The sequence below is a fragment of the Dermacoccus nishinomiyaensis genome (genome assembly GCF_900447535.1).
GTDB lineage: Bacteria > Actinomycetota > Actinomycetes > Actinomycetales > Dermatophilaceae > Dermacoccus > Dermacoccus nishinomiyaensis.
Window position 1 is genome coordinate 343,472 of record NZ_UFXX01000002.1, and the last position, 229,841, is coordinate 573,312.

The 229,841-nt window shown below is 68.4% G+C and carries 205 protein-coding genes, 4 tRNA genes, 3 rRNA genes, 4 pseudogenes, 1 riboswitch and 1 other annotated feature (1 of these 218 cut by a window edge); of the genes and pseudogenes, 62 read left to right on the plus strand and 154 right to left on the minus strand.

All coding sequences use genetic code 11. From position 1 onward, the window contains the following. The 12 genes from DYE07_RS13390 to DYE07_RS13445 form a co-directional block, all read right to left on the minus strand. Positions 1–241: the 5' portion of a hypothetical protein gene (locus DYE07_RS13390; RefSeq protein WP_074041356.1), read on the minus strand. 182 nt of this gene lie to the left of the window's left edge; the window shows 241 of its 423 coding nt (coding positions 1–241); the start codon lies at positions 239–241; its stop codon lies beyond the left edge, outside the window. A 225-nt stretch (positions 242–466) separates the two neighbouring features. Then, positions 467–1,780 carry a thymidine phosphorylase gene (locus tag DYE07_RS13395; protein ID WP_115297266.1) on the minus strand — a complete coding sequence of 438 codons (1,314 nt, stop codon included), beginning with the start codon at positions 1,778–1,780 and terminating at the stop codon, positions 467–469. Beyond that, entirely contained in the window at positions 1,777–2,385 is a 609-nt protein-coding gene (locus DYE07_RS13400; RefSeq protein WP_115297267.1) for a cytidine deaminase, read from the minus strand. The genes DYE07_RS13395 and DYE07_RS13400 overlap by 4 nt, the downstream gene beginning before the upstream one ends. After that, positions 2,382–3,626 carry an ABC transporter permease gene (locus DYE07_RS13405; RefSeq protein WP_074046561.1) on the minus strand — a complete coding sequence of 415 codons (1,245 nt, stop codon included), beginning with the start codon at positions 3,624–3,626 and terminating at the stop codon, positions 2,382–2,384. Before DYE07_RS13405 ends, DYE07_RS13400 begins: the two co-directional genes overlap by 4 nt. After that, positions 3,623–4,717: an ABC transporter permease gene (locus tag DYE07_RS13410; RefSeq protein WP_074046560.1), complete on the minus strand. Its 1,095-nt coding sequence runs from the start codon at positions 4,715–4,717 to the stop codon at positions 3,623–3,625. The genes DYE07_RS13405 and DYE07_RS13410 overlap by 4 nt, the downstream gene beginning before the upstream one ends. Beyond that, on the minus strand, positions 4,714–6,384 hold the full coding sequence (locus DYE07_RS13415) for an ABC transporter ATP-binding protein (RefSeq protein ID WP_115297268.1): 1,671 nt from the start codon (positions 6,382–6,384) through the stop codon (positions 4,714–4,716). Before DYE07_RS13415 ends, DYE07_RS13410 begins: the two co-directional genes overlap by 4 nt. A 67-nt stretch (positions 6,385–6,451) precedes the next feature. Continuing rightward, complete coding sequence (locus tag DYE07_RS13420; RefSeq protein WP_237723756.1) at positions 6,452–7,495, minus strand: BMP family lipoprotein; 1,044 nt, start codon at positions 7,493–7,495, stop codon at positions 6,452–6,454. Positions 7,496–7,780: 285 nt separating this feature from the next. Further along, positions 7,781–8,197: a barstar family protein gene (locus DYE07_RS13425; RefSeq protein ID WP_115297269.1), complete on the minus strand. Its 417-nt coding sequence runs from the start codon at positions 8,195–8,197 to the stop codon at positions 7,781–7,783. Next, positions 8,194–8,748 (minus strand): guanyl-specific ribonuclease, encoded by a 555-nt coding sequence (locus DYE07_RS13430; RefSeq protein ID WP_235006193.1) that lies wholly within the window; start codon positions 8,746–8,748, stop codon positions 8,194–8,196. Before DYE07_RS13430 ends, DYE07_RS13425 begins: the two co-directional genes overlap by 4 nt. Positions 8,749–8,869: 121 nt before the next feature. Continuing rightward, positions 8,870–10,468, minus strand: a complete 1,599-nt coding sequence (locus tag DYE07_RS13435; RefSeq protein ID WP_115297270.1) for an acyl-CoA mutase large subunit family protein — start codon at positions 10,466–10,468, stop codon at positions 8,870–8,872. A gap of 83 nt (positions 10,469–10,551) precedes the next feature. Continuing rightward, a complete protein-coding gene (locus tag DYE07_RS13440; protein ID WP_051806046.1) occupies positions 10,552–11,664 on the minus strand; it encodes a quinone-dependent dihydroorotate dehydrogenase in 1,113 nt (370 codons plus the stop codon). Positions 11,665–11,764: 100 nt separating this feature from the next. Further along, positions 11,765–12,871 (minus strand): mannose-1-phosphate guanylyltransferase, encoded by a 1,107-nt coding sequence (locus tag DYE07_RS13445; RefSeq protein WP_074046556.1) that lies wholly within the window; start codon positions 12,869–12,871, stop codon positions 11,765–11,767. A 141-nt stretch (positions 12,872–13,012) separates the two neighbouring features. Between DYE07_RS13445 and DYE07_RS13450 the strand changes: the two genes are divergently transcribed. Then, entirely contained in the window at positions 13,013–14,152 is a 1,140-nt protein-coding gene (locus tag DYE07_RS13450) for a glycosyltransferase family 4 protein (protein WP_202775004.1), read from the plus strand. 583 nt (positions 14,153–14,735) lie between these two features. Here DYE07_RS13450 and DYE07_RS13455 read toward each other — a convergent pair. The 5 genes from DYE07_RS13455 to trpS all read right to left on the minus strand — a co-directional run bounded on the left by DYE07_RS13455 (position 14,736) and on the right by trpS (position 20,007). Then, entirely contained in the window at positions 14,736–15,476 is a 741-nt protein-coding gene (locus DYE07_RS13455) for a succinate dehydrogenase/fumarate reductase iron-sulfur subunit (protein WP_115297272.1), read from the minus strand. After that, the gene (locus DYE07_RS13460) at positions 15,473–17,407 is read right to left on the minus strand and encodes a fumarate reductase/succinate dehydrogenase flavoprotein subunit (protein ID WP_040014475.1); all 1,935 of its coding nucleotides are present in this window, start codon (positions 17,405–17,407) and stop codon (positions 15,473–15,475) included. Before DYE07_RS13460 ends, DYE07_RS13455 begins: the two co-directional genes overlap by 4 nt. Before the next feature lie 169 nt (positions 17,408–17,576). Continuing rightward, positions 17,577–18,290, minus strand: a complete 714-nt coding sequence (locus tag DYE07_RS13465) for a succinate dehydrogenase cytochrome b subunit (RefSeq protein ID WP_337905400.1) — start codon at positions 18,288–18,290, stop codon at positions 17,577–17,579. 124 nt (positions 18,291–18,414) lie between these two features. After that, entirely contained in the window at positions 18,415–18,951 is a 537-nt protein-coding gene (locus tag DYE07_RS13470) for a 2'-5' RNA ligase family protein (protein ID WP_062258003.1), read from the minus strand. A 12-nt stretch (positions 18,952–18,963) separates the two neighbouring features. Then, a complete protein-coding gene (trpS, locus tag DYE07_RS13475) occupies positions 18,964–20,007 on the minus strand; it encodes a tryptophan--tRNA ligase (protein ID WP_006944447.1) in 1,044 nt (347 codons plus the stop codon). 245 nt (positions 20,008–20,252) lie between these two features. Here trpS and DYE07_RS13480 point away from each other — a divergent pair, with 245 nt between their 5' ends. Continuing rightward, positions 20,253–21,047 (plus strand): DeoR/GlpR family DNA-binding transcription regulator, encoded by a 795-nt coding sequence (locus DYE07_RS13480; protein ID WP_115297274.1) that lies wholly within the window; start codon positions 20,253–20,255, stop codon positions 21,045–21,047. Positions 21,048–21,261: 214 nt separating this feature from the next. Beyond that, positions 21,262–22,986, plus strand: coding sequence for a polysaccharide biosynthesis tyrosine autokinase (locus DYE07_RS13485; protein WP_147286945.1), 1,725 nt, complete (start codon positions 21,262–21,264; stop codon positions 22,984–22,986). A 99-nt stretch (positions 22,987–23,085) separates the two neighbouring features. Here the strand turns inward: DYE07_RS13485 and DYE07_RS13490 are convergent, their stop codons facing one another. Further along, a complete protein-coding gene (locus DYE07_RS13490) occupies positions 23,086–24,273 on the minus strand; it encodes a glycosyltransferase (RefSeq protein WP_115297276.1) in 1,188 nt (395 codons plus the stop codon). Between the two features lie 2 nt (positions 24,274–24,275). Further along, positions 24,276–25,316, minus strand: coding sequence for a prephenate dehydrogenase (locus DYE07_RS13495; protein ID WP_115297277.1), 1,041 nt, complete (start codon positions 25,314–25,316; stop codon positions 24,276–24,278). A 119-nt stretch (positions 25,317–25,435) separates the two neighbouring features. Between DYE07_RS13495 and DYE07_RS13500 the strand changes: the two genes are divergently transcribed. Continuing rightward, entirely contained in the window at positions 25,436–26,461 is a 1,026-nt protein-coding gene (locus tag DYE07_RS13500; protein ID WP_147286946.1) for a hypothetical protein, read from the plus strand. A 13-nt stretch (positions 26,462–26,474) separates the two neighbouring features. Here DYE07_RS13500 and DYE07_RS13505 read toward each other — a convergent pair whose 3' ends face one another. Continuing rightward, positions 26,475–27,419: a glycosyltransferase family 2 protein gene (locus tag DYE07_RS13505; protein WP_074046107.1), complete on the minus strand. Its 945-nt coding sequence runs from the start codon at positions 27,417–27,419 to the stop codon at positions 26,475–26,477. 82 nt (positions 27,420–27,501) lie between these two features. Between DYE07_RS13505 and DYE07_RS13510 the strand changes: the two genes are divergently transcribed. The 7 genes from DYE07_RS13510 to DYE07_RS13540 all read left to right on the plus strand — a co-directional run bounded on the left by DYE07_RS13510 (position 27,502) and on the right by DYE07_RS13540 (position 36,868). Beyond that, the gene (locus DYE07_RS13510; RefSeq protein ID WP_115297279.1) at positions 27,502–28,194 is read left to right on the plus strand and encodes an acylneuraminate cytidylyltransferase family protein; all 693 of its coding nucleotides are present in this window, start codon (positions 27,502–27,504) and stop codon (positions 28,192–28,194) included. A 183-nt stretch (positions 28,195–28,377) separates the two neighbouring features. Further along, entirely contained in the window at positions 28,378–30,657 is a 2,280-nt protein-coding gene (locus tag DYE07_RS13515; RefSeq protein ID WP_115297280.1) for an N-acetylneuraminate synthase family protein, read from the plus strand. Positions 30,658–30,735: 78 nt separating this feature from the next. Beyond that, positions 30,736–31,809: a glycosyltransferase family 4 protein gene (locus DYE07_RS13520; protein ID WP_115297281.1), complete on the plus strand. Its 1,074-nt coding sequence runs from the start codon at positions 30,736–30,738 to the stop codon at positions 31,807–31,809. Next, the gene (locus tag DYE07_RS13525; RefSeq protein WP_115297282.1) at positions 31,802–32,845 is read left to right on the plus strand and encodes a glycosyltransferase family 4 protein; all 1,044 of its coding nucleotides are present in this window, start codon (positions 31,802–31,804) and stop codon (positions 32,843–32,845) included. Before DYE07_RS13520 ends, DYE07_RS13525 begins: the two co-directional genes overlap by 8 nt. Beyond that, on the plus strand, positions 32,842–33,771 hold the full coding sequence (locus tag DYE07_RS13530) for a glycosyltransferase family 2 protein (protein WP_115297283.1): 930 nt from the start codon (positions 32,842–32,844) through the stop codon (positions 33,769–33,771). Before DYE07_RS13525 ends, DYE07_RS13530 begins: the two co-directional genes overlap by 4 nt. Positions 33,772–33,809: 38 nt before the next feature. Continuing rightward, positions 33,810–35,672 (plus strand): ABC transporter ATP-binding protein, encoded by a 1,863-nt coding sequence (locus DYE07_RS13535; protein WP_115297284.1) that lies wholly within the window; start codon positions 33,810–33,812, stop codon positions 35,670–35,672. After that, positions 35,669–36,868, plus strand: a complete 1,200-nt coding sequence (locus DYE07_RS13540) for a glycosyltransferase family 4 protein (protein ID WP_147286947.1) — start codon at positions 35,669–35,671, stop codon at positions 36,866–36,868. Before DYE07_RS13535 ends, DYE07_RS13540 begins: the two co-directional genes overlap by 4 nt. A 15-nt stretch (positions 36,869–36,883) precedes the next feature. Here the strand turns inward: DYE07_RS13540 and DYE07_RS13545 are convergent, their stop codons facing one another. From DYE07_RS13545 to DYE07_RS13575, 8 genes are read right to left on the minus strand one after another with little or no spacing between them, the layout of a single operon-like run. Beyond that, positions 36,884–37,813, minus strand: a complete 930-nt coding sequence (locus DYE07_RS13545) for a glycosyltransferase family 2 protein (RefSeq protein WP_115297286.1) — start codon at positions 37,811–37,813, stop codon at positions 36,884–36,886. Next, a complete protein-coding gene (locus DYE07_RS13550) occupies positions 37,810–38,823 on the minus strand; it encodes a CgeB family protein (protein ID WP_115297287.1) in 1,014 nt (337 codons plus the stop codon). The genes DYE07_RS13545 and DYE07_RS13550 overlap by 4 nt, the downstream gene beginning before the upstream one ends. Further along, complete coding sequence (locus tag DYE07_RS14845; RefSeq protein WP_218564394.1) at positions 38,820–39,371, minus strand: acyltransferase; 552 nt, start codon at positions 39,369–39,371, stop codon at positions 38,820–38,822. Before DYE07_RS14845 ends, DYE07_RS13550 begins: the two co-directional genes overlap by 4 nt. Then, a complete protein-coding gene (locus DYE07_RS13560) occupies positions 39,368–40,282 on the minus strand; it encodes a glycosyltransferase family 2 protein (RefSeq protein WP_172463028.1) in 915 nt (304 codons plus the stop codon). The genes DYE07_RS14845 and DYE07_RS13560 overlap by 4 nt, the downstream gene beginning before the upstream one ends. Continuing rightward, positions 40,269–41,591, minus strand: coding sequence for an O-antigen ligase family protein (locus DYE07_RS14850; RefSeq protein WP_172463029.1), 1,323 nt, complete (start codon positions 41,589–41,591; stop codon positions 40,269–40,271). Before DYE07_RS14850 ends, DYE07_RS13560 begins: the two co-directional genes overlap by 14 nt. After that, the gene (locus DYE07_RS13565; RefSeq protein ID WP_115297289.1) at positions 41,588–41,854 is read right to left on the minus strand and encodes a PqqD family protein; all 267 of its coding nucleotides are present in this window, start codon (positions 41,852–41,854) and stop codon (positions 41,588–41,590) included. Before DYE07_RS13565 ends, DYE07_RS14850 begins: the two co-directional genes overlap by 4 nt. Further along, positions 41,851–42,795, minus strand: coding sequence for a nucleotidyltransferase family protein (locus DYE07_RS13570; protein WP_172463030.1), 945 nt, complete (start codon positions 42,793–42,795; stop codon positions 41,851–41,853). The genes DYE07_RS13565 and DYE07_RS13570 overlap by 4 nt, the downstream gene beginning before the upstream one ends. A gap of 50 nt (positions 42,796–42,845) precedes the next feature. Then, complete coding sequence (locus DYE07_RS13575; protein WP_115297291.1) at positions 42,846–43,904, minus strand: NAD-dependent epimerase/dehydratase family protein; 1,059 nt, start codon at positions 43,902–43,904, stop codon at positions 42,846–42,848. Positions 43,905–44,080: 176 nt separating this feature from the next. Here DYE07_RS13575 and DYE07_RS13580 point away from each other — a divergent pair, with 176 nt between their 5' ends. Both DYE07_RS13580 and DYE07_RS13585 read left to right on the plus strand, forming a co-directional pair. Continuing rightward, positions 44,081–45,028: a glycosyltransferase family 2 protein gene (locus DYE07_RS13580; RefSeq protein ID WP_172463031.1), complete on the plus strand. Its 948-nt coding sequence runs from the start codon at positions 44,081–44,083 to the stop codon at positions 45,026–45,028. A gap of 162 nt (positions 45,029–45,190) precedes the next feature. Beyond that, on the plus strand, positions 45,191–46,957 hold the full coding sequence (locus DYE07_RS13585; protein ID WP_172463032.1) for a glycosyltransferase WbsX family protein: 1,767 nt from the start codon (positions 45,191–45,193) through the stop codon (positions 46,955–46,957). Here DYE07_RS13585 and DYE07_RS13590 read toward each other — a convergent pair. From DYE07_RS13590 to DYE07_RS13600, 3 genes are all read right to left on the minus strand, one after another. Next, complete coding sequence (locus tag DYE07_RS13590) at positions 46,932–48,593, minus strand: hypothetical protein (protein WP_147286948.1); 1,662 nt, start codon at positions 48,591–48,593, stop codon at positions 46,932–46,934. The two genes, DYE07_RS13585 and DYE07_RS13590, sit on opposite strands and share 26 nt — an antisense overlap. Before the next feature lie 132 nt (positions 48,594–48,725). Then, complete coding sequence (locus DYE07_RS13595; RefSeq protein ID WP_147286949.1) at positions 48,726–49,601, minus strand: hypothetical protein; 876 nt, start codon at positions 49,599–49,601, stop codon at positions 48,726–48,728. A gap of 70 nt (positions 49,602–49,671) precedes the next feature. Beyond that, positions 49,672–51,315 (minus strand): hypothetical protein, encoded by a 1,644-nt coding sequence (locus DYE07_RS13600; protein WP_115297296.1) that lies wholly within the window; start codon positions 51,313–51,315, stop codon positions 49,672–49,674. 387 nt (positions 51,316–51,702) lie between these two features. Here DYE07_RS13600 and DYE07_RS13605 point away from each other — a divergent pair, with 387 nt between their 5' ends. Beyond that, the gene (locus DYE07_RS13605; protein WP_172463033.1) at positions 51,703–52,512 is read left to right on the plus strand and encodes a DUF3800 domain-containing protein; all 810 of its coding nucleotides are present in this window, start codon (positions 51,703–51,705) and stop codon (positions 52,510–52,512) included. 84 nt (positions 52,513–52,596) lie between these two features. On the opposite strand, the gene DYE07_RS13610 is transcribed toward DYE07_RS13605, so the two are convergent. The 9 genes from DYE07_RS13610 to DYE07_RS13650 all read right to left on the minus strand — a co-directional run bounded on the left by DYE07_RS13610 (position 52,597) and on the right by DYE07_RS13650 (position 60,014). Continuing rightward, complete coding sequence (locus DYE07_RS13610; RefSeq protein WP_115297298.1) at positions 52,597–53,817, minus strand: NADP-dependent isocitrate dehydrogenase; 1,221 nt, start codon at positions 53,815–53,817, stop codon at positions 52,597–52,599. A gap of 147 nt (positions 53,818–53,964) precedes the next feature. Next, complete coding sequence (locus tag DYE07_RS13615) at positions 53,965–54,465, minus strand: NUDIX domain-containing protein (RefSeq protein ID WP_051806063.1); 501 nt, start codon at positions 54,463–54,465, stop codon at positions 53,965–53,967. Beyond that, the gene (locus DYE07_RS13620) at positions 54,462–55,304 is read right to left on the minus strand and encodes an HAD-IIA family hydrolase (protein WP_115297299.1); all 843 of its coding nucleotides are present in this window, start codon (positions 55,302–55,304) and stop codon (positions 54,462–54,464) included. The genes DYE07_RS13615 and DYE07_RS13620 overlap by 4 nt, the downstream gene beginning before the upstream one ends. 30 nt (positions 55,305–55,334) lie before the next feature. After that, a complete protein-coding gene (locus tag DYE07_RS13625; RefSeq protein WP_172463034.1) occupies positions 55,335–56,159 on the minus strand; it encodes an arsenate reductase/protein-tyrosine-phosphatase family protein in 825 nt (274 codons plus the stop codon). A 1-nt stretch (position 56,160) separates the two neighbouring features. Continuing rightward, positions 56,161–56,970 (minus strand): exodeoxyribonuclease III, encoded by an 810-nt coding sequence (locus DYE07_RS13630; RefSeq protein WP_115297301.1) that lies wholly within the window; start codon positions 56,968–56,970, stop codon positions 56,161–56,163. A 113-nt stretch (positions 56,971–57,083) separates the two neighbouring features. Beyond that, on the minus strand, positions 57,084–58,427 hold the full coding sequence (locus tag DYE07_RS13635) for a UDP-glucose dehydrogenase family protein (RefSeq protein WP_115297302.1): 1,344 nt from the start codon (positions 58,425–58,427) through the stop codon (positions 57,084–57,086). Positions 58,428–58,487: 60 nt separating this feature from the next. Next, positions 58,488–58,886, minus strand: a complete 399-nt coding sequence (locus DYE07_RS13640) for a hypothetical protein (protein ID WP_115297303.1) — start codon at positions 58,884–58,886, stop codon at positions 58,488–58,490. A gap of 10 nt (positions 58,887–58,896) precedes the next feature. Then, on the minus strand, positions 58,897–59,160 hold the full coding sequence (locus DYE07_RS13645) for a DUF3017 domain-containing protein (protein ID WP_006945601.1): 264 nt from the start codon (positions 59,158–59,160) through the stop codon (positions 58,897–58,899). Beyond that, complete coding sequence (locus DYE07_RS13650; RefSeq protein ID WP_115297304.1) at positions 59,157–60,014, minus strand: bifunctional methylenetetrahydrofolate dehydrogenase/methenyltetrahydrofolate cyclohydrolase; 858 nt, start codon at positions 60,012–60,014, stop codon at positions 59,157–59,159. Before DYE07_RS13650 ends, DYE07_RS13645 begins: the two co-directional genes overlap by 4 nt. Positions 60,015–60,271: 257 nt before the next feature. Here DYE07_RS13650 and DYE07_RS13655 point away from each other — a divergent pair, with 257 nt between their 5' ends. Next, on the plus strand, positions 60,272–60,808 hold the full coding sequence (locus tag DYE07_RS13655) for an SGNH/GDSL hydrolase family protein (RefSeq protein WP_172463035.1): 537 nt from the start codon (positions 60,272–60,274) through the stop codon (positions 60,806–60,808). Here the strand turns inward: DYE07_RS13655 and DYE07_RS13660 are convergent. The 3 genes from DYE07_RS13660 to purN form a co-directional block, all read right to left on the minus strand. Further along, positions 60,786–61,757, minus strand: coding sequence for a DMT family transporter (locus DYE07_RS13660; protein ID WP_115297306.1), 972 nt, complete (start codon positions 61,755–61,757; stop codon positions 60,786–60,788). The genes DYE07_RS13655 and DYE07_RS13660 overlap by 23 nt on opposite strands. A gap of 104 nt (positions 61,758–61,861) precedes the next feature. Next, positions 61,862–63,472, minus strand: a complete 1,611-nt coding sequence (gene purH / locus DYE07_RS13665) for a bifunctional phosphoribosylaminoimidazolecarboxamide formyltransferase/IMP cyclohydrolase (RefSeq protein WP_006945564.1) — start codon at positions 63,470–63,472, stop codon at positions 61,862–61,864. Then, positions 63,465–64,145 (minus strand): phosphoribosylglycinamide formyltransferase, encoded by a 681-nt coding sequence (gene purN, locus DYE07_RS13670; protein ID WP_115297307.1) that lies wholly within the window; start codon positions 64,143–64,145, stop codon positions 63,465–63,467. Before purN ends, purH begins: the two co-directional genes overlap by 8 nt. 342 nt (positions 64,146–64,487) lie before the next feature. On the opposite strand from purN, the pseudogene DYE07_RS13675 reads away from it, so the two are divergent. Then, positions 64,488–64,745 (plus strand): annotated as a pseudogene (locus DYE07_RS13675) (type II toxin-antitoxin system PemK/MazF family toxin); the annotation flags it as partial. A gap of 33 nt (positions 64,746–64,778) precedes the next feature. Here DYE07_RS13675 and DYE07_RS13680 read toward each other — a convergent pair. From DYE07_RS13680 to pcrA, 8 genes are all read right to left on the minus strand, one after another. Then, positions 64,779–65,165 (minus strand): hypothetical protein, encoded by a 387-nt coding sequence (locus tag DYE07_RS13680; RefSeq protein ID WP_074040318.1) that lies wholly within the window; start codon positions 65,163–65,165, stop codon positions 64,779–64,781. Positions 65,166–65,225: 60 nt separating this feature from the next. After that, positions 65,226–66,302 carry a cell division protein PerM gene (locus tag DYE07_RS13685; protein WP_147286950.1) on the minus strand — a complete coding sequence of 359 codons (1,077 nt, stop codon included), beginning with the start codon at positions 66,300–66,302 and terminating at the stop codon, positions 65,226–65,228. 501 nt (positions 66,303–66,803) lie between these two features. Continuing rightward, on the minus strand, positions 66,804–67,490 hold the full coding sequence (locus DYE07_RS13690) for a DUF4352 domain-containing protein (RefSeq protein ID WP_115297309.1): 687 nt from the start codon (positions 67,488–67,490) through the stop codon (positions 66,804–66,806). A 58-nt stretch (positions 67,491–67,548) separates the two neighbouring features. Next, a complete protein-coding gene (locus tag DYE07_RS13695; protein ID WP_115297310.1) occupies positions 67,549–68,241 on the minus strand; it encodes a DUF4352 domain-containing protein in 693 nt (230 codons plus the stop codon). A gap of 218 nt (positions 68,242–68,459) precedes the next feature. Continuing rightward, a complete protein-coding gene (gene sucD, locus DYE07_RS13700) occupies positions 68,460–69,359 on the minus strand; it encodes a succinate--CoA ligase subunit alpha (protein ID WP_062257917.1) in 900 nt (299 codons plus the stop codon). Between the two features lie 16 nt (positions 69,360–69,375). After that, entirely contained in the window at positions 69,376–70,560 is a 1,185-nt protein-coding gene (gene sucC / locus DYE07_RS13705) for an ADP-forming succinate--CoA ligase subunit beta (RefSeq protein WP_006945596.1), read from the minus strand. Positions 70,561–70,653: 93 nt separating this feature from the next. Beyond that, entirely contained in the window at positions 70,654–71,121 is a 468-nt protein-coding gene (locus tag DYE07_RS13710; protein WP_006945578.1) for a cobalamin B12-binding domain-containing protein, read from the minus strand. Positions 71,122–71,203: 82 nt separating this feature from the next. Beyond that, the gene (gene pcrA / locus DYE07_RS13715) at positions 71,204–73,900 is read right to left on the minus strand and encodes a DNA helicase PcrA (protein ID WP_115297311.1); all 2,697 of its coding nucleotides are present in this window, start codon (positions 73,898–73,900) and stop codon (positions 71,204–71,206) included. 133 nt (positions 73,901–74,033) lie between these two features. On the opposite strand from pcrA, the gene DYE07_RS13720 reads away from it, so the two are divergent. Together DYE07_RS13720 and DYE07_RS13725 are read left to right on the plus strand one after the other, a co-directional pair. Next, positions 74,034–74,711, plus strand: coding sequence for a DedA family protein (locus DYE07_RS13720; protein WP_115297312.1), 678 nt, complete (start codon positions 74,034–74,036; stop codon positions 74,709–74,711). A gap of 51 nt (positions 74,712–74,762) precedes the next feature. Next, positions 74,763–75,110 (plus strand): hypothetical protein, encoded by a 348-nt coding sequence (locus tag DYE07_RS13725; protein WP_006945590.1) that lies wholly within the window; start codon positions 74,763–74,765, stop codon positions 75,108–75,110. Positions 75,111–75,245: 135 nt separating this feature from the next. Here the strand turns inward: DYE07_RS13725 and DYE07_RS13730 are convergent, their stop codons facing one another. Together DYE07_RS13730 and DYE07_RS13735 are read right to left on the minus strand one after the other, a co-directional pair. After that, positions 75,246–75,959, minus strand: a complete 714-nt coding sequence (locus tag DYE07_RS13730) for an NUDIX hydrolase (protein ID WP_115297313.1) — start codon at positions 75,957–75,959, stop codon at positions 75,246–75,248. After that, a complete protein-coding gene (locus DYE07_RS13735) occupies positions 75,956–77,074 on the minus strand; it encodes a glycosyltransferase family 4 protein (RefSeq protein ID WP_115297314.1) in 1,119 nt (372 codons plus the stop codon). The genes DYE07_RS13730 and DYE07_RS13735 overlap by 4 nt, the downstream gene beginning before the upstream one ends. 24 nt (positions 77,075–77,098) lie before the next feature. On the opposite strand from DYE07_RS13735, the gene DYE07_RS13740 reads away from it, so the two are divergent. Continuing rightward, positions 77,099–77,968: a PIG-L deacetylase family protein gene (locus tag DYE07_RS13740; protein ID WP_115297315.1), complete on the plus strand. Its 870-nt coding sequence runs from the start codon at positions 77,099–77,101 to the stop codon at positions 77,966–77,968. A 95-nt stretch (positions 77,969–78,063) separates the two neighbouring features. Next, entirely contained in the window at positions 78,064–79,110 is a 1,047-nt protein-coding gene (locus tag DYE07_RS13745) for a lysylphosphatidylglycerol synthase transmembrane domain-containing protein (protein ID WP_139023593.1), read from the plus strand. 62 nt (positions 79,111–79,172) lie between these two features. On the opposite strand, the gene DYE07_RS13750 is transcribed toward DYE07_RS13745, so the two are convergent. From DYE07_RS13750 to DYE07_RS13800, 11 genes are all read right to left on the minus strand, one after another. Further along, positions 79,173–80,093 carry a type 1 glutamine amidotransferase gene (locus tag DYE07_RS13750; protein WP_115297317.1) on the minus strand — a complete coding sequence of 307 codons (921 nt, stop codon included), beginning with the start codon at positions 80,091–80,093 and terminating at the stop codon, positions 79,173–79,175. Beyond that, positions 80,090–81,409, minus strand: coding sequence for a Mur ligase family protein (locus tag DYE07_RS13755; protein ID WP_038569101.1), 1,320 nt, complete (start codon positions 81,407–81,409; stop codon positions 80,090–80,092). The genes DYE07_RS13750 and DYE07_RS13755 overlap by 4 nt, the downstream gene beginning before the upstream one ends. A gap of 9 nt (positions 81,410–81,418) precedes the next feature. Beyond that, entirely contained in the window at positions 81,419–82,426 is a 1,008-nt protein-coding gene (locus DYE07_RS13760) for a phosphatase PAP2 family protein (protein ID WP_172463036.1), read from the minus strand. A gap of 27 nt (positions 82,427–82,453) precedes the next feature. Continuing rightward, the gene (locus DYE07_RS13765; RefSeq protein ID WP_115297318.1) at positions 82,454–83,323 is read right to left on the minus strand and encodes a phosphatase PAP2 family protein; all 870 of its coding nucleotides are present in this window, start codon (positions 83,321–83,323) and stop codon (positions 82,454–82,456) included. Positions 83,324–83,470: 147 nt separating this feature from the next. Continuing rightward, positions 83,471–85,048, minus strand: a complete 1,578-nt coding sequence (guaA, locus tag DYE07_RS13770) for a glutamine-hydrolyzing GMP synthase (RefSeq protein ID WP_006944852.1) — start codon at positions 85,046–85,048, stop codon at positions 83,471–83,473. Between the two features lie 66 nt (positions 85,049–85,114). Further along, positions 85,115–85,483 (minus strand): DUF3817 domain-containing protein, encoded by a 369-nt coding sequence (locus DYE07_RS13775; RefSeq protein WP_006944851.1) that lies wholly within the window; start codon positions 85,481–85,483, stop codon positions 85,115–85,117. Beyond that, entirely contained in the window at positions 85,480–86,406 is a 927-nt protein-coding gene (locus DYE07_RS13780; protein ID WP_115297319.1) for an SURF1 family protein, read from the minus strand. Before DYE07_RS13780 ends, DYE07_RS13775 begins: the two co-directional genes overlap by 4 nt. Before the next feature lie 63 nt (positions 86,407–86,469). Then, positions 86,470–88,236: a GMC oxidoreductase gene (locus DYE07_RS13785; protein ID WP_115297320.1), complete on the minus strand. Its 1,767-nt coding sequence runs from the start codon at positions 88,234–88,236 to the stop codon at positions 86,470–86,472. Beyond that, entirely contained in the window at positions 88,233–89,813 is a 1,581-nt protein-coding gene (locus tag DYE07_RS13790) for a succinic semialdehyde dehydrogenase (protein ID WP_062257905.1), read from the minus strand. The genes DYE07_RS13785 and DYE07_RS13790 overlap by 4 nt, the downstream gene beginning before the upstream one ends. A 153-nt stretch (positions 89,814–89,966) precedes the next feature. Further along, positions 89,967–91,088: a GuaB3 family IMP dehydrogenase-related protein gene (locus DYE07_RS13795; protein WP_062257903.1), complete on the minus strand. Its 1,122-nt coding sequence runs from the start codon at positions 91,086–91,088 to the stop codon at positions 89,967–89,969. 9 nt (positions 91,089–91,097) lie between these two features. Then, a complete protein-coding gene (locus DYE07_RS13800) occupies positions 91,098–92,087 on the minus strand; it encodes a bile acid:sodium symporter family protein (RefSeq protein WP_062257902.1) in 990 nt (329 codons plus the stop codon). Positions 92,088–92,159: 72 nt separating this feature from the next. Here DYE07_RS13800 and DYE07_RS13805 point away from each other — a divergent pair, with 72 nt between their 5' ends. After that, positions 92,160–92,732 (plus strand): hypothetical protein, encoded by a 573-nt coding sequence (locus DYE07_RS13805; RefSeq protein WP_147286951.1) that lies wholly within the window; start codon positions 92,160–92,162, stop codon positions 92,730–92,732. Between the two features lie 324 nt (positions 92,733–93,056). On the opposite strand, the gene guaB is transcribed toward DYE07_RS13805, so the two are convergent. The 3 genes from guaB to shbA form a co-directional block, all read right to left on the minus strand. Further along, on the minus strand, positions 93,057–94,583 hold the full coding sequence (gene guaB / locus DYE07_RS13810) for an IMP dehydrogenase (RefSeq protein WP_062257899.1): 1,527 nt from the start codon (positions 94,581–94,583) through the stop codon (positions 93,057–93,059). Positions 94,584–94,722: 139 nt separating this feature from the next. After that, positions 94,723–96,009 (minus strand): hypothetical protein, encoded by a 1,287-nt coding sequence (locus DYE07_RS13815; RefSeq protein WP_115297321.1) that lies wholly within the window; start codon positions 96,007–96,009, stop codon positions 94,723–94,725. Beyond that, positions 96,006–96,683, minus strand: coding sequence for an RNA polymerase sigma factor ShbA (gene shbA, locus DYE07_RS13820; RefSeq protein ID WP_082740756.1), 678 nt, complete (start codon positions 96,681–96,683; stop codon positions 96,006–96,008). Before shbA ends, DYE07_RS13815 begins: the two co-directional genes overlap by 4 nt. 228 nt (positions 96,684–96,911) lie before the next feature. Between shbA and DYE07_RS13825 the strand changes: the two genes are divergently transcribed. Further along, positions 96,912–97,130 (plus strand): RNA-binding S4 domain-containing protein, encoded by a 219-nt coding sequence (locus DYE07_RS13825; protein ID WP_006944081.1) that lies wholly within the window; start codon positions 96,912–96,914, stop codon positions 97,128–97,130. A 449-nt stretch (positions 97,131–97,579) separates the two neighbouring features. On the opposite strand, the gene groL is transcribed toward DYE07_RS13825, so the two are convergent. Together groL and groES are read right to left on the minus strand one after the other, a co-directional pair. Beyond that, entirely contained in the window at positions 97,580–99,193 is a 1,614-nt protein-coding gene (groL, locus tag DYE07_RS13830) for a chaperonin GroEL (protein WP_006944135.1), read from the minus strand. Between the two features lie 145 nt (positions 99,194–99,338). Beyond that, positions 99,339–99,632, minus strand: coding sequence for a co-chaperone GroES (gene groES / locus DYE07_RS13835; RefSeq protein WP_006944132.1), 294 nt, complete (start codon positions 99,630–99,632; stop codon positions 99,339–99,341). A gap of 290 nt (positions 99,633–99,922) precedes the next feature. Between groES and DYE07_RS13840 the strand changes: the two genes are divergently transcribed. Both DYE07_RS13840 and DYE07_RS13845 read left to right on the plus strand, forming a co-directional pair. Next, positions 99,923–101,182, plus strand: a complete 1,260-nt coding sequence (locus DYE07_RS13840) for a class I SAM-dependent methyltransferase (RefSeq protein WP_115297322.1) — start codon at positions 99,923–99,925, stop codon at positions 101,180–101,182. A 317-nt stretch (positions 101,183–101,499) separates the two neighbouring features. Further along, positions 101,500–102,270, plus strand: coding sequence for a hypothetical protein (locus tag DYE07_RS13845; RefSeq protein WP_115297323.1), 771 nt, complete (start codon positions 101,500–101,502; stop codon positions 102,268–102,270). 128 nt (positions 102,271–102,398) lie between these two features. Here DYE07_RS13845 and DYE07_RS13850 read toward each other — a convergent pair whose 3' ends face one another. From DYE07_RS13850 to glmS, 9 genes are all read right to left on the minus strand, one after another. Beyond that, positions 102,399–104,243: a glycoside hydrolase family 3 protein gene (locus tag DYE07_RS13850; RefSeq protein ID WP_115297324.1), complete on the minus strand. Its 1,845-nt coding sequence runs from the start codon at positions 104,241–104,243 to the stop codon at positions 102,399–102,401. Then, positions 104,240–105,298 (minus strand): tRNA (adenosine(37)-N6)-threonylcarbamoyltransferase complex transferase subunit TsaD, encoded by a 1,059-nt coding sequence (tsaD, locus tag DYE07_RS13855; protein ID WP_115297325.1) that lies wholly within the window; start codon positions 105,296–105,298, stop codon positions 104,240–104,242. Before tsaD ends, DYE07_RS13850 begins: the two co-directional genes overlap by 4 nt. Continuing rightward, positions 105,295–105,954, minus strand: coding sequence for a ribosomal protein S18-alanine N-acetyltransferase (gene rimI, locus DYE07_RS13860; RefSeq protein ID WP_237723758.1), 660 nt, complete (start codon positions 105,952–105,954; stop codon positions 105,295–105,297). The genes tsaD and rimI overlap by 4 nt, the downstream gene beginning before the upstream one ends. Before the next feature lie 62 nt (positions 105,955–106,016). After that, positions 106,017–106,757, minus strand: coding sequence for a tRNA (adenosine(37)-N6)-threonylcarbamoyltransferase complex dimerization subunit type 1 TsaB (gene tsaB, locus DYE07_RS13865; protein WP_202775006.1), 741 nt, complete (start codon positions 106,755–106,757; stop codon positions 106,017–106,019). 255 nt (positions 106,758–107,012) lie between these two features. Further along, positions 107,013–107,501: a tRNA (adenosine(37)-N6)-threonylcarbamoyltransferase complex ATPase subunit type 1 TsaE gene (gene tsaE, locus DYE07_RS13870; protein ID WP_074046161.1), complete on the minus strand. Its 489-nt coding sequence runs from the start codon at positions 107,499–107,501 to the stop codon at positions 107,013–107,015. Then, positions 107,498–108,700 (minus strand): alanine racemase, encoded by a 1,203-nt coding sequence (gene alr / locus DYE07_RS13875; protein ID WP_062257879.1) that lies wholly within the window; start codon positions 108,698–108,700, stop codon positions 107,498–107,500. The genes tsaE and alr overlap by 4 nt, the downstream gene beginning before the upstream one ends. A gap of 291 nt (positions 108,701–108,991) precedes the next feature. Continuing rightward, positions 108,992–110,698, minus strand: coding sequence for a bifunctional ADP-dependent NAD(P)H-hydrate dehydratase/NAD(P)H-hydrate epimerase (locus DYE07_RS13880; RefSeq protein ID WP_237723759.1), 1,707 nt, complete (start codon positions 110,696–110,698; stop codon positions 108,992–108,994). Positions 110,699–110,700: 2 nt separating this feature from the next. Then, positions 110,701–111,051, minus strand: a complete 351-nt coding sequence (locus DYE07_RS13885) for a holo-ACP synthase (RefSeq protein ID WP_038569133.1) — start codon at positions 111,049–111,051, stop codon at positions 110,701–110,703. A 158-nt stretch (positions 111,052–111,209) separates the two neighbouring features. Then, entirely contained in the window at positions 111,210–113,063 is a 1,854-nt protein-coding gene (glmS, locus tag DYE07_RS13890; protein WP_038569134.1) for a glutamine--fructose-6-phosphate transaminase (isomerizing), read from the minus strand. An 89-nt stretch (positions 113,064–113,152) separates the two neighbouring features. Here glmS and coaA point away from each other — a divergent pair, with 89 nt between their 5' ends. After that, positions 113,153–114,115 carry a type I pantothenate kinase gene (coaA, locus tag DYE07_RS13895; RefSeq protein WP_006944139.1) on the plus strand — a complete coding sequence of 321 codons (963 nt, stop codon included), beginning with the start codon at positions 113,153–113,155 and terminating at the stop codon, positions 114,113–114,115. Positions 114,116–114,265: 150 nt separating this feature from the next. Here the strand turns inward: coaA and DYE07_RS13900 are convergent, their stop codons facing one another. The 5 genes from DYE07_RS13900 to mca form a co-directional block, all read right to left on the minus strand. Then, on the minus strand, positions 114,266–114,682 hold the full coding sequence (locus DYE07_RS13900; RefSeq protein WP_115297327.1) for a hypothetical protein: 417 nt from the start codon (positions 114,680–114,682) through the stop codon (positions 114,266–114,268). A 199-nt stretch (positions 114,683–114,881) separates the two neighbouring features. Continuing rightward, positions 114,882–116,294 carry an RNA 5'-3' helicase PhoH2 gene (gene phoH2 / locus DYE07_RS13905; RefSeq protein ID WP_115297328.1) on the minus strand — a complete coding sequence of 471 codons (1,413 nt, stop codon included), beginning with the start codon at positions 116,292–116,294 and terminating at the stop codon, positions 114,882–114,884. A gap of 162 nt (positions 116,295–116,456) precedes the next feature. Next, complete coding sequence (locus DYE07_RS13910) at positions 116,457–117,221, minus strand: isoprenyl transferase (RefSeq protein ID WP_006944141.1); 765 nt, start codon at positions 117,219–117,221, stop codon at positions 116,457–116,459. Positions 117,222–117,298: 77 nt separating this feature from the next. Continuing rightward, positions 117,299–117,511, minus strand: a complete 213-nt coding sequence (locus DYE07_RS13915; protein ID WP_006944099.1) for a hypothetical protein — start codon at positions 117,509–117,511, stop codon at positions 117,299–117,301. Further along, positions 117,511–118,452, minus strand: a complete 942-nt coding sequence (gene mca / locus DYE07_RS13920) for a mycothiol conjugate amidase Mca (RefSeq protein WP_051806090.1) — start codon at positions 118,450–118,452, stop codon at positions 117,511–117,513. The genes DYE07_RS13915 and mca overlap by 1 nt, the downstream gene beginning before the upstream one ends. A gap of 80 nt (positions 118,453–118,532) precedes the next feature. Between mca and DYE07_RS13925 the strand changes: the two genes are divergently transcribed. Both DYE07_RS13925 and greA read left to right on the plus strand, forming a co-directional pair. Next, positions 118,533–118,922 carry a DUF4307 domain-containing protein gene (locus tag DYE07_RS13925; protein WP_006944133.1) on the plus strand — a complete coding sequence of 130 codons (390 nt, stop codon included), beginning with the start codon at positions 118,533–118,535 and terminating at the stop codon, positions 118,920–118,922. Positions 118,923–119,130: 208 nt separating this feature from the next. After that, positions 119,131–119,622, plus strand: coding sequence for a transcription elongation factor GreA (greA, locus tag DYE07_RS13930; protein WP_006944071.1), 492 nt, complete (start codon positions 119,131–119,133; stop codon positions 119,620–119,622). A gap of 111 nt (positions 119,623–119,733) precedes the next feature. Here greA and DYE07_RS13935 read toward each other — a convergent pair whose 3' ends face one another. The 5 genes from DYE07_RS13935 to DYE07_RS13955 form a co-directional block, all read right to left on the minus strand. Further along, positions 119,734–120,078: a hypothetical protein gene (locus tag DYE07_RS13935; protein ID WP_038569143.1), complete on the minus strand. Its 345-nt coding sequence runs from the start codon at positions 120,076–120,078 to the stop codon at positions 119,734–119,736. Continuing rightward, a complete protein-coding gene (locus DYE07_RS13940) occupies positions 120,075–121,283 on the minus strand; it encodes a cystathionine gamma-synthase (RefSeq protein WP_038569144.1) in 1,209 nt (402 codons plus the stop codon). The genes DYE07_RS13935 and DYE07_RS13940 overlap by 4 nt, the downstream gene beginning before the upstream one ends. Positions 121,284–121,424: 141 nt before the next feature. Then, on the minus strand, positions 121,425–124,472 hold the full coding sequence (locus DYE07_RS13945) for a glycine--tRNA ligase (RefSeq protein ID WP_172463048.1): 3,048 nt from the start codon (positions 124,470–124,472) through the stop codon (positions 121,425–121,427). Between the two features lie 73 nt (positions 124,473–124,545). Next, positions 124,546–125,340 (minus strand): hypothetical protein, encoded by a 795-nt coding sequence (locus tag DYE07_RS13950; protein WP_115297330.1) that lies wholly within the window; start codon positions 125,338–125,340, stop codon positions 124,546–124,548. Further along, positions 125,337–126,398 carry a GNAT family N-acetyltransferase gene (locus tag DYE07_RS13955; RefSeq protein WP_115297331.1) on the minus strand — a complete coding sequence of 354 codons (1,062 nt, stop codon included), beginning with the start codon at positions 126,396–126,398 and terminating at the stop codon, positions 125,337–125,339. The genes DYE07_RS13950 and DYE07_RS13955 overlap by 4 nt, the downstream gene beginning before the upstream one ends. Positions 126,399–126,551: 153 nt before the next feature. Between DYE07_RS13955 and msrA the strand changes: the two genes are divergently transcribed. Beyond that, positions 126,552–127,199: a peptide-methionine (S)-S-oxide reductase MsrA gene (gene msrA, locus DYE07_RS13960; protein ID WP_115297332.1), complete on the plus strand. Its 648-nt coding sequence runs from the start codon at positions 126,552–126,554 to the stop codon at positions 127,197–127,199. 67 nt (positions 127,200–127,266) lie between these two features. Here msrA and DYE07_RS13965 read toward each other — a convergent pair whose 3' ends face one another. After that, positions 127,267–127,650 carry a neutral/alkaline non-lysosomal ceramidase C-terminal domain-containing protein gene (locus DYE07_RS13965; protein ID WP_115297333.1) on the minus strand — a complete coding sequence of 128 codons (384 nt, stop codon included), beginning with the start codon at positions 127,648–127,650 and terminating at the stop codon, positions 127,267–127,269. Positions 127,651–127,862: 212 nt separating this feature from the next. Continuing rightward, positions 127,863–127,974: riboswitch (SAM riboswitch) on the plus strand. Between the two features lie 177 nt (positions 127,975–128,151). Between DYE07_RS13965 and DYE07_RS13970 the strand changes: the two genes are divergently transcribed. Genes DYE07_RS13970 through DYE07_RS13980 form a run of 3 tightly spaced genes read left to right on the plus strand, consistent with a single transcriptional unit; the run spans position 128,152 to position 130,894 of the window. Continuing rightward, positions 128,152–129,159 (plus strand): MetQ/NlpA family ABC transporter substrate-binding protein, encoded by a 1,008-nt coding sequence (locus tag DYE07_RS13970; RefSeq protein ID WP_171969960.1) that lies wholly within the window; start codon positions 128,152–128,154, stop codon positions 129,157–129,159. Beyond that, the gene (locus DYE07_RS13975) at positions 129,156–130,229 is read left to right on the plus strand and encodes a methionine ABC transporter ATP-binding protein (protein WP_172463037.1); all 1,074 of its coding nucleotides are present in this window, start codon (positions 129,156–129,158) and stop codon (positions 130,227–130,229) included. The genes DYE07_RS13970 and DYE07_RS13975 overlap by 4 nt, the downstream gene beginning before the upstream one ends. After that, complete coding sequence (locus DYE07_RS13980; RefSeq protein ID WP_006944079.1) at positions 130,226–130,894, plus strand: methionine ABC transporter permease; 669 nt, start codon at positions 130,226–130,228, stop codon at positions 130,892–130,894. The genes DYE07_RS13975 and DYE07_RS13980 overlap by 4 nt, the downstream gene beginning before the upstream one ends. Before the next feature lie 119 nt (positions 130,895–131,013). On the opposite strand, the gene DYE07_RS13985 is transcribed toward DYE07_RS13980, so the two are convergent. The 5 genes from DYE07_RS13985 to DYE07_RS14005 all read right to left on the minus strand — a co-directional run bounded on the left by DYE07_RS13985 (position 131,014) and on the right by DYE07_RS14005 (position 141,685). After that, positions 131,014–132,705, minus strand: coding sequence for an alpha/beta fold hydrolase (locus DYE07_RS13985; RefSeq protein WP_115297334.1), 1,692 nt, complete (start codon positions 132,703–132,705; stop codon positions 131,014–131,016). Between the two features lie 148 nt (positions 132,706–132,853). Continuing rightward, the gene (lysX, locus tag DYE07_RS13990) at positions 132,854–136,261 is read right to left on the minus strand and encodes a bifunctional lysylphosphatidylglycerol synthetase/lysine--tRNA ligase LysX (RefSeq protein ID WP_237723761.1); all 3,408 of its coding nucleotides are present in this window, start codon (positions 136,259–136,261) and stop codon (positions 132,854–132,856) included. 221 nt (positions 136,262–136,482) lie between these two features. Further along, positions 136,483–136,600 (minus strand): 5S ribosomal RNA (gene rrf, locus DYE07_RS13995). Positions 136,601–136,689: 89 nt separating this feature from the next. Then, positions 136,690–139,790 (minus strand): 23S ribosomal RNA (locus DYE07_RS14000). Positions 139,791–140,163: 373 nt separating this feature from the next. Continuing rightward, positions 140,164–141,685 (minus strand): 16S ribosomal RNA (locus DYE07_RS14005). The 16S, 23S and 5S rRNA genes sit together here, the layout of an rRNA operon. 547 nt (positions 141,686–142,232) lie before the next feature. Here DYE07_RS14005 and DYE07_RS14010 point away from each other — a divergent pair. Continuing rightward, on the plus strand, positions 142,233–143,456 hold the full coding sequence (locus DYE07_RS14010) for an acetyl-CoA C-acetyltransferase (protein WP_062255783.1): 1,224 nt from the start codon (positions 142,233–142,235) through the stop codon (positions 143,454–143,456). 255 nt (positions 143,457–143,711) lie between these two features. Here the strand turns inward: DYE07_RS14010 and DYE07_RS14015 are convergent, their stop codons facing one another. The 14 genes from DYE07_RS14015 to glmU form a co-directional block, all read right to left on the minus strand. After that, positions 143,712–144,023: a VOC family protein gene (locus DYE07_RS14015; protein WP_337905401.1), complete on the minus strand. Its 312-nt coding sequence runs from the start codon at positions 144,021–144,023 to the stop codon at positions 143,712–143,714. A 519-nt stretch (positions 144,024–144,542) separates the two neighbouring features. After that, a complete protein-coding gene (locus tag DYE07_RS14025) occupies positions 144,543–145,388 on the minus strand; it encodes a Bax inhibitor-1/YccA family protein (protein ID WP_115297337.1) in 846 nt (281 codons plus the stop codon). A gap of 25 nt (positions 145,389–145,413) precedes the next feature. Further along, positions 145,414–145,489: transfer RNA gene (locus DYE07_RS14030), tRNA-Leu, on the minus strand. A 118-nt stretch (positions 145,490–145,607) separates the two neighbouring features. Next, positions 145,608–146,555, minus strand: coding sequence for a Ppx/GppA phosphatase family protein (locus DYE07_RS14035; RefSeq protein ID WP_115297338.1), 948 nt, complete (start codon positions 146,553–146,555; stop codon positions 145,608–145,610). Further along, the gene (locus DYE07_RS14040; RefSeq protein ID WP_051806453.1) at positions 146,548–147,081 is read right to left on the minus strand and encodes a DUF501 domain-containing protein; all 534 of its coding nucleotides are present in this window, start codon (positions 147,079–147,081) and stop codon (positions 146,548–146,550) included. The genes DYE07_RS14035 and DYE07_RS14040 overlap by 8 nt, the downstream gene beginning before the upstream one ends. Positions 147,082–147,086: 5 nt before the next feature. Further along, the gene (locus tag DYE07_RS14045) at positions 147,087–147,665 is read right to left on the minus strand and encodes an FtsB family cell division protein (protein WP_147286952.1); all 579 of its coding nucleotides are present in this window, start codon (positions 147,663–147,665) and stop codon (positions 147,087–147,089) included. A gap of 8 nt (positions 147,666–147,673) precedes the next feature. After that, a complete protein-coding gene (eno, locus tag DYE07_RS14050; RefSeq protein WP_006946760.1) occupies positions 147,674–148,957 on the minus strand; it encodes a phosphopyruvate hydratase in 1,284 nt (427 codons plus the stop codon). A 126-nt stretch (positions 148,958–149,083) separates the two neighbouring features. Beyond that, complete coding sequence (locus tag DYE07_RS14055) at positions 149,084–150,136, minus strand: nucleoside triphosphate pyrophosphohydrolase (RefSeq protein ID WP_062258408.1); 1,053 nt, start codon at positions 150,134–150,136, stop codon at positions 149,084–149,086. After that, a complete protein-coding gene (gene mfd / locus DYE07_RS14060) occupies positions 150,133–153,762 on the minus strand; it encodes a transcription-repair coupling factor (RefSeq protein ID WP_115297340.1) in 3,630 nt (1,209 codons plus the stop codon). The genes DYE07_RS14055 and mfd overlap by 4 nt, the downstream gene beginning before the upstream one ends. Before the next feature lie 185 nt (positions 153,763–153,947). Then, a complete protein-coding gene (locus tag DYE07_RS14065; protein WP_172463038.1) occupies positions 153,948–155,516 on the minus strand; it encodes a hypothetical protein in 1,569 nt (522 codons plus the stop codon). Beyond that, on the minus strand, positions 155,506–156,138 hold the full coding sequence (pth, locus tag DYE07_RS14075; RefSeq protein WP_115297343.1) for an aminoacyl-tRNA hydrolase: 633 nt from the start codon (positions 156,136–156,138) through the stop codon (positions 155,506–155,508). Before pth ends, DYE07_RS14065 begins: the two co-directional genes overlap by 11 nt. Positions 156,139–156,301: 163 nt before the next feature. Beyond that, complete coding sequence (locus DYE07_RS14080) at positions 156,302–156,988, minus strand: 50S ribosomal protein L25/general stress protein Ctc (RefSeq protein WP_165584710.1); 687 nt, start codon at positions 156,986–156,988, stop codon at positions 156,302–156,304. A 318-nt stretch (positions 156,989–157,306) separates the two neighbouring features. Beyond that, positions 157,307–158,278 carry a ribose-phosphate diphosphokinase gene (locus tag DYE07_RS14085; protein WP_040015011.1) on the minus strand — a complete coding sequence of 324 codons (972 nt, stop codon included), beginning with the start codon at positions 158,276–158,278 and terminating at the stop codon, positions 157,307–157,309. 8 nt (positions 158,279–158,286) lie between these two features. Continuing rightward, positions 158,287–159,825, minus strand: coding sequence for a bifunctional UDP-N-acetylglucosamine diphosphorylase/glucosamine-1-phosphate N-acetyltransferase GlmU (glmU, locus tag DYE07_RS14090; RefSeq protein ID WP_115297345.1), 1,539 nt, complete (start codon positions 159,823–159,825; stop codon positions 158,287–158,289). Between the two features lie 160 nt (positions 159,826–159,985). On the opposite strand from glmU, the gene DYE07_RS14095 reads away from it, so the two are divergent. Further along, complete coding sequence (locus DYE07_RS14095) at positions 159,986–161,185, plus strand: low temperature requirement protein A (RefSeq protein ID WP_172463039.1); 1,200 nt, start codon at positions 159,986–159,988, stop codon at positions 161,183–161,185. 5 nt (positions 161,186–161,190) lie between these two features. Then, complete coding sequence (locus DYE07_RS14100; RefSeq protein WP_172463040.1) at positions 161,191–162,216, plus strand: alpha/beta fold hydrolase; 1,026 nt, start codon at positions 161,191–161,193, stop codon at positions 162,214–162,216. Between the two features lie 2 nt (positions 162,217–162,218). Here the strand turns inward: DYE07_RS14100 and DYE07_RS14105 are convergent, their stop codons facing one another. Next, positions 162,219–163,454 carry a helix-turn-helix domain-containing protein gene (locus DYE07_RS14105; protein ID WP_115297348.1) on the minus strand — a complete coding sequence of 412 codons (1,236 nt, stop codon included), beginning with the start codon at positions 163,452–163,454 and terminating at the stop codon, positions 162,219–162,221. Positions 163,455–163,563: 109 nt separating this feature from the next. Between DYE07_RS14105 and DYE07_RS14855 the strand changes: the two genes are divergently transcribed. Further along, positions 163,564–163,734, plus strand: coding sequence for a hypothetical protein (locus DYE07_RS14855; RefSeq protein WP_160126236.1), 171 nt, complete (start codon positions 163,564–163,566; stop codon positions 163,732–163,734). A gap of 478 nt (positions 163,735–164,212) precedes the next feature. Here the strand turns inward: DYE07_RS14855 and DYE07_RS15270 are convergent, their stop codons facing one another. Beyond that, positions 164,213–164,452, minus strand: a complete 240-nt coding sequence (locus DYE07_RS15270; protein WP_237723763.1) for a trypsin-like serine protease — start codon at positions 164,450–164,452, stop codon at positions 164,213–164,215. Between the two features lie 382 nt (positions 164,453–164,834). Between DYE07_RS15270 and DYE07_RS14115 the strand changes: the two genes are divergently transcribed. Continuing rightward, positions 164,835–165,440 (plus strand): hypothetical protein, encoded by a 606-nt coding sequence (locus DYE07_RS14115; RefSeq protein ID WP_172463041.1) that lies wholly within the window; start codon positions 164,835–164,837, stop codon positions 165,438–165,440. An 83-nt stretch (positions 165,441–165,523) separates the two neighbouring features. On the opposite strand, the gene DYE07_RS14120 is transcribed toward DYE07_RS14115, so the two are convergent. After that, a tRNA-Gln gene (locus tag DYE07_RS14120) sits at positions 165,524–165,602 on the minus strand. Positions 165,603–165,770: 168 nt separating this feature from the next. Here DYE07_RS14120 and DYE07_RS14125 point away from each other — a divergent pair. Both DYE07_RS14125 and DYE07_RS14130 read left to right on the plus strand, forming a co-directional pair. Next, positions 165,771–166,490, plus strand: a complete 720-nt coding sequence (locus tag DYE07_RS14125) for a TetR/AcrR family transcriptional regulator (protein WP_115297350.1) — start codon at positions 165,771–165,773, stop codon at positions 166,488–166,490. 72 nt (positions 166,491–166,562) lie between these two features. After that, positions 166,563–167,159, plus strand: a complete 597-nt coding sequence (locus tag DYE07_RS14130) for a MarR family winged helix-turn-helix transcriptional regulator (RefSeq protein ID WP_115297351.1) — start codon at positions 166,563–166,565, stop codon at positions 167,157–167,159. 12 nt (positions 167,160–167,171) lie between these two features. Here DYE07_RS14130 and DYE07_RS14135 read toward each other — a convergent pair whose 3' ends face one another. The 10 genes from DYE07_RS14135 to DYE07_RS14180 all read right to left on the minus strand — a co-directional run bounded on the left by DYE07_RS14135 (position 167,172) and on the right by DYE07_RS14180 (position 178,846). Then, positions 167,172–167,900 carry a TetR/AcrR family transcriptional regulator gene (locus tag DYE07_RS14135; RefSeq protein ID WP_115297352.1) on the minus strand — a complete coding sequence of 243 codons (729 nt, stop codon included), beginning with the start codon at positions 167,898–167,900 and terminating at the stop codon, positions 167,172–167,174. Positions 167,901–168,042: 142 nt separating this feature from the next. Further along, positions 168,043–169,878, minus strand: a complete 1,836-nt coding sequence (locus DYE07_RS14140; protein ID WP_115297353.1) for an ABC-F family ATP-binding cassette domain-containing protein — start codon at positions 169,876–169,878, stop codon at positions 168,043–168,045. A 161-nt stretch (positions 169,879–170,039) separates the two neighbouring features. Next, on the minus strand, positions 170,040–170,909 hold the full coding sequence (locus tag DYE07_RS14145) for a DDE-type integrase/transposase/recombinase (protein WP_131941356.1): 870 nt from the start codon (positions 170,907–170,909) through the stop codon (positions 170,040–170,042). A gap of 146 nt (positions 170,910–171,055) precedes the next feature. After that, positions 171,056–171,478 (minus strand): hypothetical protein, encoded by a 423-nt coding sequence (locus DYE07_RS14150; RefSeq protein ID WP_074041356.1) that lies wholly within the window; start codon positions 171,476–171,478, stop codon positions 171,056–171,058. 131 nt (positions 171,479–171,609) lie between these two features. Further along, positions 171,610–172,536: a 4-(cytidine 5'-diphospho)-2-C-methyl-D-erythritol kinase gene (locus tag DYE07_RS14155; protein WP_115297354.1), complete on the minus strand. Its 927-nt coding sequence runs from the start codon at positions 172,534–172,536 to the stop codon at positions 171,610–171,612. A 98-nt stretch (positions 172,537–172,634) separates the two neighbouring features. Further along, the gene (gene rsmA / locus DYE07_RS14160; RefSeq protein WP_006946797.1) at positions 172,635–173,528 is read right to left on the minus strand and encodes a 16S rRNA (adenine(1518)-N(6)/adenine(1519)-N(6))-dimethyltransferase RsmA; all 894 of its coding nucleotides are present in this window, start codon (positions 173,526–173,528) and stop codon (positions 172,635–172,637) included. 98 nt (positions 173,529–173,626) lie between these two features. Then, positions 173,627–174,652, minus strand: coding sequence for a resuscitation-promoting factor (locus DYE07_RS15305; RefSeq protein WP_115297355.1), 1,026 nt, complete (start codon positions 174,650–174,652; stop codon positions 173,627–173,629). A 324-nt stretch (positions 174,653–174,976) separates the two neighbouring features. Then, a complete protein-coding gene (locus DYE07_RS14170) occupies positions 174,977–175,828 on the minus strand; it encodes a TatD family hydrolase (RefSeq protein ID WP_006946782.1) in 852 nt (283 codons plus the stop codon). Then, complete coding sequence (gene metG, locus DYE07_RS14175) at positions 175,825–177,759, minus strand: methionine--tRNA ligase (RefSeq protein WP_074046568.1); 1,935 nt, start codon at positions 177,757–177,759, stop codon at positions 175,825–175,827. The genes DYE07_RS14170 and metG overlap by 4 nt, the downstream gene beginning before the upstream one ends. Before the next feature lie 103 nt (positions 177,760–177,862). Continuing rightward, a complete protein-coding gene (locus tag DYE07_RS14180; protein ID WP_115297356.1) occupies positions 177,863–178,846 on the minus strand; it encodes a cation diffusion facilitator family transporter in 984 nt (327 codons plus the stop codon). Positions 178,847–179,058: 212 nt separating this feature from the next. Between DYE07_RS14180 and DYE07_RS14185 the strand changes: the two genes are divergently transcribed. Together DYE07_RS14185 and DYE07_RS14190 are read left to right on the plus strand one after the other, a co-directional pair. Then, entirely contained in the window at positions 179,059–179,655 is a 597-nt protein-coding gene (locus DYE07_RS14185; protein WP_006946758.1) for a DUF4126 domain-containing protein, read from the plus strand. Positions 179,656–179,668: 13 nt separating this feature from the next. Then, positions 179,669–180,073 (plus strand): hypothetical protein, encoded by a 405-nt coding sequence (locus tag DYE07_RS14190; protein WP_006946813.1) that lies wholly within the window; start codon positions 179,669–179,671, stop codon positions 180,071–180,073. A gap of 35 nt (positions 180,074–180,108) precedes the next feature. Here the strand turns inward: DYE07_RS14190 and rsmI are convergent, their stop codons facing one another. Further along, positions 180,109–180,951: a 16S rRNA (cytidine(1402)-2'-O)-methyltransferase gene (gene rsmI / locus DYE07_RS14195; RefSeq protein ID WP_115297357.1), complete on the minus strand. Its 843-nt coding sequence runs from the start codon at positions 180,949–180,951 to the stop codon at positions 180,109–180,111. A gap of 169 nt (positions 180,952–181,120) precedes the next feature. On the opposite strand from rsmI, the gene DYE07_RS14200 reads away from it, so the two are divergent. The 7 genes from DYE07_RS14200 (at position 181,121) to DYE07_RS14230 (ending at position 188,837) form a co-directional block, all read left to right on the plus strand. Continuing rightward, positions 181,121–182,797, plus strand: coding sequence for a dolichyl-phosphate-mannose--protein mannosyltransferase (locus DYE07_RS14200; protein ID WP_115297358.1), 1,677 nt, complete (start codon positions 181,121–181,123; stop codon positions 182,795–182,797). A gap of 195 nt (positions 182,798–182,992) precedes the next feature. Next, on the plus strand, positions 182,993–184,447 hold the full coding sequence (locus DYE07_RS14205) for an amino acid permease (RefSeq protein ID WP_115297359.1): 1,455 nt from the start codon (positions 182,993–182,995) through the stop codon (positions 184,445–184,447). Positions 184,448–184,542: 95 nt separating this feature from the next. Next, positions 184,543–185,637 carry an SPFH domain-containing protein gene (locus DYE07_RS14210; protein WP_115297360.1) on the plus strand — a complete coding sequence of 365 codons (1,095 nt, stop codon included), beginning with the start codon at positions 184,543–184,545 and terminating at the stop codon, positions 185,635–185,637. Between the two features lie 288 nt (positions 185,638–185,925). Then, on the plus strand, positions 185,926–186,297 hold the full coding sequence (locus DYE07_RS14215) for a hypothetical protein (protein WP_006946795.1): 372 nt from the start codon (positions 185,926–185,928) through the stop codon (positions 186,295–186,297). Positions 186,298–186,482: 185 nt separating this feature from the next. Next, positions 186,483–187,667: a tyrosine-type recombinase/integrase gene (locus DYE07_RS14220; RefSeq protein WP_172463042.1), complete on the plus strand. Its 1,185-nt coding sequence runs from the start codon at positions 186,483–186,485 to the stop codon at positions 187,665–187,667. Beyond that, positions 187,664–188,161, plus strand: a complete 498-nt coding sequence (locus DYE07_RS14225; RefSeq protein ID WP_115297362.1) for a DUF732 domain-containing protein — start codon at positions 187,664–187,666, stop codon at positions 188,159–188,161. The genes DYE07_RS14220 and DYE07_RS14225 overlap by 4 nt, the downstream gene beginning before the upstream one ends. Positions 188,162–188,345: 184 nt before the next feature. After that, positions 188,346–188,837, plus strand: a complete 492-nt coding sequence (locus DYE07_RS14230; protein WP_115297363.1) for an MmpS family transport accessory protein — start codon at positions 188,346–188,348, stop codon at positions 188,835–188,837. A 64-nt stretch (positions 188,838–188,901) separates the two neighbouring features. On the opposite strand, the gene DYE07_RS14860 is transcribed toward DYE07_RS14230, so the two are convergent. The 8 genes from DYE07_RS14860 to galU all read right to left on the minus strand — a co-directional run bounded on the left by DYE07_RS14860 (position 188,902) and on the right by galU (position 194,887). Next, complete coding sequence (locus tag DYE07_RS14860) at positions 188,902–189,048, minus strand: hypothetical protein (protein ID WP_172463043.1); 147 nt, start codon at positions 189,046–189,048, stop codon at positions 188,902–188,904. 97 nt (positions 189,049–189,145) lie between these two features. Next, a tRNA-Ala gene (locus tag DYE07_RS14235) sits at positions 189,146–189,218 on the minus strand. A 264-nt stretch (positions 189,219–189,482) separates the two neighbouring features. Continuing rightward, the gene (locus tag DYE07_RS14240; protein ID WP_115297364.1) at positions 189,483–190,490 is read right to left on the minus strand and encodes a SepX/GlpR family protein; all 1,008 of its coding nucleotides are present in this window, start codon (positions 190,488–190,490) and stop codon (positions 189,483–189,485) included. 465 nt (positions 190,491–190,955) lie between these two features. After that, entirely contained in the window at positions 190,956–191,603 is a 648-nt protein-coding gene (locus tag DYE07_RS14245; protein WP_115297365.1) for a GNAT family N-acetyltransferase, read from the minus strand. After that, entirely contained in the window at positions 191,603–192,091 is a 489-nt protein-coding gene (locus tag DYE07_RS14250) for a MogA/MoaB family molybdenum cofactor biosynthesis protein (RefSeq protein WP_040014330.1), read from the minus strand. The genes DYE07_RS14245 and DYE07_RS14250 overlap by 1 nt, the downstream gene beginning before the upstream one ends. Continuing rightward, positions 192,084–192,551 (minus strand): cyclic pyranopterin monophosphate synthase MoaC, encoded by a 468-nt coding sequence (moaC, locus tag DYE07_RS14255; protein WP_006943919.1) that lies wholly within the window; start codon positions 192,549–192,551, stop codon positions 192,084–192,086. Before moaC ends, DYE07_RS14250 begins: the two co-directional genes overlap by 8 nt. 1 nt (position 192,552) lies before the next feature. Next, a complete protein-coding gene (locus tag DYE07_RS14260; protein ID WP_074040826.1) occupies positions 192,553–193,842 on the minus strand; it encodes a molybdopterin molybdotransferase MoeA in 1,290 nt (429 codons plus the stop codon). A gap of 88 nt (positions 193,843–193,930) precedes the next feature. Further along, positions 193,931–194,887 carry a UTP--glucose-1-phosphate uridylyltransferase GalU gene (galU, locus tag DYE07_RS14265; protein WP_115297366.1) on the minus strand — a complete coding sequence of 319 codons (957 nt, stop codon included), beginning with the start codon at positions 194,885–194,887 and terminating at the stop codon, positions 193,931–193,933. Positions 194,888–194,905: 18 nt separating this feature from the next. On the opposite strand from galU, the gene DYE07_RS14270 reads away from it, so the two are divergent. From DYE07_RS14270 to DYE07_RS14290, 5 genes are all read left to right on the plus strand, one after another. Continuing rightward, entirely contained in the window at positions 194,906–195,544 is a 639-nt protein-coding gene (locus DYE07_RS14270; protein ID WP_115297367.1) for a 5-formyltetrahydrofolate cyclo-ligase, read from the plus strand. 76 nt (positions 195,545–195,620) lie between these two features. After that, on the plus strand, positions 195,621–197,156 hold the full coding sequence (locus tag DYE07_RS14275) for a potassium/proton antiporter (RefSeq protein WP_038569220.1): 1,536 nt from the start codon (positions 195,621–195,623) through the stop codon (positions 197,154–197,156). 87 nt (positions 197,157–197,243) lie between these two features. After that, entirely contained in the window at positions 197,244–197,486 is a 243-nt protein-coding gene (locus DYE07_RS14280) for an FmdB family zinc ribbon protein (protein ID WP_038571495.1), read from the plus strand. Positions 197,487–197,580: 94 nt separating this feature from the next. Continuing rightward, positions 197,581–198,066 carry a hypothetical protein gene (locus DYE07_RS14285; RefSeq protein WP_115297368.1) on the plus strand — a complete coding sequence of 162 codons (486 nt, stop codon included), beginning with the start codon at positions 197,581–197,583 and terminating at the stop codon, positions 198,064–198,066. Positions 198,067–198,143: 77 nt separating this feature from the next. Next, on the plus strand, positions 198,144–198,548 hold the full coding sequence (locus DYE07_RS14290) for an MscL family protein (RefSeq protein ID WP_237723764.1): 405 nt from the start codon (positions 198,144–198,146) through the stop codon (positions 198,546–198,548). A gap of 111 nt (positions 198,549–198,659) precedes the next feature. On the opposite strand, the gene DYE07_RS14295 is transcribed toward DYE07_RS14290, so the two are convergent. From DYE07_RS14295 to DYE07_RS14335, 9 genes are all read right to left on the minus strand, one after another. Next, a complete protein-coding gene (locus DYE07_RS14295; RefSeq protein ID WP_147286955.1) occupies positions 198,660–198,911 on the minus strand; it encodes a hypothetical protein in 252 nt (83 codons plus the stop codon). After that, positions 198,898–202,863: a PDDEXK-like endonuclease domain-containing protein gene (locus tag DYE07_RS14300; RefSeq protein ID WP_147286956.1), complete on the minus strand. Its 3,966-nt coding sequence runs from the start codon at positions 202,861–202,863 to the stop codon at positions 198,898–198,900. The genes DYE07_RS14295 and DYE07_RS14300 overlap by 14 nt, the downstream gene beginning before the upstream one ends. Before the next feature lie 51 nt (positions 202,864–202,914). Continuing rightward, on the minus strand, positions 202,915–204,555 hold the full coding sequence (locus DYE07_RS14305; RefSeq protein ID WP_172463044.1) for a VWA domain-containing protein: 1,641 nt from the start codon (positions 204,553–204,555) through the stop codon (positions 202,915–202,917). Between the two features lie 187 nt (positions 204,556–204,742). Then, positions 204,743–205,285, minus strand: coding sequence for an isochorismatase family protein (locus DYE07_RS14310; RefSeq protein WP_115297371.1), 543 nt, complete (start codon positions 205,283–205,285; stop codon positions 204,743–204,745). Beyond that, complete coding sequence (locus tag DYE07_RS14315) at positions 205,282–206,844, minus strand: purine-cytosine permease family protein (protein ID WP_115297372.1); 1,563 nt, start codon at positions 206,842–206,844, stop codon at positions 205,282–205,284. The genes DYE07_RS14310 and DYE07_RS14315 overlap by 4 nt, the downstream gene beginning before the upstream one ends. A 236-nt stretch (positions 206,845–207,080) precedes the next feature. Continuing rightward, complete coding sequence (locus DYE07_RS14320) at positions 207,081–207,716, minus strand: endonuclease (RefSeq protein WP_115297373.1); 636 nt, start codon at positions 207,714–207,716, stop codon at positions 207,081–207,083. Beyond that, positions 207,709–208,062 carry a hypothetical protein gene (locus DYE07_RS15450; RefSeq protein WP_174897350.1) on the minus strand — a complete coding sequence of 118 codons (354 nt, stop codon included), beginning with the start codon at positions 208,060–208,062 and terminating at the stop codon, positions 207,709–207,711. The genes DYE07_RS14320 and DYE07_RS15450 overlap by 8 nt, the downstream gene beginning before the upstream one ends. Then, positions 208,059–208,880 carry a histidine phosphatase family protein gene (locus DYE07_RS14330; protein WP_237723766.1) on the minus strand — a complete coding sequence of 274 codons (822 nt, stop codon included), beginning with the start codon at positions 208,878–208,880 and terminating at the stop codon, positions 208,059–208,061. Before DYE07_RS14330 ends, DYE07_RS15450 begins: the two co-directional genes overlap by 4 nt. Positions 208,881–208,946: 66 nt before the next feature. Further along, entirely contained in the window at positions 208,947–209,969 is a 1,023-nt protein-coding gene (locus DYE07_RS14335; protein ID WP_115297404.1) for a glutathione S-transferase family protein, read from the minus strand. A 269-nt stretch (positions 209,970–210,238) separates the two neighbouring features. Here DYE07_RS14335 and DYE07_RS14340 point away from each other — a divergent pair, with 269 nt between their 5' ends. Next, entirely contained in the window at positions 210,239–210,880 is a 642-nt protein-coding gene (locus DYE07_RS14340; RefSeq protein WP_115297375.1) for a DsbA family oxidoreductase, read from the plus strand. Positions 210,881–211,272: 392 nt separating this feature from the next. On the opposite strand, the gene DYE07_RS14345 is transcribed toward DYE07_RS14340, so the two are convergent. The 4 genes from DYE07_RS14345 to DYE07_RS14360 form a co-directional block, all read right to left on the minus strand. Further along, positions 211,273–212,124, minus strand: coding sequence for an 8-oxoguanine DNA glycosylase OGG fold protein (locus DYE07_RS14345; protein WP_115297376.1), 852 nt, complete (start codon positions 212,122–212,124; stop codon positions 211,273–211,275). Positions 212,125–212,269: 145 nt separating this feature from the next. Next, positions 212,270–212,345: transfer RNA gene (locus DYE07_RS14350), tRNA-Arg, on the minus strand. Positions 212,346–212,556: 211 nt separating this feature from the next. After that, entirely contained in the window at positions 212,557–213,951 is a 1,395-nt protein-coding gene (locus DYE07_RS14355) for a hypothetical protein (RefSeq protein ID WP_006945798.1), read from the minus strand. Continuing rightward, positions 213,948–214,838 carry a tyrosine-type recombinase/integrase gene (locus DYE07_RS14360; protein WP_040014760.1) on the minus strand — a complete coding sequence of 297 codons (891 nt, stop codon included), beginning with the start codon at positions 214,836–214,838 and terminating at the stop codon, positions 213,948–213,950. The genes DYE07_RS14355 and DYE07_RS14360 overlap by 4 nt, the downstream gene beginning before the upstream one ends. Before the next feature lie 143 nt (positions 214,839–214,981). On the opposite strand from DYE07_RS14360, the gene DYE07_RS14365 reads away from it, so the two are divergent. Further along, complete coding sequence (locus tag DYE07_RS14365) at positions 214,982–215,308, plus strand: helix-turn-helix domain-containing protein (protein WP_115297378.1); 327 nt, start codon at positions 214,982–214,984, stop codon at positions 215,306–215,308. 152 nt (positions 215,309–215,460) lie between these two features. Here the strand turns inward: DYE07_RS14365 and DYE07_RS14575 are convergent, their stop codons facing one another. Together DYE07_RS14575 and DYE07_RS15290 are read right to left on the minus strand one after the other, a co-directional pair. Then, positions 215,461–216,237 (minus strand): hypothetical protein, encoded by a 777-nt coding sequence (locus DYE07_RS14575; protein WP_144694981.1) that lies wholly within the window; start codon positions 216,235–216,237, stop codon positions 215,461–215,463. Positions 216,238–216,333: 96 nt separating this feature from the next. After that, entirely contained in the window at positions 216,334–216,606 is a 273-nt protein-coding gene (locus tag DYE07_RS15290) for a helix-turn-helix transcriptional regulator (RefSeq protein WP_256594831.1), read from the minus strand. Positions 216,607–216,731: 125 nt separating this feature from the next. On the opposite strand from DYE07_RS15290, the gene cmtR reads away from it, so the two are divergent. Together cmtR and DYE07_RS14385 are read left to right on the plus strand one after the other, a co-directional pair. Then, the gene (cmtR, locus tag DYE07_RS14380) at positions 216,732–217,091 is read left to right on the plus strand and encodes a Cd(II)/Pb(II)-sensing metalloregulatory transcriptional regulator CmtR (protein WP_010850746.1); all 360 of its coding nucleotides are present in this window, start codon (positions 216,732–216,734) and stop codon (positions 217,089–217,091) included. Further along, entirely contained in the window at positions 217,088–217,684 is a 597-nt protein-coding gene (locus DYE07_RS14385) for a cadmium resistance transporter (protein WP_006947316.1), read from the plus strand. The genes cmtR and DYE07_RS14385 overlap by 4 nt, the downstream gene beginning before the upstream one ends. Before the next feature lie 2 nt (positions 217,685–217,686). Here DYE07_RS14385 and DYE07_RS14390 read toward each other — a convergent pair. The 6 genes and pseudogenes from DYE07_RS14390 to DYE07_RS14415 all read right to left on the minus strand — a co-directional run. Continuing rightward, positions 217,687–218,283: pseudogene (locus DYE07_RS14390) on the minus strand (IS630 family transposase); the annotation flags it as partial. 375 nt (positions 218,284–218,658) lie between these two features. Next, complete coding sequence (locus tag DYE07_RS14395) at positions 218,659–219,516, minus strand: DUF4396 domain-containing protein (RefSeq protein ID WP_115297032.1); 858 nt, start codon at positions 219,514–219,516, stop codon at positions 218,659–218,661. A gap of 220 nt (positions 219,517–219,736) precedes the next feature. Beyond that, positions 219,737–220,333, minus strand: coding sequence for a YdhK family protein (locus tag DYE07_RS14400; RefSeq protein WP_074046615.1), 597 nt, complete (start codon positions 220,331–220,333; stop codon positions 219,737–219,739). Between the two features lie 53 nt (positions 220,334–220,386). Further along, positions 220,387–221,205 carry an IS21-like element helper ATPase IstB gene (istB, locus tag DYE07_RS14405; protein WP_074046616.1) on the minus strand — a complete coding sequence of 273 codons (819 nt, stop codon included), beginning with the start codon at positions 221,203–221,205 and terminating at the stop codon, positions 220,387–220,389. Next, a pseudogene (locus tag DYE07_RS14410) lies at positions 221,205–222,068 on the minus strand (Mu transposase domain-containing protein); the annotation flags it as partial. The pseudogene DYE07_RS14410 and the gene istB, both read right to left, overlap by 1 nt. A 17-nt stretch (positions 222,069–222,085) precedes the next feature. Beyond that, positions 222,086–223,332 (minus strand): IS3 family transposase gene (locus DYE07_RS14415; protein WP_115297116.1). Its coding sequence is split into 2 segments (ribosomal slippage): positions 222,086–223,053 and positions 223,053–223,332, totalling 1,248 coding nucleotides; the frame shifts between segments, so codons are not numbered across the junction. Then, positions 222,926–223,054: a sequence feature (AL1L pseudoknot), on the minus strand. Its footprint overlaps the gene before it by 129 nt. Here DYE07_RS14415 and DYE07_RS15455 point away from each other — a divergent pair. The 6 genes and pseudogenes from DYE07_RS15455 to DYE07_RS14440 all read left to right on the plus strand — a co-directional run. Continuing rightward, positions 223,236–223,805, plus strand: a complete 570-nt coding sequence (locus tag DYE07_RS15455) for a glycosyltransferase family 4 protein (protein WP_115297405.1) — start codon at positions 223,236–223,238, stop codon at positions 223,803–223,805. The two genes, DYE07_RS14415 and DYE07_RS15455, sit on opposite strands and share 97 nt — an antisense overlap. Further along, positions 223,802–224,731 carry a glycosyltransferase family 2 protein gene (locus DYE07_RS14425; RefSeq protein WP_115297283.1) on the plus strand — a complete coding sequence of 310 codons (930 nt, stop codon included), beginning with the start codon at positions 223,802–223,804 and terminating at the stop codon, positions 224,729–224,731. Before DYE07_RS15455 ends, DYE07_RS14425 begins: the two co-directional genes overlap by 4 nt. A 37-nt stretch (positions 224,732–224,768) precedes the next feature. Beyond that, the gene (locus DYE07_RS14430) at positions 224,769–225,575 is read left to right on the plus strand and encodes an ABC transporter transmembrane domain-containing protein (protein ID WP_115297379.1); all 807 of its coding nucleotides are present in this window, start codon (positions 224,769–224,771) and stop codon (positions 225,573–225,575) included. Between the two features lie 2 nt (positions 225,576–225,577). After that, positions 225,578–226,711 (plus strand): ABC transporter ATP-binding protein, encoded by a 1,134-nt coding sequence (locus DYE07_RS14435; RefSeq protein WP_115297380.1) that lies wholly within the window; start codon positions 225,578–225,580, stop codon positions 226,709–226,711. Between the two features lie 95 nt (positions 226,712–226,806). After that, positions 226,807–227,112 (plus strand): hypothetical protein, encoded by a 306-nt coding sequence (locus DYE07_RS14865; protein ID WP_172463045.1) that lies wholly within the window; start codon positions 226,807–226,809, stop codon positions 227,110–227,112. Positions 227,113–227,268: 156 nt separating this feature from the next. Beyond that, positions 227,269–227,799, plus strand: a pseudogene (locus tag DYE07_RS14440) (glycosyltransferase); the annotation flags it as partial. Between the two features lie 199 nt (positions 227,800–227,998). Here the strand turns inward: DYE07_RS14440 and DYE07_RS15460 are convergent. The 3 genes from DYE07_RS15460 to DYE07_RS15005 all read right to left on the minus strand — a co-directional run. Next, a complete protein-coding gene (locus DYE07_RS15460) occupies positions 227,999–228,763 on the minus strand; it encodes a glycosyltransferase family 2 protein (protein WP_115297382.1) in 765 nt (254 codons plus the stop codon). Next, entirely contained in the window at positions 228,760–229,200 is a 441-nt protein-coding gene (locus tag DYE07_RS15000; protein WP_440588209.1) for a glycosyltransferase family protein, read from the minus strand. The genes DYE07_RS15460 and DYE07_RS15000 overlap by 4 nt, the downstream gene beginning before the upstream one ends. Then, positions 229,148–229,841, minus strand: a 694-nt coding sequence (locus DYE07_RS15005; protein ID WP_502243694.1) for a CgeB family protein, incomplete at its 5' end; no start/stop codon positions are given. The genes DYE07_RS15005 and DYE07_RS15000, both read right to left, overlap by 53 nt.

Genomic DNA, 229,841 nt, shown 5'->3' on the forward strand with positions numbered 1-229,841 from the left:
GTTCTTGCGCGGCGAGTTGTTCTTCCAGCCGGCGCATCTGATCAGAGCGAATATGGTCCATCGAGCCACCCTGACGCGGCGTGAGGCCACGGTCAAGATCACCACGGACATACTCACTACGCCAGCGACGTAACTGACTCGCCGTGAACGGCTGCTGCGCCAACCACGCCGTTTTCTGCCCGAACGCCAACCCCAGATACGTCACTACCGCATCCCGCTTTTCCTCGACCGTGAACACCACGCCTCCTCAACACAAGTGACTCACGACCAGGCTGGCACTTAGGGCGGCGTCCACCTTCGCGATTTCCGTCCCCATTCGCACATCTCGTCCCCATCTTCGGTTTTCGGTCACTCTCGCAAGAGTGACTGAAAATCGGAGATGGGGACGAGATTCGCAAGGGTGGGCAGGAATCGCCGATGGGGGCAGGAATCGCGGATGTGGACGAAAATTGCAGGTGGGGCGGGGTCAGGCGATGCGGTCGATGACGATGTCACGCGGCGTGGATGACCCGGCGTCGGCGCTGATGTCGTAGCTGCCGTCGAGGGCGGCCACGGCGCGCTCGAAACGCTCCGGCGTGTCGGTGTGCAGCGTCATGAGCGGCGTGCCGGCGCTGACGGTGTCGCCGGGCTTGGCGTGCAGTTCGATGCCCGCGCCGGCCTGCACCGGGTCCTCCTTGCGCGCACGGCCCGCGCCGAGTCGCCACGCCGAGACGCCGACGGCGAGTGCGTCGAGGCGCGTCAGCACGCCGTCGCTCGGTGCGGTGATGACGTGCGACTCCTTCGCCACGGGCAGTTCGGCGTCGGGGTCGCCGCCCTGCGCGGCGACCATGCGGCGCCACGCGTCCATCGCACGCCCGTCGCGCAGCGCTGCGCGCACGGCCGATGCGTCCTGAGGCCGACCGGCGCCGGCGAGCATCTCGACGGCGAGTGCCACCGTGAGGTCGACGACGTCCTTCGGGCCGCCTCCGGCGAGCACCTCGACCGATTCGCGCACCTCGAGAGCGTTGCCGGCCGTCAGCCCGAGCGGCGTCGACATGTCGGTCAGCAGCGCGACCGTGTTGACGTCGGCGTCGTTGCCGAGGTCGACCATCGTGCGCGCCAGTTCGCGGGCGTCGTCCTGCGTCTTCATGAACGCACCCGAGCCGACCTTGACGTCGAGCACGAGCGCGCCCGTGCCCTCGGCGATCTTCTTGCTCATGATCGAGCTGGCGATGAGCGGGATGGCCTCGACGGTGCCCGTCACGTCACGCAGCGCGTACAGCTTCTTGTCGGCGGGTGCCAGCCCGTCTCCGGCGGCGCAGATGACGGCGCCGACCTCGTCGAGCTGACGCATCATCTCGGCGTTCGTCAGCCCTGCACGCCACCCGGCGATGGCCTCCATCTTGTCGAGCGTGCCGCCGGTGTGACCGAGCCCGCGGCCCGACAGCTGCGGCACGGCGACGTCGAACACCGCGACGAGCGGCGCGAGCGGCAGCGTGATCTTGTCGCCCACTCCCCCGGTCGAGTGCTTGTCGGCCGTGGGCACGCGCAGGGGCGAGAAGTCCATCCGCTCGCCGCTCGCGATCATCGCTGCGGTCCAGCGTGCGATCTCGTCCCGCGTCATGCCGTTGAGCAGGATCGCCATGGCCATCGCCGACATCTGCTCGTCCGCGACGGCGCCGCGTGTGTAGGCGTCGATGATCCAGTCGATCTCGTCGTGGCTCAACGTGCCGCGGTCGCGCTTCGTGCGGATGAGGTCGACGGCGTCGAACGCCTCGTGGGTGGAGGCAGCGGAGGTCATGATTCGCCTTTCAGCTGGGCGGCGGAGGTGGCGACGGCGTCGAGGTTGGTGACGCCGAACGCGTGCGGAAGGAGCTCGACGAACGGCAGCGGGTCGCGCCCGTCCATGTCGATGAGCAGGCCAGGTGAATCGACGGACGGCGCCACGGCGTGTTCGGCCAGCAACTGACGGCAGCGTCCACACGGCGTGATCGGGGTGCCGTTGCCGTCGACGCACGACAGCGCGACGAGCCGCTCGCGCGCCGCAGTCGCATTGACGACCGGGCCCGCCCCGCCGTCAGACAGGCCGGCGTCGGAACAGTCTGCGCCGGCCATCGCGTTGTCAGCCACACCAGCGTTCACACCCCCGCCGAGACCGTCTCGGTCAGACGTGTTCAACAGTGACGACACAAGCCCGCACTCGGCGCACAGCGCGACGCCATAGGCGGCGTTCTCGACGTTGCAGCCGGTGAGCACGCGACCCGAGGTCGTGAGCGCGGCGACGCCGACCGGGAACCGGCTGTAGGGCACGTAGGCGCGCCGCGACGCGGCGATGGCCTCGGAGCGCAGGTGCGCCCAGTCGGGTGTCTGCGCAGCCGAGGCCGTCACGCGTGAGTGCTCGCTCACCCGGCTTCACCCTTGCGGTAGACGTCACCGTCGGCCGCCGGCATGCGAAGGTGCTGGCTGGCGAACGCCATGACGAGCAGGGTGACGACGTATGGCGCCGTGCTCGTGAGGTTCGGGTCGATCGTGTTCGAACCGAAGTACCAGCTCAGCACGAGCACCGCCGTCACCGCCAGGATCACCGCCGGCAGCACGCGACGACGCACCGCCATCCAGATCGCGCCGACGATGACGCCCGCGCCGACGAGCAGCAGCAGCGCATGCACCTGGTCGCCGCCGCGCAGCTGCAGCGCCTGCGTGTAGCCGAACAGCAGCGCGCCGAGGGCGGTGCCGAGCGGCATCCAGTTGCCGAAGATCATCGCGGCGAGACCGATGTACCCGCGCCCGCCGGTCTGGCCCTGCTGGAAGCCGTCGGAGGCGACCATCGCGAGGAAGCCGCCGCCGAGGCCGGCGAGGGCGCCGGAGACGAGCACCGCGATCGTCTTGTACAGGTAGACGTTGACGCCGAGCGTCTCGGCGGCCTGCGGCGCCTCACCGCAGCTGCGCAGACGCAGACCGAACGGCGTGCGCCACAGCACGTACGCTGTCGCCGCGATGAGCAGGACGGTGATGAGCGTCAGCCACGACACGTTCGTCAACAGGCCGCCGAGGATGCCGGCGAGGTCGGAGACGAGGAACCAGTGCTCGCCCTCGAGATCCGACAGCACTGACGAACCGGGCACGGTGAACGTGCCGATGTCCGGCAGGCTGGGGCTCTGCGTCGCACCGCCGCCGGGCAGGCTCGAGAAGAAGCGTTCGGCGAGGAACTTCGTCAGGCCCGCGCCGAGCAGGTTGATCGCGACACCGGAGACGATCTGGTCGACGCCGAAGAACACCGTCGCGATGGCGTGCAGCACGCCGAACAGCATGCCGCCGGCGATCGCTGCGATGACGCCCGCCCACGCGCCCCAGTGGTAGGCCGCGTATGCCGCCGACCAGGAGCCCATGATCATCATGCCCTCGAGCCCGATGTTGACGACGCCCGCGCGCTCGGACCACAGACCACCGAGGCCCGCCAGCGCGAGCGGGACGGCGGCGACGACGGCCGCGGAGATCGCGTTGGCCGAGTCGATGTCGTTGACGCCCGTCGCGACACGCAGTACGGACAGCGCGACGAGGATGCCGAGCAGGCCGAGCGGCAGCAGGGCCTTGCGACCGAGACGGCGGGTGATCCCTGCCGTGGGTCGGGTTGCGACGGTGCTCATGCGCTCGCTCCTGCGGTGTTTCCGGCGGCCAGTTCCGCGGCGACGTGGCGTTGTTCGATGCTCTTGTCCCAGCGGCGCACGAGTTCGTACGCGATGACGACAGCGAGCACCATGACGCCCTGGATGATGTTGACGAGTGAGGCATTGACGCCGGCGTTGATCTGCAGCGCGTCGGACTGGCCGTTGAGGTAGGCCCACAGCAGCGCACCGAACGCGATGCCGATCGGGTTGTTGCGTCCGATGAGTGCGACGGCGATACCCGCGAAGCCGAGACCGCTCTGGCTGTTGGAGCCATAGTTGTAGTCCTGGCCGAACAGCTGCGGCATGCCGACGAGACCGGCGACGGCGCCGGACATCAGCATCGCGGAGATCGTCATGCGCTTGACGTTGACACCGCTCGCGACGGCCGCGGATTCCGACGTGCCCGTCGCGCGCAGGTCGAAGCCGAAGCGCGTGCGGTTGATGACGAACCAGTAGACCAGGCCGACGATGACGGCGAGGATGCCGAGGCCGTAGATCGGCCCACCGGACAGGTTCGCGAGCGCCGGCACGTGCGAGCTGTCGGGGATGCTCTTTGTCACCGTGGCGTTCGATCCGGGCGTGCGATCGGCGACCTTGTTGAGCAGCCACGCGACAACACCCGTCGCGATCGAGTTGAGCATGATCGAGCTGATGACCTCGGACACGCCGCGCGTCACCTTGAGCACGGCGATGATCCCGGCCCAGACCGCGCCGACGAGCATCGCGAGCAGCAGCGCGAAGATGACGTTGAGGAAGCCCGGGAGCCAGCCCTGCGCCGCGAAGAGCGCGGCGGCGAACGCGGCGACGCGGTACTGGCCGTCGACGCCGATGTTGAACAGGTTCATCCGGAAGCCGATGGCGACGGCGACGCCCGACAGGTACAGCACGGCGGTGTCGTTGATGATCGCCTCGCTGACGCCCGGCATCGGCGAGGACAGGAACACCTGCCACACCGGCCCGACGGAGTTTCCGAGCGCGAGCAGGACGATCGACGTCAGCACCACGGCGATGGCGATGGCGAGCAGCGGCGCGGCGAGCGCGACGCCGACGCGGCGGAGGGTGGAGTTCATCGGACGGTGTCCTCGCTCGTGCCGGCGGCGGTGGCGCCGGTCGTGTTCTCGGTCTTCGAGGTCGTGGGAATGCGTGCGCTCGAGTCGCTCGCGTCCGAACCGGCACCCGTCATCGCGGCGCCGAGCTGTTCGGCGGTCACGTGATGGGGGTCGAACTCGCCCGACAGCCGCCCTCGCAGGATGACGCGGATCGTGTCGGACAGGCCGATCAGTTCGTCGAGGTCGGCGGAGATGAGCAGCACGGCAAGACCTTCGCGGCGTGCGTCCTTGATGTGATCCCAGATCGCGGCCTGCGCGCCGACGTCGACACCGCGCGTCGGGTGCGCGGCGACGAGGACGCGCGGTGCGTGCGACATCTCGCGCCCGAAGATGAGCTTCTGCTGGTTGCCGCCCGACAGCGACCCGGCGGTCACGTCGATGCTCGGCGTGCGCACGTCGTACTCGCTGACGATGCGCTGCGTGTCCTCCTTCGCCGCGCCGGGCGTGAGGCGCCAGCCCTTGCTCGCGGGGGCCTGTCGCTGGTGGCCGAGCATGCGGTTCTCCCACAGCGGCGAACCGAGAAGCAGCGCGTGACGGTGACGGTCCTCGGGGATGTAGCCGACGCCGCTGTCGCGGATCTGCTTCGTCGGCCAGGTCGTGACGTCGTCGTCGCCGATGACGACGTGGCCGCTGTCGGCGCGGCGCATGCCGAGGATCGTCTCGACGAGTTCGGCCTGGCCGTTGCCCTCGACACCGGCGATGCCGACGACCTCGCCGGCGCGGATGACGAGGTCGATGTTCGACAGCAGCGCCGGGCCGCCGGCGCGGTCGGCGAGCGTCAGCCCGTCGAGGCGCATGACGACGCGGTCGGTGACGGTCGATTCCTGCGTCTCGGGGGTGGGCAGCTGCGAGCCGACCATGAGTTCGGCGAGCTGCTTGCTCGTCACCGACGCGCTCTTGACGCGGTCGATCGTCGTGCCGCGGCGGATGACGGTGATGTCGTCGGCGACGCCGCGCACCTCGTCGAGCTTGTGCGAGATGAACAGCACCGTGAGGCCTTCGGCCTTCATCTCGGCGAGGTTCGCGAACAGTTCGTCGACCTCCTGCGGCACGAGCACGGCCGTCGGCTCGTCGAGGATGAGGATCTTCGCCCCGCGGTAGAGCACCTTGAGGATCTCGACGCGCTGACGGGCGCCGACGCCGAGGTCGGCGACGAGCACGTCGGGGTGGACGCCGAGCCCGTAGGCCCGCGAGATGCGCGTGATCTCCGCGCGCGCCTTCGCCCCGATGCCGTGCAGCTTCTCGGCGCCGAGGACGACGTTCTCGAGGACGGTGAGGTTGTCCGCGAGCATGAAGTGCTGGAACACCATGCCGACGCCGGCCTTGATCGCGTCCTTCGGCGACGAGAACGAGACCTCGTCACCGTTGATGCGGATCGTGCCCTCGTCGGGCTTCTGCACGCCGTAGAGGATCTTCATGAGCGTCGACTTGCCGGCACCGTTCTCCCCCACGATGGCGTGGATCGTGCCGCGCTCGACCTGCAGGTACAGGTCGGAGTTCGCGACGACGCCGGGGAATCGCTTCGTGATGCCTTGCAGGTCGACGGCGAGGGGCCCCTGCGGGGGCGCGCTGACGTCGGGCGCCGCGGCCGACGTCGTCGTGGGATCGGTGGTGTCGATGACGCACACTCCTGCTCGAACCGTGAAGGCCCGGCAAGCAGAACACCCGCTTGCCGGACCTTCACCGGGTGGCGACTCAGTTGGACGGAGTCGTGGGAACCGTGATCCTGCCGTCGACGACCTGCTTCTTCAGGTCATCGACGGTCTTGAGCGTGTCGGCGGACAGGTGGTTGCCCGTCGTGGAGAGCGAGACGCCGTCCTCCTTGAGGCCGTAGACCTTGTTGCCGCCCTTGAACGAGTCGTCCTTGACCGAGTTGACGAAGTCCTCGACCGTGCCCGCGCAGCGCTTCGTCGCGGACGTCAGGACGGAGCCGGCGACGGACTTGTCAGCCGTCAGGGCCTGGTCGGAGTCGACGCCGATGGCCCACTTGCCCTTGGAGTGCGCCGAGGAGATGACGCCGTCGCCCGACTTGCCGGCCGCGGCGAAGACGATGTCGGCGCCGGACTGGAACATGGCGTCGGCAGCGGCCTTGCCGCCGGGGGTGTCGTTGAAGCCCTTGCCGTCGGAGGCGAGGTACTTCGAGTCGACCTTGATGTTCGGGTTGACCTTCTTCGCGCCCGCGATGTAGCCGGCCTCGAACTTCTGGATGAGCGGCACCTTGAGCGCGCCGACGAAGCCGATGTGGCCCGTCTTGCTCGTCTTGGCGGCCGCGGCACCGGCGAGGTAGGAGGACTCGTTCTCCTTGAAGGTGATCTGCTCGACGTTCGAGCCGGCCGACGCGGGCGTCGCGTCGTCGATGATCGCGAACTTGACGTTCGGGAACTTCTTGGCGACCTGGCCGACGGCGTTCGCGTAGACGAAGCCGACGGCGACGATCGCCTTGTTGCCCGAGGAGGCGAGCTGCGTGAGGCGGTTGACACGCGCCTGGTCGTTGTCCGACTCGGAGGCCTCGGCCGTCGTGATCGACAGGTTCGAGATCTTCTTCTTCGCGTCCTCGAGGCCCTGGTAGGAGGCGTCGTTGAAGGAGTGGTCACCACGGCCACCCACGTCGAAGGCGATGGCGGCCTTGAACTGGTCGGTGCCCCCGGAGGACGAACCGGAGGACTTGTCGTTCGAACCACAGGCGGCGAGACCGGCCGTCATGGCGACGGCGGCAGCGATGGAAACAACCCGCTTCACGGGGACTCCTTGGGTCTATCGGAACGAAGGCCGCATCGTGCGTCAGCACCCGGGGCGGGCGAGCGACGTCCAGGCACGCGATGCGTGCTCACGACAGGCTTCGTCTTGGCAGAGGTGGCGCACGTCACGCCACCGGACCGGTTGAGCATACCGGGGTCGCGCACCGGGTTGAAGCGACAACGATCCGAGGTGACCGAACCGTTATTGGGCGCCGCCGCGACTCGATGAGATACAGCACACGCTCCGCCTCCGGCGGTGGGTTCTCACCGGGGCCCGCCGCGCCGCTCAGCGCGGCAACGGCGGGTCGGCGACGACGACGAGCGGGCTCGTGCGGCCCGCGCCGTCATGATCTTCGACGAGGTCGTCGACGATGTCGACGAGCGGGTCGCTCAGGCCCGCGGGTAGCGCGCCGAGGCCCTTGAGCCGCAGGACCATGCCGTCCTCGCGCGCGACGACGTCGCCGAGGCATTCCTCGAGGGCGTCCCAGTTTCCGCCGAAATAAGCGGGCAGCTCGAGCTGGCGCGCGAGAGTGCGCATGAGGTCGGGCTTGTCCGCCACCCCGGCGAGGCGCACCTCGACGAAGCCCCACCCCGCGTCCTTGCACAGCGAGCGCAACTCGTCGGACGTCGGGCCTGTCAGCCCCCGCGGCACCCAGCCGCCCTGGCCCGCCTCGATCAGCCCACGCACCGTCGCAGCCGTCATCTCTGCACCCTCCGGAAGCTCTCGTAGTGGTCGCCCGTGTAATAGATGGTGCCGTCCTTGCCTTGGATCAACCTGCGAGCGCCGCGGTCGGATTCTCCCGGCGTCTCGACGGTGTACTCGTGGTACCAGCCGCGCGGATGCTTGGGCAGGCGGCCCTCACGGTTGGCGAAGACGATGCCATCACGCGAGTACGGGAACGGTCCCCCTGCGTCGATGAGCTTCAGCGTCGCCCGCGCCTGCGCGGGCAGCTGCGCGACGGGCACCACGTCGGCGGCATCGCCGTCACCCGATGTGGGGGCACTCGACGGTGCCCGGCCCGCCCCGCCCGACTTCGCCCCGCCCGACTTCTCACCGGACGACGACGGGCCGTCCGAGTAGGTCGCGGGCGAGAACTTCGACGACGGAGAGCTGCTCGAGCCGCCTCCTCCCCCGCGCCCGGTGAGGACAGCGAGTAGCGCGATGACGGCGAGGACGGCGAGCGCGATCGTCGCGATCTTCTGGCCGATCCCCATGCCGGCCAGGGGTGACTTGCGGGAGCTCAGGGCCACCACGTCCTTCTCGTTCGGGGGCCCGAGCCCGGGCCGGAGGTATCGACGATTTCTCGAGCGTGCTCATTGTCGCGCGGCCGCGCACCGACGCCGCTCGTTCACCTCGGCCGGCCCGAGCGATGCCTCAGAACGCGTCGCGCGGCGTGTACTTGCCCCACACCGCGCGCAGGGCGTCGCTCACCTCGCCGCCGGTGGCGCCGACGGCGTGGGCCTCACGCATCGGCCACAGGACGTTGTCGGCGCCGGAGGCCGCGGTCTGCAGCTTCTCCAGCGCCGCGTCGACGGCACCCTGATCGCGGATTGCCCGCAGCGTGGCGAGACGCTCGCACTGCTCGGCCTCGATCGCCGGGTCGACGCGCAGCGGCTCGTACGGCTCCTCCTCGTCGAGGGTGTACTTGTTGACGGCGACGACGACCCGCTCCCCCGAGTCGATCTGCAGCGCGACGTCGTAGGCGCTCTTCTCGATCTCGTTCTTCTGGAAGCCCTCTTCGATGGCGCGCACCGCCCCGCCCTTGTCCTCGACGGCCTGGATGAGCGTCATCGCCTCCTCTTCGAGGTCGTCCGTCATCGACTCGACGACGTAGGAGCCCGCGAACGGGTCGACGGTCTTCGTCACGTCCGTCTCGAACGCGAGGATCTGCTGGGTGCGCAGCGCGAGGCGGGCGGCCTTGGCCGTCGGCAGCGCGATGGCCTCGTCGTAGCTGTTCGTGTGCAGGCTCTGCGTGCCACCGAGGACGGCGCCGAGGCCCTGAAGCGCGACGCGCACGAGGTTGACCTCGGGCTGCTGGGCCGTCAGCTGTACGCCGGCGGTCTGGGTGTGGAAGCGCAGCATCTGCGACTTCGGGTTCTTCGCGCCGAACTCGTCCCGCATGATGCGCGCCCATAGACGGCGAGCGGCACGGAACTTCGCCACCTCCTCGAGCAACGTCGTGCGCGCGACGAAGAAGAACGACAGTCGCGGCGCGAAGTCGTCGACGTCGAGGCCCGCGGCGAGCGCCGCCCGCACGTACTCCTTGGCGTTGGCGAGGGTGAACGCGATCTCCTGCGCGGGCGTCGCGCCTGCCTCGGCCATGTGGTACCCGGAGATCGAGATCGTGTTCCAGCGCGGGATCTCGGTGTGGCAGTACTCGAAGATGTTCGAGATGAGCCGCAGCGACTCGGCGGGCGGGTAGATGTACGTGCCGCGCGCGATGTACTCCTTGAGCACGTCGTTCTGGATCGTGCCCGTGAGCTTCGTGCCCGGGATGCCCTGCCGCTCGGCAGCGAGCTGATACATGAGCAGCAGGCTCGAGGCGGGCGCGTTGATCGTCATCGACGTCGAGACCTCGTCGAGCGGCAACCCGTCGAACAGGACGAGCATGTCGTCGAGCGAGTCGATGGCGACGCCCACCTTGCCGACCTCGCCGTGCGCGAGCGGTGCGTCCGAGTCGTAGCCCATCTGCGTCGGCAGGTCGAACGCGACGGACAACCCGCCCGTGCCGTTGGCGACGAGCTCGTGGTAGCGCTGGTTGCTCTCACGCGCCGTGCCGAACCCGGCGTACTGGCGCATCGTCCACGGGCGCCCCGTGTACATCGACGGGTACACGCCGCGCGTGAACGGGTACGAACCGGGCTCCCCCAGCCGCGTCGCGGGATCGAAGCCCGCCAGGTCGTTGGCCGAGTACACCGGCTTGAGCCCGAGGCCCGACTCGGTCGTCTGCTTGCGGTCGTCTGCGCCACTCATGAGGGCACTGTAACCCGCGTCACGTCCGAAAGGGCGGGCGGGTCACCCAGGTCACGTGCCCCGTCCGCCGGCGCAGGACGCTCTCAGGCGTGACGCGCTCGCAGCGCCGCGTTGAGATCGCGCACGAGCGCCGGGCCGCGGTAGATGAAACCGGAGTACACCTGGACGAGGTCGGCACCCGCATCGACGAGTGCGAGGCCGTCGTCGGCGGTCATGACGCCGCCGACGCCGATGATCGGCAGCTGGGTGCGCGCCGACAGGAACGCGACGACGGCGCGCGCCCGGCGGGTCAACGGGGCACCCGAGAGCCCGCCTGCCTCGGCGGCCAGCGGCTGATCCGCGCGCGCGATGCCGTCGCGCGTCAGCGTGGTGTTCGTCGCGATGAGACCGGCCACCCCGGCACCGTGGGCGACGTCGAGGACGTCCTCGAGCGCGTCCTCGGTGAGATCGGGCGCGATCTTGACGAACACCGGCGTCGGGCGCGCGCCGCGCTGTTGCGCCAGGTGCGCCTCGCGCGTCGTGATGGCCTGCAGCAGTTCGAGGAGCGGGGCCTTGTCCTGCAGCGAACGCAGCCCGGGCGTGTTGGGGCTGGAGACGTTGACGGCGAAGTAGTCGGCGAGACCGGAGAGGCGTCCGAGCGACGTGAGGTAGTCGCCGACTGCCTCCTCGACGGCCGTCGTCTTCGTCTTGCCGAGGCTGACGCCGACGGGGATCTTGAGCGTGCCGGTCGCGCGCGCGGCGCTCAGGGTGTCGGCGAGCGCCTCGGAGCCGGCGTTGTTGAACCCCATCCGGTTGATGATGCCCTCGCTCGCCTTGAGGCGGAACAGCCGCGGCGTCGGGTTGCCTGGCTGGGGGTGCGCGGTGACGGTGCCGACCTCGACGTGCCCGAAGCCGAGCGCCTGCCAGGACGTGACGGCGACGCCGTCCTTGTCGACGCCCGCGGCGAGGCCGACGCGGCCGGGAAACCGTATTCCCGCCAGCGTCACCGGGCTCGACGGTCCGCCCAGGGCCGCGCCGAGGGCGTCGACGGCGAGGCCGTTGCCGGGCAGGGCGCCGAGCTGCGCCATCGCCGTGATCGTCGCGTGGTGCGCCGCTTCGGCGTCTCCCCCGCCGATGCGGAACAGCGCGGGGCGCAGCGCCTTCTCGTACCCGTGGGTGAGCGCGGCGCGCCGGACGGCGTCGAGATCGAAGTTCATGCGGTCATTGTCGCCGATGCGAGCCCGCCCACCACGCGGGGGTTCGGATGCGCGAACCCAACCGAGGCGCACGCACGCGACAGCCTTCTGTCCGAGATCCTCAGGTGAGGTCTTCGCGACCGCTCAGTTTGAGCTGCTCGACGATCTTCTTGACGTCCTGGGCACGCTCACGCGTCGTGACGAGCACCGCGTCGACGGTGTCGACGACGACGACGTCCTCGATACCCATGGCGACGACGGTGCGCCCCGAGCGCGGCGCGACGACGCCCGTCGCGTCCTGCATGACGACGAGTTCGCTCTCCCCGAGCACCTTGACGCCCGGCGCGTCGGCCGATTCGACGAGCAGCGACGCGAGCGAGGCGAAGTCACCGACGTCGTCCCAGGTGAACGAGCCGGGCACCGTCGCGACGCGGCCGTCGACCGCCGCCGGTTCGGCGATGGCGTTGTCGATGGCGATCTTCGTCAGGCGCGGCCACAGCTCCGAGAGGCGGAACGGGTTGTCAGCGATGATGCGCAGGTACTCGGCCAGGCGCGGCTGGTAGTGCTCGATCATCTCCATGAGCGTCGCGGCGCGCACGACGAACATGCCGGCGTTCCAGGCGTATTCGCCGGTCGCGACGTAGGCCTGCGCCGTCGGGCCGTCGGGCTTCTCGACGAAGGCCTTGACGATCGTCGCGTCCGGCGCACCGTCGATGCCGAGGTTGTTGCCGGCGCGGATGTAGCCGAAGCCGGTCGATGGGTACGTCGGGCGGATGGCGACGGTGACGAGGTAGCCCTCGCGCGCGACTTCGACGGCCTGACGCACGGTGTCCTCGAACACCGACGTGTCGCCGACGACCTGGTCGGCTGCGAACGAGCCGAGGACTGCGTCGGGATCCCGCTTCTCGAGGATCGCGGCGGCGAGGCCGATGGCGGGCATCGACTCGCGCGGGCTGGGTTCGACGAGCAGGTCGTTCGGGCCGAGCTCGGGCAGCTGCTCACGCACGGCCTCGGCGTGCGAGGCGCCCGTGACGATGAGGAGGTTGGAGCCGCACAGCGGCTGCAGCCGGTCGACCGTCCCCTGCAGCAGCGAGCGCCCCGACCCGGTGAGATCGTGCAGGAACTTCGGCGAGTTCGCGCGCGACAGCGGCCACAACCGTGTTCCCGATCCACCCGCGGGAATCACACCCCAGAAGCCCTCGATCGGGCTCGACTGCACGTCTGACATGACCCTTACCGTAGTTCACCCGGGCGGGCGTGGCGGGTCGAGGCGTGCATTCGCGTGGGGCCACGCGCTGTTCACCTGACGCTCAGCGTGACGCCATCGCGCGGGTGCGCACGCGTCACCGTCGCGGGGTGTGCTGAGCACGTGCGAATTGCGATCGTCACCGAATCGTTCCTGCCGATGCTCAACGGCGTCACCACGAGCGTGTGCCGGGTGCTCGACTGTCTCGCGGCTGCCGGAGGGCACGACGTTCTCGTCATCTGCCCCTCCCCCGCCCCGACGCAGTACCTCGGCTTCCGTGTGACGACGGTGCCGACCGTCACTCTTCGCGCGTTCCGTGTCGGGCTGCCGACCCGGAGACTCGAACAGATCCTGCGCGATTTCGCTCCGGACGTCGTTCATGCCGCCTCACCCTTCGGCCTCGGCGCGCGAGGGTTGGCTGCGGCGCGCAACCTCGGTATCCCCACGGTTGCCATCTACCAGACCGACATGCCCAGTTACGTCGCGCAGCACGGTGGGCCCGTCGGCCCCCTTGCACATCGCGCGTCGTGGACCTGGGTGCGTCACCTGCATTCCCTCGCCGACCTGACGCTCGCTCCGAGCAGCGCGGCGATCACCGAGCTCGCCGCGCACGGCGTGCCGCGTGTCGCGCTGTGGGGGCGCGGCGTCGACACGGCCACCTACTCGCCCGAGCTGAGCCGCTCGCCGCAGGTCGCGCAGCTGCGCTCACGCCTCGCGCCGAACGGCGAGGTGATCGTCGGGTACGTCGGGCGTCTCGCGCCGGAGAAGGAATTGCACCGCCTCGCCGAGATCGCCGACCTGCCGGGCATCAGCATCGCGATCGTCGGCGAGGGCCCGGATCGTGACGACCTCGAGCGCCTCCTGCCGAACGCACACTTCCTCGGCCGCCAGGAGGGTGCGACGTTGGCGCGCAGCTACGCGAGCTTCGACGTCTTCGTCCACACGGGAACGAAGGAGACGTTCGGACAGACGCTGCAAGAGGCGATGGCGTCGCGGTTGCCCGTCGTCGCGCCCGCTGCCGGCGGCCCGCTCGACATCGTGAAGCCGGGAGTGACGGGGCTGCTCTTCGACCCGTCAGCCCCAGGAGCGCTTCGACGCAGCGTGGGTTCCCTCGTCGCGGACGAGGCCATGCGAGAGCGCATGGGGGGCTCGGCGGCCCGGAAGGTCGCTGACCGCTCCTGGGCCGGCATGACGGACAAGCTGCTCGACTACTACGAGAGCGTCATTGACCCGGAGTGGGCCCGTCTCGGCGAGGCCGTCTGAAGGCCTTGTTGCCCCTCGGCACCGGCGACAGGCTGACCGCAATCTTCTCGCACAGCACGGCAGCAAAGCCCGTCGCATAGCAATCGTGCTGGGAGCCCGCCCAGACAGCGAAGCTATTCAGCGACTGGTTCACCTTTTACTACGGTAAGGCCGGCTAGGTCGAGGCGACGTCCCACGGATCAGAATCATTCCCGCGACTACCAAACCGCCAAGCACCGACAGCACTGTCGCGTCAATTACCCCAAGCATCTTGGAACGCGGGGCAGCCACAACATGGCCTGAGGCAACCGAAGCCCAGACCCGGAGAGCAATCGCGATCGGCGCATAGCAAAACAAGAGAACAATTCCCCCGGAAGCCATGTCCAACCCCAGATCGCGAAGAAAAACGCGCCCCCGGCAGAGTCGAGACGTCCCTATCATCCCCCCCGATCCCCCCTGGATTCGATCTGCGTGCGGCACACACAATCGTAGCGCCGTCCATGCCCCAACCTACAGGCCGAGTCTGCTGGCACGCCGCACAGAGAGAGCCCCGATTCGCTTCATAGTGGAATCGGGGCCCTCGCGCGTGTGGCAGACGAACTCGTCAGTGACGAGCCTTGGCCGTCCGGAAGTCCTTGTTCAGCTGGCTGATGACGTCAAGCGGGATCTCCTTCGGGCAGGCCGCGGCGCATTCACCGATGTTGGTGCAGCCACCGAAGCCCTCGTGGTCGTGCGTGTTGACCATCGACACGACGCGGGCGTCGCGCTCCGGCTGGCCCTGCGGCAGCTCACCGAGGTGCGTGATCTTCGCACCGAGGAAGAGCATGCCCGAGGCGTTCGGGCACGCCGCGACGCAGGCGCCGCAGCCGATGCACTTGGCCGTCTCGAACGCACGGTCCGCCTGCGGCTTCGGCACGAGCTGGCTGTGGGCCTCCGGCGCAGCACCCGTGTTGACGGAGATGTATCCGCCGGACTGGATGATGCGGTCGAACGCGCTGCGATCGACGACGAGGTCACGCACGACCGGGAACGCGTCCGCGCGCCACGGCTCGACGGTGATCTCGTCGCCGTCCTTGAACGAGCGCATGTGCAGCTGGCAGGTCGTCGTGACCTCGGGGCCGTGAGCCATGCCCGAGATCATGAGACCGCACATGCCGCAGATGCCTTCACGGCAGTCGGAGTCGAACGCGATCGGCTCGATGCCGTCGGCCTGCAGCTGCTCGTTGAGCACGTCGAGCATCTCGAGGAACGACATGTCCTCGCTGATGTCACTGACCGGGTAGGTCTCGAAACGCCCAGCGGCGGCCGCGTTGTCCTGACGCCAGATCTTGAGGGTGAGGTTCACTTGTAGCTCCGCTGCTTCAGTTCGATGAACTTGTAGACGAGGTCTTCCTTGTGCAGGACGGGCGAGTTGGCCGCGTCCTCGGACACGAGGCCGTCCTGGCCGTACTCCCAGGCAGCGACGTAGGCGAACTCGTCGTCGTGACGCAGCGCCTCGCCGTCCTCGGTCTGGCTCTCGGCGCGGAAGTGACCACCACACGATTCGCGGCGGTGCAGCGCGTCGATGCACATGAGCTCGCCCAGCTCGATGAAGTCGGCCACACGACCGGCCTTCTCGAGCGACTGGTTGAGGGTGTCGGCAGCGCCGAGCACCTTGACGTTGCTCCAGAACTCCTTCTTGAGCTCGCGGATGAGACCGATGGCCTTCGTCAGGCCGGCCTCGCTGCGCTCCATGCCGCAGTACTCCCACATGATGCGGCCGAGCTCCTTGTGGAAGCTGTCGACCGTGCGGGTGCCGTTGATGGAGAGGAACTTGTTGATGCGCTCCTCGACCGAGCGACGCGCCTCGACGACGGCCGGGTCGTTCTCGTCGACCTTCTCGAACGGACCCTCGGCGAGGTAGTTGCGGATCGTGTTCGGCAGGACGAAGTAGCCGTCCGCGAGGCACTGCATGAGCGAGCTGGCGCCCAGACGGTTCGCACCGTGGTCCGAGAAGTTCGCCTCGCCCGTGCAGTACAGACCGGTGATGGAGGTCTCGAGGTCGTAGTCGACCCACAGGCCACCCATCGTGTAGTGCACGGCCGGGTAGATGCGCATCGGCGTCTTGTACGGGTCCTCACCGGTGATGCGGGCGTACATGTCGAACAGGTTGCCGTACTTCTCCTTTACGGCCGCCTCACCCATGCGCTCCATGGCGGCGGTGAAGTCGAGGTAGACACCGCGACGCATCTGGCGCTTGTTGCCGTGCTCGTCGACCTCGTCGACGAGCGGGCCGACGCCGCGGCCCTCGTCACACATGTTCTTCGCCTGACGTGACGCGATGTCACGCGGCACGAGGTTTCCGAACGCCGGGTAGATGCGCTCGAGGTAGTAGTCGCGCGCCTCCTCGGGGATGTCGCGCGGGTCCTTGTCGCAGTCGGCTGCGTTCTTCGGCACCCAGATGCGGCCGTCGTTGCGCAGCGACTCCGACATCAGCGTCAGCTTCGACTGGTGGTCGCCGGAGACGGGGATGCAGGTCGGGTGGATCTGCGTGTAGCACGGGTTGCCGAAGTAGGCACCCTTCTTGTGCGCACGCCACGTGGCGGTGACGTTGCAGCCCATCGCGTTAGTCGACAGGAAGAACACGTTGCCGTAGCCACCCGTCGCGAGGACGACGACGTCGGCGAGGTGGGTGTCGATGGCGCCGGTGACCATGTCACGCGTGATGATGCCGCGCGCACGACCGTCCTTGATGATCACCTCGAGCATCTCGTGGCGCTTGTACTCCTTGACGGTGCCCTTCGCGACCTGGCGCTCCATGGCCTGGTAGGCGCCGATGAGCAACTGCTGGCCCGTCTGGCCCGCGGCGTAGAACGTACGCGCGACCTGCACACCACCGAACGAACGGTTGTCGAGGTAGCCGCCGTACTCACGCGCGAACGGAACACCCTGGGCGACGCACTGGTCGATGATGTTCGTGCTGACCTCGGCGAGGCGGTAGACGTTGGTCTCGCGGCTGCGGTAGTCGCCGCCCTTGACCGTGTCGTAGAAGAGGCGGTACGTGGAGTCACCGTCGTCGTTGTAGTTCTTCGCGGCGTTGATACCGCCCTGCGCGGCGATCGAGTGCGCGCGACGGGCCGAGTCCTGGTAGAAGAACGTCTTGACGTTGTACCCGGCCTCACCCATCGTCGCGGCGGCCGAGGCGCCGGCGAGACCGGTGCCGACGATGATGACCTCGAGCTTGCGACGGTTCGAGGGGTTGACGAGCTTGTCGTCGAACTTGTGCTGCGTCCACATCTGCGCGATGTCGACGTCGGGAGCCTTGGTGTCCTTGATCGGCGCGCCCTCGGTGAAGAAGGCGTGGGCGTCGTTGCGCCCGCCCTTCTCCTGGGTCGCGGTCGGCGTGTCGCCGGAGCCGCTTTGCGCCGTTTCACCCATGGGAGTACTCATGGTGTCTTGTCTCCTGTCAGATGAGGTGGAAGAGGACGGCGAGCGGCGGGATGAGGAAGCCGACGACGACGACGGCGGCCGTCAGGTGCGCCACGAGCTTGGCCTTCTTGCGTGCCGCCGGCGAACCGGTCCACCCGAGGGTCTGCGCCGCGCTCCAGATGCCGTGCATGAGGTGCATGCCGAGGGCAATCATCGCCGCGATGTAGATGAGGGCGACCCACCACAGGCGGAAGCTGTCGTGGACGAGCCAGTACGGGTTGTTCGTGTCTTCACCGTTGAAGTTCACCTTGGGCAGGGTGAACTGGATGAGGTGGAAGATGACGAACAGGAGCAGGAACAGCCCGCCCCAACGCATCGCCTTGTTGGCGTGCCCACCGAAGCCGAGCTGCGTCTTCTTCACGGCATAGCGCTGCGTGCGCGCCGTGCCGGCGCGCTGCCAGAGCTTGACCGCCGAGTAGACGTGCGCGATCAGCGCGAGGACGAGGAGAACCTCGATGATGTCGAGAAGCCCACGATGCGGGAGCATGGGCTCGCCGATCGTGCGCAGGTGATGGGCGTACGTGTTGAACGTCTCTTCGCCCCACAGGAGCTTGAGGTTTCCGTACATATGCCCAAGAACGAAGAGCACAAAGAAGAGTCCTGAGCCCGCCATCAGCGTCTTCAGGAAGAGGGTGCTCCCAGCCTTGCCAGTCCGCTTCGCGGGGAGAGTATTCGTTGCCACGCAGGGCACTTTACGCCGTCCGGGCGACGCCTCGGAGGCCGGGTGTTCCCAATGTGTGTAAATCGTGACATATCACACAGACCTTAGGAGCACCTAACCACCGGCTGCGAGATGCCTCACGCTCGAGGCGCGTTCAGGACACTCCGGCGCCCGAGCCGCGGCCCTGCAGCGTGAACGACTCGACGGGCGACCACACGCCGTCATCCTCCTGGAAGTAGAGGTGGAACTCGCTCACCGTGAACGCCGCCTCGTAGTGCTTGTTCACCTCGAAGGCATGCGTCAAGGCGCCGTCGTCGACGTGGTGGGCGATCGTCACGTGAGGGTGGTAGCGGAACTCGAGGTCGCGGCCGATGGGTCCGCTGCGCACCGCCGATTCCAGCTGCTCACACGAGTCGACGCCCTGCGCGAGCTGGACGAAGACGACCGGAGAGGTGGGCCGGAACGTGCCGGTGCCGCGCAGGATCATGTCGAAGGGCGCGAAGTCGCGCGCCACGTCGTGCAGGTGAGTGGTGAACGCGGGGATCAGCCCGTCCGCCACCTCCGTCGGCGGCATGAGCGTGACGTGCGGCGGCACCGCGTCAGCCTGGGGGTCGCCCGCGGCGCGACGCATCTCGCGCAGCTGCGAGAAGTACGGCTCGGGGACGGCGATGCTGACGCCGACGGTGCGCACGATCCGTCCCGCTCAGCGCGTCGCCGGCACCAGGCCGACGGCGTCGTAGGCGCGGGCGAGCGTCGGCGCGGCGATCTCGCGCGCGCGGGCCGCACCGTCGGCGAGGATGCGGTCGAGCTCGCCGCGGTCAGCCATGAATTCGAGGTAGCGCTCACGGAAGGGGCCCTGGACGGAGGCGACCACCTCGGCCACCTCGGTCTTGAGCGCGCCGTACCGGTTCTCCCCGGCGAAACGTTCGACGAGGGTTTCGATCGACTCGCCCGAGATGGCCGAGTGGATGCGCAGCAGGTTCGCGATGCCCGGCTTGTTCTCGACGTCGAACGCCACGAAGTTGTCGAGGTCGGTGACGGCCGACTTGATCTTCTTCGTGTTCTTCTTCGTCTCGTCGAGCATGTTGATCGAGGCGTTCGCGTTCTCGTCCGACTTGCTCATCTTCTTCGTCGGATCCTGCAGCGACATCACCCTCGCCGTGCCCTCCGGGATGTACGGCTCGGGCACGACGAACGTCTCGCCGAAACGGGAGTTGAAGCGCTGCGCGAGGTTGCGGGTCAGCTCGAGGTGCTGACGCTGGTCCTCCCCCACCGGCACGTACTGCGCGTCGTAGAGCAGGATGTCCGCGGCCATGAGGATCGGGTAGGTGAACAGCCCGACGCTCGTGTTGTCGTTGCCGCGCTTGCCGGCCTTGTCCTTGAACTGCGTCATGCGCCCGGCCTCGCCGAAACCGGTGATGCAGTTGAGCACCCACGCCAGTTCGGCGTGCTCACGCACGTGGCTCTGGACGAAGACGGCCGAGCGCGCCGGGTCGACGCCGCCCGCGAGGTATTGCGCAGCCGTCGCGTAGGAGCGTTCACGCAGCAGCGCCGGGTCGGGGCTGACGGTGAGAGCGTGCAGGTCGACGACGCAGAAGTACGGCGTGAACCCCTCCTGCATCCTCACCCAGTTGATCTGCGCACCGAGGTAGTTGCCGAGATGCAGCGAGTCGGACGTCGGCTGCATTCCGGACAGGATGTGCGGGCGGGTCTGGCCCGCCACGAGGGGTGAGGTGTTGTCGGACATGTGCCCCATTCTGACACCGCCGGCGCGTCCGCGCGCGTTCGGATCGTCGACGTACCCTCCACCGCGGCGGCTCGAGGGGTGACGCCGGCCGGCTGCGGCGCGGGCTCACGCCCGCCTGAGGGGCGGGCATCGACGCACAGGTTCGCACTTGCGTCTATGTTGGTTTCTGTTGAATCGACCGAACGCTCCGAGCCGCGGTCGAGCACGAGCGGGGCGCGCTGCGCCCCGGACCATCGGGAGGGTGGATGCTCGCACGACAGCGTCAGGAAGCGATCCTGCGCGGCATCGAGGACGACGGTGGGGTGCGCGTCAGCGACCTCGTCGAACGGCTCGGTGTCTCCGACATGACGATCCGTCGTGACATCGAGTTCCTCGCCGGCAAGGGTCTCGTACTCAAGGTGCACGGCGGCGCGACGGCCGTCGGGGATCACCCCATCGACGAGCCTGGCTTCTGGGTGAAGTCGGCGATGAACCCCGTGCAGAAGTCGGAGATCGCCCGTACTGCCGCGAGCCTCATCGGCAACGGCCAGACGATCGCGGTCAGCGCGGGGACGACGGCCTACGCCGTCGCCGTCGAACTGCGGCCCGTCAAGCGGCTGACGGTCGTGACGAACTCCCCCCGCGTCGCGGAGCTGCTCTACGACCCGGTGCGTGAAGATCAGAACATCGTGCTCACCGGCGGCGTGCGCACCCCGTCCGACGCCCTCGCCGGCCCCGTCGCGAACCGGATGCTCGCCGACATCCACGTCGACACGCTCATTCTCGGCATCCACGGCATCGACCTCGACGCGGGGCTGACGACGCCCAACCTGCTCGAGGCGGAGACGAACCGGCTGCTCATCGCGGCGGCGCGCAAGGTCATCGTCGTCGCCGACCACACGAAGTGGGGCGTCGTCGGGCTGTCGACCATCGCTCCCCTCGAACGCGTCGACGTGCTCGTCACCGACGCGCAGCTCGACGTCGAGGCACGACGCCTCGTGAGCGACAAGGTCGGCCAGCTCATCGTCGCCACGGACCGCCCGGAGACCCCGACCTCCTGAGCCGCCCGGGGCGCTCGAGCCGAACCGGTTCGGACGGGCGTTCGACTCACGGCGCTGAGCGCGCGGCGCCGCGGTATTCGTCCGTCATACCGCGGCCCGCGCGCCTCACCCCTGCGATAGAGTTACGGCACCATACATACGACTCGTCGCCGCTGGGGTGGACCGGCAGAGCTGGACTGGCAGGGGTGAACCAGGCGCGGCGTCAGGAGATCCTGTGACCATTCTCGATGTTGTGCGCATCGCGCGCTCCAACCTCAAACTTCTGCTCGGCTGCCTGCTCGCGGGCATGCTCCTCGCGGCCGGCTACACGCTGACGCGTCCTGTCACCTACGAGACGAGCGCCACCGCACAGGTGGCGGCGGGCTCGTCCGACAACGCCGTCAACGCTCAGATGTCGAACATGCTGGCCTCCGGCCGCGCGTCGTACTACGCGCAGGTCGCGGGCAGCCAGTCGGTGAGCGAACGTATCGTCAAGGCCTCCAACGGCCAGCTGAGCGCCGGCGACTTCAGCATAGCGGGCGCGAGCTCGGAGGGCAGCGGTCTCATCCAGCTCGCCGCCTCGTCCAGCTCGGCGCAGAAGGCCCAGATCGCCGCGAACCTGGCGGCGAACGCCGTCAACGACGAGATCAAGCGCCGCGAGACGCTCGGCACCACCACGCACTCGACGATCTACCAGGTGCTGCCGCTGCAGAACGCCTCGAAGCCGTCCGTACCGAGTTCGCCGAAGTGGCCCATCAACCTGGCGATCGGCGCGGCCGTCGGTCTGCTCGCAGGCCTCGTCATCGTCGTGCTGCGCAAGCAGCTCGACTCGCGCATCCGCTACACGAACGAGCTGGAGACGATCACGAACGCGGGTGTGCTCGGCGTCATCCCGAAGGCGAAGAACCTCGCGACGCCGAGCCGCGGCGGGCTCGGCTCGCTCGGCAACACCTCCGAGGCGTTCCGCATGCTGCGCACCAACCTGCGCTACGTCTCCGCCGACAAGCCGCCGCGCTCACTCGTCATCACCTCGGCCGCGCAGGGTGAGGGCAAGTCCACCGTCGCCGCGAACCTCGCGCGCGTGCTCGCCGCGGCCGGCCAGCCCGTCGCCCTCGTCGACACCGACCTGCGTCGCCCCGTCGTCCACGAGACGTTCGACGTCGACAACAGCGTCGGCCTCACCGAGGTCCTGACGGGCCAGGCGACGCTCAACGACGTCCTGCAGAAGGGCGATCACAAGAACCTCGTCCTCATCACCTCCGGCCGCATCCCGCCGAACCCGTCGGAGCTTCTCGGTTCGCGCCGCATGACGGCCGTCATCGAGGCGCTGCAGGAGCGCTACTTCGTCATCCTCGACGCGCCGCCGCTGCTGCCCGTCACCGACAGTGGCCTGCTCGCCGTCGCCGCCGACGGCGCCGCGGTCGTCTACCACTACGGCAAGACGCACCGTGAGCAGATCGCCCTGTGCACGAAGATCCTCGACCAGGTCGGCGCCGTGTACTTCGGTTCGGTGCTCAACATGACGCCCGAGAAGGAGATGGGCGCCGCGATCTACGGCTACGGCGCCGGCAACTACGGCGCTCTGGGCTCGGGTTATGGCTACGGTTACGGCCAGACCGACGAGGCCGCCGAGCCGGACGCCCCGACGCCCGCGCCGTCGACGTCGGGTCTGCTCGTCGACGGGCCGGTCGGTGCAGGCGCCGAGCGTCGTCTCGAGCAGCGCAACGCCCCGACCTCGTCGTCGTCCGCGCCGGCCACGGCCACCTCCGGCAGTGGCGTCACACCGTCGACGAGCGCGGGGGATTCCTCGACCGACTTGCCCCAGAACGGGGCGCACGTCGCCGGACGCGACGCGGCGGGCCATGTCGGTGCGAACGACGCCGGCGCGCCAGACACCGAATGGCAGCCGAACGCTCAGCCGCCGAGCCGCCGTTCGCTGCGGCACAAGCGTCGCGACTGACCGCGCGGTCTGCGACATGACATCGGCCTCACCTCGAACGTTCGAGGTGAGGCCGATGTCATGTCGCGAAGCGCGAGGGTCGGGCCGGAACGCGCGCCCTCAGAGGGCGGCGACGGCGTCGCATAGCGCGCGGACGAAGTTCTCCTCGCTGAAGGTCTGAGCGTGCTCTCGGATGGCTCGCTCATCCCAGTCGCGGGTCCGCAGCTCGTCGAGCGCGCGGGAGATCTGCTCAAGGGTCGAGGCGTCGAAGAAGACGCCGTTGAGGCCGTCGATGACGGTGTCGAGGTAGCCGCCGGCGTGCAGCGCGGCGACCGGTTTGCCGAACGCGCCGCCCTCGAGGGGTGTGAGGCCGAAGTCCTCGTACGACGCGGCGACGAGACCCGCAGCGCCCGCATAGGCCCAGCGCAGTTCCTCGTCGCTGATACCGGAGACGATCTCGACGTTGTCGGGGCGGCTCGCCCTCAGTTGGTCGGCCAGCGGCCCGGCGCCGACGACGAGCAACTTCTCGGGCCGCCCCCTCATCGCGTCGATGACGGCGTCGACGTTCTTGTAGGGCATGAGGCGTGAGACGACGAGGAAGTACGGCGACTCACCCCAGTGCGCGACCGCGCGGATGGGCGTGCGCTCCCCCGCGTCGTCGACCCCGAACGGCGGCGGCATGACGGCGACGTCGTAGCCGTACGCGCGCTTGATGCGCGCGGCGATGACGTTGGCGTTGGCGACGTAGACGTCGGCCGTCGCGGCGGCCTTCGCGTCCCAGGCGAGCAGGGGGCGCTTGAGCACCTCGAGGACGGCGCCCTTGAGGCTGCGGCGACCGTCAGCGCCGAGGTAGTCGTCGCTCGCGTAGAGCCAGCGCGCCGGCGAGTGGCAGTAGACGAACTTCCTGCCCTTCGTCGGGAAGCCGTGCGCCCACCCGCTGGAGCTCGCGACGACGACGTCGGCGTCGATCGTCATGCGGTTCGAGGCCCACGCGAGCAGGGGTAGCGCGAGGCGATGGTGGCGGCGTAGCACCCCGATGCGGTTGAGCGGGGAGACGATGATGGTCTTGTCCGCGAACTCGGGGAAGGTCGTCGACGGGTTGTACAGCGTCGTGTGGATCGGCGCGTCCGGAAACGCGCGCGACATCGCGAGCACGACGCGTTCGGCGCCGCCGCGCTGGGTGATGTAGTCGTGCGCGATGGCGACGCGGGGCCTGCTCACCCCGACAGATGCCGGACGCGAGCGGGCCGGGACCGGACCGGTCGTGGCCTCCTGGGGTGAAACGCCGTTCGAGCGCGCGTCGGTCATCGTCAGGCTCCTTCGACGGCGCGGGCGAGGGCGGCGGCGGGTTCTTCGTCGGGCATGGGCCAGGGCGGGGTCGGTTCGCTCCCCCACTCCGCGAGGCGGTAGCGGCGCCAGAAGTCGCGCACCCACGCAGGCGGATCGGTGGCCGTCACCCAGGCGGGCAGCCCACGCATCGCGGCTTCGAGCGTGCCCGTCGAGAAGATGGAGACGACGGGGCGTCCCAGCTCCGCAAGAGGGCTCGACGTCGAGTCGAACGTGATGCCTCCACGTCGCATGACGGTGTGCAGCGCGCGTGAGACGGCGTCGTTCTCGTTGGGGTGGGGGCGGTAATCCATGCCGCCGCCCCCCTGGCCGCGACACGCCGACCAATACGTGCGCAGGGCCTGCGCCCGCGTCAGTTCGGTGCCGTGAAGCTGCCCCAGCATGACCGGCCGCTCGTTCGTCACCTCGGCACGGGGCATCCGGCTGACCTCCCACAGCATCTGCGACCCGACGACGTCGACGCTGACGTCCAGGCGCCCGGCCCACCAGTACTCGGCGTCGTCGTCCGACCACGCGAGGACGTGCGCGCCCCGCGACGCGGGGGGCGAGGCGGGCGTCAGCAGGCCGTGCTGGACGAGGTGGAACGGCACGTCGCGACGCGCGGCCCACGCCTCGACGGGCGCGGACAGGCCGAGGTAGGCCCCGAGCGACAGCACCGAGGTGATCGAGGGCGCGAGCTGCTGCGTGCCGGTGTGGGCCGTCGGGGTGAGCCCGGGCATGACGTCGTCGACGTCGTGGCCGGCGGGCGTGAGCACGGCCGTCGTGCGGGGCGACAGGTGACGCAGGGGCGCGACGATCGCCTGGCGGCAGCTCGGCGTGAACTTCTCGATGATGACGAGCGTGCGCGGTTCGTCCGCGGGCAGGTGCAGCACAGCCTGCTCAGGCGCGGCGGGCCGTGCGCGGTGCTTGAGGCCCCGAGCCGTGTTCATGACACGGCGTCGACCCCGTTCCCACTGCTGCCACTGCTCGAGGTCGGGCAGAAGGCCGGCGCCCCGTACACTCATCGTCGGTTCCGTTCCGTCGTCGTGAGCGCGGCCCGTTCTCCCCCGGGTCGGCGCGATGGGCGCGCTCTGCTGCGGCCGACGTGCGCACGGCTGACCCTCCGTGCGCGATGATGGTCGTCATGACGAGCCTCGCCCAGAAGCCAACGCTATCGGAGCTGCTGTCCTCCCGCGAGATCCTGCTGCTGTCACCGCACATGGATGATGCGATGCTCAGCGCCTCGTCGGTGGCGCTCGATCACCCGTGCGAGGTGTGGACGGTCTTCACGGGTGCGCCGCGACCGCCTCAGACGACGTCCTGGGACCTCGGCTGCGGGTTCGCGGATTCGGACGCGACGATCGCCGCTCGCAAGGACGAGGACGCACGCGCCTTCGCCGGGACGCCGGCCCGGACCCGTCACCTCGACGCTCTCGAAGGCGCCTATGCGACGCGTGAGCAGCACCGCGCCGCACTGCCCGGCATCGAGGCCGAGATCGACGCGTGGATGACGGCGCATCCCGACGGCGTCGTCATCACCCCCGCCTGTGCGGGGCTGCACATGCCGCCGCCCGTGTGGCAGCCCGCCCTCGACGCGGCGAAGCGCGTCAAGAACGCCGTCGCGGCGCGGCGCGGCGCGGCCTTGTCGGCGACGCCGTCGAACGACGAACCGCTCCGCGAGCGCGAGGCGCCCGCGGGCGAGCCGGCTGAAGCCCCCTCTGCCGTACCCGGCTCTGCCGGCCTCCTGGCGAGCGTCAAGGGCGGTGTGCGGTCTGCGGCGCAGCGGCTCCTGCACGAGGAGCATCTGCGTCGGCGGCGCCGCACGATGGGTGAGGACGGTCTCGCAGCGAACCCTGATCACCTGGCGCTGCGCGATCTGACGTTGCGTGTCGCGGCCCGCCACCCGGGTGTGCAGCTCGTGCTGTTCGAGGATCTGCCCTACCTGTGGCACGCGCGCGGCGACGACGAGGTGGCGCGGCTCGAGCGTTCGAGTGGCGTGGGCGCGACCCGCGTCACCGTGCCCGTCGACGTCGAGCGCAAGCACGCCCACCTGCGTCACTACGCCTCGCAGCTGCCGGTTCTCGATCAGCGCGGGCGTCTGCTCGAGGCGGCGAACCTGCCGGATCACGAGGTGTTCTGGCTGGTGTCGACCCTCCCGGACGCGAACTGATGAAGGCAGGCGGTCAGGTCAGCCCGATGCCCGTGCGGCGCTCGATGGGTTCGCGGCGCACCTTGTAGCGCACGAATCCCCGCGCCTGGCCGGCTCGGAGTCCGGCGCGTGCCGCGAGTCCGATCAGGTCGCGTTGCTCGGCGGGACGCAGCGCCATGCGGGCGGCCGCGCCGGGGAGCTTCGCCATGTCCACGTACCAGCGCGGCGCATGCAGATGCGGCGAGGTCGCCCACAGGTCGTGCGCGGAGCAGAGTTTCATGTGCATGAGACCGGCGTCGTAGGCCCGCCGGAACGCGGCGCTGGTCGTGGCACGTCGCCGCTCGGCCAGGGTCATCCCCCAGCTCTTGCCGAGGGTGTAGCCGGCCGCGACGAGACGTAGCGCGAAGTCGTTGTCCTCCACACCCGGGAAGAAGGCTTGATCCCAGCCGTCGAGGGCCCGCACGGCGTCCTTGCTGAAGGCGCAGGCCCCGCCCATCATGATCGGGTAGCCGGGGTTGAGGTCCACCGCGGAGAAGTCGAGTGCCCCGTATGGATCGGCGCCCGGTCCGAGCACCTCCCAGACATGATCGAGGCCCTCGGTGAACTCGGCCGCGTCGATCATCGTCACGGCGCCCGTGACGAAGTCGGCCTGCGTCAGCCCCTCGTACGCCGCGCGCACGAACGTCGGACCGGCGGCGTCGTCGGCGTCGCACAGGACGGCCAGTTCGGCGGCGGCCTCGCGCACCCCGACGTTCCTGGCCACCGAGATGCCCTGGGCCTCCGTCGCCCGCACGACGCGCAGATTCGCGATGCGGTCGGTGAACTGCTCGACGACCTCGTCCGGTGGCGTCGACGAACGGTTGTCGACGACGAGTACCTCGAAGATCGGCGGATCGAGCTGACGCGACAGCGCCTCGAGCTGCAGCCCGAGCGTGGCGTTAGCGTCGTAGCACGGAATGATCACACTGATGTCGATCATGGAACTCCCCCGTCCTCCCCCGTCGGCCTGCGGCCGCGGCACCCCTTTGGGCGATCATATCGACTCACCTAGGCTGGACGTCATGTCGAACGCGACGCCCGCCATCATCCCCGCACGCGGCGGGTCGAAGGGCATCCCCCGCAAAAACCTCAAGCTGCTCGAGGGCAAGCCCCTCATCGTCTGGACGATCGAGCAGGTCCTCGCGACGCGCGGGCTGACCCCCTACGTCTCGACCGAGGACGCCGAGATCGCCGACGTCGCCCGTGGCGCCGGCGCGCAGGTCATCGAGCGTCCCGACGAGTTGGCGGGTGACACGACGGCGTCGGAGCCCGTCATCGAGCACGCCATCGAGGTCATCACCGCCGAGGTCGGCCGGCCGGATCAGGTGATGTTCCTGCAGGCCACCTCTCCCCTGCGGCTGCCCGGCACCCTCGCGCGCTGCCTCGACGAGTTCGCCGTCACGGGCGCCGACTCGATGGTGGGCGTCGTGCCGGCCGAGATCTTCATGTGGCGTCGCATGCCGCAGGTCGAAGCGCTCTACCCGTACGAGGCGCGCCCCCGCCGTCAGGATCTGACGCCCGATCAGCTGCGCTACCGCGAGACGGGGTCGTTGTACCTGACGCGCACCGAGATCTACGAGAAGCATCACAACCGCCTCGGCGGCTCGATCGAGTTGTTCGTCATGGATCCGCTCGAAGGAATCGACATCGACGCCGAGCACGACTTCACCCTCGCCGAGAGCCTGTGGCGCCGCATGAGCGAACGCGGCGCGTGACGGTTGCCACACGGCCGGTTGGGCGCCCGCAGCCCAGCGCGCCAGCCACCGCGGCCGGTTATGATGAATCACATCGAGTTGGTTGCCTGGCCTGGTCCGCGCGGGGGTGTGCAGACCGCAGCATCACACGCCGTGTCACGGCTTGACGACCGTCGGCGTGCGCCGAATGACTTCAGGAGAGTCATGACCACCATTGCCCGGGAGATCGCGCCCTATGTCGTGTTCAGTGATGACACGATCCTCGCGGCCCTCGCGAAGATCAGTGAGAACAAGGCGGGCATCGTCTTCTGCGTCGACTCGCACGGCATCCTGCAGGGAGCGTTGTCCGACGGCGACTTCCGTCGCTGGGTCACCTCCCACCCCAGCGGCGACCTGAGCACGCCCGTCATCGAGGCGGCACACCGTTCGCCGGTGAAGCTTGCGTTCGGTACCGAGACGTCGACGATCTCGCAGGCCTTCCGTGATGGCGTGCGCGTCATCCCACTCGTCGACGAACGCGGCCATGTGCGCGCTGTCGCCCGCAATGCTGTGGGAAGCGAGGTGCGGATCGGCCGCCATACGATCGGTGAGGGCCACCCCACACTCGTCATCGCCGAGATCGGCAACAACCACCAGGGCGACATCGAGCTCGCGAAGCGGCTCGTCGATCTCGCGAAGGGTGCCGGCGCCGACGCGGTGAAGTTCCAGCTGCGCGACCTGACGGGCCTGTACCGCCAGGGAGGTTTCGCCTCCAGCGCGGGAGAGGACCTGGGCGCGCAGTACACGATGAACCTGCTCGCCAAGTACTCGTTCACGAACGAGCAGATGATCGAGATCCTCGACTACTGCAAGAGCGTCGACATCGACGCCTTCTGCACACCGTGGGACGAGGCGTCGCTGCGAGTGCTCGCCGACTACGGCGTCCCGGCGCTGAAGATCGCGAGCGCCGACATGACGAACCATGACTTGCTGCGTGCGTGCGCCGCCGAGCACCTGCCGATGCTCGTCTCGACGGGCATGTCGACGGAGGACGAGATCATCGCGAGCGTCGAGGTGATGCGTCAGGCGGGCGGCGAGTTCGTCCTGCTGCAGGTGCAGTCGACCTATCCGGCGCCCTTCAAGGACATCAATCTGCGGTACATGTATCGCCTCGGCGTCATCGGCGAGTGTCCCGTCGGCTACTCGGGGCACGAGCGGGGTTACCACGTGCCGATCGCGGCCGTGGCGCGTGGTGCGCACGTCGTCGAGAAGCACTTCACGATCGACAAGAGCCTCGAGGGCAACGACCACCAGGTCTCGTTGCTGCCCGAGGAGTTCGCCGAGATGGTGACGAAGATCCGTGAGGTCGAGCTCGCGCTCGGCAACGGTGAGACGCGGGCGGTCTCCACGGGTGAGCTGATGAACCGTGCGAATCTCGCGAAGTCGCTCGTCGCGACGCGTGACATCGCCGTCGGCGAGAAGCTGACGCGGGAGGACGTGACGATCAAGTCGCCGGGCCGCGGCCTGCAGCCGAACCGTCTCGAGGCGCTCATCGGCCGCACCATGCGGCGCCCGATCGAGTCGGGTGACTTCTTCTACGCGACCGATCTGACGGACGCTGTCGCGCACGGGCGCGCGTACGAGTTCAAGCGCCCCTGGGGACTGCCGGTGCGCTACCACGACGCGCGCAAGCTGCTCGGTGCCGGTGAGACGCTGACGAACCCGGACTTCCTCGAGTTCCACCTGTCCTACAAGGACGTGGAGATGAGCCCCGAGCAGATCGCGGATGCGTTCGGCCACCAGAAGTTCGACGGCATGTTCCACACCGTCCACTGTCCCGATCTGTACGCCGGTGACTTCATCATCAACCTCGCGAGCGAGGACGACGCGACGTGGGAGCGCTCGATCGTCGAGGTCCAGAAGGTCGTCGAGATCACGCGTGACCTCAACCGCTGGTTCGACGACACCGAACCCCCCATCGTCATCTGCACGATGGGCGGGTTCACGATGGACGCCTTCGACACGCCGGCGCAGCGCACCGTCAAGTACCAGCGCATCGCGAAGGCTCTCGCGCGCATCGACGACGCCGACGTGCGCCTGACCGCGCAGACGCTGCCGCCGTACCCGTGGCTCATGGGCGGCCAGCAGCACCACAACCTGTTCATGGACGTCGACGACACCGTCTGGTTCTGCGAGCAGTTCGGGCGCCGGTTGACGTTCGACCTGTCGCACTCGAAGCTGGCCGCAAACTTCACGAAGAAGCCGTTCAGCGAGTACGTCGAGAAGCTCGCCCCGCTCAGCGACCACCTGCACATCGTCGATGCCGAGGGCGTCGACGGCGAGGGGCCGCAGATCGGTGACGGCGAGATCGACTGGCCGACGACGGCCGCTCAGCTCGAGCGTCTAGCCCCGCGCATCCCGTTCATTCCCGAGATCTGGCAGGGCCACGTCAACAACGGCGAGGGTTTCTGGACGGCTCTCGACCGGCTCGAGGCGTGGTTCTGACGGGCCCGGCCGGCGCGCGCACGACGTCCCAGCTCGCGCGGCCCGAGTGTTCGATCGTCGTCCGACGAGGAGAATGGCATGTCTGAGCCGATCGCCCTGTGGGTGGCGCCCGTCTCCAACCTGGCCGGTGTGGCACGGCACTTCATCGACGTCGCGCGCGTCGGGCTGCCGGGGTTCCGGCTCGTCGTCGCCGCGCCCGAGGGGCCGCTGCTCGACGAACTGCGGGCGCTGAACTGCCCCGTCGTCCCACTCGACCTCGAGCAGCCGCTCCCCCGTGTCGTGGCGCAGCTTCGCCGCGTCATCAAGAAGCTGGCTCCGGCGGTCGTGCATTCGCACCTGGCGAAGGCCGACTTCCTCGTGACGATGGCGTCGGTCGGTCTGCCGGTGACGCTCGTCTCCAGCGAGCACCACATCCCCGAGGATCCCCTCGTGTTCCACGGGACGAAGGTCAGGGCGTACTCGCGTCAGGCCGCCCATCACGCCCGCATCCGACGCTTCTCCCAGCTCATCGCCGTGAGTGAGTCGACGAAGCGCGACATGCTGCGCTACTGGCGCCCGTCCGCGCCCGTCACCGTGGTACTCAACGGGGTGGACCGCCCCGCGCGGGTGCAGCAGCGCGAGCCCGGCCTGCGCGTGCTGTCGCTGACGCGTCTGTCCGCCGAGAAGAACGTGGCGATGACCCTGCGCGCCTTCGCGAAGGTGCTCGAGACCCACCCCGAGGCGACGCTGAGCGTCGGCGGCACGGGTGAGGACGCGGGCGCGTTGAAGCAGCTCGCGGCCGAACTCGGTCTCGGCGAGGCGGCGAGGTTCGTCGGCTTCGTCGACCCGGACGAGGCCATGGCGACGCACGACATCCTCGTGCAGCCGTCGAAGGCCGACAACCTCTCGTACACGCTGCTCGATGCGACGGCCAACGGTCTCGGCGTCGTCGCGAGCAACATCGGCGGCAACGGCGAGATCGTCGCGCCGCAGTGCCTGGTCTCGCTCGGCGACATCGACGGTGCCGCCGCGGCGATCATCGATCAGGGCCTCCACCTCGACCGACGTCCGACGCTGCCGGCCACCATTCCGACGGTGGCGCAGATGGCCGAGCAGATCGTCGCGGTCTACGCGCAGGCCGGCGCGCTCCTGAGCCAGGAGCAGCATGCTTGATCGACTGACCATCGCCTCCAACCAGGGGACATTCGGTGGCGGCGAGGTCATGCTCCTCGCGATCGCCGAAGCTGCTCGAGAACTCGAGATCGACGTCACCGTGGTGGCGCCCGCGGACCCGGGAGAGGTCGTCCGACGAGCGCGTCTGCGTGGCTTCTCAACGGTGGCCATCCCGGGCTCGAGCCGTCGTAGCTACCTGACGAACCTTCGGCGTTGGGATCAGGACGAACGCCAGGGCATCCTGTGGTGCAACGGTCTGCGGCCTGCCTTCGCTACCTCCGGCCATGTGGGACGGGTCGTTCATCTGCACCAGGAGCCGCGGGGTCCGCTCGCGGCGGCTTCGCACCTCGCTCGACGACAGAGCCTGGCGACGATCGTCCCCTCGGATTTCATGTCGCATCAGATCCCAGGAAGTACGGTGCTGACGAACTGGACCGCGCCGCCGACCCCACGCCGACACCGGGCTCCCGCGCCGACCCCGAGGATCGGGTACTTGGGGCGCCTGTCTTCCGACAAGGGCGTGCCAGTTTTGTGCGATGCCGTTCGTTCGATGATCGACGAAGGCATCGATGTCGAATTGCTCCTTGCCGGTGACGCGCGTTTCGTCAGCACGCAGGACGAACGTCGGGTCAGTTCAGCCATTCACCGACTCGGCGACAGTGTGACCTGCCCCGGGTGGATGGACCGAAATGACTTCTTCTCTGCGATCGATCTCGCCGTCTTCCCGTCGACGTGGGCCGAGCCGTTCGGCTTGGTCGCGGCGGAGGCCATGGGCGCTCGTTGCCCGTTCGTCGTCAGCGACTCCGGAGCCCTACCTGAAGTGGTTGGCGCGGACTACCCGTTCGTAGCTCGTGCAGGCGATGCAGAAGACCTTGCCCGGACGCTGACTGCTGGGCTCGACGCCCCCTGGTCCGAGATGCTGACTGCCAGCTACGAGCGTTGGGAGGCGCTGTTCTCCCCCGAAGCAGGCAGAGGGCGCCTCGCGACCCTACTCCAGTCCCTACCCACGTCTACTCGAGGAGTTGTTACTGCATGAGGGCCTCCATCGTCGTCCCCAGCCGAGCCGGCGCAGAACGACTGCCCGTCCTGCTCTCTGCACTGCAGCGCCAGACGGAGTCGGATTTCGAGGTGATCGTCGTCCTCGACGGTGACATCGACGGCTCCGAGGCCCTCGTCCGCGATCACCCGCTACGCGGTCTGCGAACCATCGTGTTCCCCGAGAACCGAGGACGTGTCGCTGCCCTCAACGCCGGCTTCGCAGATGCGACGGGTGAGGTGCTCATCCGCTGTGATGACGACCTCGAGCCCGGCCCTGAGTTCGTCAGCGAACACATCAAGGCCCACGAGGAACTCGAATGTGGAGTGGTGGGCATCTACCGCAATGTGATGGCCGACACTCCCTACGCACGCGCCTACGGGAGGGACGCAGACCGCCGCTTTCGCGAGGCGGCCTATAGGGCCACGCCGGACCAGCGATGGTTGTACTGGGCAGGCAATTGCTCCGTCACGCGAACGATGTGGGACAAGGTCGGTCCCTACGACGTGCGCTTTCGGGCGTACGGCTGGGAGGACGTCGACTACGGTCTGCGCCTCCACGAAGCGGGGTACCCCATCGTCCTCCGACAGTCGCTCGAGACGACGCATCACGCAGCCGCCAGCACGACCGAGGCCCGCGTTCGTCGTGCCTACCGTTCAGGCCAGGCGAAGCGACTCTTCGACAAGATCCACGACGGCATCGCTCCGGCGGGGCTCGCGCCTACGAACGACTCGGTATGGAACGTGACGAAGAATGTGCTGCAACGCGCGCTCGAATACGACCGCGCCCGCCGCGCATCCGGCATCATCGATCGGGCCCTCCCGTTCATTCCACGTATGGCTGCCACGAAGCTGGTCGCCCTCCTCGTCGAGGCCGCAGCAATCGCCGGGTACGCCGATCAGAAGGACGCTGCCAATGACTTCTGACCGGCCCCAGGGCCGTCGTCCACTGAAGGGGGCATCCTGTGTGGTCTGACCTGCGTTATCTCATCGGTACGTTCGATCCGCGAAGCCGCAATCAACTCTTCGCCAATGTCTTCGCGCAATTCTTCCTCGCCCTCATGGATCTTCTGGGCGTGGCCGCCATCTATCCCCTCATGCAGGTCGCGATGGGCAAGAACATCGACGAGGGGACTTTGGGAACGCTTCATCGGCTCCTGGGCAGCCAGGACAAGAACCACTTCGCCGTCACACTGGCAGCTCTCATGGCTCTGTCCTTTCTCATCAAGGCCGTTCTCACAGCCGTCCTGCAGTGGTGGGGAGCGGGCGTCGTCACACGCCTGCAGACGGGCACCTCGCGGAAACTGCTCCAGAGCTACATGTCCGAGGGTTACCTGGAGCATCGTCGCCGTAATACCGGCGAGGTCATCCGCACCGTTGGGGCTGCCACTCAAGCAGCGCACCAGAATGTTCTCAGCGGGTTCATCGGAGTTCTGAGTACCCTGATGTCGGTCGTGGCCATCGGGACGCTGCTCATCGTCGTCACCCCCGTCACGGCGCTGTGTGCGGCGCTCTACTTCGCTGTGGCGGTCTTCATCATCCAGCGTGTACTCGGCCCGGCGAACCGTCGCGCTGGCGAGGCCGCGCAGCACTCTGCGTGGCTCAGCAGCAAGACGTTGATGGAGGCCATGCACGGTTTCCGCGAGGCAAATCTTCATGGCGCGAAGAGTTTCTTCGTCGACCGTTACGACCATTACAACGTCGCCAACTCTCAAGCGGCCCGCAAGGCGAACTTCCTGGCCCAGCTCCCGAAGAACCTTCTCGAGTTCGTGACGATGATCGGGCTGACGATTCTCATCGTCGCGTCGGTCCTATCGGGCAACGCTGAATCCACCATGCCCATTCTCAGCCTGTTCGCCGCGGCCACAGTCAAGGTTCTGCCGCTGATGGTCTCGCTGACGGCCACCATCGGCAACATTCGATTTGGCCGCGAAGGCCTGCACATCACCGTCGCAGCTCTTCGCGGCATGCCTCGAACGGCGGGCGAGAGCGCATCACGAGGTCGCCGTGCGGGCACGCTCGTGCCTCACCAGAGTCCGTTACCCGTCACTTCCGACCTGGAGATACGCCACGTCTCCTTCAGCTACGAAGACGGCGCAGGCAATGTTTTGAACGACATCAACCTGCAGATTCCACATGGAACGTCCATGGCGCTGTGCGGGCCCAGCGGCTCCGGGAAGACGACATTGGTCGACATCATTCTCGGTCTGATGTCCCCCTCCGAGGGGCGTGTCACGTACGGCGGGGTCCGAACGGACGCGAACGATCGGCGCTGGTTCGATGCCGTCGCGTACGTTCCCCAGGATGTCTATCTGCTCGATGACACCCTGGCGAACAATGTGGCGTTCGGTATTCCTGAAGCGGATCAGGATCCGGCGAGGATCGAGCGATGCCTCGAGCGTGCCGAACTGGGTGACGTCGTGGACTCGTTAAAAGATGGCATCCGCACCGAGATCGGCGAGCGCGGCACACGCTTGTCGGGGGGGCAGCGGCAGCGGCTCGGGATCGCGCGAGCACTGTATCGCGGGCCCCAGGTGATCGTTTTCGACGAAGCAACATCAGCGCTTGACAATGCGACGGAGCACAAGATCACCTCGACGATCAACGGCCTGAGGGGTGAGATCACGACCATCATCGTTGCCCACCGCCTCTCGACCGTCCGTGATGTCGATGCCCTGGCCTATCTGCGTGATGGTCACGTGGAGGCGTACGGAACGTTCTCCGAGGTGGAGGCCCAGTCGCCGTCCTTCGCCAACTTGGTGCGCCTGGGGAGGCTGGACGCCGTGGAGCCGCCGGCCGGGGCCCTGGACATGGAGCCGTCATCGTGACGGGCACCTTCGACCACTCGAAACGTCCCCGGTTTCGGTGCCGTTCGCGGTCGGCGAGACACGGCAAGCCTCGCGCACTCCTGATCACGCACAGCTTTCCCCCGAATGTGGGAGGAGTCGAAGAGGTCGTCTCGTCGCTCGCCGCAGGGTTACGGCACCACCCGACGGTGTCAGCAGACGTGCTCACGCTTGCCCCGGCCGAGGCATCCGACGATGCGCGTTTCGCACCCGCGCGCATCCTGCGCGGCCTGTCTCTTGCCGCCATCCGAGCCTCCACGGCGTATGACGTCTTTGTCTTTCACTCCCCGGTCCTGAAGCTCTCGTGGCTCCCCCTCCTCACAGGAAAGCCACGGATCAATGTCATCCACGGGCGGATGTTCGACGCCGACGACCCCGCGCAAGTCGCCGCGGCTCGATCATCCGCACCTCGGCGGGCTGTCTTCCACCTGACTCGACGCCTCAAACTTGCCTTTCTGAAGAGCGCTGACCTTCGGATCGCCGTCTCGGCTGCTGTGGCCGATGAGACGGGGCCCGGAGCACGCATCGTCCACAACGGGTGCGACCACTCGACCTTCACCTGCACGGCGCCCATTGAGAACCGCGACCCGCGCCGTATCGTCTTCGTCGGGAGGCTCTCACCGGAGAAGGGTGTGTCGGTCCTCGTCGACGCCATCCGACAACTCGAGTCGACCGGTGAGGACCCACATCTCGACGTGATCGGCGATGGGCCGTGCCGTGAGGAGTTGGAAGCGCGCGTCGCGTCGGCGGGCCTTTCGAGGAAGGTCATGTTTCTCGGCAAGCTGTCCCCCAGCTCGGTCGCCGCGCGCCTCAACGACAGCGCTATCGCGGTCGTTCCCTCGCTCTGGAGCGAGGCGTACGGTCTCGTGGGTGTGGAGGCGCAGGCTTGCGGTTGCGCGGTCGTGGCCTCTGACGTGGGCGGGTTGCCGGAGGCCCTCGGGGAGGCTTGCCTGCTGGTGGAACCTGGATCGGCGAGTGACTTGGCGCGTGCACTGCTAGAACTGACCGACCCTCAGACGCTTCATCGCCTTGCAGCCCGCGGCCAGGCACACGCCCGACAGGCGACGAGGGACGAGATGGTCCGCAATCACGCGGAGGCCATGTCCGTCGTCGCCTCGCGCGAGTGCAGCCGCAGACGACGTTTGCGGCGTTTCGTGACCGCCGCTCTACGCGGATGACCCTCTACCTCGCGATCAGCTCAGAGGGTCAAGCAGCCCGGGAGGCTTGACCGCGAGCGAACCAGCTCGAATTTTGACCTCGGTGACGAGGTTCCCCCAGCATGTCACGACTTCCCGAGCAGCTTGCGTCGCCTGCTTCTTCCTCATAGTCATCAGCACCACGTTGCGGGGGGCGGCTGTCACAGCTCTCGTGACAAGTCTAGGGAGCCGGTGCAGGCGTTGGTAGAGCTCCGGGTGGCGGTGCCACACGAGTACTTCGCCGCACGACGCCGAATAGACCTTGCGGAGTAGCACATGCTTGTCGCTGGTGGGGCGGAAGTACATGAGCATGTCCGGTGCCGCTGCCACATCGGCTCCCACCCGCAGGGCCAGCCGGATGGAAAGCTCGAAGTCCTCGATGCCGTATGGAGGCAGGGCTGTGTCGAAGCCCCCGGCCGCGAAGAAGACATCGCGGCGGAACGCGGCGTTGCCGCTCATCACGGCGTTGCCGAAGCTACCGCGTACGACACATTCGGGGTTCAATATCGGCGCGTCCGGGTCGAAGGGCTCGCGCATCTCACGGTTGAGCCCTGCCACGACGTCATGGGCCAGCAACCCGTCATGGGCTGCTTGGACCCATCCTTCGGCCACCTGGTCGTCACAATCACAGAACGCGAGAAATCGGGCGCGACTCTCTTGGGCTCCGCTGTTGCGGGCTGCCCCGGCACCCTTCTTCGCAGAGGCGTCGATGACCCGCAGGGGCACGGGAAAATTTCGAGCGATCCCCTCGACCACATCCCGCGTGTCGTCGGTGGAACCGTTGTCCGCGACGATGACCTCCCAGCGGATGCGCGAGCGTTGGGCGCGTAGCGCGTCCAACTGCTGTCGGATGACGTGCGCGCCGTTGAGCACGCAGATGATGACACTGAGGTCAGGCCCTGGCTCGGTTGGCTGCGTCTCGATCATTCGGACCCCCACAAGTGCTCCAGTGCTTCGGCGCGATGCCGCAGCGTGTGCTCGGCCAGCGTGCGGCGACGCCCCTGCTCTCGCAACGCGGCGTAGGACGAAGGGCGGGCCATGACATCCCGCGCGAGCGCGACGAGCTCGTCGTGGCCCTCGAAGACGAGCACTTCCTCGCCGGGCACGTAGTACTCCTCCACGTCGACTCGGTCGACCAGCTGAACGGCGCTGACACCGGCGGCTTCGAACGTGCGCATCGTGAAGCCATCCTGGTCACCGTGGATGTTGAGTGTCGCGATGCTGTTGCGCATGATCGCGAGGGCGTCCGTGCCGGGCACGTCTCGGCCACTGGGGATCCCCCTGCTCGTGAGACGCCACGTCCGCGCGCGGTCATACGGGTGATCCGACCATCCTCTCCCCCACGCCTGCACGGGGACGCCCGCACTCATGAGGGCCTGCAGCGCATCCTCGCGCTTGGCGAGCGGGGCACCGATGAACGACACCACGCCCCGGCCGGCTGACGTCGTGCTCATCGCGGCCGTGTCGTCGAAGCCCAGCGGCACGTGCAGGGCGTCGAAGCCCTGGCCGACCAGGGCCTGCGTGTCCAACGCGCTGTAGGTCGCCATGCGGGCGTAGCGGCCCACCAGCTGCGGATCGAAGTCGGTGCGTCGCATCTCGTCGTACATCCACACGGCGACGTGGGAGGCCGATGTCTGCGCTGCCTGCCAGAAGTCGTCGGTCAGCACATCGCCGCGGATCACGAGCACGATGTCGGGCTTCACCTCACGCACGCGTGAGGCCGCCCGTTGCGAGACGACCTGTGGCGACAGGTGAGCGTCCTTGCCGCGCAGCTTGGCCGGCAGCTCGTGACGCGCCTTGCGCCAGACCCGCTCGGCCGACGAGGTCGCGGCGTCGTAGCAGTACGTCTCCACCGTGTAGTCGAGTGACTCGAAGGCGCGGCGGATCGAGGTGTAGTACCCGTGGAATCCGGGCGAGACGATGAGCAGCCGCGTCACGACGTCTCCCCACCGATCTGCTTCGCCGGCACGCCACCGACGACGGCGCCGGCGGTAACGTCGCGGATGACGACGGCGCCCGCAGCGACCGTCGCACCCGCCCCGATGCGGACGCCGCCCAGGACGACAACGTTCTGCCCGAGGAAGACGTCGTCCTCGATGACGACGGCGCCGGTGCCGTGCACAGCGTGCCGGTTCTCGCCGCGAGCGTGGTCGGTCGTCGTCACCATGACGTTGTCTGCGAACACGCAGCCGCGACCGATGCTCACCGGGTCGATCGAGTGCAGGTGAGCCCGGAAGCCCATGTAGACACCATCACCGATCGTGATGCTCGAGCGGTCGTTCTCCGTCGCGAGCCACGCGTCCTCACGGATGATGACGCCGTCGCCGATGGACATGCGCTGCACGCCACGCAGCATCTGCGGGTTGATGACGACGCTGCCGGCGCCGATGTGACCGAACGCGGCGCGCTTGAGCGGCATCGTGGCCTGGGCGAGCCGGTAGCGCACCCCTGCTCGAGCTTCGACTGCCTTGCGGATGATGGTCACGTGCGCACCTTCCAGCCGTGGTTCGCCTGCACGAGTTGGGTCTTGAACTTGCCGACGGCGTCGATGTCGCGCCCGGTCAGGGAGCGTGCGCCGTTCCACACGAGGTTGACGGCGGCGGCACCGAGCAGGCCTGCGTACAGGCCCGGCCCGCCGTTCCATTTCTCGTGGTACTTGAACCGGGCGTCCATGAGCCAACCGGTGCGGCGCGCGGGGTCGGACGAGCCGCCACCGACGTGGTCGATGCGCGGGCCCGGCAGGAGCACGACCGGCAGGCCGCGCTGTTCGTGCAGGCGCCGCTGCAGGTCGATCTCCTCGCAGTTCATGAAGTAGCGCTCGTCCATGCCGCCGATGGCCCTGAAGTCGGCCGTCGGGAAGAGCATCGACACACCGATGAGCCAGTCCACGATCTCCGGCTCGTCCGAGTGCCAGCTCGCGACGTCGTTGCCGATCCGGTTCTCGAACCACATGACGCCGTGCAGGCGTGCGAACGGGTCGAGCGTCTCGAGCACGTTGCTTGACGTCGTGGGCCAGTTGCGCCCGACGCACCGCTCGACGCCGTCCTCGTAGACGACGGTGCCGACGACGGCGGGCAGCCACGGGGCCGCGCCCGCGAGCAGTTCGGTGATGAACGTCGGCGCGATCTCGACGTCACTGTTGAGCACGAGGGTGAGATCGTGTCGCGCCTCGTTCACCCCGGTGTTGACGGCGGCGCCGAACCCGCCGTTGACCGTGCGGCGCACGACGTCGCAGCCCGTGGTCTGCGGAAACGGATTGGGCGAGCAGTCATCGGCGACGATGATCTGGATGTCGACATCACCCGACTGGGCTCGCAGTTGCTCGATGAGCGCCTGGGTCGGCTCCGCGTCGCCGTAGTGGGGGATGACGACGCTGACGGCATCACACGGGAACATCGACGTCCTGCTGTTCTTGGAGGTAGGTACGCGGGGCCCGTTCCGTCGCGGGTACCTGCGAACCAGCACGTAGTGGCTGCGCCGAGCTGGCTTGCAGGTGCGCCGGAACGGCATCGCGGAAGATCGAGCGCGGAACGCCCAATCGGTGGGCCATGCACATTCCGAGAATGATGAAAGCTCCCAGTGTCATGAAAACCTCCCCCAGTTTCCAGGCGCACACGAGCAGCACCACGACTGAACCCTCCAACCTGAGAAGGACCGGAGGAATGACTACACGCCGATCGAAGATCCCTAGTCCGATGACCATGAAAGCGATGATCACGATGAGCAAGAAGGGCCAGCCGCCCTCGACGAACGCCTGCTGATACGAGTTGTGGAAGAAGGCCTCGCGGACGCCTCCGAGGAGCACTTTTCCCTGATTCAAACCGAGGCCGTACCAAGGAGTGACGTGCGTCTTTGCTGTCATGGCCTCCTCGATCTGGTGGCGAAACCAGTCGTCACCCTTGCGGTCACCGAAGGCACTCGACTGGCTGAGGTTTTCCATCAGGTACTTAAGGATGAAGTAGCCGATCGCGCCAAGACCGAGTCTGAACGTAACGCCCGTACGGGGGCGCAGGTACATCCAGGCCAGGCCTGCGCCATACGCCGCGAGTGAGGTCCGCGACCCGGTTAAGAAGAGCAGGACGAATGAAGCCGCTATCCACCAACGATGCCAGCGCTTGGGCAGGACACTGAGCCCAAGGCACCCCCATAGCGCGTAATACATGCCCGCCACGTTCTTGTCTCCATAGAAACCCGTGAGATAGGGCGGGTAGAAATCAGGCGTGAGATGCAGGTAGTACACGGGCACATTCAGGATGGCCCCGACCATGCCGCCGATGATGAGGGAGCGAACATTGATTCGCCCCGTCGCGATCACTGCAGCCGCCAGAAGAATCAAGAAGAACTTGAAGTCCCGTTGCAGCCAGGGCATGCCATTGTGCTGTGATTCCACGGCGAGAAATGCCAACAGGCCGAACATGACGAGAAGCAGGATGCCGCCCCACTTGACCCTGACGAGAGCTCGACGGAATGCGCCGTACATGACCATGGCTGCAGCGGTGATGACGCCACCGGGAAACCCTGCCTTGAAGGTCCACATGACGACGATCAGCGACACCCCGAAAAGGAAGTCCACGACGACGATCGGCCCCCACCACGAGGCGACGCTCTTGCCGACGCGGTCGAGGCGACGCTCGATCGGTGTCTGCTGCTCCTCCTTGAGCGCCTGCCGGGCGGCCTCGTGGGCCGGAGAATAGACAGAACTCATGATTCGCACCTCTCGAGCAGGCCGCGGGCGACCAGGTCGTCGATGAAGTGCACGACGTGTTCTCTGATCACGTGGGGTTCCCAATCGTTCGTCCGGGCTAGTTCTTCGATGACGGCGTCAGCGTCGGGGGCGCCGATCGCGCATTTCCAGATGGTGGCACCGACTGCGTCGAGGCGGACGATGCGGCCCTGGCTGCTCGTGAGCACCCACAGCACGTCATCGTCCAGCAACGTTGCGAGACCGGCGGGCCGTTGCCACCTCATGACTCCCCCTCGCCGCTCGGCTCGGTGCACGTGCCCGCATCGCGGCGCTCGCGTTCGCGCCCGGATCCCTCGCCCACGCGGGTCACCAACCGTCGCACGTCGTCCCCCGCGTGACGCAGCCGCTCGAGGTAGGCGTCGACGTAGTCCCGCGTGGAGGGCTCACGCCCGAGTTGGGCGCGCAGCAGGTCGTCGTTGACGATGAGGAAGGCCCGGATGACGCGCGCCTTCTCGCCGGCCCCTTGGGCGGCGTTCCAGCGCCCCCACCACTCCTCGAAGCGCCCGCCAGTACCCCGCGAGAAGTAGTGCCACAACCGGTATCCGGGGTCGGAGCGGTAGGCGTCGAGGTTGCCGGTCGCCGCCGCGAGCGCCAGATCGGCGCGGAAGCGATGCGACAGCGCGACGAGAGCTTCGCGTGTGGCGCCATCGGCCTCGTTCCACCCGCGCTCGAGATCTCCGGCCCGCTGACCGCCACTGCGACCGTAGTGGAGCAGGAGGATGAGTCGCTGGGCGGGCAGGGACGGCACGGTGCACGCCACGTCGGCGATGTCGTGCTGCTCCCGCTCGGCCCACAGCGCCTCGAACGCGTCCTCGGGGCTCACCTCGAAACCGGGCCACTTGCGATGCAGGTCGACCATGCCGAGGGGGTGAGAGAGGTTCATCGCGTGCCCGAACGCCGAGCCCTCCTCGAAGCCGGTGACGCGCTTCCATCCGCGCTCCTGCATCTCGGCCAGCAGCAGGTCGACGTGGTCGGGGCGCACGAGGATGTCGACGTCGAGCGATCCGCGTCGTCCGTCGCTCAGTTCGGGATGGATGGCGGCCCCCTTGACGTGCAGGATGTCTGCGCCGCAGGCGTCAGCGACGATCTGCATGTAGGCGTGCACGAGTTCGAGACGCACGTGCGACGGCACCGTCGGGTGCTCCGCGTCGTTCACCTCGGTCATGTCTTCCTCACGCTCGATGTCGCCTCCCATTCGCTCGACGTCTCGCCGGCTCAGCCCGTGAGCCCTCGGTCGCCCAGTTCCCGCAGCGCGTCGTCCCACGCCGATGAGTCCGCGCCCGGAACCTCCCACGAGCGGCGGATGAAATCCTGGATCGCGTCCTTGCTAGACATCTGGGGGCGCGGCGCGCCGATGCTGTCGGCGAAGGTGAGGTCGGCGACGGCGTGGTCGATGTCGCCCGCCCGGTGGACGTCGACGTATTCGATCTCGCCCGTGGACGTCGGCGCGGCGTCGCGCGCGAACGTCGCGAGCTCGGTGAGGTCGGTGCGCACCCCCGTGCCGGAGTTGATGACCCGCACCTCGCCCACCTCGTTCGGGTGTTCGACGAGCCAGGCGAGCAGCGCCGCGACGTCGCTGACGTGGATGAAGTCGCGCGTGGCCGTGCCGTCACCGTAGACGGACAGCGGGCGTCCCTCGCGCAACCGGGCGAGGAACGCGGCGAGCACACCCGTGTAGGGGTTGTGTAGCGCCTGCCCGAAACCGACGACGTTCTGCGGGCGAACGATGTCGACCGGGATGGCGGCCGCGTGCTCGCGCAGCGCAGCTTCACCCTCGGATTTCGTCTCGCCGTACACGGAGACGGGGTGGTGCGGGTCGCTCTCGCGCGACGGCGCCGGTGTGGACTGTTCGCAGCAGACCGTTCCGTACCGGTCACCGTGTTCGGGGCAAGCGCGACGGCCCTCCCCGTAGACCGCGCGCGACGACATGGCGATCAGGGGCACGCCCCAGCTGCGAGCCGTGTCGCCTGCGAGCCGGGTGCCGTCGACGTTCACGCGGCGGTAGCGATCCTGTTCGTACATCGACTGGCCGGTGCCGGTTTCGGCGGCCAGGTGCACGATGGCGTCTGCGCGGGGCAGGCCCGCCCAGGCCGCAGCGTCAGCGACATCCCCTTCGATGACGAGCCCGGGAAAACGCCGGCGGCTGGCCTCGGCATCCGCGTGCACCTGCTCGCTGAGGTTGTCGAGCGCCGTGACCTCGTGACCCGCGTCGACGAGTCGCGCGGCGAGGTATTGGCCAATGAAACCGGCCCCACCGGTGATGATGATGTGCATGCTGCCTTCCGCCCCCGTGCGCCGGGATCATTGTCTCGCGCCAGGCGGGTCGAGCGTGGTCGCCCCGCAATGCCTCACTCTACGTGGCGGCAGCGCCCACTCTATCGGGAACGTCATAGTGAGACCGTAGGATGACGACGATCACGTGGTGTGACGTGGGCTCGGAAGGGGACGGGATGAGCGCGGGGATTTCGAGGCTGTCGTGGGTGCGTGAGCAGGCAGCCGACCTCAATCGCGATGCGCGTACGGTGGCCGGCGCGGCTCTTCGACGCCGTCGGGGGCCCTTCGCCCAGCAGCTGCGGCGCGTGCGTCCGCACCTGGACATCCCGCCCCTGCCCGCCGCCGGCGGCGTGTGGGCCATCGCGATGGTGAAGAACGAGTCCGACATCATCGACTCGACTGTCCGCCACCTGCTGGAGCAGGGCGTCGAGAACTTCCTCGTCATGGACAACGGCTCCGATGACGACACCCTAGAGATTCTGCGCGGGCTCGAACAGGAGATCCCCGGGTTCCACGTCGGGATCGACTCCGAACCCGCTCATTACCAGGGCGCGAAGATGACGGTGCTCGCCGACGCGGTCCGCCGCGCGGGCGCCACGTGGGTCCTCCCCTTCGACGCGGACGAGTACTGGTACGGCGTCGACGCTCCGCTCGTCGAGGTGCTGGGTCGCACCCGCGCCAGCGTCGTCGAGGCGCGGTTGCACAATGTCTTCCCGAGTGTCGACGGCGGCTGGCAGGTCGACGACCAGCCCCAGCACCTGTCGAAGGTGGCCTTCCGCGCCCACCCATTCGTCACAATGGGCGAGGGCAATCACGATGTCGCCCGCCCCGGCGAGTGGAGCACCGAGCTGCGGATCCTCCACGTCCCGCTGCGCTCGTACGAACAGTTCAAGCGCAAGGTGACGGCCGGCGCGCGAGCCCTCGCGCTCACGGATCTACCCGCGCAGACGGGCAACCACTGGCGTCAGGCGCAGAATGCGTCGGAGGACGACCTCCTCGAGCAGTGGCGCCACGCGCAGGCGGGTTCAGTGCCTGCGATGGGGCTTGTCCCGCAAGGGCACCTCCGGCCGGCGGGCGGGACGCTCCCCCCGCCGTGGCCCGACTCTGGCAACCTCAGTACGTGACCGCAGGCCGGATGGCCAGACCGTGAGGCCCCGGGCCGACTCGTCCGAAGGATGTGAAGATCAATGGGCATCGTGAGAGCCCTCGCAGGGTTCACGCGTCAGGTCATGGACCCCAGAAATGACCGGGACAGCCGGCGGAACGCGCGCCGTGAAGTGGCTAACTTGGCTGTTCGGCAGGCCACCCCTCAGTGGCTCGACGCATCCGCCCTGGGCCGGTTGCCCGACCCACTGTTTCCCAAGGCCTACGGGGCCTTCACACGACCCCGACGCTCGACGACGCTCATCCTGAGCCTGGGCGGGAGGCCCCCTCGAGCGGTTGCCGACACCAACTCGCCATGGGCAGCGAGTGACGTCATCGACCTGTCTCCACAGGCGCCGTCCGATGCTGTCGGCAGCGCAGCCCCCGGGTCATGGACGGCTGGGCGCCGCGTCCTGAGTGCCATCAATGCCGGTCTCCTCGAGGGCTACGAAACCGTGGTCGTCACCAGCAGTGGCGCACTGCCGCCCCAGGGGACTCTGGATGTCCTGGAACACAGTCCCTTCGTCGGGGGTGTCTCGAACGAGCTCGCGGCTGCATCCCACGAGAACATCAAACGCGCGAACAGGATTCTCACGCGACGTCACTGGCCCCGTGTGGGGCCGGATGCCCCCATCCCGACCACTTTCGACTTCAGTTGCAGGGCCTTCGTTCTCCGAGCACTGGCAGCCATCCACCTGCCGCCGGAGGAGGTACCCCACGACGGGCAGGACGAGGTGTTTCTGGCTTTGCTGGGCGGCCTGGCCGCCGAGGCCGGCGCTCCGTTCATCACCACGGATGACGTCACCGCGCCGCATGCCTCACTCGAGCCCCCGCGCGTCGTACCTTTCTATCTCCCTCAGTTCCATCCGACCCCCGAGAACGACGCCTGGTGGGGCGAGGGATTCACCGAATGGACGAACGTCGCGTCTGCCCGCCCCAGCTTTCGGGGCCATCGTCAGCCGAAGCTGCCTCGCGCGTTCGGGTTCTACGACCTGCGTGTCGACGAGGTGCGGCAGAAGCAGGCAAGCATGGCGCGCGACGCCGGCGTGGCAGGCCTCATGTACTACCACTACTGGTTCGCGGGCGATCGCCTGCTCGACCTGCCCCTGGCACGTCACATCGATCAGAAGACCTTGGACCTCCCCTTCTGTCTCATGTGGGCCAACGAGGATTGGACCCGTAGCTGGGACGGGGATCTCAGCGCAGTGCTCAAGGCACAGGACTATGACCGGGTGCCGGCAGCGCAGTTTCTCGATCACGCACTCGACCTCCTGCGCGACCACCGGTATCTGAGCGTGGACGGCAAGAAAGTCTTGGCCGTCTATCGCCCCACGAGCATCCCCGATTTTCCGGACGTCGCCGAGGCGTGGCGTTCTGCGGCCCGCGCAGTCGGGATGGATCTGCACCTGCTCGGCGTCGAATACGATCGCCTCACCCCTGAGGTGCTCTCATCCCTCGACGCCACGATGTCCTTCCCCCCGCACTCCAAGAAGTACGTGAAGGCAGACACCACACGCATGTTCGTCAGACGCGGGTTCGACGGAGGAATCTTCTCTTATCTGGGTCTGGTCGAGGCTGACGTCGAAGCGCTCGAGTCCATCCCCGACACTCATTATCCCGGCGTGATGCCGGCCTGGGACAACACCCCGCGTCGAGGGCTCAGGGGCCACCTCTGGATCGAATCGAACCCCTTCACCTTCCGTCGATGGCTCTTGGCAGCAGCAGTGGCGGTGCAGGATCGCCCTCACGACGACCGCATCGTCTTCGTCAACGCCTGGAACGAGTGGGCCGAGGGGGCCATCCTGGAGCCCAGCACAGACGCCGGCACGGCGAATCTCGACGCCGTCAGGGACATCGTCGGATCACGAGATCGCATTCAGTCCTTCACTGTGCAGGCGACCACTGATTGATGAGGATCGGTCTCGGCACGAGCGCTCCCTCCGGAACCGCTCGGGCGGCTGTCGGATCCGGCAGGTCCTTGCCCGGGGAATACCCCGTACTGATGAATGCTTGCCCCTTCGCCGCCCTCATCGCGGGCACCTTCGCGTCCCGGGCGTAGGCAATGGCAACCCACACGATCCCCTGCCCGGGGTAGAACCATCGAGGCTGCAGCGGCACCGTCGAATCACCGCCAGCGGCTCGACTTGTGGACGCCGTCATCGCGTTCAAGTCCTTGTGCGGGCGCCCATCGTGGTCGAGACGCACCTGAACCGAGCCGACTGCATCCGCCGGGGTCCCTCCCAGGTCCGCACCGATGACTCGCAACGCGGCGGAGCCGAGGTCGACCCCCACCCAGTGGACCTCACCGGCCTTCACCGCAACGTTTCCCGAGCCTGCGTTGCGCGGAGACAGGCGGCTCGGCGTACGAGACGGCTGAGAGCCGAAGAACGTCTTCTCCTTGGCGCTCAGGCAGCCCATCGGGAGGTCGAACGTCGTGGGAACAGCGGTGGTCGACGGTTTCGTTCGATCTGCCACGAGGAGCGGTGCCCCGGGAAAAGATCCTGGATTCACGACGATGTACGTGGTTCCAGCTCGCGCAGCCTTCAGATCCGGGTTGGACGGGTCCTTGACGAGCGGAAACGTGAGCAGCGAGCCAACCCCTGCGGCGGAACCGACCTGCCACGAGCCATCCATCCACAGGACGGTGTCGCCGCGGCCCTCACCGAAATCCGGAAAACCGGTGACGTACGCGGTGACGACCGACTGCCCCCTCGCTGGGTCAGGGTGCTGCGAGAAGTTTGCTCGGACCGTGCATCCGACGAACGCGAACTGCGCCGTCCGCGTACCTGGCCCGGCATCGGTGACGAGGTTGACCGCCTGTGCCTGGCCCTCGGCATCGAACACGCAGTCGATGAAGGACAAAGAAACACCCGGCCCGGTCATGATGTCTGCCGCTGTCTGACCTCCGCTGCCGCCCACAACCGACTTCATCCGGACGGATTGCAGCGTGACGGTCCGCTCTTGGCAGTTGCCCAGACCGACATCTCCCGAAGCGCCCTCGTCGCGGAAAGGATGCACATCGGGATTTCGGCCTTCGTACTCCACCTGCAGATTGCGAATGTATGCGCTGCGGCCGGTCGTCGCCAGTGTGTCGTCATTGCCGCCGAAGGTGATGCGCACGTCTTCGGGCTTCTCACCTTGCCCCACGAGCGCCGTGTGCGGCGGGATACCTGCGGCCCCACCCTTGTACACACCAGGCGCCACGCGAATCAGTCGCCAGTCCCAAGGATTGCTCTGGGCCAGCACCATCCCTGCGATGCCCAGCGCCTCCGCCTTGTCCTTGAGAACAGCGGCGTATGCCTCCTGGATCGTCTTGTAGGAGCCTTGCCCTCCCGCAGGGTTCACGTCGTACGTCTTGACGTACGTGGTCGGCTCAAGATGCTCGGTCTGCTTCTTGATCCGCTCCGGCCCGGGTAGCTGCGAATCGTCTCCGGCCTTCGACGAGGCGCTGCTCGATGCCCGCCGTTGCGGCCCGCCATCCGAACACGCAGCGAGCAACGAAGCGCCCGCGGCGCCCGCCCATGTCAGCGCGAGGCGACGCGTCACGCGGTTCGCATCATTCTCCGCCATGTTCCATGTCCTCATTCCCTGCTTCTGCACTTGCTGCGATCAAGCCCCTCTGAATCCGACGAAGTCCCGCCGGTTCCTGCGAGGTGAGCCGTCGTGGTCTTCGGGCCCTCACCGGTGGTCTGCCTGCGCCGGCCGTAGGCGCTCATCGAGCTCGGTGTGCTCAGCGAAGCGCAGCTGCAGCGGCTGGAACACGAGGCCCTGCAGAGCAGACCACGGCAAGGGGTAGCCGCCTCCGTCGCCGAACGGATCGACCGCCGGGTGACGGGCGAGCGAGCGCGCGTAGTAGTCGAGGCGAGCCTCGACCTCTTCGAGCCACGCTGCGGTGAACGGCGTCAGCGGCCGTGCGATGAACGCGCAGTTGGCGGCGATGGTTCGGTGCCGGGCGGCCATCTCGCGCCCGAGCGGCGAGGCCAGATACGCGACGTCACGCGACCGTGCCTCCGGGTAACCGAGCAACCACGCCGACGGGTCGGCGTTGATGGCGTCGAAGCTCGGCGACCAGTCGTGCGACGCGCGCTTGAGGTCGCTCCACCCACCACCGTGGTGGTGAAGCAGGTAGTCGGAACGGTGCACGGCCGAGAGGTGCTCGTACGCCGCATGCAACGGATGAGTGTCGACCACCCACTCGTTCAGGTTCTCCGGGGTGACGAGTACGACGTCGAGGCCCGCGTTCATCGCGCGGATGCTCTCCAATGCGGCGAGCCGGTTCGGCGTCAGTGCGTTCTCCCCTGTCCAGGCCACGAAGATGCGACGTGGGACGTCGAGGCCCGCGTCGGTCAGCGTGTCGTCGACACGGTTCAGGAAGTAGTCGAGCGCGAATTGGCCGTCGGCCTCTCGGTGACGCTCGGCGTCGAAACCCGGCCCGAGGCGGCAGGCCCGGCGCGCGAGCATGGCGTCGGAGAACGCCTCTCTGCGCTCAGCCAGTCCCCGCCCGGCCAGGAACGCCCGATGCTTCGCCGCTCGCGCGGCGTCGACTGCCCTCATCCCCTGCCCCCTCCGCACATTGGTGCGCTCCGGGTCGCGACGCCGCGGCCAGCGTGGCCCGGGCGCCACTTCACCCCTGCGCCCATGCGCTGACGATCGTCGGGCGCGGTACGAGCGTACCGGCCGGCACCGCCGTCAGGGCGTCGAGCGCGGTCACCCCAGCTCTTTGGCCCCCACGGAAGGCCGCGCCGGCGTCGGCGCGCATCGCAGGGACGGAGGCGTCAGCGTCGAAGCTCAACCCCACCCAGAACGGCGCCTGCCCCGGGTAGTACCAGTGCGTCTCGACCCGGACGCGCCCCTTCGCGAGGCCCTTGCCGCTCGTCATCGCGTTGCCGTTGGCGTCCGGTTTGCCGTCCTTCGTCAACGTGATGGCGGCCGCGGCCAGCCCGGTGCTCGACTCGCCGATCGTCACCGCCTGCGCGCACGCAGCCTTCGCACCGAGGTCGACAGCGACCCAGTAGACGTCCCCCGCCTTGACCTGGACCTGGCCCTGCTGCGGCGACTTCGGCTGCAACGCAGTCTCTTTCGCCGTGGGCCGTTCACCGAAGAACTGCGCCTCCTGGGCCGACACTGCGCCCACCGGCAACGACACGTCCTTCGCCGGCTGATCACCGACGGGCAGCACCCCGTCAGGCGCGGTCGCCTTCGCACCGGCCACCTGCCCCGGATTGACGACGATGTACCGCGTCGTGGGGTTCTTATTGGTCACCTTGCCGTTCGTCGGATCGAGCGTCGACGGGAAGGCGAGCAGGGCATCGACACGAACCGCGCCACCCATGTTCCAGTGCCCGTCCATCCAGACGAAGTTGTCCCCGTGGCCGGCGGAGAAGTCGGGCGCCCCGACCGGGAAGGACATCGTCGAGTCGCTGTTGCCCGCCCGCTTCTGGTTGCCCGCGACGGTGCAGCCGATGAAGAAGAAGTCGGAGCGCGCGTTCGTCTCGTGCGAGTTGGTGACGACGTTGACCTGCTGCTGCTGGCCGGGCGCGTCGAACGTGCACCCACGGAAGACGAGCGTCGTGCCAGGCCCGGGCATGATGTCGGCGGCCGTCTTGCCCCACGCTCCGTCGCCGCCTGCGAGAAACACGACATCCTCGAACAGGATCGTGCGACGCTGCAGCGGCCCGAGACCGACGTCACCCGACTGGCCCTGCTCGCGCAGCGGATGCGAGTCGGGGTTCGCATCCGCCTGCTCGAGAAACAGGTTGCGCACGTACGTCGAACGCCCCGTCGTGCCGATCGTGCCCTCGTCGCCCGTCGTGATGAAGTGGGTGTCCGAGGGCTTGGCCCCCATGCCGATGAGCGCGACATGCGGCGGCGTGCCGGAGAGCGTCTCGCGGTAGGTGCCAGGCGCGATCTCGACCTTGCGCCAATCCCACGGGTTGCTCTGGGGGCTCTGCGCCCCCACGCCGAGGCGCTGCTGCTTGTCCGTGGCGATGGCCGCGTAGCAGTCCTCGACGGTCCGGTAGGCGCCCCCCGCGCCTGATGAATCGACCTTGTAGGTCTTCACGTAGCTCGTCGGCCCCAAGAACTTCGTCTGCGCGCGCAGCCTCTCAGGGCCGGGCAGTTTGTCGATGTCGCCCATGTCCGGGGCCTTCGACGACGCCTGTGGCTTCTTCGACGTGTCACCGGATGAGCACGCCGCGAGGACCGCCATGCTGATGCCGGCCCCCAGCGTCAGTGCACCGCGGCGCGTCACCTGCTGCGATTGCGTCATCGCACTCCCCCTGGTCTGATCCGAACATCCCGCGCTCAGCTTAGTCGTGCGCCGCCCCGCCACTGGCGGCTTCGTCGACCTCGGCTATCCGACAGAGGTGGCGCGCGTGTGGCTTCGCCCGAGAGACCGCGGCACCTCACCGCGCACGCCCGGGGGCCGCCGTTCGACGATTCAAACGATGGCCTGGATCATGTGGGGCACCCGGAACACTTGCCATGATCCGGTGGCGTGAGCGACACTGGAATCGTCGTCGAGCACTGCCAACGCGGTGCGAGCGCGGTCGGGACTGCCGACGCGGTGCCCGTAGCGGCGATGACATGGCTTGAACGGGGTTCACCGCTGTAGCGGTGGGCCCCGTTCTGCACCTCGGGGGCGTTGATGTATCTCATGTTTGTCGACGAATCGGGCACTCACGGTCATGACGCCCATGCCTTCGTTCTCGGCGGGCTGGCGCTGCATGAGAATGACGCAGCTCAGCTTCAGTCGGTGCTCGACGAGCTGGTGATCAAGCACCTCGGCCGCGTCCCGGTCAACCTGGAGGAATACGAACTCCACGCGAACGAGATGAGAAACGCCAAGAAGCCCAAGGGGAGCGCTCAAGGACGGACGCGAATCTGGGCGACGGTACCTCGCCACACGCGTCTGACCCTGCTTGAAGAGGCCTACGCGTCGCTCGCCACGTTCACGCCGGCAACTCCTGAGGAGGAGCCTTGGCTGTTCGGCGTCGTGCTGGATCGACGCTTTCGCACCAGCAGCAGCCCGCTGCAGCGCGAGCGATTCGCTTATGAGGTCCTTCTCAACAAGTTCGACGTCATGTTGAAGAGGCTCCGGGTCGATGACGACCAGCCAAATCGCGGCCTGGTCATCCACGACCGACGCGTCGTCGCAGAGGCCGACATTCAATCCTGGGTCACCGAATGGCGTGCGGCAGCCGGGGACGTGGGTCAGTTGAGGAACCTGGCCGACGTCCCGCTCTTCACCGATTCACGCGCAACCCGGCTGTTGCAAGCGGCCGATCTCGTGACCTACGCGCTCTACCGGCGGTACGCGACCACCCCCGATACGAGATACTTCGATCTCCTGTGGCCACGATTTCACCGGGACCGCGACGGGACAATCCACGGACTTGTTCACTACACACCGAGCTTTGGCCAGGGCATGTGCACATGCGAGGCATGCACAGCCCGGACCCCCTGAGACCGCGGCACCTCACTACGCACACTGAAGGGCCGCCGTTCGACGAATCGAACGGCGGCCCTCGACGTCAGGCGCGAGCCTGGATCAGGCAGCCATGGCCTTGCTGAGGTTCTCGTCGATGGCGGCGAGGAAGTCCTGCGTGTTGAGGTAGGGCTGGTCCTTGCCGATGAGCAGGGCCAGGTCCTTCGTCATCTTGCCGCTCTCGACGGTCTCGATGCAGACGCGCTCGAGCGTCTCGGCGAACTTCGTCACCTCGGGCGTCTCGTCGAGCTCGCCACGCTTGGCGAGGCCACGCGTCCAGGCGAAGATCGACGCGATCGGGTTGGTCGACGTCTCCTTGCCCTGCTGGTGCTGACGGTAGTGACGCGTCACCGTGCCATGCGCAGCCTCGGCCTCGACGGTCTTGCCGTCCGGCGTCATGAGGACCGACGTCATGAGGCCGAGCGAGCCGAAGCCCTGCGCGACGATGTCGGACTGCACGTCACCGTCGTAGTTCTTGCACGCCCAGACGTAGCCGCCCTCCCACTTGAGCGCGGAGGCGACCATGTCGTCGATGAGACGGTGCTCGTAGGTGAGGCCGCGCTCGTCGAACTGAGCCTTGAACTCGCGGTCGAAGACGTCCTGGAAGATGTCCTTGAACGCGCCGTCGTACGCCTTGAGGATCGTGTTCTTCGTCGACAGGTACACGGGCACGTTGCGCTCGAGACCGTAGTTGAGCGACGCGCGAGCGAAGTCCTCGATCGACTTGTTGTAGTTGTACATGCCCATCGCGACGCCACCCGACTCGGGGAACTCGGCGACCTCGTAGACCTGCTTCTCGCCACCGTCGGCGGGCGTGTAGGAGATCTCGACCTTGCCGGCGCCGGGAACCTTGAAGTTCTGCGACTTGTACTGGTCGGCGTGAGCGTGGCGACCGATGATGATCGGCTTCGTCCAGCCCGGCACGAGGCGCGGCACGTTGCTCATGATGATCGGCTCACGGAAGATGACGCCGCCGAGGATGTTGCGGATCGTGCCGTTCGGGCTCTTCCACATCTCCTTGAGGCCGAACTCCTCGACGCGCGCCTCGTCGGGCGTGATGGTGGCGCACTTGACGCCGACGCCGTACTCCTTGATCGCGTTCGCCGCGTCGACGGTGACCTGGTCGTCCGTGGCGTCGCGGTTCTCGATGCCGAGGTCGTAGTACTTGAGGTCGACGTCGAGGTACGGGTGGATCAGGCGGTCCTTGATGAACTGCCAGATGATGCGCGTCATCTCGTCACCGTCGAGCTCGACGATGGGGTTCTTGACCTTGATCTTCTCCATGGCCTGTGCTGGCTCCTTCGATCAGTTGGTGCGACGAATGTTCGCTTGCCTCAGGTTATCGCTACGTGGGCGACCTCCCCAAGACGAAGGCGTGGCAGCCCGAACGCCTGTGTCATCACCTACCCCGGCGGCCGTCTCGGGGCACTCCTACCCCACTTGGAAAGAGCCGCTGCGCAGATATGCGCGCAGGTGCGCTGCTGTTGCCCCTGCAGTCCGGTCAAGAGAGGTGGGGAGGCCGGCCAGCGGCCACCACGTGTGCTCTGCGGCTTCACCGTCCGCGCCCCAGGCCGGCGGACGCTGTGCTACGCGCACAACAAAGCACAAGGCGAACGCCTGCACCTGGTCGCCATTGGAGTAACGAAGATGCGTGACCTTCGGATCGGACAGGCAGGCAAAGGGCTCGAGCTCGTCCTCTCGCACGAGCACCCCGGCCTCCTCGGCCAGTTCTGTGATCGCGATGTCGGCGAAAGATTGCCCACGCTCGGCTGAACCGGACGGAAACTCCCACTGGCCTGAATCGGCGCGTCGCTGCATCAGAACGTGGCTACCCGCATCAAACAGAACCACCTGGGCGCCAGGCATCAGGATGAGCTGGGACCCCACGAGGGCGCGCAAGCGTCCGAGGTACGTCTCGGCGAATTGGGTCATACGGCCTCGTCGTGCGAGCCGTACCCCATGACGTCGTCGTCGGGGTGCGGCGCGAGCTCGTGGACAAGCGGTACTACGTCGGCGATCGAATCGCAGATGCGCGTCGGCACGAATGGGTACCGGTCGACCTGATCGGGCCTCGTCGAACCGGTCAGCACGAGAATGCTGCGCAGCCCCGCTTCGAGGCCGCTGCGCACGTCCGTGTCGAGGCGGTCACCGATCATCACCGTCGACTCCGAGTGCGCATCGATGCGGTTGAGCGCGCTGCGCATCATGAGCGGATTCGGCTTGCCGACGTAGTACGGCTTGACGCCCGTCGCCGCCGTGATGAGCGCCGCGATCGACCCCGTCGCCGGCAACGGCCCCTCCGTGCTCGGGCCCGTGACGTCCGGGTTCGTCGCGATGAACCGCGCGCCACCCTCGATGAGACGGATCGCACGCGTGATCGCCGTGAACGAATACGTGCGCGTCTCCCCCAGCACGACGTAGTCGGGGTCTCGCTCCGTCATCGTGTAGCCGACGTTATGGAGCGCCGTCGTCAGCCCCGCCTCACCGACGACGTACGCGCTGCCACCGGCGCGCTGATCGGCGAGGAACTGCGCCGTCGCGAGCGCCGACGTCCAGATCGCCTCCTCCGGCACGTCGATGCCCGACGCGAGCAACCGCGCGCGCAGATCGCGCGGCGTGTAGATCGAGTTGTTCGTGAGCACGAGGAAGCGACGCCCCGTCTCCTGCAACGCCTGCAAGAACTCCGAAGCCCCCGGAATGGCGCGCTCCTCATGCACGAGAACGCCATCCATGTCCGTCAGCCAGCACTCCACTGCGTGGTGGTTGCTCATCCGCTCATCCTCACTGTCGTGCCGAATCGTTCAACCCATGATGCGACGAACGGCCGCCGCCACGGTCGCGAGCGCCGGATCGACCTGCGCCGCCATCCTCGCAAAGACCTCCGGGCCCTGACGGAACGGGTCGAGAATCTCCGCCTGGGCATCCAATCGAGTGGTGTGACGCTCGACGCTACCCGCCGGCGATTTGGCGACGAACTCGCGCAGCCCGTGGACGCCCTGGGCTCGGGGCACGGGGGCCACGGTGCAGACGTCGGCGAAGTCGAGCAACGCGAAGATGCGCGACGCCGCCATTGGCGCCTCTTCGGCGAGGACGCGCCGATGCTCGCGCGACGCTGCCAGCACGAGGTCCGCCTCGCGCACGAGTGCGGGCGTCACCTGACGCGGACGGTAGCGCGCGCCGTCGAGGCCGCGCTCACGCAGGAGAACCTGCGTCCCTGATGACATCCTGTCGATGAGCAACGCGCCCGTCCCGGCGCCCTCGACGCGTACCGGCAGGCCCGCCAGGTCGGCAGCCAGCACACGCTCGAAATACGGTGAGCGACAGACGTTTCCCGTGCACACGCCGAGGATGGTGAAGGTCTCGCGATCATCCCCGGTGGCCAGGCTGTCGACCTCATGGCCCGCCTGCCGAGGGCGAACCGGCGCCGGCCCGGCATCGAGGCTGAGCGAAACGTCCGGGCGGGCTCGCGCTGCCTCACGCTCGCGCTTCGCGGCCTGCACCTGCGCGAGCCGTCGCTGATCGGCGCGTGTGCGGAACGTGCCCCACTGCCCGGGCGTCACGGGCTCGACGGCCTCGTCAGCCTGTGCCGGTTCGCCCGACGACGCGGCGTCGCGCGGTTCGCTCACGTCACTCCCCCGTCGTCTCGAGCGCGGCGAGGTCGTAGTCGACGACGACCGCCGCGTGGTCGCTCCACCGCTGATCGTAGGCTGCGGCGCGCCCGATCCACGGTTCGCGGGCGACAGCGGCGAGCGTCGGGCTCGCGAACTGGTAGTCGATGCGCCACCCGGAGTCGTTGTCGAACGCCTTTCCGCGCCACGACCACCACGAGTACGGGCCTGGCACGTCGCCGTGATTGGCGCGCACGACGTCGACCCAGCCGTTCTCGGTGAGCCGCGTCAGGTACGCCTGCTCGTCCTCGAGAAACCCGGCCTTGCCACGGTTTCCCTTCCAGTTCTTGAGGTCGTTCACCGTGTGCGCGACGTTGAAATCGCCCATGACGAGCGCCGGACGATCGACGAGCTGCGCCATCCGCGCCTCGAGCGCGTCGAGGAAGGCGTACTTCGCAGTCTGCTTGTCGGTGCCCGCCTCGCCGGTGTGCACGTAGACGCTCGCGATCGTGACGCTGCGCCCGTCGACGACGACGTCAGCCTCCACCCAGCGGCCGATCTCGTCGAAGCCGTCGATGACGCAGCTCGACGACGCGAGCGCATGCTTCGTCAGGATGGCGACGCCCTCACGGCCCGCAGCGGCCGACTCGGCGTGCGCGAGTTCGTACTCGGCGAGAGCCGAACCGTCGAGTGCGGTCGCGAACTGCTTCGCCGACGCGCGCACCTCCTGCATCGCGACGACGTCCGGCTCCTGCTGCGCCAACCACTCCAGACCCCCGCGACGCTGCGCTGCCCTGATGCCGTTGACGTTCGCCGTGATCACTCGCATGGGCTCATCGTTTCAAGGCCGGATGATCGTGTCGAACCCACCGACCGCAACCGCGCCCAGCCCGAAACCCTGCGTCCAAGTGCACCCGCGTGCATCTGGACGCGGGGAAGAGGTCAGCTTGCGGGGGTGATCGTCGGGCGGCCGAGGGCGTGGACGGTGAAACCCGCCTCAGCCCACCGCTGCCGATCCACCGCATTCCGCCCATCGATGAGCACACGACCCGCGACCTGCTCAGCAACAACGGCCGGGTCGAGATCGCGATACACCTGCCACTCCGTCAACAACACGACCACCCGCGCCCCCACCAACGCCTCATCAACCGTGTCGACATAACCCGGCCCCGGACGCTGAGCCCGCGCCACAGCCAGTGCCTCCGGATCATGCACCCGCACATCCACACCCAACGCCACCAGACGCTCAGCCACGTCCAACGCCGGACTATCCCGAATATCGTCCGAATTCGGCTTGAACGCCGCCCCCAACACCGCCACCGGCGCCCCCACGACGTCCTCACCCAGCACGTCACGCACGAGCTCCACCACCCGCGAACGACGACGCACGTTCGTCGCATCCACCGTCCGCAAGAACTCCACCGACTCCGCCAGGCCGAGCTCCTCACCACGTGCCATGAACGCACGAATGTCCTTCGGTAAGCACCCCCCACCGAACCCGACACCCGCACCCAAGAACTTGCGCCCGATGCGCTCGTCATGCCCGATCGCATCCGCGAGCGCGACGACATCACCGCCGCTCGCCTCACACACCTCAGCCATCGCATTGATGAACGAGATCTTCGTCGCGAGGAACGCATTCGCGCTCACCTTGACCAACTCAGCCGTCGCGAAATTCGTCACCAACCGCGGCGTACCCGCCGCCAATGCCCGCGCATACACCTCATCCAGACGCGCGACATTCGCCTCCGCGAACTCCCCCTCCACGCCGTACACGAACCGATCCGGCGTCAACGTGTCCTTCACCGCGAATCCCTCACGCAAGAACTCCGGATTCCAGATCAGACGCGCATCCACCCCGTCACACACGCCGGCCTGCAGCACGTCCAGCACGCGCGGCACCGTCCCCACCGGCACCGTCGACTTGCCCACCGCCACTGACCCCGCCTTCATGTGCGGCGCCAACGACGCGAACGCACCGAACACATAATCCGTGTTCGCCGCATACTCCCCCGGCTTCTGCGGCGTCCCCACACACACAAAATGCACATCAGCATCCGCCACATCAGCGATGTCCGTCGACCACCGCAACCGACCCGACGCCTGCGCACTCACCAACAACTCCGGCAACCCCGGCTCGAAGATCGGACTACGCCCCGCTGCCAACGCCTCGATCTTCAACACATCCGTGTCGACACCCACCACGTCATGACCCAACTCAGCCATGCACGCCGCATGCACCGCGCCCAGATAGCCCGTGCCGATGACCGAGATCTTCAAACCCATGCCGCAGATTCTAGGGTGCCGCCCCCTGCTGCGACGCTCATTTGCCGCGCGCGGCCCCCGTCACTGCGTCGTTGTTCGTCGCGCGTTCACCGGAGTCGCGCTCACGCACTCGTCGGTGCGCTTCGGCATCTCGGGTACGACGGCTGACGGCGCCGGCCGCCGTCGACGATGCGCCCTGAACCACACGCGCCCGACGACGAGTCCGAACAGGCGCCCCACCGCGTCCGCACGCGGGCCCGAGGATGCCGTGACCACGCGCCGCTCCCCTGAGGGGCCGCAGCACCCACCGTCCCCGATACGACGGAGACAGTCCCCACGCAGGTCGCCGTTGCGCCCGTTGTCGACAAGGACGAGGACGAACGGCGGCGCGCCGAGCACGCTCAGCTGCACGGCCAGGCTCGCGCTCGCCCCACGGACGGGGATGATGACGCTCACCTCGACCTCCGAGGGACGTGTCATCGGCTGCGACCTAACCGAGCTTGACGCCCGTGAAGGCGACGAAGGTGACGATCGCACCGAGCGCGTACAACGCGACGTCCGTGCCCCGCGAACGCACCTTGAGATCCGGCACGACACGCTCGGGGAAGACGGCGCGCATGGTCGCCCCCAGCAGCGGACCCACGGCCATGAGGATGCCGCCGACGCGCACATGCCCGCCGAAGACGACGGCGAGGCCCAACGCGACCGGCAGCACGACGACGAGCCACGGGACGCCGACCTTGAAGTGACTCACCGACCCCGAGCCTCGGCCTCACGCTCGGCGGCCTCCACGACGTTCGTCAGCAGCAGCGCACGCGTCATCGGGCCGACGCCGCCGGGGTTCGGCGACATGAATCCGGCGACCTCAGCGACGTCCGGTGCGATGTCACCGGCCACCTTGCCGTCGACGCGGCTGACTCCGACGTCGAGCACTGCGGCACCCTGCTTGACCATGTCCTTCGTGATGAGCCCCGGCACACCGGCGGCGGCGACGATGACGTCCGCGTTCTTCGTGTGAGCTGCGAGATCCTTCGTGCCGGTGTGGCACAGGATGGCCGTCGCGTTCTCGCTGCGACGTGTGAGGATGAGACCGAGCGGGCGCCCCACCGTCAGCCCACGCCCGACGACGACGACCTCCGCGCCGTTCAGCGGAACGTCGTAACGGCGCAGCAGTTCGATGACGCCCATCGGCGTGCACGGCAGCGGCGCCTCCTCGCCGAGCACGAGCTTGCCGAGGTTGACCGGGTGCAGACCGTCGACGTCCTTCTCCGGCTTGACGCGTGAGAGCAGCGCGACCTCGTCGAGACCCGTCGGCTGCTGGATGAGGAAGCCCGTGCAGTTCTCGTCGTCGTTGAGCTCGTCGATGACGGCCTCGACCTCGGCCTGTGTCGCGGTGGCCGGCAGATCCTTGCGGATCGAGGTGATGCCGATCTCCGCGCAATCCTTGTGCTTGGCATTGACGTACCACTGCGAGCCCGGGTCATCGCCGACGAGCACCGTGCCGAGGCCCGGCGTGATGCCGCGCGCCTTCAACGCATCGATGCGCCCGCGCAGCTCGTCCTTGATCGTCGCGAGGGTGGCTTTTCCGTCGAGCGTCGTCGCAGTCATGGCCCCAATCCTGCCAGACGCCTCGGGCGCGCGGTCGGCGCTCACACCGGGGTGTGACGGGACGCTCGTGATCGACCTGGGCTCACGCGTACGGTCGTCGTATGACAGGAGCGTGCCGAGCGGCGAGTGGCGTGGCGCGTTCCCGCGCTCGTGGCACTCGTCGTCGGGGTGCTCGTCGTGGCGTTGTTCCTCGTCGTCGACCGCCGTTCGTCAGCCCCGGTCGCCGACGCGCCCTCACCAGCCTGAGCGGACGCCCCGTGGTGGCCTTCGTCGGCGACAGCTACTCCGCCGGCTCGGAGGCGAGCTCACCGGACAAGCGATGGACCACCGTCCTGAGCGCTGAGCGCGGGTGGAACGAGATCAACGTCGCCGTGCCTGGCATGGGCTACGACGTGGGGCGTCCGACGCAGCACTACGCTTCCCAGGTCGCACGAGCCGCAGCGTCGAAGCCGGGCACGGTCATCATCTCCGGCGGATGGAACGACGTCGCCCGCGGCGTGCCGACGGCGACCATCGTCGAGGGCCTGCGCGAGACGCTCGCGGCGGTGACGAAGCACGTCCCCGAGGCGCGCGTCGTCATCATCGCACCGATCGGACCGGCGAGTTCTCCCCCACCCGACCTCGTACGGCTGCGCGATGCCGCCGCACCCGTGGTGCGCAGCTCAGGTGCGACGTGGCTGGATCTCGACTTCCCGCTCACCGGTCACCCTGAGTGGATCAGCCCTGACGGCCTGCACCCCAACGACGCGGGCTGCAAGCGCCTCGCCGAGCTCACGAACGCGCGTCTGAAGTAGCCCGTCGGCCACCGGAGCGTGCCGCCACCGCTGCCGCCGCAGCGGTGACGACCATGCCGACGACGGTGCGCACATCGACACCTTCGCGCGCCACCGGGTCGAGCAGGTCGATGACGAGCGCCGCGACGAGCTGCCCCATGATGCCCATGAGCCCGAGCACGAGCACGCTGATGTGCTCCGTCGCCCACGCCGACAACCCGATGAACGCGATGCCCAGCGGCGCACCGAGCCACGCCCACCAGGGAGCGTCGTGCGGCCACTGCCACTGCGTGAAGCCGAGGAGCACGCGCGCACCGGCGAACACCACGAGAGCGGTCACGCCGACGAGGAAGTTCTGCAGCGTCGTCGCGTACGAACTACCTGCCCGCGCACTGACGCGCCCGTTGAGACCCTGCTGGAACTGCGTCATGACGCCCGCGATGATGACGGCGAGGGCCGGCAGGATCGCGATGCCACCCGGGACGTGCTGGCCGCTCACCGTGATGCCGACCCCGACGACGGCGAACGCTCCGGCGAGCGCGCGAGCGGGGGTGATCGGCGTGCGCCCCTTGGGGCCGGCACCGACGTGATCGGCGAGCAGCCCGCCGAGTGCCCGGCCACCGACGCTCGCGACGATGAAGACCGCTACCCCGAGGATGGCGACCGTGCTCGTCTGCACCGCCACGAACGCACCGCCGAGAACGCCGCCGAGGCACTCCCACCAGCGCAGACGCCCCGCCCGAATCGCGTCGACGAGCCGACCCGCGCCGCGGCGCAGGCTCGGCACGACGAGCGTCAGCACGAGCAGCGCGAGCCCCGAACCGAAGCTCCACACCGCCGCGACGAGCGGCTCGGACAACGGCTCACCGAGCGTCCCGTTGAAGCGCGCCTGCAACGACAGGCACGCCCCACCGAAGAACGCGGCAGTGAGGGCAAGCGCCTCGGAGGAGGCTCTGGCGTCACGCTTCATCGCAGGGCACCGCGACGATGGCAGGTTTGGCCGAAGATGTGGCCGACGTTCAGGCCATCTTGAGCCAAACCCGCCATCTGGGGGTTGTCGATCAGAGGTGTCATTCAGTGCGCGAAGTGACGCGTACCGGTGAAGTACAGGGTGACGCCGGCCTTGTTCGCGGCGTCGATGACCTCGGCGTCACGAATGGACCCACCCGGCGCGACAACGGCCTGGACGCCCGCGTCGAGCAGGATCTGCAGGCCGTCGGCGAACGGGAAGAACGCGTCCGACGACGCCACCGAACCACGGGCCCGCTCGGCGCCCGCACGCGTCACGGCGAGGTTGCACGAGTCGACGCGGTTGACCTGGCCCATGCCGATACCGACCGACGCACCGTCCTTGGCGAGCAGAATCGCGTTCGACTTCACGGCGCGCACCGCACGCCACGCGAACTCGAGGTCACGCATCGTGGCCTCGTCCGCGGCCTCGCCGGCGACGAGCTGCCAGCGCTCAGGGTCGTCACCCGTGGTGCGACCGTCCTTGTCCTCGCCCTCTGCGTCGATCATGTCGCGCTCCTGCACGAGCAGACCACCGCTGATCGGGCGCATGTCGAAACCACCCGCAGTGGGCGCGGGCACGGTGACGAGGCGCAGGTTCTTCTTCGCGGTGAGTACCTCGAGGGCGTCGTCGTCAAACGCCGGCGCGACGACGACCTCGGTGAAGATGTCCTTCACCGTGTCCGCCATGGCCTTCGTCACCGGGCGGTTGGTCGCGATGATGCCGCCGAACGCGCTCGTCGAGTCGCACTCGTGGGCGCGCTGGTGCACGGCGGCGATGTCCTCGTCGGGAGCGCCGACGGCGATGCCGCACGGGTTGGCGTGCTTGATGATGGCGACCGTCGGCACGTCACCGTGGTCGTACGCGGCGCGGTAGGCGGCGTCGGCGTCGACGTAGTTGTTGTACGACATCTCCTTGCCGTGCAGCTGCTCGCCCTGGGCGAGGCCGCTCGCGTCGGCCGACGTGTAGAGGGCCGCCGCCTGGTGCGGGTTCTCGCCGTAGCGCAGGCTCGCAGCCTTCGTGAACGTCGCGCCCATCCAGTCGGGGAACTGATCGCCCGTCGCCTCGTCGTCCGAACCGGCGAGGTTCTCCCCCATCCACGTCGCGACGGCGACGTCGTACGACGCGGTGTGGACGAACGCCTCACGCGCGAGCTCGGTGCGCTGCTGCAGCGTGAAGCCGCCACCGTTGACGGCGGTGATGACGTCGTCATAGCGCGACGGGTCGGTGACGATCGCGACGGTGGGGTGGTTCTTCGCGGCCGCGCGCACCATCGTCGGGCCGCCGATGTCGATCTGTTCGACGCACTCGTCGATGCTCGCGCCGGACGCGACGGTCTCGGCGAACGGGTACAGGTTGACGACGACGAGGTCGAACGGTGCGACGCCGAGCTCACGCAGCTGCGCCAGGTGGTCGTCCTTGCGCGAGTCGGCGAGGATGCCCGCGTGCACCTTGGGGTGCAGCGTCTTGACGCGACCCTCGAGGCACTCGGGAAAACCGGTCAGCTCCTCGACGGGCGTCACCGGGATGCCGAGACCGGCGATGAGCTTGCTCGAACCACCGGTCGAGACGATCTCGACGCCGGCGTCGGCCAGGGCGCGTGCCAACTCCTCCAGACCCGTCTTGTCGTACACCGAGACGAGGGCCCGCTTGATGGGGCGCAAACCGTCACTCATTGATCAAAACCGTCCTGCCGTTGATGGACCAACCACGTGCGAACCTGCGGACGACGTCCACAAGCATGTCGCGCTCCTCGACCTTGATGCGTTCGTGGAGCGAGTCTTCGTCGTCATCGGCGCGCACCTCGACGGCGCGCTGCGCGATGATCGGGCCCGTGTCGACGCCGGCGTCGACGACGTGACACGTCGTACCCGTGATCTTGACGCCGTGAGCGAGGGCATCCCACACACCGTGCGCGCCGGGGAAGCTCGGCAGCAGCGCCGGATGCGTGTTGATGACGGTGTGGCGCGCGAGCGTCGTCGCACCCAAGATCTTCATGAAACCGGCCGAGACGACGAGGTGCGGCGGCGCATCGGGGTCGCCCGAGTCGTCGTCGAAGCTGCGCTCGATGGCGTCGGCGAGCGCCTCGTCCCAGGCGTCGCGGTCGGCGAAATGGGCGGTGTCGACGACGAACGTCGGGATGCCTGCGCGCATCGCGCGCTCGAGACCGGCGCACTCGCGGTCGGCACCGACGGCGACGATCGTGAACGGCGAGCGCTGACCGCGAGCGGCCGCGTCGGCCTCTGCGTCGATGAGCGCCTGCAGCAGCGAACCGCTGCCGGAGACGAGGACGACGACCTCGAGCGGTCGGGTGTCGGGGCGCAGCTGCGGCGTGGCACTCACGTGCATAACCCTACCGACCGTGCTTGACGAAGCAGCGACTGCGAACCCGCTAATCCTGAGGGGTGGAAAGCTGCACGCGCCCGCTCGTGAGGCACGGCTGCGACCTGCTGCGATGGGCGCAGCCTTTCATGCTTCATATCGGCTCGACCCGGCCTATGCGGAGTACGCATCGCACGAGACAGGAGACGACCTCGAGCATGTTCGGAGCAATCGGGCGCACCGCGATCAGCGCGAACGGCGTCGCTCGAACGACGAACACGCGGCAGGCTCACAGCGGTGACGATGCACCGGGGCCAGATCTACTGGTGCGACCTCGGCCACGGGGAGAAACCCTGACTCGTTGTCTCGAACAACGCCCGTAACACCCATCTGCGCAGTGCTCTCGTCGTGCGCGTCACGACCTCGACGAAGCCGCCGCTGCCGAGCATCGTCCCGATCGAGCTCAGCGGCGCGAGTCGCGCGGGCCAAGAACTCCTCGGCAGCGTCCTCTGCGACGACATCGAGGTGCTCTACGACGACGACCACGTGCACCCCGGGAGCGGGTTACCACCGCACATCATGCAGCGCGTCGATGCTGCCCTCACGGTGGCTCTGGCCCTCACGTGACCAGGCGATGATGCCGAGGACGCCACGCGGGGCTCAGTTGAAGAAGAACTTCTCGACCTCGTTGGGGTTCTGGCTGTAGGAGCTCTCGCAGGATTCGCGCGCCTGGTTGGTGTTGGCGCCCCACAGGCACTCTTGATAGCTCTTCGTGCGTTCGTAGTGCACGAGCGGCGCGGCCGTCATGGCGAGCAGGAGAGCCGTGAGCACGAGGCCGACGAGGTTCGGCCCGAACGCACCCGCGACGCCGGCGCGGCGCACGTCGCGCAGGTAGCGGATGCCGTAGAAGAGCGACAACGCCAACGGGATGGCGGCCAGGCCCGACGCGGGCAGCGGCAGCCACGACAGCAGGAACCCGAGCAGCAGATACCGCAGCGACAGGACGTTGTTGCGCAGACCGGGCGGCAGCTGGGGCATCTCACTCACAGCACTCCCAACGATCGAGAACGACGATTTGATCCCGCCGCACGGGCCACGTACGTCGCGTCACGTCTGGTGGCTCGAACGCCAGTGACGCGCCGCCGCCGTCGCGAGCGCGGGCAGCACGAGCAGTAGCGGCGCGACGAGCCACGCCTGCCACGACGGGCCGACGTACTCGAGCAGCCCCCGCGACACCGACGCCGTCGAGAACCACCACAGCAGCCACAACGTCACCGTCGTGACGGCGGCGGCGCTCGCCGCGACCGTCAGCTTCGCACGCAGACTCGCGAACCGGGTGAGTGCCCGGCCCGAGGCCCAGCCGATGAAGACGCCGACGCCGATGGGCACGGCGAGCGCCGCCCAGGCCCACGGCCCGACGTGGTCGGGCAGCGCCCCGAGGACGGGGACCATCGGCAGGGTGCCGGGCGTCATCCCGGAGTGGCCGATGCTGACGGCACCCGCCTCGAACGGCGCGCCCGTCGTCCACCCCGCCATGTGGGCGAGAAGGTTGGGCAGGGCCATCACCTGCGCCAGCACGAGCAGGCAGCCGCCAACGACACCGGGCGCGAGCGCTTGCTGAACCGCCCACACGCGCGGCGCGTGCCAGGCGATGAGCACGACGAGCAGCAGCAGCGACAACGCCGCGAACAGGCCCGCGCCGCGCAGGCCCGCAGACAGCGAACGGCGCAACAGCAGCGGGGTGGCCTCGACGACGACCTCGTCGAGCGCCGCGAGTTCGGGCGAGTGCTTGCGTTCGTGCCAGGCCGTCCACGCCACGCCGAGCGCGGCCACGAGCGCCGGGCCCACGATGAGCGACCACCAGTGGATGTGGCTGTGGCCGAGCCCCGCGACGATGCCGAGCACCTGCGCCGCGACCACGTATCCCCCGACGTACGCGAGCATGATGGCGCGCAGGTCCGGGGCGCGCAGCCGTTCGTCGGGGAACGCGGCGCGCGCGCCGAAGCAAGCGGCGAGCACGCAACCGAGCGTCAGCAGCAGCGGGCTGAAGACGACCGTGATGCCGTCGACGACGACGTGCCCGCGATGTGCGAGCGCCCACAGGTCGATGGCGACGCCGAGTGTGTCGTTCCACGACGACGTCGACTGTGCATCGAGCGTCCACGCGGCGAAGACCGGGACCATGAGGACGACGAGTGACGCGAGCGCCGCGACGATGCCGTACCCGAAGGCGAGCGGGACGTGCGGGCGCCCGGCCGGTCGCGATTCGTTCGTCGAGCGACCATTCGCCCCGGTGCGCGCCGCATCTCGTTGAGACGGTCCTGTCGAACCTCGTGACGCCGAGTCACGAGACGCTGCGCTCTGTCGCGGCGGGCGGGAGCCGCCACCCACGCCGTCACGGGCACCCGCGCGCGCGGGTGAACTGCCGCCCGCACGCTGCGGGCGCTGCGGTCGAGGGCGTTTGTTCGCCGGAGACGAGGCGGACGAAGAACTGCGGGGGCGACGATCACTCATGGCCCGGCCATCCTCTCAGGCCGCGCTGGGCCGATGCTCGAGGCTCGCCGCAGGAACGACTGATCCCGCCACTTACAGCAGGTGGCGGGATCAGCGAGAGGCGTGAGCCTCGGCCGCACGGGTCGAAGCCATGTGGCGCCGAGAGCGCTCAGACCTGACGGAACGCAAACGTCACTTGGCCTGGATGCGGATGGCCTGCTCGTCGCCGTAACCGCACTTGACGTCGATCGTCTTGATCTTCTTGCCGTTCGGCACCTTGTAGACGACGTCACCCGTCGTCGTGTCGCCCTTGTAGAGGGTGCCGTAGTCGAGACGCTGCCCGTACGAGGCGAAGTCCTCGCGCGCGGACGTGTTGTCGTCGAGCTTCACCTTGAGACACGTCGTGCCGGCGTTGAGATTCTTGTCGCCGAGGTTAGTCATCGTGATGTTGACGGCGACGAAGTGGTTGCCGTTGCCCGGCTTGTCGAAGTCGTTCTCGGGGGTGATCGGGTCGGCGATCTTGTTGACCTTGGCCGACATCTGCTTCGTCTTGACCTCTTCACCGACCTTGCCGGTCTTGGGGCCCGACGCGTCTCCCGAGTCGCCCGTACCGGTGTCGGAGGACGGGGACTCGCTCGTCGTCGGTGCAGCCGCGCTCGAGCTCTGATCGGGCGTGGAGGCCGGCGACGTGGCGCTCGGGGCCGCCGAGGTGGCCTCGCCCGCAGCCGACGACGCGGCCGAGGCCACGGACGGCGCCGCGCTGTTCGCGGCCGACGTGGCCTGGGACGCGCCGCCCTCGACCTGGGTGCAGGCGCTCGTGCCGAGCGTCATCGTTCCGGCCAGCAGGGCCAGGCCCATCGTGCGTGCGGTGGTCTTCATCTGGGTGTTCCTTTCGGTGCGTCCGAGCCGCGGCGTGCCCGGGCTGAGGGTGAAGTGGTCAGTGGGCGAGGTCGACGCGGATGGTGCGCTGATCCCCGGCGAAGTCGAGGGAGCATCGCACGTCGACGGACTTGAGCTTCTGGTTCTTCGGCAGCTCGAACGTCACGTCCCCGCTCGCGGCGTCACCCTTGTGCAGGGTGGACGAATCCATCGGCGAACCGTAATCGGCGAACAGTGACGCCGACGCCGACCCGTTCGTCGTCGTCTTGGCGTCGATGCACATCGACGGGCTGAAGTTGATCGGTGTGCCGCCGACGTTCGTCACCGTCATCGACACGGCCGCCCACTTCTTGCCGGCCCCCGGCTTGAAGACCGCCGAATCGCCGACCGGCACCGGGTCGACGACCTTGGTCACCTTCACCGACAACTTCGAGGTCTTCGCCTCCGCACCGACCTTCGTGGTGACGAGCCCCTGCTGGCCGGAGCCGAGCGGATCGGACGCCGGCGCAGACGACGCGGCCGCCTCGCTCGACGCGGCACCAGCGGACGTGGCGGGCGCCGACGACGACTCGGGCGCGGCAGCAGGCGTCGCCGCGCTAGGAGTCTGAGCGGCCGCGTTCGACGACACGGCGGCACTCGGCGGCGCAGACGCGCTCGCCGCCGGCGACGAACCGTCGACGCTCGTGCACGCACCCACCGACAACGTCACGCCCACAGCTCCGACGAGACCGAACCCTTGCTTCAAGTCCATGACGATCCCTCCCAGGTCGACGGACTCTCGCCCGCGTCATCATTCATAACTTAACCGTCACTGGGACGCCGCTGCATGATTACTGGTTCCATCCGTGCGCCGACTTCTCGCGGCCATGTCGTCGGCACCTCGGCGACACGACGAACGCCCCCGCACCAGCGCGAGCCGATGCGGGGGCGTTCGTCGAGATCACCGAAGCGACGTTCGGTGAATCCGCCTCACTTGCTGAGGTTGTTCATGATCTCCGTCATGAGAGCGGCCGTCTCGGACGGCGTCTTGCCGACCTTGACGCCGGCGGCCTCGAGGGCCTCCTTCTTCGCGGCAGCCGTGCCCGCGGAACCGGACACGATGGCGCCGGCGTGGCCCATCGTCTTGCCCTCGGGGGCGGTGAAGCCCGCGACGTAACCGACAACCGGCTTCGTCACGTTCTCCTTGATGTACGCCGCAGCGCGCTCCTCGGCGTCGCCGCCGATCTCACCGATCATGACGATCGCGTCGGTGTCGGGGTCGTTCTGGAACGCCTCGAGCGCGTCGATGTGCGTCGTGCCGATGACCGGGTCGCCGCCGATGCCGATGGCCGTCGAGAAACCGAAGTCACGCAGTTCGTACATCATCTGGTACGTCAGCGTGCCCGACTTCGAGACGAGGCCGATGCGGCCCTTGCCGGCGATGTTCGCCGGGATGATGCCGGCGTTCGACTCGCCGGGGCTGATGATGCCCGGGCAGTTCGGGCCGAGCAGGCGCGTCTTCGAACCCTTGCTCAAGTTGTAGAACTCGGCCGAGTCCCTCACCGGGATGCCCTCGGTGATGACGACCGCCAGCGGCATCTCGGCCTCGATGGCCTCGACCGCGGCGCTCTTGGCGAAGGGCGGCGGCACGAAGATCACGGAGACGTTGGCGCCCGTCTCGGCCATGGCGTCCTTGACGGAGCCGAAGACCGGAACCTGCTTGGTCTCGCCGTTGACGTCGAAGTCAACCGTCTGGCCGGCCTTCTTCGGGTTGACGCCACCGACGACGTTCGTGCCCGAGGCGAGCATGCGCGCCGTGTGCTTCATGCCCTCGGAGCCGGTCATGCCCTGAACGATGACCTTGGAGTCAGCGTTGAGAAAAATCGACATGGAAGTCAGATCCCTTTCAGTTGGCCGCGGCCAGCTCGGCAGCCTTGCGGGCTGCGCCGTCCATGGTGTCCACGACCGTCACGAGCGGGTGGTTGAAGTCGGAGAGGATCGCACGGCCCTCTTCGACGTTGTTGCCGTCGAGGCGCACGACGAGCGGCTTCGTCGCCGCGTCGCCGAGCTTCTTCAGGGCGCCGACGATGCCGTTGGCGACGGCGTCGCACGCCGTGATGCCACCGAAGACGTTGACGAAGACGCTCTTGACCTGCTCGTCGTTCAGGATGACGTCGAGACCGTTGGCCATGACCTCCGCCGAGGCGCCGCCACCGATGTCGAGGAAGTTGGCGGGCTTGGCCTTGCCGCCGGTGAAGTCCTCACCGGCGTAGGCGACGACGTCGAGCGTGCTCATGACGAGGCCGGCACCGTTGCCGATGATGCCGACGTTGCCGTCGAGCTTCACGTAGTTGAGGTCGAGCGCCTTGGCCTTGGCCTCCAGCGGGTCGGCCGCGGCCTTGTCCTCGAGAGCCTCGTGGTCGGGGTGACGGAAGCCAGCGTTCTCGTCGAGCGTCACCTTGCCGTCGAGCGCAATGATGTCGCCATCCTCGGTCTTGACGAGCGGGTTCACCTCGACCAGCGTCGCGTCCTCGTCGCGGTAGGTCTCCCACAGCTTGACGAGCACGGGAGCGACCTTCGCGGCCGTCTCGTCGTCGAACCCGGCGGCCTTGACGATCTCGTCAGCCTTCGCGCCGTCGATGCCGACGTTCGGGTCGACCTCGATGCGCGCGAGTGCCTCGGGACGCTCGACGGCGAGCTGCTCGATCTCGACGCCGCCCTCCTTCGAGCACATCGCGAGGTAGCTGCGGTTCGCTCGGTCGAGCAGGATCGAGAAGTAGTACTCCTCGGCGATCTTGGCGCCCTGGGCGATCATCACGGTGCCCACGGTGTGGCCCTTGATGTCCATGCCCAGGATGTCCTTGGCGTACTGCTCGGCCTCGTCAGCCGACTTGGCTACCTTGACGCCGCCGGCCTTGCCGCGACCACCGGTCTTGACCTGGGCCTTGACGACGGTGACACCGCCCGACTTCGCACCGATCTGCTCGGCGGCTGCCTTGGCTTCTTCCGGGGTGGTGGCCGTCTGGCCGGCCAGCACCGGAACGCCGTGCGCCTCGAACATGTCGCGCGCCTGGTACTCGAAGAGATCCACGCGAATCCATCCTCATCGTTGAAAGGAGTGTTCCTCTTGTGACTTTAACGCGCTTTGCCGTGCGGGGGTAACCAGGGGTCCGCGCCGGTGCTCTCAGGCGTGTGCGGACGCCGCGTCCCCGACGTTCTCGCGCACCCACGCGACGACCTCGTGCGTCGGCGCACCGGGCGTGAAGATGCGCGCGACACCCATGTCGAGCAGCGGCTTGATGTCGCCCTCGGGGATGATTCCGCCACCGAAGACGACGACGTCGTCGATGCCCTGCTCGCGCAGCAACGTCATCAGGCGCTCGAACTGCGTCATGTGCGAACCGGACAGGATCGACAGGCCGATCGCGTCGGCGTCCTCCTGCACCGCAGCCGTGACGATCTGCTCCGGCGTCTGGTGCAGGCCCGTGTAGATGACCTCCATGCCGGCGTCGCGCAACGCCCGCGCGATGACCTTCGCACCACGGTCGTGGCCGTCGAGGCCCGGCTTCGCGACGACGACGCGGAGTCGATCGGAGCCGTTCGTGGCGGCATTCGTAGGGGTGGCGTTCGTGGCAGGCGCGTGCTGGACCATGACTCAATCCTCTCGGGCGGTTACTCGCACTGTAACGCCCGCCACACCCTCCGCTCAGTTGATGATCCTCAACTCATGCGTGTCACAGCTTCGTGACGGGCGCGTAGCGCAGGAGCAGGCGCTTGGGTGGGCCGTCGCCGAAGTCGATGTGAGCCATCGCTCGGTCGCCCTGACCCTCGACGCGCACGACGGTGCCGAGGCCGAAGCTGTCGTGCGTCACCTTGTCGCCGGCGTCGAGGTTCGGGATCTCGCGCATGCCGCGGCCGACGGCGGAGTTCTTCGTGGTCGAGAACGAACCGGCCCCGGAGCTGCGACCGCTCGACGACATCCGCGCCACCGGCGCGGAGCCGCGCCCGATGACGGGGCCGTCATCGTCGTGCCTGCTGCCACCCGAGCCGTAGGGCGAACCGCCCCCGCTGCCGAACGCGGCGTACCCGCGCGGCTGGGACGACGCGAACGCCGTGGCCTCGCGCTCCCAGTGGACGAACTCCTCCGGGATCTCGCCGAGGAAGCGCGACGGCGGGTTGTACTGCGGCGCACCCCACGCGCTGCGCACGGCAGCGCGTGACAGGTGCAGGCGCTCGCGCGCCCGGGTGATGCCGACGTAGGCGAGGCGCCGCTCCTCCTCGAGCTCCTTCGTGTCGCCGAGAGCGCGCATGTGCGGGAACGTGCCGTCCTCCATGCCGGTGAGGAATACGACCGGAAACTCGAGGCCCTTTGCGGTGTGCAACGTCATGAGGGTGACGACGCCCTGATCTTCGGCGTCCTTCGGTATCTCGTCCGCGTCGGCCACGAGGGAGACCTGCTCGAGGAAGTCCTCGAGCGTCGCGCCCGGGTAGTTGTCGTCGAACTCGTTGGCGACGGCGACGAGCTCGGCGAGGTTCTCGATGCGCGTCTCGTCCTGAGGATCCTTGCTCGTGCGCAGCTCCTTCAGATACCCCGTGCGCTCGAGGATCGCCTCGATGAGGGGGCCGACGCCGCTACCGGACTCGCGCGTCTGCCGCAGGCTCTCGAGGATCTCGGTGAAGCCCTTGACGGCGCTCACCGACCGCGTCGCGATGCCCGGCGCTTCGTCGGCCCGCGCGAGCGCCTCGATGAATGTGATGCGCTCCCGCTCCGCGAGCGCCCCGAGGCATGCCTCGGCGCGGTCACCGATGCCGCGCTTCGGTGTGTTGAGGATGCGGCGCAGGTTGACGGTGTCGGCCGGGTTCGAGATGACGCGCAGGTACGCGAGCGCGTCCTTGATCTCCTTGCGCTCGTAGAACCGCGTGCCACCGACGACCTTGTACGGCAGGCCGACACGGACGAATACCTCCTCGAGCGCGCGCGATTGAGCGTTCGTCCGGTAGAACACCGCGACGTCCTTGGGCTTGACGCCGTGATCGTCGCCGAGCTTGTCGATCGTGCGCGCGACGAACGCGGCCTCGTCATGCTCGGAATCGGCGACGTACCCGACGATCTTCTCGCCGTCGCCCTGATCGGACCACAGGTTCTTCTTGCGACGCTCCGGGTTGCGCTCGATGACGGAGTTCGCCGCGCCGAGGATGTTCTGCGTCGAACGGTAGTTCTGCTCGAGCAGGATCGTCGTCGCGTTCGGGTAGTCCTCCTCGAACTCGACGATGTTGCGGATCGTCGCCCCACGGAAGGCGTAGATCGACTGATCGGCGTCACCGACGACGCACAGGTCGGCCATGGGTACCGCGCTCGTGGCGCGCGAATCGCCCTCGGCGTCCTGGCTCGCCATGCCGCCCGAGGCGTGCTCACCGCCGGCGAGCTCGCGCACGAGGACGTACTGCGCGTGGTTCGTGTCCTGGTACTCGTCGACGAGGATGTGCCGGAAGCGGCGCCGGTAGTGCTCGGCCACCTGCGGGAACGCCTGCAGGATGGTGACCGTCGTCATGATGATGTCGTCGAAGTCGAGCGCGTTCGCCTGCCGCAGGCGCTGCTGGTAGAGACGGTAGGCCTCGGCGACCTTGCGCTCCTGATCCGTCTCGGCGCGCTTCGCGGCCTCCTCGGCGTCGATCAGCTCGTTCTTCAGGTTGCTCACCTGGAAACTGAACGACTTCGGCGGGTAGCGCTTCGGATCGAGGTCGAGATCGCGCGTCACCATCGCCATGAGGCGCTGACTGTCGGCCGCGTCGTAGATCGAGAACGTCGAGCGCAACCCCACATGCTTGGCTTCACGGCGCAGGATGCGCACGCACGCGGAGTGGAACGTGCTCACCCACATCGCGTTCGCCGCACCCCCGACGAGCTGCTCGACGCGCTCACGCATCTCGGCGGCCGCCTTGTTCGTGAAGGTGATCGCGAGGATCTGGCCGGGCTGTGCGCCACGCGCCGCCATCAGGTAGGCGATGCGGTGCGTCAGCACGCGCGTCTTGCCCGAACCGGCGCCCGCGACGATGAGCAACGGCGTCCCGAAGTGCTCGACGGCCTGCGCCTGCTGCGGGTTCATGCCCTCGAGCAGGCTCGCAGGATCGGCCTCGAAACGTCGCGTGCCGCGGCCCGAATCGGGGCGACCCCAGTGCGATCCGCGACCCAGCATCGGCGCGTCGTCGCCCCATGTGCCGGCGTCGGCGGGGGCCTCGTCGGGCGGCGGTTCCTGCAGGGCCCACAACGGGATGCCGGACGCGTCGACCGCCCCCGGATCGACTGCGGCGGCCCCGGCGGGAGCCTCCGTGCTCGGGGTACGCGACGGCGACGCGTCGGTACCGCTCCTGGAGGAGGGACGGGAGGCGTCGGCAGCGGTCAGCGGAAGGTCGTCGAAGAGGCCACTCATGATGAGGCCAGTCTAGAAGTGAGAACCGACAACCGCGCAGGCGACGAGCGCGGCGGCCGCGCGGCCAAGCGCGGCTGCGGGCATCGGGCTCGAGGCGGCGGGCGCGGGCGGCATCGTCGCCTACCCTTGGGGCGTGGATGTTCAGGCGATTCTCGATGCGATTCCGGCCCCGGCCGTCTACGTGCTGACCGGTCTCATCATCCTGCTCGAGAGCGTCGGCATCCCCCTGCCCGGCGAGATCATGCTCGTCACCGCGTCGCTGTTCGCCTCAGGGCCGCACCCGCACGTCAGCATCCACCTCGTCGCACTGGCCGCCATCCTCGGCGCCGTCATCGGCGACTCGATCGGCTACTACGTCGGTCGACACTTCGGTGAGCGCCTGTTCGCGTGGCTCGGTCCACGCTTCCCCCATCATGTCAACGACGAGACGATCGGGTACGCGAAGCACGCCTTCCACACCCACGGCATCTGGGCGGTGTTCTTCGGACGCTTCGTCGCGCTGCTGCGCATCTTCGCCGGCCCACTCGCCGGCTCGCTGCACATGAAGTATGCGCGCTTCCTGGCCGCCAACGTGCTCGGCGCCATCTGCTGGGCCGGCGGCACCGCCTACGGCGTCCACTTCCTCGGCAAGATCGCCGAGAAGTGGATGAAGAACTTCTCCTACATCGGGCTCGGCGCCGCCATCGTCCTCGGCATCGTGTTGACGACGGTCGCCCGCAAGCGCATCAGCGCCAACGTCGCCGAGTACGCCGAACGCAAGCGCGCCGCCGGTGAAGAGGTCAACCCCGCCGATCCGCGCGCGGTGAGCTGACGGGCGCTCCACCTGAGCACCGCTGGAGCGGCGAACGCCTACCCTTGTGGCATGTCCACGCTCAACGAAATCCTCCTGCTCGTCCACCTGCTCGGCATGGCCGCCATCGTCGGTGGCTTCCTCGCTGTCCTCAAGGCGCCGCGCGCCATCCCCGCGATGGTGTGGGGCGCGCGCCTGCAGCTGCTCAGCGGGCTCGCGATGGTCGGCGTCGCCGAGTCGCAGCACTGGTCGCTCGACCACACGTGGGTCGCGGTGAAGCTCGTCATCGCCCTCATCGTCGCAGGTCTGCTCGAAGTCTCCTCGTCGAAGGAGAAGAAGGGCGACAGCGCCGCGCCGCTCGTCCAGGCCGCCGCTGCGCTCGCCGTCATCAACGTGATCGTCGCGATCTTCTGGCACTGACCGACCACCCCGCATGACGAGCGGGTGCGACGACGCATGAGGCGTCGACGCACCCGCTTCGCCGTCGGTGGCCACGCCCCGTCGACGCATCCGGTCGCCGGCTGGGCTCGTGGATGGCTCGTGGGTGGCTCGGCGTCAACCTGAGGAGCCGAGCACCTGCCGCAGCGATTCGAGCGCCCAGGGAGCCATGCCGCCGCTCGGGTAGCCGTCGGAGGTGGGGTCGACCACGTCGGCCGCCGCGAACCACGCCGCGTGCTGCGTCGAGCCCCCGACGTCGTGGACGGTGGGTTCGCTGGGCTCGTCGCAGCGGGCCGAGTAGATGAGGCGGACGGCGTGGAAGTCCTCGACCATCCCCTCCCTGCCATCGCCGACGCGGTGCGAGGACGAGACGTCCCACAACCGCGCGTCGCTGATGCGCTGCCCGGCCTCCTCCCAGACCTCGCGCGCGGCGGCCGCCTCGGGCGCCTCGCCGGCCTCGACCCCGCCCCCGGGCAGGATCCACAGCCCCGGACGCCCCGTCTCGCGCGACAGCTGCGTCAGCAGCACGCCCCTCTCGCTCGTCACGACCGCGTACGCAGCCAGGCGTTGGCGCACCAGATCGACCGGGCCGGCGGCGCGCGCGACACCCGCGAGGCGATGATGAGCCGCATGCATGCGCGCGACCTCGAACGTCAGCTCGACGCCGTCATGGACGAGTGTCGCCGTGCGCAGGGCGATCGGTTTGAACCCCGCGTCGCGCACCTGACGCCGCGGCGCGATGCCCTGCGCCAACCGGGCACGCAGCACCTCGCGACCGTCCTCCAGACCCCGCACGAAGATCGGGATGTCGGGGACGCCGTCGCCCTTCATCGCGCCGCTCGCAGTGCCGCGGCCCGTGCGTACTCGGCCTCGGCGAGACGGACGACCTGATCCCACGTCTGCGCCGGGCGATGCGTGCGGTTGTACTCGGCCATCGTCCGGCGCAGGTCGGTGTCGAGCGCGAGGCGGATGATGGCCTGCGCGAGGTCGTCGTCATCGCCCGCGAGCAGCCCGTTGACGCCCGAGGTGACAAACTCCGAGACGCCGCTCGTCGACGGCGCGACGACGGGCAGCCCTGATGAGCGCGCCTCGAGCGCCGCGATGCCGAACGACTCGAGCCGCGCCGGCGCGACGTACAGGTCTGAGGCGCGGTAGCGGTCGTGCAGTTGCGCGCGCGTCATGCGTCCTGGCAAGGAGACCCACTCGTGGGCGTCGGCGAGGTCGACGGCGCGCACGAGCTTCGGGCGCAGGTCGCCCTCCCCCGCGATCTCGAGCCGGACGTTCGGTGCCTCGCGGTGCACCGCCTTCATCACCGAGAAGAACTCGAGCGGACGCTTGCGCGTGGCCAGCCGCATCGCCGAGATGACACGCACCTCGTCGCCCGTGCGCGGCTCGCCGGGCGTCCACGCGTCGGCGTCGATGCCGTTCGGCAGCACGACGACCTCGTGGCCGCGGCCGGCCATGTCGCGGATCGGGTGCGCCGCGACCTGCGAGACCGCCGACAACGCAGCGCCGCCCTTGGCCCAGCGGCGTACGAAACCGAGCGGCTTGAGCAGCGGACCGGCCCACGCCATGACGGAGTGCCACGTCACCGCCGTCGGCAGGCCCAGATCGAGGGCGAGGCGGACGGCGTCGAAGGAGAACACGCTGATGACGCCGATGTGCGCGTGGACGACGTCGAAACCGCCTTTCGACAGCGCCAGGCGAAGCTGCGAGACGGCCATCGGATTGAGCGCGACATCGTGCGGCAACCCGAGCGAAAACCGATGCACCGGGATGCCGTCGACGATCTCGAGGCCGCTGTGCTGCTCACGGTGAGCCGGGGTGACGGTGTACGCAACGACCTCGTGCCCCTGCGCCACCAGGCGCTGCGCGAGGTCGTGCACCTGCACCTCGATGCCGCCCAGACGCGGCAGATAGCAGTCGGACACGAGGGCGATCTTCACGGCACGAGTCTTTCATGCGAGAGGATGAAGACGATGATCACCACCCCAGACGGCCAGCCGCGACGCACCCTCGTCGCATTCCATGCCCACCCCGACGACGAGGCGCTGCTCACCTCCGGCACGATGGCAAAGGCCGCGGCGCAGGGGCATCACGTCGTCCTCGTCGTGGCGACGGACGGCGCGCTCGGCCTCGCCGGGTCGGAATACGGAACGCCTGACGAACTCGCGGCGCGACGCTGGGACGAAGTATCGACCAGCGCCCGCGCGCTCGGGGTCGCCCGCTTGGAGACACTCGGCTACGCCGATTCGGGCATGGGCCCGCAGGTGTTTCCCGACCCGCCGGGCAAGCGGCGCTTCGTCACGGTGCCCGTCGAGGAAGCAGCCGAGGCGCTCGCCGTCATCCTGCGCGAGGAGGACGCCGACGTCCTGCTCACCTACGACGCCGCCGGCGGCTACGGCCACCGCGACCACGTGCGCGTCCATGAGGTCGGCGCGCACGCGGCTGAGCTGGCGGGCACGCCGCGCGTACTCGAGGCGACGGCGCCCCGCGACCTGCTCGTGCGCGCGCTGCACCTCGTGGCGCGTTTCTACCGTTTCCCCGACGACTTCGACATGGCCGGCTTCGAACGCGCCTACTCGGCCCGCAAGGACATCACTCATCGCGTCAACGTCCTCCGTCAAGCGGGCGCGAAGCGAGCGTCGATGGCGGCGCACACGTCACAGGCGAGTGCTGACGGTGACGCCGACCGCACCCTCGCCGCGTTCCTGCGCATCCCGCGGCCGCTGTACGACATCGTCTTCGGACGCGAATGGTTCCGCGACCCCGCCCACGTCGGCCCCGTCAGCCACGACATCTTCGCAGGGCTGACCGAGCACGAGGACCGCGCCGAGTGATTTCGCCCTCGTCGTCCCGTCAGCCCGGGAGCACCTCGCCTGACGCCTCGTCCGGCCATGGATCCCGTTCCGAGGATTCACCTCTGTCGCCCGCGATGCCGCGTCCCAACGCGTGGCAGAGCGCGCAGGCCGTCATCGGCATCGGCCTGGCCGCGGCGATCCTGTACTGGGGCGTGCCGTGGTTCGGCGAGACGACATGGCCCGAGATCGGGCGGCATCTGCAACTGCTCGGGTGGGCGAGCAGCCTCGAACTGTTCGCGCTCGTCGCGTTCGGGCTGTGGCTCTACACCTTCGCGCTGACCGGCTCCATACCCGGGCTGGGGCACGTCAAGGCGCTCATCGTCAACGTCGCAGGGTCCGCGGCCGGCAACCTCCTGCCCGGCGGTGGCGCGGCCGGCGTCGCCGCGACCTACCTGATGCTGCGCTCCTGGGGGTTTCAGGCCGCAGCGATCTCGACGTCGGTCATCGTCACCGGCGTGTGGAACCTCGTGGCGCGCCTCGCGATGCCGCTGCTCGGCGTCGCGCTGCTCAGCTCGACGGACGCCCTGCCGAAGGGAGTGCGTCGCGGCGCGCTGACCGGCGGAATCGTCGGGCTCGTCATCATCGCCGCGTTCGTCGGCGTGCTGCTCTCCCCCGGTCTGACGCAGCGGTTCGGCGCGTGGCTCGATCGCCGAGTCGGTGAACGTGTGCGACGTCGCCGGCCCGGTTTCGAGATCGAGGCGACGCTCGTCGATCAACGACGCCGTCTGGCGGGCGTGACCGCGCACGGGTGGGCGCCGATGACGGTAGGCGTCGTCGGGTACCTCGCCGTCTACTTCGTGCTGTTCTGGCGGACGATGGAGGCGGTCGGCGTCGACATGCCCCTGAGCAAGTTGTTCGCGGCATACGCCGTCGGGCGCCTGCTGACGACCGTCGGCGTGACGCCGGGCGGCCTCGGCGTGACGGAGGCCGGCACCCTCGCCGTCCTCGTCGCATGGGGCGCGGACAAACCCGCCGCAGCTGCCGGCGTCCTCGTCTTCGCCTTGTTCACACACCTGCTCGAGGTGCCTCTTGGCGCACTGGGCTGGCTGGCGTGGTGGCTCATGCCGAAGCAACCCGTCCTCGACGCCGCGACGTCGCCCAGGTCGTCATCGCCGACCTGATATGACCAAGAATCGCCAATCTCGTCGGCCTTCGCGGCTGAGGTACACCCGACGTGGCGGGGTCAGTTCTTCTTCGTCAGACGTGCGACCTGGCGGGCGCGGGCTTCGTCGGCGAGGTGGTCGTCGATCTCGCCCGGCTCGAACGGACGGCCCGTGGCGCGCTCGGCGGCGACGGTGATGAGGAAGTCCGCGAGCTTCGGGTTCGACGGCAGGATCGGGCCGTGCAGATACGACCCGATGACGTTGCGCGTGCGCGCGCCCTCCTTGCCGTCCTCGCCGTTGTTGCCAAAACCGGAACGCACGTCACCGAACGCACGCTGGCCGTCGCCGAGCACCGTCGAACCCGAGTGATTCTCGTACCCGACGACGTCGCCGAACTCGGTCGACAGCACGACGGGCCCGATCATGCGCTTCGCGTTGCCCTGCGTCGTGACGTCGAGGATGCCGAGACCGGGCAGCGTTTCGCCCTCGACGGTGCGGAACGCCTTGCCGAACAACTGGTACATGCCGCAGATCATGAGCATCGGGACGCCGTCCTCAGCCATGCTGACGAGGCGCGGGCCGATGCGTTCGAGATCGGCCTCGACACGCGCCTGCCCCGAATCCTGGCCGCCACCGCCGACGACGAGGTGGATGTCGTCGGGCAGTTCGTCGCCGGGGTTGTGGCTCACGACGTTCGGTTCGTAACCGTGCCAGCGCAGGCGTGCCTCGAGGCAGCGCGTGTTGCCGAGGTCGCCGTAGATCGACATCTCCCGCGGGTACAGGTGCACGAGCGTGACGCGGCCCTTGCTCGGGCCACTCGGATCGCCCAGTGTCGTCGGGACGACATCCATCGCCGCCGGGTCCTCGTTGACCCGCGCCTGCACCTCACCCGATGTCGACGAGCCGACCAGCCCAGCATCCGTGGGCACCCCGCCCATCGCCGCGGGGTCGTCGTCGATCCGAGGGGCAGCCGTCGGCTGGGGGTTCGTCTGCTCGCTCATTCGGCGGCGTCCTCTCCGAAGTCGGGCAGGTCGTAGCGCTCGGCGAGCGTGCGACGCAGCGTCATCATGGCGGTGTACGTGCAGAAGATGCGCTTCGGTTCGTCGGCGTGCTCGGCGAGGAACCGATCAAGAGCGGCGTGCAGGTCGGGTTCGACCGCGCGCACCTCGACGCCGTCATAGGCGAGCCGCAAGGCCATGTCATAGGCGCGCACCCCACTCGTCAGTTCGACGCCGCGCTCGCGCAGCGACGCGAAGTTGACGTCGTAGAGCCATGAGACGTCGCGTCCGTCGGCGTAGTTGTCGTTGATCGCGACCATGCTCGCGACCGGCCGGCCCCCGTACGTCGACAGCGCGACGGTGAATCCGGCCGGGTTCTTGACGAGCACGAGCTCGAGTTCGGTGCCGTCGGCGTCGATCACCTCTCCGCGCCCGAACGGCGGCTGCACGGCTTCGAGTGCCGTCACCGCCGTCTCACCGCTGAACGCGTCGCCGAGCAGGCGGCGCGCCATCGACGTCGCCGCGGTCGCGTTGATCATCGCGGCCAGACCGTGCTGACGCATCTGCATGGGCCCGACGTTGCCGCTGCCGTCGGCACGGTCGGCGAACGTCACGAGGAAGCGACGTTCGTCGAGCGGCTTGAGCAGACCGTCACCCGGGCCGACGAGCGGCGCGACGAAGTCGTCGTCGCTGCGCACGTCCTGCTCCATGAGCTCGCCGAGGCGGTCGGCGATCGTCTCGTCGACACCGAAGTACGACACCTCGACGCCATCGGCCAGGCGCCCCGCGATGCGCGCGACGAACGAGTCGTCGCGGTTGAGGACGACGCCCTGCGTGGTCTGTTCCGCCAGCTGTGCGAGCAGTTTCGCCGTGTAGTCGATCTCGGCGAATCGGTCGAGCTGGTCGCGTGCGACGTTGAGCAGCAGCGCATGCGTGGGCTTGACGACCTTCGCGAAGTGCAGCGAGTGCGCCTCGTCCAGCTCGAGCACCGCGATGTCGGCGTCGAGACCACCCTTGAGGGAGATCTCTCCGAGCACCGACGAGATGACGCCACGCGTGAAGTTCGAGCCCGTCGGGTTCGTGAACACGCGCAGACCATGCGCGCGCAGCAGCGCGACGAGCATCTTCGTCGTCGTCGTCTTGCCGTTCGTGCCGGTGACGACGACGATGCCCTGCGGCAGGTCCGCGAGCGCCTGGGAGAGGAAACGCGGATCGATCTTCTCGACGACGAGACCGGGCAGGGCGCTTCCGCCCCCACGCAGCCTCGTCGCGATTCGCGCGGACTTGCCCGCGAGCACGGCAGCAGCAGTTCTCAACACCCGGCCAGCCTAGTGCGTGGTCCGCGCGACCTCCCGGACGGCACGCGCGGCGGAGGCGACGATCATCGTGACGCCCAGCGGGACGGCGACGAGTTCGAGCACAGCCGCGCCCACCCACCACGCACCGAAAGCGTTGACGTCCGTGCCCCACCCGAGGAACGTGACGACGACCCACGCGGCGCCCGCAGCCGCCGCGAGCACGTCGTGGGGCGCCGGGCGGGGCCAGGCACCCAACGTGCCACCCGAGGCCGGCCGGCTTACGGTGGCGCCATCGGGGTGCGCTGGGGTGCGGCGCTCCCCGCGCGTCCGGGGGCCGACGCAGGCGGCTGCCTCAGCATCGATACTTTCGTCAGGGATCGCCAGGTCCCCCAAGAACGGGTGCGGCCCACCCCCACCGCCTCGAGGCGTCAGCAGCAGATGCGCAACGCCCAGCCAGGCCGCGACGACTGCGATCGCGGCGACGACGTCGCCCAGCGCGTGCCAGTACGCCGCAATGACGCCGAGACACCCCAGCGTTCCCCAGGCTCCGGCGCCGACGAGCGCCGCACGCCGCCATCGCGGGGGCGCGAGGAGGACGACGGCGGCAGCGCTCGTCAGCGCGAGCGTGGCGTGCCCACTGGGCAGCGTCGCGACCTCAGGCGTGAGCACCCGGGCGAGCAGCAACTTGGCCGCCTGCGTGCTCAGATTGGCGCCGGCGATGACGAGCAGAGCGGAGGCGGCGCGCGGGGGCGTCACGGCCCATGCGCCGCCGCGGCGCAGCAGCGAAACCGGGAGCGCCACGACCGCCACGACAGCGACCACGAGCGCCCCGCGCGGTACCCACCCGACGCAGGCCGCGATCGTCTCGAACGTGCGGCCCGTACCACTCAACGCGTGCATGCCGTCCCGGGCCCTGCTGACCCCGCCCGGGAGATCACGCGCCATCGCCACGATTCCGACCACGACGGCTGCGAGCAGCATCATGAACGCGGCCGGCACGAAGCGCCGACCCCACGACCGCACCGCGTCGCGCGGCACACGGGCCACCATGGTCTGCTCGAGACCTCAGCCGACGGCGTCGTCGGCGGCGGCGCTGATCCACGCCAGCGTGAGCGCCGCCGTCACGGCGATGCTCACCAGGGAGACGAACGCCAGGACGAGCGAGACGTCGTGATCGAGCGGACGCACCCCGAGCGCGACGAAGATGAGGCCGACGCCGATGCTGCCCGCCAGGCTGAGCACGGGTCGCACCGCGTACGACGTGTCGCGCGGATGACGGCCGTGCTGGACGCGCTGCACGACGCCCAGCGCGATCGCGGCGAGGAACGTGGTCAGCAGAAAGGCCGCGATGACGTCGGCGGGCCGGTGCCAGTGTCCGACGAGCGTGCCCGCGCCGACGAACGTCACCCCGAAGCCGGCGAACGGCAGCAGCCATCGCCTGGCGCCCACGGGCGCGACGATGAGGGCAGCCGTGGCGATGCTCATCGCCACCGTCGAGTGCCCACTTGGCAACGAGTTCGACCACCAGTGCGGTTGCGTGGGCCAATAGGCCTTGAACAGCTGCGTCGTCACGTTCGCCACAGAGACGACGCAGACGGCCGCCGCCGCGAGAGCGAAACGGCGTCGCACGAGTGCGATCACGACGAACGCGAGCAGGAACGCGCCCGTGCTCGCGATCGTGATGTACGTCAGGGGGTCGACGATGTGCGCCCAGGCTCGCGCGCTGGAGCCGGTGCTCAGGCGCGCCCGTTCGCCCCACATCTGGCCGCGTGCCGTGCGCGTGAACACCCACAGCACCAGAAGGAACCCGGTGAGCGACACGAGCGCCATGGTCGTCACCGAGCAGACAAGACGACGCACGGACTCCGGGATGTCGCCGGCCGGCTCGGCGTCGTCGCCAGCGCGTGTCGCGCCCACGAGGTCATCGGCGCTCATCGCGCACCACCGCCGGGGCGTGCCGACCCGCCGGGCCGATCGTCGTGACCGCGTCGAGGACCACCGGGATGCGACGACGGCGCAGCCGTGCGGGCTGCGCCGTCGTCGTGCGTGAGCTCAGGAGGCATCAGGCCGTCACCTTCGAACTCACTCCCACTCGATGGTGCCCGGCGGCTTGCTCGTCACGTCGAGCACGACGCGGTTGACGTCGGCGACCTCGTTCGTGATGCGGTTCGAGATCTTGGCGAGCACGTCGTAGGGCAGGCGCGTCCAGTCGGCCGTCATCGCGTCCTCGCTCGATACGGGGCGCAGGACGATGGGGTGGCCGTACGTACGGCCGTCGCCCTGCACGCCGACGGAGCGCACGTCGGCGAGCAACACGACGGGGCACTGCCAGATGTCGCGGTCGAGACCGGCGGCCGTCAGTTCTTCGCGGGCGATGAGGTCGGCAGCGCGCAGGATCTCGAGGCGCTCGGCCGTCACCTCGCCGATGATGCGGATGCCGAGGCCGGGGCCCGGGAACGGCTGGCGCCACACGATCGCCTCGGGCACACCGAGCTCGAGACCGACCTGACGCACCTCGTCCTTGAACAGCGAACGCAGCGGCTCGACGAGCGTGAACTGCAGGTCGTCGGGCAGGCCGCCCACGTTGTGGTGGCTCTTGATGTTGGCCGCGCCCGTGCCACCGCCGGATTCGACGACATCGGGGTACAGCGTGCCCTGGACGAGGAACTCGACGGGGTGCTCGCTGCTCGACTCAGCGCCGACGATGTCGCGCGCGGCCTGCTCGAAGACGCGGATGAACTCGCGACCGATGATCTTGCGCTTCGTCTCCGGGTCGCTCTGACCCGCGAGCGCGTCGAGGAACTGCTGCGACGCATCGACGACGACGAGGTCGACGCCGGTGGCGGCGACGAAGTCCTCCTTGACCTGCTCGGCCTCACCGGCGCGCAGCAGGCCGTGGTCGACGAAGACGCACGTCAGTCGGTCGCCGATCGCCTTCTGCACCATCGCCGCGGCGACCGAGGAGTCGACACCACCGGAGAGGCCACAGATCGCGCGGCCCTCACCGATCTGCTCCCGCACCTGCTCGACGAGCTCCTCGGCCATGTTGGCGGCCGTCCACGTCGCCTCGAGGCCGGCGCCCTTGAGCAGGAAGTTACGAAGCACCTCCTGGCCATGGGCGGAGTGCAACACCTCCGGGTGCCACTGGACGCCGAACAGCTTGCGCGCCGGATCCTCGAACGCCGCGACGGGCGCGCCGGGTGTGCGGGCACACACCGTCATGCCCGCGGGAGCCTCGGTGACGCCGTCACCGTGCGACATCCACACGTTCTGCTCGGCGGGCTGCCCCGCGAACAGGACGGACTCGGTGTGCGTGATCGTCGCCGTCGTGTTGCCGTACTCACGACCACCCGTGTGGCCGACGGTGCCGCCCAGAGCGTCAGCCATCGCCTGGAAGCCGTAGCAGATGCCGAACACGGGCACGCCGGCCTCGAGCAGCGCGACGTCGAGCGACGGCGCCCCCTCGGCGTACACCGACGACGGCCCGCCCGAGAGCACGATGGCCGCGGGCTCCTTGGCCAGCATCTCGGCGGCACTCATCGTGTGCGGCACGACCTCGGAGTAGAGGGCGCACTCACGCACGCGTCGCGCGATCAGCTGCGCGTACTGCGCGCCGAAGTCGACGACGAGAACGGGATGATCCTGCAGATTTTCGGTCACGTCACTCATCCTATCGGCCGGGGCGACAACCCCGGAATCACGCGGTTATCGGACGCTGACAGCCGCTCAGCGGGTGGGGAGTGCCTCGAGATCGCGCTCGACCTCACCGCTGATGCGGCGCTCCACCCAGAAGGACAGGAACGGGACGCAGCCGGCCAGGATGACGAGCACCATCTTGCCGATCCCCCAGCGCATGGCGAAACCCAGATTCGCCGTCGCGGCGACATAGACGAGGAAGAGCAGACCATGCGGTTGCGGCCACCAGTCGAGGGCGTGGTTGTCGAAACCGTAGTGCAGCACCATCTCGAGCACGAGAACGAGCAGGCCGATACCGACGATGAACGCGGCGACCTTGAAGAACTTGAGGGCAGAGCGAGCCTTGAGTGCGTCGATGCGCACCACGGGGCGGCCGGGGGTGGGAGCAGGCTTTGTCACGGCGTTTCCTTTCGTGTCGCCGGGCGCATCGCGCCCTGTTCGGCGAGGGTTTCGGGAGCCGACGACGCCCGGGCGGCACCATCGTCGGGCTGGTCGAGATCGTCAGCGGCGTCGCCCTCGCTGCGTGCGGCGCGCACGTCGGGCGCATCTGTTGCCTGCGGCCCGTCGGAGATCGCGGCTTCGGCGGCCGCCCGGTCGTTGAGGTATTCCTCATGCAGGATCCGCAGCCACATGAAGACGGCGAAGATCGCGAAGATCCACCACTGCCACGCATAGGCCGCGTTGCGCAGATCGACCTTCGTGGCCTTCGGCACCGGCGGCGGAATGTGCTGCACGACAGCGGTTCCCGACTGCGGCGCCGCGGCCGGCGCCTGTTTCGTCGAGAAGACGAAGCCGTTGTAGACCTTGCCGCCCCACTCGTTGAGCAGCCGGCCCATGTCGATCGTGCCGATCTGCCCCTCGGGAAGTTCACCGAGCGTAGAGACCGATTCACCGGGCGCGAGCGCGCCCTCGATCGTCACCGTGCCTGACGTCGGCGCGGGCAGCTTCGTCGTCTGCGTGACGAACCCGCGCACCACCGGGATGCGCGCGCCCGTCATGTCGACGACGAGCGGTGTCATGAGCCAGTAGCCGTTCTTGCCGTCGAGTACGCGACCGGCGACCAGTTCGGTCTTCGCGGCGTCATAGTGGCCGGTCGCACGAATCGGCTGCAAGGAGCGCCCGTTGTCGAACGTCGTCTGCGGTTTCAGGACGTCGTCGAGTGGTTCCACAGCGCGCCCGTTGCTCTCCTCGAGGACCTGCTGGTTGGCCCTGTTGTGGGCCGTCTGCCACTGCCAGTTGCCCAACCAGACGAAGGCTGCCGTCAGAACGAGCATGACGACGAACAACCGCAGGAGGCGGGGTTTCATCGCGGTTCGCAGCACCGACTCAGCCTACGGGGTCGAACTGAACGTTGCCTCAGACGGGTCGCTCTGCATTGTGGAGCGTCATAGCGTCACCTCGACGGCGCCCCTTTCACCACCGGCAAGCCCACCGATGCGCGGCATCCCGACGTCGACGACCTGCCCGGGCACACGACCCGGCGCCATGTCGAGCCTGACGTACTCCTCACCCGGCGCCGGGCGCTCGTCCCGCTCCCCCTTGGCCGGCCACGCACTCATCGCACGTTCGGCCTGGGCGGTGATCGTCAGCGAAGGATTGACGCCCAGGTTCGCGGAGACAGCCGAACCGTCGACGATCGACAGAGTCGGGTAGCCGTGGACGCGGTGATACGCGTCGATGACGCCCGTGCCCGGCCCGTCGCTGATCGGTGCGCCGCCGAGGAAGTGCGCCGTCATCGGCACCTCGAACAGCTCGTTCCACGTGCCGCCCGGCACCGCGGTGCCCTTGACGGCCTTCTGCAGCTCGCTCGCCATCGCGTGAATCGCCCTGTGCCCGCCAGCAATCCACGACGGATTGGGTTCGCCGTGGCCCTGCGCGGACGTCAGCTTCCATCCGCGGCGCGTGCGCTGCGGTGAGACGTCGATGGAGTTGTCGAGCGTCTGCATGACGAGGGCGATGACGGTGCGCTCACTCCATCTTCGCGGCACGACGGTCTTGAGCAGCGTGCCCGGGCGCTTGATGAACTCGCGCGCGAAGGCACGCGTGCGGCTCGGCACGTCGCCGGGGATGAGCAGGGTGGAGAAGAAGCCCATCGCGTTCGAGCCCTTGCCGTAACGGCAGTTCTCGACGTGCGTCGTGGCGTCGACGTGAAAGCTGGAGGTGATGGCGACGCCCTTCGTCAGGTCCGCGCCGCGCGGTACGTCGACGAGGGCCGCACCACCGAGTTCTTCGGAGTTGGTACGCGTCAGCTTGCCCAGCCGCGGCGACAGGTGCCGCAGGCGCCCCTCGGCCCGCAGCGTGTGCAGCAACGACTGCGTCCCCCACGTCCCGGCGGCGAGGACGACGTGGCGGGCCGTCATCGTCCGGCGATCCCGACGCAGCCACGCGCCGGTGCGCTCACTCGTCACGCGCCAGCCGCCTTCGCCGTGCTCACCGATCGGTTCGAGATCGACGACGGTGCGCATCGCCTCGATGCGTGCGCCGGCCCGTTCGGCGAGGGGTAGGTAGTTCTTGAGCAGCGTGTTCTTCGCGCCGACGCGGCAGCCGACCATGCAGTTGCCGCACTCGGTGCAGCCGGTGCGCGCCGGGCCCTCGCCCCCGAAGTAAGGATCGTCGACGCGCTCGCCGGCGCGTCCGAAGTACACGCCGACCGGCGTCTTGCGGAACGTGTTCTCGACACCGAGGCTGCGGGCTGCGTCGCGCATGACGTTCTCGACGACGCCCTCGCACGGGTTGGCCTCGACGACGCCGAGCATCTTCTTCGCCACGGTGTAGTGCGGCGCGAGTTCTTCCTGCCAGTCGGTGATGTGCGCCCACTGCGGGTCGTCGAAGAACGTCTTCGGCGGCACGTAGAGCGTGTTCGCGTAGTTGAGGCTGCCGCCGCCCACGCCCGCGCCGGCGAGGATGACGGCGTGCGGCAGCTTGTGGATGCGCTGCACGCCGAAGCACTTGAGCTTGGGCGCCCAGACGTAGTTGCGCACGTCCCAGCTCGTCTTGGCGAACTCGTCGTCACGCCGCCGCGGGCCGGCTTCGAGCACGACGACGTCATAGCCCTTCTCAGCCAACCGCAGCGCCGCGACCGAGCCGCCGAAGCCGGAGCCGATGACGGCGACGTCGACGTCCATCGCCTGATCGCGCGAGGTGGTGTTCATGACAGGCCCGCCTTCTTCATGACGCGCAGACCCGTGCTCAGGGCGCGAGCGAACTGTCGCTGCGACACGCCCTTCGGCACGCCGAAGCCCTGCAACCGCTGCACGCTGACGTTCTGGATGTCGGTGTACTTCGTGATGCCCTCCGCGCCGTGACGCCGCCCGAGACCGGAGGCCTTCATGCCGCCCATCGGCGCGCCATTGCTCGCGTAAGCGGCCGCGTAGCCCTCGTTGACGTTGACGGTTCCGGTGCGGATGCGGGCGGCAATGGCGCGCCCGCGCGCGACGTCCTTCGTCCAGACGGAGGCGTTGAGGCCGAAGTCGGTGTCATTGGCGAGGGCGACGGCCTCGTCATCGCTGCTCACGCGGTACACGCTGACGACGGGCCCGAATGTCTCCTCGTCGCGGCACAGCATGCCGTCCGCGACGCCGTCGAGGACGGTCGGTTCGTAGCAGTACGGGCCGATGTCGGAGCGCGCCTTGCCTCCGGTCAGCACCGTCGCGCCCTTCGCGACGGCGTCGTCGACGTGCTGTGTGACGCGTTCGAGCTGGTCGGCCGAGATGAGGCTGCCCATGTCGTAGCCCCAGTCGAGCGCCACGCCGATCTTCATCGCTGCGACGCGTTCGAGGAAGCGTCGCAGGAACTCGTCGGCGATCTTCTCGTGCACGACGAGACGCTCGATCGAGATGCACAGCTGGCCCGCGCTCGCGAAGACGGCGCGCTGCGCGCACTCGGCGGCGCGCGTCAGGTCGGCGTCATCGGCGATGTACATGGCGTTCTTGCCACCGAGTTCGAGCGACGCGCTCTTGAGCCGCTCCCCCGCGTCGCGCGCGACGATGCGGCCCGTCTTCGTCGAACCGGTGAACATCACCGAGTCCGCGTGCTCGAGCACCGCCCCGCCGACGTTCGGCCCGTCGCCGAGGACGACCTGGAGCAGCCCCTCGGGCAGGCCCGCCTCGTCGCACAGTTCAACGGCGCGCAGGCACGTGAAGCTCGACTTCTCGTCCGGGCGCAGGACGACGGCGTTGCCCGCCGCGAGCGCCGGCAGCGCGTCCGTGATCGACATCGACAGCGGGTAGTTCCACGGCGCGACGATGCCGACGACGCCCTTCGGCAGATAGTGCGTGCGCGCCTGCGTCAGCACCGGAAGCGCGCCGAGGGCCTTGCGCTCGGCGAGATAGCTCGGCGCCTTCTTGGCGTAGTGACGGCACACGCCCGCGGTGTCGAGCACCTCCTCGAACGCCTGGATGCGCGCCTTGCCCGACTCGATCTGGATGAGGTCGAGCAACTCGTCCTGGCGATCGAGCACGAGGTCGTGCAGCCTCGTGAGGAACTCGACGCGTTCGCGGACGTCGCGCTGTGCCCATTCCTGCTGCGCTGCGCGCGCCCGTTCGTAGGCGGTGACGACGTCGTCGGGCGTCGACGTGGGCAGCGCGCCGATCGTCTCCCCCGTCAGCGGCGTCATGCGTTCCTGCGCCGGGCCGCTCGCGACGACGCGGGCGCTCATGCGTCGGACGGTCGCCTCGTCGAGAGCAAGCGGACGCTGAGGGCGCGGCTGGGTGTGCAGTGAAGGCGTCATCCCCCCACTGTAGATGTGACCTCCGACACCGTGGTTACTTTCGCGTACACCGTGCACATGGCGGGCGCCGTCGTGCGCTCTGCCGACGCGATGCCTCCCTCGACGCAGCACGCCCCCGCTCTTCGAAAGAGCGAGGGCGTGCCGGGTGGGGGGTCAGCTGCGCTGGTAGGGCGCGACGACGAGTTCGACGCGCTGGAACTCCTTGAGGTCGGAGTAACCGGTCGTCGCCATCGCGCGCTTGAGGGCGCCCATGATGTTGGTCGTGCCGTCGGCGCTCTGGCCGGGGCCGTCGAGGATCTGCTCGAGCGAACCGACGGTGCCGACCTCGACGCGCTCACCGCGCGGCAGCTGGCTGTGGTGCGCTTCGGGGCCCCAGTGGAACCCGCGGCCCGGCGCCTCCTCGGCACGCGCGAGGGCTGCGCCGAGCATGACGGCGTCAGCGCCGCACGCGACGGCCTTGACGATGTCGCCGGATGTGCCGACGCCGCCGTCCGCGATGACGTGGACGTAACGTCCGCCCGACTCGTCGAGGTAGTCGCGGCGCGCCGCAGCGACGTCGGAGATCGCCGTCGCCATGGGCGCGTGGATGCCGAGCGTGCGGCGCGTCGTGTGCGCGGCGCCGCCGCCGAAGCCGACGAGGACGCCGGCCGCGCCGGTGCGCATGAGGTGCAGCGCAGCGGTGTAGGTGCCCGCGCCGCCGACGATGACGGGGACGTCGAGCTCGTAGATGAAGCGCTTGAGGTTGAGCGGTTCGGACGCGCCGGAGACGTGCTCGGCCGACACGGTCGTGCCGCGGATGACGAACAGGTCGACGCCCGCCGCGACGACGGTGCGCCAGTGCTCCTGCGTGCGCTGCGGTGTCAGGGCGCCGGCGACGGTGACGCCCGCGTCACGGATCTCCTTGAGGCGTGCGGTGATGAGTTCGGGCTTGATGGGCTCGGCGTAGATCTCGCGCATGCGGGCGGTGGCCTCGTCAGGGCTGCACGTCGCGATCTGCGCGAGCTGCTTCTCGGGCTCCTCGTAGCGCGTCCACAGGCCCTCGAGGTCGAGCACCGGCAGGCCGCCGAGCTTGCCGAACGCGATGGCCGTCGCGGGCGACATGAGCGAGTCCATCGGCGCGGCCATGACGGGCAGCTCGAAGTGGTAGGCGTCGATCTGCCACGACGTCGACACCTCCCGCGGGTCGCGCGTGCGGCGCGACGGGACGATCGCGATGTCGTCGAGTGAATACGCGCGGCGACCGCGCTTGCCCTTGCCGATCTCGATCTCAGTCACGCGTCGATCCTATTCCCTCGCGCCGTCTTCCGGCGCCCGCCCGGGGGCGGGTTCGTCGGGCCACTGGCGCGCGACCTGCGCGCAGACGATGAGTTGCAGCTGGTGGAACATCATGAGGGGCAGCACGAGCAGTCCGACGCCGGAGGGGAACAGCACCGTCGCCATCGGCAAGCCGGACGCCATCGACTTCTTCGATCCGCAGAACACGATGGCGACCTGGTCGGCCCGCGAGAAGCCGAGGCGGCGCGCCGTCACGTACGAGCCGACCATGACGACGGCGAGCAGCACAGCGCAGATGAGAAGCAGCGCCACGACCTGCCACACGGTGACGTGACTCCACATGTGTTCGCGCATGCCGGCGCTGAATGCGGAGTAGACGACGAGCATGATGCCGCCGCGGTCGAGGTACGTCAGGCCCTGCTTGTGTTCGGCGAGGAAGCCGCCGAGGCGCTTGTGGCAGAACTGGCCGAGGATGAACGGCAGCAGCAGTTGGACGATGAGTTTCTCCGCCGAGTCGAGGCTGAACGCGGCCTGCCCGCCCATGACACCGATGACGAGCAGGGGCGTGAGCACGACGCCGAGCATGTTGGAGAACGAGGCGGCGCAGATCGACGCGGCGACGTTGCCGCGCGCGAGTGAGGTGAACGTGACGGACGACTGCACGGTCGACGGCAGCAGCGTCAGGTACAGCAGTCCGAGGCTGAGGGTGTGGGGCAGGAACGTGTCAGCGATGGGCCGGATGACGAGGCCCAGCAGTGGGAACGCGACGAACGTGAACGCGAGGACGAGCAGGTGGAGGCGCCAGTGGCGGAAGCCCTCTTTCGTCTCCTCGGTCGAGAGGCGCGCGCCGTAGAGGAAGAACAGCAGCCCGATGGCGATGTTCGTCGCCCATTCGACGGGCGCGACGGCACCGCCGCGTGCCGGCAGCAGGCACGCCAGGGCGACCATTCCGAGCAGGGCGAGGACGTATCCGTCGAGGTACTTGGTGATGAAGCGCACGGGTCATGAGTATCACCGGTCCTCGATGATGAAAACCTGCAGTGTCTTCCTCGGCGTGGCTACGCTCTTCGCATGGATGCCGCGAAGAAGCTCGACAAGGCCCGTATCGATCGCAGCCTCGTGGACGTCCATCGCAACCCTCGCTCTTCTGAAACCGTTTGGGGCTACGTGAGCGCCGTCGGCAAGAAGTGGGCTCTCATCGCGAACGCGCGCGACGGCGGGTACCCCGACGGGTTCACCGCTATTCGTCTGAAGGACGTGATCGCGGTGCGCAGACGCGCAGGCTTCGAGGACGCGTTCGCCAAGACGCGGACCGACTGGCCTGAGTCGCCGCTCCATCTCGATCTGGACTCGACGAGGGGTCTCCTGGAATCGGCGCCGACGCGGGGTCGGCTCATCGCGATCGAACGCGAGCGGAAGCTCGAGGACGCCATGTGGGTGGGCGTCCCGGTTCTGATCGACAAGCGTTGGACGTGGATGCACGAGGTCGATGCCGATGCCGCTTGGCGCGAGGAGCCTCTGGCCTACCGCACGACCAACATCACCCGCGTCACCTGGGGCGACTCATACCTCTGTGCGCTCGAGGCAGTTCTGCCCGCGCGTCCTGATGTGGGCGTCGTCGCGACGAAGAGGCTTCGTGACTGATCCGAGGTGCTTCACCGGTGACTCCATCCAACGCGCACCAGCGAGGCCAGCTGAACTGATCGTTGCCCGGAATGGCGTCATCCATGAGGCGTTTTCGGGCGACGTCCGTGGCCACCCGTACCAGCCGCTCCCTCCCACGACCGCACCACGACCGACACGGACGTCAGCGAGGCCCCGAACTCCGCAAGCGGTGGCCGAACCCTCCCACGACCGCAGCACCCGACGACGCAGACGCACGAAGGCGACCCCGTCGCGAGCTTGCGAGTGACCGGGGTCGCCTTCGTGGCGCATGACGTTGCCGCTCCCGGATCCGGACGGCACAAGTCAGCGAATGGAGTAATTCGGCGCTTCGACGATGCCTTGGACGTCGTGGGGGTGGCTTTCTTTGAGCCCGGCGGAGGTGATGCGCACGAATTGGCCGCGCTTCTGCAGTTCGGGGATCGTCGATCCGCCGACGTAGAACATCGACTGGTGCAGGCCGCCGACGAGTTGGCGGACGGCGTTGCTGACGGGGCCCTTGTAGGAGACGCGGCCTTCGATGCCTTCGGGGACGAGTTGGTCGTCGCTGATGACGTCGGCCTGGAAGTAGCGGTCCTTGGAATAGGACTTCTTGCCGCGTGAGCTCATCGCTCCGAGTGAGCCCATGCCGCGGTAGGCCTTGAACTGCTTGCCGTTGATGAGGACGACTTCGCCGGGTGATTCTTCGGTGCCGGCGAGCAGAGAGCCGACCATGACGGTGGAGGCGCCTGCGACGAGGGCCTTCGCGATGTCGCCGGAGTACTGCAGGCCGCCGTCGGCGATGACGGGCACGCCGGCGGGCTGGCAGGCCTGCGCGGCTTCGTAGACGGCGCTGACCTGCGGGACGCCGACGCCGGCGACGATGCGCGTCGTGCAGATGGAGCCGGGGCCAACGCCGACCTTGACGGCGTCGACGCCGGCGTCGACGAGTGCCTGCGCGCCTGCGCGGGTCGCGACGTTTCCGCCGACGATCTGCACATGCTTCGTCATGGGGTCGGCCTTGAGCTTGCGGATCATGTCGAGCAACAGCTTGGCGTGGCCGTGCGCGGTGTCGACGACGAGCACGTCGACGCCCGCTTCGATGAGCGTCGTCGCGCGCTGCCAGGCCTCACCGAAGTAGCCGACGGCGGCGCCGACGAGCAGGCGGCCTTCGGCGTCCTTCGAGGCGTTCGGAAACTGCTCGGACTTCACGAAGTCCTTCACGGTGATGAGCGCGACGAGACGCCCGTCGTCGTCGACGAGCGGCAGGCGCTCACGCTTGTGCTGACGCAGGATCGCTGTCGCGTCGTCGTTCGAGATGTCGACGGGAGCAGTGACGAGCGGCTGCGGCGTCATGACGTCGCGCACCTTCGTCGTCGCCCACTCCGCGACGGGCGTGAAGCGCAGGTCGCGGTTGGTGATCATGCCGACGAGCTTGTCGTCCTCGACGACGACGGGCAGCCCGGAGACGCGGTACTGGCCGCAGATCGCGTCGAGCTCTTCGAGCGTCTTGTCGGGGCCGATCGTCACGGGGTTCGTGATGCGCCCCGTCTGCGTGCGCTTGACGAGGTCGACCTGGTAGGCCTGATCCTCGATCGACAGGTTGCGGTGCAGCACACCCATGCCACCCTCGCGCGCCATGGCAATCGCCATGCGCGCTTCGGTGACGGTGTCCATCGCCGCCGAAACGAGCGGAATGTTGAGGGTGATCTCGCGCGTCAGCTGCGCCGTCGTGTCGACCTCGGACGGGATGACGTCGGTCTCGCCGGGCAGCAGCAGAACGTCGTCGTAGGTCAGGCCCAGCGTCGCGAACTTCGGGGGAACGTCAGTGACATTGTCAGAACCGAAAGCCATTCACCAAGTCTAGGACACTCCGGCCCCTGCCCTCACCGCGCGTGACGACGGCACAGGTGGCTGCACGACGAGCCCGCCGCAGCTCCGGTCAGTGCGAGCCGGCAACCGGGCTCCACGACGAACCGCGCCGCAGCTACCGTCAGTCGGATTCGGCCGACGGGCTTCCCGTCGCGGTGGCGCCGGCGCTCGTCTGCGCGGTGCCCGGGTCCGAAACCGTGTCGGAGGGCGTCGGCGTGCTCGACGCCGACGGCGTGGTAGGCGGCGTGGCCGGACTCGTCGGCGTCGCAGTGCCGGACGAAGGCGTCGTCGGGCTGGTCGGCGACGTGGGCTGCGAGTGCGACGGCGCCGGACGCGAACTGCTCGGCTTGGATGTGCTCGAGCTGCTCTGCTTGGACGTGCTCGAGGACGAACCGGGCAAGGTCGATCCGGACGAGCCCGTCGGACGCGACGTGCTGGGCCGTGAGCTGGACGCCGAACCCGTCGACGGGCGCTGCGTCGTCGACTGGGACGAGCGCTGGCCGCGCGTTCCCGGCATCGTGCGCTGCGGCGCGTCGCCGCGCGTCGTGGTCGTCATCGCCACGCTCGAGGGAACCTGCTCGGGAATCATCGAACCGGCGACTGAACCCTCACCCGAACGCTCGGCGCCTGATTGCGGGCCGGTTTCGGGTCGGGCTGCCTCACGACCGGCACTCTGGCCCTGACTCGGTCCACCATGCGCACTCGATCGCGCCGGTGCACCCGGCGCGGCGGCCATCGGTCCGGGCAGTGTCGTCGGGGTAGGAACGGCCGTGGCCTGCACTCGGGGGACGTCTGGTTCGGCGACGGCGCGCGCATTGCTCCAGTCGAGGTGCAGCGGCGCGAGAACGGTCGACAGGCTTCCGCCGTTGACGGCAGCGGCGACGCTGGACAGCGCGACGACGGCGCCGGCGGAGACGGCCGTGAGACTGGCGCGTCCACTCCAAGCACGCCGCGTACGGCGCTTCGAGGTAGGTCGTCCGGTCGCGAGGTAGCGGCCACCGCCGGCGAACTCGTTCTCGCGCGAAGCTGTGATGTTGGTGTCGATGACGGGGTGGGCCGACACATCCTTGTCGTGTACCTCGGGCCGGCGCGTCACCTCGGGACGCAGCGGCCGCGTCACGGCCTCGCAGGTCGCGTCGATCTCACGTGTCCAGGCGGTGAACAGGTCGCTCAATGCCTGCTCGCCGGGGCTGCGCTCCAGGTCGTCGTCACCTTCGCGGGCCGGGGGCTCGACAACGGGCCGCAACCGGGCGGAGACGCAGCGCGCCTCCGAGGGGGGAACCGTCGTGCCGCGTGAGCACGACGACTCGACGACGGAGCGGGCTCCGAGAGCGTCGAGCAGGGCGTCGTCCTCGGCGATGTCACGCAGGTTGGCCTCGACGTCGAAGCGGGTGGCGGGCGGTGTCATCGAAGCTCCTCCCCCGAGGTCTCGTGCAGGGTGCGCAGTCGCGCGAGCGCGCGGTGCTGGGCGACACGGACGGCGCCCGGCGACATGCCGAGGCTCGCGCCCGTCTCCTCGGCGCTGAGGCCGACGGCGACGCGCAGCGTCAGGATCTCGCGCTGCTGCGGCGTCAATTTCTCCATGAGCACGGACAGCCGCCGCGCGGTGTCGAGGTTGAGCGCCGCGTCCTCGGGGGTGAGGCCGGGGTCAATCGTGTCGGGCACCTCGTCCGTCGGCACGGCGGAGCGGAAGGCGCCGCGCTGGACGTCGGCCACCTTGCGCGAGCAGATCGAATACACGAACGCTTCGAAGGGGACACCGCGCTCGACGTAGCGGGGCAGAGCCTTGAGCACAGCCACGCACACCTCCTGAGCCGCATCCGCTGCGAGTTCGCGGGAGCCACTGAAGGCCCCCAACCTTGCCGAGGCATAGCGAAGTGCACGTTGGTGCACGTCGTCGAGAAGTGTCTCCCGTGCCGCGTCATCACCGGATCGCGCTGCTGAGACCAGCGCGGCGATGGACGAGGCTTCCCCGTTCACTTCCTCCATCGCTGTTGGGGTCGTGAGCGTTACATGGCGGCGCGCGGAACTCACCCGGGGCCATTCGGCCTCGGGCGAGGAGTATCCGGTCTCGCTCGTCATGCGGGCCTCTCCAAGGGGCTGCTGCGTGCTGTCGGACGGGGTTCTGCCTGCTCGTTTCTGGGCGTGCGGTCGCGCTTCAGTGTTCCGATCCGACGGTACTGCCTGTCGCGCTCGGACGGTGTGTGGGGCCGTAGATCGACGCTCCACGCTAACGAAGCTGGGGCCGCGGCGCCACCTCAGCGCCGCCCGCGATGGGACAATGGGGGCAGTCTCAGAAAGGAGTGCGTCATGAGCGCACACGCCGATGTTCAGATCCGTGACGAGTCGATCAAGCTCGGTCAGTTGCTCAAGCTCGCGAATCTCGTGGAGGACGGTGCGGAGGCGCGCGTGGTCATCACGGAGGGTCTCGTAACGGTGGATGGCGAGGTCGACACGCGTCGTAGCGCGCAGATCAAGGTCGGCAGCGTCGTGTGCCTCGAGGACGAGTGCGTGCGCGTCACGAACTGACGCCCGCTCCGCACCCCCGGCGCGAAGCCGGCTCCGGAACAACCTCGCGCGTTCCCGCCACCACCCGACGACGCGAGCCCCCCGGGCGAACAACGCCCCACGCTCCCACCATCGCACCGCGGCGCGACGCCGGCGTCTGAACAACACCGCACGCTCTCGCCACCGCACCGCGGCGCGACGCCAGCGTCTGAACAACACCGCACGCTCTCGCCACCGCACCGCGGCGCGACGCCGGCGTCTGAACAACACCGCACGCTCTCGCCACCGCACCGCGGCGCGACATGGACCCGTGACAGACGAATCCCGCCCCGCCCCACACTGAGCTTGCGAAGTGTGGGGCGGGGCGGGATTCGTCTGTCACGCCCGAAGCATCGTCGCGCCGAGCGGGGTCTGAGCGGGGCGCATGCGCCCCGCTCAGACCGCCGCCGGAAGACGAAGCGAGGGAAGGATCAGTGGCTGTGGCCGTGGCCGCCGGCGGCGGGGGCCTCTTCCTCTTCCTTCTTCTCGACGACGAGGGTGTCGGTCGTGAGCACCATCGAGGCGATGGAGGCGGCGTTGGTGAGCGCGGAGCGGGTCACCTTGACGGGGTCGATGATGCCGGCGTCGACGAGGTCGATGTACTCGCCGGTCGCGGCGTCGAGGCCCTGGCCGACGGGCAGTTCGCGCACCTTGGAGACGGCGACGTAGCCCTCGAGGCCAGCGTTCTCGGCGATCCAGCGCAGCGGCTCCGCGATGGCCTTGCCGACGAGCGTGGCACCCGTCGCCTCGTCACCCTCGAGCGAGAGGGAGTCGAGAGCAGACGACGCGTGGATGACGGCCGAACCACCACCTGCGACGATGCCCTCTTCGATGGCCGCACGCGTGGCCGCGATGGCGTCCTCGATGCGGTGCTTCTTCTCCTTCATCTCGACCTCGGTGTGCGCACCGACGGCGATGACGCAGACGCCGCCGGCGAGCTTGGCGAGGCGCTCCTGGAGCTTCTCGCGGTCCCAGTCGGAGTCGGTGCGCTCGATCTCGGACTTGAGCTCCTTGACGCGGCCCGCGACGTCATCAGCGGCGCCGGCGCCGTCGATGATCGTCGTGTTGTCCTTCGTCACCTGGATGCGGCGTGCCTGGCCGAGCGAGTCGAGGTCGGCGTTCTCGAGCTTGAGCCCGACCTCCTCGGCGATGACCTGGCCACCGGTGAGGATCGCGATGTCCTGCAGCATCGCCTTGCGGCGGTCGCCGAAGCCGGGGGCCTTGACGGCGACGACGTTGAACGTGCCGCGGATCTTGTTGACGACGAGGGTGGAGAGGGCCTCGCCCTCGATGTCCTCGGCGATGATGAGCAGCGGCTTGCCGGACTGCACGACCTTCTCGAGGACGGGCAGCAGGTCGGCGATGGCCGAGATCTTGCCCTGGTTGATGAGGATGTAGGCGTCCTCGAGGACGGCCTCCATGCGCTCGGGGTCGGTGACGAAGTACGGCGAGAGGTAGCCCTTGTCGAACTGCATGCCCTCGGTGTACTCGAGCTTCGTCTCGGCGGTCGAGGACTCCTCGACGGTGATGACGCCGTCCTTGCCGACCTTCGCGAACGCCTCACCGATGAGGCCACCGATCGTCGCGTCCTGAGCGGACAGCGAGGCGACCTTGGCGTAGTCGTCCTGACCGTCGACGGGGCGCGCGTTGGCGAGCAGCTGGTCGTTGATGGCCGTGACGGCCTTGTCGATGCCGCGCTTCAGGCCGGACGGAGCAGCGCCCGCAGCGACGTTGCGCAGGCCCTCCTTGACGAGCGCCTGGGCGAGAACCGTCGCGGTCGTCGTACCGTCACCGGCGACGTCGTTCGTCTTGGTGGCGACCTCCTTGGCGAGCTGCGCGCCGAGGTTCTCGTACGGGTCCTCGAGCTCGACCTCGCGGGCGATCGTCACACCGTCGTTCGTGATCGTGGGGGCGCCCCACGCCTTGTCGATGACGACGTTGCGGCCCTTGGGGCCGAGCGTCACCTTGACGGCGTTGGCGAGCGCGTCGACACCGCGCTCGAGGGACTTGCGGGCGTCGTCGTTGAATTCAAGCGTCTTGGCCATGGTTCAACCTTTCGTTCGAAGGCGCCGCGCGGCGCGTGACGCGCGCAGCGGAAGAGTGTGGGGTGCGAGTGAGAGGAAAGGACGAGCCCGGCCCGGCCGTCAGACCTGAGCCGGGCTCGTCGTCACCTGCTGGCTCGACGGATCGTCAGGAGACGACCGCGAGCACGTCGCGAGCGGAGAGGATGAGGTACTCGGTACCGGCGAACTTGACCTCGGTGCCGCCGTACTTCGAGTAGATGACCTTGTCGCCGACGGCGACGTCGACCGGAACGCGGTTGCCGTGGTCGTCGATGCGACCGGGGCCGACGGCGATGACCTCGCCCTCCTGCGGCTTCTCCTTGGCGGTGTCCGGGATGACGAGGCCGGAGGCCGTGGTCTGCTCGGCCTCGACGGCCTTGACGACGATGCGGTCTTCGAGCGGCTTGATGTTGACCGACACGGTAGGACCTTCCCTTTCGCAGACCGCCCGATCTTCTCGGGCGGGACGGATGCTTTCGTTCCCTGGCCACACCACCCACCGGTGGCGGTGTGGCATGCATGTGGGCCGATATCGCCTCGCCGTCGCGGGGGTCGAGGGATGAGCTCACTGGCACTACCCAGGGGTGAGTGCTGGAACCGAATCTAGTAATGCCGTTGGCACTCGGTCAAGCCGAGTGCCAACTCGTTTCCGATGTTCGCCCACAGCGCATCGGGGGCTGCTCCGGGGGCCCCGATGACACAATGGCGGCCATGGATGCGAGCGTCGTGCACGAGTTGTTCACCGACGACGGACGCGCGCTGCTCGCCTCGCTCCCGCCCTACGAGGAGAAGAACGTCGTCATGCTGACGACGCGGCTGCGCGCCGCAGGGCACTCCCCCGAACTCGTCGCCGCTGCGCTCACCCAGTCCCGGCTGCGGGCCAGGGCCGTCGACAAGTTCGGTGATGCGGCGGCGTCGATGTTCTTCACCCCCGACGCCCTCGAACAGGCCACGCGCGCACCCATCGCCCGTCTGCACGCGCAGCGGTTCCTCGACGCCGGGGCGAGCCTCGTCATCGACGGTGGCTGCGGAATCGGTTCCGACGCCGTCGGATTCGCACAGGCCGGGCTCGACGTCATCGGCGTCGAAGCGGATCCGGAAACCGCGGCTCTGGCCGCCCAGAACCTCGCGTCGTTTCCCGGCAGTCGCGTCGTCACGGGGCGGGTCGAGGATGTCGCGGCTTCGCTCGACCAAGCCGGGGCCGCCTGGTGGTTCGACCCGGCACGCCGCACGCCCGGCGTCGCCGACATCCGCGGGCGCACGAAGCGCACGTTCTCCCTCGCGGCGCTGACGCCGACCTGGGAGCTGATCCAGCACGTCGCGGCTGCCGCCCCCGCGGCAGGCGCCAAGCTCTCGCCGAGCCTGGCCCATCACGACGTGCCGAGCGGTTGCGAGGTCGAGTTCGTCTCCTACGCCGGCGACGTCGTGGAGGCGAGCGTGTGGTGGGGCGCCGCCGTCCGTGACGTCGGCAGAACTGCGACGATCATGCGTCCCCGACCGGGCGGCTCGAGGTCGTCCGGCGATCGCGTCCCGCCCGACGTCCTGCACGTCATCGAGGCCGACTTCGACGGCATCGACGCCGCGCCCGCAAGCCGCGCGTCACTCGGACCGTACTTCTACGAGGCCGACAAGGCGTTGACGCGCAGCGGCCTCGTCGGGGCGCTGCTCGACGCCACGGGCGGCCACGAGTTCACGCCCGGACACGGCTACGTCGCGGCCGATGCGCTCGTCGACATCGGGCTGCTGGGGCGCGCCTACCGCGTGCTCGACTCCGTGCCGCTGCACGAGAAGACGCTGCGCGCCTACCTGCGCGAACGCGCCGTCGGACGCCTCACGATCAAGAAACGCGACGTGGACGTCGACGCCGACGCGCTGCGCCGCTCGCTCAAGCTCAAGGGCTCGAACGCCCTGACGGTCGTGCTCGTGACGCTCGACGGCGAGCGCCTGGCACTCGTCGTCGAACCGCTGTGACGCTCGCCGCCCCGCTTCCCTGACGCCCCGCCCCATGACGCATCCGTGAGATCGAGCGATGTGGGCGAATTCGAGCCCCCCCCCAGCGCTCGGACTCTCCCGTATCGCTCGATCTCGAGGATGGGGCGTGCGAACCGTGACCTGACCGAGATCCACGCCCCAGCTCGGACGCACTCGAGCCGTCGATACTGACGAACATGCAAACGTCCGAGGCGGGCGCCCTCTCCGAAGACTCGACGCCTGTGCCACCTGCTCCTGCCGAAACCACAGGCCGACGACCGTCCGCGCCCGGGCGCAGCGGCACGGCTACCTGGCTGATGAGCATCGCTCTCATCCTCTGGGCAGTGTGGGCCGTCAGCATCCTCGCCTCGCCGATGCGTTCCGGCAGTGTGGCCGACGCGGCCAGCGCCCTGCAGCGGCACGACGACGTGCACTGGCTCGTCGTGCAGCGCCCCTCCGACGACGGCCCGAGCGGTCACTTCACGCCGGGCCTCGCCGACCCCCTCTCCCAGGAATGGCAGGATTCGCGCTTCACGACTCCGCGCGAGAACGGTGGCGACGGCGCGGGCACGCTCTCGTCGACGCAGGAGCAGCAGATCGCCTGGAGCGACAGCTCGGGGCTGCACGTGACGCGCGACTTCAGCGTCACCGGCTGGCGCACCGCCGGGGACGGCTGGCCCGACCCCGCGTCCAGTCCGTCGGCCGCCCTCTACCGATCGCTCGCGACCCAGGCTGCGTCGACGCGCGTCACGACGGTCCGCGCGCTCACGCCGCTGGGCACGATCAGCTACGCCGACGGCTCGGGCACCGTCGAGACCTACGGGGTCGTCATGCTGCTCAGCGCGCTGATCGCGCTGGGATCGCTGTACGCCCGCCAGCCCCGTTTCGGCACCCGTTGGAGCTGGTTCTGGATCTTCAGCTGCCCCATGGGCGTCGGCCTCGTGTGGTACCTGATGCGCGAGGGGTGGTTCGGCCGTTCCACGGCCCCTGCGCCCGATCAGCGACGTTCAGGCTTCGCCGGCTTCGCTGCGTTCGTCGGCATCAGCTGGGTGCTAGGTTCGCTCGTGCATGCTTGGCTGTTTCGCTGACGCCGTGTCAGCGAGCTCGAGCGAAATGGGCGAATGCGAGCGCCACAGCGCTCGAACTCACCCATTTCGCTCGATCCCTCAGTGGGGCGCACGCACGGGGCATGACGGTCCGCCGGAAGGCGGCACGCTCATCGACAGGCTGAAGAGCCCACCCCGTCCTTGCCGACGGCGACGGGCAGCGTCCCGCCGGCCTTGGCCTTGCCGGTCAGGACGTCCGCGAGCGCCGCGAACGTCGGCTGCGTCGAACCGTAGGCCGCGAGTCCGACGGTGTCGGAGCCGCGCAGAGCGAGCGGGTAGGGCGTGTCGAGGGCGATCTGCACGCCGCTGTTTCCGGCCTTGATCGCTCCTGACGTGCCGGGCGACGTCGCCTCCGCTCCCCCGCCGGCGGACGATTCGCCGGCGTTGTACACGCCCCCTTCGAGCAGGTTCACCCGCGTGCCCTGCAGTCCGACGTCGACGCCGCGGGCCTTCAGCTCCTTCGTCAGCGTCGCTCGATGTTCCGCCGTCCCCCCTTCGACCCGCACACGGCTCCCGACGAGGTCACGCCCGCAGCGCCCGCCGAGCTGGGTGATCGACGCCTTCGCGAGACGGCGCGCGTCGTCGTCATGGGAACCGCGCACCGACGCGTCGGGCGCACTGACGTGCTGGTGCCGCGTCGTCGCGACGATGCGCGCTGCGGATTCGATGAGCCGCTGGCGCGTCAGTTCTCCTGAGGCGACGGCCTTCTCGATCGCGCTCACCGACGCACTCGCGTCGGCGGGCATGAGCACGACATCGGCTCCGGCCTCGAGCGCCGACACCGCTGCAGCGCCGCCGCGATCGAACTTCTTGACGATCGCGCCCATGTTCATGCCGTCGGTGACGATGAGCCCCTTGAACCCGAGCTTGTCGCGCAACTGGCCCGTGAGCACCTTCGGCGAGAGTGTGCTCGGCACGATGGGGTCGACGTCCTTGACGACGATGTGCGCCGTCATGATGGCCGGCACGCCGGCCTTGCTCGCCGAGGCGAACGGCACCCAGTCGCGCTTCATGAGCTGCTCGACCGACTGAGCCTGGACGGCGTAGTCGACATGCGTGTCCGTCGTCACCGAGCCGTGGCCCGGAAAGTGTTTGATGACGGGCACGATGCCGGCCTGCTGGTAACCGGCGACCTGCGCGTTGACAGCTCGCGCGACGCGCTGCGGGTCGCTGCTCGGCGAGCGCACGCCGATCGTCGGGTCGCTCGGGCCGACAGTGACGTCCGCGTCGGGCGCGAAGTTCATCGTCACGCCGAGCGAACGCAGCTCCCGGCCTTCGTCCTTGGCGAGCTGCGTCGCGAGCGCCGCATCGTCGGCGGCGCCGTAGGCCATCGCACCCGGCAGCGGGGTGACGCCGGAGGTGATGCGGGTGACCGGACCGCCCTCCTGATCGATGCCGATGACGGCCGGCCACGAGCGTCCGCTCTCCTTGACGGCGCCCTGCACCGCTTTCGTGACGGCCGGCAAGCCCGCTGACTCGGCCGTGGGGTTGCTCGGAACGTTGTCGCCCATGATGATGACCCCGCCGAGGCCATTGCGACGCACTGCATCGGCGGCCGCCTGCGGGCTCGTGCCCTGGTAGTACCCGACGATGACCTGCCCGGCGAGCTGCTTCGTCGTCAGCTTCGAGACGTCACCCGTAGCGGCGTCGAGCTCTGCCTGTGTCGGCAGGCCCGTGTCGGCCTGGGCGCGATTTCCGTCAGCCGGCGCCGATGCGCCGGCCGAACCGGACGCCTTCGACGATGCCGACGATCCGGACGATGACGCGGGCTTGCCGTCGTCCGACGAACTGCACGAGGCGAGCGTCATCGACAACGTTGCGGCGGCGACGACCGTCAGGCGGACGCGGCGTCGGCGGGGCGCGAGTCGGGCCTGGTCGGCGGCGAAGGCGACGCCCGCGGGGGCGACGTCAGGCGTGCCGGTAACAGGGGTGGTTGCGGGGGTGCGCGGGGTCATCCCATCACCTGTCCGATCGGCATGGAGGAGTCGGCGGGCACGGCGAGCGTCGACGGTGCGATGCCCTTCGCGACGAGGTGCGCGCCGAGCGTCGCGACCATCGCGCCGTTGTCGGTGCACAGGCTCAGTTTCGGCACGCGGATCGAGATGCCCGCCGACGTGCAACGCTGCTCGAGCACCGTGCGCAGCCGCGAGTTGGCCGAGACGCCGCCGCCGACCATGAGGTTGTCGCACTTGTAGTCGCGGCAAGCCATGACGGCCTTCTTCGTGATGACGTCGACGACGGCCTCCTGGAAGGACGCGGCGACATCGGCGACCGGAACCTCTTCCCCGGCAGCCTGTTTCGTCGCGACCCAGCGGGTGACGGACGTCTTGAGGCCGCTGAACGAGAAATCGTACCGGTGCTTCTCGAGGTCCTTCTTCGTCGACAACCCACGCGGGAACAGGATGGCCTTCGGGTCGCCGTCCTTGGCCGCCTCGTCGATCGCCGGGCCGCCCGGGTAGGGCAGGCCGAGTACGCGCGCCACCTTGTCGAACGCCTCGCCGCACGCGTCGTCGATCGTGTTGCCGAGGCTGCGCACGTCCGTCGCGATGTCGGGCACGTAGAGCAGGTTCGTGTGGCCGCCGGAGACGAGCAGCCCCATCGTCGGTTCCGGCAGCGGGCCGTGCTCGAGCATGTCGACGGCGACGTGCGCCGCGAGGTGGTTGACGCCGTAGAGCGGCTTGTCGAGGGCGATCGACAGGGCCTTCGCTGCCGCGACACCGACCATGAGCGCACCGGCGAGACCTGGGCCGACGGTGACGGCGATCGCGTCGACGTCGGCGAGCTTGACGCCCGCCGTGTCGCAGGCGCGACTCAGCGACGGGATCATCGCCTCGAGGTGCGCGCGGCTCGCGATCTCGGGCACGACACCACCGAAGCGGGCGTGCAGATCCATCGAACTCGCAACCTCGTTGGCGAGCAGCGTCGTGCCGCGCACGAGGCCGATGCCTGTCTCGTCGCACGAACTCTCGATGCCGAGGACGAGGGGTTCGCGGGTGGCGGTGAGGCTCATCGGGTCTCCTTCAGGAGCTTGCGCATGATGACGGCGTCGACGTCACCGGGTTGGTAGTAGCGACGGCGCACGGTGAGGCGATCGAACCCGGCGCGTTCGTAGAGACGCAGCGCAGGGTCGTTGTCGGCGCGCACCTCGAGCAGCAGGGCTTCGGCGCCCGCGTGCGTGGCGGCTGTGACGAGGTGATCGAGCAGCCGACGCCCCAGCCCTGTGCCGCGCGCCTCGGGGGTGACGGCGATCGTCATGACGTCGGCAGTGCTGCCGGCCACGTCGAGCCCGGCGTAGCCGAGGATGTGTTCTGGGTGACAATTCGCCGAGACGTGAGGTGCGCCGTCGTTTCGCGGCATCGACGGTGCGCTTGGCTCGCGGTCATCGGCGTCGTCCGGCGAGGCCTCTGGGGCGTGCGCCGTGCCGTCAGCCACGACGCGCTGCTGCGGCACAGCAGCGCCCACTGCGACGACGTACTGACGGCGCGGGCGTGCGGCGAACTCGTCCCACCACGTGCGTTCGCGCCACGCGTCGTGCTCGAAGAGCTGCGCATCGAGGGCCGCGAGGGTCTCGATGTCGCGCCAGGTGGCGGGGCGCAGGGCGACGTCAGCACTCGCCGTCGCCGCGGCAGGCTGCGCAGCGGGCTCTGGTGACGCGGTGTGGTCCACGGGGCTGACCACTGACGAATCGCTCGAAGGAATGGCCGACAAACCCTGCGGTGCAACGCTGTTCATCGACCGAGAACGCGCGCGATGGGTGCCGCAGCAGCGGGCACGGCGTCAGGGCGGCGCAGGTAGAGAGGTTCGGTGTCGAGCAGGCGCTCCCCCGCCATGACGCGCTGGTGCGCGACGATCGCGAGGTCGGCAGCGTCGACGTCGAGCAGCACCTCAGCCTCGCCTGCTCCCGTCAGGGCCGCGTCGCCGGACGTGTCGACAGCGCTGGCCGCGGCTGCCCGCGTCGCGTCATGGAGAACGTCGGCGTAGAGCCTCGCACCGCGACCGACGGCGGGAATGTCACCGAGCTGTTCGGCGACCGCGGCGGCCTTGTCGACGGCCGGGTCGCCCGGGACGATCGGCCCACCGTCGAGGTCGTAATGCGCCCAGTAGATCTCCTTGCGGCGCGCGTCCGTCGCGACGAGCAGCGGACCGCGCATCCCGAGCGTGTGCGCACGATGCGCGAGGGCGTCGAGGGAGCACACGCCACCGATGGGCAGGTCGAGGGCGTACGCGAACGTCATCGCCGTCATGACGCCGACGCGCAACCCGGTGAACGGCCCCGGCCCGACGCCGACGGCGACGCGCGACAGGTCCGCGGGCGCCACGTCGGTTTCCGCGAACATCGCCTCGATCGCGGGTGCCAGGATCTCGGTGTGACGCCGCGCGTCGATCGTCGAGGTGCGGGCGACGACGTCACGCCCGTCGTGAAGGGCTGCCGTGACGGCGGAGGTGGACGTATCGATCGCGAGAAGCACCCGTCCAGCTTATCGGCGGGACGCAACTCGCCTGACGAAGCTGCCGGCCGGCTGGGCGCGGAGGGCTCACGTCGAGCAGCTCCGGGCGAGGTACCGGCCGACGCGGAACGCACACGTTGCCCGAGGCTGCGGCTGCGACTGCAGCACGGTCACGACCGCTGCACGAGAAATGTGCATCTGCAGGACGAATGTGCGTGACATTCCTCGTGCAGATGCACATTTCTCGTGCAGCGATGCAGGTGCTGGCTGCGATGCTCAGTCGGCGACGAGCCCCAGAGCCGCGACGAGGTCGATGTCCGCCCAGCGCGGCCCGGCCGTCTCGACGGTGACGGTGCGGTCGTCGAGCCCGGTCAACGTGAGGTGCATCCGGTCCTCGGACAGCCCCTCGGCCATCCCGGCGCCCCATTCGACGACGGTGACGGCGTCGTCGACGAACGTGTCGAGGTCGAGGTCGTCGAGTTCACCGAACCCGCCGAGTCGGTAGGCGTCGACGTGGACGAGGGCCGGCCCGTCACCCAGCGACGGGTGCTCACGCGCGATGACGAACGTCGGGCTCGTGACATCACCCCGCACGTTCAGTGCCGCACCGAGGCCGCGCGTCATCGTCGTCTTGCCTGCTCCGAGATCGCCCGTCATGACGACGACGTCCCCCGCGCGCAGCACACCCGCGAGCGCCGCACCGAACGCGGTCGTCGCGTCGGCGTCGGGCAGGTACTTGCTGCCGCGAATCACCAGGTCATTCACAGTCCGAGCTCCTTCGCCAGGCTTCCCGTATAGACGCGCGGCAGCCGCGTGCTCATGCGCGTGACGATCTCGTAGCTGATCGTGCCGGCGGCGTCAGCCCAGTCCTGGGCGCTCGGGCCCTGGGTGCCGTCGGACGCGCGTCCGAACAGCACGACCTCATCGCCGGCCGCGACGGCGGCGTCCCCGGCGTCGGTGACGATCTGGTCCATGCAGACGCGGCCGGCAATGGTGGTGCGCGCGCCCGCCACCAGGAGCGGGCCGACGTTCGACGCGGCGCGCGGCACGCCGTCTGCGTACCCGACGGGGATGTCGGCGAGCGTCGTCTCACGCGGCGTCGTGTACGTGTGGCCGTAACTCACGCCCTGCCCGGCCGGTACGCGCTTCGTCACCGTGACGTTCGCGGTGATCGACATCGCGGGGCGCAGCGTCAGCTCCTCGCTCGTCGCGAGGTCGGGTGCGGGCGAGAGCCCGTAGAGCGCGAGCCCGGGGCGGACGAGGTCGAAGCGCGCCTCTGGCAGGAAGAACGTCGCCGGCGAGTTCGACATGTGCCGCACCTCGAGTTCGAACCCGGCACTTTCACAGTCGGTTGCGGCGGAGGTGAACCGTTCGATCTGGGCGGTGTTCTCGGGGTGGCCGGGTTCGTCCGCGCGCACGAAGTGCGTCATCAATCCGACGACCTCGACGTCACCCGTTGCCTGAGCAGCCTTCGCAGCCTCGACGAGGCGCGGCCAGTCGTCCCCATAGGCGCCGTTGCGGGCGAGGCCCGTGTCGACCTTGAGGTGCACGCGCGCCCGACGCCCGACGCGGCGCGCCGCGGCAGCGATCCCGTCGAGTTCGCCGACGGACGGCGCCCCGAGATCGATGCGCGCCTCGATGGCATCGGCGAACGGTGAGCCGGGAGCGTGCAGCCACGACAGCACCGGAACATCGAGGTCGCCGGCGCCCTCGGCGGCCGCGCGACGAAGCGTCATCGCCTCAGCCAACTGCGCGACACCGAGCCACGTCGCGCCCCCGTTGACGGCGGCGCGGGCGCTCGGCACGAGACCGTGACCGTACGCGTCGCCCTTGACGACACCGAGAACGGAGGCGCCCTCGGCGCGACGCGTCATCTCGTTGGCGTTGTCGGCGATGGCATCGAGATCGACGACGACGCGCGCCGGCGCGTTGCCGAGCAGTGCTGGGGCGGCTGAGTGAGTCATGATGCGCCCATTTTCTCACCCACCCCGCCCGCACTCAGCACCCCGATCCCGCCCCAACGGCGATTCCCGTCCAAATCGGCGATTTTCGTCCACATTGAACAGACGTTGCCATGCCAGGTTCGAGGTGCGCCTGCAGCCGCCGTCACCACATGAATGTGGACAAGAATCGCCGATGGGGACGGGAATCGCGAAGGGGGACGCCGTTCGCCAATGGGCACAGGAATCGCGGATGTGGACGAAACTTGCAGAGGCGGACGCCGTTCGCAGGGCGGACGCGGTGGTGCACGGACGTCAGAGGCGGCCGGCGTGCAGGTCGTCGTCGAATCTCGTCTTGATCTCGACGAGCTCGGCGATGGCGCGTCCGACGTTCGAGGCGACGTCGAGCGCCCGCACCGGGCCGCCGGGGTTCGCCAGGTGCGCCGCCCGCCCGTGGATGTACGTCGCGACGCTGCATGCTGCCGACGCCTCGATCCCCGCTGCGAGCGCCACCCCGACGATGCCCGCGAGGACGTCGCCCGTCCCGGCCGTCGCGAGCCAGTTCGGCGAGCGGTTCTCGACGAAAACAGCCCGGTCGTACGCGATGCCATCGGCTGATCGTTGCGCCGGACGCGCGATGACGGTCGCGCCGCCCTTGAGCAGCACGACGTATCCCGTCCCGTCGGCCGTGCGACGAGCCCACCGCACGGGGTCGGCTTCGACGGCCTCACGCGTCACGTCGTCACCGTCGTCGGTGATGCCGAGCAACGCCAGCGCTGACGCGAGTTCCCCCGCATGCGGCGTGATGACGGTGACGCTGCCCTCGGGCCGCTCGATCTCGTCGAGCCACGTCAGCGCGCCGGCGTCGATGACGACGGGAACGGCCTCGCCGAGCACCTCTATCGCGCTCTCGTAGCGTTCGGAGTTCTTCTCGCGCTCGCTCACGCCATCGATGCCGGAACCAACGACCCAGGCCTGCACCCGGCCCATGCCGTGGACGGCCTCGGGGACGGCGGCGAGCACGAGGTCGGACGGACGTGACGGCCCCACGTACCGCACCATGCCGGCGCCGGCCGTCGCGGCCGCCACCGTCCCGAGTACCGCCGCACCGGGAAACGCGTTGCTGCCCGTCGCCATGCCGACGACGCCGCGCGTGTACTTGTGGTCGTGCGGTCCAGGAATCGGCCAGCGTCCCGCGTACTGCTGCACGCTCCATCGCAGCGCATCGGTGCTCAGACCGTCGAGCTCGGCGAGCCCGATGTCGACGACTACCACCTCACCCGCCGCGCGTGGGTCGAGCAGCATCGACGTCTTGAGTGCTCCGAACGTCACCGTGCGGTCAGCCGTGATGCCAGGTGTCGGGCAGTCGACGGCGACGACGTGCGTCTCGCGCCCGATCGCCCGTACGGCAGATGCCCACGGCGCCGCGTCCGAGTCGTCCTCGCCATGCGAGCCGCTCGAGCCCCGCGAGGCGCGCGCGCCGATGCCCAGAATGCCGTCGACGACGAGGTCCGCGGCCGTGATGGTCTGCAGCGAGCGTGGCCCGTCGCAGTGTTCGCCACCGCACTCGCTGTGCGGCCCCTGCGGGTGCTCGATGACGTCGAGACCCGCGTCGCGCACCGCGGCGAGACCCTCCTCGTGCGCTCTGCCGGCGACGAGCACGACGTCGGCACGCACTTCGAAGTCGCGCGCGAGGTCACGGGCAGCGAACAGCGCGTCACCGCCGTTGTTCCCAGGCCCGACGAGCACGACGACGCGGTCAGCGCGCAGCCTGCGCACCTCATCGGCGACGACGCGCGCCACCGCAGCGGCAGCGCGCTGCATGAGCGTGCCGCTCGTCAGCAGCTCGCCGCTCGCCTTCTCCGCCTCACGAACCCACGTCACCGACGCCGTCCGCAGCAGGTCGTCACCGTCGAGCCGCCCGACGTACTCGATGTCGTTCTCCATCGTCATGCCTCCTCGCCCGACGGCCGACGCGAAGCCACCGTCGCCCCAGCTGCCGTGACCCGTAGTGCAACTCATCGTCATGCCTCCGCGATGACGACGGCCGACGCGATGCCACCGTCGTGAGTCAGCGAGAGGTGCAGAGCGTCGACACCGAGGTCGTCCATGCGGGAGGCGACCGTCCCACCCGTGCGCAGGAACGGTTGCCCCTGCGCGTTGGTGTCGACCTCCGCGTCCTGCCAGCTCATCCCGGGCGGCGCGCCGAGCGCCTTGCTCAACGCCTCCTTCGCCGCGAACCGGGCCGCGAGCGAGCGCACGTGCAGATCACGCTCCAGCGGTGTGAACAAGCGCTCACGCATTCCGGGCGAGCTTTCCAGTGTCTCGGCGAACCGGTCGATCTCGACGACGTCGATGCCCACTCCCACGATCATGAGTTCAGTCAATCACTTGTCGCCTCGAGACCGAGCCCCCGAGCAACACGGCGCCGTCGTTGACGAACGGGGCGACCGGGCCTCGCGACGCAGGTCGCCGGCATACGACGGGGCGCCCCCACATGGTGGTGGGAGCGCCCCGTCGGCGTCGGCGCGCGTCACTCCACGGTGACGCTCTTGGCCAGGTTGCGCGGCTGGTCGACGTCGAGGCCCTTGGCCGTCGACAGTTCGAGGGAGAACACCTGCAGCGGCACGATGGCGAGCAGCGGTGCGAGCAGCGGAGCCGACTTCGGGATGCGGATGACCTCGTCCGCGAACGGCACGACGGCTTCGTCGCCCTCCTCCGCGATGACGAGCGTACGTGCGCCGCGCGCACGGATCTCCTGGATGTTGGAGACGACCTTGCCGTGCAGACCGTGCGGCGTGTCGGGTCCGGGCACCACGATGAACACCGGCTGCCCGGCGTCGATCAGCGCGATCGGGCCGTGCTTGAGCTCACCGGCGGCGAAGCCCTCGGCGTGGATGTAGGCGAGCTCCTTGAGCTTGAGCGCACCCTCCATCGCGATCGGGTAGCCGACGTTGCGGCCGAGGAACAGCACCGAGCGGGTGTCGGCCATGAAGCGGGCGATCTCGCGGGTGCGCTCGAGGTGGCCGAGCACCTCCTCGATCTTGGCCGGCATCTCCTGCAGCTCACCCATGACCTTGGCCGCGTCGTCGGCGTACGTGCCGCCGCGCAGCTGCGCGAGGTAGAGGCCGAGGATGTAGCAGGCCGTGATCTGCGCGAGGAACGCCTTCGTCGAGGCGACCGCGATCTCCGGGCCGGCGTGCGTGTAGAGCACGGCGTCGGACTCGCGCGGAATCGTCGCGCCGTGCGTGTTGCAGATCGACAGCGTGCGGGCGCCGAGCTCCTTGGCGTGCTTGACGGCCATGAGCGTGTCCATCGTCTCGCCCGACTGCGAGATCGACACGACCAGCGTGCGCTCGGAGACGATCGGGTCGCAGTAGCGGAACTCGTGCGCGAGCGACACCTCGACCGGGATGCGCGTCCAGTGCTCGATCGCGTACTTGGCGACCATGCCCGCGTACGCGGCCGTGCCACACGCGACGATCGTGATGCGGTCGATGGCCTTGAGGTCCTCTTCGGAGATGCGGATCTCGTCGAGCGTCAGGCGCCCCGCCTCGTCCGTACGGCCGAGCAGCGTGTCGCGCACCGCGTCCGGCTGGTCGAAGATCTCCTTCTCCATGAACGTGTCGTAGCCGCCCTTCTCGGCGGACGCCGCGTCCCAGTCGACGTGGAACGTCTTGCCCTGCGCCGCGGAACCGTCGAAGTTGCACACCTCGACGGCCTCGGGGGTGATGACGACGACCTGGTCCTGGTCGACCTCCATTGCCTCCTTGGTGTACCCGATGAAGGCGGCGACGTCGGAGCCGAGGAAGTTCTCGCCCTCACCGAGCCCGATGACGAGCGGCGAGTTGCGGCGCGCCGCGACGACCTGGTTCGGGCTGTCGGCGTGCACGGCGAGGAGCGTGAACGCGCCCTCGAGACGGTTGACGACCTCGAGCATCGCGGCCTTCAGATCGCCCGCGTACGCCTTCGCGAGAAGGTGCGCGACGACCTCGGTGTCCGTCTCGGACGCGAACTCGACGCCGTCCTCGAGCAGCTGCGCGCGCAGCGGGTGGAAGTTCTCGATGATGCCGTTGTGGATGAGCGCCAGCTTGCCGTCCGTGCCGCCACGGTGCGGGTGGGCGTTCGCGTCCGTCGGGCCACCGTGCGTCGCCCAGCGCGTGTGACCGATGCCGGTCGCACTCGCGGGAAGCGGGTGGTTCTCCAGCTCGGCGCGCAGGTTGGCCAGCTTGCCGGCCTTCTTCGCCGTCGAGACGTGATCGCCCGTCACCAGGGCGATGCCGGCCGAGTCGTAGCCGCGGTACTCGAGGCGGGCGAGGCCCTCCATCACGACGGCCTCAGCGCGCTCGTCGACCTTCGAGCCGACGTATCCAACGATTCCACACATGCGATTCAGACTACCGGCACGCGCGCGCCGCCCACGAATCCCCGAACGTTCACGAACCCGTCCCCGCACGGACTTGGCACAATGACACCGTGACCCGCGCCCACCACCCGCCGCTGCCGAGCCCCTACGTCGAACTCACCCGAGCCGACTGGGCCCGCCTGCGCGACACCCACCCCATCGACCTGACGAGCGACGACGTGCGCCGCCTCGCCGGGCTCGGCGAACGCATCGACCTCGCCGAGGTCGAGGACGTCTACCTTCCCCTGTCGCGCCTGCTCAACTTCTACGCCGCCGCGACGCAGAACCTGCACCGCACGACGACGGACTTCCTCCAGGAACGCCCCGCCAAGACGCCCTTCATCATCGGCGTCGCCGGCTCCGTCGCCGTCGGCAAGTCGACGACCGCCCGCGTCCTGCAAGAACTGCTCGCGCGCTGGCCCGACACGCCCCGCGTCGAACTCATCACCACCGACGGCTTCCTCTACCCCAACGCCGAACTCGAACGCCGCGGCATCATGGACCGCAAAGGCTTCCCCGAGAGCTACGACCGACGCGCCCTCGTCCGCTTCGTCGCCGAGGTCAAGGGCGGCAAGGCGGAAGTCGAAGCGCCCGTCTACAGCCACCTCGTCTACGACATCGTGCCGGACGAGAAGATCGTCGTGCGCCAACCCGACATCCTCATCGTCGAAGGCCTCAACGTCCTGCAACCACCTGTCTCGACGCCCGGGCAACCCACCCGCTCGACGCTCACCGTCAGCGACTTCTTCGACTTCAGCGTCTACGTCGACGCCCGCGAAACCGACATCCGCGAGTGGTACATCAACCGGTTCCTGCGCCTACGCGAAACTGCGTTCGCCGACCCCGACTCCTACTTCCACCGCTACGCCCGACTCGACGACGACGAAGCCGTCACCCTCGCCACCCGCATCTGGGAGAGCATCAACCTGCCCAACCTCATCGACAACGTCCAACCCACCCGCGGCCGCGCCACCGCCATCCTGCGCAAGAGCAGCAACCACGCCGTCGACAGCGTCAAACTGAGGAAGCTGTGATGTCCCTCGTCGCCATCACGCAAGGTTGCCTGCGCAACGAGCGGTCGGCGAGCGGGACGTCAGAGCAACTCGCGCACCTGCACCGGCGCGTACCGATGCGGCCGTCAAGCTGATGGTCTGCGGGCAAGGCGGTCCTGCACCCCTGACGGGTCAGTGGGTGCGGGCGCGCTCGTCGGAATCGAAACGGTCGCGGACGTCGTCGCGCTCGAAGACCTCGTCGTCCTGGTCGAAGGCCCCGTGGCGGCGCTCGGCCGCGTCGAAGTCGTCATCCAGATCGTCGAGAGTGTCGAAGTCGTCGCGCGACTCCTCATCCGGGTGACGACGGCGATCCGCCGCCCACAACGCCATCCAGACGACGGCGAACAGCGCCGCCACCGCGAGACCCGCGAGCAAGCCACCCCCCGCGCCGAACAGGAACTGCGAGCCGACGCCGGTGCGCTTGCTCTCCCCGAACTCCGGTGCCGCACCCGACGACGCCTTCCCGGCACTGACCGCAGCGAAGACCGTCGCGACGAACGCGACAACCCAGTACGCGATCCCGAAGAGCTTGTTCTGGACGAGACGCACGGTCGAGCCTTCCTCACGATCGGTGACCCGCCACCTCCCCGCGGCGGATCGTCGAAGCACACGCTACCCAGTCACGAGCCCACTGCGCGCGCGCCACACCGACACCGCTGCCACCGGCTCACATCGGACGCCGCGTGCCCGCGGCCAGACCCCGTCAGGCCCCACGCGTCGGCGACACGATCAGCCCACGCGCCGGCCGTCAGTTCGCGAGCACCGACGTCACGAGCGCCGCGATGGGGCTGCGTTCCGACCGCGTCAACGTCACGTGCCCGAACAGTGCGTGCCCCTTAAGCTTCTCGACGACCGCGGCGATGCCGTCATGGCGCCCCACCCGCAGGTTGTCGCGCTGCGCGACGTCATGCGTCAGCACGACGCGCGAGTTCTGGCCCATGCGCGACAGCACCGTCAGCAGCACGTTGCGCTCCAACGACTGCGCCTCGTCGACGATGACGAACGCGTCGTGCAGCGAACGCCCACGGATGTGCGTCAGTGGCAGCACCTCGAGCAGGTCGCGCGCGATGATCTCGTCGACGACCTCCTTGCTCACGACGGCGCCGAGCGTGTCGAACACCGCCTGAGCCCACGGGCCCATCTTGTCGTTCTCACTGCCCGGCAAGTACCCGAGCTCCTGGCCGCCGACGGCGTACAGCGGGCGGAAGACGATCACCTTGCGGTGCGCGCGACGCTCCATGACCGCCTCGAGGCCCGCGCACAGCGCGAGCGCGCTCTTGCCGGTGCCGGCCTTCCCGCCGAGGCTGACGATGCCGACGTCGAGGTCGCTCAACAGGTCGATGGCGATGCGCTGCTCGGCGGAGCGGCCGTACAACCCGAACAGGTCGCGGTCGCCGCGCACGATCTTCACCACGTTTCCCGGCATGACGCGCCCGAGCGCCGAACCGGACGCCTCGCCGTCGGCGCTCAGGATGACGCCGGTGTTGACGGGCAGATCCTCGAGGCCGTCGAGCGTGACGCGCCCCGTCGCGTACAGGGTGTCGATCTCACTCGCGTCGACGCTGCGTTCGACGATGCCCGTCCACCCCGAGTCGGGCACCCCGTCGGCGCGGTACTCATCGGCCGACAGCCCGGTTGCGGACGCCTTGATGCGCATCGGCAGGTCCTTGCTCACCACCGTCACGTCGTGGCCCTCGGCCGCGAAGTTGGCGGCGACCGCGAGGATGCGCGAGTCGTTGTCACCGAGTCGGAAACCCGCGGGCAGGGCGGCGGGGTCGGTGTGGTTGAGTTCGACGCGCAGCGTGCCGCCATCACCGATCGGGACGGGGTGGTCGAGGCGGCCGTGACGCACGCGCAGGTCGTCGAGCAGGCGCAGGCACTCACGCGCATAGTAGCCGAGCTCGGGGTGATGACGCTTGGCCTCGAGCTCGGTGACGACGACGACTGGGAGCACGACGTGGTGCTCGGCGAACCGGGTGAACGCGCGCGGGTCGGACAACAGCACGGACGTGTCGAGCACGTACGTCTTGACGCGCTGGGCGACGGCGGCGTTCGTCGTCGCGCCGTCATCGGTTCCGGGCCTGAGGCCCGATTCGAGCTGGGTGGTCGAGGTGAGCGCGCCCGCGGCGCCCTCCGTCGTGAGGGTGTCCGCCAGGGTCATCGTCGATTCCTCGGGTCACGGGTGCGAACGCGCCGGCCGGGCGCCCGCGAGGAGCCGTCGTGCACCCCTCGTCCTCGACGCTAACGGCGGCGCCACCGCAGGTCGGCGGCCAGCCTGAGAAGCCTGCATGAACTTCACGTGAATGGCCGCCGCAGCGACGCGTCACGACCCGAAACGACGCTCGCGTTCGGCGTAGGCGCGCAGCGCGCGCAGGAAGTCGACGCGACGGAAGTCGGGCCAGAACGCTTCGCAGAAGTAGAACTCGCTGTGCGCCGACTGCCACAGCAGGAAGCCGCCGAGGCGCTGCTCCCCCGAGGTGCGGATGACGAGATCCGGGTCGGGCTGGCCCTTCGTGTAGAGGTAGTCGCCAACGCTGTCGATCGTCAGACGCTGCGCGAGCTGCGTCATGTCCTCACCGCGCTCGGCCGCGTCGAGCAGGATGGCGCGGAAAGCGTCGACGATCTCCTGACGCCCGCCGTACCCGACGGCGATGTTGACGACCATTCCGTCGCCGTCCTGCGTCGCGCTGACGGCGTTCTCCAGCCGGGTGCGCGTCGCCTCCGGCAGCAGCCCGAGGGCGCCGACGAGGTTGAACCGGCGGTTGCCGGCTGCGGAGAGTTCGTCGACGACGTCCTCGATGATGGCGAGCAGTGGCGCGAGCTCGGTCTCGCTGCGCTTGAGGTTGTCGGTCGACAGCAACCACAGCGTCACGACCTCGATGCCGAGCTCCTCGCACCACGTGAGCAACGGTTCGATGTTGTCGGCGCCCGCCTTGTGACCGTGCGCGGTGTTCGCGCCCCTCTTCTTCGCCCAGCGACGGTTTCCGTCGAGCATGAGGCCGACGTGACGCGGGAGACGCTCAGGAGGCAGGCCCTTGACGAGTTGGCGCTCGTAGGCGGTGTACAGCACGTCGCCCGGTCCGCGCATGGCTGCCTCCTCGTGGTGTGGCGCTGGGTTGACGATAGCAACGCCGGAGCAGGTGGCCTGCCCCGGCGCCGCGACGATCAGTGCTGTGCGCTGCCGATCGGGTCGTCGTCCCCGCGCGGCGCGGAGTCTGCCTCGCGTGCGCCGACGCTCTGCTCGCGCTCGGTGAACGTCATCTTGCGCAGGTGCGTGTTCATCGAACGGAACAGGAACCAGCACGCGAGCGCCAGGCCGAAGAGCACGAGAAAACCCCAGATGCCTGCGGTGACCTCGACGGATTCGTTGCCGCCCATCAGTGTTCCTTCCGTTCGACGACGTCGTCGATCACCATTGTGACAGCGCCGCTCGTCGCGAGTGCATCCGCCTGCTCGGGTGATCCGAGCCCGGCGAACAGGTCGTCCTCGTCCGGGGTGAGCGGCACCGCGCTCAGTGCGAGGTCCCATTCCTCTGTCGGCCACGCCTCGCCCTGCTCGCGCGCGTCGAGCGCGAAGAACATGCCGTCGGGGTCGATCTGCGTCGCGTGGGCGAGCAACGCGCGCGAGCGCACGTCGAACCACTCGTCGCAGCGCACCCGCGTCGTGACGCGCCCCTCGGGCCGGTCGCTGCGGCGCTCCAGCCATTCGGGGTACGGCGAATCGCGCCCGTCCTTCACGAGGGCCTCGTGGTAGGCGCTCAGCTTCGCGCGGGTGAAGGTGCGGTCGTAGTAGACCTTGAGCGGCTGCCACGGCGCACCGGCGTGCGGGTAGGCGTCCGGATCGCCCGCCGCGCGGACGGCGGCGATCGTCACGACGTGCGTCATGATGTGGTCCGGGTGCGGGTAACCGCCGTTCTCGTCGTACGTCGTGACGACGTGGGGGCGGCGCTCGCGGATGACCCGCACGAGCGCCTCGACGGTGATGTCGAGCGGCTCCAGCGCGAAGCAACCGTCGGGCAGCGGCGGCAGCGGGTCCCCCTCGGGCAGACCCGAATCGACGAAGCCCAGCCAGACGTGCTCGAAGCCGACGACCTCGCGCGCCTTCGCCATCTCCGCGCGACGCAGCGCGACGAGGTCACTCTTGACCTGCGGGTCGTCGACGAGGCGCGGGTTGAGCACGTCACCACGTTCGCCGCCGGTGCAGGTGACGACGGTGACGTCGTCCCCCTCGGCGAGGTAGCGCGCCATCGTCGCTGCGCCCTTGCTCGATTCGTCGTCGGGGTGCGCGTGCACCGCCATGAGCCGGAATCCGCCTGCCACCTGACACCTCGTATCGTGAGACCTGTTGAACTGCTCCGCAGGCGAACCCGCGAAGCACCCATTGTGACAAAGGAGAGCGAGTGCCCCTCGAACGCCCACGGGCCGAACAACGCAAGTGGTGGATCATCGGCACGCTCGGCGTGGTCCTCATGACGGCGTTCTGCATCTGGTTCGGCATCCAGTGGACGTCGAACACGGTCACCGCGAACCAACACGGCTTCAAGGTGCTCTCCGACGATCGCATCCAGGTGAGCTGGGACGTCATCCCCAGCGACAAGGACAAGCCGGTGACCTGCACGCTCATCGCGCTCAATGACCGCCGCGACGTCCTCGGTTCGAAGTCGGTCTCGCTCAAGCCGAGCCCCTACGACTCGACGACGTACACCGACGTCGTGCGCACCACGTCGCGCGCCGTCTCGGGCACCGTCAAGGAGTGTCACTACACGGGCGAGAAGGCTCAGGCCGAGTGACGTCGCGGCGTCGATGCCGCGGCACACTCTCCCGCTGACGACGCGCGCAAGAGCCGTCGACGACGTGCGTTCTCGCGCCATGGCGCTAGAATGGTGGTTTCACCTGGGCTGAGACGCGCACCGCCGCCGGCGGACACCGCAGCGTCTTGGCCTTGTTCTTTCGTGCGGGAGACCGTGCGAGACCCGAAAGCACAGCAAGGAGAAGACCGTGAGCGAGACCACCACCTCCTCCAGCTTCCTGACGCAGGACGCATACGACCGTCTCTCGGCGGAACTCGAGCACCTCAAGGGAGAGGGCCGTTCCGACATCGCGAAGCGCATCGAAGCCGCGCGCGAGGAGGGCGACCTCAAGGAGAACGGTGGCTACCACGCCGCCAAGGAGGAGCAGGGCAAGATGGAGGCCCGCATCCGCCAGCTCGAGTCGCTGCTGCGCGACGCCGTCGTCGGGGAGGCACCGAAGGACAACGGCATCGTCGACTCCGGCATGGTCGTCACCGTCGAGATGTTCGGTGACACCGAGACGTTCCTGCTCGGCAGCCGTGAGATCGCCGGGGACGCCGACATCGACGTCTACTCCGAGCAGTCGCCGCTCGGTGAGGCGATCATGGGCAAGAAGGTCGGCGAGGAGACCTCCTACGACGCCCCGAACGGCAAGACGATCGAGGTCAAGATCGTCGACGCGAAGCCGTACGCCGGCTGACGCATCGTTCGGCACGACACGAAGAGGGCAGCCCCGTGGTGGGGTTGCCCTCTTCGTGCATCCGACGCGACGCGTGCGCCGGCTCCGGTGTGCGCGGCCGGCTGGTCCGCCTCAGACGGTGCCAGTCGTCACCTGCGCCGCGACGGAGATGGCCAGCAGCGCGCTGACGCCGAGCAGCAGCCAGCCCCAGACCCATTCGGCCTGGGCCGGCCGTGGCCGACGCAGATCGGTGCGCGGGCCCCGCGCCCCGAGGTGGGCGACGACGTCGGCCGGAGGCTCGGGGCGGTCCTGGTCGAACGGGCCGCCCTGCGTGTCGGCCCACCACCGCTCCGCCCGCGTGATGCCGGCCTCGTCGCGCGCCCACGCGGCGCGCGCCGCCCGGGCGCGACGCAGCAGGTACAGCGCCGCGACGAGCGCCACGCCCGCGAGGACGAGGCGCACGACGACACCCGTCATCGCGTGGAGTCGAGTGCGTTTCGCAGGTCGGCGACGAGGTCGTCGGCCTCCTCGATGCCCACGGAGAGACGGATGAGGGCGGCCGGTACCTCGAGGTCCGTGCCGGCGACGGAGGCGTGCGTCATCCTCGCCGGGTGCTCGATGAGCGACTCGACGCCGCCGAGGCTCTCGCCGAGGGTGAAGATCTTCGTGGCATTGCAGACCTCGAGCGCGCGCTCCATGCCGCCGGCCACCTCGAAGCTCACCATGCCGCCGAAGCGTTTCATCTGCTTGACGGCGACGTCGTGGCCCGGGTGCGAGGCGAGGCCCGGGTAGTAGATCTTCGTGACGTCATCACGGCTCGCCAGGAACTCGACGATCTTCTCGGCGTTGTCGCAGTGACGCTCCATGCGCACCGACAGCGTCTTGAGACCGCGCAACGTCAGCCAGCTGTCGAACGGACCGGAGATGGCGCCGATCGCGTTCTGGTGGAAGCCGATGCGCTCCGCGGCGTCTTCGAACTCGGGCACGCCGATGTTCTTCGCGACGACGACCGCTCCCCCGACGACGTCGGAGTGGCCGCCCGAGTACTTCGTCGTCGAGTGCACGACGATGTCGGCGCCGAGCGCGATCGGCTGCTGCAGGTAGCTCGAGGCGAACGTGTTGTCGACGACGAGCAGTGCGCCCGCCTCGTGCGCGACGGCCGCGAGCGCCGTGATGTCGGCGATGCCGAGCTTGGGGTTGGTCGGAGTCTCCACCCAGATCAGCTTGGTCTTGTCGGTGACGGCGGCGCGCACGGCGTCGACGTCGGCGATGGGTGCCGTCGAGTACTCGACGCCCCAGCTCTTCGTCACCTTGTCGACGAGGCGGTAGGTGCCGCCGTAGGCGTCGGTGGGGATGACCATGTGCTCACCCGGGCGCAGGATCGAGCGGATGACGGTGTCCGAGCCCGCGAGACCGGAGGCGAACGCGAAACCCTTGGCGCCGCCCTCGAGAGCGGCGATGCACTCCTCGAGCGCCGTGCGCGTCGGATTGGCCGAGCGGCTGTACTCGTAGCCCTCACGCAGACCGCCGACGCCGTCCTGCTTGTAGGTCGAGGTCTGGTAGATGGCCGGAACGACCGCGCCCGTGCGCGGGTCGGGCTCCTGCCCCGCGTGGATCGCGCGGGTCGTGAAACCGAGGGTCGAGAGGTCGGAGAGGTCTGCGTTCTCGTTGTCGTGCGTCATGCCGACAAGCCTAGTGCTGCGCACCGACAACCCCGAAAGTCGTGTGAATCCGGCACCGAGGCCGCACTGCACACGGCGAATGGGGACACGACGATGGCCCCACCTCGTCGACACGGGGTGAGGCCATCGGGTTCGCTCGGGTCAGACGTCGAGCGCCCGGTCGAGTTCCTTGTAGTCGATGCCGGCCGGCGCCTTGGCGATGACGCTCTGCAGCAGGCCGAGGCGAGCGGCCTTGAGCGCCTCGTCGTCAGCCATGACGAGGACGTCGTCGAAGAACCTGTTGAGCGGCTCGGTGAGACCCGAGGCGTCCGCGAACCACTGCGTCAGCGAGTCACCCGAGTGGTCGGGCAGTGCCTCGACGAGCGGAGCCAGCGTCTTCTCGGCCTCGTCGGTGAGCACGGACACATCGAAGCCCGGCTGGGTGCCCGCAGGCACGATGCGCGTGATGCGCTGCGTCACCTGCACGAGGGCGCGGAACGCCTCGTCATCGCGCAGAGCCTCGACATCGGCGAGCACCGCGGCCGCGCGACCGGGCGTTCCGGCGCTCGGGCTGAGGGCCGTGACGAGCGCCGCCGAGACGCCTTCGTCGCGCAGCTGCTGGCCGAAGCGGCCCTCGACGAACTCGAGAGCCGATGCGAGCGCCTCGCCCGAGACCTCGACGCCCTGCTCACGCAGTCGCGCGGCGGCAGCGTCGAGACCGTCGCTCACGCTGATGGCGGCCACGGCCGGCACACCGCGCAGGATCGACACGACGCCGAGCGCCGCGCGGCGCAGCGCGAACGGGTCGGACGAGCCGGTCGGCTTCGCGCCGATGGCGAACATCGCGGTGAGCAGATCGAACCGGTCGGCCAGCGCGAGCAGCGCGCCCGGCGTCGAGGAGGGCAGCGAGTCGCCCGCCGAGCGCGGCTTCTCCATCTCGAACAGGGCATCGGCCACAGCCGGGGCCTCCCCCGCCTTCAGGGCGTATTCGCGCGCCATCGTTCCGGCGAGGCTCGACAGTTCGACGACCATCGCCGTCGACAGGTCGAACTTCGCGAGCGCACCGGCGCGCGACAACGTTGCCTGCTCATCGCCCGTGAGTTCAACGGACGCAGCGAGTTTCGTCGACACGTCCTTGATGCGGTCCGCACGCTGCGCGAACGAACCGAGACGGTTCTCGAACGTCAGCTTGTCGATCTGCGCGCGGAAGTCGTCGAGCGGAACCTTGAGGTCGGCCTCCCAGAAGAACGCCGCGTCCTCATAGCGGGCCCGCAGCACGGACTCGTTGCCGGCGCGCACGACGTCGTCGTCGATCGAGCCGTTGGCCATCGTGACGAAGTACGGCATGAGCGTGCCGGAGGCGTCGCGCACCGGCAGGTAGCGCTGGTGCTTGCGCATGACGGTGGTAAGGATCTGCTCGGGCAGCTCGAGGTAGCGCTCCTCGAAGGTGCCGAGCACACCGTGCGGCTCCTCGACGAGGTTCGTGATCTCGTCGACGAGGCTCGCCTCGCCGTCGATGTCGATCGTGCCGCCGACGCTCTTCGCGAGCGCCAGGGCACCGTCGACGACCTGGCGGCGTCGCGCTGTCGGGTCGAGCACGAAACCGGCCGCTTCGAGCGTCGGGACGAGCTCGTCGGCAGCGGCGACGTCGACGTGCGGCTGCGCTGCGGTGCGCGCGACGTACGTCGTGCGGCCCGTGGTGAGTGAGCCCACCGTCGCGGGGACGACGTGCTTGCCCCACAGCGCGACGACCCAGCGGATCGGGCGGCTGAACGTCAGCTGCGGGTCGTTCCACTTCATGTTCTTGTCGCTGCGTAGGCCGGAGACGACGTCGGCGACGATCTCGCCGAGCACCTCGAGCACACCGCGCCCCGTCTGCGTCTGCTTGACGGCGACGTGCTCGGCACCGTCGAACTCGGCGGTGACGACGTCGTCGACGGAGACGCCCTTGCCGCGCGCGAAGCCCTCGAGGGCCTTCGTCGGCGCACCATCCTTGTAGGCGGCCGCGACCTTCGGGCCCTTGGCGAGGGTCTCGGAGTCCGGCTCGTGCGCGCTGACCCCGGGCACGGTGACGACGATGCGGCGCGGCGTGCCGACGACGGCGACGTCGCCGTGCTCGAGGCGGGTGCCGGCGAGCGCCGACGTGACAGCGTCACGCACGGCGGGAATCGTCGCGTCGAGCACGTGCGGCGGCATCTCCTCGACGCCGATCTCGAACGTGAACGTCTGCGGCGCGTCGCCGAGTTCGGCTGCGGTGGGCGCCGGTTCGGGCTTCTCGACGGGCTGGGTGACGTTGGGCGCCGACGCGGCCGCCTCCGCCAGCTCACGCACGCGTGACGTCGCCGCGTCGCCCTTGAGCAGCGGGTGACCGAGTTCGGCGCGACGCTCGCTCCACAGTGCACCGGTCTCGCGAGCGAGGCGGCGCATGAGGGAGAACGAGCGCGCACGCTCCGTCGTGGAGACGGCGCCGCGGCTGTCGAGGATGTTGAACGCGTGCGAGCTCTTGAGCACGTACGTCCACGCCGGCACCGGCAGGCGTGCGTCGATGAGGCGCTGAGCCTCGTCGGTGTACTCCTTGAAGAACGCGCGGGCCGCGTCGACGTCGGCGTCGTCGAGGTAGTAGCGCGACATCTCGTACTCGTTCTGCGCGAACACCTCGCCGTAGCTGATGCCCTCGGCGTACGCCATGTCCTTGAAGTGCGTGACGCCCTGCAGCGCCATGAGGATGCGCTCCATGCCGTACGTCAGCTCGACGGCGACAGGCTCGAGGTTCTGCCCGACGACCTGCTGGAAGTATGTGAACTGCGTGACCTCCATGCCGTCGAGCCAGACCTCCCAACCCAGGCCCCACGCGCCGATGGCGGGCTGCTGCCAGTTGTCCTCGACGAAGCGCACGTCGTGCGCGTCGAGGTCGATGCCGAGCGCCTCGAGCGAGCCGAGGTAGAGCTCCTGCGGGTTGCCCGGGTCGGGCTTGAGGATGACCTGGAACTGCGTGTGCGTCTGCAGCCGGTTCGGGTTCTCGCCGTAGCGGCTGTCATCGGGGCGCACGGAGGGCTCGACGTACGCGACGTGCCACGGCTCGGGCCCGAGCACGCGCATGACGGTGTTGGGGTTCATCGTCCCCGCACCGACCTCGGTGTTGTAGGGCTGCACGACCATGCATCCGCGGTCGGTCCAGTACTTCTGCAGCGTCAACAGGGCATCTTGCATCGTCAGCACGTCGGTCACGCGCCCCAGGTTACCGAGTGCGCACGCGCCCCGCCCATTCGTCCCGATCACGACGTCACAGCAGACGATGACGGCGCACGCGCCGCCCGGGAACGCGGGCGCTCGCCATGAGTTCCCGCGTCGTCAGCACCTTGGTCGGCGACATCCATCCACACGACGGCTTGTGGAGCGCGCAGCCACCACCCAGGCTGACGGCCGCGTGGTCGATCAGGCCGTCGGGGTTGCGCCAGACATGGACGACACCAAGGCCGTCGTCGGTGTCATGACGCGGCAGCAACCGCGTCCGCTCCCGCAGCCACGCCTCGATCGGCTCGCGCTGCATCCACTCCTCACGTGCGCCGTCCACGCCGGCCGCGGCGAGAACGGCACCGAAGCAGTTGGGCCCGCTGGCGCGCGGGAACGTCCCCGCGATCTCACGGGCGCCTGGCAGCACGGCGTCGATGTCGGCCCAGGCCCGCTGGGTGATCTCGCGATGACGACTCGCGCGCCGCCCCTCGACGACGTATGCCACGACGCGCTCGAGGTCGCGCGCGATGGCCGACGCGTCGTCACCGCTACGCCAGAGGTGACGCGTGGGTTGCGCTCGCCTCAGAGACGCCGGCAAGGCGCGCGCCGCCGCGCGATCGAGCCAGCAGATGGCTTGGTCGTCCACGCCGTACAGCAGGAACGTGTCCTTGAGCTCGAACGTCACCCGCTCGGGCTCGTCGCGCAGGCCGAGGTCGTGCGCGACGCTGCGGGGCACGACGAACGGCTGATCGACCGGCATCGTCCACGCGCGCCACTGCAGCAGCTGCTCGTGCGTCACCTCGATGCCGAGCACCTCGCGTACGGGCGCCTCGGACGGGCTCATGCAAGCCTCTTCTGCCATTCGAACATCGTGCCCTCGCGTTCGTAGCCGAGCTCGGAGTTGATCCGCAGCATGTGGGTGTTCGTCTCGTCGTTCCAGGTGCGCTGCACCTCGACGCCCGGCGCGACCTGCGGCAGCAGCAGCGACACCGCAGCCTTGACCCGGTAGCCGAGCCGGTGCCCACGGTGCGCGGCCTCGACGAGGGTGTCGTCCTGGTAGGCGATCCAAGGCGTCTCCGCGGGAACGCTGACGTGCGTGAACGCGGCCATCTGCCCGCTCGGTCGGTGCCACGCCACGGCCTCGACGACGCGTCGACCCTGAGCGCGTGCGGTGTCGAACAGCTCGTGCACCCGCGCGGCATCCCACGTCTCCGGTTCGATCGCAACGTCACCGAGCGGGGTGTCGGTCGACATCATCGCTCCGAGACGGGCCCGCTCCTCGAGCCACTGCGACGGGAGGTCGTCGACGGCCGTCTCGACGACATACTCGTCGTCGAACGCGAGGGCGGCACGCATCTGTGCGGCGACGGCGTCGCTGACCGGCAGACGCTGAGCGTTGCGCACGCACGTCTGGGCCTGGGCGAACCCGCGGGCAGCGAGGAAGGCGCCTGCGGCGTCAGGCTGGCCGACGGGCGTCTGCGTCTCGACGAGGACCGTCGTACGTCCCTCGTCCTGCATGATCTCCTCCGCGGCTGAGAGCAGCGCCGAGCCGACACCCCGTCGTCGCGCGGGAGCCGGCACGTCGAGGTGGAGAAACGCGAGGTGGGTGTTGTCGCGGCGCGGCAGGACGAGCTCGGCGGCACCGACGACGCCAGCTGCTGTGTCCACGCCATCATCCTGTATGTCGGCTGCTCCCCCAACGGCGTCGTCGTCGCACGAGGCTTCCCCCTCGACGGCGACGAACGCATGACGCTTTTCGGATTCCTTGCCCCACATGGCGCGCAGCTCGTCGGCGGGGTAGGCGGTCGTGTGCTTGCCCCACTGCTCGTGGCCCACCGTCATGAACACCTGCGCCCAGGCGTCGAACAGCGGGTCGGACGGGCCGATCTGACGAATGCGCATGGCGACATTGCACTCAGCACCAGCTGCGTACGCAACCGGTTTTTCGGCGCGTCCGCCTGGATCGTGCGACAACCCGTTCATGCCGGCGGAGGCTCGGGCCGGAATGCCTCGACCGCCGGCGGTGTTGTCTCGGAACCCGAGGAAAGGCACCTCATGTTCACTCGAAAGCACACCCGAACGCCCGAGGCGAGCGACCTGCACGACGTCCTCGACGTGCCGATGTTCTCCGAACTGCCCGACGGCTCGGCGACCCTGTACGTCGCGATGGGCTGCTTCTGGGGCGCCGAACGCATCTTCTGGAAGATTCCGGGCGTCGTCACCACGGCCGTCGGGTACATGGGCGGCCACGCCACCGAGCCGACGTACGAGGACGTCTGTGACGGCGGCACGGGCCACACCGAGACGGTCATGGTGGCCTACGACCCGTCGCGCGTGTCCGAACGCGAGCTTCTCAAGGCGTTCTGGGAGAACCACGACCCGACGACCGCGAACCGGCAGGGCAACGACGTCGGCACGCAGTACCGCTCGGCGATCTACTGGACGACGCCGCAGCAGGAGCGCGCTGCCCGCGAGACGTCCGCGCTCTTCCAAGAGGCACTCGACGACGCGGGCCGCGGCGCCATCACGACCGAGATGCGCCCGGCCGACGAGGCGGGCCCCTTCTGGCCGGCGGAGCTGTACCACCAGCAGTACCTGTCCAAGCACCCTGGCGGCTACTGCAACCACGGCTTCAAGGGCGTCACGTGCCCCGTCGGCGTCGCCGACCTGCCCGCGCAGACGGATGTCCTCCCGCCACGCTGACGACGACATGCACGGCGGCTGCTGAGCCGGCGGCCGATCAACCGGCCACCGCGGCGCACCGGCCGTCTCAGCGCACCTGGAAGGCCCGGCTCGTTCCGGTATGGGCACTGACCTTGCCGTTCCAGCCGTTCTTCCAGTTGCCCTGCTGCACGAGGCGATACGTGCTCGCGGGCGTGCCGCGACGTATGCGCCGCTCCATGGTGCATCGCGAGTACGAGACGCCCTCGCGCGACCAGACGTACGCGGTGTCCCAGTCGTGGTCGTCGAGGACGTCGACCCACGACGAGCCGACCTGACGCTGCACCTTGACGAACGTGCCCATCGTGCGGAAGTCATTCTTCGGGTGGCCGCCGCGGAAGACCGCCCGCACGCTCGAACCAGCCGAGCGTGTGGCGTCCGGCTGAGTCAGGACGTCACCGAAGTGCTGCCCGGGTGGGACGTCGTCGAACACGACGCCGGGGCCCTCGGCGCGTGGCCGACGTCACACTCATCACCCACCTAGACGATCGTCCAAGCTGTGTGAAGAAATCACTCACCCGAGCCTCGACGGCGAAAGACGCCGCATCAGCCACGCCGCGTGTCGCACGTCACAATCTTCGCCCACGTCTCATCTCCAGTGCCACAACTTGACGCTTTGTCGTGCGCGGCTCTAATCTCGCTGCTGGTCAAGAGATCCGATGCAAAGCCCTGGCTGGTCGGACGGCAACCCTCACACGCGTGGCGGGGTGCTCCAGGTGATGACCCGGCCGCGTCGACCACGCGGCAAGCACGCTCGGCACCCAACGTGACGGCATCCTCGTGAGCCTTCCGTTGCGCTGCCCAGGCCCCGAAAGGCATGCCCCGCACGACACCGCGCACCGCGCCCCACCCCGGCGCCCCGCCTTCACGCTGACTCCGCGCACCCGCGCCAGCCCCGCGCATTCGCATCCTTGCCGCCTCACCAGGAGAGATCATGACCGACAAGCACACCCCCGCCGACGAGACCTCGACGCCCGCCTCGTCCACGCATGACGCCACGAGCGCCGAGAACGGCGCGACCGCCCTGCCCCCGAAACCGAAGAACAACACCGGCAAGTACGTCGCGATCGGCGCTGGCGTCCTCGTCGTCGCGCTGGCCGCCGGCATCGGGGCCAAGGTGCTCGGCGGGAGCAGTGACGACAAGCTGACCCACCTCAAGGTGGGCACGACGGAGGCGTCGGACCCGTACTGGAACCAGCTCGTCAAGGTGGGCAAGGACAAGTACGGCCTCGACATCGAACCGGTCAACTTCTCTGATTACACCCAGGCCAACCCCGCGCTCTCCGAGGGCCAGGTCGACCTCAACCAGTTCCAGCACCTGCAATTCCTCGCCGACTACAACACCAAGGCGAAGCAGAACCTCACGCCCATCGGGGCGACGTACATCGTCCCGCTGGCGCTGTACTCGAAGAAGCACACGAGCGTCGGCCAGTTCCCCCAGGGCGGCAAGATCGCCATCCCCAACGATCCGACGAACCAGGCGCGCGCCTTGCTGCTGCTGCAGAGCGCCGGACTGCTGAAGCTCAAGGGTGGTGGCACCTCGCTGTCGACCCCGGCCGACATCGACGCTGGCGCCTCGAAGGTCACCGTCACAGCGGTCAACGCCGAGCAGACCGCGGCCGCGCTGCCGTCCGTCGACGGCGCGATCGTCAACAACAACTTCGCCGCGGACGCGAAGCTCGACCCGAGCAAGGCCCTGTTCAAGGACGACCCGCATGCGGCCTCGTCGAAGCCGTACATCAACGTCGTCGTCGCGCGCGCCGCGGACAAGGACAACGCCGACTACGCCAAGTTCGTCAAGGCCTACCACGACCCGAGCGTCGAGAAGCTCATCGAGGAGCGCACGAAGGGCACGAGCGTCCTCGTGAACAACTCCGCCTCCGAGGTGCAGGGCATCCTCGCGAACCTCGAGGCCCAGATCAAGGCGAAGGGATCGAAGTGACGGGCCCCTCCCCCACACCGACGAAGGCCGCCGCGCCGGCGAGTGCCACCCCGCCCGCCGTCGCCTTCCACGACGTCGGCAAGACGTTCACCCGCGGCAAGAGCCGGGTGACGGCTCTCGACGGCATCACGACGCAGGTGGAGCGCGGACGCATCGTCGCCGTCATCGGTTTCTCCGGCGCCGGCAAGAGCACCCTCGTACGTCTCATCAACGGGCTGGAGACGCCGACGCGCGGCCACGTCGAGATCGACGGCGTCGACCTCGCGTCGCTGTCCGCGAAGCAGGTGCGCGAGCTGCGCGGCCGCATCGGCATGGTGTTCCAGCAGTTCAACCTCATCCGCTCGCGCACGGTGTACGCCAACGTCGCCTACCCCCTCGAGGTCGCCGACTGGGACAAGGCGCGCCAGGAGGCGCGCATCACCGAGCTGCTCAGCTTCGTCGGGCTCACCGAGAAGGCGTGGGCCTACCCCGACGAGCTCTCAGGCGGGCAGAAGCAGCGCGTCGGCATCGCCCGTGCGCTCGCGACGAACCCGGAGATCCTGCTCGCCGACGAGTCCACGTCCGCGCTCGACCCCGACACGACGAAGGACGTCCTCGCGCTGCTGCGCCGCGTCAACGACGAGCTCGGCGTGACGATCGTCGTCATCACCCACGAGATGGACGTCGTGCGCGAACTCGCCGACGACGTCGTCGTCCTCGAGGCCGGCCGCATCGTCGAGTCCGGGCGCACCGTCGACGTCCTCGGCGCGCCGAAGGCGGACGCGACGCGCCGCCTCGTCGACGCCACCCTGCGGAACGTGCCCGACGCACGCGAGAGCGCCCGGCTGCGCGCTGCCCACGACGGGCACCTCGCGACGCTGACGGTTCACGACCCGCGCGAGTTCGGCCGTGTCCTGGCCCGCATGTCCGCACACGGCGTCGAACCGGAGATCGTGCACGGCGGCCTCACACCGCTCAAGGACGACACCCTGACGACGTTGACGCTCGCCCTGCGCGGCGACGACGACGCCGTCACCACCGTGCTCGACGAACTGCGTCTCGCCGCCGACGTCGAGGAGGTCGCCGCATGATGCCCGCAACCGATTGGGAGGCGCTGCGCCCCACGATCGTCACCGCAGTGGGCGAGACGCTGCTCATGGTCGGCGCGACGATCATCATGGGCGGCCTGCTCGGCCTCGCCCTCGGCGTGCTGCTCAACACCACACGACGCGGCGGCATCCTCGAGAACCGAGTTCTGCACACAGTGCTCAACGTCCTCGTCAACATCATCCGACCGATCCCGTTCATCATCTTCGCCGCCGCTCTCGGGCCGTTGACGCTCGCCGTCACGGGCTCGACGATCGGTGCGAAGTCGATGATCTTCCCGCTGACGATCGCCTCGACCTTCGGCATCAGCCGCATCGTCGAGCAGAACCTCGTGAGCGTCGACCCCGGCGTCATCGAGGCGGCGCAGGCGATGGGGGCGAGTCCGTGGCGCATCATTCGCACCGTGCTCATCCCCGAGGCGCTGGCGCCGCTGATCCTCGGCTACACGTTCGCGCTCGTCGCGGTCATCGACATGACGGCCGTCGTCGGCGCCATGGGCGGCGGCGGCATCGGTGACTTCGCCCTGTCCTACGGTTACCGCCGCTACGACTGGGCCGTGACGTGGGCCGCCGTCGTCGTCATCATCGTCTTCGTTCAGATCGCCCAGTTCATCGGCAACGCTCTGGCCCGCAAGGCGCTGCGTCACTGAGACACCCTCCGCGCCGCTCGGCGCGAGCATGACGAAGGGCCGCGACCATCCGAAGAGGATGATCGCGGCCCTTCGCCGTCAGGACGCGTCAGACCAGCGTCCGTCAGACCAACCGTGCGTCAGCGAGCGCCGACGGTGGCGACCTTCTGCAGGCTCGAGCGCAGGTCGGCCTGCATGCCCTCACGCTGCTGGACGTGGTGGTGCTTCTTCTTCGTGCTGGACGCGCTGTCCGTCACCTCGTTGGCGGGGCCGGGCTCCGGCTGGGGCACGGGGTCGCACTCGACGTCGGCGTGGCCCGGTCCACCCGTCCGCGCGGGCATCGCGCCGGTGAGGAGGTAGGCGGAGATCTTGTCGTCCGTGCAGGCGATGCCATTGAGCGAACCGGAGTGCGTCGTTCCACCGACGCCCTCGATGAGAGCGCTCTTCGGGAAGCGCTTGCGCACCTCGAGCGCGCCCGGGAACGGCGTCGCACCGTCGTGGGTCTCGGCGATGAGGAGCACCGGCCCGACCTTCGAACCGTCGATCTTCATGGCCTGCGCGTTCGTCGCCGTGACCGGCCAGCTCGTGCACGGGAGGTTGAACATGGCGTTCGCCCACGTCTCGAAGGGCGCCTTCTTGTCGACCTTCGAGTTGTCCGAGAGCCACTTGCTCCACACGTTCGACCACTTGACGTCGGTGCACTGCGTGCCGAGGTAGACCGCGTAGCTGTTGTCCGAGCCCGGCCCGGAGCCGTTGGCGTCGTCGTACAGCGCGGTCGTCGGGCCGAAGTCACCCTTCTGCAGCGCAGCGGCCAGGGCGGCGCCGTCGTCCTCCCAGCCGAAGACGTAGTAACCGGCGTTGAGGTAGGCGTCGGTCCACTCGTCAGGTCCGATCTTGCCGTTTGCGGGCTTCTTCGCGAGCTTGTCGCGCATCGAATACCACTGCTTCTTGATGGCCTTGCCGCTCGTGCCGAGGTGGTACGTCGCGTCGTTGCCCGCGACCCAGTCGAAGAAGACGTCCATGTTCTTGTCGAACGCGATGTCCTGGTTGAGGTTCGCGTCGTACCAGACGTCGCGCGGGTCGACGACACCGTCCATGACCATGCGACGCGTCTGCTTCGGGAACATCGTGGCGTAGACCTGGCCGAGGTACGTGCCGTAGCTGAAGCCGTAGAAGTTGATCTGCTTCTCACCGAGCGCCTTGCGGATCGAGTCCATGTCGCGCACGTTGTCGATCGTCTTCATGTGCGGCATGAGCTTCGCACCGGCAGCCTTGGAGCACGACGCGGAGTAGGCGGCCGACCTCTTCAGCCAGGCCTGCGACGTGCCGGCCTTCGTCACCCGGTAGTCAGGGCGGTTGTAGCCGAAGTAGTTGCCGTCGCAGGCCAGGGTCGGGACGCTGGAGCCCACGCCGCGCGGGTCGAAGCCGATCCAGTCGTACGGGTCGCCGCCCTTGTTGGGCACGGCGCCGCCGAGGCGCGACAGCGTCAGACCAGAGCCGCCCGGGCCACCTGGGTTGACGAGCATGATGCCCTGCTTCTTGGCGTCGCTCGTCTTGTGCTTGATGCGGGAGACGGCGATCTTGATCTTCTCGCCCTTGGGCTTGGCGTAGTCGAGGGGCACCTGGACGAATCCGCACTGGGCGCCGGCCTTGCTCAGGCGCGCGTTCGCGCAGGTACCCCAGGTGACCGGCGGCGGGGTGTAGGACGAGGAGGCGTCCGCAGTGGGCGTCGCGCCCTGAGCGGGAACGGAACTCGCCGCCGTGACGGGGGCCGACAGCCCGACGCCCAGCAGGCTGAACGCAGCGCCCACGGCGCCGATGGTCTTCTTCATGCGTACTCCCTGGATGGCCTGGTGAACCGCGCGTCCACGAGCGTGTGGCGCCGTGTTCGATCATGCCCCTTGGAATGCGCTGTGTGTCTCCCCTGTGTAACCTTTGTGTAAAGTTCGTCACACTAGGCATGTCGCTCGACAAGGGTGATCAACCCTGAGGGCGCACGAACGGAAACGCGAGCGTCGCACGGATCGGCGCACCGAGCATCATCATGATGGAGCGGTCGACGCCGATGCCGAGCCCACCCGTCGGCGGCATCGCGTACTCGAGAGCGCTGAGGAACGCCTCGTCGAGCGACATCGCCTCGACGTCACCGGCCGCGGCCTTGAGGGACTGCTCCGTCAGGCGCTTTCGCTGTTCGATCGGGTCGACGAGCTCCGAGTAGGCGGTGCCGATCTCGGCGCCGAACGCGACGAGGTCCCAGCGCTCCGACAGCCTGGGGTCGCCGCGATGCGCGCGGGTGAGCGGTGACGTCTCGACGGGAAAGTCGATGTAGAACGTCGGGAACATGGTCTGGCCCTCGACGAGTTCGTCGTACAGCTCGACGACGAGTTCACCCGCACTCTTCTCGCGCGGCGCGTCGACGCCGTGCGCCGCGCAGACCGCAGCCACCTCGTCCCGCGACGACGCCGACGTCAGCAACACCCCGCAGGCCCTGGAGACGGCTTCGTGCACGGGGATCGTCGGCCACTGCCCCGACAGGTCGACACGCTCGATGGTGCCGTCGGGGCGGAGGCGTTCGGCGAACTCCCCACCGTTGACGGCCCGCGCGACGGCGAGGAGCACCTCGCGCGTCAGGTCGCGCATCGTCAGGTAATCGCCGTAGGCGTCGTAGGCCTCGAGCGAGGTGAACTCGGGGTTGTGGGTCGCGTCTGCGCCCTCGTTGCGGAAGTTGCGGTTCAGCTCGAACACCTTCTGCATCCCGCCGACGGCGAGCCGCTTCAGGTACAGCTCGGGAGCGATGCGCATGAACAGATCCATGCCGTAAGCATTGATGTGAGTCTTGAACGGGCGCGCGGACGCCCCACCGTGCACCGCCTGCAGCATCGGCGTCTCCACCTCGGTGTACCCGAGTGCGTCGAACGCGTCACGGAACGCCCGCACACCGCGTGATCGGCGCAGCAGCATGTCCATCGAATCACGGTTGACGATGAGGTCGAGCGAGCGGTTGCGGACGCGCACGTCGGGGTCGCGGAACGGTGAGTGCAGGTCGGGGATCGGGCTCAGGCACTTCGCCGCCATCTGCCAGTCGCTGACGTGCACGGACAGCTCTGCGTGCTTCGACGTGACGATCTCGCCCGTCACCGAGACGATGTCCCCGAGGTCGATCCAGTGTCGCCAGTGATCGTACTTCTCGGCCGGGGTGACGTCGCGCGTCGCCATCGCCTGGAGGCGGGCGCCGTCCTCGTCGAGCACGACGAAGCTGACGCCACCGAAGTCGCGCAGGGCCCGCACCCGCCCCGTGACGGAGACGCGCTCGCCCGTGCGGTGATCGGCGGGAAGCCGGCCGTGCGCCGTGACGACGTCCTCGATGCGCGCGGTGCGCGGCACTGCGACGGGGTAGCCTTCGACGCCGCCGGCCTCCATGTGGGCGAGCTTCTCGCGGCGCACGCGCTGCTGTTCGCTGCGGCGCGGCTCGGGCATCCGGGGGGTGAGTGCGTCCGCCTCGAGGGCCTGGACTCGCTCGACGAAGACGGCTTCGGGGCGCGGCGGCTGATGGTCGGCCGGCTTGGGCCCGACGAGCAACCGCGGCCCGATGAGGGGGACGAAACCCTCGGCCACACCCATCGCGAAACCGGCACGCGGGACGGTGAGCTCGGCGTCGTAGCAGAGGAAGCGCGGCACCCATTCGGGGTGGTACTTGTCGTTCGAGCGGTAGAGCGTCTCCAGTTGCCAGAACTTCGACGCGATCGAGAGCGCCTTGTCCGTGACGCGGGTGATGGGGCCAGCGCCTACCTCGTCCGCATCGGCGAAGACGTTGCGGAAGACTGCGAAGTTCAACGAGATGCGCCGGATGCCCAGGGCGGGTGCCGCTTCGGCGAGGTGCGCAACCATGAACTCGTTGAGGCCGTTCTCGGCCTGACGGTCGCGGCGCATCAGGTCGAGCGACAGCCCGCGCGAGCCCCACGGGACGAAGGACAGGAACCCCCGCACGGCGCCGCGGGTGTCGTGGGCGGTGATGACGACGCAGCGCCCGTCCGCGCGGTCACCAAGCCTGTTGAGGGCCATCGAGAATCCGCGCTCGGTCTCGTTGCCGCGCCAGTCGTCGGCGAGCCGCGAGAGTTCGGCCAGTTCGTCGTCGCCCAGTTCGTCGTGGCGGCGTACCTGGGTCGTGTAGCCGCAGCGTTCGACGCGGGTGACGGCCTGGCGGACGGGGCGCATCGAGCGCCCGCGCAAGGAGAAGGTGTCGGTGTCGATGATGGCCTCGTCACCGAGCGACCACGCCTTGAGCCCCGCCTCGACGTAGGCGCGCGCTCCCCTCGTGCTGGCGGAGAGGACGGCGGGGTACAGCCCATGCTCGCGGCACTGGCCGAGCCACACGGCGATGGCGTCGTCCCAAGACTCAGCTCGCCCGATGGGGTCGGCGGACGCGACGCTGACGCTCCCCTCGTTGCGGAACGTGACGGCGGCGCGGCCGTCGGGGGCGAAGACGACGGCCTTGTCCCGACGCGTGGCGAAATACCCCAGGGAGTCGTCCTCGCCGTGCTCGAGCAGGAGACGGCGGATGCGCAGTTCCTCGTCGGCGTCGATGAGCCCGGAGCCGCGGCCCGAACGCCAGAGGACGAGCAGCGAGAAGATGAGGACGAGGGTCGACACCGTGCTCGCGACGACGAAGGTCCATTCGTACCCGTGGTGCCCTCCGAAACCCGGGCTGGCCGGCGGTGTCCTGACGCCGAACGTGCTGCGGACCGACCAGACGAACTTCTGCCCGAGGGTGTCGAGATCACGCGGGAACGACAGGGTGAGCAAGAACGCGACGACGAACGACAGGAACAAACCTCCGATGAGGCTGATGAGTGCCGCCGCCTTCGAGCCGGAACTGAACCGCGCTCGGAACGCGGGGCGCGCGAGGAGCACGACGACGAACGACGTGACACTCAGAGCCAGGATGGCTGCGGACACACCCGGCGACGTCTGGAACTGCGCCCAGTCGCGATAGACGCCACGCACGTGGAGACGGTTGATCATCTGGGTGACCTGGTGCGCGAACACGAGACGGGCGAGCGAGTCCAGCACCGAAAGCCCCATGACGACGGCGAGGACGGTGTGCGCCGGACGGAAACGACGGCGGATACCGCCTGCGAGGACGAGAGCCATGCAGGCGGCGAACAGGGACGGCTCACTCGGGATGTTGACCCAGCCAAGGACGTCCATGACGACGCGCAGGATCACGCTGCGGTGGAAGAACACTCCGGCGAGAGAGACGAACGCCGCCAGCACGAGCAGCCGGCCGGCCCAGATCGCGACCTTGTCCCGCCACCCATGATCCCGCCAACGATTGCACGCCTCGACCGACGACGTGAGGCGCTCGTTCTTGTTCCCCGTCTCCACCACGGCACGACACTAGCCCCGGGACGTGAGGAAACACTGGAGATCCCCCGATGTTCCAATGAATCCCTGATGTGGCCGTGGAGTGCGCCCGGGCGACGATTCACGGTGGACGCCATGGTTTGTAGCCACGGCTTTGTGGTGGACGTAGAAATGCGTGATGGTCTTGAACTACTCAACCCCAGTCTTTCGGGGGAGCTGTTCAAGACCATCACGTCTTAGAAGAAGTCCGGCGGTGTCCTACTCTCCCACACCCTACCGAGTGCAGTACCATCGGCGCTGAAGGGCTTAGCTTCCGGGTTCGGAATGTGACCGGGCGTTTCCCACTTCGCTATAACCACCGTAACACTATGAAACATAGCAACCCATCATGGCGAGTGTATTGTTTCAGAATTACACAGGGACGCGAGCACTAGCACAACAATACTGAGTGTGATAATAAGTTATCGGTTCATTAGTACCGGTCAGCTACAACCATTACTGGTCTTCCACATCCGGCCTATCAACCCCATCGTCTCTAGGGAACCTCTCACACACAAGGTGTATGGAAACCTCATCTCGAAGCGTGCTTCCCGCTTAGATGCTTTCAGCGGTTATCACTTCCGAACGTAGCCAATCAGCGGTGCTCCTGGCGGAACAACTGACACACCAGAGGTTCGTCCATCCCGGTCCTCTCGTACTAGGGACAGGTCTTCTCAAGTTTCCTACGCGCACAGCGGATAGGGACCGAACTGTCTCACGACGTTCTAAACCCAGCTCGCGTACCGCTTTAATGGGCGAACAGCCCAACCCTTGGGACCTACTCCAGCCCCAGGATGCGACGAGCCGACATCGAGGTGCCAAACCATGCCGTCGATATGAGCTCTTGGGCAAGATCAGCCTGTTATCCCCGGGGTACCTTTTATCCGTTGAGCGACGGCGCTTCCACAAGCCACCGTCGGGTCACTAGTCCCCACTTTCGTGCCTGCTCGACATGTCTGTCTCACAGTCAAGCTCCCTTGTGCACTTACACTCAAAACCTGATTGCCAACCAGGCTGAGGGAACCTTTGGGCGCCTCCGTTACCCTTTAGGAGGCAACCGCCCCAGTTAAACTACCCATCAGGCACTGTCCCTGATCCGGATCACGGACCGAAGTTAGGAGCCCAATACGACCAGAGTGGTATTTCAACAATGACTCCACACACACTGGCGTGCATGCTTCACAGTCTCCCACCTATCCTACACAAGCCGTACCGAACACCAATACCAAACTGTAGTAAAGGTCCCGGGGTCTTTCCGTCCTGCTGCGCGTAACGAGCATCTTTACTCGTACTGCAATTTCGCCGAGTTCGTGGTTGAGACAGTGGAGAAGTCGTTACGCCATTCGTGCAGGTCGGAACTTACCCGACAAGGAATTTCGCTACCTTAGGATGGTTATAGTTACCACCGCCGTTTACTGGGGCTTAAATTCTCAGCTTCACCACCGAAGTGATTAACCAGTCCTCTTAACCTTCCAGCACCGGGCAGGCGTCAGTCCGTATACATCGAATTACTTCTTCGCACGGACCTGTGTTTTTAGTAAACAGTCGCTTCTCCCTGGTCTCTGCGACCCTCACCCCTAGCCCGTACGGGCTTCAAGGCTTGGGCCCCCCTTCTCCCGAAGTTACGGGGGCATTTTGCCGAATTCCTTAACCACGATTCACTCGATCGCCTTAGTATTCTCTACCTAACCACCTGAGTCGGTTTGGGGTACGGGCGGCTCGAACCTCGCTAGAAGTTTTTCTCGACAGCATAGGATCACCCTGCTTCCCACATACGTGGTCACCATCACATCTCAGCCACATCACTGACGGATTTACCTACCAGTGGGCCTACATGCTTGGACGGGGACTACCATCGCCCCGCGGAGGCTACCTTCCTGCGTCACTCCATCGCTTACCTACTACACGATCGGGTCACACGCTCCCCACACCAGATGATCCCGAAGGACCGGTTGGCATGGTTCGGGTGTTTAGCATCCCATGGTTCAGTATGGGCGGTTCTTCGCCGGTTCCGGAATATCAACCGGATGTCCATCGACTACGCCTGTCGGCCTCGCCTTAGGTCCCGACTTACCCAGGGCAGATTAGCTTGACCCTGGAACCCTTGGTTATTCGGCGGACGGGTTTCTCACCCGTCATTCGCTACTCATGCCTGCATTCTCACTCGTGTAGCATCCACGACTCGATCACTCGGCCGCTTCACTCGCCACACGACGCTCCCCTACCCAACAACACCCCCGTTAAGGGTCAGTGTGTCATTGCCACAGCTTCGGTGATGTGCTTGAGCCCCGCTACATTGTCGGCGCGGAATCACTTGACCAGTGAGCTATTACGCACTCTTTAAAGGGTGGCTGCTTCTAAGCCAACCTCCTGGTTGTCACAGCAACTCCACATCCTTTCCCACTTAGCACACGCTTAGGGACCTTAGCTGATGATCTGGGCTGTTTCCCTCTCGACTACGAAGCTTATCCCCCGCAGTCTCACTGCCACGCTCTCACTTACCGGCATTCGGAGTTTGGTTGACGTCAGTAACCCGGTGGGGCCCATCAGCCATCCAGTAGCTCTACCTCCGGCAAGAAACACGCGACGCTGCACCTAAATGCATTTCGGGGAGAACCAGCTATCACGGAGTTTGATTGGCCTTTCACCCCTACCCACAGCTCATCCCCTCAGTTTTCAACCTAAGTGGGTTCGGTCCTCCACGCCGTCTTACCGGCGCTTCAACCTGGCCATGGGTAGATCACTCCGCTTCGGGTCTAGACCCAGCGACTCAAACGCCCTATTCGGACTCGCTTTCGCTACGGCTACCCCACACGGGTTAACCTCGCCACTGAGCACTAACTCGCAGGCTCATTCTTCAAAAGGCACGCCGTCACCCCACACAGAGGCTCCGACGGATTGTAAGCACACGGTTTCAGGATCTATTTCACTCCCCTCCCGGGGTTCTTTTCACCTTTCCCTCACGGTACTAGTCCGCTATCGGTCACCAGGGAATATTTAGGCTTAGCAGGTGGTCCTGCCAGATTCACACGAGATTTCACGGGCCCCGTGCTACTTGGGAAACAGCACAACACAGCCACACACGTTTCGTCTACGGGAGTCGCACCCTCTACGCTCAACCATTCAAGATTGTTCAACTACGCACATGGTTTCTTACTGCGCACCCTCATGTCAGTGAGGATCAGCACTGTCCCACAACCCCACAACCGCAACCCCTGACAGGTCTCACACGATCATGGTTTAGCCTCATCCGCTTTCGCTCGCCACTACTCACGGAATCACTCTTGTTTTCTCTTCCTGTGGGTACTGAGATGTTTCACTTCCCCACGTTCCCTCCCAACACCCTATGTGTTCAGGTGCAGGTGCCATGACATGATTCATGGCGGGTTTCCCCATTCGGAAATCCCCGGATCACAGCCTGTTTATCGACTCCCCGAGGCATATCGCAGATTACAACGTCCTTCATCGGTTCCTGGTGCCAAGGCATCCACCGTGTGCCCTTAAAAACTTAAGATCACAGATACTAGATGCTCGCGTCCACTGTGTAATTCTCAAACAACACGCCACACACAACCCCACACACCCAAACCCCATCCAACAAGATGAAGAGCCTTCACTTGGTGTGTGATCTTGTGTTGACCACAACCCCAGAACACGATCCGTGTCCTGAGAACCCAACAACGCGCCGAACACAACCCCAACACACTCACCACCACCACGCTTTCCCCAACCAGCCCCACATCCTCACCCCATCAAGGGATCAAGACGCGTATGACTGGTTCGTACTCGCTGATGCCGGCAACCATGCAGGCTGCACCATGATCATCGTTCCACCCATGAGCACCCCCCACACACGAACGGTGTGGCAAGGGCTTGATGCTCCTTAGAAAGGAGGTGATCCAGCCGCACCTTCCGGTACGGCTACCTTGTTACGACTTAGTCCCAATCGCCAGTCCCACCTTCGACGGCTCCCCCCACAAGGGTTAGGCCACCGGCTTCGGGTGTTACCGACTTTCGTGACTTGACGGGCGGTGTGTACAAGGCCCGGGAACGTATTCACCGCAGCGTTGCTGATCTGCGATTACTAGCGACTCCGACTTCATGGGGTCGAGTTGCAGACCCCAATCCGAACTGAGACCGGTTTTTTGGGATTAGCTCCACCTCACGGTTTCGCAACCCTCTGTACCGGCCATTGTAGCATGCGTGAAGCCCAAGACATAAGGGGCATGATGATTTGACGTCATCCCCACCTTCCTCCGAGTTGACCCCGGCAGTCTCCCATGAGTCCCCACCCGAAGTGCTGGCAACATGGAACGAGGGTTGCGCTCGTTGCGGGACTTAACCCAACATCTCACGACACGAGCTGACGACAACCATGCACCACCTGTACACCAGTCCGAAGACGCACACATCTCTGCATGATTCCGGTGTATGTCAAGCCTTGGTAAGGTTCTTCGCGTTGCATCGAATTAATCCGCATGCTCCGCCGCTTGTGCGGGCCCCCGTCAATTCCTTTGAGTTTTAGCCTTGCGGCCGTACTCCCCAGGCGGGGCGCTTAATGCGTTAGCTGCGGCACGGAACTCGTGGAATGAGTCCCACACCTAGCGCCCAACGTTTACGGCATGGACTACCAGGGTATCTAATCCTGTTCGCTCCCCATGCTTTCGCTTCTCAGCGTCAGTAATGGCCCAGAGACCTGCCTTCGCCATCGGTGTTCCTCCTGATATCTGCGCATTTCACCGCTACACCAGGAATTCCAGTCTCCCCTACCACACTCTAGTCTGCCCGTACCCACTGCAGAACCGGAGTTAAGCCCCGGTCTTTCACAGCAGACGCGACAAACCGCCTACAAGCTCTTTACGCCCAATAATTCCGGACAACGCTCGCACCCTACGTATTACCGCGGCTGCTGGCACGTAGTTAGCCGGTGCTTCTTCTCCAGGTACCGTCACGTTAGCTTCGTCCCTGGTGAAAGAGGTTTACAACCCGAAGGCCGTCATCCCTCACGCGGCGTCGCTGCATCAGGCTTTCGCCCATTGTGCAATATTCCCCACTGCTGCCTCCCGTAGGAGTCTGGGCCGTGTCTCAGTCCCAGTGTGGCCGGTCGCCCTCTCAGGCCGGCTACCCGTCGTCGCCTTGGTAGGCCATTACCCCACCAACAAGCTGATAGGCCGCGAGTCCATCCCCCACCACAAAAACTTTCCACCAACACTCCATGCGGAGATCGGTCGTATCCAGTATTAGACCCAGTTTCCCAGGCTTATCCCAGAGTGAGGGGCAGGTTACTCACGTGTTACTCACCCGTTCGCCACTAATCCACACCAGCAAGCTGGTGCTTCATCGTTCGACTTGCATGTGTTAAGCACGCCGCCAGCGTTCGTCCTGAGCCAGGATCAAACTCTCCGTAGAAAAAATTTGTTACCCTGACCGAGAAAAAAACGGTGACAAACAACAACCCCAAAAGGGTCATCGTCGTTCTGTACAATCATTAATCACTCAGCCAAAACACGCGACACTCCATAAGTGCCACTAAAATGTTTGGCGATGATCACATCGGCACGCTGTTGAGTTCTCAAAACACCATCGCACACCACACGAAGCGGCGAACTTTCGCTCGCCACCCGCTCGGGGCAACTTCTTAACCGTAATCCATCCGGCTCTTGGGCGTCAATTCCGGCTCTCGCCGTCATCTCGCGCACTTGGCTCCAGATGAAGCATCAGCCGGGCCGCACCGTCGTGTACCTGCCGGACCTTCGATCATGGATCGAAGCGGGGTTTTCGCTTCCGGTGCCCGCCCTGTCGGGCTGACTTCGTAAACATTAGCCCAGGTTCTTCGGAGCGTGCAAATCGGGCCGGCCGAGCCGCTTGGGCCGTTCCCCTCCGCGGCGGGGGCGTGGCACCTAGACTCGCATCGGAAACCGTGGGCGACCGCGCCCAAAGCCGGAAGGAACACTCCATGCCTGAAGCCGTCATCGTCTCCGCAGCACGCACGCCCATCGGGCGCGCGTTCAAGGGTTCACTCAAGGATGTCCGACCCGACGACCTCGCCGCCCAGGTCGTCGAGGCCGCCCTCGCCAAGGTGCCCGACCTCGACCGCTCGCTCGTCGAGGATCTGTACCTGGGGTGCGCCGAGCCCTCCGGGCGCCACGGCAACAACATGGCTCGCGTCGTCTCGGTCCTGCTCGGGATGGACACCGTGCCGGGCGCCACCGTCAACCGCTTCTGCGCCAGCTCCGTGCAGACGACGCGCATGGCCGCTCACGCCATCAAGGCCGGCGAGGGCGACATCTTCATCTCCGCCGGCGTCGAGTGCGTCTCCCAATACACGAACTTTGCCGGTGCGGGTGCTTCGGACGACGCTGACCTCAACCCCCGCTTCGCCGACGCCATGGCCCGAACCCTCGAGACGGCCAAGACGAACGCACGCTGGAGCGACCCCCGTGAGTCGGGCGAGCTTCCCGACGTCTACATCGCGATGGGCCAGACCGCCGAGAACGTCGCCACCTACCGCGGCGTCTCCCGTCAGGAGCAGGACGAGTGGGCCGTCCGCTCGCAGAACTTCGCGGAGAAGGCCATCGCCGACGGGTTCTTCGCCCGCGAGATCGCCCCCGTCACGCTCGCGGACGGCACTGTCGTCTCCACCGATGACGGCCCCCGCGCCGGCGTCACGTACGACTCGGTCGCCGGACTCAAGCCCGTCTTCCGCGAGGAGGGCACCGTCACCGCCGGTAACTGCTGCCCGCTCAACGACGGCGCCGCGGCGCTCGTCGTCATGAGCGACGTCAAGGCCCAGCAGCTCGGCCTCAAGCCGCTCGCCCGCGTCGTCTCCACCGGCGTCAGCGGCCTCTCCCCCGAGATCATGGGCATGGGCCCCGTCGAGGCCAGCAAGCAGGCCCTCGCTCGCGCCGGAATGAGCATCGACGACATCGACCTGTACGAGATCAACGAGGCCTTCGCCGCGCAGGTGCTGCCGAGCGCCCACGACCTCGGCATGGACCTCGACAAGCTGAACGTTCACGGCGGCGCCATCGCTCTCGGCCACCCCTTCGGCTCGACCGGCGCGCGCATCACGACGACGCTGCTCAACGGACTCCAGTCCACCGACGGCCAGTTCGGCCTCGAGACGATGTGCGTCGGCGGCGGCCAGGGCATGGCCATCATCTACGAACGCCTCAACTGATCGACCCCGCTGCTCGGCGCGGCCGAGCGGCGCTGGCGATCAAGACACCGCATGACACGAACGGCGGGCCCTTTGGGGCCCGCCGTTCGTGTCATGCCGTGGCACTCGTCCCGTGGTGACGCTCGGCCGAGGCATCGCATGCGGGTGGTCGTCATGCGCACGTTCCCATGGGATGCGCGTGTGCAGGCTGTACCGCGGGGTGGATGAACGCCGCGATTGATCTCGTAGGGTGTGCCGGCCATGCCCAGCCCGGGTTCAGGCCTGCGCACGGTCCTGCGACGTCGCGACGTTGACCATCCAGTTCGCGCCGAAGCTGTCGGTCAGCATTCCGAACTCGTCCCCCCACATCTGGACGGCGAGCGACAGCGTCACGTCGGCGCCTTCAGAGAGCGCCGCGAACCATCCGCGCAGGTCGTCGGCGTCGTCGCCGGAGAGCGAGATCGTGATGCTGCCACCTGGCGTGTGCTCCATCTGCTCCGGCGTGTCCGAGGCCATGAGCGTGAAACCGGACGGCGTCTTCAGCATGCCGTGCAAGACCTTGTCCGCCCCGGCGCCCTCGACTCCCATGTCACCGAACGTCGAGATCGTCAGTTCGCGCCGAAGACCCGGGCGTAGAACTCGAGTGCGTCCTTCGCGGTGTCGCGGAACTGGATGTAGGGGTTCATGCGCGAGGTCATACGGAGCTCCTGAGATCAACGCGGCGGGGCGCCACGCCCGTGCGACGGCCCCCGGGGCAGCACCCACGGCCGTCGAGTTCGCGTCTCAGCCGACGGAGCTCATCTGCCAGTGCCAGGCGCTGCCCGTCGGATGCGCCGGACGAGCCGTCAGCCATTGTCGCGGGGTTCACCACGTCGTGGACGAGCGTCGCGATGACCGCGGCAGCCCACGCGCCGTCGAACTGCGCCGTGCGCGCCGCCAGCCGTTCCGACTCCTCGTCCTCCCCCGCAACCATGCGGACGAACCGTGCGAGCGCGCAGGCTGCATGGTCGGCCGGCGCGCCCGGAGGCAGCGCCCGCAACGTGCGGACGACCCGCCCGAGTTCATCCCCGAGCGGGTCGCCGGCGCCAGGAAGAATCGCCGTCATCGTCAGTCTCGGAGGCGGGCGATGAGACGCAGCATCTCGACGTAGAGCCACACCACGCTCAGCATCAGGCCGTACGCCATGAGCCACGACGTCTGGCGCGGAACGCCTGCGTTGACGCCCTGCTGGATCGAGTCGAAGTCAATCGCGAGCGAGTACGAGGCGAGTGCCACCGCGAACAGCGAGATGCCGATGCCGAGGGCGCCACTGCCGCCGATGCCGAAGCCGCTCTGCAGCCCCGTCAGGACGAGAACGAAATTGACGAGCGCGAACAGCAGGTACCCGATGAGCATGCCCGCGAAGATGCGACGGGAGCGCGCCGTCACGCGGATGACGCCGGTCTTGTACCCCAGCAACATCCCGCCGAAGACACACAGCGTCGCGAGGATCGCCTGCCCGACCACCCCGGGGTAGGCCGAGTTGAAGAACGCGCTGGCGGCGCCGAGGAACAACCCCTCGAACACCGTGTAGGCGAGGATCAGCGGAACCGAGATCGTCTTGCGGAACGCGATGACGAGCGACAGCACGAAAGCGACGATGCCACCGCCGGCCCACAGGCCGAGGGCCGTCGAACTCGTCTGCGAGTCGATCGCCCGATCTGCGAAGACGAACGTGCCCGCCGCCACGACGAGCAGCAGCCCGAAGAGGTTGAGTGACTTCGTGACGACGTCATCGAGCGTCATCCGCTCCGGCTGCACCTGTGGCGCACCGAACGTCGGGTTGTACATGGGCCCGGACGCCGGCTGTTGTGGGAAGCCGTACCCCTGCTGCTGCCCACCCGCCTGAAAGCCTGCGGCCTGACCTGAACGCATGTCACGCTCGAACTTGCTGAACACCGGATTACCGGCCATGGGGCCCCTCCTCAAGGACGTGACGTGGTGCCCTCGACGGGATTCGAACCCGCACTGAAGCGATTTTAAGTCGCCTGCCTCTGCCGTTGGGCTACGAGGGCACCTCATCCTAACGACAGGGTCATGACGCCCTTGCGGACGACATGACCTCGTTCACCATGACAACGCCCCGGCAGAACGCGGTGTTCCCCGGGGCGCCTTCGTGCCATGCGCTCTGCCTCAAAGCATGCTCATCGCGATGCCGTCGAGAATGTCCGACTCGCTCGTCACGCACGTGGTGACGCCCGCGCGCTCGCGCATGCGTCCGACGATCGTGCGCCAGATCAGCGCGCCCGCGCCGATGACGTCGACACGACCCGGATGCATGAAGCCCATCGCGCCGCGCTCGGCGCACGTCGCACCCAGGACGGCGTCGCACGAGCCGATCACCTGCTCGCTCGTGAGGCACGCACCGTGGATGCGCGACGAGTCGTACGCAGACAGCCCCAGCGCGTGCGCCGTCACCGTCGTGATCGAACCGGCGAGGCCGACGAGCGTCGCGACCTGTGACAGGTCGACGGCGGCCTCCGCCTCGTCGAGGGCGGCATCGATATCGACGAGGGCAGCGTCGATCTCGGCCTGCGTCGGCGGATCGCTGCGCAGGTGACGCTCACTCAGGCGCACGGAGCCGATGTCGAGGGAGATCGACTGCTCGACATCCTGCGAGCCGCGCACCAGCTCCGTCGACCCGCCGCCGAGATCGACGACGAGATACGGCGCGCGCGCCTCGGCACCGAGGCCTGCCGTCGCGCCGGCGAAACTGAGCGCCGCCTCCTCCAGCCCGGAAACGACCTCGGGGACGACGTCGTCCCCGAACGCGGCGAACGCGCGTCGCACGCCGTCGGTGAATTCATCCGCGTTGGCGGCGTCGCGGGAGGCCGACGTCGCGACGAAGCGGACGGTGTCGACGTCGTACTCCCGACACAGCTGGGCGTACTCGCGCGTGACGAGCAGGGTGCGCTGCATCGCGGCGTCGGCGATGCGGCCCGAGACGTCGATGCCCTGGCCGAGGCGCACGATCTCGCTGCGCCGCGCCAGGTAGGTGAGCCCCGACCCGCCGTCGGCCGCCACGAGCAACCTGATCGAGTTGGTCCCGCAGTCGATCGCCGCGACCCGACGCTCACTCATGGTCATCGTCTCCTTGGTCTCCCGCACCGCAACAGCCGTTCTTCCACCACGCATCGCCGAGCAACGCCAGCGCTTCGTCACCGAGCGGGTTGATGCCGGGGCCCACCGACAGCGAGTGCGCGACCAGCACGTGCAGGCACTTGACGCGCGTCGGCATGCCGCCGGCGGAGATGCCGTCGATCTCCGGCACGTCGCCGAGCTCGCCGCGGCGCCTCAGATAATCCTCGTGGGCGGCGCGGTAGGCGGCCGCAAGGTCGGCGTCGGCTTCGAGACGCTCGCTCATCTCCTTCATGACACCCTGCGACTCGAGCGTCGAGATGGCACCCGTCAGGCGGGGGCACGTCGCGTAGAACGACGTCGGGAACGGAGTGCCGTCCGGCAGGCGCGGCAGCGTGCGCACCACCGTCGGACACCCGCACGCACAACGCGCCGACACCTCGACCGCACCGCGCGGCACCCGTCCGAGCTGCTTCTCGATCGCCGCAACATCCTGCGGGCTGACGCCCGAGTGTTCGTTCATGTCCATCGTGCTCACTTCTCGCCCTCCGCCGGGGTCGAGATCGAACCCCAGATCTGCCCGTACCACGGGTGCGATGACAGACCCGTGGCATCTGCCACGCCGTTGCGCGGCGTCGTCGCGTGCGTCGTGCCGGCATCGTCCACGTACACCGTGATCGACTTGCCCGGCATCGCGTACCCGAGCCGCTCCTGCGCCTGCTGCTTCACGTACGCCGGGTCGTCCCAGCGTTTGCGCTCGGCGGTCAGCGCGTCGACGCGCTGCTGACCGGCGACCTTCTCCCGCTTCAATTCCGCGATCTCGCTGCGCTGCTGCAGATAGCTGCGCAGCGTGGGCGTGAGGACGACGAGCATGACGGCGAGCAGAGCGCTCATCGTGATGAAACGGCGAACCGTGCCCGGGTCGGCTCGACGACGCGCCACCGGCGCCTCGTCGAGCTGCTGACGCAGTGTCGGACGTGTCGAGCCACGCGGACTCGAGCCGCGTGGGCGGGAACGATCGCGGCCGGCGGGACGCGAGCCGGTGCGGGCGCGCGAACCTCCCGCCCCGGTGTCATCACCGGAGCGGGAGGTGCGGAAACTGCGATTCGCCAAGACGCCGCTCAGTTGTTCGAGAAGCGCGGGAAGGCCTTGCGACCGGCGTAGACCGCCGCGTCGTCGAGGTCCTCCTCGATGCGCAGCAGCTGGTTGTACTTCGCCACGCGCTCCGAGCGCGCCGGGGCACCCGTCTTGATCTGGCCGCAGTTCGTCGCCACGGCGAGGTCGGCGATCGTCGTGTCCTCCGTCTCACCGGAACGGTGCGACATCATGCAGCGGTAACCGTTCGTCTGGGCGAGGGTGACGGCGTCGAGCGTCTCCGTCAGCGAACCGATCTGGTTGACCTTGACGAGCAGCGCGTTGCCGGCCGCGTTGTCGATGCCCTTCTGCAGACGCTCGGGGTTGGTGACGAACAGGTCGTCACCGACGAGCTGCACGGCGTCACCGAGCTTGTCGGTGATGTGCGCCCAGCCGTCCCAGTCGTCCTCGTTGAGCGGGTCCTCGATGGAGACGAGCGGGTACGCCTCGACGAGTTCGGCGTAGTAGTTCGTCATCCACTCCGCGTCGCGCTTCTGCCCCTCGAACGTGTACGTGCCGCCGTCGTAGAACTCGGACGCCGCGACGTCGAGCGCCAGCGCGATCTGCTCGCCCGGCTTGTACCCGGCCTTCTCGACGGCTTCGAGGATGAGGTCGAGCGCCGCACGGTTCGACTCGAGGTTCGGGGCGAAGCCACCCTCGTCGCCGAGGCCCGTCGCGAGACCCTTGTCCTTGAGGACGGCCTTGAGCGCGTGGTAAACCTCCGTGCCCATGCGCAGGGCCTCCTTGAAGCTCTCCGCACCGATCGGCGCGATCATGAACTCCTGGATGTCGACGTTCGTGTCCGCGTGCGAACCACCGTTGAGGATGTTCATCATCGGCACCGGCAGCACGTGCGCGTTGGGGCCACCAACGTAGCGGTACAACGGCAGACCCGCAGACTTCGCGGCCGCCTTGGCCACGGCCAGCGAGACGCCGAGGATGGCGTTCGCGCCGAGCTTGCCCTTGTTGTCCGTGCCGTCGAGCTCGATCATCTCGGCGTCGATGAGGCGCTGCTCATCCGCGTCGAAACCGACGAGGTGCGGCGCGATCTGCTCGATGACGGCGTCGACGGCGTCCTCGACACCCTTGCCGCCGTAGCGCTTCTTGTCGCCGTCACGACGCTCGACCGCCTCGAAGGCGCCCGTCGAGGCACCCGACGGGACAGCCGCGCTCTCGTTGGTGCCGTCGTCGAGGAGCACGACGGCCTCGACCGTGGGGTTGCCGCGCGAGTCAAGGATCTCGCGAGCGCCGATGCCTTCAATGGTTGCCACAGAACTCTCCGATACACGTGGTTGATTCGGGCAGCGGGTCTGATCACCCGCGTCAGTGTCGAGCCTAACGAACCGCTGGGGTACTGCCGGGTAGGAACGTGGGGTCTGTCGAGAACGGGACGCGCGTCACCCGCCGCCTCGCGGCAGGTCGGCGTCCGGCGGGGCGGGGTGGGGCTCGGCGTGCTCAGCGTGGTCGATGCCCCCGAGGTGATCACCGAGGGGCGCGGCGTGCAGGCGCGACAGCGTGGCGGAGAGCGCGACGCTCGGGTCGACTCCGAGGCCACGGGCCTGCACGACGAGGTCGAGCAGCGCCGCCCCGATGGAATCCTCGGCGGCGAGGGCCTCGACGCGTTCGGCCTGCCCCGCCTTCGTCAACCGCCCGACGACCTTGACGGCCCGCTCGAGCGGCGGCAGCCCGGCCGGGATGCCTGCCAGCGGATCGTTCGCGTCACGCTCCGGTTTCTCGGCCGCCTTGATCCTCGCCCATTCGGCCTCGACCTCCTCGGGGTTCGAGGCGGCACCGTCGGCGAAGACGTGCGGGTGACGCCTGACCAGCTTCTCGACGAGCGTCGCCGCGACGTCGTCGACGTCGAAGCCGTCCTCCTCGCGCTCCGCGGCCACGCGGGCGTGGAAGAGCACCTGGAGCAGCACGTCGCCGAGCTCCTCCCGCAGGTGCTCGCCGCTCGCCTCGGCGATGGCCTCGGTGACCTCGAACGCCTCCTCGACGAGGTACGGAGCGAGGCTCGCGTGCGTCTGCTGGGCATCCCACGGGCAGCCGCCGGGCGAGCGCAACGTGTCCATGACGGCGACGGCGTCGAGCAGGCGCGAACCGGGGGCGTCCCACGACCCGACGACGACCTCGACGGGCGGCGGGTCGTCGAGACGCGTCAGCTCGCCGGCGAGCGCGTCGGTGAGACCGGGATCGGCGTCCGCCGAACCTAGCCAGACGACGTGACGCCCGGCGACCCCCGCCGCGACGAGGGCATGTGCCGTGGCGGCCGGGGGCTCGTCACGGATCTCGACGTCGAAGCCCTCGTCGCGCGTGACCTCGACGAGCGGTTCGTCACCCGCGCGGCCCAGGACGGCGTCAGCGCTTTCGAGCCGCCGCCAGGCGTCGCGCGTCATCAGCCCGGCGGGCACCCGCGGGCTGACGACGAGCAGGGCGATGCTGCCGCTCATCGTCGCGCTCCGCCCGCGCGCGCCATCTCCTGCGCCGCCGCGGCGGCGGCGATGTCGTCGAGCAGCACGGCCTGGACGAGCTGCGCCGCCCACTGCAGGATCGCCTGGTCGCGAAGCGGCTTGCCGGCGACGGGCTTCGTCATCGGCATGGGCACCAGCAACCGCTCCTGGTTGGTCTTGACGAGCGTGCCCGGGAAGAGGCGCTCGAGGCGCATCTGCTGCGACTCGCGCAACTCGGTGACCGGGCCGAAACGGACGTACTTGCCCTGCACCCCGATGTCGCTGATGCCCGCTTGCCGCGCGATGGTACGCAGCCGGGCCACGTCGAACAGGTTGAGCACAGGTGCGGGCGGCTCGCCGTAGCGGTCCTTCAGCTCGGCGATGATCTCGTCGAGGGCCGCCTCGTTCTCCACGCTCGCGAGCTTCTTGTACGCCTCGAGGCGCAGCCGCTCCCCCGGCACGTACTCGTGCGGCAGGTGGGCGTCGACGGGCAGTTCGATCTTGATCTCGACCGGCATCGACGAGGTGTCGTCGCCGCGGTAGTCGGCGACGGCCTCACCGACCATGCGGACGTACAGGTCGAACCCAACCCCCGCGATGTGGCCGGACTGCTCGCCGCCGAGCAGGTTGCCGGCACCGCGGATCTCCAGATCCTTCATCGCGATCTGCATGCCCGCGCCGAGGTCGGTGTTGCTCGCGATCGTCTGCAACCGGTCGTGCGCCGTCTCGGTCAGCGGCTTCTCGGCCGGGAACATGAAGTAGGCGTACGCGCGCTCGCGACCGCGCCCCACGCGACCGCGCAGCTGGTGCAGCTGGCTGAGGCCGAGCTGGTCGGCGCGCTCGACGATGAGGGTGTTGGCGTTGGCGATGTCGAGACCCGTCTCGACGATCGTCGTCGAGACGAGCACGTCGAACTTGCGCTCCCAGAAGTCGACGACGACCTCCTCCAGGCGTGCCTCCCCCATCTTGCCGTGCGCCGTCGCGACCCGCGCCTCGGGCACGAGTTCGCGGATTCGCGCAGCCTGCTTCTCGATGCTGCCGACCTTGTTGTGGACGTAGAACACCTGACCTTCGCGCATCAGCTCGCGTCGGATGGCCGCCGTCAGCTGCTTCTCGTCGTACGCCCCGACGAACGTCAGGACGGGGTGACGCTCCTCCGGCGGCGTCGCGAGCGTCGACATCTCGCGGATACCGGTGACAGCCATCTCGAGCGTGCGCGGGATCGGCGTCGCCGACATCGCAAGCACGTCGACGGCCGTGCGCATCTGCTTGAGCTGCTCCTTGTGCTCGACGCCGAAGCGCTGCTCCTCGTCGACGATGACGAGCCCGAGATCCTTGAACTCGATCTCCTTGCTCAGCAACCGGTGCGTTCCGATGACGAGGTCGATCGAGCCGTCCTTGAGCCCCGCGAGGACCTCGCGCGCCTCCTTGTCGCTCTGAAAACGCGACAGCGACGCGAGCTTGACGGGGAAGCCCGCGTAACGCTCCGCGAACGTCTGATAGTGCTGCTTGACGAGCAGCGTCGTCGGCACGAGGACCGCGACCTGCTTGGAATCCTGCACCGCCTTGAACGCCGCGCGCACCGCGATCTCGGTCTTGCCGTAGCCCACGTCACCGCAGACGAGACGGTCCATGGGCACCGTCTTCTCCATGTCGGCCTTGACCTCTTCGATGCTCGAGAGCTGATCGGGCGTCTCGACGTACGCGAAGGCGTCCTCCAGCTCGCGCTGCCACGGCGTGTCGGGCGCGAACGCGTGACCCGGCGTCGCCTGTCGAGCCGAGTACAGGCGGATGAGCTCGCCGGCGATCTGCTTGACGTGACGGCGGGCTTTCGACTTGGTCGCCGCCCAGTCCGAGCCGCCCATCTTCGACAGCGTCGGCATCTCGCCGCCGACGTAGCGCGTCACCTGGTCGAGCTGGTCGGTGGGCACGAACAGCCGGTCGCCGGGCTGACCTCGCTTGCTCGCCGCGTACTCGAGGACGAGATATTCGCGCGTCGCGCCGCCGACGGTACGCTGCATCATCTCGACGAACCGGCCGACACCGTGCTGTTCGTGGACGACGTGATCGCCCGGCTTGAGCTGCAGCGGGTCGACGACGTTGCGGCGGCGCGACGGCATGCGTCGCATGTCCTTCGTGCTCGCCGTTCCCGCCGAGCCGGTGAGGTCGGCCTCGGTGAGGACGACGAGCCCCGCAGCGGGCATCTCGAAGCCGCGGCCGAGCGAACCCGTCGCGACCTCGACACCGGGGGCGACCTGCGTCATCGGGCGCGCGGCGAGGTCGTGCTCGGCGAACACCTGGGTGACGCGCTTGGCGAAGCCCGGGCCGTCCGTCACGACGGCGACGCTGCGCCCGGCCGCGACGTGAGCCGCGACCTCGGCGGACGCGCGCTCGGTGTCGCCGCGGTAGTTCGGCACGTCCTGCGAGTCGATCGTGACGCGGGTACCCGGCAGGTCGTCCTCGAGGAACTCGTGCAACTCGTCGTCGGCCGCGAACGAGCTGAACGACCACCAGGGGTGAGCGGTCGCGAGCGCATGCTCACGCAGTTCGAGAAGGCTGCGGTACGACGCGCCGTCGAGCACGCCTCGTAGGTCAACGGGGACGGCGTTGCCGGCGGCCGCATTGGTCCAGCTCGCCTCGAGGAACTCCTGCGACGTCGAGACGAGGTCGTGCGCGCGGGTGCGGACGCGCTCGGGGTCGACGAGAACGACGCGCGCAGCATCCGGCAGCACGTCGATGAGCGTCTCCATGCCGGCCGGCAGCAGCGCCGGCATGAGCGACTCCATGCCCTCGACGGCGATGCCCTCGCTGACCTTCGTCAACATGTCGGCGACGCCCAGCAGGCTCGGCGCGAGCTCAGCCGCGCGCTCACGGACCTCGGGGGTGAGCAGCAGTTCGCGGCACGGCGGGGCCCACAGCCCGTGCGGGTTGACCTCGAGCGAACGCTGGTCGGCCACCTTGAACCAGCGGATCTCCTCGACGGTGTCGCCCCAGAACTCCAGGCGCACCGGGTGATCCTCGGTGGGCGGGAACACGTCGAGGATGCCACCGCGCACGGCGAACTCGCCGCGGCGCTCGACCATGTCGACGCGCGTGTAGGCCGCGGCGACGAGGGCTTCCACGATGTCCTCGAGCGGGCGCTCGTCACCTGCGGCGAGGCTCACGGGTTCGAGGTCGCCGAGGCCCTTCGCCATGGGCTGCATGAGGGCGCGCACCGACGCGACGACGACGCGGACGGGCCCGTACGTCCCGCCCGCTTCCGGGTGCCTGAGGCGGCGCAGCACGGCGAGACGCCGCCCGACCGTGTCGGAACGCGGCGACATGCGCTCGTGCGGCAGCGTCTCCCACGACGGGAACTCGGCGACGTCGTCGTAGTCGACGAAGTTGCGCAGGGCCGTCGCCATGTCGTCGGCCTCGCGCCCCGTCGCGGTGACGACGAGCATCGGCCCCGCCGCGTCGCCGCCAGTCTGCAGCAGAGCCGCCACGAGAGGAGCGCGCAGACCGGCCGCGGCCGCGATGTCGACGAGCGACTCGTCCGCGGCCAGCGCGAGCAGCCGCTTGACGGACTCGTCGGCGCACACGCGCGTCAGCAGGGGCGCGAGCGGCAGGTGTGCGGCCTCGGGCATGCGGGCTCCTTCGTCGAATCGGTGACGACGCACGCAGGCGCCGCGCGCGCCCGGAAGGGGCGACGGCTTCGCCGGCGGGCGACGCGTGAAGTCTAGAACGGGGCGGCGACAACCCCGGAATTCCAGGCATTCACCCCCTCATCACCCTGCGGGGCACGAACGATGGAGGGATACGCCGGGGGCAGTCACGGCCGTCCGAACAATTCCACGTCACGCGCCGTCGACGAGCCGTCGAGACGCACGCGCGTCCACCCGTCGGGCGTCGGTTCGAGGACGACGCGCGGCGCGTCATCCCGCCCGGCTCGCTGGTCGCTGGGGCCGCGCTCCTCGATGACCCGGGCGTGCAGGAACGACGACCAGCGCGTTCGTACGATGACGTCGCGTGAGGGTTCGACCCGCAGGATGAGGTGGGAGGAGGTCTTGTCCGTGATCGTGGCGCCGTCGGTGACGAGCGGCTTGGCGTCCGGCACCTCGAACACGCGCCACTGGTCGTTCAACCATACCTCGTGCCAGCCCGGGGGCGTCGCGGCGACGGTGCGCCACTGCCCCGTCTTCTTCACCGGATGGCGGTTGAGAGCGACGTAGCGCACCGCCGAATCCTGCAGCCACCCGGTGAGTTCCGCGTCGGAGATGTGCGCCTCGCGGTCGACGAACGCGTCGGAGAGGCTGCGGTCGGCCTGCGTCTCGTACCCGCGCGCCAACCAGAAATCCTCTGCCAGGACGAACGCCGAGGTGTGCGTGCCGTCGGCGACGACCTCGATGCGGCTGTTCTCGATGCCGGGCAACGCCTGGAGCGCGTCCGACAGGGGCCGGTACACCGTCACCGACGACGCCGATGCGCGGGCGTCCGCGAGATCGTGGGCGGTGAAGTACCCCGACCAGACCAGGGCCGGCAGCACGGCGCACGCCGTCGACCGGTTGCTGTGGCGGGCCGTCGCGGCGACGGCGACGGGCAGCACCGCGAAGACGAGGCGCGCGAGGTTGGAGCCGAGCGCGTTGGGGACGGCGGAGAACACGAGCACCGCGACGGCGGCGATGGCGATGGCGAGGACGACCGGTTTCGCAGGCTTGGCGAGCAGGAACAAGCCGAGAAGGACGAGGGAGGTGAGCGCTCTGCCCCAGCCATACCCCTCTGGCCCACTGCTACCCCACACGAGCGACGAGACGCCCATGAAGGCGATGCCGACCAGGATGGGAACGAGCGAGATCCGACGGACGAGCAGCCCCGCCCCGAATCCGACGAGCACGAACGCCACCGCCACGGGTGAGGCGAGGCCGCTGAGGATGACGAGCAGCGACGCCGTCCAGCGACGGTCGCGGATGGCGGCGTCAAGCGCCCCGAGGGCGATGACGGCACCGACGAGGAACGTCGTGCGGCCGGCGCCGAGCGTCATCACGGCGCTCAGCGTCGCGACCCACACGGCCACGATCGGGCGCCGCACCTGCGTGACGGTGAGTGCCACAGCCCATGGGATAGCCGTGGCCGCGAGCGCGACGACGGCGTGGGCACCGAGGGCGGCCGACAGCCAGGGCACGAGGACGGAGTATCCGCCCGGAGGGTGGGCGCCGCTGTACCAGCTGAACCAGTAGCCGAGGCCCACGCCGTCCCGCGCCGCCTGAGCGCGCGCGAGCGCCGCCCACATGTCGCCCACACCGGGCGCGACGACGACGAAGAGCACGCCGGCGAGCGCGACCACCGCGGTCGCGAGCCAGGTGTGCAGCGCGAGCCGGCGGCTCACGCCCTCAGCGGGCATGCACGAGGTTCTGTGCGTCGTCGAGACCGCGGTGGACGAGCAGTTCGACCGCCTCCGCGCCCGAGGGGATGAGGAAGTCGAGTTCGCGTCGCTCGGTCGCGGAGAAGTCCTTGAGTACGAAGTCGCTCACCTCCATGCGTCCGGGCGGGCGCCCGATGCCGAGGCGGACGCGCAGGTAGTCCTTCGTGCCGATGCTCTTGCTGATCGAGCGCAGCCCGTTGTGGCCGCCCTCGCCGCCACCGAACTTCAGGCGCACCGCGCCGAAGTCGATGTCGAGTTCGTCGTGGATGACGACGAGGCGCTCGGCGGGGATCTTGAAGAACTTCATGAGCGCGCTGACGGGGCCGCCCGATTCGTTCATGTATGTGCTCGGCACGGCGAGAACGACCTTCGGGCCGGGCAGCCCGCCCGGCAGCGTCCCCAACCGAATCTCTGCTGCGGCGGCGCGCGCCTTGTGCGCGCGCAGGGCGACGCCGGAGTCAGCGGCCATGCGCTCGACGACCATCGCACCCACGTTGTGCCGGTTGCCGGCGTACCGGGGCCCGGGGTTGCCGAGCCCGACCACCAGCCAGGGTTGCCTGCGCGCCTCATCCACGAGGCCCAAGTATGCCGGATCGCGCATGGGCGCACGCTGGGCACGTCGACGAAACGCGCGCCCTCATGCGCGATCGAGCCGACGACCGCGCCGCGACGGAACGCGAACGACGGGCTGCCGCTCACCAGGATCGGTGAGCGACGGCCCGTCGTCGTGAAGATCCGATGCCCGCGTGGAGGCGGGCGGCGGATCACTCGGAGTCTTCGGAGCCCGCGGCGTCGCCCTCGGCGGGAGCCTCGGCAGCGTCGTCGCCCTCGGTCTCCTGGTCGGACTCCTCGTGCTCGATGCCGGCCTCGGCCTCGGCCTCGGCGAGCTCGGCATCGAGGGCCTCGGCGGAGATCTGCTCGGTGACGTTGATGACGAGCATCTCCTCGTCGGAGACGAGCTCGACACCGGACGGCAGCGTGATCTCCTTGGCGAGGATCTGCGTGCCGGCCTCGGCGCCCTCGACGGAGACGGTGAACGCCTCGGGGATGTCCGTGGCGGGCGTGAGGACCGTCAGCATGCCGTTCTCGGTCGTGACGACGGTCTCGGCGGCGGCCTCACCCTCGGCGTGGACCGGAACGTCGACCTCGACCTTCTCGCCCTTCTTGACGATGACGAGGTCGACGTGCTCGATGAAGCGACGGATGACCTCGCGCTGGACGTCGCGAGCGAGCGCGAGCTCCTCCTTGCCGTCGAAACGGATCGTGAGCAGCGCGTTCGGGTTCTTGACGGCCATCATCGTGTCGTGGCCGGGCAGTTCGAGGTGAACCGGCGTCTCGCCGTGCCCGTAGAGGACGGCGGGGATCATGTCGTTGCGGCGGATGCGGCGCGCGGCGCCCTTGCCGAACTCGGTGCGAAGCTGAGCTTCGAGAACGATCTGGTCAGCAGCCATGGTGGTGCCCTTCGGTGCGTCAGGACCGACGACGCGTGCCGCCGGAATGGTCGGTGGCCTCGTCGGGACGTGACGTGCGGACACGATGCGGGCGCGTCGACGCAGGTCGGCGCGGGCGGCCTGGGGCCGCGGGATCTCGCAGACGAGCGCCACCGCGTCGATCACGGACGCTCGGGGCTCGCTGCGCGCGCCCGTCTCGTCCCTCGCCGAGGCAACCGGAACATTCTAGCGGGGCGGCGCGCGAACACGAAACGGCGTGAACGCGCAGCACCGCGCACCCCGGGTGGGATGCGCGGCGCCGCGTTCGTCAGGGTGAGATCACTCCATCTCGTCGAACATGCTCGTCACGGAGCCGTCCTCGAAGACCTCGCGGATCGCCTGCGACAGCAGCGGTGCGATCGACAGCACCGTCAGCTTGTCGAACTTCTTCTCGTCCGTGATCGGCAGCGTGTCGGTGACGATGACCTCGCGCGCCACCGAGTTCGCGAGCCGCTCGACCGCTGGGTCGGAGAAGATCGCGTGCGTCGAAGCGATGACGACGGACGCCGCGCCCGCGTTCATCAACGCATCGGCGGCGTGGCAGATCGTGCCGCCGGAGTCGATCATGTCGTCGACGAGCAGGCACGTGCGGCCCTCGACGGAGCCGACGACGCGGTTCGCAACCGACTGGTTGGGGCGCGTGACGTCACGCGTCTTGTGGATGAACGCCAGCGGCGCGCCGCTGAGGCGTCTGCTCCACGCCTCAGCGACCTTGATACGGCCTGCGTCCGGCGAGACGACGGCGAGGTTCTCATCGCCGTACTTCTTCGCGACGTAGTCGGTGATGACGGGCAGCGCCTGCAGGTGGTCGACGGGGCCGTCGAAGAAACCCTGGATCTGGTCGGTGTGCAGGTCGACGGCCATGAGGCGGTTCGCGCCGGCCGTCTTGAACATGTCCGCGACCAGGCGCGCCGAGATCGGCTCGCGACCGCGCGACTTCTTGTCCTGACGGGCGTAGCCGTAGAACGGCGCGACGACGGTGATGCGCTTCGCGGAGGCGCGCTTGAGCGCGTCGACCATGATGAGCTGCTCCATGATCCACTGGTTCACGGGAGCGGTGTGGCTCTGGATGACGAACGCGTCGCAGCCGCGCACGGACTCGTCGTAACGCACGTACGTCTCGGAGTTCGCGAAGTCGTACGCCTGCATCGGCACGAGCTGCGTGCCGAGGCCCTCGGCGACCGCCTTCGCGAGCTCGGTGTTGGCCCGCCCGGAGAAGACCATGAGGTTCTTCTCGGTGGTGCGCTTCATGGACAGGCTCACTTCGTGATCCCTTCGTCTGCGGAGGATTCCTCGTCAACACTAGTGGACGCCGCTTCACCGGCGGCGGCCCGAGGCGAGGCGTGCGCGACGTCACGCGCGGCGTCCGCCGTCTTCGTCCCGGCACGGCGGCGCTCGACCCAGCCGTCGATGTTGCGCTGACGGCCGCGTGCGACGGCCATCTGGCCGGCCTCGACGTCACCGTCGACGGCGCTGCCGGCGGCGACGTAGGCGCCCGGAGCGATCGTGACAGGCGCGATGAGCACCGAGTCGGATCCGACGAAACTGTGCGCGCCGACGTGCGTCGTGTGCTTGTTGACGCCGTCGTAGTTGGCGAAGATCGTGCCCGCGCCGATGTTGGCGCCCTCACCGATGACGGCGTCGCCGCAGTACGTGAGGTGCGGCACCTTGGCGCCGTCACCGATCTGCGCGTTCTTCGTCTCGACGAACCCGCCGATCTTGCCCTTCGCGCCGAGTTCGGTGCCCGGGCGCAGGTAGCTGAACGGGCCGACGCTCGCGCCGGCGCCGATCGTCGCGAGGTTGGCCTGCGTGCGCACGACGGACGCGTCGTCGGCCACCTCCGTGTCGACGAGCGTCGTGTCGGGGCCGATCTCGCAGCGCGCACCGATCGTCGTCGCGCCGCGCAGCTGGGTGTTCGGCTGGACGACCGTGTCGCGGCCGATGGAGACGTCGACGTCGACGAACGTCGTCGCCGGGTCGATGACGATGGCGCCGTCACGCATGGCCTGCGCGACGACGCGACGGTTCAGCTCGCGGCCCATCGCGGCGAGCTGCACCTTGTCGTTGACACCCTCGGTCTGCCACAGGTCGGTGATCGTGTGCGCCTCGACGCGCCCACCGGCCGCGCGGGCCAGGGCGAGGACGTCGGTGAGGTACTTCTCGCCCTGGGCGTTGTCCGTCGTCACCTTCGCGAGGCTCTCACGCAGCACGATCGCGTCGAAGGCGTAGATGCCCGAGTTGATCTCACGGATGTCGAGCGCGTGCGCGAGCTTCGCGTCCCCGGCCTCGCGGGCGGCGAGAGCGTCCTTGTGCTCGATGATGCCGGCGACGGAACCGGATTCGTCGCGCAGGATGCGGCCGTAGCCGGTCGGGTTCTCGACCTCCGCGGTCAGCACGGTGACGGCGTTGCCGCCCGCCTCGTGCGCGCTCGTCAGGTCGACGAGGGTCTGCGTCGCGAGCAGCGGCACGTCGCCGTAGGTGACGAGGACGGTGCCGCTCAGGTCGGCCGGCAGGACGTCGAGGGCGCACTCGGCGGCGCGGCCGGTGCCCTTGATCTCGTCCTGATCGGCGATCGTCGCGCCCGACTCGAACTGCTCGATGTGCGCGGCGACGACGTCGCGCTGATGACGCACGACGACCGCGAGATGCTGCGGCTGCGTGCCGCGCGCCGCGTCGATGGCGTGGCCGAGCAGGCTGCGGCCACCGATCGTGTGCAACACCTTCGGGATGTCGGACTTCATACGGGTGCCCTCACCGGCGGCGAGGACGATGACGGCTGCGGGACGGGGTGCGCTCACGCGAGTGACTCCCTGCGGATCGACGATCGGTGGTCTGGCCCGCCCCGGCGGCCCACCCGGTGCGGGCGACGGGGCATATAGAGGTGACTCTACCGCCCACCACCGCCAGAGGCGCTGCGTGCATTCGTCGCGCTCCCCTGTACGCCTTCATGCTGGGTGCATGTCACAGGCGATCGGCGACACCACCGTGCGTCACCAACGCGTCGGGTCGTTGGAGCTGTTCTGCGACCTCGTCTTCGTCGTCGCCATCGAGCGCCTCACCCACCTGCTGCACGGCGACCCGGGTCGCGGGTGCATCGCCGCGACGATCGGGCTCACGATGCTCGTGTGGTTCGCATGGTTCAACGTGACGGCGCTGACGAACGTGCGCGGCGGCATCGGCCCACGCGGACGCCCGCTCATGTTCGCCTCGATGGCCGGCGTCGGCGTGCTCGCACTCGGCGTCGAACCCCTCATCGACGGCCATCCGTGGCTGTTCGCCGTCGGCTACGTCATCGCGCGCACGGCCGTGTGGCCGCTGTGGTGGAGCGGACGACGCGGCGCCGGCGCCATGCGTCCGCTGCTGTGGGGCCCAGGCGTCAGCGCCCTGTGGCTGCTCACCCCGCTCGTGCCCGAGCACCTGCTCGGCTGGGCGCTCGCCGCCCTCGCCTTCCTCGAGATGAGCCTGTTGCTGCTGCGCCCGGACGGCAAGGAGTCGGACGCGCCGCGCCTCAGCGGCCCGCACCTGGTCGAACGCATCGGCCTGTTCGTCATGATCGTGCTCGGCGAGAGCGTCGTGCAGATCGTCGACTCCCTCGACACCGAGCGCACGGCCATGACGTGGCTGACGGCCGACTGCAGCGCGCACCTGCACCCCGGATCGCTGACGTGCCTGCGCCTCGGGATGATTCTCGTGCACGTCGGCACGCAGTCGTTGACCCGTCAGACGTTCGCGACGAACCTCGGGCTGAAACCGCGACGCCGCCCGCAGACGGCCGCTGAGCGTGCACAGATGCGTCGTGAACAGGCTGCGGCCCGCGAAGAGCGGGCACGCGACGCAACGGGGGCGCCGCACGATCCGCAGGGCACCTGGCACGTGATCCTTGGCGGGTTGACGCAACTCGCGACGTATCTCGTCCCCGTCGTCGTCATCTGGTGGCTCGGCGGTCACTGGGCGCCGTGGATCGTCATCACGTTGCTGTTCCTCTACGTCTCCGCGGCCATCTGGGTGCAGGGGTACGGCGAGCGCCGCATCACGGCCTATGTCGAGACCATGCGCGCCGGCGAGGTTGCCGGTGGTACCGGCACTGTCGGCGGGGACGTCGCGGGCGCAGCCGGCGCGAGCACTGCTGACGACGCGACGAACGGCCGCGCCGAATGAGCCGCATGAGCACCGCCGCCAGTGCGCCCGACAGCGGCGCCTCCCCTGGCGGCCGACCCGCTCCAGGGCGTGGTCGACGACTGGTGCGCCGGGTGGCGCGCGTCGTCGTCAAGCTGTTTCTCGTCGTGACGATCGCATCGTTGACGTTCAACGCCCTCGTGCGGCCGCCGCAGACGCTGCAGGCGCCCGACGGGCGCGACGTCGTCGTCGACGGCGCGCGCGTGCACTACCGCGTGTGGGGTTCGCACGGCACGCCGATCGTGCTCGTCCACGGTTTCGCCGAGTCGACGGTCGCGTGGTCGCTCACGGCGCCGGAGCTCGCGAAGAACCACGTCGTCTACGCCATCGACCTGCCCGGGGCGGGCTACTCGCAGTACACAGGCCACTACTCGATCGAGGATCAGGCGCGTGCCGTCACGGGTCTGATCGAGGCGTTGCACATCGAGCGGCCGGTGATCGTCGGGCACTCGCTGGGCGCGGCCGTCGTCGGGCGCGCGGCGCTGGATGCCCCGGGCGCCATCGGCGGTGTGATCTTCGCCGACGGCGACGCCATGGCCTTCGAAGGACGATCGGCCGACCCTGGTGCGTGGACGGGCGTCGTCTCGCGCCTGCCGTACGTCACGACTCTCTACCGACTCGGCACGCAGACGAACGTGTTCGCGCGCCCGATCTTCGACGACCAGTGCGGTTCGACGTGTCGCGGCCTGCAAGGCCCCGACGCCGACCGACTGATCGACGCGTGGATGCGGCCGCTGCGCTCGCGCGACGCGGAGGACGCCATGCGCGTCATGGCCGCACACGCGATGACGCACCTGAGCCCCGAGCAAGTGCGCACCATCCGCGTGCCGCGCGGCATCGTCTGGGGCGCCGAGGACGCGATGTCCGGCGGCTCGCTCCAGGTCGCGCAACAGAACTTCGCGGGCGCGCCGACGGCGACGATTCCGCAAGCCGGCCACCTGTCGATGGTCGCCGACCCGGCAGGTTTCGCGGCCGCGATCGAAACACTGCTGACGCGGCTGCGAACGCCCTGACGTCAGGCGTTCGCCTGCTCTGCGGCCTGCGTGGTCTCGTCGACGAACTCCCAAGCAGCACGGGCTTGGGTGACGTCGCCGGCCTCGGTGAAGCGGCGTGCTGCCTGCAGCGCGACGGCCGTCGCCTGCGTGATGTCGCCCTGTTCGCCGTAGGCGTGGGCGGCTGCGAGGTACAGGCGCCCCTGCGTGCTCGGCGGCAGGTCGGCATCCTCGAGGGCGGCGCGGATGTCATCGAGCGCCTCATCCACGTGCCCCTGCGCCCGCGCGAACCGCGCACGCACGATGGCGAGGGTCGCCAATTCATCGGCGCTCTCGAGCAGGTCGAGGCGGCTCTTCGCTTCGCGTAACAGTTCCGCGACCCCGTCCTCGCAGCCGGCCTGGAGTCGCTCTTCCGCCGCAACGCGCGGAAAACGAGCCCAGTTACGGAAGTCTGCGGTGGGCGACAGGAGTTGGTTCGCTCGATCGTGCGCAGCCTTGCCGGCCTCGACGTCACCGCTGTGCCACGCCACGTTGCCGAGCACCCACTCGGCCAGGCCGCGAGTCGGGGTCTCTTCGAGCGCTGCGGCTGACTCTTCGAGCTCGTGGGCGTAGGCGCCGGCATCGTCATGCCCGGCTGAGATGGCGGCGATGAGTGCCTGCGCCGTCACGATCATGGGGAGGTGCGCGGACTGGCAGAGTCGCACGGCGTCCGCAGCGCTCGACGCGGCGAGCCGCGCGTCCCCGTCGAGACGCGCCGCCTTGGAGGTGAGGATACCGGCCCGCGCTTCGAGCAAGCTGGAGCCGACCGCGCGCGTAGCTGTCAGGTGAGCCGTGGCCTCAGCGACTGCCTCGCGGTAGTGCCCGAGGTCGATGTTGATCTCGACGAGCAAGGCACCGATGAGAAGTGTGATGTCGGAACGTCCGACCGTCGACAGCTGGCGGCGGGCGTCCTGCGCCTGTTCGAAGGCAAGACCGAATGAACCCTGGCGCCACGAAAGAACGGCCTCGGAGTAAAGAGCAACCGCCTCGGCCTCTCCCGCCTTGCGGCGCCCGAACCCGGACAGATCGGAGGCACTCCCGAGCGTGCCGGGCTCGAGATTCAGCTTGGTCTCGAAGTAGCGAAGCATGTCCGGGGTCGGGGTCCGACGGCCCGATTCGAGGTGAGAGACGTAGCTGACGCTGCACCTGTTGCCCGCCAGTTCTGTCTGCGAAAGGCCCGCCTGTTTGCGCGCCGCCTTCAGGCGTTCACCAAAACTCATCGGTAACTACTTCCAGCCCCAATAGCGAGGCATACTTGACACACAACTTGACTCAGCGTGGAGCAAGTTGTTGAACTCTCTACATTACGCATCATATCCAGGAGTGACCATGGCCATCTTCAAGAAGCTTTCCGCATCCGCTGCGCTCGTGGCTGCCGCCGCGGCCCCGACGGTGGCCATCGTCGCCGCCAACTCGGCTAATGCAGCGCAGGCGAGCTCCGCTCACCACCTCGTGGTGAAGACCGGCGAGCACCGCATGTCGGACACCTGGCCGGCCTGATCATCCGCCAACTGCGTAACGTCGCGTGCCCCGTAGCCCCAAAGGCTGCGGGGCACGCGTCGTTCGTCAGCGACGCGCTGTCAATGAAGGCGTTACTCGGGCGCCGCCAGGGTCCATCCCTGCCCGCTGCACCCTGAGCACCATCGCCCCAGGCGGACCACCATTGCCGTCAGCTCGCGATGCACGAGCACCGTGACCCACGAGAGGGAGCCCTCATGACCCCGACTGATGCGACGGTGTGCCGCTGACGGCGACCTCCGTTCGCACGACGACGCGGAAGCACAGACACCATCCCCACTCCCCGGTACGACGAAGCCGTCGGCACGCGTGTTGCGTGCTCTGCATGAGTGCAGGGTCAGCGTCGATGAGCCGTCACACGCCCGTGACGTCTGTGATCCACTGGCGGCTGTCCATCAGGTTGGCGTAGTTGGAGGCCGGCGTGGATGTCGGAGCCGGGATCGGCGGAGTCGCCCGTCGATCAGACGCCGACGATCTGACCGTTGACGACGAGGGGACCACCCGAGTCGCCGTGATTCGAGGAGCCGTTGACGCCCTCGAGGTGTATTGCGCGACCACCGTAGGCCTCGGCGCTCTCACCCAGGACGGAGACGTCGGCCTTGTAGAGCCCCGACGTCGGGACGCGGTTGGCGCGCAGGCCGTAGCCCTCGATGACGCCGGAGTCGCCCGCCGTCGCGTCGTAGGAGTCCGCGAGTGGCATGTACTGAGCGACGGGGGCCGGTTCGCTGAGGCCGACGAGCGCGACGTCGCCGTTGGACGAGTTCTACATGTCGTCGACGGCGATCGGCGTGCCGCGGTTCGAGGTGGAGTTGGAGAGGTAGACGTTCATCGACGTGTCACCGTCGGTGCCAGGTGCCTCGGCCTGCTGGCCGGCCGCTTTTTATACATGACTGTATCGGCGACATGCATTTGTCGCATTGCGAAAATATGGATAACCCTGACGGGTTCGGCGCAGAAGTGGGTCGTTGCCGCACCAAGCTGCGGTTCTCGCGGCCCACGTCGCGCGGAGGGAAGCGCTATCGTCACGCATTCGTCCTGAGAAGTTCCCCAGGAAGATGTTCCCTGCTCTCGCCGCTGCCGGCGTGGGTGCCCTGACCCTGGCCGCGGCCGCGCCGTCGATGGCGGCCGACTCGCCTGCGACGCCCAGCACGACCGGGGACCACGCCAAGTCGACGAGCGTCGGCAACCTTCAGAACACGCCGATCGAGTTCTGGTGCTCGAAGGGGATGCCGAACCACGTCATCGCAGTGGGCACGGTGAAGACGCCGGAGGCGACGGTGACGGTGAGCGAGCCGCTGCTGCACGAGACGCACACGATGGGCCCGGTGACGCACGACAAGCCGCTCGTCATCTTCTCGAAGATCAACCAGGCCGGGAAGACGGTGACGATCACCGTCAAGGGCAACACGAGCGGGTCGGCGTTCAGCGTCACCGGCACGATTCCGGCGACGTGCAAGGGTCTGCCGACGGTTCAGCCGAACGGCGCCGTCACTGTCCCTGCCCAGCCGACGAAGCCGATGCCGGGCACGCCCACTCCGACCAAGCCCGCCCCGAAGCCGATCGGCCCGAAGGTGCAGACGGACCTCGTCGCGTCGCAGAGCTCCTCGACGTCGGGTGAGCTCGCCCTCGCCGGACTCGCGTTCGCGGCCATCGCCGCCGGTGGTGTCGTGATGTCTCGTCGTCGCTGATCGGCGTCACGTCCCGCGTGTTCTTCGCCCGGAAACGCGTCGACGATGACGCGCTTTCGGGCGATGATGGTCGGGCTTTCAGGCTCCCCGGGTTGGAATCGAACCAACGTCGCTAGTCCTGATTCAAAGTCAGGCGGCCCCTGCCAGCAGAGCAACCGGGGAACGTCCGCGAAGCGCGGACCGCACAAGAGTAGTTCACGCCGGGCCGCGCCGCACTCCGTCGACGCACCGACGCGTCCCCGCGATCTACGACGCGGACCGCGCCTCGGACCGCGCCAGCCCGCCCGGGCGCCCGAGGTCTCGGCTGCGACCTCCCGCCCACCCGGCACAATGGAGGGCATGACGACTCCTCGCCGCACGCGTATGTCGGGCACCCAGCGTCGCGAACAGCTCATCGACGTGGGGCGCCGCACGTTCGCGGAACGAGGCGTCGCGGCGGCGACCGTCGAGGAGATCGCGGCGGCGGCGGGCGTGACGAAACCCGTCGTCTACGAGCACTTCGGCGGCAAGGAAGGCTTGTACGCCGTCATCGTCGATCGCGAGACGCGCAGCTTCCTCGACCACATCACGAGCGCCCTGACCGACGACGGCACACCCCGCGAACTCTTCGAACGCGCCGTGACCGCCCAACTCAGCTACATCAGCGCCAACCCCGACGGTTTCCGTGTGCTCATCCGTGACGCCCCGTCCTGGCACTCGACGGGCTCCCTCGCGAGCCTCATGTCGGACATCGCCACAAAGATCGAGAACGAACTCTCCCGCGTCATGTCGCGCCGCGAGATCGACCCCCGTTTCGCGCCGATCTACGCGCAGATGCTCATCGGCATGGCCGCCCTCACCGGCGACTGGTGGATCGAGCACGGCCAGGAATTCGACGCCACCGAGATGGCCGCCCACATGGTCAACCTCGGCTGGAACGGACTCACCGGCCTCGACGCCACGCCCACGCTCGTCGCGGCCGCGCCGGTGGCCAGCGGCGAGCCTGACGTCGACAACATGGTGGCACCGATGGGCCTGGGCGACGACGAGACGGACGACGACATCGCGTGACGAGGGCTGACGCCGTCTGCCGAGGGCAAGTCTCTCGACATCAAGTTTCTTGACGAGCGATAGACTGACGGCATGTCACTCACCGGTTCGCCGCGCCCTGCCGACTCGAACCGTGCTTTCGGCCCAAGGGGCGCCGACGACATCGCGTCTGCGACGTCGACCGCTCCCGACGGCAAGCCGCACCATGACGAGGTCGACGTCATCGTCGATGCCTGGGCGAGCGTCCGCCCGGGGCTCGACACGACGCCACTCGAAGTGCTCTCGCGCATCAGCCGTATCGCGCGGCGCCTCGACCAGGCGCGCAACGCCGTCTTCACCGAGCATGAACTCGACGGCTGGGAGTTCGACGTGATGTCCGCCCTGCGCCGCGCAGGCGAACCGTTCGAGCTCTCCCCCGGCGCCCTCGTGCAGCAGACACTCGTCACCTCCGGCACGATGACGAATCGCGTCGACGGACTCGAACGACGCGGCTTCGTCTCGCGTCAACCGTCGCCGAGCGACCGCCGCGGCGTCCTCGTCCGGCTGACCCCCGCGGGGCTGCGGGCCGTCGACGCCGCGTTCGACGCGCTGCTGCATCACGAGCGCCGCCTGCTCGCCGGCATGGACGACGACGCTCGCGCTCACCTCGCCGCGTCGCTGCGGACGCTGCTCACGGCCGTCGAGAGCTGACCGCGAGGCACCTCAGTCTTCTTCGGTGCGGACGGTGCTCGACGTCCTGGCTGCAGGCTCCGACAGCGCCGTCGGAAGAGATCCGGTCGGCGCCAGCTTCTCGACGAGGGCGGTGATGTCCGCGACGAGCCCGCGTCCCACCGGTAGCCGTGCGAGCATCAGCATGCGCGCGAGGATGGGGGCGACGCCGTCGATGAGCGTCATCGTGCGCGCCCGCTGCTCGCTGTCATCGCACACCCAGTGCAGCGTGATGCCGAGATAGACGAGCCACAGCAACATCGGCAACTGGCGTCGCAGTGCGCCACCCGGCACGCCCTTCGAGCGTTCGAGCACGTCGGTGACGAGGCCGATCGCATCGTCGCGCGCCTGCGCCGACGCTCCCGACAGCGGGCTCGTGCCCGACGACGCCTGCAGCGCCGTCGTCAGCAGCGTCGAACCGAAGCCGTGGTACGGCTCCATGACGTCGATGCCCTCCCGCCACAGCGCGCATAGGTTGTCGGCAAGCGGCGCTCCGTCGCGGATGGCGGCCAGCGCAACGTCGCGATGCTCGGCCTGGAGGCGCAGGTACAACTGCTGGACGAGCGCGTCCTTGCCGTCGAAGTAGTAGTACGCATTTCCTTGCGAGACGCCGGCTTCCGCGGCGATCGCGCGCATCGTCGTCTTCTCGTAGCCGTGCTCGCGGAACATCGCCAACGCCGTCTCGACGAGGGCTTCACGCGTCTGCTCCGACTTCGTGGTCATGCGCTCAGTCAATCACGTTCTTGAACACGTTCAATCGGCGCTCGCGGGGACGTCGAGCCCTCGTAGACAGTCGTGCACGGCGCCTGGTGGCAAACGGCGCAGCGCCGCCAGGCGCCGCGCGCGACCGGAACACGCGCTCAGTTCAGGCGAGCATCTCGGCGGCCTCGAGCCATTCCATCTCGAGTTCGTCCTTTTCGGCGAGCACGGCACGCAGCTTGACGTCGATCTCCGCGGCCTTGCCGTAATCGCTTGCGGCAGCGGCGAGCTCGTCGTGCAGCTTGGTCTCGCGCTCGGCCAGCTTCGCGAGCTGACGTTCGATGCGCGCCACCGTCTTGCGCGCCTCGCGCTCCTCGGCGGCGCTCACCACGCGTCCGCCGGCGCCAGCGCCTGCTGCGTCGTCAGCCGCGAGCGAGGTCGCATCGACCCCCTTCGCCGCCGCGCCCTGACGCTCGAACGCCGCCTGCGCCTGCAGGTGGTGCGCACGCAGCTCGAGGTACTGCTCGACCCCGCCGATGAGGTCGAGGATCTTGCCGTCTCCGAGCAAGGCGACCTGGCGATCGCACATGCGCTCGAGCAGGTACCGGTCGTGGCTGACGACGACGAGTGTGCCCGCCCAGCCGTCGAGGACGTCCTCCATCGACTGCAGCGTCTCGATGTCGAGGTCATTGGTCGGCTCGTCGAGCAGCAGCACGTTCGGCTCGCTCATGAGCAGGCGCAGGAACTGCAGCCGTCGACGTTCGCCACCCGACAGCTCCGACACCCGCGCCTGCTGACGTCCCCCGGAGAAGCCGAGCCGCTTCGCGAGCTGCGAGGCGGACGTCTCCTTGCCGTCGAGCATGATGTAGCTCGCCACGTCCTCGATCGCCTCGATGACGCGCCAGCCCTCGACGTCGTCGAGCTCGCGCACCTCCTGCGTCAGGTACGCAATCTTGACGGTCTTGCCCTGCTTGCGTTTGCCCGCCGACAGCTCCTGGGTTCCCGCGATGGCGCGCAGCAGCGTCGACTTGCCCGCGCCGTTGACGCCGACGATGCCGGTGCGCTCGCCCGGCGCGAGCCGCCACGTCTGCTTCGTCAGCAGTTCGCGCCCGCCGAGCGTGACGGACGCCTCGACGAGGTCGATGACATCCTTGCCGAGCCGCGTCGTCGCGAACCGGACGAGTTCGACGTCATTGCGCGGATCCGGTTCGTTCGCGATGAGCGCGTTGGCCGCGTCGATGCGGAACTTCGGCTTGCTCGTGCGGGCCGGGGCACCGCGCTGCAGCCACGCGAGCTCCTTGCGCAGCAGGTTCTGGCGACGCTCCTCCATCGCGGCCGCGATGCGTGCACGTTCGGCCTTCGCGAGCACGAACGCGGCGTAACCGCCTTCGTACTGCTCGACGCGTCCGTCGATGACCTCCCACGTGTTGGTGCTCGTCGCGTCGAGGAACCACCGGTCGTGGGTGATCGTGACGAGCGCCGAGTCGCTGCGTGTGCGGCGTGCGTTGAGGAAGTCGGCGAGCCATTGCACGCCCTCGACATCGAGATGGTTGGTGGGCTCGTCGAGCAGCAGCAGATCAGGGTCGTCGACGAGCAGCTTCGCGAGCGCGATGCGACGGCGCTCGCCACCGGACTTGGGGCCGACGACGTCGTGCAGGTCCATGCCCGGCAACAACCCGTTGATGACCTCGCGGATGCGGGCCTCCCCCGCCCACTCGTGCTCGGCGCGATCACCGACGACAGCCTGCAGCACCGTCCACTCCGCAGGAATCGTGTCCGCCTGCGTCAGCATGCCGACGGTGACGCCGTTCGCCATCGTCAGACGCCCCGAATCGACCTCGTGCACACCCGCGAGCACCTTGAGCAGCGTCGACTTGCCTCCACCGTTGCGGCCGACGATGCCGATGCGCTCACCGCCGCCGATGCCGAGCGACACCGAATCGAGCAACTGCTGGGTGCCGAGGGCGAGCGAGATCTTCTCAGCGGACAGGAGGTTGGCCATGCCCGCGATTGTCTCACCGCCGTGTCACGTCGCCCAAAGCTGATGATGCGGCGCCCGTCAGAGCAGGTGCCGGACCGAGACGAGCGCTCGCCACGCCGTCCGTCAGATGTGGACGTAGTTCGCAGATGGGGACGTAGCGGTGGATGTCAACCTGTGGTGAGTCACTCAGGGCCGGGATGGTTGATTCCGGCCCACGCTTTCGGGGCGGGCACTGGCGCGCGGTGGCCGCGGAAACGTTCGGGGTGACGCGCCTGGTAGTAGGCGAGGCTGACTTGGCGGCGAGCGTGCAGCATCTTCCACGACCCGTCGTGCACCTGCGCGGGCGTGTACAGCGCGATCCCACTGTGGTGGTGGGCATGGTTGTACCAGTGCACGTGCTGCGCGACGTACGTGCTCGCCTCCACCAGCGACGCGAACACGCCCGGATACGACGCCCGATTCTTCAGGGTGCGGAACTCGGACTCGATGTACGGGTTGTCGTTCGACACCCGCGGACGCGAGTGCGACACCTCGATGCCATGTGCCGTGAGGAACTCGTTCAGCAGGTTCGAACGCATCACCGCGCCGTTGTCGGCGTGCACGACCTGCGGCACGCACCCACCCTCCGCCGCGATCGCGGCCATGAACAACGCCATCGCATCAGCAGTGCTCTCACGCTGGTGCACACTCGCGACGATCACCTTGCGGCTGAAGATGTCGATGATCGCGTACGCCTTGAACGCCACACCCCGAAACGCGGTGGGCAGGTCGGTGATGTCCCACGCCCACACCTGGTTCGCGCCAGTCGCCAACACCTGCGGTTTCACCCGCGCCACCGCCCGCTCACCCGCCGCGCCCGACTGCTCGACTGTGGCCTGCTCGACTGTGGCCTGCTCGCGGCGCACGCGCGCGGCGATACGCCACCACGAACGCAGACTCGCTTCCATGAAGCCCTCGTCCCACGCCTTCGCGAACGCGCCCGCGACACCCAAACCGCCCGTGCGCCCCGCACTGATGAAACCCGCGACCCGCGCGCACACCGACGCGCTCAACCTCGCTGGCTGCTCCCGCTCACGCTGCGGCACAGGCGATACCGCCGCAGCAACGTCACGGCCATGGTGGTGGCGGGCGTGCCACGTGCCACGCGAGACACCAGCGACCTGCAGCGCACGGCGCTGACTGAACCCCGCCAGCGCGCTCAGGTCTCGGATGAGGTCGTTCTCGGCTGCGATGAACGCTCGGGTGGCGTCGTCGGGGGCGTATCGGGCTCGTGCGCGTGCCAGTGTTGCAAGAGCCCGATAGCTTTTCCCAGCGACTCGTTCGCCTGACGTAGCCCGTCAGCCTCGGTCCGTAGCCGCGCGACTTCCGTGGCGTGGCGGCGTTCTTGCGCGGCGAGTTGTTCTTCCAGCCGGCGCATCTGATCAGAGCGAATATGGTCCATCGAGCCACCCTGACGCGGCGTGAGGCCACGGTCAAGATCACCACGGACATACTCACTACGCCAGCGACGTAACTGACTCGCCGTGAACGGCTGCTGCGCCAACCACGCCGTTTTCTGCCCGAACGCCAACCCCAGATACGTCACTACCGCATCCCGCTTTTCCTCGACCGTGAACACCACGCCTCCTCAACACAAGTGACTCACGACCAGGCTGGCACTTAGGGTAGATCGCCGATGTGGATGGCAATCGCGAGGGTGGACGAAAATCGCAGGGTGGCAAGGCGGGGCGGGTCGGGGGTTCGGTCGGGGCGTCAGGAGGCGGAGGTGATCTGGGCGCCGTGGGGAGTGGAGGCGGCGAGGACGTAGTCGTCCGCGAGGTCACCGGCAGCGAGCACGTTGCGCAGCGCGACGGCGTCCTTGCGGCTCGCCATGAGGAACGCCACCGTCGGGCCCGAACCCGAGACCATCGCGTTGAGGGCACCCATCTCCAGGCCGAACTCCATCAGGGCGCGCAGCCTCGGCATGAGCGACAGCGCCGCAGGCTCCAGGTCGTTGTGCATGGCGACGGCGACGCCGTGGACGTCACCGGAGCGGACGCTCGCGAGCAGGCAGTCCGACGGAGAGGGCTCAGGCACGCGGTGGCCCTCCCGCAGCCGGTCGCACTCGGCGTAGACGGCGGGCGTGGACAGCCCCTCGTGCGTCAGCGCGAACAACCAGTGGTAGGTGCCCGTCGCGAGCACCGGCACGATCTTCTCCCCGCGCCCGGTGCCGAGCGCGGTGCCTCCGGTGAGGGCGAACGGGACGTCTGAGCCGAGCTGCGCGGCGAGCTCCTCGAGCGTCGCGCGCGACAGGCCGAGCCCCCAGAGCGCGTCGCAGGCGACGAGCGTCGCGGCGGCGTCTGCCGATCCGCCCGCCATGCCACCAGCCACCGGGATGGCCTTGCGAATCGCGATGGCGCAGCGGCCGTCGACGCCGTACGAGGTGGCCATGAGCTGCGCCGCTCGCCAGGCCAGGTTCGACTCGTCGCACGGCACGACGTCCGCGCCGAGCCCCGTCACCGTGAGCGAGAACTCGTCGGCCGACGTGACGTCAACCTCGTCGAACAGGTCGACGGCATGGAACGTCGTCGCGAGGTCGTGAAACCCGTCGGCTCGGCGTGGCCCCACGCACAGCTCGAGGTTGACCTTCGCAGGCACCCTCACGCTGACGCGGGTGATCTGTGCGCTCGAAGCCGTCATGCCCCCACCCTATGCATGGACCGCCCTCCGGGCAGCCACCCGAGCCAACAGGCGCCGTCCGCCACAGTGTTGGGTGGGCATTGCGGCCGGAGGACGACTCAGTCCTGCGTCGCCGCCGCGTGGGCGGAGGCGATGGCGGCGAACTCGTCGATACCGAGGCGCTCGCCTCGCGTCCGCGGGTCGATGCCCGCCGCCACGAGTGCCGCCTCGGCCCGGTCGGCGCCGCCCGCCCAGCCGGCGAGGGCAGCCCGCAGCGTCTTGCGGCGCTGTGCGAACGCGGCGTCGATGCACGCGAAGACCTGTGCGCGCGTCGCCTCCGTCGTCGGCGGGTCACGACGCACGAGCGAGACGAGACCCGAATCGACGTTCGGGGCCGGCCAGAAGACGTTGCGTCCGACGCGGTCGGCGAGACGCACGTCGGCGTACCAGGCGGCCTTGACGCTCGGCACGCCGTAGACCTTGCTGCCCGGCTCAGCTGCGAGGCGCTGCGCGACCTCGAGCTGCACCATGACGAGCACGCGCTGCAGCGACGGGAAATGCTCGAGGAAGTTGAGGACCACGGGCACCGACACGTTGTACGGCAGGTTCGCGACGAGCGCGGTCGGTGCCGGCTCGAGCGAGTCGACCGTCATCGCATCCGCTTGGACGACGTTCAGCTTCGATGCGTGCTGCGGCGCGAACCGCTCCACCGTCGCGGGAAGCTGCGCCGCCAGGTTCGGGTCGACCTCGACGACGCTGAGATGCGCGACGGCCGGCAGCAGCGCGAGCGTCAACGACCCGAGCCCCGGGCCCACCTCGACGACGGTGTCGTCGGCCCCGACCCCTGCCAGGCGGACGATCTTGCGCACCGTGTTCGGGTCGATGACGAAGTTCTGCCCCCACGTCTTCGTCGGACGCACCCCGTGACGCTCGGCGAGCTCGCGGATGTCGGCGGCACTCAACAGGCCCGTCGTGTCGTCACGGCCTGCGGGCGTCGCGTCGTCGTCATGCATGACGCCAACCCTATCGGCACATGCGAAGACCCGGCCCGCCCCACGAGGGGACGAGCCGGGTCTTCATGACCGGGCGCGCGGTGCGCGTCAGGTGTCGATCAGGCTGCGTGGCCGCAGGCCCACGGCTGCAGGCCGCGCTGGGCGTAGACCTTGTTCGCGATGGCGATCTGCTGCTCACGGGTCGCGAGGTCGGCGCGCGGGGCGTAGGCGCCGCCGCCGGAGCCGAGCCACGTCTGGTTGTCGAACTGCAGGCCGCCGTAGTAGCCGTTGCCCGTGTTGATGTGCCAGTTGTTCGTCGACTCGCAACGAGCGATGCGGTCCCACATGCCCGAGTTGGCGGCGGCCGGAGCGGCAGCGCTCTTCTGCGTGCGCTGGGCCGACGAGGCGTAGGTGCGCTGCTTCGGCGCGCTCTGCTGCGTCACGGCCTTGCGGGCGGTCGAACGCGACACCTGGGTCTGCTGCGACTGCTGCGGCGCCTGCTGAACGGCCTGCTTCGTACCGATCGTGACGACGCGGCGCACGGCGTTGCGCGTGACGGTCGTGTCGATCACCTTGGAGGAGACGACCTTCTCGCCCTTCTTGGCGCTGCGGTACGTCACCGTCTCGGCGCCCGAACGGCCTTCCTGCGTCACCTTGGACGTGCCCTTGGGCATGTCGGCGCTGTAGACGTACTTCGTCTTCGCCGGGATCGTCTGGACCTGGCTCCAGTTGACGTACGTGACGGCGGGAGCAGCGGCCTTGGCGGGCGTGGCGGGCTTGGCGGGCTTGGCCGGCAGAGCCTGACGGGCCTGCGAACGCGAGGCGCGCTCGGCCTGCGTCTGCTTCGGCGCAGGCTTCGAAGCGGACGGCTTCGGCGCAGCCTTCGTCGTGGACGGCTTCGGCGCAGCCTTCGTCGTGGACGGCTTCGGCGCAGCCTTCGTCGTGGACGGCTTCGGCGCAGCCTTCGTCGTGGACGGCGTCGAGGTCGCGGACTTCGTCGGCGTCGAGCTCGAGGAGATCGAGGGAACGTCGGACGCGGTCTTCGAGTCGCTCGAACCGCAAGCGGCCAGCGTCGAAGCGGCTGCCACGGCAGCGGCCGCTGCGATCGTACGAGAAGTGGTGCGGGTGGTCGAGAACGTCATCATGCTCCGATGTCGAAGGTCCCTCACTGGCGGCGCGCAGAGCACCGAAGGCTCGGTGCGAAGCGCTCGGCTCAGGCCTGCGCTCCAGCCCGTCGACCATGAGGTCGAGGGCACGTCCGTGTGATCCAGACTCGGGTTAACCCGGACAACACTGCCGAGGCAGCCCGCGAGGGTCAAATTCAGATAACGGAACCGTAACGGATACTGCGACGCGATGGGGCGTCAGGTGCGGCATCCCGGGAAATCTTCCGCTGCAGTGGGATTCGTCACACGCGGTGCCAGCCCCCTTGCGTCGATCGCTGCGCTATGGAATCACGCGCGTGACGCTCACCACGGCCCGTAGACGCGCTCGGACGTCTCCGACAACGCCGCACACAGCGCCGGGACGTCGACGTTCTTGACCTCGGCGAGCGCTCGCACCGTCAGCGGCACGAGGTACGGCGCATTGGTCGCCCCGCGGTGCGGCGACGGCGTCAGGTACGGCGCATCCGTCTCGACGAGGAGCTGCTCGAGCGGCACCTGTGCGAGTGCCGCCCTCAGTTCGCGGGCGTTCTTGAACGTCACGACGCCGGCGACGCTGACGTAATAGCCGCGCTCGACGCACTCGCGCGCCATCGCGACATCACCGCTGAAGCAGTGCAGGACGGTCTTCTCAGGCGCGCCCTGCTCGGCGAGGATGCGCATGACGTCCTCGTGCGCCTCACGGTCGTGGATCTGCAGCGCCTTGCCGAAGCGCTTGGCGAGCTCGATGTGCCACCGGAAACTCTCCTGCTGCACCGCGACGCCGTCGGGGCCGGTGCGGAAGTAGTCGAGCCCGCTCTCACCGACGACACGCACCCGCGGGTGGGCCGCGATGCGCTCGATTTCGGCGTATGCGGCGTCGAGCTCGCCCGCGGCGTACAGCTTGGGCGCCTCGTTGGGGTGCAGCGCGACGCCGCCGAGCAATTCGGGGTGGGCGTCGATGACGCGCTCGGTGAAGCGCGCGCCCGCAAGATCACACCCCACCTGCACCATCCGATCGACGCCGACCGCGACGGCCTCGTCGATGACGGCGCGCACGTCGGGTGGCGCGCCGCCGTCACGGGAGATGTCGAGGTGAGTGTGATTGTCGACGACCGGTGACGGCAGCGGCTGCGGCGGCGTCGGCTTGTCGCTGCGGCGCAGGTTTGGGTCGCTCACGCCGAGATGTTCATTCGCTCGAGTTCCTCCTCGACCACCGCCGGGTCGAACTTCTTGAACGCCGGCTTCGGCTTCGCGATCGGCGTGCCCGGCGCGGCGTCACGCGGCTGCCAGCGCGGCGTGGCCGAGTACTCGCCCGTGATGATGCGGTACGGACGTCCGTCGTCGAGGTCGGTGACCTCCTTCGCGACCGGCATCGGCATGAACTCCCCCTCACCGCCCATGACCTCGTGCACGAGATTCGCGGAGAACGGCACGAACGGCGCCATCATCGTGTTGAGGTCGACGACGCACTGCGCGAGCGTGTGCAGCACCGTCGCGAGACGCTCCCGCTCGTCCTCACCCTTGAGCTTGAACGGCTCCGTCACCGCGACGTACCGGTTGACCTCGCCGACGAGACGCATCGTCTCCGTGAGGGCCGCCTTGAGACGGTTGCGCTCGATGAGCGCACCCACCGTCGCGAACCCGCCGCGCACCGCGTCGAGCACCTCGCGGTCGACATCGGCCAACTCGGACGGCGCCGGGATCTCACCGAAGTTCTTGTGGATCATGCTCGCCGCACGATTGACGAGATTGCCCCAGCCCGCGACGAGTTCCGAGTTGTTGCGCTGCACGAACTCGGCCCACGTGAAGTCCGCGTCCTGACTCTCGGGGCCGGCCGCGACGATGAAGTACCGCAACGGATCGGGACCGTAGCGCTCCAGCACGTCCTTGACGTAGATGACATGCCCCCGACTCGTCGAGAACTGCTTGCCCTCCATCGTCATGAACTCGGACGAGACGACCTCCGACGGCAGGTTGAGATGCCCGAAAGGACTCTCCACCCCGCCCTTCGCGCCCTCGCCATTCGCAGCAAGAAGCTCAGCGGGCCAGATCTGCGAATGAAAGACGATGTTGTCCTTCCCCATGAAGTACTTGGAAACCGCGACTCCGTCGCTGTTTCCAAGTACTTCCGATGCCTTCTGGGCTCCGACGCTGCCCTCGTCGGACGTCGCACGCTCCGCCCGAGCGAGCTCCGCATCTCCACCCGTGCTCGCTGCGCTCGTCGCGTCGCCCGTGCTCGCAGGCGCGTTCCACCACTCGCGCCACTTGTCGGGCTCGCCGAGGCGACGTGCCCACTCGATCGAGGCCGACAAGTAGCCGACGACGGCGTCGAACCACACGTACAGACGCTTCGTCGGCTGCTCGCGCCACCCGTCGAGCGGCACGGGAATGCCCCAGTCGATGTCGCGCGTCATCGCGCGCGGACGGATCTCCTCGAGGATGTTCTGGCTGAACTTGATGACGTTCGGGCGCCACGTGCCCGTCGCCTCACGCCCGTCGAGCCACGACGACAACGCGTCCGCGAGCGCCGGCAGGTCGAGGAAGAAGTGCTGCGTCTCGATGAACTCCGGCGTCTCACCGTTGATCTTGGAACGCGGATCGATGAGATCCGTCGGGTCGAGCTGGTTGCCGCAGTTGTCGCACTGATCGCCGCGCGCCTCCGCGTACTTGCAGATCGGGCACGTGCCCTCGATGTACCGATCCGGCAGGGTTCGCCCCGTCGACGGGCTGATGGCGCCCGACGTCGTCTGCTCGACCATGTACCCGTTCTCGTGCAGCGCGAGGAACAGCTTCTGCACCACCTCGTAGTGGTTCGCCGTCGTCGTGCGCGTGAACAGGTCGTAGCTGAGGCCGAGGCCGACGAGGTCGTCGACGATGATGCTCGCGTTCTCGTCCGCGAACTCCTGCGGCGTCTTGCCCGCCTTCTCCGCCATGATGACGATCGGCGTGCCGTGCTCGTCGGTGCCCGAGACCATGAGCACGTCATGACCCGCCATGCGCATGTACCGGCTGTAGACGTCGGAGGGCACACCGAAACCGGCGACGTGCCCGATGTGGCGGGGGCCGTTGGCGTACGGCCAGGCAACAGCGGAGAGAACCTTGGTCATGGCCCCATCCTAGGAGTCGCCGCCGACAACCGCTTTCTCGTGTCATCGCCACGGCCGCACCATGAGGTCAAGGCGGCGAGGGGCACATGGCGCCGAGATCGACTCAGTGCAGGCTGCTCTCGTGAGCCGCGTGGCTCGCGGGCTCGAACTGCAGCGTCGAGTGGTCGACGTCGAAGTGGCCTACGAGGCACTCGAGCACCTCGTCGAGCAGCCGCGGGGCGTGCCCGTCGTGAAAGCACTCGTCGTCGATGACGAGGTGCGCCGACAATGCCGGCAGGTCGCTCGTCACGCTCCACACGTGCAGGTCATGCACGTCGCGCACGTGATCGACCTCGAGCATGTGCGCGCGGATCGCCTCGACGTCCGTACCGTCCGGCGCGCCCTCGAGCAGCACGCGCCCGGCCTGCGCGACGAGCCCTGCCCCCGCGTGGAACATGAGAGCGACGACGACGAGCGTCGCGACGGCGTCGGCGCGCATCCACCCCGTCGCCCAGATGACGACGGCGGCCACGGCCGTACCGATGAACCCGTACAGGTCGGTGATGATGTGACGGTACGCGCCCTCGACGTTGAGCGACGTCCGGTTCGCGCGGGCGAGCAGCATGCCCGCGGCGACGTTGACGACGACGCCCGCCAGGGCGACCGCGAGGACGGGTTTCGGCTCGACCTGCGGCGGGTCGACGAGGCGCCGCACCGCCTCGACGAGCAGCACCGCACCGAGCAGCAACAACGTGATGCCGTTGCCGAGGCCGGAGAGGATCTCGGCGCGCTTGAACCCGAACGTCAACCGCGCGTTGGCGGGCTTCGCAGCGAGGTGGATCGCCCACAGCGCCAACGCGATGGCGGCGGCATCCGTCAGCATGTGCGCCGCGTCCGACAGCAGCGCGAGCGAACCCGTCGCGAAGGCCACGACGACCTCGGCGAGCATGTAGAGCACGAGCAGCGCGAGGGCTGCGCTCAGGTAGCGCCGGTCGGCGTCAGCACTCGGAGCATGGCTGTGGGCGTGGCCGCCATGTCCGTGGCCGTCATGCGCAGCCTGCTGCTCATGGGCCTCGCGCCCGTCATGCGATTCGTGTCGTGTGCCCACGCGCCACCTCCTCGGTCGGCACGATGCTAACGGCCCTCATCGACGGCTGAGTCACGTGATGCGCGCTGCGTCAGTCCTGACTGACTCGACGCGCATCATGTGACTCAGCTGCACCGGCGTCGTTCGGGGGAATGCCCGCGGCTGTGCCAGAGTTGACGCAGTGTTTCGCCGGGGCCGGAGGCGCCGGCGGTCGTTGACCCGAAGGACGTGCCATGTTCGCAGCGCTCACCGGGGCGGGCCTGTCCGCCGCCGCCGGTCTCAACGCCTACATCCCGTATCTCGTCGTCGCTCTGCTCGCGCGCTTCACCGACGTGATCACGCTGCCCTCCGGGTTCTCGTGGGTCGAGAGCACGCCGTCGATCGTCATCGCGTCGATCCTGCTCGTGGGCGAGATCATCGTCGACAAGATCCCGGCCCTCGACAGCGTCAACGATGCGCTCGGCACGATCGTGCGCCCCGCCTCGGGCGCCGTCGTCTTCGCGGGGACGGCGGCCGCCGCGAACCTCGACAACTCGCCGTGGATGACGCAGCATCCGTGGGTCGGCCTCATCGGCGGCGCCATCGTCGCGGGCATCTTTCACACGGGAAAGGCCGCCGCGCGCCCCGTCGCGAACGTCGGGACGGGTGGGTTCGCCGCGCCCGTCCTGTCGACGGCGGAGGACGCGACGTCGATCCTGCTCAGCCTCGCGGCCGTCTTCGCGCCGATCCTCGCGCTCGTGCTGCTCGCCGTCGTCGCGTGGGTGATGTGGCGGCTGTGGCGCCGGGTCGTCGCAATGCGTGAGCGCCGCGCCGCGCGCGCCGCGGTCTGAGAGCGCCCGGCCCATGTCGTTTCCCGCCCTCGCCGCCGACTCCGCGCTCGAACACCGCCTTCGGCGCCGTCGTCTCGTGCGCAACATCGTCGCGGCGCTCGTCATCGCGCTCGTCGTGTTCGGGGTGATGCGGACGTGGCACGCCGTCACCGCCTCGGGTCAGAACCCGCACGTCGCGACGAAGACGGTGACGCTCATCGCCGCCGAACCGCGAGACGACGGCGTCCACGTGCGGGCGCGACTCGACGCGCCGTCGGTCGATGCGACCTCACACGAACTCGAAGCCGTCATCCCGACCGCGACGTGGAACCTCACCCATGCGCTGTGGGCCTGCTACCCCCCGAACGACCCGGCCCGCGGCAGCCTGCGCACGCCCCTCGACCCCGGTTGCGTGTACTTCGTCGACGCCCAGGACTGACGACCGGGCCTGCGGTTGCTCGGGGGCGCTAACCGTCAGCGCGCCGCGAGAGCAGCGTCGTACAGGGTCTTCTTGGACAGGCCGCTCGCCTGGGCGACCTGGCCGCACGCGTCCTTGAGCCGCACTCCCCCGGCGACGAGATCGAGCACCGTCGCGACCGCATCCTCGAGCGACGCCTCGCGAGGTTCGGCACCCTCGACGACGACGGTGATCTCGCCGCGTGCCCCGTCGAGGGCCCACGCCGCGAGTTCGCGCAGACCACCGCGGCGGACCTCCTCGTACGTCTTCGTCAGTTCACGACAGACCGCGCCGCGCCGCTCGTCGCCGAACGCGTCGGCCATCGCCTCGAGCGTCACCGCCAAACGGTGCGGCGCCTCGAAGAACACCATCGTGCGTGCCTCGTCGGCGAGCGCCGCGAGCATGCGGGCGCGTTCGCCGGCCTTGCGCGGCAGGAACCCCTCGAAGCAGAACCGGTCGACGGGCAGCCCTGACACCGCGAGCGCCATGAGTACGGCTGACGGGCCGGGCACGCACGTCACCGTCAGGTCGCGTTCGACACACGCGGCGACGAGGCGGTACCCCGGGTCGCTGACGCTCGGCATCCCGGCGTCGGTGACGAGCAGGACGCGTTCGCCTGCGGCGATGCGCTCGACGATCTCGCCCGTGCGCTGGGCCTCGTTGTGCTCGTGGTAGCTCATCATCGACCCGCTCGGGGTGACGCCCAGCGCGTCGCAGAGCCGCTTCGTCCGCCGCGTGTCCTCCGCGAGGATCAGCGGCGCGCTCGCGAGTTCGTGGGTGAGACGCGGTGCCGCGTCCGTCGGGTCGCCGATCGGCGTCGCGGCGAGAACGAGGGCGGGGACGGGTGCTTCGGTACTCACGCGGCCATGGTGTCACGCTGGCGCAGGCGCGCCTCGTGCCCGCCGCGGGTCGACCTGGGTCACGGGGCGTGACGTCGGAGCGGGCCCCTCCTGTCAGTGCCACCGACTACGCTGGCCAACCGGGGCAGACCGTCCCACCGCCAGCCCGCGAGGATCGAGGACGCCACCGGTGAACGCCACCCTGACTGACGCCCCGTCGTCCGCCACCCGCGTCGACACCGACGGCCATCCCGACCGTGACGAGTTGATGCTGCGCGAGCGCCTGCTCGGCGCCCCGGCGAGTGCGCAGCAGAAGCTGTGGAGCTGGTTCGGCCCCCTGACGGTCATGCTGATCGGCGGTTTGCTGCGGCTGTGGGATCTGGGGCGCCCGCACCAGCTGATCTTCGACGAGACGTATTACGTCAAGCAGGGCTGGTCGATGATCCTGTACGGCCACGAACGCAAGACGCCCGCGAACATGCCGGAGCCGGACGCGTTCTTCACGCACGGCCAGGTGCCGACCGTATACGGCACCGAACCCGACTTCATCGTCCATCCGCCGTTCGGCAAATGGATGATCGGCGCAGGCGAGCACCTGTTCGGCATCACCTCCTCGTTCGGCTGGCGCATCGCAGTGGCACTCACCGGCACGCTCGCGATCCTGCTCGTCGGGCGCGCGGCCTGGCACCTGTTCCGCTCGGCGACGCTCGCGACGATCGCGGCGCTGCTGACCGCGTTCGAGGGCATGGAATTCGTCATGTCGCGCACGTCGATCCTCGACGGGCTCGTCAGCTTCTGGGCTCTCGCCGGGTTCGTCGCGATCCTCGCCGACCGCGACCGCAGCCGTCGGATCCTCGCGCGCAAGGTCGCGCAGCTGCGTCGTGACGGCGACTGGTCGCTCGATGCGAAGCAGCGCCTCGCCGGCCCGTCGCTCGGCCTGCGCCCGTGGCGCTGGGTCGCCGCCGTGTGCCTCGGCCTCGGCATGGCGACGAAGTGGTCCGACGGGTTCTATCTCGCCGCGATCGGTCTGCTCACCGTGTTCTGGGATCTCGGAGCGCGCCGCGCCGTCGGCGTCCGCCGCTGGCTCTCGGCGACCGTCATCAAGGACGCCGTCACCGGGGCGCTCATCATCGTCCCCACGGCATGCCTGACATATCTGCTCACCTGGGCCGGATGGTTCCACTCGAACGACGCCTGGGGACGCAACTGGGCCGCGAGCAACCCGACGACCAAGAACACCGGGTTCGCACCCGATTCGAGCCTGTTCTCGTGGCTGCCCGACAGCCTGCGCAGCCTGTGGCAGTACCACATCCAGATGTACGACTCGGCGGAGAGCATCACGTCGCCACACACGTATCAGTCGAACCCGTGGTCGTGGATGGCGCAGACACGCCCCACCTCGTTCTTCTACGAGGCGCCTGCGAAGGGCGATCAGGGGTGCTCGGTCACGGAATGCTCCAAGGCGATCACCTCGCTCGGTAACGTCAGCATCTGGTGGTTCGGCATCGCCGCCCTGCTCGTGTGCGTCTTCATGTGGGCGCTGCGCCGCGACTGGCGTGCCGGGACGCTCATCGCACTCGTGCTCGCCGGATGGCTGCCCTGGTTCAGCTATCAGGAGCGCACCGTCTTCACGTTCTACGCGGTCGTGTTCGCGCCCTACGTCATCCTGGCCGTCACGTACTGCCTGGGCTTGATCCTCGGACCCGCCACCGCGAGCCTGCGACGGCGACGCATCGGCGCCGGCGTCGTCGGTGCGTACGTCGTGCTCGCCGTCGCGACGTTCGTCTTCTTCTGGCCGATCTACACCGCGCAGGTCATCCCCCACGACCACTGGAGCTGGCGGATGTGGCTGCCGTCCTGGATCTGACGGGGGCTTCCGGCGCGGGTCGCGTACCGACCGGCGGTCGAGGCTCGTGATGCCGGCGGCGGAGCCCGCGGCTTCGCCGATCACCAATGCGCGACCTCTCATCATGCTATGACTCAGGTCACGATCTGGGTACGAATCGGGTGACGCGCGGCGGGGCGTTTGTCGGATGCGATACGAGCCGTCAGAGTTCTCCACATGAACGCACCCCATCCGCCCGCTGACGGCGAAGCTCTCAGCAGCGGTCTCAAGCCGCGCCACGTCACGATGATCTCGATCGCCGGCGTCATCGGCGCCGGCCTCTTCGTCGGCTCGGCCTCGGCGATCAAGCTCGCCGGCCCGTCGGTCCTCATCGCCTACGCGCTGGCCGGGACGCTCGTCGTCCTCGTCATGCGCATGCTCGGCGAGATGGCGACGGCCAACCCCGACTCCGGCTCGTTCTCCGTCTACGCCGACCGCGCGCTCGGCAAGTGGGCGGGCTTCTCCATCGGGTGGTTGTACTGGTGGTTCTGGGTGCTCGTCATCCCCGTGGAGGCGACGGCCGGCGCGAAGATCCTCTCGGGCTGGATCGACTGGCCCCAATGGGTGTTCGCTCTCATCATCACCGCGTTGCTGACGGTGACGAACCTGTTCTCCGTCGCCAACTACGGCGAGTTCGAGTTCTGGTTCGCGCTCATCAAGGTCATCGCCATCGTCGGGTTCATCGTCCTCGGTGTGCTCGCGATCCTCGGCATCCTTCCCGGCTCGCACGCCTCGGGGCTGCACGGATTCACCGACCACGGCTTCTTCGCCGACGGCTGGAGCGGCGTCCTCGCCGCCATGCTGACGACGATGTTCACGTTCATGGGCACCGAGATCGTGACGATCGCCGCGGCCGAGTCGAAGAACCCGGTCGAGGGCATCCGCAAGGCCGTCAACAGCGTCATCTGGCGCATCTCGCTGTTCTACCTCGGCTCGATCTTCGTGGTCATCGCATTGACGACGTGGAACTCCCCCTCGTTGCAGAAGAATGGCTCCTACCAGGAGGCGCTCAACAACATGGGTCTGGAGAACCTGGCGAGCGTGCTCGACTTCGTCATCCTGACCGCCGTCGCGAGCTGCCTCAACTCCGCGCTCTACACCGCGAGTCGCATGGCGTTCAGCCTCGGCCAGCGCGGCGACGCACCCAAGGCGTTCGCGCGCATCAACCGACGCGGCGTGCCGCAGGTCGCGATCCTCGTCTCCGTCGTCGTCGGCTTCGTCGCCGTGTTCGGCAACTACCTGCTGCCGGAGAAGATCTTCACGTACCTGCTGTCGACGTCAGGCGCCATCGCGCTCATCGTCTACCTCGTCATCGCCGCGACGCAGCTGCGCTCGCGCGCCGCGATGAACCGCGTCGGCGCACGCCCGGCCGTACGCATGTGGGCGTTCCCCGTCCTCACCTACGTGACGATGGCGTTCATCGTCTTCACGATCGTCGCGATGGCGCTGCGCGCCGACCAGCGCCTCAACCTGTGGCTGACGCTCGGCCTCACCGCCGTCGTCGTCGGCATCGGCATCGCTCGCTACGGCGCGAAGGGCGGCAGCGAGAAAGCGATCCTCGAAGCGGTCGAAGCGTCGCCGCACGTCGACACCGAGACCAGCGACCTCGCACGCCACGAACGTCACCCGTGACGCGCGCCTGACCCGAAGCTCGCGCGACGCGCCGCCCACGACGATGTGGGCGGCGCGTCGCCATTCGGGCGTCATCGCGGCTCTACACTCACGCCATGGCCTCGACGATCTTCAGCGTGGTCCTGCTCCTGCTCGCCCTCGTGGCCTTCCTCTACGGGCGCCACCTGCGCCGCGCGGGGCGGAAGCAGGCCGTCCCGGACTCACGGGTCGAGGCGGCCACGACCGGTCGTGCCCGCGCGGGTGATCTCGACGCATCGGATGACGGTGTAGAAGATGTCGACGCCGACGACAGCGATGATCTCGACTCCGGCGCCTCCCCCGCCCGCGGGTTCCTGCACGCCGCGCGTCCCGAGGCGCCGAGCACGCGGGCTCGCGCGCGTCTGGCCTACCTCGTCTCTGCGGCCTGCGCGACGCTCGCCGTCATCGTCCTCGCCGTCGCGAGTTCCGTCGTCGTGCCGACGAAAGAGATCGGTGTCGTGACGACGTTCGGCAAGCCGACGGGCAGCCTCAGCAATGGCTTCCACCTCAAGGCGCCGTGGCAGAAGGTGACGTACATGGACGCCGCGATCCAGACCGACAGCCACACCGCCGACGACAAGAGCTGCATCAACGTGCGCATCGCCCACCAGGCGACGGCGTGCGTCGACGCGTCCATCCGCTGGCGTATCCGCCCCGACGCCTCCGACGCGCTGTTCCAGAATTACCGCGAGTTCTCCAGCATCCGCTCGAGCCTCGTCGACCGGCAGCTCTCCTCGAGCCTCAACAAGGAGTTCGCGTCCTACGACGCCCTCGCCGTCGACGAGAAGGGCAACCCGACGACCCCGACGCTCGCGAAGCTCTCAGACGACGCGACGAAGGACATGCGCGACCAGATCGGCGACCAGATCGAGGTGCTGTCGGTGATCATCCCGGTCATCAAGCTCGACGACAACACGCAGTCGAAGGCCAACGCGCTGCTCGCCCAGGTCGCGCAGACGCGCATCGCCGAGCAGGGCGTCAAGACGGCCGAACAGCAGGCGAAGGCCAACGAAGCGCTCGCGAAGTCGGTGAGCAAGGACCCGAACGTCCTCGTCTCCAAGTGCCTCGACATGGTCGAGGGCGGCAAGGTGACGCTGCCCGCCGGCTTCTCGTGCTGGCCGTCCTCGGACTCCGCCGTCGTCGTCCCCTCCACCGGCTCCTCGTCGAAGTAACCCCCGCCCCCCTGCGATTCTCGTCCCCCTTCGCGAATCTCGTCCACATCGGCGAACGGCGTCCCCCTTCGCGGATCTCGTCCACATCGGCGATTTTCGGCCGCATTCAACGGACGTTGTGGCGTTGGGGTCGGTGAGCGGCGTTTCAACGCGTCGGGCGGATTCGTTGTCACAGCGCGAAGCGTCACCCTGACCGCGGACTCGCGCCGCACTGCACCGACCCACGCTTTCACCGATGAGGACGGGGGAAGCACGCAGCGCGCCGGGGCGGGCGAGTAGCCTGACACCATGCGTACCTGGGCCATCGCCACCGTCACACCCCTGCTCGTCCTGACCGCGTGCTCCGCCCAGACCCACCGCTTCGACACCGCGACGGAACTGCGCAGCGCAGCCGTCAACGCAGGCCTGCACTGCACCGGGTACAACCCGACGACGCCGCCAGCGGGCGCCTCCAGCTCAGGCGAATGCGTCGGCGGCACCCACGCCATCTTCGTCGTCTACGACGGAGAGAACGCAGCCAAGAAAGCCATCACCGACGCGACCGGCAAACTGACGGGCGACGACGCCATCCTCGCCGGCCCCAACTGGTACGTCATGAGCAGCACTTCAGCCCTCGACGGCATCAAGGACTCCATCGGAGGAGACATCAAGAGCAAGTAGGCGGCGGCTGAACCCGGACTCGAGACGCGCTTTGCGCGTCAGCGCCAGGGGCAGGGCTCGGCACGCGCTTCGCGTCTCGGAGCCACGGGGACTCCGCCATCCTCGCTCCGCTGCGGCGGTTCTCGAATAACAGTGTTCGACAAATGTGAATACAGACAGCCACCCGGACGAGAATCATGTCCCGGGTGGCTGTCTGTATTCATCTCGGTGGACGCAAACGCGTCACCGTCTCAGCCAAGAGCGAGAAGGAATGCCGCCAGCGACTCAACGCCAAGATCAGCGACATCATGGAGCACGGCCTCAAGGTGTCCAACGGCATGACCGTCAAGGCATGGGTCGCCGACTGGCTGCCCCGCTACCAGGCAAAGGTGGCACCCAAGACGTACGCCAACGCGAAATCCGCGCTCGACCTCTACGTCACCCCAACGATCGGCAAGAAACGCCTCGACGACCTCACCGCCGGCGACATCCGCGCCGTCCACATGGCCGTGCGCGCCGCCGGCAACGGCTCATCCACCGCGCTGCGCTGCCACGCCGTCATCAGCTCCATGCTCACCGCAGCCGTCCGCGACGGCATCGACGTACCCCTGCAAGCACGCGAAGTAGAGCCACCCAAGAAATCCGTCAGCACCCGCGGCGCCATCCCCCTCGACCAAGCCCGCCTCCTACTCGCCAAGGCCAACGCGAGCACCGGCCGCTCCCGCTGGGTCGCCGCGCTCCTGCAAGGCATGCGCCCCGCCGAAGCTCTCGGCCTCACCTGGGAATGCGTCGACCTCGACAAGGGCACCATCGACATCTCATGGCAGCTCCAGACGCTGCGCTACATCGACCGCAAGGACAAGGCTAAGGGCTTCCAGATCCCCGACGGGTACGAAGCGCGCCACCTCACGCGCGCCTACCACCTCGTCCGGCCCAAGACGCAGGCCGGATGGCGAATCATCCCGATGGTGCCGTGGATGCACGCCGAACTGAAGCACCTGAAGGACACCGCAACCTCACCCTTGGGCCTCGTCTGGTGGACCATCGACGACCGCTACGGCACAGCGCTACCCATCCCGATCAGCGACAAGGCCGACCGCGACGCATGGACCGCGCTCCAGGACGCCGCGAAGGTACGCCACTCGACCGGGCGACACTACGACCTCTACGAAGCGCGCCACACCTGCGCGACACTCCTGCTCGAAGCGAAGGTCGACCCCAAGATCATCCAAGCGATCATGGGCCACTCCGACATCCTCGTAACCCACGGCTACCAGCACGTCGCCCACGACCTCAGCCTCAAAGCCCTCGAGGATGTCGCCGCGCAGCTGAAACTTGAGGCGCCGAAAACGCTCGGCGAACTCGCAGGAAGCTCTACGGTGGCGTCATGACCAAGCGCCTCGCCATGCTCGCCCTGCCCCTGCTCGCCCTCACCGCATGCTCGAGCGGATCGGGTGACGCGACCAAGACCGTCACCGTCAGCGCGACACCGTCGTCATCGGGCAGTTCCGACGCGAGCGAGAGCGTGGGCGGGTCGAGCGAGGCCGGGTACCCGACCCCGCCCGCCGACGCGACCCCGACTGAGCCGACCGGCCTCAGGTCCAACATCACTGCCGACCAGCGCGACAAAGCGATGTCGTTCCGCAACACGATGAACGTCGTGGTGCCCAAGTCCTACGGGCTGTCCGACACGGAACTGATCGGCCTCGCCGCATACGTCTGCTCTCAGCGTCAAATCGGCCAGCCGGAAAGCCTTGTGATGCTCGCCATCCCAGGCGTCATCCAGCGCACCGCGCCAGGTCAGCCGACGTGGGATCAGCAGGACTCCAAGCAGGCCGTCTACAAGGCGGAAGCCGTCTACTGCGAGGACTACCTCGCGTCGTGACCCAACCACCAGCGCCCCCGACCATCCGGCCGGGGGCGCTTTCGTGTCTCCATGTCGCTATCGCAACGTCACGCGGCCTCGTGGGCGCGGCGACGTTGGGCGCGTTCGCGGCGATGCGTGACGCGACGGCGACCGTTACCTCCTCGTCACCCAAGGCCACGATCGAGGGCTCTACGATCGGGGCATGACTGAATCGCAGCCACACGGCGCCTCTGTCCCGCAGAACGGGTACGCGCCCCAGTATCAGCAGTACCAGCCGGAGCCGCCCAAGAAGAAGCGCGGGCGCGGATGCCTGTGGATGATCCTCGGCGCGCTCCTGCTGGTGGTTCTCATCATCGTCGGCACCATGGCCCTTATCGGCGGGGCTGCGAAGAAGGTCGACGACGACATGCACGCCAAGCACTCGGTGACGTTCAAGGTGACGGGCGGCTCGAAGGCCGACATCACCTACACCTCTGACACCAATGCTTCTACGGCGCAGGAGAACGCAGCGAAGTTGCCGTGGTCCAAGACGCTCAACGTCGAAGGCATGACGTCCGGCATGAACATCTCGGCGCAGAACGGCATGGACGGCGCATCGGGGAAGATCACCTGCGAGGTCATCGTCGACGGCAAAAGCGTCAAGACGAACACCTCCAGCGGCCAGGGCGCTATCGCCAGCTGCGCCGCCCCCTGATCCTCACCCCCTCCGCCCACCAACGCCCCCGACCTCACCTCGAGGTCGGGGGCGTTTCTGCGTCTTAGGCGGCCTTGTGGCACATTCTCCACGCGACGACCATGACGAGTGTGACGTCGAGCTCCTTCGCCAAGGCGCGCGGGTCGTGACCGACGATGCGCTCGGCGCGACGGTAGGCGTCCTCGCTGATCAGTAGCTTCGCGGCGTACATGTTGGCGCTGCGCTCCTGCGCCAGAAACGCAGGAAGCCGAGACGGTAAAAATCCGTCTCGGCTATCCCTTGGCTATCCTCGTGTTCAGGATTCCTTGTGGAGCTATGGGGATTCGAACCCCAGACCTTCTCATTGCGAACGAGACGCGCTACCAACTGCGCCATAGCCCCGTGAAGCGAGAGATACGTTACCACCAAGCGGCGCACAGACCAACACGAGGCGCCCCAATCGGCCGTCACCCACCCTGCTCGCCGGGCCCGGCGACCCACGCACGGCTCCCTGCTCCCTCCACGACCCCACCAGCAGAAACGCTCCTTCGTGCCACCGAAAGCACACGTGCAACCCGTCACACCGGAAACGCACCCTCAGATACACGAAGACGGCGGGCGCCCCGTGGGCACCCGCCGTCCGTCGTCAAAGCCTCGCGTGCGGCCTCAGCCGGCGCGGTAGACCTGCGGAAGCTCTTCGTAGTCCTCGTCGAGCGCCATGCCGTCGAACGGCAGATCCTCGACGGGCGTGTTCTCGTACCGCGCGGCGAGCGGGCGCGTATCAACCTCGTCGACGGTCGCCGCCGGCTCGACAGGTTCACGCTCGGCCTTCGCCTTCATCGTGTACGTCGGGCGCGGCACGTCGACGGGCGCCCATGCCGCAGCGTCGAACACCTCGGCCTGCGCACGCGCCACGGCGTCCACGTCAGGCTCGACGTCGACGGCCGGCTCGGCGTCGACGTCGCGCTCCGGCAGCTGCGCGACGAGCGGCGACCGCTTCGTCATCGGCACCGCGGTCTCAGCCCCCTCGACCTCGACGCGGGTGGCGCCCACAGTGGCGCTCGAACGCGCGGGCGACGCGGCGCGCGCCGGAGCTGAGACGCCCACCGGGCGCACCGTGGTCGACGCTGCCTTGGCCGTCCGCGCTGCGATCGCCGAGCGGCGCAGCCACACGACGACACCGGCCGTGGCCAGCAGGCCGAGCAACGGCAGCCCCGCCGGCACGAGCGTCAGCAGAGCGAGCAGCGCCGTCACGACGAAGAAACCGAACGATCCGAGCAGGGCAAACAGCTTGACCTTCGGCGACTCGAGAGCCGCCGGCACGCGGGCAAGGCCCTGCGCCGCGCCCTGAAGACGAGCGGGCACCCGCGTCGTCGTCACCTCGGCGCGCTCAGCGGTCGACGCGTGCGCGTCACCCTCGGGGGCGCCGTGCGTCACGCGCGAAGCACCCTTGACGCTGACCTGAGGGCGCAGGATCGTGCGCGACGGCTCGTCGGCGCGCGCCGAGACGTCAGCCTGGATCGGGGTACGGCGTTCGAGCATCCTCATCGCCTCCGAGAATCGATCGACGGTGCGCGCGGTCGCGAGATCCTCGCGGCGGCGCACCCAGTGCTTGAGCATGTAGGCAGCCCACACGGCAATGATGACGAAGAAGATCAGGCTGCTGGCACTCACGCACACCAGGCTAGGGCGCGGCGGCATGACAACGAGTGAGCCACGCCGCGCGTGTCGCGCAAAAAATCTTCGCTGCGTGGGGTAACAATGCCCCGCCGCCGGCGGACGAGGGGGGGGGGGGGGGGGGGGGGGGGGGGGCACAGACCGACGTCGGCGCCGATCGTCGATGCGCACGGGCGCGGTCAGCTCCGACGCGCGGATGGCGGAGCATCGGCGAATGTGGACGAAGATCGCAGTTGTGGACATGAATCGCCGATGTGGATGCCGTTCGCCGACGTGGACGTGAATCGCAGTTGGGTACGGGCCACGTCGAGGTGGGTTTCGACGGCGCTGTTCAGCGGTTCGAGGGGGCAGACGGGTTCGGAGGTCCGAAAGGTCAGACGGGGTCGGGGGCCAGAGGGGGTCGGGGTCCGAGGAGTCAGGCAGGCTCAAGGCGGGTCAGACGGGGTCGATGCGTCCGAGGCGCTATGGCGAGTCGACAGTGTCAACAGTGTCGACGGAGCCTGATCGCTCGAGATTCTCCACACGCTGCACGAGCGTGCCGTCGACCTCGTGGCGCAGCAGTGCGAACGTGCGGTGGTCGCGCCACGCGCCGTCGATGTGGAGGAACCCGCGGCGCACGCCTTCGTCACGCCAGCCGAGTTTTTCGACGACGCGCAGCGAGTTCGCGTTGTCGGGGCGCACGTTGATCTCGAGGCGGTGCAAGCGCTCCACACCGAACGCGTGGTCGGCGGCCATCGCGACGGCCATGGGCGTCAGGCCGTGCCCGGCGAAGCGTTCACCGATCCAGTAGCCGATCGTGCCGCCCTGCTGCGCCCCACGCACGATCGTGAAGATGTGCACCTGCCCGGCCAGGGCACCGTTCCACGTCATCGCCCACGGCAACAACCGACCCGCGCGTGCCTCCGCGTTCTGCTCCTTGACGGCCGCCTTGAAGCCCAGCGCCGGCTCGGGGTAGGGGTTCGTCGAATCCCAGGGGCCCGTCCACCTGCGGTTCGCGGCGCGCAGCGCACTCCACTCCTGCAGATCCCGACGGGGATGCAACGGACGCAACCCCAGCTCACCGCCGCGATAGCGCCGCCGCAGCGTGACGGGCCACGTGCCCGGACCCATCAGTGCGAGCCTCCGTCGAGCTGCGCCATGACGTGCTCGAGGATGCCGTCGAGCACGTCGAGACCGTCGGCCACTCCCCCACGCGAGCCAGGCAGGTTCACGACGAACGCGCGCCCCGCGGCGCCGTCCGCGATGCCGGCGAGCCCACGCGAAAGGACGGCCGTCGCCACCCCTGCGGCCACACCCTTCGTACGCAGCGCCTCCTCGACGCCGCTGAGCTGCATCGTGAGGTACGGCCGCGTCTGCTCCGGCGTCGCGTCGCTCGGCGAGACGCCCGTCCCGCCGGTCGTGACGACGACGCGGCACCCGAGCGCGAGCGCGTCACCGAGCGCGTCGCCCACCGCCGGCCCGTCGGCGACGAGTCGCGCGTCGACCGTCCACCCCCGCTCACGTAGCCATGCCGCGATGACGGGCCCGGTCGCGTCGGTGTAGATCCCCTGCGCGGCTCGCGTCGAGCACGTGACGACGGCGGCGCGCCGTTCACTCATGCCAGTCACCGCTGCGCCCACCCGACTTCGCCGTGACGCGCACGTCGGTGATGCGTGCGTGCTTGTCGACGGCCTTGACCATGTCGATGAGCGCGAGCGCCGCGACGCTCACACAGGTCAGCGCTTCCATCTCGATGCCGGTGCGATCGGCGGTGACGACGGTGGCGCGGATGTCGACGCCGTCGTCGGTGACGTCGAGGTCGACCTCGACACCGTGCACCGCGATCGGGTGGGCGAGCGGAATGAGGTCAGGGGTGCGTTTGGCCGCCTGCAACCCCGCGATGCGTGCGACGGCGAGGGCGTCGCCCTTGGGCACGTCACCGTCACGCAGCGCCGCCACGGCGCGCTCGCTCAGCAGCACGCGCCCCGCCGCCGACGCCGAACGTCGCGTCACGGCCTTCGCCGCGACGTCGACCATGTGCGCGCTGCCGTCACCACGCACGTGGGTGAGGTCGCTCATGTCACTCCTTCTCGTCCGCCACGTTCTCGTCGTAGGCGCCCGCCAGGGGCGCGTCGATCGGCCCGTCGAGCACGAGCACGTCGAGCATCTCACCCGTCTCGACCTGGCGGGCCTCTCGCGGCACACGCGCGAGCGCGTTGGCCTCGCCCAACTCACCGAGGTGATGCGATCCCTGGCGCGCATTGGCACGGATCGTCAGCTCACCGTCAGCGCCGCGCACCGCGTGGACCCGCGCGTACTGGGCACGTCCACGCGGGCACGTCCACCCCGGGCCACGCACGACGCCGCGTCGCCACACGGGCGCCGGGCGCCCGCTCATGTGCGCGAGCGCGGGCGCGACGAACACCCAGAACGACACGAGCGTGCTCATTGGGTTGCCGGGCAGCGTGAACACCGGCACTCCTCGCTCGCCGAGCAGCCCGAAACCCTGCGGCTTGCCGGGCTGCATCGCGACCTTGTCGAACGTCACCTCGCCCGCCTCGATCAGCGCGGCCTTGACGACGTCATACGCCCCCGCGCTCACCCCACCCGTCGTGATGACGGCGTCAGCCGTCGCGACGGCACGCTCCAGCACCCGCGCCACCTCGCCGGCATCGTCACGCACGTGCGCGACCTCGACGAGTTCGGCTCCCACCGCAGCGACGAGCGCAGCGAGCATCGGCCCGTTCGAATCGTGGATCTGCCCATGCTGCAGCGCTTCTCCGGCCGGACGCAGCTCGTCCCCCGTCGACAGCACGACGACGCGCGGGCGCGGTGCCACCTCGATGTGATCCACCCCCGCCGAGGCGATGACGGCGACGTGTTGCGGTGCGATGATCGTGCCGGCGCGCAGCAGCACGTCGCCGATGCGCACGTCTTCGCCGCGTCGGCGGATGTGGCGCCCGTCCTCCACCTCGCCCGTGAACCGCACGCGCTCCAGCCCACCGTCGCTCTGCTCGACCGGCACCACCGTCGTCGTCCCCGACGGCACCGGCGCGCCCGTCATGATGCGCCAGGCCTCACCCGGCGCGCATGTCAGCTCACGTGTGTCACCGGCCGGGATGTCGCCGACGACGGGTAGCTCGCCGTCCGCAGCGTCCCCGGCTCGCAGGGCGTACCCGTCCATCGCGGAATTCGTGAACCCCGGCAGGTCGACGCCGCTGCACACGTCAGCGGCGAGCGCCCGCCCGAGGACGTCACCGACCCACCCGCCGTCGGCCAGCGCCACCCGCCGCGCAGGCAGCCGTGGAACGGCCGCGAGGATGCGCGCGAGGTGCTCGGCATCGGTGATGAGTTCGGGGGCGTGCGACATGCCCCCATTGTGCAACCCACCACCGACAACGCCCCGTTCGCAACCGGATTCGGTTGCGAACGGGGCGTCATCCCCATGCTGGATGGCGTCAGGCGCCGCGCTCGGTGCGAGTGCGCCCCTTGCCCTCGTCGGTCTCGACCCAGCCCTGCAGCCAGGAGCGGAAGTCGGAACCGAACTCGTTGTGACGCGTGCCGAGACGCACGACGGCCTTGAGGTAGTCGAGACGGTCGCCCGTGTCGTAACGGCTGCCGCGGAAGACGACACCGATGACGCCGGCGCCCTCACCCGTCGCGCTCGCACGCTCGGCGAGCGCGTCCGTCAGCTGGATCTCGCCGCCGCGTCCCGGCTCCGTCTTCTCGAGCACCGCGAAGATCGACGGGTCGAGCACGTAGCGGCCGATGATCGCAAGGTTGCTCGGCGCCTCCCCCGCGGCCGGCTTCTCGACGAGACCGGTGACGCGCACGACGGCTTCGCCCTCGCCCTCGATCGGTTCGACGGCCGCGCAGCCGTAGAGGTGGATCTGGTCGTCCGGCACCTCCATGAGCGCGATGACGGACCCGCCGTGCTTGGCCTGCACGTCGATCATCTGCTCGAGCAGGTGGTCGTCCTCGTCGATGAGGTCGTCGCCGAGCAGGACGGCGAACGGCTCGTCGCCGACGTGGTTGCGCCCGACGAGCACGGCGTGGCCGAGGCCGCGCGGCTCGCCCTGGCGGATGAAGTGGACCTCACCGAGGTCGGCCGACTTCTGCACACGCTTGAGGCGCTTCTCGTCGCCCTTCTTCTCGAGGGCCCGCTCGAGCTCCCAGTGGCGGTCGAAGTGATCCTCGAGAGCAGCCTTGGAACGACCGGTGATCGTGAGGATGTCGGGAACCCCTGCGCGCACCGCCTCTTCGACGACGTACTGGATGGCCGGCTTGTCGACGACCGGCAGCATCTCCTTGGGGATGGCCTTCGTGGCAGGCAGGAAGCGCGTGCCGAGCCCGGCGGCCGGGATGACGGCCTTGCGCGCGCGACGGCGAGGAGCGGAGGACGGCGTTTCAGTCATGAGCCTAGGCTAGCCCTCATGACCGACAACGGGGCCCCGGATGCACCGACCGGCGCGACACCTCCGCGCGACGTCGAGCCGACGCCCGACGAGCGCGAGCGCGTCGCCAAGCGCGATTTGCGCGCACGACTTCGCGCCGCGCGTCGAGAGCGTCGTGATGCGACGAGCCCCGAGCAACGTCACACCGACGGACTCGCGCTGCTGCATCACCTCGAACCGCTGCTGGCACGCGCCACCTGCGTCACCTCGTTCGAGCCGCTGGCGAGCGAGTCGAACCTCGAACCGATCAACGCCGCCGTCAGGGCGCGCGGGCGCCTGCTCGTGCCGATCACGCTCGCCGATCTGGACCTGTCCTGGCGTGACGCCGCCACGGGCGACGACCTGGGCACGGGTGGCATCGCGGCCGCCGACCTCGTCATCGCGCCCGCGCTCGCGATCGGCCCGAACGGCGAACGCCTCGGCCAGGGCGGCGGCTGCTACGACCGCGCCCTGCCGCGCCGACGGCCGGGCACACCCGTCGTCGCCGTCGTCTTTCCCGACGAGCTGCTGACCGGCCCCGATGCGCCCAGCATCCCGGTCGAGGCGCACGACGAACGCGTCGACGCGGCCCTCACCGTGGACGGCCTCGTCCGCTTCGGCGACGCCCTGGGATACTGAGAGGCACCGGCCCGCGACGAGGCCGAGCCGACGCCGACGCACCCACCCGCTGACGCCGACCTGAGGAGGGGGCCCGATGATCGAAGCCGCCGCCGCCACCGGGTTCGACACCGCCGACCTGCCGCTGACGCTGCTCGTCGGCTCGCTCGTCCTGCTCGTCGCCGTCGCCGCCGTCCGCCTCGCCAACCGCTCGGGGCTGCCGACGCTGCTCATCTACCTCGCGATCGGCGTCGCTCTCGGTGAGGGTGGGCTCGGCATCGGCTTCGAGAACACGAACCTCACGCAGGTGCTCGGCTATTGCGCGCTCATCCTCATCCTCATCGAGGGCGGTCTGACGACGCAGTGGAGCAGCATCCGCGCGTCCGTCGCCCCGGCCCTGCTGCTGTCGACACTCGGCGTGCTCGTCTCCGTCGCGGTCGTCGGTTCGGCGACGCACCTCCTGCTCGACTTCGACTGGAAGACGTCGCTGCTGCTCGGCGCCATCGTCTCCTCGACGGACGCCGCGGCCGTGTTCTCGGTGCTGCGCAAGGTGCCGCTGCCGCATCGCCTCGCTGGCGTGCTCGAGGCCGAGTCGGGCTTCAACGACGCGCCCGTCGTGCTGCTCGTCGTCGCCCTCGCGGACGAGGTGGTGCCCGGCGGCGAGCACCACGGCGTCCTCTCCCTCGCCGGGATGGCGGTGTTCGAACTCGCCGGTGGCGCGCTCGTCGGCCTCGCTGTCGGCTGGGTGCTCGGCGCCCTCTCGCAGCGCATCGCGCCCGGCTCGTCAGGTCTGTTCGCAATCGGCGTCGTCGCCGGGGGTGTCCTCGCCTATGCCGCGGCGTCCGTCGTCCACACGAGCGGCTTCATGGCGACCTACCTCGCGGCGCTCGTCCTCGGCAACATGCCGATCCCCCACCGTCAGGCCGTGCGCGGCTTCGGGCAGGCGATGGGGTGGCTCGCGCAGATCGGCCTGTTCGTCCTGCTCGGCCTGCTCGCCTCCCCCAGCCGCCTCATGGACCAGTTCGTGCCCGCCATGGTCGTCGGCTTCGTCCTGCTCCTGCTCGCCCGCCCCGCCTCGATCATCGCGTCGATGACGCCGTTCGGCTTCTCCTGGCGCGAGCAGGTGTTCCTGTCATGGGCAGGTCTTCGCGGCGCGGTGCCGGTCGTCCTCGCGACGGTGCCGCTGACCGCGGGCGCCGAGCAGATGCGCTGGATCTTCGACCTCGTCTTCGTCCTCGTCGTCGTCTTCACGTTCCTGCAGGCCCCGACGCTGCCGCTCGTCGCCCGCGTGCTCGGCATCGGCAACGACGCGCACGCCGTCGAGCTCGAGGTCGAGAACACGCCGCTGACGGACCTGCGCGCCGACATGCTGCACGTCAAGGTCGGCGAGCACTCGCAGCTCGTGGGCGTCATGCTGTACGAGCTGCGCCTACCGGTCGGCGCGAACGTCACCCTCGTCGTCAACGGCGAGCGCAGCTACGTGCCCGGTGAGCGCAGCGTGCTGCGCGCCGGCGATCAACTGCTCGTCGTGACGAAGGAGGCGGTGCGCGCTCGTACCCTCGCCCGCTTCCGCGAGGTGAGCGAGGGCGGACGCCTCGCAGGTTGGCGCATGCCCACCGCGCCCCGCACATGAGCGACGTGCGCCTGCCTGACCCTGACGCTGCCTTACCATGTCGCAGTCGAACCAGCGCCGCCCGCCGGCACGAGAGAAGGAATGACGATGCCCACCTACGCCTACGCGTGCAAGGAATGCGGCCACGGTTTCGAGGCGCGCCAGTCGTTCGACGACCCCGCTCTCACGACGTGCCCCGAGTGCGGCGGCCCGCTGCGCAAGGTGTTCAACAGCGTCGGCGTGACGTTCAAGGGGGCGGGTTTCTACCGCACCGACAGCCGTTCCTCCGGCACGAGCTCGAGCTCCAGTTCCGGTTCGAGCTCGAGCGGTTCGAGCAGCTCCGACGCCTGACGGCCATCCCCAGGTGTGACGGCCGGGCACCCTGATCCACAGCCTGCGGCATGACGGCGCCCACCATCGGCGCGGTTCGCCCTAGCGTCGAGCCATGCCCTCACTGCGCACCCTCGACGTCGTCCACCGCCTCAACGCCCCGACGCGCGCGGCCGCGACGCGTCGCCGCCGGCTGCGCAAGGCAGGGGCCATCACCTGCCTGCTCGTCGGCGCGGCGCTCGCGGCACCGTCGGGCGGCGCCCCCGATCCGGCGGCGTCCGCGGCCACGTCGGGTGCCTCAGCCGACGGCCCCGCACCGGCCGCCCTGCGGGGACGCCACATCGTGCGCATCACGCCGGTGGGGCCGAACCCACAGGATGCCGCCCGCGTCGACGTGTGGGACGCCTCCGGGACGCGGCTCGTCGGCTGCGCTCCGACCTACCCGGGCTCGACTCGAGTTCCCGCTCGCGATGTGATGTCGAACACATCGACGAGCACGGTCTCGATCGCGATGACCGATGCCGAGACCGTTCGCGTGGCCAAACATCTGGGAGACGCCGCGGAATCGGGAAGCGGCCTCCTCGTCACCGGCTGCCTGTGAGCGATCGCTTCATATCACGCACGACGACACGACGGGCCGTTTTGATTTCCCGACTTTCCACCCATCTGGGTACTGTCATGAGTGCACCTTTCACACAGCATTCCGAGCAGTTAGGAGAAGCCATGAAGGGCTTCAAGGACTTCATCATGCGCGGCAACCTCATCGAGCTTGCCGTCGCCTTCATCATGGCCGGCGCGTTCGCGAAGGTCGTCGAGGCCTTCATCACGATCGTCATGGACCTGCTGGGCAAGCTCGGCGGCACGCCGGACTTCTCGTCCTACAAGCCGGGCGGCGTCCACGTCGGCGCGTTCCTCACGGTTCTCGTCAGCTTCCTCGTCCTCGCGTTCGTCGTGTACTTCGCGATGGTCAAGCCCTACGAGGCTGCCAAGGCCCGCTTCGCCAAGCCGGCTGACGCCGAGGACACCGAGCTGTCGCTGCTGGCCGAGATCCGCGACGAGCTGCGCGCGGGCCGCCGCCTCTGAGGCTCATCGAGCGCATGAGGCCTCTCGGTCTCTGAGCGCACGAAGGGCGTGAACACCATGGTGTTCACGCCCTTCGTCATGTCCGCTCCGCCATTCCCCCGGAGCCCAGGCTCAACCCCAGTGCGGCGGACGCTGATCGAGGTACCACTGATCCTGAGCGCTGCGCGGCCCCGGCGCGTCGTCGTCACGGCTCCACCAGCGCGACCAGTCGGCGTCAGGCGTGGCCGACGCGGGCGCCGCGGCGCCGTCAGCGGCGACCTCACCGTCGCGGCTCGTGGCAACCCGCGTCTGCCCGTCCACCGTGCGCGTCGCAGGCGCCGACGCCCGGCGCGGACGACGACGACGGGGCTCAGAATCGCTCATCGTTCTCCTCCGCGAGGAGGCGACCCACGAGCGCGACGATGCGGGAGCTATCGCGGGCCGGATCGCGGAACAGGTCGACGGTCCACACGCGATCATGGTGCCAGCCGAGCCGCTCCAGCGCCTCGGGGCGCAGCCGATCACGTTCGCGGACACTGCCCATCGCGGCGTAGGCATCACCGTCGCTCTCGACCGCGAGCAGCATGCGGCCAGGCTCCCTCGGATGCTCGACGGCCAGGTCGACACGCATCCGCGAGTGTCCGTACCCGGTGTGCACGACGAGGCCCTCGGCGCGCAGGCGCCGCGCGAGGTCCTCGACGACGTACGGCACGGGCACGATGACGGCGTCCGCGCCGACGCGGCGCAGCGCCACCGACCCCGACGACGACGTGCGGCGCCGTCGCCCGGCGACGACGGTGACGAGTTCGTCACCGTCGAGCTCCGGCTCGCCCGCGCCGGTGTCGAGGCGCTCATCGCACTCGGCGACGTAGAGCAGGAAGTCGCGCAGGAGCACCGCGCCGCGCGAGCGCAGCGCGGCCGGGTCGACCTCGTCGCCGGTGAACGCGGAGACGACGTCCATGCGTCGGCGCGCGCGGGAGATGGCGACGTTGAGGCGACGCTCACCGCCGACGTGGTTGAGCGCCCCGAACCGGCGCACGAGAGCGCCCGTGGGGTACGGCGCGATGCCGAGGGAGAGGATGACGGCGTCGCGCTCGTCGCCCTGGACGCGTTCGAGGTTCTTGACGAAGAACGGCGCCTCCGGGTGGGCGGCGAGGAACGCGGCGAGCTCGCTGTCGACACGTGCCTGCGCGGTGACGGCGCGTTCGAGGCGGCGAGCATGCGTGAGGCCGAGGGTGATGACGCCCAGCGACTCGTGCGGGCGCTGCGCGGCGTGCTGACGCACGAGGTCGAGGACGGCCTCGACCTCGGCCTTGCCCTGATCCGGCGCCGCCTCGTCGGGGTACGGTTCGCGCACCTCGACGCGGTGAAGGCGCAACACGTTCTCGACGTCCGCGCGCGGGAAGGTGATGAGTTCACCCTCGTAGACCGCTTCGTTGGAGAAGGCGATGAGACGCTCGTCGAGAGAGCGGTAGTGCCAGCGCAGGTGGCGCACGGGCAGCAGGCCGGCGAGCACGTCGAGCACGGATTCGCCCGTGTGCGCGGTGTCCTCCCCCGCCGAGGTGCGCTGGAAGAAGCTCGTCGGCGCGAGCTGCTGTGTGTCACCGGCGACGACGACCTGCACGCCACGCGAGATCGCCGAGATCGCCTCGGCGGGCGGGATCTGGCTCGCCTCGTCGAAGATGACGACGTCGAACCAGCGCCCCGGCGGCAGCGTCTGCGCGACGACGAGCGGGCTCATCGCCCAGCACGGCGCGAGCGCCGTCATGAGATCCGGCGCACCGGCGAAGGCCTGACGCAGCGCGTCGGCGCTGCCCGCGTGGTGACCGAAGACGAGAGCCGCCTCCATCGCCTCGACCTGCTCGGGCAGGTGCTGCGCGACGGCGTCGATGCGCCGGTAGGCGCGCTGACGCACGCGGTGCGGTGTCTCGTCGAGGTGACGGCGATCGGCTGCTGCGTAGCGCTGCGCGGCGGCGCGCAGGTCGTTGCCGCGGTGCTCCTCGTATGCCGGATCCTGACGGCGCACGCGCTCGAGCACGCTCGTCCACCAGATGAACTCCCACTCGGCGGGCACGGCGTCCTCGTTCACGCCCCGCGCCGCGAAGTCGTCGACGACCGGTCCGAGGCCGAGAGCGCGCAGGCGGTCGATCTGCGAGCCGGAGCGCGCCGCGACCTCGATACGGTCGGCGTCGGCGGCGAGGGTCTGGAGGCGTGCGGCGAGCTCGTCGAGGTCGAGCGTCACGAGGTTCGTCGCACCGCGCGTGCCCTCGAGACGCTGCCCGAGCCAGTCGAGTTCGTCGGTCAGGCGCGTGTGCGCGGCGCGCACCTGCTCCGTCATCGGCGGCACGCAGGGGCGCCCCTGCCCGCCGAACTCACGCCAGCGCGCCTGCTCGTCGGCGGCGCGCTGCAGCATGGCGTGCAGATCCTCGGGCGGACGCCCGGGACGCAGCGTCGCGCGGGCCTCCTTGAGCAGCCGGCGACGCTCCATCGCGCCCACCTGGTGCTCGGCGCCCTTGCGCTCGGTACGCGGCGCGCTCGCGACGACGCCCGCGTCGAGGTCGAGCGCGAACACGTCGGAGGTGAACACGTCGAGGGTCTTCGTCACGTGGCTCATGAGGTCGAGCACGTCCGAGGCCTGCGTCATCGTCGTCGGCACGGGCAACCCTGCCGCGTCCGCGAGGGCCGCGAGCGACGCACGGTGGCGGGCCAGTTCGCCGCCGGCCTCATCGGCCGAGCCGTCGTCGCCGGAGCGTCCGCCAACCGAACCGTCGCCAACCAAGCCGTCATCGCCGGCCAGTCGCAGCACGAGGTCTCGAGCGCGTTCGCTGTGCTCGCTACCGCGCACGCGCGCGCCGAACCAGGCGTCGGGTTCGCCCTCGCCCTTCCACGCGCGATCCTGCGCGAGTCCGAGCAGCGTGCGTCCGGTCTCGTCACGCGCCTCGGTGTCGAGACGGTTGAGCGGCTCACCCTCGAGACGCACGCGTGAGCGCGGCGGGTGCGGCAGGGCGTTGAGTTCGGCGATGCGGCTCTGCGCGTCGTGCGCGCTGACGCCGAACGGGTCACGCACGCGGTGCAGGGCGCGCACGTGCTCGATCAGGGTGACGCGCTCGGATTCGAGTTCGTCGATGACGCGCGGGTCCGGCCCATCCGCGCTCGGACCGTCGCCGTGCGGTGAGCGCAAGGCGTCACCGACGTGCGGGGCACCCGCTGCGGGCGCGGTGACGAGGCGTCGCGCGAGGGTGTCGACGAGGTCGGCGGGCGTGCCGGAACCGGCGTGCGCGTCGAGCATGAGGTCGCCGAGGCCGAGCGCCGACAGCCGTCCGATGACGGCGTCGATCGCGGCGCGCTTCTCGGCGACGAACAGCGCGCTCTTGCCGTGCGCGGTCAGGGTGGCGACGAGATTTGCGATCGTCTGGCTCTTGCCGGTGCCGGGTGGGCCCATGAGGACGAGGTGCTGGCCACCCATGACGGCGTCGATCGCCGCCTGCTGCGCCGAGTCGGCGTCGAGGACGAGAAACTCCTCGCGCGGGTCGGCGTCGAGCCCAGCGGCGGGCGCCTCGGCGCCGACGTCGAAGATCGACGCCTCGTCACCGGCCATCGCGGCGACGACGGGATGCGTGTGCAGGCGCGGCGCCTGCTCTGCGACGTCGCGCACCATCGAAAGCTTCGCGTAGCTGAACGTCGAGACGACGAGGCGCTCGTCGATGCGGAACCCCGGGATCGACGCGCCCGCGCGGCGCATCATCGCGTACGTCGGGGCCGGGTCGAACCCGTGCGGGCCGGCCGACGACGCCGTCACGTACTCGTGGTCGATGTTGATGCCGCGTGAGGCGAAGTAGGTGGACAGCGCCGAGTTGAGTTCGACGGTGCGCGAGACCTCGAGGACGAGATCGTCACCGCCGCGGCCCCCGAAGTGGATGTCGCACTGGCGCAACAGGATCGGCGCGGCCGGCACCGCGTCACCGCTCATCTGCCACGTCGCGCGGCCGAGGGCGAGGAAACAGCTGAGGATGCCGCGCTCCTCGAGCAGTTCGCGTGACAGGTCACGGATCGCGAGCGCCTTCTCGTACGCCTCGGCGTACGCGTGCTCCGAACGCACGATCTGCGACAGCAGCACGCTACGTCCCGACAGCAGCTTCGCGACGCCCGCCGGGTGCGCCGTCGTGAGGTCGAGCTCGACGGAGTCGTCGGTGCGCTGCCACAGCAGCGAGTTGCGCCCGCCGAGGTCGACGAGGTGACGCTGCCACACCGCGGCGGCGTCACGCACGGCCTGACGACGGTCTTCGTCCGCCGCGTTCATCGTCTCGTGCGCAGCGTTCACGTGTTCGTTCGTCACCACGGCAGGTTATCGGTGAAACCTGGCGTTCGTCGCCAGGCTCCCCGGCGCTCAGTAGTCGGAGCGGCGCAGGAACGCGTCGACGAACACTCCGGAGATCTGCTCGGGTGTCTTCGTCTGGTAGCTGAGGCCGTCGGTGGCCTTGGCGATGCGCTTGAGCGCGTCGGGGTCGGTACCCGTGCCGAGCGAGATCGTGACGATCTTGACGGGCTTGTCGGCCGAGTACTGCGACTTGAGGCGCGCGAGGAGCTGATCGAGCGAGAGGCCGCCGTTGGGGTCGTCGTTCGTGCCGTCGGTGAGGACGACGACGGAGTTGACGTAGTTCGGGTCGTAGGTGTCGGTGACGCTCTTGTACGCCGCCGCGATCGTGTCGTACAGCGCCGTGTCGCCGTTCTTCGCTGCGAGGCCCGGCAGCGTGTGCGCCTTCGCGATGAGGCCGTTTCGGTAGGTGTCGTCGAGGATCGGCTGCTCACCGTTCGTCAGCGGCAGGTAGTCGACGTGGTTCTTCTGCAGGCTGGAGCTGAACGCCCAGGCCCCGAGGCGCGTGGTCTTCGGCAGCACGTCGAGCGCCGCGATGGCGGTGCTCTCCATCAGCTCGATGCGGCTCTGGCCGCCGTCGATCTTCGTCTGCATCGACCCGGAGACGTCGATGAGGACGAGCATCCGCGCGTCCTTCTTGAGGTTCGTCCAGGCCGTGTCGGCGCTGACGGTCGTCGCTTGCGACGCAGGCGCCATCATCGGCAGCGAGGCCGGTAGGACGCTGCCGCCCGCCGGAGCGTCACTGCCGCCGTCGCGGAAGCCCTGCTCGCTGCGGTAGGTCTTCTCCGTGGGGCTGAGCAACTGCTGCTTCAGCGCATCGAGGGCAGCGCTGTCGGCCTGGGTGCCGCGCACCGGCGTCACCCACTGATACTCGAGTTGTTTCGCGCCGCCCGTCGGCACCATCGGCGTCAGCGGCTTGTCGGGGTGGGCCTTGTTGAACGCGAGCATCTGCTGCTCGCTCACCGGGTAGATGCGCGCGCGGTCGGCGCCCTGCAGCGCGTTGCCGTCCATCGTCGCGGCCGTCGTCAGCGACCGCGACAGGCGCAGCACCGCGCGCATGAGGTCGGAGCGCGCGTCGTTGGTGTTGGCCTGCTGATCTGCGGCGATGACGGCGAGCAGGCTCTCCGTCGCGACATCGGTGTCGATGAAACTGACGGGCAGCTTGTTGTCGAGCACGCTCAACCAGCTGTTCGGCTTCTTCGCCGCGCTGCGCAGGCTCGCGGGCACGCCCATGACGACGGGGCTCGTCGCGATCGTGTCGCCCGTCGTCACCCAGCCGCTGCCGAGCTTCTTCTCGATGAGCTGCGTCCACGCGGGCGAGTCGCTGATCCACACCTGCGGTTCGCTCGGCGAACTCGTGATGATCGACTGGTACGTGTCGCCCGGGTTCTGCGAGCTGACGCTGTACGACGCGCATACGTCACCGCGTGCCTCGACCTGATCCGCCGCGTGACGGACGGCGTCGGCGATCGCCGCGGGAGCCGCGACCTGCACGACCGACTGCGCCGAGCAGTTCGTACGCCCCTCGCCGTGCGCGGCGACCACCTTCGTCGCCCCCGCCCCCGTGACGGCGACGACGCCGGCCAGCCCGGCGAGCGCCATCACCCGACGACGGGTGGGGACGCTGGGCGTGGGCGTGTGATGTTCGGCCATGACGCCCCAATGTACCGGGGAGGTGGTGGCCCAGGCTGGCATCTTCAGCAGTTCGACGCGTGCTGGGCGCGTGTCGTTGCCTGCGAGCTCGAATCCCGCCGCGCGGGGCTGCTGCTCCCATCCGTCGAGCAGTACGCACCCTGTTGACGACAGGACGTCAGGTCGAGACGCGTCGTCAGCACACGCTTCAGTGCACCGTGATCTGCGGCGCGAACAGTCGCATGACGTCGAGGGCGCGCTCGTGGTTCGTGACGTCCGAGCCGGCGCAGGCCGAGGCGACGACGTGGACGCGCGCCCCGGCGTCAGCGGCAGCGAGTGCTGTCGCGACGACGCAGCAGTCGGTGGAGACACCCGCGAGCACGAGCGTCGGGGTGTCGCCTGTGAGTCCGCGCACCTGCTCGCCCCACTTGCCGAACGTCGGTTCGTCGACATGGTGGGCGCCCGCCGCGATGTCGGCGATCTCGGGCACGAGGGCGTACATCTCGTCGTCGCCCGGGCGGGCCGCGAACGGCCACGCGGCGTAGTAATCCGCCCACGATCCTCGCGGCGGCAGCTGCGGCACGAAGCGCGTGACGATCGTGCGGCCGGTGTACCGCTCAGCCAATGCATGAATCGGCGTGAGCGCGGCGGAGAACATCGGCGAACCCCACTCGCTCGAGGACGAGGCGAACACGACCTGCGGGTCGATGATGACGAGCCACGCGTCGTCGGTAAGCACATCGGCAATCATGACGTCACCTTCCCGCGCCGGTCGTCCGAGCCCACAACGCCGCGTCGGGCGTCATCGTCGAGTTCCTGACGACGCACCCGCCCACGTCGCAGCAGCAGCGTCGCGACGAACGACAGCACGAGCGCGAGGAGCACGCCGATGTTGGAGTATGCCCAGTCGCCGCTCCAACCGTCCGTCGTCTCGTGGCCGAGGCCGAGCGGGTCGAGCAGGTAGCCCTGCCAGTTGTTCCACGAGGCGTCCGCGGCGAAGCTGTTGACGACGAGCCCCCACCCGATGACGGAGGCGACGGCGAGGACGGCCAGTGACGTCCAGTCGAACGCGCCGTAGCGCCCGCGGGCGTCGAACAGCGCAGCCTCGTCGTAGTCGCGGCGCCGCAGCGCGACGTCGGCGATCATGACGCCCGCCCACGACGCGAGGGGCACGCCGAGGGTGATGAGGAACGACTGGAACGGGCCGAGGAAGTCCTGCGCGAAGAACACGACCCAGATCGTGCCGAGCGTCAGGATCGCGCCGTCGACGAGCGCCGCCGCCGGCCGCGGGATGCGCACGCCGAGGCTGAGCAGCGTCAGGCCGGAGGAGTAGATGCCGAGCACCGCGCCCGACACGAGCGCGAGTACGGCCGAGACGAGGAACGGGATGAGGAACCACGTCGGCAGGATCGTCGCGAGCGTGCCGACGGGGTCGGCGGCGATGCCTTCCTCGAGCTTCGGATTCGATGCGGCAAGCAGCAGACCGTACGTCAGCAGCAGGACGGGCGCGACGGCGCCGCCGAACGTGTTCCAGAAGACGATCGCGCCGCCCGAGGCGTCACGGCGCTGGTAGCGCGACCAGTCGGCGGCGATGTTGATCCAGCCGAGGCCGAACCCCGTCATCACCATGACGAGCGCGCCCGTCACCGCCTGCCATGAACCGGCGGGGACGGCCGTCACCGCGCTCCAGTGCACCTCGTCGAGGGTGAGGGCGACGTAGGCGAGGGTGGCGAGCCCCGTCAGCCAGGTGAGGACGGACTGCAGCTTCATGATGATGTGGTAGCCCGCGACGGAGGCGAGCACGATCATCGAGGCGACGACGACGGCGGCGACGATCTTCGTGGCCGTGCCACCGCCCCAGCCGAGCCGGTCGAAGATCGTGGACGTCGCGAGTACCGCCATGATCGACAGGAACGTCTCCCACCCGATCGACGTCAGCCACGAGATGACGCCCGGCACCTTCTGGCCGCGGACACCGAACGCAGCGCGCGACAGCACCATCGTCGGCGCGCTGCCCCGCTTGCCGGCGACGGCGATGAGCCCGCACAGCAGGAACGACAGGACGACGCCGACGACGCACACCGCGAGCGCCTGCGCGAAAGAGATGCCGAAGCCGAGGACGAACGAGGCGGTCGCCATGCCGAAGACGCTGACGTTGGCCGCGAACCATGGCCAGAACAGGTCGCGCGGGCGCGCCGTACGCTCCGATTCGTCGATGATCTCGATGCCTGTGGTCTCGACGGAGAGGCGACGGGATGCGGCCGCAGTGGCGGCCTGTCGCGACGCTGCGGCGTCAGCTGGTGTGCTCATGCGCTCATCGTGGCAGGCGGACGACGCGCGTGGGGCGTTTCGACCAGCCCTTTTGGTCACCATGACATGACGGGTGCTCGACCTGTCGCTCACGCGGCGGGTCGACGGTACGGTCTGGCACGCAAGGCCGCCGCCGCTGCGACTGCTGACGGGCGAGGACGATCGTGGCTGTGGCGGGCGCTTGCGCCGACCTCGCTGAGGCGATCGAAAGCGACGCGTCGGGCGAGCCCGCGCCCTCAGCCGAGCTCGTCGAACACACCCGGCTGTCGAGCGACGACGACGAGTGCCGCGGCGAGGGCGGCGCGCTCGTCAGGGGCGACGAGGTCGGCCAGGGCTGCGGCGTCGGTGGGTAACCCCGCCAGCCGGGCGCCCTTGACCGTCAGCGTGTCGGCGAAGGGTTCTCTCAGGTGCCACGTCGACTGCACCTCGCGCACGACGATGCCCGCGCCCGTCGGGCCGATGCCGTCGAACTCCTGCAGCAGCTTCACGATCCGTTTCGGGTCAGCGCCCGCTTCGTCGCGCAGACGCCGCAGGTCGTCGTCCCATCGCTCGCGGATCGTCTCGGCGTTCTTGCCGAGACGCGTCGACGTCGAGAAGTCGTAGCGCCGGTAGCCGCCGCGGCCGAGGGCGTCGACGCGTTGCTGCCACGACGTCGCACGGGTGCCCGACGGTGTCGTGCAACCGATCGCGAACAGCTCGCGCGCGCTCGCAAGGGCCGCCTCGGCGCGGATGCGAGCCGACAGCAACTGTGCGACGACGAGCAGCTGCCACAGCGCCGCGGGTTCGTCGACGAGTCTCACACCGGCGCGTTCGGCGAACGTCTCACCGTCCGCGGCAACGAGTTTCGCGGCCAGGGCCCGGGCGTCAGTCACCGCGCAGGGTGGCGAGTGCCATCGGCAGGCGGGGCGGGATCTCACCGGCGAGGAAGCCGACGCGCCCGTGTTCGGCCGCGAGCACATCCCCGGCCGCAGCATGAACGTGCTTGCCCCACACGAGGCCCTGCGCGAGCCCGACGCGCAGTGCCGCCTGCCCGGACAGCATCGCCGCGCCAGGCGTCGATCGATCGCCGCCGATGACGAGGCACTGGCCGCGGCTGTACTTCGTGCCGGTCGGCTCGGGCAGCGGCCAGCTGCGCAGCAGGTTGGGCGTCACCGTCGTCGGCGACGTGGCGTCACCGCCGCGTGCGACGTCTGGGATCTCGGGGCGCTCGATGCTCATGCGGACGCCTCCTTCTCGCCGGGGTTCGACGCGTTGTCGTCGGACTCGCGCTTCTCGTCGCGCTGCGCCGAACCATGTGCGCCGATGTCGTCGGCCGCGCCCGGTTGATCGGTGACGGCGATGCCAGAGTCGCGCAGGTGTTCGTCGAGGTTGTAGTCGAGCAGGCGCCAGCCGGTCGGCGATTCGTCGTCGCTGACGAGGCGGCAGATCGCGGCGTTGCGCATTCCGTTCGTGCGGGCGCGCTCCATGACGGCGTCCTCGTCCATGCCCTCGGCGACGTAGCAGAACATGAGGTTGACGACGTCGTGCGCCGTGACGAGCACCGTCTTGCCCGCGGCGCGCAGGCGTAGATCGGCCATGACGGCGCGGACGCGGCCGGCGACGTCGGCCCAGGATTCGCCGCCGGAGGGGCGGTAGTAGAACTTGCCGATCCATTCGCGGCGCTTCGCCTCCTCGGGGTGGGCGTCGCGGATGCCGCGCCCGGTGAGCATGTCGGTGACACCCATGTCGCGGTCGCGCAGACGCTCGTCGACGAGGACGGGCAGTTCGAGCGACGCCTCGTCGAGCGCGATCTGGCCCGTCTGACGCGCGCGTCGATACGGGCTCGTCCACGTGACGTCCGGCTGATCGTCGGCGGGCTGTTTCGCGAGCCACGTGCCGACGGCGGCGGCTTGTCGGCGGCCGAGTTCGCTCAGTTCGATGTCGGGGTCGCGCACGGGCACGTCGATGCGCTCGAGGTCATCGCGCAGCGCCGCCTCCGCTGCCACGTTGCCCTCCGACTCGCCATGACGCACGAGAACGAGAGTTACCTGATCCACACCGTTGACGCTATGCCCTGCCATCGACGACGCGCCACTCCCCCGCGCCACCCGTGGGCACGCGCGTCAGTGCACGAGACCGTCGGTCCCGACGAGGGGGTTGGCGCTCGTCGGCACGCGTTCGGCCTCCGGGATCGCGCCGGGCGCGGTGCCGTCACCGAACGGGGTGCCGCCGAGACGCGCTCGATCGTGCGGTTCGGCCCAGACGCTCAGGTCGGGACCGTCGGGGATGATGCCCTTGGGGTTGAGGTCGCGGTGCACGAGGTAGTAGTGCTGCTTGATCTGGGTGAAGTCGATCGTGTCGCCGAATCCGGGCGTCGTGAACAGGTCGCGCGCGTAACCCCACAGGTTCGGCATCTCGGTGAGCTTGCGGCGATTGCACTTGAAGTGACCGTGGTAGACGGCGTCGAATCGCGCGAGCGTCGTGAACAGGCGCACGTCGGATTCGGTGATCGCGTCGCCGACGAGGTAGCGGCGCGTGGCGAGACGCTCCTCGAGCCAGTCGAGGGCTGTGAACAGCCGCTTGTAGGCGGCGTCGTAGGCCTGCTGATCCCCCGCGAAGCCGCAACGATAGACGCCGTTGTTCACCTCGGTGTAGACGCGCTTGTTGACGGCGTCCATCTCCTCGCGCAGTTCCTGCGGCCACAGGTCGGGGGCGCCGTCGCGGTGGTGGCGCGTCCACTGCGTCGCGAAGTCCTCGGTGATCTGTGCGAAGTCGTTGGTCACGACCTCGCCGCTGCGCTCGTCGACGATCGCCGGCACCGTGATGCCCCTCGGATAGCCGGGTAAGCGCGCCTCATAGGCGTCCTTGAGGCGCGGGATTCGCAGGACGGGGTCGAGCCCGCCGGGGTCGAGGTCGAACGTCCACGAGTTCTCGTCGTGCGTCGGGCCGCACAACCCCATCGAGATGACGTCCTCGAGCCCGAGCAGGCGCCGGACGATGATGGCGCGGTTCGCCCACGGGCACGCGCGGGCGGCGACGAGACGGTAGCGCCCCGGCTCCACGGGCCACCGCGCGTCGGGATCGTCGAGGATGCGGTCCTCGATGTACTGCGTGTCGCGGGTGTACGCCTTGCCCTCGCCAGCCATGTCGATCTCCCAGGTCGTCAAATCTCGAACCGCCGTCAACCCGGGCGGTCATGGCGCCGAGTGGTGCGACGCCTCGTCCAGTATGCGCCGGGGCACGGAGGTGCGGGCGTCACGCCAGGCACGCCGGGGCGCGTCGTGGCGTTCACACGCGCGTCGAGGTCGCACCCGGCCTCGACGCGCAGGCGGTGCCATCCTCATACCTCTGCTCGCGTGAACGCGACGCTTCGTGACGCTCGGCTGACGATGGCAGGCCTTGCTACCGTCGTGTCATGGAGCGCATCGAATTCTTCTATGACCCGTGTTGCCCGTTCTGCTGGATCACGAGCCGGTTCCTTCTCGAGGTGAGCGTGGAGCGTGACGTCGACGTCACGTGGCGTCCGTTCAGCTTGGCGATGAAGAACAACGAGCTCGCCGGAGACGATGATGCCGTCAACGAGCACGGCGAGATGCACCGTTCGTCGCATCGCGTGTTGCGCGTCATCACGAAGGCGGCGGAGCAGCACGGTGCGAGTGTCATCGACCTGTACTCGGCGTTTGGCCGACGCTTCCACCTCGACCACGAGGAGTACGACGACATGATGATCGCCGACGTTCTCGCCGCCGCCGGGCTGCCGGCGGAGCTGGCGAAGGCGGCTGACGACACGTCGCTCGACGAGGTTCTGCAGGCGTCGATCGACTCCGCTGTCGAGGCGGTCGGTGATGACACGGGCGTGCCGACGATCGTCTTCGTCTCCGATGACGGTCAGCGCCGCGGCTTCTACGGCCCCGTACTGCAGGAACTGCCGAGCAAGGAAGACGCGCTGCGCCTGTGGGATTCGCTCGTCGGCCTCGTCAGCGTCCCGGCGTTCTACGAACTCAAGCGCACCCGCCCAGAGGGCATGCCCAACACGGCGAGCACGAAGGGTCTCTGACGGCCTGAGCCCTGCGGCCCGCCCCACTTGCGCGTCACGTCGCGCAAGCGGGGAGGCGACAGCACCCTTTGCGCCCAAATGCACCCGGGTGCATTTGGGCGCAAGGTGTGTGTTTACTCGCGTGCACGCCTCACCGCCCGGGCGAGGTGCTGTCTGGCCGATTGCGGGGCGCTTGGCCATTCTGCAGTCACCGGAAAGTGCGGTCATTCTCCTCTGTGCGTGTCCCGACTAGATGGGCGCGCCCTGGAGACGTCCGCCCATCTCGGCCGCGCGTCAGAGATGAACTGGACACACCACGGCCGGCCCGCCTGCATTGCAGGTCAGGGCCGGTCTTCGCGTCGCGGCGGCCACTCCGGCGTCCACGGCCCACTGTGAAAGGCACTTATGCGCTCTCAGACACCGCTGCCCTCGAGCGTGACGTCGAGCGCTCGGGCCAGCAAGGTGAGCGCTACGTCTTGAATGGGCTCCTGCTGGGCGCCGGCGGTGGCGATCAGCGCGCGGTACAGAGCGTCGGGAACGTCCTCGATGATCAGGCTCTGCGCGTCGGGGTCGGTCTTGGTCCCCGTCTGGGTTCCGTTCATCGAATACAGGACATATTCGACGACCTGTGGCCCCACACCGAGTTCTTTGGCTGCGGCAGCGGCAAGTTCGAGGTACTGGTCATACTGCGTACTCGTCCAACCCCAGGAGTCCCAGCCGAGGCTGCGGGCAACACGGGCGTCCAGGATCAGGGGTCGCTTGCCGCCGACGCCCTCGCGCCCGTAGCCGGAGAAGTAGAGCCACTTCGTGAAGAAGGCCGGGCCGAAGTACTTGATGTGGTTCGTACCGCCCGGCTGCAGGCTGGCGTAAACGGCCTTCGGGTCTTCGCCCGCGCGAATGGCCCGATGCGCGGCCAAAAGCTTGGCGGCCACGTCGGGAGAGTGCAGAGGACGACGGCACCGATAGCCGGTGATGCCCTGCCAGCCGGCTCCCCAGCCGCACATGAGCACGTACAGATCGAGGGCGTCAGCCTCGGTGTCCACGTTCTCGGCTCGTTTGAAGATGTCGCTGCGGGTGACGGGGTGTTTCTTACCATCACCAGGCACCGCATCGGCGAGTATGGCCGGCATGTCGAGCCCTTGTGGCCAGGACTTCCGCCAGGTGCCGGGATAGAAGTATTCCTCCTGGGCCTCGACCTTCGCATCCGTGGCGACGTCGCCGTGGGCCTTGATGAGCGATACGAGCGCGGCCGATGTGGTGATCATGTTCGGAGGATAGGTGACGCAGAGGGGCGCCGCGGCGAATTCGCGGGCCCGAGCATTCTGCCGAATGCGAGCGAAATGGCTGGCTACGAGCGATCTGCCGCTCACTTCCAGCCATTTCGCTCGCATTCACCGTCGAGGCGAGGCGTGGTGCTCCCGGCAGGATTCGAACCTGCGACACCCGCTTTAGGAGAGCGGTGCTCTATCCCCTGAGCTACGAGAGCGGGACCGGGCGAAAAGGTGGACTAAAAGTCGCTCACGCCTGGGCGTTCACGTCGCTGTGGCCTGGTCCTGCACGATCCGGTCGTGATGGCCGCTTGCAGGGGAGCAAGTCGCCGCCGGATCGTGCGTGTCAGAGCCTAGCCGATTGCACGGCTGGGGCCCGCGCGACCATGGCGGTCGGCGGGCAGACTGGTGCCTTGAATGGGGCGCCCTTCAGTTCGTCAGCAGCTCACCTCCGAGCTGCGAGAGGCGGTACACCCAGTGCGAGACGGCGTTCTGCCCGAGGGCGAACGACAGCATGGCGAGGTCTTGCGTCTCCTTGAAGTACGCGATCATTCGCCCCTTGTAGAACAGGCTGTCGAGGGTGTCGTGCAGCGATTCCGCGTCGGGGCGTCGGTGATACACGGCTTCGTACTCTGGAGTGCCCTTCGGGAAGGGTTGGAGGTGCTCCGCGCGGTTGAACTTCGTGGCGACGTCTTCGAGAGTCTGATCGAGTCGCTCGCGGTGGATGAGGCCGCTGGGCAGGGCGTATTCGGCATACCAGCGGAACGTGCCGTCGGCCCGGCGTCGGCGGAGCACCTTGTGCAGGGGCAACGGTTCGTAGCGGCGCTTGCCTTCCACGGTGAGCGTCATGGCGCACAGAGCTCCGTCGCACGTCCACAGGTCGGTGCCGTCTTCGGCGCGCCTGAGTCGTCGCGGTTTGACGCTGCCGTGTGGTGGGGTGACGGGGATCGCGCCGATGGCGTTCAGGACGCGTTGGCGGTGCAGTCCACGGTGGGCGCCGTCCCATGCGACAGCGCGGATCGCGCCGCCGCACAGGTGTTGAATGCGCTCGATCATGGTGGCGCCCTGATCTGCCTCCCTGGCACCCACCTGCCGCTCCATACGCAGAATGACGCGGCCGTAGGGGTCTGAGGAAGGACGTGTCGATACGGTGACGTACTTGACTCCGTAGACGGGGTTCCCGTCTTCCTCGCCGCATTCGTAGTACATCGCAGCGTCAGCCTGACGGACGGCCTTCTCGGTGCTCTTGCGTTGCCGCACGGATGATTTGACGACGGTGCCGTCACCCCAAACCGTGCAACCGCGTGACGGCTCCATCCACGTGCTGTCATCTTCAGGGTCCAGGCAGCCCTGTGCTTGCGCTTGGCGCACCCACTGGGCGGCGGCTGCCTCTTGCAGGATCGGAAACACAGCAATGATGCGTTTGGTGTGATGCCGCACCGTGGAGCGGCAGGGCGGCTGCTGAGGCAGCCTGGCTGCGACCTCGTCCCCGTAGACCTCGCGAAAGAGGTCCACCACGGTGAACCAGTGTCGGGGGTACCGAAGCCAGTTGATCGCGGCGCGCTGGCTGCCGCGGGTACCGACTATGGCCGCGATGTACACCCACAGCCAGGACGGGTACCGACTGGGGCGGCCCATGCCGGAGGCGTTCGAAGCGGGGACGAGCGCGCCGAGGCTCATGAGGTCTCTGTTGCGGATGACCGCTTCGACCCGCTGGTCGCCGATCAGTACAGCGTCACCGGACTTGATGCGCTTCACCAGGTCGTCGTTGTACAGCTGCGTCACACGGGCCCGCTCTCGGGTGAGCGCATCGGTGTTCATCATGGGGCGGCCTGCCAGTCCCAGTCGATCGCGGACGCTGCCGCGTCGAGCGATGTCACGCCAAGCAGACGCGCCGAATCCTGGATACGCCCCGTGCGGTCGAAAACGGCGCGGGCGGGATGCGCCGTCAGGGACGACGGCTTAATCGCCGGGTCAGTGTCGAGTCCGGCACGGATGATGACGTCTCGGATAGCGGTGCACGCGCGGGCCTGTTGCTGTGCGTCGGTGCCCTTGCCCGTGGAGACGAGGGTGCGCCCACCATCGGCGCCACCGACGAGGTCGACGCGCTCGGTGAGGACACGACGGCACCACGGCGACGCGATGCTGAGGGTGCGGGCCTGCACGCGTACGGTCCCAGGCGCTGCGATCAACCCGTCCCGCACGTCGCCGGGGCGAATCGACGCAATTTCGCCCGAGTGGACGCCGCTGAGGGCGAGGGCAACTGTCGCCGCGTGGCGCGTGTGCGTCGCCCACGACTCGGCCTGGTACTCGATGAGTGCGACCTCATCGTCCGTGACCGGGCGTGTCAGCGACCGGCTACGGGGCGGGAGATCGAGGTGCAGCGTCGGATCAGCGAGGAGGTACCCGGCGACGATCGCGTCGCGGGCCCACAGCCGGATGACGCTGCGTCGCTGATGCTGCGTCGATACCGATGGTGGCGCTTCGTTGCCCTGCCTGTCACGACCGTGCGCGCGGATGAAATCGCTCACGAGGTCGGGGGTGACGTCGGCGCAAATGAGGGCGCCCGTCGCGTAGGCGTAGCGGTCGAATCGCCCCATGAGCAGGGTGAACTTGTCGACGGTCTGAGGCGACATGTCGCCCGCACTGGCACGCTCGCGCCAGGTGGCGATGAGGACGCGGATGGCGGTCGATAGCGGCGTATCACTCATGGCGGCCACCAGCACATCGGCCTGGTCGAGAGTCAGTGGTGCCGGTCGCGTGGCGGTCATGCGCCCATCCCCAAGTGGTGCTCATGTGCACCATTAGAGGTGTAGGCACCGACAACCCCGAAATTCCGGGCAAAATGGGGTGCATGAGTGACGCCCGCACACCGCGCACAGCCCGCTACGTCGCGAGTGGCAGCTGGCCCGATGCGGTGCTGCGCGACGACGCCCCACCGCACGTAGAACGCGTGCAAGCGACGTGCCGCAGCCTGCGTGACCACCTCCACGCGTCCGGCGAGTCCGTGCGTAGCGTCGCGGCGCGCGCCAATGTCGCGCACACGACGGTGACGCGAGTGCTCCGCGGTGAGACGTGGTGCGACGTCGCGACACTCGCCGCGCTGGAAGACGCGCTCGACGCAGACGTGTGGGTCATGCGCGGTTCGGAGAGTTTTGGGCATGGGGGCACCCAGGAGTGATGATTGCGTGCCCGCTGGGGGTGCCGTAGCATCGAAGGCGGTTCCAAGACCTTGATGACGGCTCTCGTATCGCCAGTTGACGCTGGCGGCGGGAGCTTTCGTCTTTTCTGGGTGCACCCGATACGGGTGCTCACTCATGTATTCACGTGCTCCTAGCTCCGAGCCCGCTTGCGGCCCGGATCGGTCGGGTAGGGCTCGTGACCGAACAACTCCGTCGCCGCTTGGACGCCATGCGAGACGCGCCGCAGTTCCTTGTCGCGGCGCAGGCCGACAATCGTCTGGTCGATCTGATTGTCGGTTGGTGCCGCGTCGCCGAACTGTTCCTTGACGGCTTCGCGGATGTCCTTATTCGCGATCGGGGTGCCATCCGGGGGGATGACTGTGCGCACCATGTCTCGCTGCGTCAGGGGCGTCACCCGGTAGGCGCGCCCACTCCCATGCAGCAGCAGACTCACGTCCTTGCCGCCACGGCTCGGTGCGGTCGTTGCTGCATTGTCGATCAACAGGTCAACGAGTTCGCGGGCAGCGTGCACAGCACCTGCTCGATCAAGAGCCGGTGCAGCCGCAACAAGGGTTCCTTCGGTCACGGGAACACCCTGATCAACGATGCGGGTCAGCTCAGGCTGGTCCACCTCTTCTCGAACGCGTCGCAGCAGTCCGAGAAGAAGTCGACTTCCCAGTAGTGGCGCGGTTTCCGGCGACCGTAGTAGTAAATCTGCTTCGTCATATTTAGGCAGCTCGCGCCCAAGCCTGATGGTCTCGCACATGTGCCTTTGCAGGGCCGTTTGCACGCCTGGCACGTCCCGATCAGGGCAACCCCGCAAAAGAGAGTTGAGCGTTTCCGCTACTGCCACGGCGACCACACCGCGTACCGTGACGCCGACGACGCGACCGGCCTCCAGGCATTTCAACCATTCGGTGTCACCCATGTCGGCGGGTCGAAACGGTGGACGCTTCCCAGTCCACAACTCCGCCTTCCGGGGCAGCGCTTCGCTCAATTTCGCGTCCGGGTATGGGCGGGTGCCTCAGGATGCTGAGTCATGCCACACTGGCGCCAGGAGCTCGTCAAGAGTCGCGTCGAAGGCCCTTGCCAGCATGAGCCAGGTGCGCAAGTCGCCCTTCGCTGCGCCGCGGGCGATGTTGGTGAGGGTTTGCCGGTGCAGGCCGGATGCTTCAGCGAGCTGCTCGAACGTCATCCCCGACTCCGCGCGGGCGGTGACAAGATATCTCGCAGGCGGCTTAGGTCTGGTTCGGGTGACGGCACGCCTCCCACGTTCTGGGCTGCCCCCCGCACGCACAGTACATAGTCATGTACTTTCATGGCGGGGGTTGGAAGTGCTACCCCCTAGTGTCACGCGTCTGAACTTGTTTGACGAGTTGGGTGGGGCGATTGTAGTTCAGCGGTTACTGTATCGTTCAGTGCATGCTGACTCTTGCTTCCCGCTTGGACGCCATGCAGCGTCTGGGCCGGGCGATGGCCGACCCCACGCGTTCACGGATCCTTCTGTCGCTTCTGGCGTGCCCCGCGCATCCGGCAGAGCTCGCCAACGCGCTAGACCTGACGCGCTCGAATGTGTCGAACCACCTGGGTTGCCTGCGGGACTGCGGGATCGTGGTCGGCACCCATGAGGGCCGCCAGGCCCTTTACGAGATCGCTGACCCCCACCTCGCACGTGCGCTCACCGAGCTGGTCGAGGTCAAGCTGGCCGTCGACGCGGACGCCCCCTGCCTCGACGTCGCCTGCGAGGTGCCTGGTTGCCACGACGGCAGGTCCGGCGCATGACGGCCGCGGCGCTGCTCCAAGCGATCGGGCTCTTCATCGCGACCAACATCGACGACATCATCGTGCTCTCGCTCTTCTTCGCCCGAGGTGCCGGACGCCCCGGGACGACCGCGAAGATCTTGGCCGGGCAATACCTTGGCTTCGTCGGGATCCTCGCCGCCGCACTCGTGGTGACCTTGGGGGCGGGGTGGGCGCTGCCAGAGGAGGCGATTCCCTACTTTGGGCTCATCCCCCTCGCGCTGGGTCTCTGGGCTGCGTGGGAGGTCTACCGCGGCGAGGGCGACGACGATGATGCCGCCGTGTCAGGTAAGAGCGTTGCCGTGGCGACCGTCGCCGGCGTCACCTTCGCCAACGGTGGGGACAACATCGGCGTTTACGTCCCGGTCTTCCTCAACATCAGTACTCCCGCTGTCATCACCTTCTGCATCGTTTTCCTCGTGCTCGTGGCAGTGCTGGTGGCCACCGCCAAGTTCGTCGCCACGCGTCGACCCATCGCCGAGGTCCTCGAACGGCGGGAGCACATCCTCTTCCCCATCGTCCTGATCGGACTGGGCGTCGCAATCCTCGTCGGCGGCGGCGCGTTCGGTCTCTGATGTCACGCGCCTGAACTGGTTTGACGGGTGGCGTGGGGCAGGATTTCCTCGGCGGTCTTGGTCCAGATGAATGGGTGGCAGCGCTCGTTCCAGCCGTCGATGAAGGTGCTGATCGCTGTGACGAGTTGCTTGACGCTGTCGAAGGAGCCGCGGCGGATGGCCTGTCGGGTGATGATCCCGAAGAAAACCTCGACGAGGTTGAGCCAGGACCCGCTGGTCGGGGTGAAGTGCAACGTGATCCGCGGGTGCTTGGCCAGCCACTGCTTGATGTCCTCGTGCTTGTGGGTGTGGTAGTTGTCCAGGACCACGTGCAGCTCCCGGCGCGGGTAAGCCCTGGCGACCTTCTTGAGGAAGTCGAGGAACTCGGCCTTACCGTGCCGGTCGTAGCACTGGTCGGTCACCGCACCGGTGGCTACCTCGAGAGCGGCGAACAGCGTGGTGGTGCCATTGCGCTTGTAGTCGTGGGTCGCCTTCTCCGGCAAGCCTGGTCGCAGCGGCAGGATCGGCGCGGTCCGGTTCAAGGCCTGGATCTGGGACTTCTCATCCACGCACAGCACGACCGCCTTCTCCGGTGGGTTCAGGTACAGCCCGACCACGTTGATTCTGTCAACCTCGTTTGGCCCCAGGGTGACGGTTTGATCCGGCCCCGCCGGAAGTGAATCGCCGGTAAGTGTTCGCCGACGACGACGTGCTGTATGCCCGCCGTCGCGGCGACCGGCGTGTCGGCGAGAATCACCCGCATCCGTCCTCACGGCCAGCCAGCAGGGAAGGATCGCAGCTTCACCGGGACCACCGACGTTCGTGCTCGCTCAGCCGGGCCAGCCGGTGGGGCTGGCATGGTGGCTGCACCCCGGCTGCGGCCAGGACCGTAAGGAGATCTATGCCAAGCCCTCGCAGATCAAGTCCCGTGACCGTTTGATCCGCCCCCTCGGTGTGGCGCGGAGTGAACCGTCGCGGGAGGCGAAGGACGGCTGCTAGCGCGTCATGGTGAGGGTTCCCAGTAGTCCGGCGATCAGGAACCCGGCGGCGAAGACCAGGAAGCTGACCAGGGTCATCGACGCCAGCTTGCCCCGACTGGGCCGGTCGGGCATCGCCTGGTGCGGTGTCTCGGCCGGCGGCGTGGTGGCCGGGACGAGCCGGTATCCGCTGAGCGCCGCGCTGGCCGCCGCTACCGCGGCCGCCTGCGGAACCGGGGTGCCGTCGGGGCGAACCGTCATCATGCCGTGCTTGAGGCCGTGATCCACCAACCACCAGTTCATCGGCAGCGCCACGACGAACCCGGCGCACAGCGAGATCGATATAACGAACCAAAACGTCGGCCCGGTCGGGCTCATCGCGTCCATGTTGTGGGTCATCCAGGGCACCATCACCGCGGTCATCCCGCCCATCACCGTGTTCATCGACAGCAGCTCGGACATGAAGGTGCCGGTCAGCGACCGCCGGTAGGAGCTGAACATGCTCTTCATGAACAGGGCCTGGAACACTGTCCATCCGAAGATGAACCCGAGCGCGTACTCGCACAGCACGTCCGCCCACATCGGCAGGCCCAGCCGGGAGGTGATGACTGCGGCGGCCAGGATCCCGATCCCGTCGCCGGCCACGCAGTGCATGGTGGAGCCGACCACCTGCCGCCATTTCGCAGCGACGTACAGCTCGTGGGTGCCGGGCAGCGGTTCGCGGCAGCTGAGCACGTACAGCAGCGCCCCGAATAGGCCGCTGAACGCGGTGATGATCACGAACCCCCACTTCATCACCGTGGCCTCGGGGGTGGTGTGGATGTCGACGGCGACGAACGCAACTGCGATCGCGACCTGGATGAACCACAGCAGCATTACCCCGTCGAGAATCACTGCCCGCCGCCTAAAACTTGGGGGCCCGCCGACCGAATCACCGAGTCGAAACGCCGGGCATTGCCGGGTGGCGGAGCGGTCCGCCACGCGCCTTCACCGGTGGCCCTCACCGCGTTTGCTGTCCGCATGGTCATGGGGCTTCGCTCCTTCGCCGAGGTCATCGAGACTGGGTCAGGTCGTCGCCGAGCGGCGACTGGGTCGCTCATTTTGCGGGTTTCATCTCGTCCTGGACGACCCATTTGTGGTTCTTCATTGTCATACCACCGGCGGTGTAGTCGACGACGTAGACGGTCTGGTCGGTCGAACTGGCGATCGTGGCGGTCGCGCCCTTCATGCCGGGCATGTGGTCGGCGGTCAAGACCACCTTCGTTCCGTCGGCGAGCCGGCCAGTGCCGGCGTTCTTGATTTCTTGCTGCACCACCCACTTGTGGTCCTTGACCGCCGGCCCGCCGGTAGTGGGGGTGTAGTTCACCGCGTACGTAAAGGTGGAGTACGCCCCCACGACGGTGGCCCGGGCACCGTTCATGCCCGCCATGTGATTCGCGGTCAGAATCACCGTGCTACCGACCGGGTACGTGGGATGCGCAGCCGGCTTCATCCCGACCGGGACGGGACCACCGTCGCCGTGGTGCATCGGCATGGTGGACGAGCTCATCGACATGTGGCTTATGGGGGTGCTGGAACCGGTGCCGGCCTGATCACCGGAACCGCCCGAGCACGCGGCCAGCGCAGCGGCAGCTCCGGTAGCCGCCAGTGTCAGCAAGAGTCGTCGGGGCAGTTTCGAGTTCGAGATGTCCATCCTTCCACCATATACCCCAGGGGGGTATATGGTGGAAGGTGGGGGTACACGCGTCATCGCGCTGCCTGCACCGTTGCCTGGCTGTGGGCGAGTCGGTAGCTGGTGGTGCCGGTTTCGATGATGGTGCCGTGGTAGGTGAGCCGGTCCACGATCGCGGCACATAGGCGGGGATCGGTGAACGTGTCGGTCCAGCCGCTGAAGCTTTGGTTGGACGCGATCGCGATTGAGTTCTTCTCCTCACGTTCGGTGAGGACCTGAAACAAGAGTTCCGCGCCGCGGCTATCTAGTTCCATGTAGCCAAGCTCGTCGATGATGAGCAGGTCGACGCGGCCGTAGCGGGCGATGGTTTTCGCGAGGATCTTATCGTCGGCGGCTTCGACGAGTTCGTTCACTAATCGGGTGGCCAACGTGTAGCGCACCCGGTGACCTTGCTCGGCGGCCGCGGTGCCCAGCCCGATGAGCAGGTGGGTTTTGCCCGTGCCCGAGTCGCCGATCAGGCACAGGGGTTCGCCTTTGCGGATCCAGTCGCCCTTGGCGAGCTGGTGGATGGTCGCTGCCTCGATCGCCGGGTTCGCGGTGAAGTCGAAGTCACCGATCCATTTGCTGCGGGGAAACTGCGCCGCCTTCACACGACGCATCGACGAGCGGCGATCGCGATCGTCGACCTCAGCCAGGAGCAGTTCGGCCAGGAACCCCGGATACGACAGCTGTTCCTTCTTGGCCACGCCGATCGCTTCATCCAGCACCGCCCGGATCGTCGGCAGCCGCAACCGGCGGCAGGCTTGGTCGACGGCGGCCAGGGCGGCTTCCTCGGTCAGGCCGCGTCGTCGCCGCAGAGTCGGAGTGATCGCGGTCCCGGGCGCAGTGGGCATCAGCTGGTACTCGCTTTCGTCGGGCCCTGCGCGGCGGCGGTGGTGGTGCGGCGTCGCGGCAGAAGTTGGTCGTAGACGGCCACCGAAGGAACCGGCCGGGTATCCGGCGGAAGACCGGCGATCACCGCAGCCGGGTCAGTCAAGCGTCGTTGTGTGAGACTGACAACGCGTTGCTCATGAACACCGTCGTGAGCAACAAGGTGACCATCAGAACTGGCCCCACCTTCGCCGCCGATGCCAGCGTCACAGGTTGCCGCGTGCCGGCGGGCTTCGACCGCGACGACCTCGGCGGTCACCGCCCCCACCCGCAAGGCGGCCGTGATGCCGGCGACCACGGCGTCGGCCGGCAACCAGCGGTGCAGCAGCAGAACGTCAATGAGCTCTTTGGTGCCATCGGTGTCGCCGTTGACCCTGCGGGAGGCGGCCCAGAACGCGTCATGCGCGGGCGTGAATGTTCCCTTGGCGCGGGCATCGGCCAGGGCGGTCGAGCCCGGTAACGCGCCGGGCTTGTGTCGCAGGACTTCCAGGTAGTGGTCCAGGTCGACGACGCGCCCGCCGCGGGCGGCGACCCGCGGGTGGGTGGCCACCAGGGTGTGGCCGTCGAACACGACCAGGTGCGAGGCGCGTAGCGAGACGCGGACCTTGCGGCCGATCAGGTGCGCGGGCACCGAGTACTTCATCATCCGCACGGTGATCATCGCGGATCGGTCGACGCGTGGGTGCAAAACCAGCCCGGGGTCGAACCTGTCGATCGGCAACGGTGCCAACAGGTTTCGTTCAGCAGCGTAATCGACACCGATGGTGGCCAGCTTCCCGTCGATCCGCCGGCTGTCGTCGTCGGCTTCCCATCCACGGATCTTGTTGAATCGCCCCGGGTTTGTTAGAGGCTCGTAAGTGCCGTCCCGGCGGGCGCCGGCACGGGGTTCTCATGATGGTAGACGTCCTCGAACTCGACCGGAGGGACCAGCCTGATCTCGCCGTGCACACGACGATGGTTGAACCAGTCGATGTACTCCGCGACCGCGATCTCCAGGTCCTCGATGGACTTGAATGGCCCCTTGTTCCGGATCAGCTCCGCCTTGAACAGCGAGTTGAACGCCTCCGCGAGGGCATTGTCATACGAGTCCCCCGTCGAGCCGACTGAGGCGACTGCGCCGGCCTCGGCCAGCCGCTGGGTGTATCGCACGGCGACGTACTGGACTCCTTTATCGCTGTGATGCCGTAGCCCGGCCACGTCTTGGCCTGCGCGCTGACGCGTCCAGAACGCCATCTCCAACGCGTCCAGGGCCAGGTCCGTGCGCAGCGACTTCGACAGCTGCCAGCCCAGCACCCGTCGGGAGAACACGTCGATGATGAACGCGGCGTACACCCATCCGCTGAAAGTGCGGCAGTAGGTGATGTCAGCGACCCACAGCTGGTTCGGAGCCGCCGCGGTGAAGTCTCGCTGGACCAGGTCTTGACGCTCATCCGGGCCGCGGCCTGGGACCGTGGTCCTCGGTCCCTTCGCGCGGCTGATCCCGCGCAGGCCTGCGGCTCGCATGAGCCGCTCCACCGTGCACCTGGCCACCTGCAGGCCCTCCCTCCGCAGTTGCGCGTGGACCTTCCGGGCCCCGTAGACCCCGTAGTTGGCCTCATGCACCCGCCGGATTTCCACGAGCACCTGCTCATCGCGCAGGCTGCGCACTGAAGGAGTGCGCGTCTTGGCCGCGTAGTACGTGCTCGGTGCGATCTGTGTGCCTGCCGCGGACAGCGTGGCGCAGATCGGCTCGACACCGAACTCGTGCTTGTGTTCGTCGATGTAGTCCACGATCAGCGCTGTGGGCGGTCGAGCTCCGCCGCGAAGAAAGCCGACGCCGAGCGCAGGATCGCGTTCGCCCGCCGTAGTTCACGGTTCTCCTTCTCCAGCTCGGCCACCCGGGCGGCTTCGCTGGTCGTGATTCCGGGGCGGTGGCCGTGGTCGATCTCGGCTTGGCGGACCCAGTTGCGCAGCGTCTCGGGATTGATCCCGAGCTGTTCTCCTACGCGGCGGAATGCTCCGGTCCTCGTGGCGGGGTCTTGACGGGCTTCCAGCGTCATCCGCGTGGCGCGTTCGCGGAGCTCGTCGGGGTACTTCCGTGGTGCGGGCATGCTCTGCATCCTTCCGTTGGATCAGAGCCTCCACCAGACCCGGAGCGATTCAGGACGAACGTCGGGTCAGTTCAGCCATTCACCGACTCGGCGACAGTGTGACCTGCCCCGGGTGGATGGACCGAAATGACTTCTTCTCTGCGATCGATCTCGCCGTCTTCCCGTCGACGTGGGCCGAGCCGTTCGGCTTGGTCGCGGCGGAGGCCATGGGCGCTCGTTGCCCGTTCGTCGTCAGCGACTCCGGAGCCCTACCTGAAGTGGTTGGCGCGGACTACCCGTTCGTAGCTCGTGCAGGCGATGCAGAAGACCTTGCCCGGACGCTGACTGCTGGGCTCGACGCCCCCTGGTCCGAGATGCTGACTGCCAGCTACGAGCGTTGGGAGGCGCTGTTCTCCCCCGAAGCAGGCAGAGGGCGCCTCGCGACCCTACTCCAGTCCCTACCCACGTCTACTCGAGGAGTTGTTACTGCATGAGGGCCTCCATCGTCGTCCCCAGCCGAGCCGGCGCAGAACGACTGCCCGTCCTGCTCTCTGCACTGCAGCGCCAGACGGAGTCGGATTTCGAGGTGATCGTCGTCCTCGACGGTGACATCGACGGCTCCGAGGCCCTCGTCCGCGATCACCCGCTACGCGGTCTGCGAACCATCGTGTTCCCCGAGAACCGAGGACGTGTCGCTGCCCTCAACGCCGGCTTCGCAGATGCGACGGGTGAGGTGCTCATCCGCTGTGATGACGACCTCGAGCCCGGCCCTGAGTTCGTCAGCGAACACATCAAGGCCCACGAGGAACTCGAATGTGGAGTGGTGGGCATCTACCGCAATGTGATGGCCGACACTCCCTACGCACGCGCCTACGGGAGGGACGCAGACCGCCGCTTTCGCGAGGCGGCCTATAGGGCCACGCCGGACCAGCGATGGTTGTACTGGGCAGGCAATTGCTCCGTCACGCGAACGATGTGGGACAAGGTCGGTCCCTACGACGTGCGCTTTCGGGCGTACGGCTGGGAGGACGTCGACTACGGTCTGCGCCTCCACGAAGCGGGGTACCCCATCGTCCTCCGACAGTCGCTCGAGACGACGCATCACGCAGCCGCCAGCACGACCGAGGCCCGCGTTCGTCGTGCCTACCGTTCAGGCCAGGCGAAGCGACTCTTCGACAAGATCCACGACGGCATCGCTCCGGCGGGGCTCGCGCCTACGAACGACTCGGTATGGAACGTGACGAAGAATGTGCTGCAACGCGCGCTCGAATACGACCGCGCCCGCCGCGCATCCGGCATCATCGATCGGGCCCTCCCGTTCATTCCACGTATGGCTGCCACGAAGCTGGTCGCCCTCCTCGTCGAGGCCGCAGCAATCGCCGGGTACGCCGATCAGAAGGACGCTGCCAATGACTTCTGACCGGCCCAGGGCCGTCGTCCACTGAAGGGGGCATCCTGTGTGGTCTGACCTGCGTTATCTCATCGGTACGTTCGATCCGCGAAGCCGCAATCAACTCTTCGCCAATGTCTTCGCGCAATTCTTCCTCGCCCTCATGGATCTTCTGGGCGTGGCCGCCATCTATCCCCTCATGCAGGTCGCGATGGGCAAGAACATCGACGAGGGGACTTTGGGAACGCTTCATCGGCTCCTGGGCAGCCAGGACAAGAACCACTTCGCCGTCACACTGGCAGCTCTCATGGCTCTGTCCTTTCTCATCAAGGCCGTTCTCACAGCCGTCCTGCAGTGGTGGGGAGCGGGCGTCGTCACACGCCTGCAGACGGGCACCTCGCGGAAACTGCTCCAGAGCTACATGTCCGAGGGTTACCTGGAGCATCGTCGCCGTAATACCGGCGAGGTCATCCGCACCGTTGGGGCTGCCACTCAAGCAGCGCACCAGAATGTTCTCAGCGGGTTCATCGGAGTTCTGAGTACCCTGATGTCGGTCGTGGCCATCGGGACGCTGCTCATCGTCGTCACCCCCGTCACGGCGCTGTGTGCGGCGCTCTACTTCGCTGTGGCGGTCTTCATCATCCAGCGTGTACTCGGCCCGGCGAACCGTCGCGCTGGCGAGGCCGCGCAGCACTCTGCGTGGCTCAGCAGCAAGACGTTGATGGAGGCCATGCACGGTTTCCGCGAGGCAAATCTTCATGGCGCGAAGAGTTTCTTCGTCGACCGTTACGACCATTACAACGTCGCCAACTCTCAAGCGGCCCGCAAGGCGAACTTCCTGGCCCAGCTCCGAAGAACCTTCTCGAGTTCGTGACGATGATCGGGCTGACGATTCTCATCGTCGCGTCGGTCCTATCGGGCAACGCTGAATCCACCATGCCCATTCTCAGCCTGTTCGCCGCGGCCACAGTCAAGGTTCTGCCGCTGATGGTCTCGCTGACGGCCACCATCGGCAACATTCGATTTGGCCGCGAAGGCCTGCACATCACCGTCGCAGCTCTTCGCGGCATGCCTCGAACGGCGGGCGAGAGCGCATCACGAGGTCGCCGTGCGGGCACGCTCGTGCCTCACCAGAGTCCGTTACCCGTCACTTCCGACCTGGAGATACGCCACGTCTCCTTCAGCTACGAAGACGGCGCAGGCAATGTTTTGAACGACATCAACCTGCAGATTCCACATGGAACGTCCATGGCGCTGTGCGGGCCCAGCGGCTCCGGGAAGACGACATTGGTCGACATCATTCTCGGTCTGATGTCCCCCTCCGAGGGGCGTGTCACGTACGGCGGGGTCCGAACGGACGCGAACGATCGGCGCTGGTTCGATGCCGTCGCGTACGTTCCCCAGGATGTCTATCTGCTCGATGACACCCTGGCGAACAATGTGGCGTTCGGTATTCCTGAAGCGGATCAGGATCCGGCGAGGATCGAGCGATGCCTCGAGCGTGCCGAACTGGGTGACGTCGTGGACTCGTTAAAAGATGGCATCCGCACCGAGATCGGCGAGCGCGGCACACGCTTGTCGGGGGGGCAGCGGCAGCGGCTCGGGATCGCGCGAGCACTGTATCGCGGGCCCCAGGTGATCGTTTTCGACGAAGCAACATCAGCGCTTGACAATGCGACGGAGCACAAGATCACCTCGACGATCAACGGCCTGAGGGGTGAGATCACGACCATCATCGTTGCCCACCGCCTCTCGACCGTCCGTGATGTCGATGCCCTGGCCTATCTGCGTGATGGTCACGTGGAGGCGTACGGAACGTTCTCCGAGGTGGAGGCCCAGTCGCCGTCCTTCGCCAACTTGGTGCGCCTGGGGAGGCTGGACGCCGTGGAGCCGCCGCCGGGGCCCTGGACATGGAGCCGTCATCGACGGGCACCTTCGACCACTCGAAACGTCCCCGGTTTCGGTGCCGTTCGCGGTCGGCGAGACACGGCAAGCCTCGCGCACTCCTGATCACGCACAGCTTTCCCCCGAATGTGGGAGGAGTCGAAGAGGTCGTCTCGTCGCTCGCCGCAGGGTTACGGCACCACCCGACGGTGTCAGCAGACGTGCTCACGCTTGCCCCGGCCGAGGCATCCGACGATGCGCGTTTCGCACCCGCGCGCATCCTGCGCGGCCTGTCTCTTGCCGCCATCCGAGCCTCCACGGCGTATGACGTCTTTGTCTTTCACTCCCCGGTCCTGAAGCTCTCGTGGCTCCCCCTCCTCACAGGAAAGCCACGGATCAATGTCATCCACGGGCGGATGTTCGACGCCGACGACCCCGCGCAAGTCGCCGCGGCTCGATCATCCGCACCTCGGCGGGCTGTCTTCCACCTGACTCGACGCCAAACTTGCCTTTCTGAAGAGCGCTGACCTTCGGATCGCCGTCTCGGCTGCTGTGGCCGATGAGACGGGGCCCGGAGCACGCATCGTCCACAACGGGTGCGACCACTCGACCTTCACCTGCACGGCGCCCATTGAGAACCGCGACCCGCGCCGTATCGTCTTCGTCGGGAGGCTCTCCCGGAGAAGGGTGTGTCGGTCCTCGTCGACGCCATCCGACAACTCGAGTCGACCGGTGAGGACCCACATCTCGACGTGATCGGCGATGGGCCGTGCCGTGAGGAGTTGGAAGCGCGCGTCGCGTCGGCGGGCCTTTCGAGGAAGGTCATGTTTCTCGGCAAGCTGTCCCCCAGCTCGGTCGCCGCGCGCCTCAACGACAGCGCTATCGCGGTCGTTCCCTCGCTCTGGAGCGAGGCGTACGGTCTCGTGGGTGTGGAGGCGCAGGCTTGCGGTTGCGCGGTCGTGGCCTCTGACGTGGGCGGGTTGCCGGAGGCCCTCGGGGAGGCTTGCCTGCTGGTGGAACCTGGATCGGCGAGTGACTTGGCGCGTGCACTGCTAGAACTGACCGACCCTCAGACGCTTCATCGCCTTGCAGCCCGCGGCCAGGCACACGCCCGACAGGCGACGAGGGACGAGATGGTCCGCATCACGCGGAGGCCATGTCCGTCGTCGCCTCGCGCGAGTGCAGCCGCAGACGACGTTTGCGGCGTTTCGTGACCGCCGCTCTACGCGGATGACCCTCTACCTCGCGATCAGCTCAGAGGGTCAAGCAGCCCGGGAGGCTTGACCGCGAGCGAACCAGCTCGAATTTTGACCTCGGTGACGAGGTTCCCCCAGCATGTCACGACTTCCCGAGCAGCTTGCGTCGCCTGCTTCTTCCTCATAGTCATCAGCACCACGTTGCGGGGGGCGGCTGTCACAGCTCTCGTGACAAGTCTAGGGAGCCGGTGCAGGCGTTGGTAGAGCTCCGGGTGGCGGTGCCACACGAGTACTTCGCCGCACGACGCCGAATAGACCTTGCGGAGTAGCACATGCTTGTCGCTGGTGGGGCGGAAGTACATGAGCATGTCCGGTGCCGCTGCCACATCGGCTCCCACCCGCAGGGCCAGCCGGATGGAAAGCTCGAAGTCCTCGATGCCGTATGGAGGCAGGGCTGTGTCGAAGCCCCCGGCCGCGAAGAAGACATCGCGGCGGAACGCGCGTTGCCGCTCATCACGGCGTTGCCGAAGCTACCGCGTACGACACATTCGGGGTTCAATATCGGCGCGTCCGGGTCGAAGGGCTCGCGCATCTCACGGTTGAGCCCTGCCACGACGTCATGGGCCAGCAACCCGTCATGGGCTGCTTGGACCCATCCTTCGGCCACCTGGTCGTCACAATCACAGAACGCGAGAAATCGGGCGCGACTCTCTTGGGCTCCGCTGTTGCGGGCTGCCCCGGCACCCTTCTTCGCAGAGGCGTCGATGACCCGCAGGGGCACGGGAAAATTTCGAGCGATCCCCTCGACCACATCCCGCGTGTCGTCGGTGGAACCGTTGTCCGCGACGATGACCTCCCAGCGGATGCGCGAGCGTTGGGCGCGTAGCGCGTCCAACTGCTGTCGGATGACGTGCGCGCCGTTGAGCACGCAGATGATGACACTGAGGTCAGGCCCTGGCTCGGTTGGCTGCGTCTCGATCATTCGGACCCCCACAAGTGCTCCAGTGCTTCGGCGCGATGCCGCAGCGTGTGCTCGGCCAGCGTGCGGCGACGCCCCTGCTCTCGCAACGCGGCGTAGGACGAAGGGCGGGCCATGACATCCCGCGCGAGCGCGACGAGCTCGTCGTGGCCCTCGAAGACGAGCACTTCCTCGCCGGGCACGTAGTACTCCTCCACGTCGACTCGGTCGACCAGCTGAACGGCGCTGACACCGGCGGCTTCGAACGTGCGCATCGTGAAGCCATCCTGGTCACCGTGGATGTTGAGTGTCGCGATGCTGTTGCGCATGATCGCGAGGGCGTCCGTGCCGGGCACGTCTCGGCCACTGGGGATCCCCCTGCTCGTGAGACGCCACGTCCGCGCGCGGTCATACGGGTGATCCGACCATCCTCTCCCCCACGCCTGCACGGGGACCCGCACTCATGAGGGCCTGCAGCGCATCCTCGCGCTTGGCGAGCGGGGCACCGATGAACGACACCACGCCCCGGCCGGCTGACGTCGTGCTCATCGCGGCCGTGTCGTCGAAGCCCAGCGGCACGTGCAGGGCGTCGAAGCCCTGGCCGACCAGGGCCTGCGTGTCCAACGCGCTGTAGGTCGCCATGCGGGCGTAGCGGCCCACCAGCTGCGGATCGAAGTCGGTGCGTCGCATCTCGTCGTACATCCACACGGCGACGTGGGAGGCCGATGTCTGCGCTGCCTGCCAGAAGTCGTCGGTCAGCACATCGCCGCGGATCACGAGCACGATGTCGGGCTTCACCTCACGCACGCGTGAGGCCGCCCGTTGCGAGACGACCTGTGGCGACAGGTGAGCGTCCTTGCCGCGCAGCTTGGCCGGCAGCTCGTGACGCGCCTTGCGCCAGACCCGCTCGGCCGACGAGGTCGCGGCGTCGTAGCAGTACGTCTCCACCGTGTAGTCGAGTGACTCGAAGGCGCGGCGGATCGAGGTGTAGTACCCGTGGAATCCGGGCGAGACGATGAGCAGCCGCGTCACGACGTCTCCCCACCGATCTGCTTCGCCGGCACGCCACACGACGCGGCCGGCGGTAACGTCGCGGATGACG

Bases quoted from the DNA above. Each gene is read 5' to 3' on its own strand.
- DYE07_RS14385 (WP_006947316.1), top strand. From the start codon at position 217,088: ATGACGGCCGCGGCGCTGCTCCAAGCGATCGGGCTCTTCATCGCGACC.
- DYE07_RS13635 (WP_115297302.1), bottom strand. From the start codon at position 58,427: ATGGGTTTGAAGATCTCGGTCATCGGCACGGGCTATCTGGGCGCGGTG.
- purH (WP_006945564.1), bottom strand. From the start codon at position 63,472: ATGAGTGACGGTTTGCGCCCCATCAAGCGGGCCCTCGTCTCGGTGTAC.
- DYE07_RS14355 (WP_006945798.1), bottom strand. From the start codon at position 213,951: ATGATGAACACCGATGCGCTCACCCGAGAGCGGGCCCGTGTGACGCAG.
- DYE07_RS13490 (WP_115297276.1), bottom strand. From the start codon at position 24,273: ATGACCGACGCGCGCTCGAACGGCGTTTCACCCCAGGAGGCCACGACC.
- rsmA (WP_006946797.1), bottom strand. From the start codon at position 173,528: ATGCATGACGACGACGCGACGCCCGCAGGCCGTGACGACACGACGGGC.
- DYE07_RS13985 (WP_115297334.1), bottom strand. From the start codon at position 132,705: ATGAAGAAGACCATCGGCGCCGTGGGCGCTGCGTTCAGCCTGCTGGGC.
- DYE07_RS13435 (WP_115297270.1), bottom strand. From the start codon at position 10,468: ATGAGTGGCGCAGACGACCGCAAGCAGACGACCGAGTCGGGCCTCGGG.
- DYE07_RS13515 (WP_115297280.1), top strand. From the start codon at position 28,378: ATGACCACCATTGCCCGGGAGATCGCGCCCTATGTCGTGTTCAGTGAT.
- DYE07_RS13570 (WP_172463030.1), bottom strand. From the start codon at position 42,795: ATGACCGAGGTGAACGACGCGGAGCACCCGACGGTGCCGTCGCACGTG.
- DYE07_RS14190 (WP_006946813.1), top strand. From the start codon at position 179,669: ATGTCGTTTCCCGCCCTCGCCGCCGACTCCGCGCTCGAACACCGCCTT.
- DYE07_RS13815 (WP_115297321.1), bottom strand. From the start codon at position 96,009: ATGACACCGCCCGCCACCCGCTTCGACGTCGAGGCCAACCTGCGTGAC.
- DYE07_RS14055 (WP_062258408.1), bottom strand. From the start codon at position 150,136: ATGAGCGGCAGCATCGCCCTGCTCGTCGTCAGCCCGCGGGTGCCCGCC.
- istB (WP_074046616.1), bottom strand. From the start codon at position 221,205: ATGCCCACTGCGCCCGGGACCGCGATCACTCCGACTCTGCGGCGACGA.
- DYE07_RS14105 (WP_115297348.1), bottom strand. From the start codon at position 163,454: ATGAGTTTTGGTGAACGCCTGAAGGCGGCGCGCAAACAGGCGGGCCTT.
- DYE07_RS15450 (WP_174897350.1), bottom strand. From the start codon at position 208,062: ATGAGCATCGAGCGCCCCGAGATCCCAGACGTCGCACGCGGCGGTGAC.
- DYE07_RS13505 (WP_074046107.1), bottom strand. From the start codon at position 27,419: ATGATCGACATCAGTGTGATCATTCCGTGCTACGACGCTAACGCCACG.
- DYE07_RS13500 (WP_147286946.1), top strand. From the start codon at position 25,436: ATGACGAGCCTCGCCCAGAAGCCAACGCTATCGGAGCTGCTGTCCTCC.
- purN (WP_115297307.1), bottom strand. From the start codon at position 64,145: ATGCACGTGAGTGCCACGCCGCAGCTGCGCCCCGACACCCGACCGCTC.
- DYE07_RS13445 (WP_074046556.1), bottom strand. From the start codon at position 12,871: ATGTCAGACGTGCAGTCGAGCCCGATCGAGGGCTTCTGGGGTGTGATT.
- DYE07_RS13790 (WP_062257905.1), bottom strand. From the start codon at position 89,813: ATGACGCCTTCACTGCACACCCAGCCGCGCCCTCAGCGTCCGCTTGCT.
- DYE07_RS14135 (WP_115297352.1), bottom strand. From the start codon at position 167,900: ATGACCACGAAGTCGGAGCAGACGCGTGAAGCCCTCGTCGAGACGGCG.
- DYE07_RS14210 (WP_115297360.1), top strand. From the start codon at position 184,543: ATGGCCTCGACGATCTTCAGCGTGGTCCTGCTCCTGCTCGCCCTCGTG.
- DYE07_RS14855 (WP_160126236.1), top strand. From the start codon at position 163,564: ATGGCCATCTTCAAGAAGCTTTCCGCATCCGCTGCGCTCGTGGCTGCC.
- DYE07_RS14035 (WP_115297338.1), bottom strand. From the start codon at position 146,555: ATGAGTGAGCGTCGGGTCGCGGCGATCGACTGCGGGACCAACTCGATC.
- DYE07_RS13785 (WP_115297320.1), bottom strand. From the start codon at position 88,236: ATGAACACCACCTCGCGCGATCAGGCGATGGACGTCGACGTCGCCGTC.
- DYE07_RS13525 (WP_115297282.1), top strand. From the start codon at position 31,802: ATGCTTGATCGACTGACCATCGCCTCCAACCAGGGGACATTCGGTGGC.
- DYE07_RS14130 (WP_115297351.1), top strand. From the start codon at position 166,563: ATGTCACTCACCGGTTCGCCGCGCCCTGCCGACTCGAACCGTGCTTTC.
- DYE07_RS13955 (WP_115297331.1), bottom strand. From the start codon at position 126,398: ATGCGCATTCGTCAGATCGGCCCGTCCGACCCGCTGTTCGACGCCTGG.
- alr (WP_062257879.1), bottom strand. From the start codon at position 108,700: ATGACTCACTCAGCCGCCCCAGCACTGCTCGGCAACGCGCCGGCGCGC.
- DYE07_RS13545 (WP_115297286.1), bottom strand. From the start codon at position 37,813: ATGATCGAGACGCAGCCAACCGAGCCAGGGCCTGACCTCAGTGTCATC.
- moaC (WP_006943919.1), bottom strand. From the start codon at position 192,551: ATGAGCGACCTCACCCACGTGCGTGGTGACGGCAGCGCGCACATGGTC.
- pth (WP_115297343.1), bottom strand. From the start codon at position 156,138: ATGCGCGATCCGGCATACTTGGGCCTCGTGGATGAGGCGCGCAGGCAA.
- DYE07_RS14260 (WP_074040826.1), bottom strand. From the start codon at position 193,842: ATGTCGCACGCCCCCGAACTCATCACCGATGCCGAGCACCTCGCGCGC.
- DYE07_RS14010 (WP_062255783.1), top strand. From the start codon at position 142,233: ATGCCTGAAGCCGTCATCGTCTCCGCAGCACGCACGCCCATCGGGCGC.
- DYE07_RS13750 (WP_115297317.1), bottom strand. From the start codon at position 80,093: ATGAGCGAGCAGACGAACCCCCAGCCGACGGCTGCCCCTCGGATCGAC.
- DYE07_RS13480 (WP_115297274.1), top strand. From the start codon at position 20,253: ATGCTCGCACGACAGCGTCAGGAAGCGATCCTGCGCGGCATCGAGGAC.
- DYE07_RS13600 (WP_115297296.1), bottom strand. From the start codon at position 51,315: ATGACGCAATCGCAGCAGGTGACGCGCCGCGGTGCACTGACGCTGGGG.
- DYE07_RS13685 (WP_147286950.1), bottom strand. From the start codon at position 66,302: ATGGTCCCGGTCTTCGCCGCGTGGACGCTCGATGCACAGTCGACGTCG.
- DYE07_RS13440 (WP_051806046.1), bottom strand. From the start codon at position 11,664: ATGAACTTCGATCTCGACGCCGTCCGGCGCGCCGCGCTCACCCACGGG.
- DYE07_RS13840 (WP_115297322.1), top strand. From the start codon at position 99,923: ATGGATGCGAGCGTCGTGCACGAGTTGTTCACCGACGACGGACGCGCG.
- galU (WP_115297366.1), bottom strand. From the start codon at position 194,887: ATGACTGAAACGCCGTCCTCCGCTCCTCGCCGTCGCGCGCGCAAGGCC.
- shbA (WP_082740756.1), bottom strand. From the start codon at position 96,683: ATGACGAGCGAGACCGGATACTCCTCGCCCGAGGCCGAATGGCCCCGG.
- DYE07_RS14185 (WP_006946758.1), top strand. From the start codon at position 179,059: ATGTTCGCAGCGCTCACCGGGGCGGGCCTGTCCGCCGCCGCCGGTCTC.
- DYE07_RS14315 (WP_115297372.1), bottom strand. From the start codon at position 206,844: ATGAGCACACCAGCTGACGCCGCAGCGTCGCGACAGGCCGCCACTGCG.
- DYE07_RS14335 (WP_115297404.1), bottom strand. From the start codon at position 209,969: ATGGCTGGCGAGGGCAAGGCGTACACCCGCGACACGCAGTACATCGAG.
- DYE07_RS14360 (WP_040014760.1), bottom strand. From the start codon at position 214,838: ATGAGTGATACGCCGCTATCGACCGCCATCCGCGTCCTCATCGCCACC.
- DYE07_RS13410 (WP_074046560.1), bottom strand. From the start codon at position 4,717: ATGAACTCCACCCTCCGCCGCGTCGGCGTCGCGCTCGCCGCGCCGCTG.
- DYE07_RS14205 (WP_115297359.1), top strand. From the start codon at position 182,993: ATGAACGCACCCCATCCGCCCGCTGACGGCGAAGCTCTCAGCAGCGGT.
- DYE07_RS14085 (WP_040015011.1), bottom strand. From the start codon at position 158,278: ATGAAGCGCACCACCGAGAAGAACCTCATGGTCTTCTCCGGGCGGGCC.
- DYE07_RS13425 (WP_115297269.1), bottom strand. From the start codon at position 8,197: ATGACGGCTGCGACGGTGCGTGGGCTGATCGAGGCGGGCCAGGGCGGC.
- DYE07_RS14435 (WP_115297380.1), top strand. From the start codon at position 225,578: ATGATCGGGCTGACGATTCTCATCGTCGCGTCGGTCCTATCGGGCAAC.
- DYE07_RS14215 (WP_006946795.1), top strand. From the start codon at position 185,926: ATGCGTACCTGGGCCATCGCCACCGTCACACCCCTGCTCGTCCTGACC.
- DYE07_RS13910 (WP_006944141.1), bottom strand. From the start codon at position 117,221: ATGCGCGGACCGGGCGACGTGCTGTACACCGCCTACGAGCGCCAACTC.
- phoH2 (WP_115297328.1), bottom strand. From the start codon at position 116,294: ATGACCCTGGCGGACACCCTCACGACGGAGGGCGCCGCGGGCGCGCTC.
- DYE07_RS13885 (WP_038569133.1), bottom strand. From the start codon at position 111,051: ATGATCGTGGGAGTGGGCATCGACGTCGTCGAGATCGACCGGTTCGCC.
- DYE07_RS14340 (WP_115297375.1), top strand. From the start codon at position 210,239: ATGGAGCGCATCGAATTCTTCTATGACCCGTGTTGCCCGTTCTGCTGG.
- trpS (WP_006944447.1), bottom strand. From the start codon at position 20,007: ATGTCCGACAACACCTCACCCCTCGTGGCGGGCCAGACCCGCCCGCAC.
- DYE07_RS13825 (WP_006944081.1), top strand. From the start codon at position 96,912: ATGAGCGCACACGCCGATGTTCAGATCCGTGACGAGTCGATCAAGCTC.
- DYE07_RS13565 (WP_115297289.1), bottom strand. From the start codon at position 41,854: ATGAGGTGGCAACGGCCCGCCGGTCTCGCAACGTTGCTGGACGATGAC.
- DYE07_RS15460 (WP_115297382.1), bottom strand. From the start codon at position 228,763: ATGATCGAGACGCAGCCAACCGAGCCAGGGCCTGACCTCAGTGTCATC.
- DYE07_RS14275 (WP_038569220.1), top strand. From the start codon at position 195,621: ATGATCGAAGCCGCCGCCGCCACCGGGTTCGACACCGCCGACCTGCCG.
- DYE07_RS14225 (WP_115297362.1), top strand. From the start codon at position 187,664: ATGACCAAGCGCCTCGCCATGCTCGCCCTGCCCCTGCTCGCCCTCACC.
- DYE07_RS13520 (WP_115297281.1), top strand. From the start codon at position 30,736: ATGTCTGAGCCGATCGCCCTGTGGGTGGCGCCCGTCTCCAACCTGGCC.
- DYE07_RS13650 (WP_115297304.1), bottom strand. From the start codon at position 60,014: ATGACTGCGACGACGCTCGACGGAAAAGCCACCCTCGCGACGATCAAG.
- DYE07_RS13950 (WP_115297330.1), bottom strand. From the start codon at position 125,340: ATGAGCCCGTCCGAGGCGCCCGTACGCGAGGTGCTCGGCATCGAGGTG.
- DYE07_RS14400 (WP_074046615.1), bottom strand. From the start codon at position 220,333: ATGGACATCTCGAACTCGAAACTGCCCCGACGACTCTTGCTGACACTG.
- DYE07_RS13915 (WP_006944099.1), bottom strand. From the start codon at position 117,511: ATGGGCGGCAACGAATCCGTCGAGGTCACCGCAGGCATCTGGGGTTTT.
- guaB (WP_062257899.1), bottom strand. From the start codon at position 94,583: ATGGCTTTCGGTTCTGACAATGTCACTGACGTTCCCCCGAAGTTCGCG.
- DYE07_RS13530 (WP_115297283.1), top strand. From the start codon at position 32,842: ATGAGGGCCTCCATCGTCGTCCCCAGCCGAGCCGGCGCAGAACGACTG.
- DYE07_RS13725 (WP_006945590.1), top strand. From the start codon at position 74,763: ATGTCCACGCTCAACGAAATCCTCCTGCTCGTCCACCTGCTCGGCATG.
- DYE07_RS15270 (WP_237723763.1), bottom strand. From the start codon at position 164,452: ATGCCACTCGCGGACTCCTACGACGCGACGGCGGGCGACTCCGGCGTC.
- DYE07_RS14025 (WP_115297337.1), bottom strand. From the start codon at position 145,388: ATGGCCGGTAATCCGGTGTTCAGCAAGTTCGAGCGTGACATGCGTTCA.
- DYE07_RS13605 (WP_172463033.1), top strand. From the start codon at position 51,703: ATGTTTGTCGACGAATCGGGCACTCACGGTCATGACGCCCATGCCTTC.
- DYE07_RS13695 (WP_115297310.1), bottom strand. From the start codon at position 68,241: ATGGACTTGAAGCAAGGGTTCGGTCTCGTCGGAGCTGTGGGCGTGACG.
- DYE07_RS13660 (WP_115297306.1), bottom strand. From the start codon at position 61,757: ATGAAGCGTGACGCCAGAGCCTCCTCCGAGGCGCTTGCCCTCACTGCC.
- DYE07_RS13495 (WP_115297277.1), bottom strand. From the start codon at position 25,316: ATGAGTGTACGGGGCGCCGGCCTTCTGCCCGACCTCGAGCAGTGGCAG.
- mfd (WP_115297340.1), bottom strand. From the start codon at position 153,762: ATGCCCGAGGCCGCACACCTGCCGCTCGCGCCCCTGCTGACGCGCGTG.
- metG (WP_074046568.1), bottom strand. From the start codon at position 177,759: ATGACCAAGGTTCTCTCCGCTGTTGCCTGGCCGTACGCCAACGGCCCC.
- DYE07_RS13620 (WP_115297299.1), bottom strand. From the start codon at position 55,304: ATGAGCAACCACCACGCAGTGGAGTGCTGGCTGACGGACATGGATGGC.
- DYE07_RS13935 (WP_038569143.1), bottom strand. From the start codon at position 120,078: ATGACGGGTGTCGTCGTGCGCCTCGTCCTCGCGGGCGTGGCGCTCGTC.
- DYE07_RS13580 (WP_172463031.1), top strand. From the start codon at position 44,081: ATGAGCGCGGGGATTTCGAGGCTGTCGTGGGTGCGTGAGCAGGCAGCC.
- DYE07_RS14140 (WP_115297353.1), bottom strand. From the start codon at position 169,878: ATGGCCAACCTCCTGTCCGCTGAGAAGATCTCGCTCGCCCTCGGCACC.
- DYE07_RS13575 (WP_115297291.1), bottom strand. From the start codon at position 43,904: ATGCACATCATCATCACCGGTGGGGCCGGTTTCATTGGCCAATACCTC.
- DYE07_RS14250 (WP_040014330.1), bottom strand. From the start codon at position 192,091: ATGAGTGAACGGCGCGCCGCCGTCGTCACGTGCTCGACGCGAGCCGCG.
- DYE07_RS13630 (WP_115297301.1), bottom strand. From the start codon at position 56,970: ATGCGAGTGATCACGGCGAACGTCAACGGCATCAGGGCAGCGCAGCGT.
- DYE07_RS13940 (WP_038569144.1), bottom strand. From the start codon at position 121,283: ATGACGCACGACAACGAGAACGCAGACCTCTCCGACCTCTCGACCCTC.
- DYE07_RS14065 (WP_172463038.1), bottom strand. From the start codon at position 155,516: ATGCCCGCTGAGGGCGTGAGCCGCCGGCTCGCGCTGCACACCTGGCTC.
- DYE07_RS13765 (WP_115297318.1), bottom strand. From the start codon at position 83,323: ATGAGCGCCGATGACCTCGTGGGCGCGACACGCGCTGGCGACGACGCC.
- DYE07_RS13880 (WP_237723759.1), bottom strand. From the start codon at position 110,698: ATGAGTTGCACTACGGGTCACGGCAGCTGGGGCGACGGTGGCTTCGCG.
- DYE07_RS13690 (WP_115297309.1), bottom strand. From the start codon at position 67,490: ATGAAGACCACCGCACGCACGATGGGCCTGGCCCTGCTGGCCGGAACG.
- DYE07_RS13730 (WP_115297313.1), bottom strand. From the start codon at position 75,959: ATGAAGGGCGACGGCGTCCCCGACATCCCGATCTTCGTGCGGGGTCTG.
- DYE07_RS14280 (WP_038571495.1), top strand. From the start codon at position 197,244: ATGCCCACCTACGCCTACGCGTGCAAGGAATGCGGCCACGGTTTCGAG.
- DYE07_RS14395 (WP_115297032.1), bottom strand. From the start codon at position 219,516: ATGCTGCTGTGGTTCATCCAGGTCGCGATCGCAGTTGCGTTCGTCGCC.
- DYE07_RS14345 (WP_115297376.1), bottom strand. From the start codon at position 212,124: ATGATCACCACATCGGCCGCGCTCGTATCGCTCATCAAGGCCCACGGC.
- DYE07_RS13640 (WP_115297303.1), bottom strand. From the start codon at position 58,886: ATGACACGTCCCTCGGAGGTCGAGGTGAGCGTCATCATCCCCGTCCGT.
- DYE07_RS14155 (WP_115297354.1), bottom strand. From the start codon at position 172,536: ATGACGGCTTCGAGCGCACAGATCACCCGCGTCAGCGTGAGGGTGCCT.
- DYE07_RS14100 (WP_172463040.1), top strand. From the start codon at position 161,191: ATGAGCACCGCCGCCAGTGCGCCCGACAGCGGCGCCTCCCCTGGCGGC.
- DYE07_RS14095 (WP_172463039.1), top strand. From the start codon at position 159,986: ATGTCACAGGCGATCGGCGACACCACCGTGCGTCACCAACGCGTCGGG.
- DYE07_RS13615 (WP_051806063.1), bottom strand. From the start codon at position 54,465: ATGACCCAATTCGCCGAGACGTACCTCGGACGCTTGCGCGCCCTCGTG.
- DYE07_RS14125 (WP_115297350.1), top strand. From the start codon at position 165,771: ATGGAGGGCATGACGACTCCTCGCCGCACGCGTATGTCGGGCACCCAG.
- DYE07_RS14305 (WP_172463044.1), bottom strand. From the start codon at position 204,555: ATGGCCGAACATCACACGCCCACGCCCAGCGTCCCCACCCGTCGTCGG.
- DYE07_RS13740 (WP_115297315.1), top strand. From the start codon at position 77,099: ATGAAGACGATGATCACCACCCCAGACGGCCAGCCGCGACGCACCCTC.
- DYE07_RS14425 (WP_115297283.1), top strand. From the start codon at position 223,802: ATGAGGGCCTCCATCGTCGTCCCCAGCCGAGCCGGCGCAGAACGACTG.
- cmtR (WP_010850746.1), top strand. From the start codon at position 216,732: ATGCTGACTCTTGCTTCCCGCTTGGACGCCATGCAGCGTCTGGGCCGG.
- DYE07_RS14080 (WP_165584710.1), bottom strand. From the start codon at position 156,988: ATGGCTGCTGACCAGATCGTTCTCGAAGCTCAGCTTCGCACCGAGTTC.
- DYE07_RS14310 (WP_115297371.1), bottom strand. From the start codon at position 205,285: ATGATTGCCGATGTGCTTACCGACGACGCGTGGCTCGTCATCATCGAC.
- DYE07_RS13405 (WP_074046561.1), bottom strand. From the start codon at position 3,626: ATGAGCACCGTCGCAACCCGACCCACGGCAGGGATCACCCGCCGTCTC.
- DYE07_RS14860 (WP_172463043.1), bottom strand. From the start codon at position 189,048: ATGTACGCCGCGAAGCTACTGATCAGCGAGGACGCCTACCGTCGCGCC.
- DYE07_RS14365 (WP_115297378.1), top strand. From the start codon at position 214,982: ATGAGTGACGCCCGCACACCGCGCACAGCCCGCTACGTCGCGAGTGGC.
- DYE07_RS14230 (WP_115297363.1), top strand. From the start codon at position 188,346: ATGACTGAATCGCAGCCACACGGCGCCTCTGTCCCGCAGAACGGGTAC.
- DYE07_RS13560 (WP_172463028.1), bottom strand. From the start codon at position 40,282: ATGTTCCCGTGTGATGCCGTCAGCGTCGTCATCCCCCACTACGGCGAC.
- DYE07_RS14290 (WP_237723764.1), top strand. From the start codon at position 198,144: ATGAGTGCACCTTTCACACAGCATTCCGAGCAGTTAGGAGAAGCCATG.
- DYE07_RS13805 (WP_147286951.1), top strand. From the start codon at position 92,160: ATGGATGCCGCGAAGAAGCTCGACAAGGCCCGTATCGATCGCAGCCTC.
- DYE07_RS15305 (WP_115297355.1), bottom strand. From the start codon at position 174,652: ATGATGACGTTCTCGACCACCCGCACCACTTCTCGTACGATCGCAGCG.
- DYE07_RS13845 (WP_115297323.1), top strand. From the start codon at position 101,500: ATGAGCATCGCTCTCATCCTCTGGGCAGTGTGGGCCGTCAGCATCCTC.
- DYE07_RS13970 (WP_171969960.1), top strand. From the start codon at position 128,152: ATGACCGACAAGCACACCCCCGCCGACGAGACCTCGACGCCCGCCTCG.
- DYE07_RS14285 (WP_115297368.1), top strand. From the start codon at position 197,581: ATGCCCTCACTGCGCACCCTCGACGTCGTCCACCGCCTCAACGCCCCG.
- DYE07_RS13395 (WP_115297266.1), bottom strand. From the start codon at position 1,780: ATGACCTCCGCTGCCTCCACCCACGAGGCGTTCGACGCCGTCGACCTC.
- groL (WP_006944135.1), bottom strand. From the start codon at position 99,193: ATGGCCAAGACGCTTGAATTCAACGACGACGCCCGCAAGTCCCTCGAG.
- tsaD (WP_115297325.1), bottom strand. From the start codon at position 105,298: ATGAGCCTCACCGCCACCCGCGAACCCCTCGTCCTCGGCATCGAGAGT.
- DYE07_RS13745 (WP_139023593.1), top strand. From the start codon at position 78,064: ATGCCGCGTCCCAACGCGTGGCAGAGCGCGCAGGCCGTCATCGGCATC.
- DYE07_RS14295 (WP_147286955.1), bottom strand. From the start codon at position 198,911: ATGAGCGATTCTGAGCCCCGTCGTCGTCGTCCGCGCCGGGCGTCGGCG.
- DYE07_RS14850 (WP_172463029.1), bottom strand. From the start codon at position 41,591: ATGAGTTCTGTCTATTCTCCGGCCCACGAGGCCGCCCGGCAGGCGCTC.
- DYE07_RS13850 (WP_115297324.1), bottom strand. From the start codon at position 104,243: ATGACCCCGCGCACCCCCGCAACCACCCCTGTTACCGGCACGCCTGAC.
- pcrA (WP_115297311.1), bottom strand. From the start codon at position 73,900: ATGAGTGGCCTCTTCGACGACCTTCCGCTGACCGCTGCCGACGCCTCC.
- sucD (WP_062257917.1), bottom strand. From the start codon at position 69,359: ATGTCGATTTTTCTCAACGCTGACTCCAAGGTCATCGTTCAGGGCATG.
- DYE07_RS13510 (WP_115297279.1), top strand. From the start codon at position 27,502: ATGTCGAACGCGACGCCCGCCATCATCCCCGCACGCGGCGGGTCGAAG.
- DYE07_RS13595 (WP_147286949.1), bottom strand. From the start codon at position 49,601: ATGAGGGCAGTCGACGCCGCGCGAGCGGCGAAGCATCGGGCGTTCCTG.
- DYE07_RS14245 (WP_115297365.1), bottom strand. From the start codon at position 191,603: ATGGGTCCGGGCACGTGGCCCGTCACGCTGCGGCGGCGCTATCGCGGC.
- DYE07_RS14015 (WP_337905401.1), bottom strand. From the start codon at position 144,023: ATGGGAGTCGAGGGCGCCGGGGCGGACAAGGTCTTGCACGGCATGCTG.
- DYE07_RS14270 (WP_115297367.1), top strand. From the start codon at position 194,906: ATGACCGACAACGGGGCCCCGGATGCACCGACCGGCGCGACACCTCCG.
- DYE07_RS14040 (WP_051806453.1), bottom strand. From the start codon at position 147,081: ATGGACATGAACGAACACTCGGGCGTCAGCCCGCAGGATGTTGCGGCG.
- glmS (WP_038569134.1), bottom strand. From the start codon at position 113,063: ATGTGTGGAATCGTTGGATACGTCGGCTCGAAGGTCGACGAGCGCGCT.
- DYE07_RS13945 (WP_172463048.1), bottom strand. From the start codon at position 124,472: ATGCAAGATGCCCTGTTGACGCTGCAGAAGTACTGGACCGACCGCGGA.
- DYE07_RS15455 (WP_115297405.1), top strand. From the start codon at position 223,236: ATGCTCCGGTCCTCGTGGCGGGGTCTTGACGGGCTTCCAGCGTCATCC.
- DYE07_RS13980 (WP_006944079.1), top strand. From the start codon at position 130,226: ATGATGCCCGCAACCGATTGGGAGGCGCTGCGCCCCACGATCGTCACC.
- msrA (WP_115297332.1), top strand. From the start codon at position 126,552: ATGTTCACTCGAAAGCACACCCGAACGCCCGAGGCGAGCGACCTGCAC.
- DYE07_RS14575 (WP_144694981.1), bottom strand. From the start codon at position 216,237: ATGGGTGACACCGAATGGTTGAAATGCCTGGAGGCCGGTCGCGTCGTC.
- DYE07_RS13610 (WP_115297298.1), bottom strand. From the start codon at position 53,817: ATGGAGAAGATCAAGGTCAAGAACCCCATCGTCGAGCTCGACGGTGAC.
- DYE07_RS13460 (WP_040014475.1), bottom strand. From the start codon at position 17,407: ATGTGGACGCAGCACAAGTTCGACGACAAGCTCGTCAACCCCTCGAAC.
- DYE07_RS13710 (WP_006945578.1), bottom strand. From the start codon at position 71,121: ATGGTCCAGCACGCGCCTGCCACGAACGCCACCCCTACGAATGCCGCC.